The organism is Bacillus sp. NP157 (assembly GCA_018889975.1).
Taxonomy (GTDB): domain Bacteria; phylum Pseudomonadota; class Gammaproteobacteria; order Xanthomonadales; family Rhodanobacteraceae; genus Luteibacter.
Genome location: CP076546.1, coordinates 4,610,344 through 4,841,029 on the forward strand (window position 1 = coordinate 4,610,344; position 230,686 = coordinate 4,841,029).

Consider the following 230,686-nt stretch of genomic DNA (forward strand, 5'->3'; position numbering starts at 1 on the left):
TTGTCCGAACCGAGCGCCGATACGCTGCGTCGCGCGCATGCCGTGCAGCCGGTGGCGACGCTGCAGAACGAATACTCGCTGTGGACGCGCACGCCGGAAACCAACGGCATCCTCGCGACCTGCGAAGAGCTCGGCGTGGGCCTCGTCGCGTACAGCCCGCTGGGCAAGGGCTTCCTCACCGGTGCGATGGGCAAGGATACGAAGATCAGCGAAGGCGACTTCCGCAAGATCCTCCCGCGCTTCACGCCCGAAGCGATGCAGGCGAACCAGGCGCTGGTCGACCTGTTGAAAGACCTCGCCACGGCGAAGGGCGCGACACCGGCGCAGGTCGCGCTGGCGTGGTTGTTGTCACGCAAGCCGTGGATCGTGCCGATCCCGGGGACGACGAAGCTGCATCGGCTGGAAGAGAACATCGCCGCGGCCGACGTCGTGTTGACGGGGGCGGAGTTGGAGGGGATCGAGAAGGCGGCGGCGGATATTGCCGTTACCGGTGAGCGGTATCCGGAGCATTTGATGAAGATGATTGGGCGTTAAAAGAAACGGCAATCGCGCGCAGGCGCGCTCCTACAGGGGTGCGGCGATCCTGCGCGCGATGGGTTTCAACGCGCGTCACGCACCCACCGGCTCCAACGCCTCCATATCCACATACGCCGCACTCGCCTCATGCAAACTCCGCAACGGCACCATGTCGGCGATGTCCGAGATCTGGCTGTTGATGTCCTGGAACGTTTCGTCTTCCCAGCACAGATCGACCTGGCCGCAGTCGTCGAAGCCGGCGACGTAGACGATCTCGCCGTTGGCGGCTTCCATCAGCCATGGCTGGCGCTTCGCGATGAAGCCCAGTCCACGGACGTGCATATGCTGGAAATGCAGCAGTGACAGCAATGCCTCGCGCTGCCCCGCATGTGGCCGGAAGGCCACCATCAAAATTCGCGACATGCGCGGTCCCCTGTTTTCCCCGGGTCGAACGATAACGAGGAGGCCGCGCATGTCGCAACCGGCGCGCCTTCACAAACCTTTCGCATGGTCAGGCCAGCGGGTCGGCGGAGTGGTCGTCGTCCAGCCACAGGTGCGGCTTGTTCGCGGACCACTCGATGTTGCGCGCGATCTCGTCGGTGATTTCACCGCCGACCATGGTGTCGGCGAGGGCGAGTGTCGACAGCCCGAGGAATTCCGCTTGCGAGACGAAGCCTTCGATGCCTTCCACGCGCAGTTCGTGCAACACGGCCACGAGGTTGGTCAGGCGCATCAGCGATGCGCGTGTCGGTGGTGCTGGTATCAATCCCATGACGTCCTTCACGCCCCCCGGCGGTGATGGATGAGTACTGCGACGACATGCGCCGTCGGGATTGACCATCGCACCGGGATGTTGCGGTTGCAAGGTTTTCGCTGTGAGCAAAAAGGGCTTTAGATCCGCGGAAACGGCAGCTTGTGAAGGGCGCTGTTTTCGCTGGTGGAACGAGGCGCGCGCGGCCTAGTCGGCCGGGCTCAACCGGGTCTGCATATAGCGGACGAAGGCCACGGTGAGATCGCTGGCGACGCGACCGGTGGCGGTCAGGGCATGCAGGGGCAGGGGCTCGGGCTCCCAGGCTTCGAGCACGGGCGACATGCGCCCGGCCGCCATCGCGTCGTCGACCAGGTAGAGCGGCAGCTGGGCGTAGCCGAGCCCGCCTTCGACCGCGGCGACCAGCGCGGCGACGTCGGCAAAGGCGACGCGGACGTTGCGCCGGTGCGGGCTCATGCCGCGGAAGTGCCAGTAACCGGCGTTCTCGGCGCCGTGGCCCAGGCAGTCGCCGTCGTCCAGCTCGCCGGGGTGGTCGGGTATGCCGGTACGACGGATCAGTTCGGGGCTGGCGACGGTGACCCGGCGCAGCCGGCCCAGCGCGCGGGCCACCACGTCGGTGCTGTCGGGCAGGGAGTCGCGCAGGCTGAGGATCACGTCGGTCTGCTGGCGCAAGAGCCGTTCCATGTCGCCGCTGCCGATGCTGATGGCAAAGCGCGTACGCGGATGCAGGGCGGCGAAGTCGGAGATCAACGCGGTGGCCATGGGCGAGACCAGGCCGTGTGCCTCGATCCGGATCATCTGCTGGGATTCGTGCGCGGAGACCGCCGCCTGCTCGGCCGCGCGGGCGGCCTCGCACATCGCCGAGGCATGCTGGTAGACCCGCTGGCCGACGGCGGTGACCGCGAACTGGCGTGCGTTGCGATGGATCAGGCGGGCGCCCAGTCGTTCTTCCAGGGCCAGGATCCGCCGGCTGACCAGCGAGCGGGTGGTGCCCAGCCGGGTCGCCGCCGCCGAAAAGCCACCCGCCTCGACCGCCTGCACCAGCAGGTACAGGTCGCCCAGGTTATCGATCGTGTCCATCCCCGGTGCGTCGCGCTCGCTGGAAGTCGGCACATGCATAGGCGGCAAATCCTACCCGTATCGGTTGGCGTGGTGTCCCTGGCCCGCCGACACCCCGCGGCGGGTCCATTGTCCTATCCGTGATCGCTTTGAGAACCGGCGCGAGTTCGCGCTTGCGCCTTGATCCCTGTCACGATCGGGAAAAATTCCTAGAAGTTTTACTTAGACGCAAACGGCGCGGTTTTATGTAAACCATCATTAGTTGCCGGAAGCGCGTATCCCGCCCGCCCCAACGGATCGCAGGCCTTGCCGTTTTCGACCACACGCCGATCCGACCTGCCTGGCGGCCATTGTCACGCCTAGCATGACATAAGTTCCTGCCCCGCCCCCTTCCCCGTTGCACCCGCGATACATAGCATCGCGAAAAGTGCTGTGACTTTCATCACAGCTTCTTCACCGAACTGAACCGCCTGCGCTCTCCGGACGCGGGATGGACGCGTTCGGCTCGTGGAACGGCCCGTTTACGAAAGGCGCACCATGTCAGGGAACAAGTCGAAGAACCCCTTCCGCCCGCGCGCGCACCGCTACGCGCTGGAGCCCCGCCAGATGTACGACGGCGCGGCGCTCGTGGAAGCCGCCCGCCACGCCGACCCGGCCGAAGCGGCGCATGACGCCGGCAGGTTCCACAGTGCCGCCACCGAGCAACCCGGCCATGCCGTGCAGCCGCCCGCGCAGCCCGCGCCGGCGCCGGCCGCCGCCGTGGCTTCGGCAGACACGCACGCGGCATCCGCCGCCGAAGCCGCCCACGCGACCCCGGGCGCTTCCGCCCCGGCCCCGGCCGCACCGGCCAGCCACGAGGTCTACGTCGTCGACGAAAGCGTCGCCAACTGGCAGTCGCTGGTCGCCCAGCTACCAAAGGACAGCCAGGTCGTCGTCATCAACGACAAGTCCTCCGGCATGGACCAGCTCGCGAACGCCCTGCGCGGCGAGCACGACATCAGCGCCATCCACATCATCAGCCACGGTGCCAGCGACTCGATTTCGCTCGGCACCGACACCGTGACCGCGGCGAACATCGCCAGCTTCTCCAGCCAGCTGGGCGAAGTGGGCGCGACCCTGCGCACGGGCGGCGACATCCTGGTCTACGGCTGCGACGTCTCCAGCCACGACACCGCCCTGGTCACCCAGATGGCGACGCTGACCCACGCCGACGTGGCCTCGTCCACCGACGCGACCGGCGCGGCCGCGCTCGGCGGCGACTGGGTGCTGGAAAGCAGCACGGGCCACATCGAGGCACGCACGCTGGCGCTCGACTACGACGGCCTGCTGGTCGCGCCGACGGTCGACACCACCAGCAAGACCCTTACCGTGTCCGAACCGAGCACGCTCAATGCGACCGGCGCGGACCGCGGCACGCTCAGCGGCTGGACGATTACCGACGACGCGGTCGGCGGCGATGTCATCACGGTCAAGGCCGTGGTCGGCGACACCGGCAAGGGCACGCTCACCTCCGGCTCGGGTGGCACGGCCATCACCGGCGGCCTCAGCTTCACCGGCACCCGCGCCCAGTCGCAGGCCTGGCTCAACCAGCTGACCTTCGTGGCGGCCGACGTCGAGCTCGGCAACACCGCGGCGAAGACCACCATCACCGTGACGGTGACCGACGCCGAATCGCTCTCGGCGAGCAGCTCGGTCGACGTGACCATCACGCCGTCGAACGATCCGACGACGATTTCCGACGCGACCAAGACGGTGCAGGAAGTCAGCAACAGCGGCGGCCCGAGCACCACGGTGATCGGCGTCGATACGCTCAACGCGATCGATCCGGAAGTGTCGGCTGGCACGCAGACCGCCGGCCAGATCGTCTACAGCCTCACCGCGCTGCCGCAGTACGGCTATCTCGTGCTGGACGGCAACCGCCTCGGCGCGGGCTCGATCTTCACCCAGCAGGACGTGATCGACGGCAAGCTGTCCTACGTCCACACCGCCACCGGCGCGAACCAGGACGTGGGCGATGGCTTCAGCGCCCGCGTGAACGACGGTGCGACGCCGCTGGCCAGCTCGGCCAACGTGCACGTGACCCTCAATGTCGCCCCGGTGAACCAGCTGCCCACTGTCGGCGGCGAAGGCGATGTCTACGAAGGCCAGCCCGCCAACGCGCAGGGCACCGGCAACGTCGGCCAGTGGATCACCGCCGATGCCGGCGGCGATCCGGGCGACACGACGCTCCAGGTTACGATCACCGCGCTGCCGACCCACGGCACGCTGTATTTCAACGGCACGGCGGTGACCGCCACCGGGCTCACCTTCGACTACTCGCAGCGCAACCTGCTGACCTATAGCAACGACGGCGTCGACGGCGTCACCCAGGACAGCTACGGCGTCCGCGTCACCGACCAGGGCGGTGGCACCGGCACGCCGGGTTCGACCGACGGCACCATCGTGCTGCACGTCAACGCGGTGGACGACGATCCGGCGCTGATCGCCGCGAGCACGCGCGACGCGACCGTGACCCAGGCCGGCAACGGCACGGCCGGTGCGTATTCCGTGGTGCTGACCACGTCGATGATCGGCGCGACCGACGTCGACTCGCCCGAGGCGAACGTCAGCTTCGTCACCAGCCAGGCTGGCCTCACCCACGGCTACCTGCTGCTCAACGGCCAGGAGCTGAAGGACGGCGGCGTGTTCACCATGGCCGACGTCCGCGCCGGCCGCGTGCAGTACGTGCAGACCTCGGGCGCCGGTGCGAACCAGACCGACACCTTCAACTTCACCGTGGTCGACAACACCACGGCGCTGCGCTGGAACGCCGACGGCACCCCGTTTACCCGCATCGGTGGCGACTACACCAGCCAGCTGCAGTCCGCGCCGCTCAACAACTACAGCTTCAACATCCACCTGGTCGAAACCCAGAACGGGAACGGCGGCAACTTCCCGATCCACGACCCGGTCGGTTCGCACAATGGCTCGACCTACGCCGGCGTCGATCCCAGCGGCAACGCGCTGGGCACCGTCGACGAAGGCAGTGCGATCATCCTGCACGGCACGACCACCAACGGCCAGCCGACCAACTTCTCGGTCGACCCGGGCCTGAGCTACACCGCCAATGGCGTGGATCCGTCGCAGGTGGTCTACACCTTCCTCGGCTTCACCAACCACGAGGTCAACGACAGCGCCGGCACCATGCAGAAGCTGGTCGGCACCACCTGGGTGAACGTCGGTGTCTACGGCACCTTTACCCAGGCCGACCTCGATGCCGGCAACGTGCGCTTCCAGCACGACGGCGACAGCGAAAACTTCCACGTCACCGCGAACTTCTCGGTGACTGCGGGCCTTGTGACGATCCAGAACGGCGTGAGCACGACCGATACCTGGACGCCGTCGTTCGACATCTACGTCAACCCGACCAACGACGCGCCGGTGGTCACCGGTTCGTCGAATACGGTGATCGCCGAAGGCGATACCGCGTACCTTACCCGCGGCCAGCTCGGCATCAGCGATCCGGATGACGCGACCAGCCAGTCTTACCTGGAAGGCTCGCCGACCCTCGCCAAGGGTGGCAACAACTACGCGTACAACAACGACGCGACCGGTCCGAACGCGCTGAAGTTCATCGTCACCAGCCTGCCCGCCGGCGGCACGCTGCAATACTCCACCGACGGTGGCCATAGCTGGGCGAACGTCGCGGTCGGCCAGCTGATCGATGCGTCGATCATCACCGATGCGACCGGCACCACCGGATTGCGCTTTGTCAGCAATGGCTCGGAAGTGCGCAACACCAGCTTCACCGTCGAGGCGCAGGACCGCTGGGGCCAGCGCTCGGCCACGGCCGGCACGGTCGGCATCCAGATCACCAACGTCAACGACGCGCCGTCGATCGCGAAGGATCCGACCCTCGCCGATCCGACCGTCCCGTCGGACTCGCCGAACAACATCGGTGGCGCCCCGGCGAACGAACCGCTGACCGTCGCCGAAGGCGGCTACGCGCAGATCACCTCGTCGATGCTGCAGGCCTACGATCCGGACAGCAGCGCCACCCAGGTGCAGTACGCGATCACCACCGCGCCGACCCACGGCAACGTCGCGATTTCCACCGATGGCGGCGTGACCTTCCACATCCTCGGCAAGGGCTCGTCGTTCACCCAGGCCGACGTGAACGCGGGGCGGATCTACTACCTCAACGACGGCACCGAATCGACCGGTACCGTGTACTCGGATACCCCGGGCGACAAGTTCAACTTCACCGTTTCCGACGGCGATAAGGAACAGGCCGGCAACGCGTTCTGGATCTACACGACGCCGACCAACGATGCACCGACGGTCACCGCGCCGGCCGGCCCGGTCGACCTCGACAGCACCAATCCGCAGTACAACCAGGTGCCGGGCTTCAGCGTCGCCGATCCGGACCTGACCACGATCACCAACGGCGAGACCGATTTCATCCAGGTCACCGTGCGCCTGCTCAACGCGAACGGCACCGCCTTCAGCGCGGCCGACTACGCGAACGATGGCGTGTCGATCGGCTATGCGACGGGTGCTGGCGCACGCGTCGACAGCGACAAGAACGGCGCGAGCGATTACCTCGTGCTGAGCGGCACGCGCGCGCAGGTGAATGCCGCGCTCGCCGGCCTGACCGTCACCTTCGGTGGCGACATGGACGCGAAGTACCAGGTCCAGGTCATCGCGGACGATCGCCTGCGCGATCCGACCACCGGCGCGCTGACCGCGGGCGCCAACGGCGGCCCGGCCAACCAGTCGACCACGCCGGGTACCGGCACGGGCCCGTCGACGGTGCCGGTCGATGCGACCGAATACAACTGGTATAGCGCCGCCGTCCCGGCGCTGAGCGGCAACCTCGCCGCGGCATCGGTGGTGGTGCGCGCGTCCAGCGTCAATGAGATCGGCACGCTGACCGGTCCGTCCAACGTGACCACGTTCGAAGACCAGGCCACCTTCATCGGCGGCAGCTTCCAGGTCGCCGATCCGGAGTCGGCCGCGTTCGACACGCCGATCACGGTGACGTTGAACGTCGGCCAGGGCGTGCTCGGCATCGGTGGCAACGGGACGCAGGGCAGTGCGACCTCCAGCGCGGCCGGCAGCCGCGCGGTGACGATCAGCGGCGACAACAGCGGCACCCTGGTGCTCACCGGCCGGGCCAGCGACATCCAGGCCCTGTTGAACGACACGGCGCTGGGCCTGACCTACAAGAGCGCGAGCAACGCGAACCACGACCAGAATGGCGGCGCCGCGGGCGACGTGACGCTCACCGTCCACTTCGACGATACCGGTTCGAAGATCGGCAGCGACACCGGCTCGGGCAGCCAGTCGAACAACCCGGCCGACATCAGCGTTGCCATCGACATCACCCCGGTCAACGATGCACCGACCGTCGGCGTCAGCGACACGAGCACCGTCTACCTCAACGGCTCGACCGCGGTCGGTGGCTTCTCGGTCAGCGACGTCGACTACACCGACGGTGGTGGCATCACCACCGGCGAAACCGACTTCATGCAGGTGACGGTGCGGATCACCGACAGCAACGGCAATGCGCTGGCGCAGTCGGCTTACGCGAACATCACCCTCGGTTCGTCCACCAGTGGCAGCGCTGGCGCGACGGTCGACACCACCTTTAGCGGCACGGCCTCGGCCCTGGTGATCCGCGGCACCCGCGACCAGGTCAACGCGTACCTCGCCGGCCTGCAGGTCGGCATCAGCGGCACGCTGGCCAACGCCGACCAGTCGTACAAGGTGCAGGTGATCGCCGATGACCGCCTGCGCGACCGTACCACCGGTGCGCTGGACGGCTCCGGCGCCGCCAACGGCGGCCTGGACAACAACGCGGCAGGCGGCACGCAGAACGTGCCGACCACGGTCGTGAACCCGTATGCCGCGATCCCGGGCGGTCTCACCGCCAACGTCGCGTCGAACTCGCGCACGGTGTTCCCGTCCTCGATCAACGACCCGGTGGTGATCGGCATCACCGCGCCGAACTCGGGCAACGAGAGCGCCGCCGGCGTCTACACGCTCAGCCACATCACGCTCGCCGACCCGGATGCGGGCACCGCGCCGATCAGCGCGACGGTGACCCTGCCGACCGGCTTCAGCGTCCACGACGTCAACGGCAACACCGGGGCCAGCGGCACCTACAACGGCGCGGCCTACACCATCGGCAGCGACGGCCAGGGCCACAGCACGGTGACCTTCACCGGCACGGTCGCCCAGGTGCAGGCGGCGCTGAACGTGGTCGGCGTGAAGGTCCCGGCCGGCGTGGCTGGCGACAACAACGCCTTCTGGAACGGAACGTTCCAGGTCCAGCTCGCGGTCAACGACGGTGGCAACCACGGTTCGCGTCCGGATCGCCCGACGCTCGACCTCGACGGTACCAACAACGACACCAACGTCGCCGGCGCGAAGGGCGACCAGTACGGCTACGCCGATGGCGATGGCGGCACCTCGAACGCGCTGGTCACCACCCGCGTGTTCGACTTCACCGTCAACAGCGGTACCCAGGTCAGCGAAGCGGGCCTGGCCAACAACGACGCGAGCAAGGGCGTCGACGGCACCGAGAGCTTCGCGCTGTTCAACGATCTCTCCACCGTCACCCTCGGCAACCCGGCCGACGGCGCGGGCCACTCGGTCACCCTGACCCTGGCCCAGCTGCAGGACCTCGCCGCGCTGCCGGAAGCGCAGCGCACGATCCAGACCGCCAACGGCACGCTGGTCGTCACCGGTTACACGCCGGGTGCCGACAACGCGCACGGCACGCTCACGTACCACTACGTGTTGAACGGTGCGGTGAGCCAGCCGGGCGCCACCAGCAGCAACGACGTCATCGCGATCTCGACGAAGGACAGCGCTGGCTTCACCGACAACGGCACGATCACCGTCAACATCGTCGACGACACGCCGACCGCGCGTGCCGACACCGGCAGCGCGAACGAAGACAGCACCGCGGCCACGGGCAATGTCGTCACGGGCGATGCGAACGGTGGCGTCGCCGACCGGATCGGCTCGGATACCACCACGACCCCGGTGACCGGTGTCGCCGCGGGCAACACCGGCGGCACGGTGAGCGGCCGCGTGGGCACGGGCGTCACCGGCCAGTACGGCACGCTGATCCTCAATGCCGACGGTAGCTACAGCTACACCGTCGACAACAACAACGCCACGGTGAACGCGCTGAAGGACAACCAGTCCATCACCGACACCTACACCTACACGATCACTGACGCCGACGGCGACACCAGCACCACCACGCTGACCATCACCATCCATGGCCACACCGACGGCACGCCGTCGATCGTGCCGGTGGATGGCAACGGCGCGACGGCAGGGCAGGTGACCGTGCACGAGTCCGGCCTGGTCGACCACGATGGCAGCCAGTCCGCCAGCGGCACGATCACGCTGAGCGCGCTGGACGGCCTCAGCAGCGTCACCATCGGCGGCACCACGCTGACCACCGCCCAGCTCAATGCCTTGTCGAACAGCGCGACGGTGAGCATCACCACGCCGCAGGGCACCCTGGTGCTGAAGGGCTTCACCGCCACGACCTCGGTCGGCGGCGTGCCCACCGCGGGCACGCTCAGCTACACCTACACGCTGGATCGCACCGTCACCCAGGCCGGCACCGATAGCGTCGAGAACATCTCGCTGCAGGTGACCGACGCCGGCGGCGGCACGTCGGCCGGCACGCTCACGGTCGACATCGTCGACGACGCCCCGACCGCACACGCCGATACCGGCAGCGTGAACGAAGACGGCGCGGCCCTCACCGGCAACGTGGTCTCGGGTACGACGGGCGGCAGCGTCGCCGACCGGATCGGCGCCGACACCACCACGACACCGGTCTCCGGCGTCGCCGCGGGCAACACCGGCACGCCGGCGAGCGGTAGCGTCAACACCGCGGTCGCGGGCCAGTACGGCTCGATCGTGCTCAAGGCCGACGGTAGCTACACCTACACGGTGGACAACAACAACGCGACGGTGAACGCGCTGAAGATCGGTGATTCGCTCACCGAGGTCTACACGTACACGATCACCGACGCAGACGGCGACAGCAGCACCACCACGCTGACCATCACCATTCACGGCCACACCGACGGCACGCCGTCGATCGCGCCGGTGGATGGCAATGGCGCGGCGACCGGCCAGGCCACCGTGCATGAGTCCGGCCTCGTCGACCACGACGGCAGCCAGGCGACGACCGGTACGCTGACCGTCACGGCGCTCGATGGCCTCACCAGCGTCACCATCGGTGGCACCACGCTGACCACGGCCCAGCTCAACGCGCTGTCCAGCGGCTCGCCGGTGAGCATCACCACGCCGCAGGGCACCCTGCTGTTGACCGGCTTCACCGCGACCACGACGGTCGGCGGCGTGCCGACGGCCGGCACGATCAGTTACGGCTACACGCTGGATCGCACGGTGACCCAGGCCGGCACGGAAAGCGTCGACAACATCGGCCTTAGCGTGAAGGACGCCGGCGGCGGTACCTCGACCGGCACCCTCGTCGTCGACATCATCGACGATGCCCCGACCGCGCATGCCGACACCGGCAGCGTGAACGAAGACGGCGCGGCCCTCACCGGCAACGTGGTCGCGGGTGACACCGGTGGTGGCGTGGCCGACCGGATCGGCGCCGATACCACCACGACCCCGGTGACCGGCGTCGTCGCGGGCACGCCGGGCGGCAACGCCAGCGGCAACGTGGGCACGGCGCTGGCCGGCCAGTACGGCTCGCTGACCCTGAACGCCGACGGCAGCTACAGCTACGCCGTCGACAACGCGAATGCGACGGTCAACGCACTGAAGGACGGTCAGACCCTGACCGAGACCTACACCTACACGATCACCGACGCCGATGGCGATCGCAGCAGCACCACGCTCACGATCACCATCCACGGCCACAGCGACGGCACGCCGTCGATCGTGCCGGTGGACGGCAATGGCGCGACCGCCGGCCAGGCCACCGTGCACGAGTCGGGCCTGGTCGATGGCGACAACAGCCAGGTCACCAGCGGCACGCTCACGCTGACCGCGGCCGATGGCCTGGCCAGCGTCACCGTCGGTGGCACCACGCTGACCACGGCGCAGCTCAACGCGCTGTCCAGCGGCTCGCCGGTCACGATCCACACGCCGGACGGCACGCTGCAGCTCACCGGCTTCAGCGCGACCACGACGGTCGGCGGCGTGCCCACCGCGGGCACGCTCAGCTACACCTATACGCTCGACCACACCCTCACCCAGGCCGGCACCGACGCGACCGATACGATCGCGCTGGGCGTCACCGATGCGGGCGGTGGCACGGCGACCGGTAACCTCGTCGTCGACATCGTCAACGACACCCCGACCGCGCATGCGGATACGGGTGACGTCAACGAAGACGGCGCCGCGCTCACCGGCAACGTGGTCTCCGGCACCACCGGCGGCAGCGTCGCCGACCGCGTCGGCGCCGATACCACGGCCACCCCGGTCACCGGCGTGGCGGCAGGCAACAGCGGCGGCACCACCGTCAGCGGCCAGGTCGCCAGCGGCGTCGCGGGCCAGTACGGCACGCTCACGCTCAACGCCGACGGCAGCTACAGCTACGCCGTGGACAACGCCAATGCGACGGTCAATGCGCTGAAGACCGGGCAGACCCTGACCGACACCTACAGCTACACGATCACCGACGCCGATGGCGACCGCAGCACCACCACGCTGACCATCACCATCCATGGCCACACCGACGGCACGCCGTCGATCGTGCCGGTCGATGGCAACGGCGCCGTCGCGGGGCAGGCCACCGTGCACGAGTCGGGCCTGGTCGATGGCGACGGTAGCCAGGCCACCACCGGCACCCTCACGGTGACGGCGGCCGACGGCCTCACCAGCGTCACCATCGGTGGCACCACGCTCACCGTCGCGCAGCTCGATGCGCTGACCAGCGGCACCCCGGTGACGATCCACACGCCGGACGGCACGCTGGAGCTCACCGGCTTCGCCGCGACCACGACGGTCGGCGGCGTGCCCACCGCGGGCACGATCAGCTACGCCTATACGCTCGACCATGCGGTCACCCAGAACAGCGCCGACAGCACCGACAGCATCGCGCTCAGCGTCACCGACGCGGGCGGTGGCACGTCGACCGGCAACCTCGTCGTCGACATCGTCAACGACACCCCGACCGCGCATGCGGATACGGGTGACGTGAACGAAGACGGCGCGGCCCTGACCGGCAACGTGGTCGTGGGTGACGCAGGCGGCGGCACGGCCGATCGCATCGGCGCCGACGCCACGACCACGCCGGTGACCGGTGTCGTCGCCGGCACGCCGGGCGGCGCGGCCAGCGGCAACGTCGGCAGCGGCGTCACCGGCCAGTACGGCACGCTGACGCTCAACGCCGACGGCAGCTACAGCTACGCGCTCGACAACGCCAACCCGACGGTCAACGCGCTGAAGGACGGCGAGATGCTGACCGATACCTACACGTACACGATCACCGATGCGGATGGCGACGCGAGCACCACCACGCTGACCATCACCGTGCACGGCCACACCGACGGCGCGCCGTCGATCGTGCCGGTGGACGGCAACGGCGCGACGGCCGGCCAGGCCACCGTGCACGAGTCGGGCCTGGTCGACGGCGATGGCAGCCAGTCGGTCGATGGGTCGATCACGCTGACCGCGGCCGATGGCCTCACCAGCGTCACCATCGGTGGCACGACGCTGACCACGGCGCAGCTCGACGCGCTGTCCAGCGGTTCCCCGGTGACCATCCACACGCCGGACGGCACCCTGGTGCTGACCGGCTTCCAGGCCACGGCGACCAACGGCACGGTGCCGACGGCCGGCACGCTGGCGTACACCTATACGCTCGACCACGCGGTGACCCAGAACACCACCGACAGCACCGACACGATCGCGCTGAGCGTGACCGATGCCGGCGGTGGCACGTCGACCGGCAACCTCGTCGTCGACATCGTCAACGACACGCCGACGGCGCACGCGGATACGGGTGACGTGAACGAAGACGGCGCGGTGCTCACGGGCAACGTCGTCGCCGGCGATGCCGGTGGTGGCCACGCCGATCGCATCGGCGCCGATGCCACCGCCACGCCGGTGACCGGTGTCGTCGCGGGTACGCCGGGTGGCGCCGCCAGTGGCAACATCGGCAGCGGTGTCGCCGGCCAGTACGGCACGCTGGTGCTGAATGCCGACGGCAGCTACAGCTACGCGGTCGACAACGGCAACGCCACGGTCAACGCGCTGAAGGACGGCCAGACGCTGACCGACACCTACACCTACACGATCACCGACGCGGACGGCGACAGCAGCACCACCACGCTGACGATCACCATCCACGGCCACACCGACGGCGCGCCGTCGATCGATCCGCACGACGGCAACGGCAATGGCAACGGCACCAACGCGCTGGGCGATACCACCGTGTGGGAAGCGGGCCTGACCCCGGATGGCCCGGCGGGCGCAAGCAAGACGGCGACCGACACCATCGCGATTTCCGCGCCGGATGGCCTGGTCAGCATCACCGTCGGCGGGCGCACGCTCAGCGCGGCCGAACTGGCTTCGCTCAGCAGCGGCTCGCCGGTCTCGATCGTCACGCCGAACGGCAGTACGCTGGAACTCACCGGCTTCGTGCCGGACGGTTCCATCGGTGGTCGGCCGACCGGCGGCACGCTGTCGTACACCTACACGCTGGGTGGCACGCAGTCGCAGCCGGGCAGCGACCATGGTTCGGACAGCATCGCGCTTAGCGTCACCGACGCGGGCGGCGGCACGGCCAACGGCAGCCTCGTCGTCGACATCATGGACGATGCGCCGACCGCGCACGCCGACCATGCCGACGTCAACGAAGATGGTGCGGCCGTCACCGGCAACGTCGTCACCGGCACGGGCGCGGGCAGCGCCGCCGATCGCATCGGCGCCGACGCCACGGCCACGCCGGTCTCCGGCGTCGTCGCCGGCAACAGCACGGGTCCGGTCAGCGGGCACGTGGGCAGTGGCGTCGCCGGCCAGTACGGCACGCTGGTGCTCAACGCCGACGGCAGCTACAGCTACGCGGTGGATAACGCCAACACCGTGGTCAACGCGCTGAAGGACGGCGACACGCTCACCGAGACCTACACTTACACGATCACGGATGCCGACGGCGACAGCAGCACCACCACGCTGACCATCACCATCCACGGCCACACCGACGGCACGCCGTCGATCGTGCCGGTGGATGGCAACGGCGGTGCGACGGGGCAGGCGACCGTGCACGAGTCCGGCCTGGCCGACCACGACGGCAGCCAGCAGACCACGGGCAGCATCGCGATCACCGCGGAAGACGGCCTCGCCAGCGTCAGCGTCGGCGGCACCACGCTGACCACGACCCAGCTGGGCCAGCTCTCCGGCGGCACGCCGGTGACGATCCACACGCCGGACGGCACCCTGGTCCTGACCGGCTTCCAGCCGACCGCGACCAACGGCAGCCTGCCGACCGCGGGCACGCTCACCTACACCTACACGCTGGACCACCCGGTCACGCAGAACACGCCGGACAGCGTCGACAACATCGCCCTGGTGGTGACCGACGCGGGCGGCGGCCGTTCCACCGGCACGCTGCAGGTCGACATCGCCAACGATGTGCCGACCGCCCACGACGACAGCGCGACGATCCTGCAGGACGCCGGCCAGACCTCGGCCAGCGGCAACGTGTTCAGCGGTGGCGACGGTGCCGATCGCATCGGCGCCGACGGTCCCGCCGCGGGCGGTCCGGTCACCGGCGTCGTCTCGACCAACACCGGGCATGCCGGCAGCATCGGCAACGCCAGCGCGGGCGAGTACGGCACGCTGGTGCTCAACGCCGACGGCACGTATTCGTACAAGCTGGATACGTCCAACCCGAAGGTCGCGTCGCTCGACACCACGCGCACGCTTACCGAGGTGTTCACCTACACCATCACCGATGCCGACGGCGACACCAGCACGGCGACGCTCACGCTGACGATCCACGGCATCACGCCGCCGATCCAGGCCCGCGAAGGCGACCAGATCTTCCCGCTGTCGCACGAGTGGCCGGAGCGCGACATCCGCCAGGGCTGGACCCCGGGGCTGTTCGTGGTGCCGGGCGTGGAAGCCTCGCAGCGCGACACGCTGCGCTGGCAGGACGCCTATGTCACCGGTCGCTACAACCCGGCCGAAGGTCCGCTGCTCGCCCAGGATCCGTCCAACGTGCAGTACGTGCTGACCGATGGCGTGGCCTTCGCCCAGGCCGTGCAGGCCGAAGCCGATGCGCGCTCGCGGGTCAGCCTCAACGACTTCGCGCTCGACCACAGCCCGCTGTGGGATGACTTCTCGCCGTTCGCGGTGGATGCGATCCCGCACGGCACGCATCGCCACGAAGCCGACCACGAGCAGGGCAACCACCACCGGCCCGACGCCCCGAAGGGCGAGCACAAGGCCAATGGGCACAAGGCGGCACACGCCGCCGAGCGCCAGGCCGAGGTCCAGATCCATCTCCCGCAGGTGCCCGTGGCCATCCACGTGCCGCCACCGGCAAGCACGCCGGGCGGTGCCCCTTCGCTGACCGCGCAGATCGCGGCCATGGCGAAGCAGGGCGCCTCCACGCTTGCCGCCGTGCCCACCGAACAGCCACGCCACTAATCGCGCGCCACAAGGATTGATGACCGATGTCCCACCTTCGACCGATGAGCACTTCCATGCTGCGTTCCACGCCTCGCTTTGCGCCCCTCGCTGCCTCCGTCGCCCTCGCCGTATTCCTCGCCGGTTGCGGCGCGGTGAAGCCGAAGCCGCTGACCCACGACGAGATCGCCACGCGGGTGACTAACGATAAGCAGGCGATGTACAAGGACCAGGAGCCGGTCAACGGCGCCCTGACCCTGTCCGACGTCATGGCGCGTTCGCTGAAGTACAACCTCGACTACCGCCTGAAGCTGATGGAGACGGCGCTGTCGAAGGGCCTGCTCGACGTCTCCGAGCTGGACATGCTGCCCAAGCTCACCGCCGACGCCGGTTACCGCTGGCGCAGCAACGACTCGGGCGGCACCAGCATCGGCATCCAGGACCGGGTGATCTCGCTGCGTCCGTCGACTTCCGAAGAGCGCGTGCACTACCTCGCCGACGCCACCCTGTCGTGGGACGTGCTCGACTTCGGCCTGAGCTACTACCGCGCGAAGCAGCAGGCCGATGACGTCAACGCCACCGACGAGCGTCGCCGCAAGGTGCTGCAGAACATCGTGCAGGACGTGCGCGATGCCTACTGGCGTGCGCTCGGTGCGCAGCGCCTGCTGGCCGAAAGCCAGACTGTCGCCGACAACATCCAGTCCGCGCTGGAGAAGACCCGCCAGGCCGAACGCGCCGGCGTGCTGCCGCCGGTGGAAGGCCTCGAATACCAGCGCGCCCTGCTCGACGCGATGACCCTGGTCACCGAGAAGCGCCAGGAAATGGAGATCGCCAAGCGCGAACTCGCCGCGCTGATGAACCTCGCCCCGGGCGCCGACTTCACCCTGGCCGACACGCGCGAATCCGCGCTGTCGCAGGTGCCGTCCAACATGGACGAGCTGGAGCGGATGGCGCTGGAACAGCGTCCCGAACTGCGTGAGGAAGACTACAAGGCACGCGTCGACGCGATCGAGGCGAAGAAGCAGATCGCCGCGCTGTTCCCCAACCTCAACCTGTTCGGCGGCGTCGGCTACGACTCGAACAAGTACCTGTACAACGACAACTGGTCGCAGGGCGGCGTCAGCATGTCGATGAACCTGATCCGCCTCGCCGGCATCCCGGCGATCAAGCGGACCAACGAAGCGCGGATCAAGGTGGACGATGCCCGCCGCATGGCGCTGAGCATGGCCGTGGTCACCCAGGTGCGCGTCTCGGTCGAGCGTTACAAGCTGGCCGTGTACGACCACCAGCTCGCCGCCGAATCGGCCAGCGTCGACCAGCGCCTGGCCAGCGTCGCCCGCGCCGGTTCGAACAACCAGCTCACCAGCGACCTCGAGACGCTGCGCACGCAGGCCCGCTCGCTAGTCTCGCGGTTCCAGGAAGCGTCCTCGTACGCCGCCGCGCAGTCGGCCTACGGCCGCGTGCTGAACTCGGTCGGCATCGACCTGATGCCCGAGCAGGTCGCCGGTAGCGACGTCGCCACCCTGTCGCGCGCGATCCAGGCCAGCCTGGTCGATGGCGAGAAGCACGTGTTCACCCAGAACGCGGACGTCGCCGTGGTCGATCGCCCGATCCAGCTCAGCGTCACCGGCCTGCCGGCCCGCGTCGACAGCGACAGCGTGCGCAGCTCGGTCGCCAACGTGCTGACCGGCAACCGCCTCGTGCTCGGCGGCGGCAACGACAGCCTGCGCGTCGACCTGCATTACAGCGCCTCGCCGGGCAAGGCCACCTCGCGCGCCCAGTGGGACGTGAACGTGCAGGACAACGCCGGCAAGCACCTGCTGACCCAGAGCTACCTCAGCTACCAGCCCAACGAAGTGAGCACCCGCTCGGTCAGCGCGCTGGCCGAAGCCGCCGTGCTCTCGGTGCTGGAGAAGCTGCGCGAACTCAGCGCCGCACCGGCCACCGCTTCGGCCAACCAGCCGTAAGCGGTCGCCACGACCACCGCACCACACCTGCCTGACCCTGGAAAGACCCGGAAGACGATGAAGATGTTGAAGTACTTGCCCGCGATCCTCGCTTTGGGTTTCGCCGGCACGCAGGGCGCGCTCGCCCAGGCGGCGCCTGCCGCGGCTACGCAGGCGCCGGTGCGTTTCCTGGTCGTCGCCGACCAGGAAAGCCCGATGTCCGCGGCGATCCCGGGCCGCGTGGCGAAGGTGTACGTGCAGCTCGGCGACAGCGTGGCCAAGGGCAAGACGATGGTCGCGTTCGATTGCAGCGACCTCGCCGCACGTCGCGAAGCGGCCGATGCCGAGTACAAGGCCGCGCAGCTGCGTTACGAAGCCAAGGCTAAGCTGCAGGGCCTGCAGTCGGCCGCCGCGCTGGAAGTGGAACTGACCGCGGCCGACGTCAATCGCACGCGCGGGCAGATGCGGATCATCGAGGCGCAGATCGGCCAGTGCCGTTTCGTCGCGCCGTTCGACGGTCGCGTGGCCCGCGTGCACGTGAAGGAAGGGCAGGGCGTGGCCGCGGGTGCGCCGGTGATCGACTTCGTCGGCACCGGTACGCCGAAGGCGCGCCTCAACGTGCCCTCTAACTGGATCGGCTGGCTGAAGCCGGGCGCCCACCTCGACGCCACCGTGGACGAGACCGGCGCGCATTACCAGCTGACCGTGACCCGCCTCAGCGGCCGCGTCGACGCGGTGAGCCAGACCATCGAGATCGAAGCGGATTTCCAGGGCGACACCAGCCGCGTGCTTCCGGGCATGAGCGGTCGCGCCACCCCGGGCAAGCAGGGCTGAGCGAATGAGTGCCCAACCCGGCAACGCCGCTGCCGCCGCGTCGCGGTTCTACGCGCTGGCCGCGCGCACCGAGGCGGCGACCAACGCCGCCGAGCTCGGCTTCGTCGCCTGCAACGACACCCGCCTGCTGGTCGACTATCGCCAGGCCGCGCTGGTCGCCTTGTCGGCCGCGCGTCCGCCGCGACTGGCCGCGCATTCCGGCCTTGCCGACGCCGACCCGAATACGCCTTACGCGCTGTGGCTGTCCAGCGTCACGCGCAGGATCGCCACGCAGTGCACCGAGCTGCCCGCGGCCGCGCGCGTGTTGCCGCTGTCGCCGGAGATGCTCGGCGACGAACTCGCCGCGGGCTGGGCCGAGTGGTTCCCCGCGCACGTGTGGGTGCTGCCGCTGGCCGGCCCGGACGGCACGCCCGCGGCCCTGCTGTTCCTCGGCCGCGACGACCCATGGCCGACGACGCTGACCGCCGACGACGCCGAATACGCGTTGCTGCAGATCGCCGGCCTGTACGGCTATGCGTGGTGGTCGCTGGTGGCACGTCCCTCGCGCGTGCAGCGCGTGTGGCAGGCCGCGACGCGTGGGCACCGCCTGCGCTACATCCTCGTCGGCCTGCTCGTGCTGCTGCTCCTGCCCGTGCGCGAATACACCCTGGTGCCGGCCGAGATCATCTCGACGCACAGCCAGGTGATCGCCTCGCCACGCGAAGGCGTGATCCGGCGCATGGTGGTGCTGCCGAACGCCTCGGTGAAGTCGGGCCAGGTGCTGGCCGAGCTGGACGACACCACGCTGCGCAACAAGCTCGCCGTGGCCCAGGCCGAACTGGCCACCGCCAATGTCGAGATGCACCAGGCCGCGCAGCAGGCGATCGAAAACCAGAACGCCAAAGCCGACCTCGGCATGGCCGAAGGCAAGCTGCACGAGCGCGAGGTCGACGTCGCCTCGCTGCAGCGTGAAGTGCAGAAGCTGGAGATCCGCGCACCGGTGGACGGCGTGTTTGTTTACTCAGATCCGGATGACTGGGCCGGCCGTCCGGTGCAGACCGGCGAACGGATCGGCCTGCTCGCCGATCCGCGCACGCTGGGCGTACGCGCGTGGGCACCGGTCGGCGAGCCGACCAACCTCGAAGACGGCGCGCCGATGACCGTGTTCCTGAAGGTCGCGCCGCTCAGCCCGGTGGATGCCCGTCTCGACTACGCCGGCTACCAGCCGGTGGAAGCGCCGAATGGCGTCGCCAGCTACGTGCTGCGCGGCACGATCGCCGGCGACCATGCCGCCGCGCGCATCGGCCTGCAGGGCACCGCGCGTGTCTCCGGTCGCTGGAGCGTGCTCGGTTACCTGATGCTGCGCCGTCCGCTCGCCACCGTGCGGGCCTGGCTCGGCCTTTGAACGCGACGGCCACGGCCGAAGGCCACGCGACCGGCATGCCGATGCCGGCCGCGCCGCCGCCGTGGCCGGCGCTGCGCGACGAGCTGAAGATCCACCCGGCCGGGCGCAACCGCGACGGCTCGCCGGCGTGGCATATCGCCGACCCCGTGCGTAACCAGTTTTTCCGCATCGGCTGGCTGGAGTTCGAGATCCTGCAGCACTGGGGCCTCGCCGATCCGGAACGGATCGCCGAGGCGATCGGCACGAGCACGACGCTGGCGCCCGAGCCGGAAGACGTCGTCGAGTTCGCCCTGTTCCTCAAGCAACAGCAGTTGCTGCGCAACGCGCAGATGAAGCCACCCGGCTCGGTATTGCACTGGCTGTTGCAGAACTACCTGTTCATCCGCGTGCCGCTGGTCCGGCCCGAGCGTTTCCTGCGCAAGGCGTTGCCGTTCGTGCAGTGGATGTTCGGTGCGCGTTTCCTGGTGGCGACGCTGGTCGCCGCGCTGGTCGGCCTGGTCTTCGCCGCCCGCCAGTGGGACCTGGTCGAAGCCAACCTGCGCGGGGCGATGAGCTGGGATGGCGTGTTCGCCTTCGCTGGCGCGCTGGTCTTCTCCAAGTGCTGGCATGAGTTCGGCCACGCCTTCATGGCCACCCGCTACGGCGTGCGCGTCGGCCACATGGGGGTGGCGCTGCTGGTGATGTGGCCGATGGCGTACACCGACACCGGCGAGAGCTGGAAGCTGGAGCGTTCGCAGCGCCGCCTCGCGATCGCCTCCGCGGGCGTGATGGCGGAACTGGTACTCGCCGCGTGGTGCACGCTGCTGTGGTCGTTCGCGCCGGAGGGTAACTTCCGCAACGCGCTGTTCTTCCTCGGCACCACCGCGTGGGTGTTGACCATCGCGGTGAACGCGAGCCCGTTCATGCGCTTCGATGGTTACTTCATCCTCGCCGATGCGATCGACTACCCCGGCCTGCACGAGCGTGCCGGCCGCTGGGCCAAGCGTTGGGTGCGGCGCACCTTCCTCGGCATCGAAGACCCGCGTCCGGATGCCGTAACGCGCCCGTTCGCCGCCTTCCTTACCGGCTTCGCGTTCACCACGTGGCTATACCGCCTGACCCTGTTCGTCGGCATCGCGGTCGTGGTGTACCACGCGTTCTTCAAGGCCATGGGCCTTGTCCTGTTCCTCGTTGAAATCGTGACGTTCGTGGTGAGACCCATGCAGCATGAAGTACGGGTGTGGTGGCATCGCCGCGCCGAGATCCGCTGGAACGTCGCCCGTCGCTGGCTGGCCGGGCTGCTCGTGCTCGGCGTGGTCCTGCTGGTGCCGTGGTCGGGCACCGTCCGCGGCGACGGCGTGATCGAGGCCGGATTCGAACAACCGGTCTTCACCCCGTTCCCGGCCCAGCTCGATCGCGTGCTGGTCCACGAAGGGCAGGTAGTGAAGAAGGGCGATGCCCTGTTCGACCTCACCGCACCGGCGCCGCAGGACGATGGCGCGAAGGCCAATGCCTTGCGCGACGCCTACGAGGCCACCGCACGCGGCGCCGCCGGGCTGGAACGCGACGGTGTCGCCAAGCAGGTCATTGCCGACCGGATGGCCGACCAGTACAACGTGCAGCAGCTGGCCAGTGCCGCCGAATTGCATCGCCTGCGCCTGGTCGCCGCCGCCGACAGCGTCGTGCGCGATCTCGACCCCACCTTCCAGGCCGGCAGCTGGGTCTCGCCCGGCGCACGCATGGCCACGCTTGTGGGTGGCACGCACTGGCGGGTAGAAGCGCTGGTGCCCGAATCCGATCGCGCACGGCTCGCCGTGGGCAGCGAGGCTACGGTTTATCCGAAGGGTGCGTCGTCGCCACTGCACGGCAAGGTCGTGACCGTCGACGATGGCGCGCTGGAACACCTGCCTAACGTGGCCCTGGCGAAAGAGCACGGCGGCCCGATTCCGTTGAACCCCACGGCTCCCGCGAAGGAGCTGCGACCGGCCTCCGTGTGGTATCGCGTGCGCATCGAAGGGGAGGGCGAGGGCCCGGCGAATGGCGTCACGGCGGCGCAACTGGCCTCCGTGCACATCGTCGGCAAACGCGAGAGCCTCGGCCGGCGCTGGATCGACAGCGCGCTGTTGATCCTGCTGCAGCAGACCGGCCTCGGCAAAGACGGCTGAACGAATCCCAAAGCGCGAGCGCGAGGCACGCAAGTTGGCCAAACGTCTCAATCCCAAGCGTCAAACGGTTTGTTAGCGTGCGCCCTTCGTCCGAAGGAGCACACCATGGAAACGAACTGGCAGGGGCTCGCGTCGTCGGCTGGCGCGGAGGCATCGGCACACGAGCTGTTCAACGAAGCCGCCGAGTGGCTGAATTTTTCCCGCGGCACGGGCCAGCTACTGGCTGACCTGGTCCACGACGCCGAAGAAGTCGATTGCGAGCTGATGGCGGTCGCGCTGGAGACGCTGGCGGCACTGACCCAGCGTGGCGCGGACTGCCTGGCACGGGGCCACGGCCTGATCCAGTGGGAACGGGCGCAGGCGCTTGGGATCAACTAGACGAAAAACGTCGGCGGCCCCGGGGCACGCCGACGTTTGTCTGCGCTATCGCTGCTTTCCTGCCGGAACGACTTAGTCGCGGCGGGCGATCAGCAGGCCGACGAGGATGCCGACGCCGAAGCCGCTGAGCACGGCGGCGAGCGGACGGTGGGCGACCTGGTCGCGCACGGTGTCGACGGCATCGCCAGCAGCCTGCTGGACGCGACCGGCGGTCTCGCGGACGGCACCCTCGGCTTCGAGGTCGTGCTGGCCCGACAGGGCACCGGCGGCGCGCTGCACGCGACCACCGATGGTATTGGCTGCACCGCGGATCTGGTCTTCGTTCATGGGGTTCCTCCTCCGTCGAATTGACCTGGCCAAGGTGCCCTGCGGGAAGTGCAGGAACCGGCAATTCGGCGTCAAGTGAACGCCTTCACCCTCAATCCATGCCGCAACGCGTCATACTGGTTCACCTCTGGTTTTGAAGAAGGGGTGCTCCCGCCCATGGAAGCCAAGAAAGACCGTCCGTCCCAGCCCGGCGCCGCGGCCTGGCCGGAAGCCACGATCGAGCGCGGCCCGGTCCGCTTTACCGTGCTGACCCCCGGCTGGTCCGGCTGGAATGGAGCCACGACGGCGATTTCCGCGATATCCGCACCCAGGTGGTGGTGCACCGGGCGCTGGACGTGCCGCCCTTCCACATCGACGAAGACGACACCACCCTCGAAGTGGACACCGGCCTGCTGCGCCTGCGCTACACGAAAGACAGCGGTCCGTTCACGGCGGATAACCTCTCGATCCAGCTCCGCGGCCCCGGCGAGGAGGCCACCTGGCATCCCGGCGACGTGCAGAAGCACAACCTGGGCGGCACCTACCGCACCCTCGACCGCTACGATGGCGACACCTGGCAGGACGGCAGCAAGCTGCCGCTCGAGGAAGGCCTGATCGCGCGCGATGGCTGGCACCTGGTCGACGATTCGAAGGGTTTCGGCATCGGCGACGACGGCTGGGTGGCCGAGGCGCCGGAAGGCGATCGGCAGGACTGGTATTTCTTCGGCTACGGCCACGATTTCCGTGCCGCGCTGGCCGACTTCGCCGCGATCGCCGGCCCGCAGCCGATCCCGCCGCGTTTCGTCTTCGGCTACTGGTGGTCGCGCTACTGGAACTACTCCGACGAGGAACTGCGCACGCTGGGCGCGCGCTTCGAGAAGGAGCGCATCCCGCTGGACGTGCTGGTGCTGGACATGGACTGGCACACCACGCCGGGCCTGTCCCTGCGCCCCGGCCACGAGCACCACGACGTATTCGGCGAGCAATCCGGCTGGACCGGCTACACCTTCAACCGCAGCCTGTTCCCCGACCCCCGCGCGTTCATGCAATGGGCGCACGGCGAGAACCTGCGGATCACCCTGAACCTGCACCCGGCCTCCGGGGTGATGCCGCACGAAGAGAAGTACGAGGCGATGGCGAAAGCGCTGTCGTGGGATACCTCGACGAAGGCGCCGGTGCCGTTCGAAGGCGCCTCGCAGCCCTACATGCGCGCCCTGTTCGACACCATCCTGATCCCGCTGCAACGGGACGGCGTGGATTTCTGGTGGCTGGACTGGCAGCAGTGGAAGGAGTCGAAGGCGTACCCCGGGCTGTCCAACACGTGGTGGCTCAACCATGTGTTCTTCACCGAGATGCAGCGCGAAGACGATCGGCGTGGCTTGATCTACCACCGTTGGGGCGGGCTGGGTAACCACCGTTACCCGATCGGGTTCTCCGGCGACAGCGTGATCAGCTGGACCTCGCTGGCCTTCCAGCCGCACTTCACCGCGATGGCGTCGAACGTGTTGTACGGCTACTGGAGCCACGACATCGGCGGGCACACCTTCGACAAGAAGATCCCGCGGCCGGAGCGTCACCTGGAGCCGGAGTTGTATGCGCGCTGGATGCAGCTGGGCGTGTTCTCGCCGGTGCTGCGCACGCACTCGGCGAAGGAAGCCAGCCTGCACAAGGAACCCTGGCACTTCGGGCCGCCGTACGGCGACGCGGTGTTCGCGGCGATCCGCCTGCGTTACCAGCTCGCGCCGTACATCTACGTGGCCGCGCGCCATGCGTACGACACCGGCCAGTCGATCGTGCGGCCGATGTACTACCACTGGCCCGAGCACGAAGAGGCTTACACGCATCCCGCGCAGTACATGTTCGGCAACGACATCCTCGTGGCACCGGTGACCACGCCGGTGGGTGCGGACGGCACGGCCAGCTTCCCGGTCTGGCTGCCGCCGGGCATGTGGTATAGCCGCGACGGCGCCGAGGCGTTCGAGGGCGGCAGGATGCTCGAGCGCTCGTACACGCTGGAAGAAATCCCCATCTTCGTGCGTCCAGGCAGCGTGGTTCCGCTGTATCCGGAAGGCATGCGCAACCTCGCCACCGTGCCGGATACGCTGATCCTGCAGGTGTTCCCGGGCGAGGAAGGTTCCACCGCGTTGTACGACGACGACGGCGCCTCGCAGGGTTACCAGCGCGGCGAGTTCGCCCGCACCAGCGTGCGCAGCCGCCGCGGCGACCGCGCGCATCGCGTGCACATCGACGCGATGGAAGGCGACTACAAGGGCCGGCCGACGACGCGTAGCTATGTCGTGGAGCTGCTCGACGCAGGTATCCCCGACAGCGTCGAGGTGAACGGCGAAGCGCTGCCGTACAGCGCCGAGCCCGCGCCGCGTACGTGGCTGTTCGACACCGCGACGCTATCCATCCGGGTCGACCTCGGGCCGCGACCGGTCAGCCGCACCCAGGACATCGTGGCCCGCTTCGTCCCCGAACACGCCATGCCGCGCGGCCTGTTGCACCGCATGCGCCGTGCAGCGGATGCGGTCACCTACCTCAAGCAGGTGTGGGGCGACATCTCGGCCCTGCCCGACGACGTCGACCTCGCCGGACAGACGGCACGCGTGCTCGCCTACGCCGTCGAAAACGGCGACGACGCCGGCCGCGCCCAACGTTTCAGCGACGCCGTACGCGCCTTCGAATCCCGCTTCATCGGCCTTCCCGCCAGCGTCGACGCCACCCCCATCGACGACGCCTTCAAACGCACCTTCACCGACCTGCTAGGACGGTAGCGGTGTCCTGTAGGAGCGCGCCCGCGCGCGACATCTTTTCGCGAAAACCCCCACATGCTGTCAATCCAACACATGGATTGATGCCGGATGATGGGGCGTCACGAAAACCCATCGCGCGCAGGCGCGCTCCTACAGTGATTGCGTTGCTTCTTTTGTTCCTCCTAACCACCACCACCCAGGCCCAGACCCAACCCCCCGTCCGCGTCGGCTCCAAAGCCGACAACGAAGGCGCCTTCCTCGGCCAGGTGGTGTTGCAGGTGTTGCAGAACGCGCACATCCCCGTCGTCGATCGCACCCAGCTGGGCCCGACCTCGATCGTCCGCCGCGCCTTGCTCGGTGGCGACCTCGATGTCTATCCCGAATACACCGGCAACGCGGCGTTTTTCTTCCACCGCGAAACCGACCCCTCGTTCCGCGACGCAGCCAAGGCCTATGCACTGGCCGCCTCGCTCGACCGTGTGAACCACGTGACCTGGCTCACGCCCGCCCCGGCGGATAACCACTGGGCGATCTGCGTGCGCAAGGACATCGCGGCGGCCAACCGCCTGGCTTCGCTGCCCGATTTCGCACGCTGGGTGAATGCTCGAGGCGACGTGCTGCTGGCGGGTTCGGCGGAGTTCGTCGAAAGCGACGCGGCCTTGCCCGCGTTCCAGCGGGCCTACGGCTTCACCCTGAAGGGCGATCAGCTGCTGGTGCTGGCCGGGGGCGACACCTCGGCGACGATCAAGGCCGCGGCCGAAGGGATCACCGGCGTCAACGCCAGCATGGTCTACTCCACCGACGGTGCCATCGCGGTGACCGGCCTGGTGGTGCTGGACGATCCAAAGCACGTGGAGATGGTCTACCAGCCGGCACCGGTGGTGCGTGACGAGGTGTTGCAACGCTATCCGGCGATGCGCGGCGCATTGCAGGCCGCGTTCGCGCCGTTGACCGTAGAGCGCCTGCGTGCATTGAATGCGCGGACGCAGATCAACGGGGAAGAGGCGTCGAAGGTGGCGGCGGATTACCTGCGCGGGGAGGGCTTGGTCAAGTGAGCGTCTCGGCAAACGTGGCTTACGCGCAGGACACCGATCGACACGGCGCGGCTTGGCTGCCGGTCGCGGTGCTGTGCGCGCTGGGCCTGCTCGGTGCGCTCGCGTTCTCGTTCCTGCACATCGCACCGAATCGCCTCCTGAGCGGCTCGCCCGCGAGCGTGCACTGGTTACCGTTGGGACTGGCATGGCTGGCGATGGCGGCCGCGGGGTTCTATCGCGGCGGCGTTGCCTGCGCATTGCTGCTCACCATCGGCCTGCCGTTCCTCGCGGCGCACGACGCCACCGTCGCGCTCGCGCATGCCGCGGCGACCACGCGCGTGCAGCTCGGCGCAGGCTTCTGGACGATGTGGCTGGCCGCGGCCTTGCTGCTGCTCGACCAGCTGCGCGGGGTAAGCATGGCCGCGCGGATCGGCGCATGGTTGCTGGTCGCGGCGAGCTTCATCGCCGGCGCGCTGGCAGGCGTGTTCGACAGCCTCGCCCTGGTCCGCGAATGGCGCGCCCAGCGCGGCGCCTTCGCCGACGCGTTGCTGACCCACGTCAGCCTGTCGCTGGCGACCCTCGGCATCGCCCTGGTGGTCGGCGCACCGCTTGGCTATCTCGCATGGCGCCGGCGTCGTACCGGCGGCTCCATGCTCGGCGTATTGGCTTTCCTGCAGACCGTGCCGTCGCTGGCGCTGTTCGCCCTGCTGATCGGCCCATTCGCGTGGCTCGCACGGCAATGGCCCTGGCTGGGTTCGCTCGGCTTCGGCGGCACCGGTGCCGCGCCGGCCGTCTTCGCGCTCGTGCTGTACGCGTTGTTGCCGGTGGTCCGCTACACGATGACCGGCCTTGAAGCGGTGCCCGACGATACGCGTGAAGCGGCCCGTGGCCTCGGCATGACGCGCGGGCAGCTGCTGCTACGCGTGCAGTTGCCGCTGGGCTGGCCGGTGCTGCTCGCCGGGCTGCGCATCGTCGCCGTGCAGACCATCGGACTGACCGCGGTGGCCGCGCTGATCGGCGCCGGTGGCCTCGGTCGCTTCGTCTTCCTCGGCATCGGCCAGGGCGCCACCGACATGGTCCTGCTCGGCACGCTCGCGATCATCGTGCTGGCGCTCGCCGCCGACTTCATCTTCCAGGCCCTGGTGGCCGCCACCGGACGCCGCGCATGATCGAGTTCGACCACGTCCACAAGGGCTTCGGCGACCACGTGGTGATCGACGACCTTTCGCTACGCGTGGACGACGGCGAATTCTTCGTGCTGGTCGGCCCATCGGGCTCGGGCAAGTCGACCTTGCTACGCACGGTGAACCGCCTGGTCCACGTCGATCGCGGCCGCGTGCTGGTCAACGGCAAGGACGTCGCGACCCAGCCGATCGAAGCCCTGCGCCGCACGATCGGCTACGCGATCCAGTCGGTCGGCCTGTTCCCGCATCGCACGGTGGCCGAGAACATCGCCACGGTGCCGCGCCTGCTCGGCTGGTCGAAGGCAGACATCGACGCCCGCGTCGCCGAGCTGATCACCCTGCTCAAGCTCGACGAACCCGGCATGGCCGAGCGTTATCCAGACACGCTGTCCGGTGGCCAGGCCCAGCGCGTCGGCGTCGCGCGTGCGCTCGCGGCGCGCCCGTGCATCGTGTTGATGGACGAACCCTTCGGCGCGCTCGATCCGCTTACGCGCGAATCGCTGCAGGCCAGCGTCAAGGCGATCCAGCGCGACACCGGCACGGCGATGCTGTTCGTCACCCACGACATGGACGAAGCCTTCCGCCTCGGCGACCGCGTCGGCCTGATGCTCGACGGCAAGCTCGCCCAGGTCGGCACGCCACTGGAACTGATCCGCGCGCCCGCGAACGAGCGGGTCAACGAATTCGTCGGCGGCACGCGCGCCTACCTGCGCGAACTCGCCGTGCGCCGGGTCAGCGACGTGCTGAAACCCGATCGCCACGACGCCACGCACGACGGCGCGCACGATGCCACCCGCGAGCGCACGAAGCCGGCCACGCACCACGCGACGCACGAGGGCACGCCGCGCGCGGCACACGCCAGCGCGGCCGATACGGACGCCGTCGCCATCCCCGCCGACGCCACGCTGCAGGACGCCCTCGGTGCCATGCTCGCCCAGCGTCGCGACCGTCTCCCCGTCGAGGGTGGCGGCGTCATCCTGCTCGCCGACATCGTGGCCCGGCCGACGTGACCAGGCCACGCCGCACGGACACATTAACCGCAGCCACCGCGACGGCGGGCTCTCCCGTAGGAGCGCGCCCGCGCGCGATCGCAACGCCACCGCATGCCCCAGGTCGCGCAATCGCGTGGCTTGCCCCAACCATCCTTGTCGCGCTCCTGCTCACGCTCCCGCATGCCACCCCGCTTTTCCACGCGTGGTTCCCCGAGGTCACCCACCCGCTGTACTGGCGCACCTCGTTCGCCCAGCTCGCCCTCGCGCACGCGCTGCTGGTGGTCGTCGCCACCGCCATCGCCATCGTCGCCGGCCTCTCGCTCGGCATCCTCGCCACGCGCCCCGCCGGCCGCTCGCTGCTGCCGACCGTGCGTGCCGTCGCCGTGATCGGGCAGACCTTCCCACCCGTGGCCGTGCTCGCCATCGCGGTACCGCTACTCGGCTTCGGCGCCGCGCCGACCCTCCTCGCGCTGGCGCTGTACGGCGTCCTGCCCGTGCTCGGCCAGACCATCGCCGGCCTGCAACAGGTGCCCGCCAGCGCATTGCACGCGGCCGATGGCATGGGTTACGGGCGCTGGCGAAGGCTGTGGGAGGTCGAGCTACCGCTCGCCGCGGGGCCGATCATGGCCGGCGTGAGGCTCTCGGCGATCGTCAGCGTCGGCACGGCGACGATCGGCTCGGCCGTGGGCGCCGCGACGCTGGGTGCGCCGATCGTCGAAGGACTGGTAGGCAACAACACCGCGTACGTCGTCCAGGGCGCACTGCTGGTCGGCGCACTGGCGCTGACGGTAGATAGCGCCCTCGGCACCGTCGAACGCCGCGTTAAACGACACCGCCCCGAACACGGAACGCTGTAGGAGCGCGCCTGCGCGCGATGGGGTTCACGGCGACCCCCATCACGCGCAGGGTGGATTACCAGATCTTCACCCGCTGCTTCGGATCAAGGTAGAGCTTCTGCCCCGCCTTCGGCTGGAACGCGTCGTACCACGCGTCGAGGTTGCGTACCGTCTGCGCGCGGAAGTTGCCCGGGGCATGCACGTCGCCGACGACCTGCTGGCGCAGGGCGGCATCGCGGGTCTTCTCCCGCCAGCTCTGGGCGAAGGCGAGGAAGAAGCGCTGGTCGCCGCTGAGCCCGTCGATCACCGGAGCCGGCTTGCCACCCAGGCTTTCCTTGTAAGCCGCGTAGGCGATGGTCAGGCCGGAGACGTCGGCGATGTTCTCGCCGAGGGTCTGCTGGCCGTTGACGTGCAGGCCGGGCAGGGCTTCGTACTGGTTGAACTGCTCGACCAGGCGCTGGCCCGCATCCTTGAAGTGCTTCTGGTCGGCGTCGGTCCACCAGTTGGCCATGCGGCCCTGGGCATCGAACTCGGCACCGAGGTTGTCGAAGCTGTGGCTGATCTCGTGGCCGATCACCGCACCGATCGAACCGTAGTTCGACGCGGCGTCCGCCTTCGGGTCGAAGAACGGGGCTTCGAGGATCGCCGCCGGGAAGTTCAGCGCGTTCTGCAACGGCAGGTTCACCGCGTTGACCGTCTGCGGCGTCATCCACCACTCGTCGCGATCGACCGGCTTGCCCAGCTTGGCCTTCTGGTGCGCGTACTCGGCGAGCACGGCGCGCTGGTGGTTACCCACGGCATCGTCCGGCTTGATCTCCAGCTTCGAGTAATCGCGCCAGGTGTCCGGATAACCCACGCCGACCTTGATCGTCGCGATCTTCGCCTTGGCCTTCTCGCGCGTCGCCGGGGTCATCCATTCGAGGTTACCGACGCGTTCGTCGAACGCCTTCAGGATGTTCTTGACCATGTCCTGCACTTCCGCGCGCGACGTGGCCGGGAAGTACTTCTTCACGTAGATCTGGCCGACGGCGTCGCCGAGGTCGGCATTGACCCGACCCACGCCACGCTTCCAGCGATCACGCTGCTTCGGCGTGCCGGTCAGCGTCTTGCCGTAGAACTCGAACGACGGTCCGTCGAACTTCTCGCCGAGCAGGCCGTTGGCGTTCTCGTTGATCGCATGGAAGCGCAGCCAGGCCTTCCAGGTATCCAGCGGTTCGCTGCCGACGAGGGCGGCGAACTTCGTCACGGTGGCCGGCTGCCACACGATGAAGGTCGGCTGGTCGTTGAGGCCGGCGGCGGTGAAGTACGCGTTCCAGTCCAGGCCAGGTGCCTTGCTCGCGAACGCGGTACGCGGCCACGGGTTGTTCGCCTTGTGCACGTCTTCGCTGTCGACGATCGAGCCCTGCGCTTCGGCGAGTTTGGTTTCCAGCGCGACGATGGACTTCGCCTCGTCGGCGGCGTTCCTGTCGCCGGCCGCGGCGAGGATCGCCTGCACGTAGGCGGCATACTTCGTGCGCGCCTCGACCATGTCCTTGTCGGTCTTCAGGTAGTAGTCGCGGTTGGGCATGCCCAGGCCGCCCTGCAGCAGGTAGGGGACGTTTTTCGATGGGTCTTCGAGGCCCTGGGCGACGAACAGGCCGAGCAGGTGCTCGGTTTCGAGGTGGGTGGCGTTGATCGGGTCGACGTCGGCGCGCAGCTGGGCACCGAGGGCGGTGGACAGGGCCTGGCGGTCGTTGATCGCGGCGATCCTGTCGAGCGCGGGCTGCAGGGGCTTGAGGCCGGCCTTTTCGATGGCGGCCTGGTCCATGAAGGCTTTGTAGTAGTCGGCGATCAGGCGTTCGTTGCTACCTGCGGCGGCCTTGCCGTCGCCGGCGGCCTTGATGAGGTCGGCGTTGCGTTGTTCGGCTTTCTGGAAGACCTGCAGGAAGATGCCGGTGCTGGCGCGGTCGGCGGGGATCTGTGCGGTCTTGAGCCAGCCGCCGTTGGCGTACTGGTTGAAGTCGTCGCCGGGTTGGACGGCGTGGTCGATGCCTTTGAGGTCGATGCCGGAGGGTGCGCCGGCGGCGAGGGCGCTGGTGGCGAGGCCGCAGGCGATGGCCGCGGCGAGGATCCTGGTGACCATGGCGGGTTTCTCGTGGTGGTGGGCGCCCACGATAAGCCCGCAAGGGCTGCGCCGCGCCCATGACGTATGGCACGGGCGGGGGAAGCGGTTGCCGCTTCGCGGCCATGCCCGACGGCCTCCGGCCGAATTACCACGGCCTTCGGCCGAACCGCCGCCCCTGTACGCGCCTGCGCGCGATGGCTGGCCGCGCGGCGCTCGGGCGTGGTCGCAGGACAGCCCTCGGTGCCTACCCTCGCTGCTCAAACAGCGTTCTGGCGTGCGACAGGGAGGGGCTGCTCCGCAGCCCGTTTCCTCATTTGGCCTACGGCCGCGCACCGGGTGCCGGGCGGAGGTTCTTGATTCGGCATCCTGCCTCAACAAGAACGGCCGGCCATCGTGGCCGGCCCCCTTCGGGCTTTTCCCGCCCGGCCCCCTCGCCGCCACGAACTCGCCTCGAGGGTAGGCACCGAGGGCTGTCTTCATCGTTGCCGCGAGATTTGTGCGTCGGAGCGCGCCTGCGTGCGAACCGACTGCTTCGCTACGGGCGAATGAGGCCATGCCTTCGTGCAGGCCAGCGGTTCATCCGGCGACAGCGTTGTTCGTGGGTCATCGGCAGCGGGTTCGGTGTGGGTCGACGCCATTGAGCTACGACGCGGGAAAGCCGGGGCATGTCTTCGATGTGGTTTGAAGGCGCCTGGTCGGTTGGGTGAATCAGGTTGCTGCATCACCGCGCTGTTGGCTGTTCGCGCGCAGGCACGCTCCTACAAGAGCCTGCGCTGCGTCGGGGATGCCGGTGGCGCGGCTGTCCCACCCAGCTCACGGCAAGAATGAAGAGAGCCCTCGGTGCCTACCCTCGAGGCGAGTTCGTGGCGGCGAGGGGGCCGGGCGGAAGAAGCCCGCAGGGGGCCGGCCACGATGGCCGGCCGTTTCTGCCGAGACAGGAGTCGAGTCAGAAACCTCCGCCCGGCACCCGGTGCGCGGCCGTAGGCCAATGAGAAAACGGGCTGCGGAGCAGCCCCTCCTTCTCGCACGCCAGAACGCTGTCTGAGCAGCGAGGGTAGGCACCGAGGGCTGTCCTGCGTGCAGGTACGAGCGCCGCGCGGACCCAATCGCGCGCAGGCGCGCTCCTACAGGGGCGGCGGTGCGGCCGGAGGCCGTGAAGGCATGCGCCGCAACGCGGCGAACCGCTTCATCAGCAAGCGTTTGCAAATCGACAAGTGTGAAGGGCCCATGTGCGCTAATGACCGCCTGGCCCCGCAACGGAGCCAGGGGGCGGGCCGCGGGTCGCCCGGGCTCGCCCAGCACACTCACTTGGCAGCTGATGGAGAAACACAAATGAATGCACGTTTTGAACTGACCGGCCCGCAGATGGACATCGCCAGCTATCCGACCTGGGCACAGGACATGGTCACGTCCTGTGAGGATGCACGGCACGCGATCGTTCGCCACGACATGTGGAACCACATGACCGCGGCAACCTTGGACCCCGAAGCCACCCGCAACTTCATGGTGGGGGTCTGGCCAGTCATCGAACGCTTCCCGGGCTACATGGCCCATAGCCTGCTCAAGACCCGCTTCGGCCGCAGCCCCGGCGACGACCTCGCCCGGCGCTGGCTCGTCCGCAACATCCGCGTCGAACAGAACCACGCGGAGTACTGGCTGAACTGGGCCGAATCCGCAGGCGTGTCGCGCGCCGACGTCCTCTCGGCCGAGCCGCCCAAGGGCAGCCAGGCCCTGGCCGACTGGTGCGAGGAGGTCAGCCGCAACGACTCCCTCGCGGCCGGCATCGCGGCAACCAACTACGCGGTGGAAGGGGCGACCGGGGATTGGTCGCAGATCGTCTATGAAAGCAGCACCTACGCGGAGAGTTTGCCGATTACCGGCCGCAAAGCCGGGCTCCGCTGGCTTCAGCTTCACGCCGCTTATGACGATACCCATCCGTGGGAAGCGCTCGAGATCGTCTGCACCCTCCTCGGGACCAACCCCCCCGTGGACCAGGTGGAGCACATCAAGGAGTGCGTCCGTCGCAGCTACGTCAGCATGAGCATCACGCTTGACCGCTGCATGGACGTGGTCGGCTCGTATCGCACCTTGAGCGAGGTGGCCGCGTAAGTCGCAAATTGGGAGCAGGTAGCGCACTATCGGCCCCGGAACGGGAATCCAGTACACGATGCACCGCGTTGAGGCCAGTCACCTGCAACCGCTCACCAGGCGCCTCCGGCCCCTGGCGTACGCGCTTGCGGCTGGTGCGGTGTTCGTCCTGGCCCTGACCTGGGTGGCGCTACAGACCCAGGTGACTCTCGCCGGTTTCCTCAACGGCGAGAGTCTCTGGTCCAAGGCGCAGAAACAGTCGGTGATCGACATCGACGCCTATGCCGCCTCGGGCCGGCGCGAAGACCTTGAGAGTTTTCGCAGGAACTACGCCGTACTGATGGCCGACCGCTGGGCGCGCGACGCGATCGCCAGCGGCGACTACGACAAGACCGAAGTGCAGGACGCCTTCGCCCGGGGTGGGGTCATCCCGGAGGCGATCCCCGGCATGGTCTTCATCTTCGACCACTTCAGCCAGTTGCCCTACGTCCGCGAGGCCATCACCGAATGGCGTTCCGTGGATGCCAGCCTGGTCGCGCTGGAAGACGAGGCCGACCGCCTGGAACACGCCTACGACGCCGGTGCCGCCGACCCGGCCACCGTCCGTGCCGCGCGTGAGCGCATCGCCATGCTCAACCAGTACATCGAGCCGCGTGCCAAGGCGTTCTCGCTGGACATCGCCAACGGCGCCTCGTGGCTGGGCCGGGTGCTGTTCTTTACCGTGCTCGGGGTGGCCTTCCTGGTCGCCCTGCTGTGGATCCGCTTCGCCCGCCGCGTGCTGGCCGGCATCCGTGGTACCGAGGAGCGTTACAGCCTGCTGTTCGACAGCGCGGCGGACGCAATCTTCATGGTCGACGAGGCGACCGGCACCATCCTCGATGCGAACAATCGCGCCGCCGAGTGGACCGGCTGGCCGCGCTCGGACCTGCTCGGCCTGCCGCTGTCCAGCCTGTTCCTGGAAGGCTCGGCGCATTCCGGGGTGGGCGTGCTGCGCGCCGCCGAAGGGGCCACGCGCCCGGTGGAGACCCAGAGCAGCCTCGTGGTCTGGGGCCAGCAGCAGGTCTGCCAGGCGATCGTCCGCGACATTTCCGACCGCGTGGCGATGGAGCAGGAACGCAAGATCGCCGCGGAAGCGCTGGCCAGCATCGCGGAAGGCGTGATCATCGCCGACGCCGATCGCCGCGTGACCACGACCAATGCCGCGCACGCCAAGCTCACCGGCATGTCGCTGCACAAGCTGCGCAACCAGCAGTTCGACGCGACGCGTACGCTGCCGGACGGGCGTCCGCTGCCGCAGTCGCTGTGGGACGACATCGCCGCTGGCGATAACTGGCTGGGCGAAGTGGAAAGCCGGCGAGCCGATGGCAGCGTCTATCCGGAGCTGATGAGCATCAGCAGCATCCGTGACGCCGAGGGCCGTCCGCAGCACTACGTCGCCGTGGTCTCCGACATCACCGCGCGCAAGGCCGACCGCCAGCGCCTGCATCACCTGGCCACGCACGATCCGCTCACCGGGCTGGTCACGCGCGCGGAATTCGAGCGCCGCTGTGCCGAAGCGATCACCCGTGCGGCGCATGCGCGCGGTGCCGCGGTCGTGTTGTTCATCGACCTGGATGCGTTCAAGGTCGTCAACGACAGTTACAGCCATGCCACCGGCGATGCGTTGCTGATGCGCGTGGCCGAGCGGATCCGTGCGCTGATCTCGCCGCATGACGTCGCCGGCCGCATCGGTGGCGATGAATTCACCGTGTTGCTGTCCGACCTGCGTTCGCGCGAGGAAGCGCTGGTGGTGGCCGAGGCCCTGCTTGCGGCGATGGCGCGGCCGTTCGACCTCGGCGATTACGAACTGTTCGTCTCGGCCAGCATCGGCATCGCCGGTTACCCGCTGGATGGCAACGACCCGGTGACCCTGATCGCCAATGCCGACGCGGCGATGTACGTGGCCAAGACCGAAGAGCGCAATGCGCTACGGTTCTACACGCCGAAGATGCACGCGGACGCCCGTCGTCGCCTGAAGCTTGCGGCGGAACTGCGCCAGGCGCTGCAGCGTAACGAATTCCACCTCGTGTACCAGCCCAGCGTGGAAATGAAGAGCGGCCGGATCGTCGCGGTGGAAGCGCTGATTCGCTGGCGCCATCCGGAACGCGGCCTGATCCCGCCGGACGAGTTCATCCCGATCGCGGAGAGCCTCGGCCTGATCCGCCAGATCGACCAGTGGGTGATGCAGACGGCCTGCGAACAGCTGCGTTACTGGGACGAAGCACGCCTGCCGTCGTTGCGCATGGCGGTGAACGTGTCCGCCAGCACCTTCGGCCATCCGGAATTCCTTGCGAGCATCGGCCAGGCCCTGCTCGCCAGCGGTATCTCGTCCAAGCGGCTGCTGGTGGAGCTCACCGAAAGCGCGATCCTGCGCATGGGCGAGGACACCGAGCGCGCGATGCTGGCCCTGCATAACCTCGGCGTGGCCGTCGCCATCGACGACTTCGGCACCGGCTATTCCTCGCTGGCGTACCTGAAGCTGCCGGCCGTGGCTTACCTGAAGATCGATCGCTCGTTCGTCACCGGCCTGCCGGCCAACAGCAACGACGTGGCGATTACCGAAGCCATGGTCGCCATCGCCCGCAGCCTGGGGCTGCACACGGTGGCCGAAGGCATCGAAACCGAGCAGCAGCACGAGTTCCTGCTGCGCGCCGGCTGCCAGGAAGGGCAGGGCTACCTCTACTCACGGCCGATCGCGCCGGAAGAAATCGAGCGCCTGCTGGCCCCGCGGCCCAACGCCTCCAGCCCGACCAAGCATCTCAGCCTGGTTCCCCCGCGCCGCGCCTGAGCCGCCCCGCGGCATCCACCCATACAAGACACCACCCCCACCTACAGAACACCCTAAAGCCCCCCATATGTAGGGACACCGTTCCCGTGCAAGGATCCCCCGTGTCCACCCGCGACCCCATCGTGTTCCTGTTCGACGTCGATAACACCCTGATCGACAACGACCGTTTCAGCGCCGACCTCGCCGCGCAGCTGGAACAGCGCTTCGGCAAGGAAGGCCGCGAGCGCTACAACGCCATCGACAAGGACATCCGCGCCCAGGTCGGCTATGCCGACTACCTCGGCGTGCTGCAGCGCCTCCGCGGCCAGCAGAGCAGCCCCGACTTCATGCAGATGTCGTTCTTCCTGCTCGACTACCCCTTCGACGAGCGCCGCTTCCCTGGCGTGCTGGAAGCCATCGACCACCTGCGCACGCTCGGCCGGCCGGTGATCATGTCCGACGGCGACACCGTGTTCCAGCCGCGCAAGATCCGCCGCGCCGGGCTGTGGGATGCGTTCCGCGGCGACGTGCTGATCTACGTGCACAAGGAAGAGATGCTCGACGACATGCAGGCGAAGTACCCCGCCGACCATTACGTCATGGTCGACGACAAGCCGCGCATCCTCGTCGCGATGAAGAAGCTGCTGGGCGACCGTGTCACCACGGTGTTCGTCAGGCAGGGGCACTACGCCGCGGCGGCGGGCAAGGAGCTGGAAGAGACCCCGCCGGATATCACCGTGGCCGGGGTCGGCGAGCTGGCGGCGTTGGGGCGCGAGGTGTTCCTGAGCGCCGCTTGATGGGTGGCGTCAGGGCTCGAACGCGCCGCGGACCCACTCGACGACTTCGCAGCCGATGTCGCCCTCGAACGCGACGACGTCGAACCGGCAGCTGCGCCGGGCATCCCATGGGTTGGCCATCATCCAGATGTGGGCGGCGCTGGACAGGCGCTGGCGCTTGCGTGCGGTGATCGAGCCCACGGCGCCGCCGAACGCGCTGCTGCGTCGGTAGCGCACTTCGACGAAGACGATCGTGTCGCGATCGCGCATCACCAGGTCGATCTCGCCGTGGCGGCAGAGGAAATTGGCGCGGACGAAGCGCAGGCCGCGCGCTTCGAGATAGGCGCGCGCGGCGGTTTCGAAGCGATCTCCGATGGCGCGGCGCGCGGTGGCTTTATGGCTTGTACGGTACACGCGGACTCCGTTCCGCGCCGGGGCAGGGGTGGGTTTTAGCCGCCGCCGCCACTTTCGACGGTCGGCGCGGTCGCCGGCGCTTCGAGTTCAAGGCTACCGGCGACCGGGTGGGCGACGCCGTCAGTGAAACGCGCCCAGATGAGTACGCGTCGGACCCGACCGAACTCATCCGCGACCAACTGGCCGGTGGCGCCGGGCAGGTAGCTGCCGGCGTGGCCACGCATCCAGTCGATGTAGGGGACCAGGCCCCACGCGTCCATGCCGAAGGCGAACAGCCGCGCGGCGACGCCCTTGGTGGCCGGCAGCGACGCGGCGAGGTCGGCGCGGCGCGGCAGGCCCGGCTGGGCATCGAACAGCCACGGTGCGTCGCAGAACTCGACGCCTTCCAGGTCGCGATCCGCGGTGGCGTCGTCGCCGCCGGAATACACATGCGAGGTGGCGAACACCGGCAGGTTGTCCTTGGCCAGGCGCAGCTGTGGCAGCAACAGGCGGGCCTGCTGCGGCTTCATGCTGATGAACACGCCGTTGGTGGCCGGGTCCGCATCGGTCGGTTCGCTGAGCTGCGAGGAGAAGTCGATGCTGTTCGCATCGAGCGTCGCCTGGTTGGCGATGGTGCCGCCACGGGCCTGCCATTCGGCCTTGAAGGCGTTGCCGGCACGGCGGGCGAAGTCGTCGGTGGAGACGATCACGATCGCCGTCTTCATGCCCTTGTCGGCCATGTGGTCGGCGACCTGCGCACCCTCGGTTTCCGGCAGCAGGCCGAACTCGTTCGCACCCGCCGGCGGCAGGCTCTTGCCGTCGCTCGGGTAGTTCAGCGTCAGCATCGGCGCGGGCAGGGCGCCCTTGGCGAAGATCGCCGAGACGCCTTCGCGGTTGAGCGGGCCGACCACGAACTTCGCGCCTTCGGCTACGGCCTTGTCGTAGGCGGCCACGGCGTGCGCCGCATCGTTGCCTGCGTCGTAGACGACGACGTCCGGGCGCGGAGCGTTGGCGTGGGCCGAATCGATGTAATGGGTGAAGAAGCCATCGCGGATGGCGGCGCCGGCGCCGGCGAGCGGACCGCTCAGTGGCAACAGCAGGGCGACCTTGCCGGGCACCTTGTAGCCTTCGCGCACGCCCTGCGCACCGGTCACGGTACCCACGGCCTGGTCGAGCTGGGCTGGGCCGCGGTTCACCGTGCCGAGCTGTGCCTGTGCCTCGGTGACCCACGGACGCATCGGATCGCTGGCCTGCAGCGCATCGCCGCGCTGGCTCAGGCCCGCGCCACCCATGCCGGTCAGCAGGGTGAGGATCTCGCGGCGGTTCTGTTCGCGATCGATGCCGCGCAACTGGCTGTCGAGTTCGACGCGGGTCTGCGCCGCGCTCCACGGATCGCCCGCGGCGGCCTGCGCACGCGCGCGCAGTTCGGCCAGGCGCTGGTCGATCTGCGCCGATACCCGCTGCGCCGGCTTGCCGGTCAGCGACAGGGCCGTGGTCGCATCGTTGTTCTTCAGGGCGATCTCGGCGCGCAGGGCGTCGAAGCGCAGTGCGTCTTCGCCTTCGAGGTGTGAGCGGCGGATGTCGGCGATGGCCGGCGCGGCGCGGTCGAGCGCGCCTTCCTGGCGATACGCCTCACCGGCAAGCAACTTGTAGTAGTCGCGATGTTCCGGATCCTGCTGGGCGAGGCCGAGGTAGGCCTGCGCGGCCTGGTCGAACTGGCCGCGGGTGTACAGCGCCTGCGCGGCCTGGGTGGCTTCACCGCTAGGGCTGTTCGTCTCGGGTCGCGAGCCGCCCTGTGTCACGCAGCCGGCGAGGGCGGCGCTGGTGAGGATGCACAGGGCTGTGGCGCGGATCGATCGCATCGCAAGTTCCTTAGGCGCGGAAGGCGCCGCTCCGGCGCCGAAACGAGGGGATCATAGCTGATCGACTTGCGAGGCCCACGTGAGCCGGCTGTCCGGGCGCGCCGCGCGGGCGGACACCGTTATTGTCCGCGGACACCCGCGGGCCTCCGCCCACCCCGCGGGTAAGTTGCTGATCCCCCAGCCTGTAGCCCTCTCACCGTGGTTTGGCCCGTCTCTTGCTGCAAGGGGCAGGGAGCTTCAGGGAGGGAATGACGGGGATGTTGGGTTACTACTTCGAACTGGCCGTGCGCAGCCTGCGGCGCAATCCCGTGCTGACGGGCCTCATGGTGCTGGCGATCGCCGTCGGCATCGGTACGAGCATGACGACGCTGACGGTGATGCACCTGCTGTCGGGCGACCCTTTGCCTGGCCGTAGCGGCCATCTGTTCTATCCGCAGGTGGCCCCCGACCCGACCCGCACGGCGCAGACCCATCCCGCCGAGGTGATGGACTACCGCTCGGCGATGGACCTGTGGAGCGCGAAGCGCGCCGACCGCCAGGCGATCATCGTGCACAGCGAGCTGAAGGTGCGCGCGCCGGGCACGAACCTGCCGCCGCTGATGGAGCCGATGCTTTCGACGACGACGGATTTCTTCGCGATGTTCGACGTGCCGTTCGAATACGGCGGGGCGTGGACGGCCGAAGACGACGAGAAACATGCCCGGGTCGTGGTGATCTCCTCCAACCTCAACCACAAGCTTTTCCGCGGCGAGAACAGCGTCGGCCGCACGCTGCACCTGGCCAATACCGATGTGCGCATCGTCGGCGTGCTCAAGCCGTGGCGGCCGTCGCCGCTGTTCTATAGCGTGCACGGCGGCCGCTTCGCCATGGGCGACACCGCGGATTTCTATAGCGCGCCGGAAGACGTCATGACCCCGTTCCAGTCGGGGCTGGAGATCAACGACGGCCACTTCCAGCAGTTCACCTGCTGGCAGCTGCCCGATACGCCGGGCCACCTGCAGAACGCGCCGTGCCTGTGGGTATGGCTGTGGGTGCAGATCGACGATAGCGCGAAGGTGGACGACTACCGGCGTTTCGTCGCCGGCTACGCCGAGCAGCAGAAGGCCATGGGTCGCTTCACCCAGTCGCTCACCGACCTGCCTTCGCTGATGGAATGGATGCAGACCAATCGCGTGGTCCCGGGCGACGTGCGCCTGCAGACCTGGCTGGCGTTCGCCTTCCTCGCCATCTGCCTGTGCAATTCGATCGGCCTGATGCTGGCCAAGTTCCTGCGCCGCAGCGGCGACTACGGCGTGCGCCGTGCGCTGGGTGCGACGCGTGGCGCGGTGATCACGCAGTGCCTGGTCGAGGCGGGCGTGATCGGCCTCGCCGGTGGCCTGGTTGGCTGGCTGTTTACCCTGGCCGGGCTGTGGCTGGTCCGCCAGCAGGACGTGGCCTACGCCGACCTGGTCCACCTGGATCCGGCGATGTTCCTGGTGACCTTCGTGCTGGCCGTCGTGGTCAGCCTGGTAGCTGGCGCACTGCCTGCCGTGCGCGCGGGCGGTGTCGCCCCGGGCCTGCAACTGAAGACGCTGTGAGGACGACACCATGACCGTGCACCCGATCCTCGCCGCCCTGCGTCATCACCGGCTCGCCACCACGCTCATCGTCCTGCAGATCGCGCTCGCCTGCGCGGTGATGTGCAACGCCTGTTCGCTGATCGCCGCGCGCTGGCAAGCCATGCAGATCGTCAGCGGCGTCGACGAGTCGTCGCTCGGCGTCATCTATCTGTCCGGCTATGAGCCGGCGCAAGCCAACGACCTGGATGCGCGCATGCTCGAAGGCCTGCGCGCGATCCCGGGCGTCACGGCGGTGAACCAGGTCAACACCGTGCCGTTCGGCCCGCACGCGGGTACCGCTGGCATCACCCTCGATGCCGAAGGCAAGCAGCACGGCGGCGTGGTCGACTTCTACCTCGGCACCCGGGGCACGCTCGAATCCATGGGGGTGAAGCTGATCGAGGGACGCCTGCCCACGGCGGAGGAATACCGTCCGTCGAAAGACTTCGTGCCGGAGGAGGCCAGCGTGCTGGTGACCCGCTCGATGGCCAACCACATGTGGCCCGGAGCCGGCGCGCTGGGCCAGGAGTTCTGGATCGACCACTACCACTTCCGCGTGATCGGCGTGCTCGAGCACCTGTCGATCCCGGGGCCCGCGGCGCGTGGGCCGGAGGAGGCGGACTGGTCCGCGTTCATTCCCACGCTGTCCGGTCCGGCGATTTCGGGCAATTACATGTTGCGTGCCGCGCCGTCGGACATGCCGCGGGTGATGCACCAGGCCCGCGATGCGGTGGCGAAGATCGCGCCGGACGCGGTGTTGAATCGCGAGATCAGCCTGTCAGTGCCGGAGCTGCGCAACCAGCGCTTCGCCGGCGACAAGGCGATGATGGGCATCCTCGTCGGCATCATCGTGGCGCTGCTGCTGGTGACCGCGCTGGGCATCGTCGGCCTGGCCAGCTTCTGGGTCGCCCGCCGGCGCAAGCAGATCGGCATCCGCCGCGCGATCGGCGCCACGCGCCGCGACATCCTGCATTACTTCCAGCTGGAGAACTTCGCCATCGTCAGCATGGGTGTCGTCATCGGCGGCGTGCTCGCCTACGCGATCAGCATCCTGTTGATGATGTACCACGAGGTACCGCTGCTACCGCCGTGGTACTTCGTCGCCGGCGCCGCGGTGCTGTGGCTGCTGGGGCAACTGTCCGTGCTCGGCCCGGCCCTGCGCGCCGCCGCCGTCCCGCCCGTCGTCGCCACCCGCGGATAAACCGCCCGTCGTCGCCCGTGGATAAACCACCTGTAGGAGCGCGCCTGCGCGCGAATAGCCAACCGGCCCATTTCGCCGAAACCGGCCCGTTGGTTTTTCGCGCGCAGGCGCGCTCCTACTGTCCGTAGAGCGCCTTCCGCGGCGCTCCCGTGATCGCCGCCGCGAGCTTGGCCGCCTTCGCCGGCGGCAGCTCGTCCTTAAGAATGCCGAACACCCGTAGCCCTTCGGCCAGCTTCTCATCCTCGCCCGCCTCGCGGCCGGCGACCATCACCACGAACTCGCCCTTTTGCTGGTTCGCGTCGGCGGCGACGGTGCCGACCAGTTCGCCCAGCGGAGCGCCGAGCACGGTCTCGAACATCTTGGTCAGCTCGCGCGCGACGACGGCTTCGCGGTCGGCGCCGAAGACGTCACGCATGTCTTCCAGGCATTCGAGGATGCGGTGCGAGGATTCATAGAAGATCGCCGTGCGTGATTCACCGGCGAGCTCGGCCAGGCGCGCACGACGCGCACCGGCCTTGGCCGGCAGGAAACCCTCGAACACGAAACGGTCGCTGGGCAACCCGGCCACCGACAGCGCCGCGATGACCGCGCTCGGCCCCGGGATCGGACTGACCTTCAGCCCCGCCTGCCGCGCCGCGCGCACAAGCCGGAAACCCGGGTCGCTGATCAGCGGCGTACCCGCATCCGACACCAGCGCCACGTCATCGCCACCCCGCATCCGCTCGACCAGCCCATCCACGGCCGTACGCTCGTTGTGGTCATGCAACGCCACCAGCGGCGTATCGATCCCCAGGTGCTGCAGCAAGGGCCGCGTATGCCGGGTGTCCTCCGCCGCGATCACCGCCACCCGGCGCAGGGTCTCGATCGCCCGCGCACTGATGTCATCGCGATGGCCGATCGGCGTGGCGACGACGTGCAGGATGCCGGTGCGGGAGGTGGGCATGGGGGTGGGGCTCGGTGGGGTGGAGGTGGGGGAGTTTAGTGGGTGTGGGGCGGGGCCTGTGGCCCCTTGGGTTAGGCGGGGCCTTTGGCCCCTTGAGTGAGACGGGGCCGTTGGCCCCTTGAGGAGCGGGAGGGCGTTTCTTGCTCTTACTCGAGCGGCGCAGCCGCGACTCACTCAAGCGAGCGCAGCGAAGCGCCTCACTCAAGCCCGCGCAGCGGGCGCCTCACTCGAGCCCGCGAAAGCGGGCGTCTCACCCAGCCCGCGCGACGGGCGTCTCACGCTATACTCCGCGATGGAGTCGGCCGGGCAGTCGCGTCGCGCCGTGTGCGCGTCGAGGAAAGTCCGGGCTCCACAGGGCAGGGTGCCAGGTAACGCCTGGGCAGCGTGAGCTGACGGCCAGTGCAACAGAGAGCAGACCGCCGATGGCCCCGCAAGGGGATCAGGTAAGGGTGAAAGGGTGCGGTAAGAGCGCACCGCGTGCGGGGCTAACGTCGCACGGCACGGTAAACCCCACCCGGAGCAAGACCAAATAAGGGGATCATGATGCGGCCCGTATCGTCCCCGGGTAGGTTGCTAGAGCCTGGCGGTGACGCCAGGCCGAGAAGAATGACTGCTACGTCGCAAGACGCACAGAACCCGGCTTACAGGCCGACTCCAACTTCTTCCGATGCACGTTGCCGGGCCCTTCTGGGGCCCGGCTTCGTTTTGGGCGGGGAGAGTTGGGGGGGTGGGAAGTGGGGGCGCTATTCCGCCGACGTACGAGGGATCTGGATGCTCCCCTGTGCGAAGCGGCCAGCACGGACTGACGGCGAACCTCACGCGAACGCCGGCCGTGCCGCCCCCGCTTCCCATCTCCCATCTCCTGCTTTCGCCGATTGCACGTCTTTCGCACGTCCATCGCGCGCGGGCGCGCTCCTACAAAAAGCGAATGTGGGGCGAGGTGGAGGGGTGCACCTGAACGTGATGTTCGTCACGAAGCCTGATTTCACTCTCAGCTCACGCCTGAGTTCGTGAACGAAAAATCAAAAAATCCCTGCGATTCAACCACCTTCCGTCGATTGCTCAGAAATGGCTGGAATTAGTGATGAACAGGAGCTTTCTCCTTGATTCACAAGAAAAATTTCCTTGACAGTCTCAGACCCCGAGACTATCGTGGGCCCCAGTGTGAAATCGTGGGATTTGGTGGGACGGGCATCCAGACATGTTTCAAGGTGAGACAGCCATCACGGTCGACGACAAAGGTCGTCTGACGATTCCGACTTCGTATCGGGATCAGGTGGCTGTCGCCTGCGCAAATCGCCTGGTGCTCACCTACAACCCCTTCGAAACCGGTTGCCTGTGGCTCTTTCCGTACGCGGAGTGGGAGCGGGTCCGGGACGACGTCAACAAGCTTTCGTCCGTGAAGGCCGTGCACCGCAACCTGCAGATGAAGCTGGTAGGTGCCGCGGCCATCGTCGAACCGGATGGCGCAGCTCGCATCCTCCTCCCGGCCAGCCAGCGCGCTGCGGCGGGAATCGAGAAAAAGGCCGTGTTACTCGGCATGGGCAGCAAGTTCGAGCTTTGGAGCGAACAGGCCCACCTCGCGAAGATCCGGCAGACGATCGGCGAGGACGAGATCAGCGACGACATGGCGGAGCTGCGGCTGTAACGAATACCAATAACAAGTTGTAAGTGGAACGGGAGCGGGATGTGGCGATGGCGGGGCGCGATGTGCACATCCCGGTGATGCTCGAGGAAGTACTGGAGGGCCTCGCCGTGCGCGAGAACGGGCGGTATCTGGACGGCACATTCGGTCGCGGCGGTCACGCCCGGGCGATCCTTGCGCGTCTCTCCGCCGAGGGTCGCCTGTTCCTGATGGATCGCGACCCGACTGCAATCGCCGTTGCCGAAGCCGGCCTGGCGACCGATCCGCGCGTTGCCCTGCGCCACGACAACTTCGCCACCATGGGCGAATGGCCTGCGCTGGAAGGCGGCCTCGACGGCATCCTGCTCGACCTCGGCGTGTCCTCGCCGCAGCTCGACGACGCCAGCCGCGGTTTCAGCTTCATGGCCGATGCGCCGCTCGACATGCGCATGGATCCGACTCGCGGCATCAGCGCCGCCGACTTCCTCGCCAACGCGCCGGAAGCCGAGATCGCCGACGTGCTGTGGACCTTCGGTGAAGAGCGCTTCAGCCGCCGCATCGCGAAGAACATCGTCGAGCGCCGCGCCACCGCGCCGATCACCCGCACCGGCGAGCTTTCCGAACTGGTCGCGCGTTGCGTCGGTCGTCGCGAGCCGGGCAAGAATCCCGCCACGCGGACCTTCCAGGCGCTGCGCATCCGCGTGAACGCTGAGCTGGAATCCGTGCAGCAGGGCCTCGACGCCGCGCTGGAACTGCTCGACGTGGGTGGCCGCCTCGCCATCATCAGCTTCCACTCGCTGGAAGACCGCACGGTGAAGCAGTTCATCCGTTCGCACGAAGGCCGCGTGCAGGGCAGCCGTCGCGGCCCGCCGATCGAGCCGAAGCCGGCGCGCCTGAAGCCGGTGGGCAAGGCGATCTTCCCGTCCGACGCCGAAGTGTCCGCGAACCCGCGTTCGCGCTCCGCCGTGCTGCGCATCGCGGAGAAGCTGGCATGAAGACCTTCGGCGCGATCTGCCTCACGCTGTTGCTGCTCGCCGTCATCGGCAGCGCGATCGGCGTGGTGTGGACGCGCCACGAGAGCCGCGTGCTCTTTGTCGAGCTGTCGCGCCTGCAGTCGCAGAAGGACGACATCGGCGTCGAATACGGCCGCCTCGAGCTGGAGCAGGCCACCTATGCCGAGCCCAGCCGCATCGACGGCGACGCCCGTGAAAAGCTCGGCATGTTCACGCCGAAGCCGCAAGACATCCAGCTGGTGCGTCGATGAGGGCGCGCCAGGGCAAGCCGGTCGTTCCCAGCCGCCGCCGCGGCCAGGGCCCGAGCCCGCGCAAGCGCATGACCGTGATGGTGGCGGTGCTGTGCGTCGCGGCCTCGGGCCTGCTCGTGCGCGCGTTCGACCTGCAGGTGGTGCGCAAGCAGTTCTACCAGGACCAGGGCGACGCACGTTTCCTGCGTGAAATGCCGATCGCCGTGTCGCGTGGCACGATCTTCGACCGCAACGGCGAGCCGCTCGCGGTGTCGACGCCGGTCGCTTCGCTGTGGGCCAATCCGCCCGAGCTGCTCGAGAACGCCGACCGCATCCCGGACCTGGCCAGGGCGCTGCACGTCGACGCCGACGACCTGAAGCAGAAGATCGAGCAGCGCGCCGACAAGGAATTCATGTACATCACCCGCCAGATGCGTCCGGAAGACGCGCAGGCCGTGATGGACCTGAAGATCCCCGGCATCAACTCGCAGCGTGAATACCGCCGCTATTACCCGTCGGGTGCGGTGAACAGCCACATCCTGGGCTTCACCAACATCGACGACCACGGCCAGGAAGGCCTGGAGCTGTCGTACGACCAGTGGCTGGCCGGCAAGCCGGGCGCGAAGCGGGTGATCCGCGACCGCATGGGCCACGTGGTGGAAGACGTCGAGCTGGTGCGCGAGCCGCAGCCGGGTCGCGACATCACGCTGTCGATCGATCGCCGCATCCAGTACCTGGCATACAGCGCGCTGAAAGACACGCTGGACAAGAACAAGGCCGACTCGGGCTCGATCGTGGTGATGGACGTGCACACCGGCGAAGTCCTGGGCATGGCCAACCTGCCGTCGTTCAACCCGAACGCCGTGCGTGGCAGCAGCCCGGGCGACCGCCGCAATCGCGCGGTCACCGACGTGGTCGAGCCGGGCTCGACGATGAAGGCGTTCACCATGGCCGCGGCGCTGACCAGCGGCAAGTACACGCCGACGGCACCGTTGATCGAGACCTCGCCGGGTACGTGGATGATGGGCGGCCACCCGGTGCGCGACACGCATAACTGGGGCACGCTCACCCCGACCGGCGTCATCACCAAGTCGTCCAACGTCGGCGCGGCCAAGATCGCGATGACGCTCGACACCGACCTGATGTACGGCATGTACAAGTCGTTCGGCCTGGGCAACAGCACGGGCAGCGGCTTCCCCGGCGAAGCCTCGGGCTACCTGCCGGTGGGCCGCACGTGGAAGCCGATCGAAAAGTCGCGCCTCGCCTACGGCTACAACCTCAACGTCACCCCGCTGCAGCTGGCGACCGGTTACGCCGCCATCGCCAACGGCGGCGCGTATCGCGCACCGAGCTTCATCAAGGGCGCGGACAACCCGATCAACCAGGTCGTGACGCCGGAAGTGGCCCACGAGCTGGTGCGCATGCTGGAAACCGTGGTCGCCCCGGGCGGCACCGGCTTTGGCTTCGCCTCGGTGGCCAACTACAGCGTGGCCGGCAAGACCGGTACCTCGCACAAAAACTCCGTGGGTGGCTACGCCGCCAACAACTACATCTCGCTGTTCGTGGGCATGATCCCGGCGAGCAACCCGCGCCTGGTCACCGTGGTGGTGATCAACGATCCGAAGGGCGGCCACTACTACGGTGGTTCGGTCGCCGGCCCGGCTTTCGCCAACGTGATGACCGGCGCCGTGCGCCTGCTCGACATCCCGCCGGACAACGTCGGCCGCTGGTACGCCGGCGGCCCGAGCCAGGGCGGCATGATCGGCACCACCAACGCACCCCCTCCGGCCGCGGACGACAGTGCGGCGGAAGAGGTGGTGCCGTGACGACGATGGCCCTCTCCGCACTGCTCGACGGTTTCGCCGACGCCCAGGGTGCCGGCGAAATCGTCGTTTCGGGCCTTGCGCTCGATTCGCGCGAGATCGCCGAAGGCAATGCCTTCGTCGCACTGCGCGGCACGAAGGGCCACGGCATGGACTTCGCCGCGAAGGCGATCGAAAACGGCGCGGCGGTGATCCTCGCCGAAGCCCCGTTCGATGCCGTGGACGCCGGCGTGCCGGTGGTCAGCGTGAAGGGCCTGCGCGAACATACCGGTGCCATCGCCGCGCGCTTCCATGGCGAGCCGTCGCAGGCGCTGGAAGTGATCGGCGTGACCGGCACCAATGGCAAGACCTCTACCGTGCAGCTGATCGCGCAGGCGCTGGCCTTCCTCGGCCGCAAGCCGGCGAGCGTCGGTACGCTGGGCGCGGGCCTGCATGGCGCGATCGTCGAAGGCGAGCGCACCACGCCGGATGCGATCAGCATGCAGGCGCTGTTCGCCGGCTTCCGCGAAGCAGGCGCCTCGCACGTGGCGATGGAAGTCTCCTCCCACGCGCTGGAGCAGGGCCGGGTCAACGCGATCGCGTTCGACGTCGCCGTGTTCACCAACCTCACCCGCGACCACCTCGATTACCACGGCACGATGGAAGCCTACGGCGCGGCCAAGGCGAAGCTGTTCGCTTTCGACGGCCTGCGCGCGGCGGTCGTCAACGTCGACGACCCGTTCGGCCTGAAGCTGGCCAAGGGCCTGGCCGAAGGCGTGCAGAAGCTGCGCACGTCGATGGCCCACGACGCCACCGACAAGGACGCCGAAGTCCGTGCCGACATCATCGTTACCTCGGCGCGCGGCCTGTCGTTCAACCTCAACACCCCGTGGGGCATGCGCACCGTGCGCAGCGCGCTGCTCGGCCGTTTCAACGTCGCCAACCTGCTGGCCGTGGCCGCGGTGCTCGGCGCGCTGGGCGAGCCGTTCGAGCGGATCCATGCGGCGCTGGAAGCACTCGAGCCGGTCAACGGCCGGATGAGCCGCCTCGGCGGCGACGGCAGGAAGCCGCTGGTGGTGGTCGATTACTCGCATACGCCGGACGCGCTGAAGCAGGCGCTGCTGGCGCTGCGTTCGCATACCAAGGGCAAGCTGGTCTGCGTGTTCGGCGCCGGTGGCGACCGCGACGCGGGCAAGCGCCCGATCATGGCCGGCATCGCCGAACGCCTCGCCGACGTGGTGATCGTCACCGACGACAACCCGCGTAGCGAAGACGGCGACGCCATCGTCGAGCAGATCGTCGCCGGCTTTGTCCACGCCGACACCGTGACGGTGGAGCGCGACCGCGCGAAGGCGATCGCCCTGGCGCTGGCCGGGACCAAGGCCGACGATGTGGTGCTGATCGCCGGCAAGGGGCACGAAACCTATCAGGAAGGTCCGGAGGGCAAGCGTCCCTTCGACGACCTCGCCGTCGCCCGCGAGGCGATGGCCCACGGCAGCAAGGGAGTCCGCGCATGATGCGCCTGTCCGCCGTTGCCCTCTGGACTCGAGGCCGCCTGCAGGGCGCCGACGCCGAGGTCACCGGTTTTGCCATCGATACGCGCAAGCTGCAGCCGGGCGACCTGTTCGTCGCGCTGCCGGGCGAGCAGGTCGATGGCCATGATTACGTCGCCGCGGCCGCGGCGAAGGGTGCGGTCGGTGCGCTCGTCACCCATCCGGTGGCGGTCGACCTGCCGCAGGTCATCGTCGACGACACCCAGCTCGCGCTGGGCGACCTGGCCAGCGCCACCCGTGCGCAGCGCAAGGTCCGGGTGATCGGCATCACTGGCTCCAACGGCAAGACCACGGTGAAGACGCTGACCGCGTCGATCCTGTCGCGCCACGGCCGCACCCACGTCAATGCCGGCAATTTCAATAACGAGCTGGGCATGCCGCTCACCTTGCTGGCGATGCCGGAAGACACCGAATACGCCGTGCTGGAAATGGGCGCGGGCAAGCCGGGCGACATCGATTACCTGGCCGCCATCGCACGGCCCGATATCGGCCTCGTCAACTCCATCGCCGCCGCGCATCTTGAGCGCATGGGCACGATCGAAGGCGTCGCCGAAACCAAGGGCGCGCTGTACCAGTCGCTGCCAGCCGATGGCGTCGCCATCATCAACGCGGACGACGAGCGCTTCGCCGGCTTCTTCGCCGGCCTGGCCGGTTCGCGCCGCGTGCTTCGCTACGGCCTGGCCCATCGCGCCGACATCGGTGCCGACATCGTCGAGGAACGCATCGACGGTACGCACTTCGTGCTCTCCACGCCGCACGGCGATGGCGACGTGCGCCTGCCGCTGGCCGGACGACACAATGTCGCCAACGCGCTAGCCGCCGCGGCGATCGCCGTGGCGCTGGACGTCCCGGTCGAAACCATCGTCGACGGCCTGGAGCAGGTGCCTCACGTCGCCGGCCGACTCGACCTTGAGCCGATGGCCGGTGGCTGGATGCTGGTCGACGACAGCTACAACGCCAACCCGGGGTCGGCCGCCGCGGCGATCGACACGCTGGCGCTGGCCCGTGGCGAACGCTGGCTGATCCTCGGCGACATGGCCGAGCTGGGTGCCGACACGCTGAAGCTGCATGCCGGCATCGGCCGCTATGCGCACGAGCGCGGCATCGAACGCCTGCTCGCCACCGGCCTGAAGAGTGCCGCCGCCGTCGAAGCCTTCGGCGCGGGCGCACAGCATTTCGCCACGCAGGAAGACCTCATCGAGGCAGCGTGCGCGCAGATCCACGAGGGCGTTACCGTTCTGGTGAAAGGCTCGCGATCGTCCGGCATGGAGCGGGTGGTCGCGGCAATGAAGAAGTACGCTGAAGGAGCATCCCATGCTGCTTGAACTGGCGGAATGGATGGCTCGGCACTTCACGTCCTTGCATCTTTTCCAGTACATCACCTTCCGCGCGATCATGGCGGCGCTTACCGCGCTGGCCGTGTCGCTGCTGCTCGGCCCGGCGCTGATCCGCAAGCTGGCCGCGCTGAAGGCCGGCCAGGTGGTGCGCAGCGATGGCCCGCAGACCCATCTGTCCAAGGCCGGTACGCCGACCATGGGTGGCACGCTGATCCTGTTCGCGATCGGCATCGCCACGCTGCTCTGGGCCGACCTCAACAACCGTTACATCTGGACGGTGCTGCTGGTGACCCTGGCCTTCGGCGCGATTGGCTTCTACGACGATTACCGCAAGCTGGTGCTGAAGGACAGCCGTGGCCTCGCCAGCCGCTGGAAGTATTTCTGGCAGTCGGTGTTCGGCCTCGCCGCCGCGCTGTTCCTGTACCACACGCACCAGGTCCCGGCGGAAACCGCACTGTACGTGCCGCTGTTCAAGCAGGTCGCGCTACCGCTGGGCCTGCTGTTCGTGGTGATCGGTTACTTCATCATCGTCGGCTTCTCCAACGCGGTGAACCTGACCGACGGCCTCGACGGCCTGGCGATCATGCCCAGCGTGCTGGTCTCCGGCGCGCTTGGGATCTTCGCCTACCTCGCCGGTAACAAGCTGTTCTCCGAATACCTCGGCATCCCGGCGATTCCCGGCGCGGGCGAGCTGGCGGTGTTCTGCAGCGCGCTGGCCGGTGCCGGCCTCGGCTTCCTCTGGTTCAACACCTACCCGGCGCAGGTGTTCATGGGCGACGTCGGCGCGCTGGCGATCGGCGCCGCGCTGGGCACGGTCGCGCTGATCGTCCGCCAGGAAATCGTGCTGCTGGTGATGGGCGGCGTGTTCGTGATGGAAACGGCCTCGGTGATGTTGCAGGTGGGCAGCTTCAAGCTGCGCGGCAAGCGGATCTTCCGCATGGCGCCGATCCACCACCACTTCGAGCTGAAGGGCTGGCCCGAGCCGCGCGTCATCGTTCGCTTCTGGATCATCAGCGTCGTGCTGGTGCTTATTGGCCTCGCTACGTTGAAGGTGCGCTAAGGGCATGTTCGGCTTCGGTAACAAGCAGGCACAGCGCCGCCAGGGCCCGCGGGGGAGTTTCGACATCCCGCTGCTGCTGGCTGCGCTCGCGCTGGCGACCATCGGCGTGGTGATGGTGACCTCCAGCTCGATCGCGGTGGCCGATGGGTCGCACGTGGGCGCCTTCTATTACCTGAAAAAGCACATCGGCTTCCTCGTCGGTGGCTGCATCCTGGCCGGCGTGGCCATGCGCACCGAGCTGAAGCTGATCGAGAAGCACAGCACGCTGTTGTTGATGCTCGGCGTGATGGGCCTGTTGCTGGTGTTCGTGCCGGGCTTCGGCATGCGCATCAACGGCGCGCGCCGCTGGATCAACCTGTTCGTCACCAGCTTCCAGCCGGTGGAAGCAATGAAGGTGATCCTGGTCGCCTACCTGTCCAGCTACCTGGTGCGCCACCGCGAAGGCGTGGAGTACGAACTGTTCGGCGTGGTCAAGCCGATCGGCGTCGCCGGCTTCATCGTGTTGCTGCTGCTGGCCCAGCCCGACTTCGGTTCGGCCGCGCTGGTCGTCGCCACCACGGTGGGCATGGTCTGGCTGGCCGGCGCGCGCATGCGCAACCTGTTCCTGCTGGCGCTGCCGCTGGTGCCGCTGCTGATCTACGCAGCCACCGCCGAGGACTACCGCATCAAGCGCCTGACCTCGTTCCTCGATCCGTGGAAGGATCCGTTCAACGACGGCTTCCAGCTGACCCAGGCGCTGATCGCCGTGGGCCGTGGCGAGTGGGTGGGCGTGGGCCTGGGTTCCAGCGTGCAGAAGCTGTTCTACCTGCCCGAAGCGCATACCGACTTCATCCTCGCGGTGCTCGCCGAAGAGCTGGGCCTCGCGGGCATCACCACGGTCATCCTGCTTTACGTCGTGCTGGTCGGCCGTGGCCTGTACATCGGCCTGAAGGGCGTCGAGCTCGGCCATCGCTTCTCCGGCTACGTGGCCTACGGCATCTCGCTGATGCTCGGCTTCCAGGCCATGGTCTCGATCGGCGTGAACCTGGGCGTGCTGCCGACCAAGGGCCTGACCCTGCCGCTGATCAGCTCGGGCGGTTCGTCCGTGCTGATGACCTGCTGCATGGTCGGCGTGCTGCTGCGTGCCACCTTCGAGATCAACCGCGCCGAAGACGCGCGGCAGACGGCGGTGCGCATGCCGGCGAGCGCCATTCCCGATGCCGCCGCGCACGGAGGCCTCGCATGAGCGGTCCCGTGCTGATCATGGCCGGCGGTACCGGCGGCCACATTTTCCCCGGGCTGGCCGTGGCCGACGAACTGCGCGCGCAGGGCGTGCCGGTGGCGTGGCTCGGTGCGGCCGGTGGCATGGAAACCCGTGTGGTGCCGGCGCACGACATCGCGCTGCACACCGTGAAGGTGGGTGGCCTGCGCGGCAAGGGCCTGAAGACCCGCGTGCTCGCGCCGCTGATGCTGGCCCGCGCGCTGTTCGATTCGCTGTCGCTGCTGCGCCGGATCAAGCCGCGCTGCGTGCTGTCCATGGGCGGTTATGTTGCCGGGCCCGCTGGCGTCGCCGCACGCCTGGCCGGCATTCCGCTGGTGGTGCACGAACAGAATGCCGTGGCCGGCTACACCAACCGCAAGCTCGCCGGTTTCGCGAAGCGCGTGCTCACCGGCTTCCCCAACGTGCTGCCCGGCGCGGAATGGGTGGGTAACCCGGTACGCGCCGCCATCGCCGCGCTGCCGGCCCCGGCCGTGCGCTTCAACCAGCGCAACGGCGCGCCGCGCGTGCTGGTGCTCGGTGGCAGCCTCGGTGCGCGGACCCTGAACACCAGCGTGCCCAAGGCGCTTGCCTTGCTCGCCGCCCACGGCGTGCAGCCCGACGTCGTCCACCAGACCGGCGAGCGTGGCCTGCCCGAAGCCGTCGACGCCTACACCCAGGCTGGCGTGGCCACCAACGTCGTGCCTTTCATCGAAGACATGGCCGGCGCCTACGAGTGGGCCGACGTGGTGGTCTGCCGCGCTGGCGCGCTCACCGTGGCCGAACTCTGCGCCGCCGGCCTCGAAGCCCTGCTGGTGCCGTTCCCGCATGCGGTCGACGACCACCAGACCGCGAACGCCCGCGCGATGGTCGACGTCGGCGGTGCGCGCCTCGTCGCCGATGCCGCGCTGAACCAGGACGATTCCCCGCGCATGCTTGCCCAGATGCTCATCGACCTGCTCGCCAACCGCGAGCAGATCCTCAACGCGGCGAACGCCTCGCGCTCGCTGGCCAAACCCGACGCTGCATCAACGATTGCCCGTCACTGCATGGAGGTTTCCGCATGACGCCCGGTCGTTTGCGCGCCCACGACGATTTCATGACTTCGTTCCGCCGTGTCCACTTCATCGGCGTGGGCGGCGTCGGCATGAGCGGCATCGCCGAAGTGCTGGCTAACCTCGGCTACAGCGTGTCGGGTTCCGACCGCGCGCCGTCGACCACGACTGACCGCCTGGGCAAGCTCGGCGTCGACGTGCGCATCGGCCACGAGGCCGCGAACATCGACGGTGCCGACGTCATCGTGACCTCGAGCGCGATCCGCAAGGACAATCCGGAACTGGTCGCCGCGCATGCCGCGCGCATCCCGGTGGTGCCGCGCGCCGAAATGCTCGGCGAGCTGATGCGCTTCCGCCGTGGCATCGCCATCGCCGGCACGCACGGCAAGACCACCACCACCAGCCTCGTCGCCAGCGTGCTGGCCGAAGCCGACTACGACCCGACCTTCGTGATCGGTGGGCAGCTCAATGCCGCCGGTGCGAACGCCCGCCTGGGCACCGGCCAGTACCTTGTCGCCGAAGCCGACGAGTCGGACGGTTCGTTCCTGATGCTGTCGCCGGTGATGGCCGTCGTGACCAACATCGACGCCGACCATCTCGAGAATTACAACGGCGACTTCGCCCAGGTGAAGAAGGCCTTCGGTGACTTCCTGCATCGCCTGCCGTTCTACGGCATGGCCGTGCTGTGCATCGACGACGAAGAAACCGCGAAGCTGGCGCAGGACACCTCGCGCCGCCTGCTCACCTACGGCATCGACAACGCGTCCGCCGACGTCACGGCGACCAACGTGCGCCAGGCCGGCTTCCAGATGCAGTTCGACCTGCGCCTGCCGGGCCTTGCCGAGACCGTGCCGGTGACGCTGAACCTGCCGGGCCGGCACAACGTGCAGAACGCGCTGGCCGCGGCCGCCGTGGGCTGGCAGCTCGGCGTCGAGCCGGCCGCCATCGCGCACGCGCTGGCTGCGTTCGAAGGCGTCGGCCGTCGTTTCCACCGCCGTGGCGAAGTGGCCCTGGACGAGGGTACCGCGCTGCTGGTCGACGACTACGGCCATCATCCGCGCGAGCTGGCTGCCGTGTTCTCGGCCGCACGTGGCGGCTGGCCGGATCGTCGCCTCGTGGTGGCGTTCCAGCCGCATCGCTACAGCCGTACGCGCGACCTGCTCGACGACTTCGCCAACGTGCTCGCCGAAACCGACGTGCTGGTGCTGACCGAGGTGTACCCGGCCGGCGAAGCGCCGATCGCCGGCGCCGACGGCAAGGCCCTGGCCCGCGCGATCCGCGCGCGCGGCAAGACCGACCCGGTGCTGGTCGACCACCCGCGCGACCTGCGCCACACGCTGTCCGCGCTGGCGCGCGACGGCGACCTGATCCTGCTGCTGGGCGCCGGCGACATCGGCGCCGCGGCCATCGAACTGGCCACGGCTGGCCACCTGAGGACGACCAAGTAATGAGCACCACCCGTTTCCCGCGCCGTGTCACCGATGCCGCCGATTTCGGCCGCGTCGCCGTGGTCATGGGCGGCAACTCGGCCGAACGCGAAGTCTCGCTGAACTCGGGGCAGGGCGTGCTCGCCGCGCTGCGCTCCGCCGGCGTGGACGCCCATGCGATCGACGGTATCCCGGCGCTGCTCGACGCCGTGCGCGCCGGCCACTTCGCCCGCGTGTTCAACATCCTGCACGGTGCGGGTGGCGAGAACGGCGAACTGCAGGGCGCCCTGCAGTCGCTCGGCGTGCCGTACACCGGTTCGGGCGTGCTGGGTTCGGCGCTGTCGCTGGACAAGGTCCGCGCCAAGCAGGTCTGGATCGCACTGGGCCTGCCGACGCCGAAGTTCGTCGCGCTGCCGCGCGGTGCCGACGTGCACGCCGCCGCGCGCCAGGTCGGTTTCCCGCTGATCGTGAAGCCGGCCTGGGAAGGTTCCAGCGTGGGCGTGACCCGCGTGTTCAAGGAAGCGGACCTGGACGACGCGGTCGAGCTGGCCCGCCGTTACCCGGGCGACCTGCTGATGGAAACCCTGATCGAAGGCGATGCACGGGAAGGTGGCGAGTTCACCGTCGGCATCGTCGGCCGTGACGTGCTGCCGACGATCAAGATCGTGCCGGCCGGCGAGTATTACGACTACAACGCCAAGTACATCTCGGACGAAACGCAGTACCTCTGCCCGGGCCTGTCCGGCGCGGCGGAAGACGAGATGCGCGCGCTCGCGCTGCAGGCGTTCGATGCGCTGGACTGCTTCGGCTGGGGCCGCGTCGACGTGATGCGCGACCGCCATGGCAAGAACTGGCTGCTGGAAGTGAACACCGCGCCGGGCATGACTTCGCATTCGCTGGTGCCGAAGGCCGCCGCCGTCGCTGGCCTGGATTACCCGGGCCTGTGCTGGCGCGTGCTGGAAACCTCCATGGAACGGGAGGCGTCGAAGTAATGAAGGGAGCCGCCGCCACGCGGATCGTCGCATGGGCTATCGCCATCACCCTGGTGGCGTTGCCTGTCGTGGGCGTGATGCAGGGCTGGTTCGCCGTCGGCCGCTGGCCGGTGACGCAGCTGAAGGTGGAAGCGGAGTTCACCCACGTCAGCGCCGAGCAGATCCGCAGTGCCGCGATTCCCCTGTTGGGCAAGGGCTTCTTTGCCACCGACCTGGAAAACGTACGCAAGTCGATCGGCAACCTGCCGTGGGTGGAGTCGGTGGAAGTGCGCAAGCGCTGGCCCGACACGCTGCTGGTGCGTATCTACGAACGCCAGCCGTTCGCGCGCTGGAACGAAGATCGCCTGATCAGCCGCCAGGGCCAGGTGTTCGACGCACCCGGCGCCGACCAGATGGGCGACCTGCCGCGACTGTCGGGCCCGGATTCGCGGCTGGCCGAAGTGGTGAGCTTCTATGCGCAGGTGCGCAAGGCCTTCGAAGGCCGGGCAGGGATGTCGGTCGTCGGCGTATCGCTCACCCAGCGCGGCAGCTGGAGCGTGATCATGGATAGCGGCGCCGAGATCGTGATCGGCGACCGCGAGCAGGCCGATCGCCGGCTGGCCCGCTTCCTCGATGTCTACCCGCAACTCGTTGCAGGTCACCGTAGCGGTTTCGCTTACGCCGACCTGCGTTACACCAACGGATTCGCCATCCGGTGGCCGCCATCGGACAACACGGCCACCCCCAAGGTCGGAACCTGAGCTAGAACATGAGAAACAAGAACGACAAACAGCTCGTCGTCGGCCTCGACATCGGCACCTCCAAGGTGGTCGCCATCGTGGGCGAATACGAGCCGGGTGAAGCGATCGAGATCATCGGCATCGGCACGCACGTGTCGCGCGGCATGAAGCGCGGCTCGGTGGTCGACATCGAATCGACCGTGCACTCCATCCAGCGCGCGGTGGAAGAAGCCGAGCTGATGGCCGGCTGCGATATCCGCTCGGTGTACGCCTCGATCTCCGGTAGCCACCTGGAAACGCGCAACTCGCACGGCACCGCGGCCATCCGCGACCGCGAGGTGATGGCGGCCGACCTGGAGCAGGTGCTGGAAGCGGCGAGCGCCGTGGCGATCCCGGCCGACCGCAAGGTGCTCTACAAGGAATCGCAGGAATACCGCATCGACGGCCAGGACGGCATCCGCCATCCGGTCGGCATGAGCGGCGTGCGCCTGGAAGCCAGCGTGCACCTGGTCACCGGTGCCGCCAGCGCGGTGCAGAACATCTCCAAGTGCATCCAGCGCTGCGGCCTGTCGGTCGACGAACTGGTGCCCGCCGCGGTGGCCAGCGCGAAGGCCGTGCTGACCGAAGACGAACTCGAACTCGGCGTGTGCCTGGTCGACATCGGCGCCGGCACCACCGACATCGCGATCTATACGCAGGGTGCGATCCGTTACACCAAGTCGCTGCCGGTCGGCGGTGACCAGGTAACGAACGACATCGCGTATGGCGTGCACACACCAACTGCTCACGCGGAAGAGATCAAAATCAAATACGCGTGTGCGCTCGCCCAGCTTGCCCACGCGGAAGAGACCATCCAGGTGCCGAGCGTGGGCGATCGCCCGCCGCGTCGCCTGGCCCGCCAGGCGCTCGCGCAGTCGGTGCAGGCACGCTACGAGGAAATCTTCGAGATGGTGCAGGACGAACTGCGCCGCTCGGGTTACGAAAGCCTCGTCGCCGCCGGCATCGTGCTGACCGGTGGCGCGGCGCGCATGGAAGGCGCGCTCGAACTGGCCGAGGAGATCTTCCACAAGATGGTTCGCATCGGCGTGCCGCAACACGTGTCGGGCCTGGGCGACGTGGTCTCCAGCGAATTGCATTCCACCGGCGTCGGCCTGCTGCTGCACGGTTCGCGCGCCACCGGCGGCGTGCGCCATTCGAATTCGGCGGCAGGCAACGTCGGCAACATGGTCGAGAAGTTCCGTAGCTGGTTTACCAAGAACTTCTAAACGCTTCACCGGATCGTCGGTGCCCGATGGAAGGGGGGCGCCGGGGCAAGAGGATGGCCCGCAACCCATGGCCGACAGGAGTCGGGCACGGGACATAAACCAAAAAAACTAAAAGTTCTGCGGAGGACGGGAAATGTTTGAACTCATCGAAAAGCTGGCACCGAACGCGGTTATCAAGGTCATCGGCGTGGGTGGTGGTGGCGGTAACGCCGTGGCCCACATGGTCAACTCCAATATCGAAGGCGTCGAATTCGTCGTCGCCAACACCGACGCGCAGGCCATGAAGACCTGCGGCGGGCGGACGCACCTGCAGCTCGGCGGCAACGTCACCAAGGGCCTGGGCGCCGGCGCGAATCCGGAAGTGGGCCGCCAGGCCGCGCTGGAAGATCGCGAGCGCATCGAAGAAATGCTCGAAGGCGCCGACATGGTGTTCATCACCTGCGGCATGGGCGGTGGCACCGGTACCGGCGCTGCGCCGGTGGTGGCACAGCTGGCGAAGGAAAAGGGCATCCTCACCGTTGCCGTGGTGACCAAGCCGTTCCCGTTCGAAGGCCGTCGCCGCATGCAGGTCGCCCTGAAGGGTATCGAAGACCTGTCGCAGCACGTCGATTCGCTGATCACCGTGCCGAACGAAAAGCTGCTCTCGGTGCTCGGTCGCGAAGTGACCCTGCTCAACGCGTTCAAGGCCGCCAACGACGTGCTGCTCGGCGCCGTCCAGGGCATCGCCGACCTGATCACGGCCCCGGGCCTGATCAACGTCGACTTTGCCGACGTCCGCACCGTCATGAGCGAGATGGGCATGGCGATGATGGGTTCGGGTACCGCCCGCGGCGACGACCGCGCCCAGGCTGCCGCCGAGTCCGCCATCAACAACCCGCTGCTGGAAGACGTGAACCTTGCCGGCGCCTGCGGCATCCTGGTGAACGTCACGGCCGGTCCGAACCTGACCATGCGCGAGTTCGACGAGATCGGCCGCGTGATCCACGACTTCGCTTCGGAAGACGCGACCGTGGTGATCGGCACCTCGCTCGACCCGGACATGCAGGACGACGTGCGCGTCACCGTCGTGGCCACCGGCCTGAACCGCGGCGTCGCGGCGAAGCAGCCGGCACGCCAGCCGGTGCAGCAGCACGTTGAAATGCGCCAGCGTCCGCGTCCGGTCGTGCTGCGCACGGGCACGGGTAACGAAGTGGTCGATTACGCCCACAGCGAGCCGGTGCCCTCGGTCCGCTCGGAAGCCGCCCCGGCGCCGTCGAAGAACAGCGAGCCGGCGATCGATTATCTCGATATCCCGGCTTTCCTGCGTCGCCAGGCCGACTAACCGGCACCAACGTCTAACCAGGCACGTCATGGAAGACGTGGGGCCTGGCCCGGCATGATGCCGGGCCGCCCGGGTACCCCGCCGCCGTTCCCGTCCGGGCGGCGGGGCACTCCCGTGCCCCCCAAGGGAAATCGGTTCCGCCGTAGGAGCGCCCTGTGCGCGACGGATCGCGGCCCCGATGGGCTTTGCTGTGTCAACCCGGCGACTTCACGGGCGTTTAATGTTCGGTCTCAAATGAGAACCGATCTCACCAATTGCTGAAGGGTTGGTGAAAGCTCGGCCTAACTGTACTGGCCAGTTTGTTTATTCCGAGGTTAAGACTGTGTTAGCATCTCCGCTACACATGGCTGCTGCCACCAAGGTTTGACCCATATGATCAAGCAGCGCACGCTTAAAAATGTCATCCGCGCGACCGGCGTCGGCCTGCATACCGGCGACAAGGTCTACATGACGCTCCGTCCCGCCGCGCCGAACACGGGTATCGTGTTCCGCCGCACTGACCTCAACCCGCCGGTTGAGCTCAAGTCGCGCCCGGAGAACGTCGGTGACACGCGCCTGTCCACCACGCTTACCAATGGCGATGTCCGCGTCTCGACGGTTGAGCATCTGCTCTCGGCGATGGCGGGCCTCGGCATCGACAACGCTTATGTCGACCTCTCGGCGCCCGAAGTGCCGATCATGGACGGCAGCGCCGGTCCGTTCGTGTTCCTGATCCAGTCCGCTGGCATCGAGGAGCAGGAGGCGCCGAAGCGTTTCATCCGTATCAAGAAGCCGGTCGTGGTTCGCGACGGCGACAAGTGGGCGAAGCTCGAGCCGTTCGACGGCTTCAAGGTGGGCTTCTCGGTCGAGTTCGACCACCCGCTGTTCAACAAGCGCAATTCCCGGGCCGAGATGGATTTCTCGACCACGTCGTTCGTCAAGGAAGTCAGCCGCGCCCGCACCTTCGGTTTCATGCGTGACATCGAAGCCCTGCGCGAGCGCAACCTGACCCTGGGCGGTTCGATGGATAACGCCGTGGTCCTGGACGACTATCGCGTGCTGAATGAAGACGGCCTTCGTTATGACAACGAGTTCGTCAAGCACAAGATCCTCGACGCGATCGGCGATATCTACATGCTGGGCCACAGCCTGATCGGTGCGTACAGCGCGCACAAGTCGGGTCACGAGCTGAACAACAAGCTGCTCCGCCAGCTGATGGCTGACCAGGCTGCCTGGGAAGAAGTGAGCTTCAAGGATCCGGCCAAGGCGCCGATTTCCTACGCCCACCCCGCGCAAGCCGTCTAATCCCGGCCTGCCCGCCGAAGACGCCGCCCCCGGGCGGCGTTTTCGTTTATGCGGTTGCCGCTTGCGCGGCCATGCCCGACTAACCGCCGCCCCGTAGGAGCGCGCCTGCGCGCGATTGGGTCCGCGCGGGCGCTCGTACGTGGCCGCAGGACAGCCCTCGGTGCCTACCCTCGCTGCTCAGACAGGTCCTCCGCGCTCGATAAGGTTGGCCGCAGCCGCGGCCCATGTATTTGATTGCCCTGCGGGCGCTCGCTTGTGCGGAACTCGCCTCGAGGGTAGGCGCCGAGGGCTCTCCTCATCCTTGCCGCGACCGGGTCGGAGAGCCCAGGTGCCGGCACCCCGCCTGACGGCACAGCACTTGTAGGAGCGCGCCTGCGCGCGAACAGCCAACAGCGCGGCAACGCCGCTCAGCCAATTGCCATCAATTTGCATCGAACGAAGGTCCAGGCCTAATCGCCCCGCCGGCGATGATTTCGATCAACGCGAAGGGTGGTGGCAATGACCCACGAAGAACGCTGTCGCCGGGTGAACCGCTGGCCTGCATGAATGCATAGCCTCATTCGCTCGGAGCCGAGTTGAGGGTTCGCGCGCGGGCGCGCTCCTGCAAGAGCTGGCGCGGCGTCAGGGATGCCGACGGCGCGGCTGTCCATCCAGTTCGCGACACGGATGAAGACAGCCCTCGGTGCCTACCCTCGAGGCGAGTTCGTGGCGGCGAGGGGGGCGGGCGGGAAAAGCCCGAAGGGGGCCGGCCACGATGGCCGGCCGTTCTTGCCGAGGCAGGATGCCGAGTCAAGAACCTCCGCCCGGCAGCCGGTGCGCGGCCGTAGGCCAATAAGAAAACGGGCTGCGGAGCAGCCCCTCCCTGTCGCACGCCAGAACGCTGTCTGAGCAGCGAGGGTAGGCACCGAGGGCTGTCCTGCGGCCACGTATGAGCGCCGCGCGGACGGCATTCGCGCGCAGGCGCGCTCCTACAAGGGCGAAACGTGATCGGGGTCACGTTCGTGATTTTTATGTGGAGGCCGGGTGTTCGGGGCGTGTAGGCGTGCTATAAAGTTCGCCCGCCGGACGATCCGGTGGGTCTTACGGATCGACATGGGTCGAACGTAAGTAACGGATTACTCAGGCTTATCGGCCACGGAGGCCAAATCAAGGAAGAGATCCCGCAACGTGGGATCGGAAAGTGACGCCGCAGCCGCCCGCAGATGCCGGGCAGCCCCGGCGGAAAGCGGTTTGAGCGGGTCGGGGCCTGGTGCCTCGACCGGCAGGGGGGCCACTTTCACGGCAACCGAGAAGGCCTTCGCGCCAATGGCGCGGGAAGCTTCAAGGATCTGCGCCTGGTACAGGCGCACCCGCGAAGCCCAGGCCGACGAGGGCGCAAGGAAGACGAGCCTGCCGTCGCGCAGGTCCGCAAGGCGGACGTGGTCGCGCAACGGCGCAGGCAACGTCGCGCGCAGCTTGCGGTCCAGTGTGTCGAGCTCGCGAGCCCGTTCGGCGAGCCTGGCGACAGGCCCGACGTCGGCGATGGACTTGAGTCCACGCGTAGGGCGGCGGGTTGACTGGGACGGCGGTGGCATTAGACCGGCTGGAACTTATTCGATAAAGAACGTATGCAGATCATACTCGTGTCACGCGGCCGAAAAGGCCCAAAAACGCTCGACCTCGCTTGCCGGCGCCTGCGCTGCAAGGTCGCGGTCATGGCGATCGCTGGTGTCGTCGGCGTCGCCGGCGTCGGTGCGGCCCTGGCCCTGGCCATCGCCGGCCCCCGCCATCCGGTGGCGAGCGCCGCCCAGGCCGATCCGGCCGCCCGCCTTGCGAAGATCGAGGCTGACTCCCAGCGCGACATCGACGCCCTGGCCGTCAAGCTCGGCCAGCTCCAGGCCCAGTCGATCCGTCTCAACGCCCTCGGCGAGCGCCTGACCCAGGTCGGCAAGCTCGACGACGGTGAGTTCAACTTCAACGAGGATCCGGGCCAGGGTGGCCCCGAACTGACCACTACCAGCGACGCCACGGCGCTCGCCCCGGCCAGCCTCAACCAGGATATCGACGACCTGGCCGGGCAGTTCGATGCCCAGCAGGCCCAGCTCGAAGCCCTGCGCGACCTGCTACTCGACCGCAAGATCGAATCCAGCCTGCGTCCCACCGGGATGCCGGTGAACGGCTACATTTCGTCCTTCTTCGGTGGCCGGCCCGATCCGTTCAGCGGGCACAGCGCCCGCCATACGGGCATCGACATCGCCGCGCCGACCGGTACCCCGGTCACCGCGGTGGCCGAGGGCATGGTGACCTTCGCCGGCCAGCGCAACGGCTACGGCGACGTGATCGAGATCGACCACGGCAACGGCTACATGACCCGCTACGCCCACAACAGCAAGCTGGTCGCCAGCGTGGGCCAGCGCGTGCACGTCGGCGACACGATCGCCCGCGCAGGCTCCACCGGCCGCTCGACCGGGTCGCACGTGCATTTCGAGGTCTGGTACCACGATCACGTGGTCAATCCGCTGGCCTTCGTTCGCAGCCACCGTTGAGACGGACTTGAATGGCGGCCTTGCGCCGCCATTAAAAGGCAAGTTGAGGGGCGCCCGTAGTATGATCGTCCCTTCGTGCCCGGCGGGTTTTGCCCCGTACGGCATTCCCTTTTTGTTTCAGATCCGGATGATCGATGTTCAATCGTGCCCTGACGAGTATTTTCGGCAGCCGTAACGACCGCGTGCTGCGCGACCTTTCCAAGACGGTCAAGCGCATCAACGCCCTCGAGCCGGACTTCGAGAAGCTTTCCGACGACGCCTTGCGCGGCAAGACGGACGAATTCCGCCAGCGCCTCGCGGCCGGCGAAACCCTGGACAAGCTGCTGCCCGAAGCCTTCGCGGTCACCCGCGAGGCGGCCAAGCGCGTGCTTGGCATGCGCCATTACGACGTACAGATGATCGGCGGCATGGTCCTGCACATGGGCCGCATCGCCGAAATGCGCACGGGCGAGGGCAAGACCCTGGTCGGTACGCTGCCGGTGTACCTCAATGCGCTGGAAGGCAAGGGCCTGCACGTCGTCACCGTGAACGACTACCTGGCTCGCCGCGACTCGGCGCAGATGGGCAAGCTGTACAACTTCCTCGGCCTGTCGGTCGGCGTGGTGTACCCGGGCATGGACCACGCCGACAAGCGTGGCGCCTACGCCGCGGATATCACCTACGGCACCAACAACGAGTTCGGCTTCGACTACCTGCGCGACAACATGGCGCTCAGCAGGGACCAGCGCTACCAGCGCGGCCTGCACTACGCCATCGTCGACGAAGTCGATTCGATCCTGATCGACGAAGCGCGTACCCCGCTGATCATCTCGGGCCCGGCCGAAGATTCCCCGCAGCTCTACATCGCGGTGAACAAGGTCGTGCCGCTGCTGACGCGCCAGGAAGCCGAAGATGGCGCCGGCGATTACTTCGTCGACGAGAAGCAGAAGCAGGTGCACATGTCCGAAGAGGGCATGGAGCACGCCGAGCAGATCCTGCGCCAGGCCGGTGTCATCGAGCCGGACAGCGGCCTGTACGATTCGAAGAACCTCGCCGTCGTCCACCACCTCAACGCGGCGCTGCGCGGCAACGCGATCTACCAGCGCGACGTGGACTACATCGTGCGCGACGGCGAAGTCATCATCGTCGACGAGTTCACCGGCCGTACGCTGGCGGGTCGCCGCTGGTCCGATGGCCTGCACCAGGCGGTGGAAGCGAAGGAAGGCGTGCCCATCCAGCGCGAGAACCAGACGCTGGCGACGGTGACGTTCCAGAACCTGTTCCGCATGTACAAGAAGCTGGCCGGCATGACCGGTACGGCCGATACCGAAGCCTACGAATTCCAGTCGGTGTATGGCCTTGAAGTGGTCGTCATCCCGACCCACAAGCCGATGGTCCGCAAGGACAACCCGGACATGGTGTTCCTCGGCCCCGACGCCAAGTTCAAGGCCGTCATCGCCGACATCAAGGAATGCTTCGAGAAGGGCCAGCCGGTGCTGGTCGGTACCGCGTCGATCGACGTGTCCGAACTGGTTTCCGGCCTGCTCAAGAAAGAACGCATCCCGCACGAAGTGCTCAACGCCAAGCAGCACGAACGCGAAGCGCACATCGTGGCCCAGGCCGGTGCGCCGGCGGCCGTGACCATCGCCACCAACATGGCCGGTCGCGGTACCGACATCGTGCTCGGCGGTAGCCTCGAGGCGGCGCTTGCCGCGTTGCCGGCCGAAGCGACCGACGCCGATCGCGAGACGCTGCGCAGCGACTGGAAGAAGCGTCACGAGCAGGTGCTCGCTTCGGGTGGCCTGCACATCATCGGTACCGAACGCCACGAATCCCGCCGCATCGACAACCAGCTGCGTGGCCGTTCCGGCCGCCAGGGCGATCCGGGTTCGTCCCGTTTCTACCTGTCGCTGCAGGACAGCCTGATGCGCATCTTCGGCGGCGAACGTATCGGCCGCTGGATGCAGATGTTCGGCATGAAGGACGATGAGGCGCTGGAAGATCGCCTGATCACCCGCCAGATCGAGAAGGTGCAGCGCAAGGTCGAGCAGCACAACTTCGACATCCGCAAGAACCTCCTCGACTTCGACGACGTCGCCAACGACCAGCGCAAGGTGATCTACGCGCAGCGTGACGAATTGCTCGAAGCCGACGACATTTCGGACATGGTCCGCGACATCCGCCTCGACGTGATCGAGGGCCTGGTGCGTCGTTTCGTGCCGGCCGATTCGATCGACGACCAGTGGGATATCCCGGCGCTGGATCGTGAACTGGCCAGCGAACTGAACCTGCGCCTCGACGTTGCCCACTGGCTGGAAAGCCACAAGGAAGCGGATGCGGAGACGATCCTCGACCACGTGCGTGAGTCGGTCGATGCGATGTTCGCGGAGAAGGAAGTGCAGGTCGGTGCCGAGACCATGCGTTCGCTCGAGAAGCACGTGATGCTTTCGGTGGTCGATAACGCGTGGAAGGAGCACCTGGCGAGCATGGATTACCTGCGCCAGGGTATCTACCTGCGTGGTTATGCGCAGAAGCAGCCGAAGCAGGAGTTCAAGCGCGAGTCGTTTGAGCTGTTTGCCGAGATGCTTGACCGGATCAAGGCGGAAGTCGTACAGATGCTCGCCCGCGTGCGTATTCGCAGCGAGGATGAAGTGGCGGCGATGGAGGCTGAGCAGATCCGCGCGGCTGAGGCGCAGCGCCTGCAGTTCCAGCATGCGGATGCGCAGGCGATCGGTAGCGGCGGTGCCGCGACCGATGCGGCGCCGACGGTGCTTGCGGACGGCCCGAAGGTCGGTCGCAATGACCCGTGTCCCTGCGGCTCCGGCAAGAAGTACAAACACTGCCACGGCCAGCTGACCTGACCCACGAAAAACCCGCCCCCCGGCGGGTTTTTCTTTATGCGGTTGCCGCTGGCGCGGCCATGCCCCACCGCCTCCGGCCGCGCTACCACGGCCGTCGGCCGAACCGCTGCCCTGTAGGAGCGCGCCTGCGCGCGATGGCCGTCCGCGCGGCGCTCGTACCTGCACGCAGGACAGCCCTCGGTGCCTACCCTCGCTGCTCAGACAGCGTTCTGGCGTGCGACAGGGAGGGGCTGCTCCGCAGCCCGTATTCTTATTGGCCTACGGCCGCGCACCGGGTGCCGGGCGGAGGTTCTTGATTCGGCATCCTGCCTCAACAAGAACGGCCGGCCATCGTGGCCGGCCCCCTTCGGGCTTTTTCCGCCCGCCACCCTCGCCGCCACGAACTCGCCTCGAGGGTAGGCACCGAGGGCTGTCTTCATCCCTGAGGGGGCGGGTAGGGAGAAACAAGAGCTATGGGCGCGAAGCCTCGTGAGGCCTGTCGCGTCGCCTGTCAGTGGTGGTGTCGAACTTGAATGCGCAGCAATTGATAGCGCCTTCCACGATGGCGGCGATCTCATAAAAGGTCGTGGCATTCGGTCGCCGCTTTGGCAGCCAGTATTCGCCATGCGCCAGCCAATGCCGAAACTCGTAAGCCGTGCCTATCCTGTTGTATTCGACATGGCTGAGGTGACCCTCTTTGAGCCATGTCTTAACAAGGTCGTCCATAAGCGCGGCTTTGCGGCGCTTGCGGTGAAAGACTCGGATGAGCCTCCTGGATAAAGGATCCTTGAGCTTGCGCTTTGCACGATAGAGGTAGTCGACCCGAAAGGACGCTTCGAGACAGGCCATGAGCGATATGACGCCCTGCCTGCCGAGGCGGTTGATCGTGTCTCGCCGCGTGTTGCTCAGTTCGAGGTCGTTGGCCCCTTCGAATGTGTCGCGCGTGCAAAAGGCGACTTCGACGGCGCCTCTGACCAGGTCATGGTGATTCACAACCTCACGATATGTCGGAAAGCGCGGACTGACCGAAAAAATATCATCCATGCGCAACGGCGATGATTGCGTCGGTGAGGCTCGTCTCAGTCAGCTCTCGATAGTGGATGTTCGGCGGGTTGGGCGAAACCTTCCAGACGAAACTTTGTACCTTTCGCAGATCGGCGGCATACGCTGCGGTGGCATCGCGTTCTCGCAACGCTCCCCGTGCCGCTGCGAGCATGGGTTTGGTTGCGTCTGGAGCGACAAGGACAAAGGGCAGGGTATCCCGGCCGCCGACCAGGTCGACTCGCCCCAGCACCCCGAAAAGATAGGTGCCTACGGGAATGAATTCGGCGTCGGAATGCCCGAAGTCGAGCCTGAGTGTTGGAGCCTTGTAGTTCCCTAAGGGATCTTCATAGGCGTTGATCGAGCCTCGTTGGATTCGGAACTTGCCGCGTTCCACGTACTCGTCCAGCGAGGTTTCAACGGTCGCATACAGGTCTTCGACCCTGGCCAACCAGGCCTTCCTTCGAACGTCGATGTTGCCGTACGCCGTCCGGCGTTCACGCTGACGATCCAGAAAGGCTTCGAACTTCTCGTTATGCATGTGCAGTTCCATCGCGCGCACGGCTTCTCCTCGTAAGTCGCTGGACCAGCGACGTGCCAAATGCGCATGTTAAGCAACGTCGACAGGCCGAAGCAGCGTCCTCCATCGACAGGACGCGAAGGCGATCGACTATCTCGTTGTAGGCGAATGCTGTCAGTTGGCCGCCACCGTGCCGTGACCCAGGCTCTTCCGTCCCGGTTGCGACACGGATGAAGAGAGCCCTCGGTGCCTACCCTCGAGGCGAGTTCCGCACAAGCGAGCGGCCGTAGGCCGATTAAATACATGGGCCGCGGCTGCGGCCAACCTTGTCGAGCGCGGAGGACCTGTCTGAGCAGCGAGGGTAGGCACCGAGGGCTGTCCTGCGGGCAGGTTCGAGCGCCGCGCGGACGGCATTCGCGCGCAGGCGCGCTCCTACAGGAGCCATGCCAGCGCCGAGGTTCGGCCGAAGGCCGTAGCGGTTCGGCCGGAGGCCGTGGGGGCATGCGGCGCGAAGCGGCGAACCGCCTCGAACCGCTTCAGTCGCCGCCGCCCTTGGGCTTCTGGCGGTGCGGCTCGGCTTGCACGGTGATGTACTCCGGCTCCTCCGTGTCCAGGCGCATCGCCGTCAGCTGGCCGCCCCAGACACAACCCGTATCGATCGCATACACGCCAAGGCCCGCAAAGCGACCCAGCGCCGACCAATGGCCGCAGACGATCTTCGTCTCACGCTTACGCATGCCCGGCACTTCAAACCACGGATACATCCCCGGCTTCTGCGTACCCGGGCGGTCCTTGCCCTCGAAATCGATCCGCCCGTTCACATCGCAATAGCGCATGCGGGTCAGCGTATTGATCGTCGCGCGATGACGCTCCACGCCCTGCAGCCGATTCGTCCATGCCGCCGGGCGATTGCCGAACAGATTCTTCAGCAGCCGCTGGTGACGCACGCCGCCGAGCTCACGCTCCACTTCCAGCGCAGCGCGCTGCGCCTGGCGGAGCGTCCAGATCGGCGCCATGCCGGCGTGGATCATCGTCCAGCCCAGCGCTTCGTCGTGGTGCAGGAGCTTCTGCATGCGCAGCCACTCGAGCAGCACGGGTGCGTCGTCGGCGAACAGCACTTCGCGCAGCTCGGGATTCACCCGCTGCTGCGCGTCCTCGCGGCGCTGGCCGATGGCCAGCAGCGACAGGTCGTGGTTGCCCAGCGTGATGATGCTGCGCTCGCGCAGCGAGTGGATCAGTCGCAGCGTCGCCAGCGATTCACCGCCGCGATTGACCAGGTCGCCGCAGAACCACAGCTGGTCGGCAGCGGGATCGAAGCGGATTTTCTCCAGCATGCGCTGGAGCTCGGGGTAGCAACCCTGGACGTCGCCGATCGCGTAGACGGCCATCAGTCCAGGTGCTCCGTGCTGCCGCGGGGGGCATTTTCGCTATCCATGCGGTGTCCTAGTGCAGCGTGCGCGGGATGGAGAGGACGAAGGCGGGGATCGGCGCGTCGAAACGCGTGCCGTCGTCGGCCACCATGCAATAGCTGCCCGCCATCGTGCCGACGGCGGTTTCCAGCACCGCGCCCGAGGTGTATTCGTAGGTGTCGCCGGGACGCATCCAGGGCTGCTCGCCCACGACGCCGTCACCGCGCACTTCTTCCACCTTCCCGTTGGCGTCGGTGATCACCCAGTGCCGCGTGAGCAGCTGGGCGCCGGTGTCGCCCGCGTTGCGCAGCGTGATCGTGTACGCGAAGACGTAACGGTTATCGCCGGGGTGCGACTGGTCGGGGACGAAGCGGGATTCGACCTCCACGTCGATCGTGTAGGGGTTTTTCGAGTTCATGCAGCGATTGTGTGGGACGCGGGAGGGGTGGGCAAGTATTCCCGCAACATGTTCACGTGGCGTTCGCGAGCTTCACGAAATCCGACGGTGAAAGCGTCTCCGCGCGGGCTCGCGGGTCGATCCCCAGTTCGCGGATGGTGGCCTCGTCGACCAGGCCCTTCAGCGTGTTGGACAAAGTCTTACGCCGCATGGCGAACGCGGCCTTCACGACGGCGTGGATTTTCGCCGGATCGCCCTTGGGGAGCTGGTCCGGCGGCAATGGGACGAGTCTCACCACGGCCGAATCCACCTTCGGCGGCGGCCGGAAGGCGCCCGGGGGCACCGTGAACAGCGGCGTCACCTTGCAGGCCAGCTGCAGCATCACGCTCAGGCGGCCGTAAACCTTGCTGCCCGGCTCGGCGGCCATGCGGTCCACCACTTCCTTCTGCAGCATGAAGTGCATGTCCTGGATCGCGGCGGCGTGGTCGACGCAATGGAACAGGATCGGGCTGGAAATGTAGTAGGGCAGGTTCCCGGCGATGCGCAGGCGCTCGGCGCCGAGTTCGCGCGCCAGGGCGGTGAAATCGACCTTCAGCACGTCCGAGTGCACGATGCGCAGCTCGCCGATCGGCGCGGCGCGTGCCTGCAGCCCGGGGATCAGGTCGGTGTCCAGCTCGATCGCGGTCAGTTTCTTCGCGACGGCGAGCAGGGGCAGCGTCATCGCGCCCTCGCCGGGGCCGATCTCGACCACGGTGTCGCCGTCCCTCGGCGAAATGGACGAGACGATGCGCTCGATGTAGCGCTTCTCGTGGAGGAAGTGCTGGCCGAAGCTTTTCTTGGGGCGTGCGTTCATGCGGCGGCCCGGTGACGGGCAAGTTCCATGGCGAGGCGTGCGGCGGCGAACAGGCTGGCTGGGTCGGCGCGGCCTGTGCCGGCGAGGTCCAGTGCGGTGCCGTGGTCGACCGACGTGCGGATGAAGGGGAGGCCGAGGGTGATGTTGACCGTGCGGTCGAACGCCTCGCTCTTGAGCACCGGGAGTGCCTGGTCGTGGTACATCGCCAGCACCGCGTCGTAGCGCGGGCGCATGGCCGGCACGAAGGCGGTGTCGGCGGGCAAGGGGCCGGCCAGGTCCATCCCGCTGGCGCGCAGGCGCTCAAGCGTGGGGATGATCGTGTCCAGTTCTTCGTGGCCCATGTGGCCGCCTTCGCCCGCGTGCGGGTTGAGGCCGAGCACGGCGATGCGTGGCCGGGCGATCCCGAAGGCCTCGCGTAGCGCGCGGTCGACGATGCCCAGGGTGCGCTCGAGCAGCGGGCCGGTGATGGCGCCCGGCACGGCCGCGAGCGGCAGGTGGGTGGTGGCGAGGGTGACGCGCAGTTCCGGGCTGGCCAGCATCATCACGACATCGGTGCCGGCCCGTTCCGCGAAGAACTCGGTGTGGCCGCTGAACGGCACGCCGGCGTCGTTGATGCTGGATTTCTGTACCGGACCCGTGACCACGGCATCGAAACGCCCGGCGAGGCAGCCGTCGGCGGCGGCACCGAGCATCGCAAGCACGTGTCGGGCGTTGGCCGGGTCGGGGTTGCCGAACCGGACGGCGGCGCCGAGCGGCACGTGGTGCACGCGCAGGTGGCCGGCAGGGCGGTGGGCGATTCGCTGGCCGTCGTCGTCGACGAGGCTGAGGGTGACGCCGCAGGCGTGGGCTGCCTGGCGCAGCAGGTCGCGATCGGTGATGGCGACGAGGTCGGCGGCCAGGTCGCTGGCCGCCAGCCTTGCAAGCAGTTCGGGTCCGACCCCGGCAGGCTCACCGGCGGTGACGGCGAGCCGTGGCAGGGTCGTCGCGTTCATGCCCTTTATTTCGAGGCCGAAGCCTGCTTGTCGTCCGGGTCTTTCAGCTCGGGCACGCGGATGTCGACGAACGACGACGAGCGCAGTTCGCGCAGGTAGTTGTCGTAAGCCTCGTCGGCCTTGCGGTTACCGATGGCCTGGCGGGCCTGGTTACGCTGCGATTCGTCGGTGACGTCGCTCTGGCGGGTGCCAAGGCGCTGCATCACGATCCAGCCGGCGTCGGTCTGGAACGGCTTGGACACTTCGTTGTCCTTCAGCCCGTCGATCTGCGTGGCGACGGCCTGGCCCCAGGCATCCTTCTGGAACCAGCCCATGTCACCGCCCGCGTTCGCGGTGGTGTTGTCCTTCGAGTCGTCCTTCGCCAGCTTGGCGAAGTCTTCGTGCTTTTCGGTCACGCGGGCGTAGATGTCGCCGGCCTTCTTCTCCGCCTGTTCGGGCGTGACGATTTCCGACGGTTTGATCAGGATCTGGCGCGCGTGGTACTCGGTCACGACCTGGCGACCCGGCTGGCGGGTCTCGACCAGCTTCAGGATATGGAAGCCGGTGGGGCCGCGCATGGCCGGGGTGGTGTCGCCGGGCTTGAGCGAAGACACCGCGTCGGCGAACGCCGGCGGCACTTCGTCGAGGCGGCGCCAGCCCAGGTCACCGCCCTCGAGGGCGTCGGGGGCGTCGGAATAACGGATGGCGGCGGCGTTGAAGTCCATGCCGCCCTTGACGGCCTTGATCGCTTCCTCGGCCTTGGCCTGGGCTGCCGCGATGTCGTTCGCGCCGCCTTCGGCCGGGGTGCTGACCTGGATGTGCGCCAGGTGCACCTCACCGGCCTTGTAGGTCGGGCTGGCCAGCAGGTTGTTCACTTCGGCGTCGGTCACCGTGACCTGGTCGCGGACGACGCTCTCATGCAGCTTCTGGGTGATCAGCTGGTCGGACAGCTGCGAACGGAAGGCGGCGAAGCCCATGCCGTCCTGCTCGACCGCGCCACGCAGCTGGTCGGGCGTCATCTTGTTCTGCTGGGCCACGTTGGCGACGGCCTGGTCCACGTCCTGGTCGGTCACGTGGATGTTCTGGTCGCCGGCGCGCTGGACCTGCAGCTTCATGAGGATGAGGCGGTCGAGCACCTGGCGGGCCAGGACGTCTTGCGGCGGCAGCTGGCCGGGATTGGCGGCGTACTGCTTGACGACGGCGTTCATCGCCTCGTTCAGCTCGCTCTGCAGGATGACGTCGTCCTCCACCACCGCCACGATGCGGTCGATCGAGCCATTGCCCATGGCGGCGCCGGCCTGGGCCGGCTGGGCCTGCGGCATGAGCTGGGCGTGGGCGACGGGTACGGCCGCGAGGACGGCAGCGGCGAGCACGGAGTAAACGAGGATCTGCTTCATCGAATAGGGAGCCCGGGGCGCTCGCCCCACTTATTGATAGCCAAGGATAGCACGCCGCAGGTACTGGCCCGACTGGGGGTTCAGGGAGCCCAGCCCCTTGAATTCCAGCTCGAACATGATCGCGTTGTTGGTCCGCCGGGTGTAATCCTGGACGTAGTGGCGGCCCAGGATACGGAAGGCGACGCAGCAGCTGTCGTATTCGACGCCCGCGGTCGCTTCCAGCGTGCGGTGGGAGAACGCGAACGAGGTGAAGTTGATGCCGTCGGCGGTCACCGGCACGATGTCGCGGCGGGCAAACACCCAGCGCGCCAGGGCGCGCCAGCGTTCCGACACGGGGTAGACCACGGACGTGTCGAATTGTTCCATGACGTTGCGGCGGTAGCGGTACGAGAAGTTCAGCACGCCGTCGCCCTTGATCCGGCGCTGGATCTGCACCGTGGCCAGGTCGGTGTCATGGCCCTGCAGCCCGTACTGGCCGTTGTCGGGATTGGGGTAGATGCGGGCCTTGTCGTTCGGGTTCCACTGGTACGCGCTGTTAAGCCGCCACTTGTCGTTGAGCTGGATGGCAAACTGGGCCACGTAGTCCGACCCGTTGTAGTCGGTGGGCAGCACGCCCGGCATCTGCACTTTCTGGTCGGTCAGGTAGCGGATCTGGCCGATACCCGCCGAGACGCGTTCCACGCCGTTGTCGTCGAGCAGGCGGCTGGTAAGCGCCAGGGTGACGTTGTTGGCGTCCATCTGGCGGTCGGCGCCGGCGAAGCGATTGGTGGTGAACAGCTGCCAGAAATCGAACGACATCTCGTTGGTGTCGAAAGCAGGCAGGTTGTTCTGGTTGCGGTAGGGCACGTACAGGTAATACAGGCGCGGCTCGAGCGTCTGGGTGTAGTCGGTGCCGAACATGCGCGTGGCGCGGTCGAAGACCAGTCCGGTGTCGAGGCTTGCGATGGGCAGGGCACGCGTCGGCGTACGGTCGGGGTAGGCCGTCTTGTCGTTGCCGTTATCCAGCTGGTAGCCGGTGAAGCGGTATTCCAGACGCGGGCGCACGAACCAGGCCGGGCCGCCGAAATCGGCGGCAAGATAGGGAGCGAGGTCGAGGCGGTTGCCGTCGATCTGACCAGGCGCCTTGTCCAGCTTGCGGAAGGCCACGGCCTCGGTGTCCGCGCCGAAATCCAGCCAGGAGTTCACGGGTACGTCGAGGTTGAACGTGGCACGCGGCCAGCGACGGTACGGTGCCACGTAGTTGGGCAGGCCGGGATCGACGTTCTGGTAATCATCCGCGCCCAACGCGGCGCTCCAGTACTTGCCGCCCTTCGATACGTACACGCTCGAGGTCAGGATGCCTACTGCAGAGGTGTAGAGATCGTTGCCGAAGTCGCGAAAGTATTCATTGTCAGACGCACGGTTGATGTTGGCCGACAGCGTGAAGCCGTCGCCGAGCGCCGTGTTGTTCGTGATCTGGGCCAGGTAACGCTGCTTGGAGTTACCGCGGTCGCCAAACTGCGAGAAATCCGTATCCGTGCCCTTGTCGTTGCCCAGGTACTCCACGTAGAACGTGCCGTTCGACTTCGGCAGCAGGTAGCGGAATTCCGCGCCGAGCATCGGGCCGCGCTCGGTGTAGTAGCGCGGCGTCACCGTGGCGTCGTAGTTCGGCGCCAGGTTGAAATAGTACGGGATCGACAGGTACGTGCCCGAGTGGCTCGACGAGCCGAACGTCGGGTAGAGGAAGCCGCTCTTGCGCCGGTCGTCCAGCGGGAAGGTGAAATAGGGCAGGTACATGAAGGGCACGCCCTTGAAGCGCATGGTGGCGCTCCGGGCCACGCCGACGCCGGTGTCCTTGTTCAGGTCGACCGTCTTGGCGCGGAATTCCCACTGGTGCTTGCCCACGTCGCACGTGGAGTAGGTGGCCAGGCGCATGCGCCCGTGCATCGGGTCGGTCACCTTTGCGTGGTCGGCCACGCCGTTGCCGCGCGACTGCAGCAGCTGGTAGGTGACGTTGTCGGCGTCGCCCTGGTTCGGCGTGGTGGTGCCGGTCATGCGGTCGGCACGCAGCAGCATGCCGGCTTCCTGGTAGCGCACGTTGCCCTTGGCGTCGTACGCGGTGGAGTCCGCGTTGTAGGTCACGTCCTCGGCCTGGAGCACCTGGTCGGCACGCTGCAGGCGCACGCCGCCAGTCATGTGGTAGAGGTTCGGCTCGGGTGTTTCGACCTTCACGCCCTGGGTGGCGTTGATGTTCGACACCGTGTCGGTCACCGCGGTGTCGCGCAGCGTGGTGTCCTTGGTGATGGTCGGATCGTAGAAATCCAGCATCGCGTTGGGGCTGCACTGCAGGTAGCTGACCGGCCGCGGCGCGCAGACGAAGGAGCCCAGCTTGCAGGTCTCGACTTCGGTGGCCGCGGTCGGCGAAGGCGCGGGCGATGCCGTAGGCGTGGTGCCGGCCGACGGGGTCGACTGGGCCTGGGCTTGCCAGGCGGTGGCGGAAACGACGATGGCGATGGCGCTCGCCAGCAGGCGGCGTTTAGGCAGGATGCTGATGCGAGGCGTCACGGGCGGGGTCTTGTCCGTTGCAAAGGCCGCCAACTTAGCAGAATCACCGCCTGCATCGCACGATGGCACTCCACGCATAAGCTCGAACCCCTGGCGAGGGCAGGGCGGTGATCGCCGTGCCGGTCCGCCGAGCTTACACCGCCGGGTCAGCCGCGCGGGCGCCGTTCGTGCTGCCAGAGCACCTCGCCGTGGCCGCTGCGACGTGCAAGGACGCGGGCCAGGACGAACAGTAAGTCTGAAAGGCGGTTCAGGTAACGCTGTGCTTCCGGGCGCACTTCTTCGACGCGGGCCAGCGCGACCACGTCGCGTTCGGCACGCCGGCAGACGGTGCGGGCCACGTGGCAGGTGGCGGCGGGCATGCCACCGCCGGGCAGGATGAAATCCTTCAGGGCGGGCAGGTCGGCGTTGAAGCCGTCGAGCACCGCTTCAAGGCGGTCGATGTCCTTCGCCTGGACCATGGCCATGCCGGGGATGCACAGCTCGCCGCCGAGGTCGAACAGTTCGTGCTGGACCTGGACCAGCACCTCGCGGACGTCGTCGTCGGTGCCCTCGCAGGCGATGACCACGCCGAGCGCGCTGTTCAGCTCGTCCACGGTGCCGTAGGCGGTGACCCGCAGGGAATCCTTGCCGGTGCGGCTGCCATCGCCGAGGCCGGTGCTGCCGTCGTCGCCGGTGCGCGTATAGATTTTCGAGAGTCGGTTACCCATCGGCCGAGTTTAGCGTGCGGCGACCCGCCGCACCCGCGGCGCCTTCACCTTGCGGCGTTATCATCGGCGGATGAGCCCTGCATCCCCCATCCTCATCGTCGGCGGCGGCCTGGTCGGCGCCAGCCTCGCCATTGCCCTGGACGCCGCCGGCATCCCGGCCACGCTGGTCGAGGCCACCGCCCCGCGCGTCGCCGACCAGCCGAGCTACGACGAGCGCAACCTCGCGCTGGCCCGCGCCACGGTCAACGGCCTGGACGCGATCGGCGTGTGGGAGTTCGCCCGTGCCACGCCGATCACGCACATCCATACAAGCCGTGCCGGCGATTTCGGTAGCGTGCGGATGGATGCGGCGACGGAAGGCGTCGATGCGCTGGGCTGGACCCTGCCGGCGCGCGAGCTTGGCGAGGCCTTGCTGCGGCGGCTCGACACCTGTCGGTTGCTGACCCGGATGGCGCCTGCACGGGTGGAGCGGATCGAACCGGTGGAGGGCGGCTGGCTGGCGACGATCAGCGGCGCCGAGGGCAGCACCCAGGTGCGCAGCCCCCTGATCGTAGGGGCGGACGGCACGCAGTCGGGCATCCGTGCCCAGCTGGGCATCGCGACGCGCGAGTACGACTATGCGCAGGCGCTGTTCGTCAGCACGATGATGCCCGCGCGCGATCCGCAAGGACGTGCGTTCGAACGCTTCACCGACGAGGGCCCGGTGGCGGTCCTGCCGCTGGCCGAGCGGCGCATCGGCGTGGTGCTGACGGTGTCGGCCGACCGCGCCGACGAGGTGGCCGCGCTGGACGACAATGCCTTCGCAGCCTTTGCGCAGGAGCGCTTCGGCTGGCGGCTTGGCCGGCTGTCCCGCCCCGGCAAGCGGGTGCCTTACCCGATCCGCCGGGTCGCCGCGGAAGTCCTTACGAGCGACCGCGCCGTGCTGGTCGGCAATGCCGCGCAGACCGTGCATCCGATCGGCGCGCAGGGTTTCAACCTCGGCCTGCGCGATGCGCTGACGCTGGCCGAGCTGGTCGCCGCGGGCGGCGATCCGGGTGACGCGGCCCTGCTGGCCGAGTATGCGAAACGGCGTGCGCCGGATCGCGAGGGGACGATGGCGATGAGCCACGGCCTCGTTCGCCTGGCGTGCCTGGAGCAGCCCTTGCTCGGTCCGCTGCGTTCGCTGGCGATGCTCGCGCTGGATCGCGTGCCGCCGTTGCGCCATGCGCTGTCGCGCCGTGGGATGGGTTTCCGCGAGAACGCGCCGTTTGCCGTGCGGGAGAAAACGCCGTGAGCGAGGCCTGGAACGGCAACGAATCGACGCGTCGTCGCGGCGGCTTGCTCGACATCGCGGTGGTGGGTGGTGGCATGGTCGGTGCGGCCGCGGCGCTTGCGCTGGCGCGCTCCGGCTTCAGCGTGGCACTGGTGGATGCGCGTGAACCCGCGGCGTGGTCGGCGGCGAATGAAGTCGACCTGCGCGTGGTCGGGCTTGCCCCGTCGTCGCTACGCCTGCTCGACGAACTGGGTGTATGGCATCGCATCCGCGAAGCCCGCGCGTCGGCGTACGAGCGCATGGTGGTGTGGGACGCGGAGAATGGCGCCACGCTGCATTTCGACGCGGCCGACGAGGGCCGCGACGTGCTTGGCTATATCGTCGAGAACAATCTGGTCCAGGCGGTGCTGTGGCAGGCGCTGGAGGATGCCGGCGTGCGCCGCATCGTACCGGCCGAAGTGACCGGTTACAGCATGCGCGAGGACCGCGCGCAGCTCGAACTCGCCGATGGCCAGCTATTGTCGGCCCGGCTCGTGGTCGCCGCCGACGGCGCGGAATCGCCGCTGCGCAGCATGGTCGGCATCGGTACGCAGGGGCGCGATTACGCCCAGCGTGGCGTCGTCGCCCACGTGGCCACCTCGCGGCCGCACGAGCGGACCGCGTGGCAGCGTTTCCTGCCGGGCGGCCCGCTGGCGTTCCTGCCACTGGCGGATGGCCGCAGCTCCATCGTCTGGTCGTTGCCGGAAGATGAGGCACGCCGCGTGCTCGCCCTGGACGACGATGCCTTCCGCGATGCGCTTGGCGTCGCCAGCGATTACCGGCTTGGGCCGATCGAACGGGTCACGGCGCGCGCCGCCTTCCCGTTGCGCCTGAAGCTGGCCGATCGCTATGAAGTCGGCCGGCTGGTGCTGCTTGGCGATGCCGCGCATGCGGTGCATCCGCTGGCCGGGCAGGGCGTGAACCTCGGCCTGCGTGACGTGGCCGAGTTGCGCGACACGCTGGTCGAGGCCCGCGAGGCGGGCCGCGATTTCGCCGCGACGCATGTCCTGCGCCGCTACGCACGCCGCCGGCGCAGCGCTGACGAGCTGGACGCGCGTTCGTTCGATGCGCTGGCGCGGGTCTATGCGTGGCAGGCCGCGCCGCTGGTTGCCGCGCGTGGGGTGGGGGTTCGGGTGCTCGACCGCCTCGCGCCGTTGAAGCGTCGGTTGATGCGGCACGCGGCTGGGGGTTGAAGAGTGGAGCGTACCGAGTAAAGAGTAACGAGTAGCGGGGCAGGGGCACGGGCGTGTGGCGAATCGCTGGTGCGGGCGGGGGCGGGGATCGGGCTATGCTTCGGTAACCTTCCGTGGAGATATGCCGATGCGCCGCAGTCTGCTTGCTTTGTCGTTGCTGGCCCTGGGTTTCGTCGGGGGCGCCCACGCGGCGATGGTCGCCAAGCCGGTCCAGTGGACCGACAAGGGCGTGACGTACAAGAGTTTCCTGGTTTACGACGACGCCGTGAAGGCGAAGCGTCCGGGCCTGCTGATGGTGCCGAACTGGTTTGGCGTCAACGACATGGCGGTGGCGAAGGCGAAGGAGATCGCCGGCAAGGATTACGTGATCCTGCTGACCGATATGTACGGTGGCGAGACCCGGCCGAAGAGCACGGACGAGGCAGGTGCGGCGGTGAAGCCGCTCTATGGTGATCGCAAGATCATGCGCGAGCGCGTCACTCGCGCGTTCGACGAGCTGAAGGCGCAGGAGAAGAACGCGCCGATCGATCCGGCCCATCTCGCGGCGATTGGCTTCTGCTTCGGCGGTTCGGCCGTGCTCGACCTGGCCCGTACCGGTGCCGACGTCGCGGCCGTGGTGACCTTCCATGGCCTGCTGTCCGACGATTCGAAGCTGGGTTCGAAGCTGCACGCCAGCGTGCTTGCGCTCAATGGCGCGGACGATGCGAACGTGCCACCGGAACAGCGTGCCGGTTTCGAAACCGAGATGCGCGCGGCGAAGGTCGACTGGGCATCGGTCGATTATGGCAATGCGGTGCATTGCTTCACGGAGAAGGAAGCCACCGATGCCGCGGGCAACTGCCGCTACGACGGCAAGGTCGCCGCGCGGGCCTACACCGCGATGCGCGCGTGGCTGGCCGAAGCATTCAAGAAATAACGCAACATATTTGTAGGAGCGCGCCTGCGCGCGACCGGTATTCCACCATCAGCCCGATGGCATCAGCCCGTTGGAATTCCGGTTTTCAGGTCGACCGGTTGGAGTTCAGGTGGACCCGGTCGCGCGCAGGCGCGCTCCTACAAGTCCACCCCGTCCAGTCCGCTCAGAAGCGCCGTTCAACCGAATAATCAGCCAAAGCGGCCAACGCATCGCGATGCGCCGACGGCGGCAGGGCCGACAAGGCGTCTCGCGCGGCCACGGCATGGGTAACGGCCTTCGCATGCACGCGATCGAGCGCGCCGGAGTCGCGGATGGCGGCGACGATCCGATCGAGCGAGTCGAGGCCGCCGTGTTCGATGGCGTGGCGCAGGGATTTCAGCTGCTCCGGGTCGGCCGTCTGCATCGCGTAGATCAGCGGCAGGGTCGGCTTGCCTTCGGCGAGGTCGTCGCCGATGTTCTTGCCCAGCGTGTCCGCGTCCGAGACGTAATCGAGCAGGTCGTCGGCGATCTGGAAGGCGTAACCCAGCTCCATGCCGTAGCGGCGCAGGGCGGCGACCTGGTCGTCGGGCAGGGCACCCAGCACGCCGCCCAGTTCCGTGGCGGCGGCGAACAGCACCGCGGTCTTGCGTTCGATGACGGCGAGGTAAGCCGCCTCGTCGACGTCGGCGTTGCCGATGTTCAGCAGCTGCAGCACTTCGCCTTCGGCGATGGTGTTGGTGGTGTTGGCGAGGATGCGCATGATGCGCATGTCATCCAGTTCGACCATCAGCTGGAACGAGCGCGAGTAGAGGAAATCGCCGACCAGGACGCTGGCGGCGTTGCCCCACAACGCGTTCGCCGTCTTGCGGCCGCGGCGCATGTCGGATTCGTCCACCACGTCGTCGTGCAGCAGCGTCGAGGTGTGGATGAACTCGATGATGGCGGCGAGCTTGGCGTGTTCGGCGCCCTGGTAACCGGCCGCCCGGGCGGCGAGCACATGCAACATCGGGCGCAGGCGCTTGCCGCCGCCGGCGATGATGTGTTCCGCGATCTGGTTGATCAGTACGACGTCGGAGGACAGGCGATGCCGGATGAGGGCGTCGACCTCCCGCATGTCATCCGCCGCGAGGGTACGGACGGCGGTGAAGTCGATGGGGGTCTGGCTTTCGGCAATGGATGGCATGGGCCCGTCATGGATGCGGCAAATCAGCCCACATTATAGGGATGCCACCGTGTTTTGAATCGTCACGTTGCCGCGTCCGTATAATCCGCCGTGGCGCCGATGCCCGTCGCCGCAACCGGACCGAAGCCTAGGTGAGCCAGCTCAGCCCCCTGGAACGACGCAGCGCCCTGACCCTGGCCCTCGTGATCAGCCTGCGCCTGTTCGGACTGTTCCTCATCCTTCCCGTGTTTTCCGTGTACGCCCGGACCATGCCCGACGCGACGCCGTGGCTGATCGGCGTGGCCCTTGGCGTGTATGGCATTGGCCAGATGCTGTTGCAGGTACCGCTGGGCATGTTGTCCGACCGGATCGGGCGCAAGCCGGCGATCACCCTGGGCCTGGTGGTGTTCGCGCTGGGCGGGCTGGTCGCGGCGGGTTCGCATACGCTGGCGGGCATCGCCCTGGGCCGTGCCTTGCAGGGCATGGGCGCCGTGGCCGGTGCCGGAACCGCGCTGGCCGCGGACCTTACCTCGGACGAGAACCGTGGCAAGGTGATGGGCATCATCGGTGTATCGATCGGCCTGTCGTTCCTGCTGGCGCTGATCCTCGGTCCGCCGCTGGAGGCGTTTGGCGGCCTGGGCGGGCTGTTCGGCCTGACCTCGGTGCTGGCCCTGCTGGCGATGGCCCTGCTGTGGTGGCTGGTGCCGACGCCGGCCCGTGCGGCGCGGCCGGCCACCGGCAGCGTGCGCGACATCCTGGCCATGCTGGGCGACCGCAGCATGCTGGTCCTCAATGGCTCGGTGTTCTTCCTGCATGCACTGCTGACGGCCTGTTTCGTCGGCCTGCCGATCCTGCTGACCGACACCTTCGGCGTCCCGGTGGCGCGCCACTGGACGCTATACCTGCCGGTGATGGTGATCGCGGCGCTGGTGATGGGTGCGTTCATGCCGCGGATGCGCGACGCGGCGCGGAGCGCACGGGTGGTGGTCGGTTGCGTGGTGGCCCTGGGGCTGGCGCTGCTGGGCATGGCCTCGGCGACGTCCCACGAGTGGCTGCTGGGCCTGGCCGCGGCGGTGTTTTTTTCGGCGTTCAACCTGCTCGAGGCGGCCTTGCCGAGCCTGGTGTCGCGGCTGGCCCCGGCCCACCTGCGCGGTGCGGCGATGGGCGCGTATTCGACCAGCCAGTTCTTCGGCGCCTTCGTCGGCGGGGCGATCGGCGGCCTGGCCCTTGGCAGCCTTGGCCTGCACGGCGTATTCGGCTGCGCGGCGGCCCTGACCCTGCTCTGGCTGCCCCTGGTCCTGCGCCTCTCCCCACCCCGGCCCGTCCCCGCGTAACCCGGCGTCCGCCGGCCGGGCGGTAGGCCAAAACCGACACGCTCCGGTGGCAAAAAATGCTTGCCCGACGATTGCCGGAAGCCGCACCATCGCCCACACTATCCGGTCCGCTCTTCCGGTCGCCATCCGGCTGCCAGGTGCGAAGGGCGCATCACGTAAACGAGGGAATTCCATGGCACGCGGTATCAATAAAGTCATTATCGTCGGCAATCTGGGTGCAGATCCGGAAACGCGCTACACCGGCAGCGGTACGGCGATCACCAGCCTGCGTCTTGCGACGTCCGAGAACTGGACCGACAAGCAGAGTGGCGAGAAGCAGGAACGTACGGAATGGCACCGCGTGAAGCTGTTCGGCAAGCTTGCTGAAATCGCTGGCGAATACCTGAAGAAGGGTCGCCAGGTTTACATCGAAGGCTCGCTGCGTACCGACAAGTACACCGATAAGGACGGCGTCGAGCGCTACAGCACCGACATCATCGCCAACGAGATGCAGATGCTCGGCGGCCAGGGTGGCGGCGAAGGCGGCGGTGGCGGCTTCGCCGGTGGCCAGGGCGGTGCGCGTCCGCAGCGTTCGGGCGGCGGCCAGGGTGGCGGCAGCTACGGCGGCGGTGCGGCTGGTGGCGGTGCAGGCGGCGGTGGCGGCAACTGGGGTGGCGGCGCGGGTGGCGGTGGCCAGCAGCGTGGCGGCCAGGGCGGCGGTTACGGCGGTGGCGCTGGCGGTGGCAACCGCGGCGGCGACGACTACGGCCAGCAGCGCGGTGGCGGCAATGCCCCGGCGCGTTCGGCCCCGCCGGTCAACGAAGGCTTCGACGACGACGATATCCCGTTCTAAGTCGCGGATTCATCGAAGAAAGAGCCTCAGTCACATGGGGCTCTTTTTTTGCCTATACCTAAATTATCTAGTTAAGGTATAAAATATACCAAGGAAGGATAAGTGAGACATAACTTGGCGTCTGAATTCCGATTCCCGCGTCCCGAGCTTGCCCAGGAGATGGTTGTTTCCCTGTCGGGCAGGCAGAAATGGAACAGCGACGCGGATGGCTTGTTCCTGTCGGCGCCGCGCCGCACGGGTAAGTCCACCTACCTGCGCAATGACCTGAAGCCCGCACTCGAGGCCGACGGCGTCGAGGTGATCTACCTCGACCTCTGGGCCAATCTCCAACTGGACCCGACCGAACAGGTGTATGCGGCGGTGAGCAAGGCGCTCAAGGCCCATGGCTTGCGACACGCCGCAGGCTCATCCCTGACCGATGCCTTCCGGCTGTTGATCGCAGAGGGCCGGCGTGTCGCCCTGATCATCGATGAAGCGCAGCATCTGCTGGTCAGCGAGCGTGGCGATGACGTGACGCGTGAATTGAAGGCGGCGCGCGATACGTTGAATTCCCCCGGCGACGTCCACCTGATGCTCGTGATGTCGGGGTCCGATCGCGACAAGCTTGGCCGCCTGACCAACTCGAAGTCGGCCGCATTCTATGGATCGCGCGTTCGTGCCATGCCTCTGCTCGATCGCGACTACATCGACTGGATGTGCGGCCTGCTCGCGGCGAGCATTCCCAGCCTCGGGCAGATCAATGCCGAGGGTCTGCTGAAGACGTTCCAATCGCTTGGCAACCGGCCGCGGGACATGGACATGGCGATCAGCAATGCACTCAACCCGAGGCTGGCCGGCGGGCTCGCGTTCGAGGAGGCCGTGGCGGACCATGCGAACGAGATCGTGGCGGCCCAGCGCACACGATACAGGGATACGTATCTCGCCCTCACCGATATCCAGCGCGCGGTACTCGACCACCTGATGACGGTCGGCGATGCGTTCACACCGTTCGGTGCGGCCGCGCACCAGGCCTATGCGAGCCACCTGGGGCGCAAGCCGGGTACGCCCGCCATCCAGAAAGCGCTAAACGCCATGCGCGAGATGCGTCCACCGCTGGTGTGGAAGTCCAACTGGGGCGAGTACGCGCTGGAGGATCTCGGCATGATGGCGTGGCATGACAGCGAAGTCGCAGCGGGAGCATGGCCTCCGGTCGAAAGCGTCGACACGGATACGGCCGGCTGATCGGAGGTTCTTTACGATCCCCTCATTTCTTGCCCTTTCTTACCCCGTCGCGTCAGCCATACGGCGTAGTGAAGCGCCCCCCGGCTGGCGCCTAGACTCGTGGTTCGACATCGATCCGGCCGTTGAGCGCCGGATCCCACGACCAGGGACGGATCCGCACCGCACGCTAACGCCGATCTGGCAGGGTCGACGCCTGAGGGCTCTGCCATGACACACGGGGTTGCGCCATCGTTTCGTTGGCCGTTGCTAGCCGCGTTTGCGCTCGCCGCGGCATCCGCCTTCCTGCCGGCCACGGCGACTGGCGCGCCGCCGTCATCGCCGGGCGGCATGTCCGGCGCCGGCACCGGCATGTTCTTCGACATGACCGACGATTCGACGATCCGTCCGTTCCCCGGCCTGCACGTCTCCGACGACGAGCTGGCCGACCTGATGCGCCGGGTGAAGGCGACCCGCTGGCCGGACAAGGAAACGGTGGCCGACGACAGCCAGGGCGTGCAGCTGGACACGATGAAGAAAGTAGCCGAGTACTGGGGCACGAGTTACGACTGGCGCAGGTTCGAGAAGCGGCTCGATGCATTGCCGATGTTCGTCACCACCATCGACGGCGTGGAGATCCAGTTCATCCACGTCAAGTCGAAGAACAAGCATGCGTTGCCGTTGATCATCACCCACGGCTGGCCCGGCTCGATCGTCGAGCAGATGAAGATCATCGATCCGCTGGCCAACCCTACCGCGCACCACGGCAAGGCGTCGGACGCGTTCGACGTGGTGATCCCGTCGCTGCCGGGCTATGGCCTGTCGGGCAAGCCGACGGCGCTGGGCTGGGATCCGCAACACATCGCCCGCGCGTGGACGATATTGATGAAACGCCTCGGTTACAGGCATTTCGTCGCCCAGGGTGGCGATTGGGGCGATGCGGTGACCGAGCAGATGGGCGTGCAGGCGCCGCCGGAACTGCTCGGGATCCACAGCAACATGCCGGGCACGGTGCCAGAAGACATCGGCAAGCTATTGGCGGACGGCCAGCCCGCGCCAGCCAACCTCAGCGCGGACGAAAAGAAGGCGTACGAGCAGCTCGACGACTTCTACAAGCACGGGCTCGGCTATGCGCAGGAGATGACCAACCGCCCGCAGACGCTGTATGCGCTCGCCGACTCACCGATCGGCCTCGCCGCCTGGATGCTCGACCATGACATCCGCAGCTACCGGATGATCCGCCGCGTCTTCGACGGCGAATCCGAAGGCCTGTCGAAGGACGACGTGCTGGATAACGTCTGCTTCTACTGGTTCACCAACACGGCGGTGTCGTCGGCGCGCCTGTACTGGGAGAACAAGCTCGCGTTCTTCGCGCCGAAGCATATCCAGATCCCGGTGGCTGTCAGCGCCTTTCCCGACGAGATCTACCAGGCACCGGAAAGCTGGGCAAAGGCGGCGTTCCCGAAACTCATCCACTACAACCGGCTGCCCAGGGGCGGCCACTTCGCCGCGTGGGAGCAGCCGGAGGAATACGTCAGTGAGATCCGTGCGTCGTTCAGGTCGTTGCGGAAGTGAGCGCGGGATGGCCCGCAGCCAGCCCGGTGCGATCCATGTAGGCGAGCAGGGCGTCGACGTGTGCGGCATCCACGATCGCACCGATATAGCCGTCGGGACGGACGAGTACCCATTCGCCCGCCGCGAGCCCGTAGGCATCGTGGAAGTGTCCGTCGACATCGCGCAGTTCGGCATCCTCGCCGATGGCATGGATGCGCAGGCCGGCGCGTGGCTCCAGGAGCGACCTGTCGACCCGATTGCCAAGCAGGGTCCAGTGCGAACCGCGGAACAGGTCGAACAGGCGGACGCGCTGGCCCCCGGCGCCGAGCAGCGGCGCGTCGGGTGCGCGGTCGCCTGCAAGTAGCAGGGCGCCATCGCGCTTCGGTGCTTCCATCGACAGCGACACGTCGGGATAGCCAAGGTCGAGCTGGCCGACTTCGCGGGTGCGTCGCATGCTGCCTTGCTTCATCGCATCGAGCATGCGCGTGGCCAGGCCGAGCATGCCGGCGGCGATCGGTCGGCGTTCTTCTTCGTAGGTGTCGAGCAGGGCCTCGGGCGCGCCGTGCAACACCGCCGCGAGTTTCCAGCCGAGGTTGTACGCGTCCTGCGTGCTGGTGTTCAGGCCCTGGCCGCCGGTGGGCGGATGCACATGGGCGGCGTCGCCGACGAGGAAGACGTCGCCGACGCGATAGCGGTCGGCGAGGCGGGCGCTCATCGTGTAGGCGGAGGCCCAGCTCACCGCATGGATGGCGATGTCGTCACGGCCGGCGCGCTCGCGCACGAACGCCTGCAGGCCCGGCGCGGAGAGATCGACTTCGCCGTCGAGCGGGATCGGCGCCTGCACCTGGAAGAGCTCGGTGCCGGCGAGCGGGCAGATCGCCAGCTGGCGGGTCATGTCGCCTTCGCCGAAGCGGTGCCATGCGTCCCGGTCCACACCGGTGAGTTTCACGTCGGCGACGATCGCCCTCACGCCGAGGTCCTTGCCGGGAAAGCCGACGTCGAGGCGGCGGCGGATGGCGCTGCGGCCACCGTCGGCGGCAACGAGGTAGCGCGCATGTACGGTTTCGACGCCGAGCGGCCCTTCGACGCGGGCCGAGACACCGTCGTCCCGTTGCTGGAAGTCGAGCAGCGCGTGGCCGAAGTCGACCGCGCCGCCGAGCTCGGCCAGTCGCTCGCGCAACACGGCTTCGGTCAGGAACTGCGGCAGCATCAGCGGCGTGCCGTAGGGTTCGGCCGCGGTGCGGGCGGCGCTGTCGACCACCTGCGAGTCGGTAAAGCTGCCGTCGGCGGCGTGCAGGCGTAGCACCGGGTAGGCCGAGCCCGTGGCGACCATGCGGTCGATGACGCCGAGGTCGTCGTAGATCTCGAGTGTGCGCGGCTGGATGCCCTTGCCGCGCGAGCCACGGAAGGCGGTGGTTTCCTTTTCGACCAGGCGGAAGCGGATGTTGCGACGGGCGAGCTCGATGGCGAGGGTGAGGCCGGACGCACCGGCACCGCAGATCAGGACATCGACGGACGAGGACAGGCTCATGGCGGCTCCAGATAGGTGTACTATGCACACGATTCGGGAGCATCCTATGCCAACGCCAAAACATGTGCAAGATGCACATATTCGTGACCAGCTGCGCGGACTGCATGGCTCGCTGATCCGCATCGTCAGCGTCATGAACCGCCCGCAGGGCGATGAGACGCTGATCCGCGAGGCCGGGATCCGGCTCGACCGGGCGTTGTTCCCGCCGCTGGTGCTGATCGATCGCCTCGGCCCGATCGGCGTGGTCGAACTCGCCGAGCGGGTGGGGCGCGACTACACGACGGTAAGCCGGCAGGTGGCGAAACTGGAGACGCTGGGCCTGGTGACACGGCAGGCGCAGGCCGCCGACCGGCGGATCCGGGAGTCGGTGATTACGGCCGACGGCAAGGTGATGATCGATGCGCTGGACGCCGCGCGCGAACGGATCGCCCGGCAAGCCTTCGAGCAGTGGGAGGGCAAGGATTTCGACGACCTGGTCCGGCTTACCCGCAAGCTCGCCGAGGCGATGGAAACCCAGATCGGGGTCGGCTCAGGCTGATCCTGGCGACGTCTCGCGGACGAAATCGACGAAGGCGCGCAGCGGCGACGGCAGGTGTTCGCGGCCGGGGTAGTAGAGGAACGGTCCGCCGAACACCTGGGTCCAGTCGTCGAGCACCGTGACCAGCGCCCCGCTTTCGAGGTGCGGGCGTAGCCAGTCTTCGAACAGGTGGACGATGCCGAGGCCGGCCAGCGCGCCTTCCACGGCGAGGTCGAACGCCGAGGCCTGGCGGACCAGCAGCGGCCCTTGCGGATCGACGCGGACGATCTCGCCGTCGCGCTCGAATTCCCACACGGGGATGTAGCCACCGGCGAACTGGCCGCGCATGCAGGCGTGCCGAAGCAGGTCCCGCGGGTGGATGGGGATGCCGTGCTCGCGCAGGTAGGCCGGGGTCGCCGCGGTCACCAGCGACTGCGCGCGGGGTCCGATCGGCAGCGCGATCATGTCCTGCTCGAGGCGTTCGTCGTAGCGGATGCCGGCGTCGCAGCCGGCGGCAAGCAGGTCGACGAAGCTGTCCTCGACGACCACCTCGAGGCGGATATCCGGATAGCGCCGCAGGAACGGCATGACGATCGGCGCGAGCACCGTGCGAGCCACGTTGGCTGGCACGTTGATGCGCAGGGTGCCGGCCGGGCTGTCGCGGAAGTGGTTGACCACGTCGAGGGCGGCTTCGACCTCGTTGAAGGCCGGTGCCAGCCGCTCGGCGAGCCGGGCGCCGACCTCGGTCGCGGCCACCGAGCGGGTGGTCCGGTTGAGCAGGCGGACGCCCATGCTGGCTTCGAGCCGTCGCACGGCCTCGCTCAGGCTGGAGGCCGACTGGCTGTGGGTGCGGGCGGCTTCGCGGAAGCCGCCGGCGCGGACCACGGCGAGGAAGGCGGAGAGATCCTGGAAATCGGTCATTGTTCGGAATGCCGTACGGCCCGTGCCGGTTCGACCGGATTATCGCGCAATCCACGTAGCCCTATAGTTCAGCCCATCCCTACAGGAGCAAAGGCAATGACCGACATGACGAAAGCAGGTAACTGGACGCTGGGCGACCGCACGGTGCATCGCATGGGTTACGGCGCGATGCAGCTGGCCGGGGAGGGCGTGTTTGGCCCGCCGAAGGATCGCGCTGGCGCCATCGCGGTGTTGCGCGCGGCGATCGAGGCCGGGGTGAACCACATCGACACCAGCGACTTCTACGGCCCGCACGTGACCAACCAGATCATTCGCGAGGCGATCAGTCCCTATCCGGACGACCTCACCATCGTGACCAAGGTCGGTGCGGTGCGTGGCGAAGACGCTTCGTGGCGCCCGGCGCAGAAGCCGGCCGAACTGGTCCAGGCCGTGCACGACAACCTGCGCAACCTTGGCCTGGACGTGCTCGACGTGGTGAACCTGCGGATCATGGGCGACGTGCACGCGCCGAAGGAAGGTTCGATCGAGGCGCAGTTCACGGCACTGGCCGAGCTGCGCGAGAAAGGCCTGATCCGCCACCTTGGCGTCAGCAATGCGACGCTGAAGCAGGTGCAGGAAGCCCAGGGCATCGCGCCGGTGGTCTGCGTGCAGAACCAGTACAACCTGGTGCAGCGCGAGGACGACGCGCTGGTCGATACGCTGGATGCGATGGGCATCGCCTACGTGCCGTTCTTCCCGCTGGGCGGTTTCAGCCCGCTGCAGTCGGAGGAGCTGGCCGCGGTGGCGAAGCACCTCGACGAAACGCCGATGCAGGTGGCGCTGGCGTGGCTGCTGCATCGCTCGCCGAACATCCTGCTGATCCCCGGGACGTCGTCGCTCGCGCACCTGAAGCAGAACCTTGCCGCGGCGACGATCGAGCTGCCGCACGATGTGCTGGATGAGTTGGAGGCGATTGGGTCGAAGGGCTGAGCCAGGAGCCATCGCGCGCAGGCGCGCTCCTACAACCGCCCGTGTAGGAGCGCGCCTGCGCGCGATCCCCGTTGCGATCCCCTGTCACCCGCGCAAATGCGCCTCCAGCGCCCCGACCGTCTCGGCACAATCCGCCCGCCCAAACCCGATCCGGAATCGCCCTTCCGGTGTGTCCCCCAGCTGCGACACGTAATTGGACGCCGGCAACAACAACACCCCGCTACGCTCCACCAGGTCCGCGCAGAACGCATCGACGCCTTCTTTGCCGAGGTACCGCGGATACGCCACGCAGCCACCGTCCGGCCGCTGCCAGGCGAAGCGATCCGCATGCCGTGCGAAGAAGCCGTCCAGTGTCACCAGGTTCGCATCGACCAATGCCTGGTTGCGCGCCAGGATGCGCTCGCGGTTCTTCAGGGCGATGAGCGCGAGCTGTTCGGACGGCCCCGCATTGCAGATCGACAGATAGTGTTTGTAGCGTTCCATCCGCTGCAGCAGGTCGCGATCCGCGCAGGCGATCCAGCCCAGGCGCAGACCGGGAAGGCCGTAGGCCTTGGACATCACGCCGAGCGAGACGCCGCGTTCGTAGACGTCCGCCGCGTGGGGTAGGTGCACCGTGCCGGTGGGTCCGAGCCCGTGGTAGACCTCGTCGCTGAATAGCCACAGCCCGTGCGTGCGGCACAGCGCGACGAGCGCGTCGAAGCGATCGCGTTCGAGGATCTTGCCGGTCGGGTTGTGTGGGAAATTGATCGAGACCACGCGTGTGTTCGGGCGGATGGCCGCGGCGATGCGATCGATGTCGAGCGACCAGTGGTCGTCAGGGTCGAGCGGCACACCGGTGGCCTGGCCGATCGACAGCGGCAGGGTCTCCGCCGACTGGTAGTTCGGAGTCACCACGATGGCGTGGTCGCCCGCCTCCATCAGCACGCGCATGGCGACGTAGAGGCCTTCCTCCGCGCCGGCGAAGCAGAGGATGTCGTCGGCAGCGCGGTTGGCGTACGTGCCGGCGATGGCCTCGCGCAACGCGGGCGCGCCCCAGGTCTGCGTGTAGCCCAGGTGCAGCCGTCCGAAGTCTTCGCGGTCGGTGGGCGTGGCCATGGCTAGCAACTCGTCCAGCGTCATGCTCTGCGCGTCGGATGCCGTGAGGTGGTAGCGCGCGGCGAACTCCCAACGGGAGAAGTATGTTTCCAGGCGGAAGTCGGGAAGGGCGGTCATGGCGGGTCCGGATGGATGGCTGGACGGTGAACATGGACTATATGTCTATGCAGAACAAAAAGTCCATTTGCTGTCAGCAGACTGCGTGCCGGCACGATCAAACCGCCCGCTGCTCCGCTACAGTAATCGCATGAATTCCCGTTCTGCTCCCTGGCTTCCCGCGCTTGCCGTGCTCGGGTCGGTCACCTCGCTTTGCATCGGCACGTCGTTCGCGAAGAAGCTCTTCCCGCTGGTGGGCGCGGAAGGCACGTCGGCCCTGCGCGTGGGTTTTTCCGCGCTGGTGCTGGTGCTGTTCTGGCGTCCGTGGCGCTGGCCGCTGAGCCGCCGCGACGCGGGTTTCGTCATCCGCTACGGGCTCACGCTCGGGGTGATGAACCTGCTGTTCTACATGGCGCTGCGCACGATCCCGTTTGGCCTGGCGGTGGCCATCGAGTTCAGTGGCCCACTCGCGGTAGCGATGTGGTCGTCGCGGCGGCCGGTGGATTTCCTCTGGCTGGGCAGTGCGATCGCCGGCCTGGCCATGCTGTTACCGATCGGCCAGCACGCCACGCTGGATCCCACGGGCGTGCTGTTCGCGTTGGGTGCCGCGGTGTGCTGGGCCCTCTACATCCTGTTCGGCAAGCAGGCGGGCCACCTGCACGCGGGGCATTCCGTGTCGCTTGGACTGGTGGCGGCGAGCCTCGTGGTAGTGCCCTTCGGGGTGGCTCACGCGGGGGCGAGCCTGCTCGACCCGGCGATCCTCGCAGCGGGCGTCGGGATAGCCATCGTCTCGAGTGCCATCCCGATGTCGCTGGAAATGATGGCGTTGAAGCGTCTGCCCAGCCAGACCTTCGGCATCATGGTCAGCCTCGAGCCGGCGGTGGCGTCGCTGCTGGCCATGCTGCTGCTCGACGAGCACCTCACGGCACATCAATGGGTCGCCATTGGCTTCATCGTGCTGGCGTCCATTGGCAGCACGATCACCGCCCAGCGGGCCCGTCCCCAGGCGGTCGAGCTCGCGGGATAGCCGTGCTGGCCGCTTTCGCGTCGGTAATTGTCAACCGACACGTGTCATGTGATGTGACCTCCATCATGGGAATTCAGCCGGCGTTGCCCAGCGAGGCCGTCCGCAAGTCCTTTCTGGCGCGGAACGGTGCCGGGTGGCCTGTCAGCCAAATGTCTCGCATTTAGGCATATGCTCATGCGGCCTCTTGCGAAAATCCCCGCGAAGGCCCGCCCACCGGCGTATACAAGATGTCATAATGCCAATGTACGGATGACAAGTTTCAGGGCTAGCCGCGTGCGTGAAGGCGCGTTTATTCTGAAAATGGCAGGGAACGTGTCTGCGCTGCGCCGCCTGACAGACTCGCTTCACCATTGTCGTTAAGCCCTAGACGTGGTTATCTTCGGATAGGTACGTCCTGGGTGTTAGATGGATAAGCCTGCAAATGTGGTGGCTGCCGTGGAGGGTTCCGCCCGTTCGTGGTGGGTAATCGCCCCCGCATTTGCATCATAAAAAAACATTTTGAGGAGCCACACACCATGAAGTTTGCCCCGATCGCCGCTCTCGCCCTCATCGCCGTCGCCGCCCTCTCGGGCTGCAACAAGAGCGAAGACAACGCTGCCCCGGCCGACACCACCCCGGCTGCTGCTTCGACCGCCGCTGCCGCACCGGCCGCTGCTTCGACTGCTCCGGCTGCTGACGCTGCTGCCCCGGCCGCTGCTTCGACGGCTGCTCCGGCTGCCGCCGGCACCGCCGCTCCGGCTGCTGCCTCGACCGCCCAGTAATTTGGGTACCGGCCCCTCGGGGCCTGGTCGAAAAGGAACGCCGCCTTCGGGCGGCGTTTTTTTTGCTGGCGCAGTCATGGCGTGGCGTCGCGGATTGCTGCAGGCTAGGACGGTCACGTCCCACTGCCCCAGGAACCTCCCCATGCATCGTCGTTCGCTGCCGTTGGCCCTGCTTACCCTGTCCCTCGCCGTCGCCGCCGGCCTCGCCGTCGCGCAAACCGCGCCGATGACGCCGGACATCCCCGCGAAGTACGACGCGCCGCTCACGGCGAACGACTTCATCAAGCGCGTGGTCGAGATCCCGATGCGTGATGGCGTCACCCTGCACACGGTGATCGTGATCCCGAAGGGCGCGAAGCACGCGCCGATCCTGCTCACCCGCACCCCGTACAACGCCGATGGCCGCGCCGGCCGCTCCGACGCCCACACCATGCGCGACCTGCTCCCGCAGGGCGACGAGGTGTTCGTCGACGCTGGCTACATCCGCGTCTTCCAGGACGTGCGTGGCAAGTACGGCTCCAAGGGCGACTACGTGATGACCCGGCCGCTGGTCGGCCCGCTCAACGACACCAGGGTCGACCATTCCACCGACGCCTACGACACGATCGACTGGCTGGTGAAGAACCTGCCGGAATCCAACGGCAGGGTCGGCATGCTCGGCTCGTCGTACGAAGGCTTTACCGTGGTGATGGCGCTGGTCAATCCGCATCCCGCGCTGAAGGTCGCCGCGCCGGAAAGCCCGATGGTCGACGGCTGGATGGGCGACGACTGGTTCCACTACGGCGCCTTCCGCCAGACCAACTTCGACTATTTCACCGGGCAGACCACCAAGGCGGGGAAGGGCAGCGAGATCCCGCGCGCCGGTTTCGACGACTACGCCAACTTCCTCCGCGCGGGTTCCGCCGGCGACTACGCCCGCGCCGCCGGGCTGGACCAGCTGCCGTACTGGCGCAAGGTCAGCGAGCACCCCGCCTACGACAGCTTCTGGTCGAACCAGGCGCTGGACAAGGTGATGGCAAAGCAGCCGCTGAAGGTGCCGACCATGTGGCTGCAGGGCCTGTGGGACCAGGAAGACATGTGGGGCGCGATCCACAGCTACGAGGCGGTCGAGCCGAAGGACAAGGGCAACGACAAGAACTTCCTCGTCATGGGTCCGTGGCGGCATAGCCAGGTGAACTACGGTGCCGCGTCGCTCGGTGCCCTGAACTGGGATGGCGATACCGCCCTGCAGTTCCGCCGCGACGTGCTGTTGCCGTTCTTCAACCAGTACCTGGTCGACGGCGCGCCCAAGGCGAACACGCCGCCGGTGCTGATCTACAACACGGGCGAAAACCACTGGGATCGCTTCAAGTCGTGGCCGCAGGCAAAGGGCACGAAGCCGCTTTACCTGGAAGCCAACGGTGGCCTGTCGTTCACTGCGCCGGGCGCCGAAGCGGCGAAGTACGACGAGTACGTTTCCGATCCGGCCAAGCCGGTGCCCTATGTGCCGCGCCCGGTGAATTTCGGTGACCGCCAGTCGTGGACGACGTGGCTGGTCCACGACCAGCGCTTCGTCGACGGCCGCCCCGACGTGCTGACCTACGTGACCGAGCCGCTGACCTCCCCGCTGCGCGTCGCTGGCGCCCCGCAGGTCGACCTGTATGCCTCGACCAGCGGCACGGACAGCGACTGGGTGGTGAAGCTGATCGACGTCTACCCGGACACCAACGCGAGCAGCCCGGAGATGGGTGGCTATGAGCTGTCGGTGTCGATGGATATCTTCCGCGGCCGCTATCGGGAGAGCTTCAGCGAGCCGAAGGCGCTCACGCCGAATACGCCGCTGCAGTACAAGTTCGCGCTGCCGACGGTGAACCATACGTTCCTGCCGGGTCACCGGGTGATGGTCCAGGTGCAGTCGTCGTGGTTCCCGCTCTACGACCGCAACCCGCAGACGTTCGTGCCGAACATCTTCTTCGCGAAGCCGACGGACTACCAGAAGGCCACGCAGCAAATCTGGCACACCCCGGGCCACGCCAGCGCCATCGACCTGCCTGTGATGCCGTAACGCACGCGCCGGGGCCGACCTTCTCGCGGCGCTCGGGCGTTCTGGCAGGAAGAGCCCTCGGCGCCTACCCTCGCTGCTCAGACAGCGTTCTGGCGTGCGAAAAGGAAGGGCTGCTCCGCAGCCCGTTTCCCTATTGGCCTGCGGCCGCGCACCGGGTGCCGGGCGGCGGTTCTTGATTCGGCATCCTGCCTCAACAAGAACGGCCGGCCATCGTGGCCGGCCCCCTGCGGGCTTCTTCCGTCCGGCCCCCTCGCCGCCACGAACTCGCCTCGAGGGTAGGCGCCGAGGGCTCTTCCTCCACGTTCCCGCAAGCTGGGTTGGACGGCCTGACGCAGCGGCGGCTCGTGTAGGAGCGCGCCTGCGCGCGAATGGGATTGCCTCAACAGAGCAGGTACCAGCGCCCAGGATCATCATTCCAATGTGATTCGACGGCGTTCGCATGGTTGGTGAATCAGGTTCCAGCATCCCCGCCCCGTTGGTTTTCGCGCGCAGGCGCGCTCCTACAACAGCATGGCAGCGTCGGGCGAGGCCCCAGGCCTGCTCTCCGGCCCGTCGCGCGCGGCCGGCAAGAACAGCCCTCGGCGCCCACCCTCGAGGCGAGTTCCGCACAAGCGAGCGGCCGTAGGCCGATCAAGTACATGGGCCGCGGCTGCGGCCAACCTTGTCGAGCGCGGAGGACCTGTCTGAGCAGCGAGGGTGGGCGCCGAGGGCTGGTCCTGCGACCACGCCCGAGCGCCGCGGCCCGTCTGTGCCAGAACGCCCGAGCGCCGCGCGGAACTCGGACCCACATTCCGTCGACATGGCGAGGGGGATGCTCGGGCTCCCTGCGATCGAGGAACCGCCCATGGCCCGCCCGATCTGGACCGGCACGCTCACGTTCGGCCTGCTCAACGTACCCATTCGCCTGATGACCGGCGAACGCCGCACGGACATCCACTTCCGCATGCTCGACCAGCGCGACAACACGCCGGTGCGCTACGAGCGGGTCAACGCCGATACCGGCGAGGAAGTGCCCTGGAAAGACATCGTCAAGGCCTTCGAATACCAGAAGGGCAACTACGTCGTGCTTGAAGAAGACGACATCAAGAGTGCCGCCAGCGATGCCCACGAAACCGTCGAGATCGACAGTTTCGTCGACGCGGGCGTGATCAGCCCGGCGTACTTCGAGAAGCCCTACGTGCTGGCGCCGGCGAAGAAGGCCGAGAAGGGTTACGTGTTGCTGCGCGAGACGTTGAAGAAAACCGGCAAGATCGGCATCGCCCGGGTGGTGATCCGCACCCGCGAATACCTGGCGGCGGTGATGCCCGAGGGTGATGCGTTGCTGTTGAACATCCTGCGCTACCAGGCCGAGCTCATCGACCCCGAGGAATACGGGCTACCGGCGAAGGAGGCTTCGTCGTACCGGATCACGCCGAAGGAAATCGAGATGGCCTCCGACCTGGTCAAGTCGATGGCGGGCAAGTGGAAGCCAGAAGATTTCCGCGACGACTTCCGCGACAAGCTGCGCAAGGTGATCGAGAAGCGCCTGAAGAGCAAGGGCGTGACCACGACAGTGGATGATGACGACGACCACGTGCCCGAGCACGCGACCACCAACGTGGTCGACTTCATGGAGTTGCTGAAGAAGAGCATCGGGGCGAAGAAGCGCACGCCGGCGGTGAAGCAGCCTGCGGGGTCGACGGCGAAGGTGGCGACGAAGAAGACGGCGGCGAAGAAGGCGCCGGCGAAGAAGGCGCCTGCGAAGAAGGCTGCCGCCAAGAAGGCTGCGGCCGGCAAAACGGCGGCAAGAAAAAGGCGCTCAGCCTAGGCTGGGCGCCTCTCTTTTGTAGGAGCGCGCCTGCGCGCGACATGTTTTAGCGAAAAAGCCGCGGGCCTGGTGGCCCATCGCGAGAAGATGTCGCGCGCAGGCGCGCTCCTACAGGGGTGTCGCGGTCGAGCACGGGTGTCGCGATCAAACAGGGGGGGGGTGCGAGTCAGGCCTTTTGCATCCGGCGCAGCGAGGCCATCACTTCGTAGCAGGCGCCCATCGTGTGGTAGTCGGTCTTGCCAGCGGGGCTTTTCTCGTCGTCGTACTTCTTGTTGTCGCGGGTCAGGATGCGGTACCACGCGCCGTACTTATGGTCGACGAAGTGTTCCCAGCTGTACGCCCAGATCTTCTCGTACGCTTCGTCGTACTTCGCGTCGCCGGTGGTTTCGAACAGCAGCTGCGCGGCGGCGAGCGATTCGGCCTGCACCCAGAAGTACTTGTCGTCGTCGCAGACGTCTCCTTCCGGCGAGAAGCCGTAGGCGATGCCGCCGTGTTCCTTGTCCCAGGCCTTGTCCAGCGCCTCGTCGAACAGGTGGCGGGCGGTGGGGACCAGCCATGCCTTGTGGCGCGCGGTGCCCTTCGTATAGCGATCGAGCATCATCAGCAGCTTGGCCCACTCGGTCTGGTGGCCCGGCTGGAAGCCCCACGGGCGGAACAGGTGCTTGGGATTGTCCAGGTTGTATTCCCAGTCGATCGACCAGTCCTGGTGGTAGTGCTCCCAGACCAGCTTCTGCGGGGTGAGGGCGGCCTGGCGCTGGGTCATGTGCTCGGCGAGCAGCAGGGCGCGATCGAGGTAGCGATCTTCCTTCGTGGCTTCCCACGCGGCGATCATCGCCTCGCACATGTGCATGTTCGCGTTCTGGCCGCGGTAACCGGTGAAGTTCCAGTCCTTGTCCGCCTCGTCGCGGTACAGGCCTGGGCCGACTTCCCAGTAGCGCTTCTCGAGCAGGTCCCAGATCTCGCCCTGCCAGGCGCGCGCTTCGTCGAAGCCGACCTTCACGCCGCACGAGTAGGCCAGCAGCATGAAGGCCAGGCCGTAGCAGTGGTTCATCTGGTCGTCGCGCTTGCCGTCGGCGATGGTCCAGGCGTAACCGCCGGTTTCCGGGTTGAGGTGCACCTCGCGCAGGTACTTCAGCCCGTGCATGGTCAGTTCCTTGTCCTCGGGCTTGTTGAACTCGAGGTAGGCCATGGCGTGGTTGAAGACGAAGCGCGTGCTCGACACCAGGTGGCGATGGCTGCGGTCGTACACCGAGCCATCGTCCTTGTAGTACTGGAAGAAACCGCCAGCCTTGTCGACTTCGTTCGGTGCGTAGAACTTCAGCGTGGTGGCGACGTGGTCGCGGAGCACGTCCACGTTATGGAAATCGGGGAGGGGGACGTTCGTCATGCGTGCTTCTCCATGAAGGCCTTTACTTCGGCCTGGTCGGGAATGGCGGTGAACGAGCCTTTGCGCGTGGCGGTGAGGGCACCACAAGCGGCGGCAAAGCGAATCAGGCCGGTGAGGCGGGCTTCGTCGGCCACCAGGGCTTCGAGGTCGTCGCGGGTGACGCCCTCGGCAGCGAGGCGGGCCAGCAGGCCGCCAACGAAGGCGTCGCCCGCCGCGGTGGTGTCCACGGCGTCGACCTTGTAGCCGGCGATGACGCCGCTGGCCTTGCGGGTGAACCACCGCATCGGTTCGGGGCCGTCGGTGATCAGCAGCAGGCCGGCCTTGCCGGTCCAGAGCTTCGCCATCACCGCCGCGTCGGAACCCGCGCCTTCGTGGATCACCGCGAACTCTTCGGCGCTGAGCTTGATCACGTCCGCTTCGAGCAGGGTTTCCCACAGGCGCGGCAGCTGGTCTTCGCCCTTAGGCCACAGGGCAGGGCGCAGGTTCATGTCGAAGCTGACCAGGGCACCGGCGGCGCGGGCGCGACGCATGCCCTCGACCGTGGTCGATGCGATGGCGGCTTCGGTCAGCGAGTTGGAGCAGACATGGAAGATCGCCAGGTCGTCGAAGGTTTCCTTGCGGAAGTGCTCCGGACGGAACAGCAGGTCGGCCGCGGGCGGTCGATAGAAGCTGAAGCTGCGATCGCCCTTGTCGTCGTGCGCGACGAAGGCCAGCGCGGTGCGCGCCTCGTCGGTACGGGCGACGTCCTCGGTGCCGACGCCAAGGTCGGTGAGGCTCTTGAGCAGGAAGTCGCCGAACATGTCACGCGCCAGCATGCCGGCGAACCGGGCAGGGGCGCCGAGCAGGGCGGCGGCAACCGCGACGTTGGCGGGGGCACCGCCGGCGAACGGAACGAAGGCGGGAGGCTGACCGGCGCCGCCCTGGGGCTGTGCGTGGAAATCGATCAGCGCCTCGCCGAAGCAGAGGATGGAAGACATGCGACGGCCTGTCCTTGGTGCGGTGAAAAACACGACGGCCGGCGTGTGCCGGCCGTCGCCATGGATGGTCTTAGCGCGCCGCGACCGGCGTGCCACGAACCTTGGAACCGCTCAGACCGTAGAACACGATGTACGCGTAGCAGATCAGCGGGATGAAGAAGGCGTGCTGGATACCGATGTGATCGGCGATCGCACCCTGCAGGATCGGGATCAGCGCGCCACCGACGATGGCCATGATCAGCAGCGACGAGGCCTTGCCGGTCAGCGGACCCATGCGCTCGATGCCGAGCGAGAAGATCGTCGGGAACATGATCGAGTTGAACAGGCCGATGGCGACGATGCTGTACACCGCGACCACGCCGGTGGTCATCATCGTGGTGATGACGAGCAGGGCGTTGATGACGGCGAACACCGCCAGCAGCGCGCGCGGCGAGAACCGGGCCAGCAGGGCCGAGCCGATGAAGCGGCCGACCATCGCGCCACCCCAGTAGAAGGCCACGTGCGACGCGGCGACTTCACCGGACATGTTGCCGATCTCCGGCAGCTGCAGGTAGTTGATCATGAAGCTGCCGATCGACACTTCGCCGCCGACGTAGAAGAAGATGCCGAGCACGCCGAAGAACACGTGCGGGGTCTTCAGGGCGTCCATCAGCGTGTGATGGCCTTCGTCGGCCTTCTCGGTGGTCTCTTCGAGCTTCGGCAGGTTGAACAGGTACACGCCGATCGCGATCACCACCAGCACCAGGGCCAGGCCGATGTACGGCACCTGCACGGAACTGGCTTCGGTGGCGCGGTAGGTGACCTGCTCGGCGGCGCTGAGCTTGGCGATGTCGTCGCTGCTCTTCACCGCGTTGGACAGGATCACCATGCCGCCGAAGAACGGGGCGAGGAAGGTGCCGAACGAGTTCAGCGCCTGGGCCAGCGTGAGGCGGCTGGAGCTGGTCTTTTCAGGACCGAGCAGCGCGACGTACGGGTTGGCCGCCACCTGGAGCACGGTGATGCCGGTGGCCAGGATGAACAGGGCGGCGAGGAAGATCGGGTAGACGCGCATGCCCGCGGCGGGCCAGAACAGCGCCGCGCCGATGCCGGCGATGATCAGGCCGGCGACGATGCCTTTCTTGTAACCGAGGTTGGCGACCAGCTTGCCGGCCGGCAGGCCCATGATGAAATAGGCACCGAAGAAGGTGAACTGGATCAGCATCGCCTTGAAGTAGTTCAGCTCGAACACGGCCTTCAGGTGCGGGATCAGGATGTCGTTCAGGCAGGTCAGGAAACCCCACATGAAGAAGATCGTGGTCATCACGCCCAGGGCGAGCGGGAAATACGTGTAACGGGTGTCGCCGCCGCTCGTCGGGGACGATGCGTTGGGCAATGGCGCGGAACCGGTAGCCATGGGGTGCTCCAATGTGGTGTTCAGGGGGATGACGGTGGGCAGCTGCTTTCGCGGACAACCAGCCGCACGGGCGAGATCGTATAGGCCGCTTCCGTCTCGGGATTGCGAAGTCTTTCCAAAATGAGTTCGGCGCTGCGTCGGCCCAGGCCGCGCGGATCCACCGCGACGGTGGTCAGGGGCGGGACGCATACCTCCGCTTCGGCGACGTCATCGAAGCCGGTCAGGGCGAAGTCTTCGCCCGGGCGGCGGCCGCGCTTGGTCAGGCCCAGCATAAGGCCAAGGGCTACCGCGTCGTTGTAGCAAACCGCCGCCGTCGGGGCCGGGTCGCGGGCGAACAGCGCGCCGGTCTGGCGTGCGGCCTCCAGGCGGGTGGGGGCGCTTTCGATCACCCAGGCCGGGTCGACCTTCAGGCCGGCCTTCTCCATCGCGCTGGTGTAGCCGCGGCGGCGTTGTTCCACCGAGCTGGAGTCGCGATGGCCGCCGAAGAAGGCGATGCGCTGGTGGCCGAGGTCGATCAGGTGCTGCGTGGCCAGGCGTGCGCCGTGTTCGTTGTCCATCTCCAGCGTGTCCCAGCGGTGCGTGCCTTCGTCGTCGGGCAGCTCGCGGTTGAACACCAGCAGGGGCGTGTGCATGCCGACGGCGGTCAGCACGCGCTCGCCGTCGCTGCCTTCGGCAGGCGAGAGGATGATGCCGGCCGGCCCGTGCTCGATCATCGAATTGAGCACGGCCTGCTGGCGTTCGGGCGATTCGCCCGTGTTGCCCAGCAGGGTGACGTAGCCGGCGCTGGCCAGGGTTTCGTCGGCCCCGGCGGCGAATTCGGCGAAGAACGGGTTGCCCAGGTCATTGATGACCAGGCCGATGCTGGACGAGGTGCGTCGACGCAGGTTGGCTGCCGCCCGGTTATAGACGTAGCCTTGTCGCTTCAATTCCGCTTCGACCCGGGCACGGGTGACCGAGTTGACCAGGGGGCTACCGCGCAGCACCAGTGAAACGGTGGCGCGCGAGACATCGCAACCCTGGGCGATATCGGCCAGCGTGACCTTGCGGCGCTGCGGGGTGGTCCTCGCCATCATGGCTCCTTCAAACGATCTAAACCGCGCGATCATCGCGCGGTCGGCCTAGGGACGCATTACGCACTGCAACATGCGTGGGTGCGCTATCTTTGCTACGTTCAGCCTGTTTGTCACGATCCAAATCGATCGTGACCCATCCTGAGTCCTTTGTGGGGAGTTTCCGATGTCGAGTTCCACGCGCCTGCGCCGCGGCCTGCTGGCCGCCGCCCTGTCCCTCGCCCTGCCAGCCCTCGCCGTGGCGGCCACGCCCGCCGGCAAGGGTTCCAGCGCCTGGGCGGCGGTCGACCCGATGATCGGTACCGGCGGCGACGGGCACACCTTCCCGGGTGCCACGGTCCCCTTCGGCATGGTCCAGCTGTCCCCCGACACGGCCATGCCGGACTTCAAGCACGCTTATAAGTGGGCGGCCGGCTACCAGTACGGCGACTCCAGCATCCTTGGCTTCTCGCATACGCACTTCTCCGGCAGCGGCCACTCGGACCTGGGCGACTTCCTGGTCATGCCCATCGCCGGCGACGTGAAGCTGGATCCCGGCTCCCCCGACCAGCCCGGTAGCGGCTACCGCTCGCGGTTTTCCCATGCGAGCGAAAAGGCCGAGGCAGGTTACTACGCGGTTACCCTCAGCGACTACGACGTGCGCGCCGAGCTGACCGCCAACGCCCGCGTTGGCTTCCACCGCTACAGCTTCCCCAAGGGCAAGCCGGCCCACCTGCTGCTCGACCTGCGCCCCAGCATCTATGACTACGAGGGCAAGGTGCTGTGGTCGTCGCTGCGCGTGCGCCAGGACGGCACGGTCACCGGTGGCCGTAGCGTGCGTGGCTGGGCCCCGGGCCGCCAGCTGTTCTTCGCCATGCGCTTCAACCAGCCGATGACCTCGCGCGACCTGAAGAATCGCGAAGAGAACATCGTCTACAAGGGCTTCGGTGGCCCGGGCAACCGCGCCGACGACGTCGATGGCATCAGCGGCCGCGCGCTCGAGGGCGTGTTCGACTTCGGCAACCTCGACAAGCCGCTGGTGGTGAAGGTGGCGATCTCGACCGTGAGCGAAGACAACGCCATCGCCAACCTCGACAAGGACGGTGCCGGCTTCGACTTCGATGCACGCCGTGCCGATGCCCGCCAGGCCTGGGAGAAGAACCTGTCGGTGGTCGACCTGCAGGCCCCGGCCGAAACGCGCAAGACCTTCTACACGGCCCTGTACCACGCGATGCTCTCGCCGACGCTGTCCACCGACGTCAACGGCGAATACCGCGGCCCGGACAACCAGGTCCACCACACCGAAGGCTTCGACTTCTATTCCACGTGGTCGCTGTGGGACGTCTACCGCGCGCAGCAGCCGCTGATGACCCTGCTGGAGCCGGCTAAGAGCAACGATTTCGTCAGCTCGCTGATCGCCTCGCGCGAGGCCAGCCCATTCGGCATCCTGCCGGTGTGGGCCTATGGCGGCATGGAAACCTGGTGCATGATCGGCTACCACGCGGTGCCGGTCATCGCCGATGCCTATATGAAGGGCATCCGCGGCTATGACGCCGACAAGGCGCTCGCCGCCATGGTCGCCAGCGCCACTTACGGCCCCTACGGTGGCCTCGACGACTACATGAAGATCGGTTACGTGCCGATCGACCACCAGCCGGAAGCCGCCTCCAAGACCGTCGAATACGCTTTCGACGACTGGTCGCTCGCGCAGATGGCCAAGGCCATGGGCAAGGACGACGTCGCCGCCACCTTCATGAAGCGCGCGGGCAACTGGAAGAACAGCTTCGACACCAAGACCGGCTTCCTGCGTGCGCGCAAGGCCGACGGTAACTACCGCGAGCCGTTCGATCCGTCGTCGGCGGCGTATGGCAGCGACTACACCGAAGGCAATGCCTGGCAGTACTCGTGGTACGTGCCGCAGGACATCGCCGCGCTGATCCAGGACCTGGGCGGCAACGACGCCTTCGTCAAGAAGCTGGACTCGGTGTTCGACGCCAAGGTGGATCCGAAGTCGTTCGCGCACGTGGAAGACATCACCGGCCTGATCGGCTGGTATGCGCACGGCAACGAGCCGAGCCACCACGTCGCCTACCTGTACGACTACGCCGGCCAGCCCTGGAAGACCCAGGAGCGCCTGACCCAGATCATGAAGACCCAGTACACCCCGACGCCCACCGGCCTGGTCGGCAACGACGACCTCGGCCAGATGTCGGCCTGGTACATCTTCAGCGCGCTGGGCTTCTACCCGGTGGCCCCGGGCAGCAACCAGTACGTGATCGGTCGCCCGTTCGTGGAGAAGGCCACGCTCAACCTGCAGAACGGCAAGCACTTCACGGTGAGCACCGACCATCTCGATGCGAAGCACCCGTACGTCGGCAAGGTCACCCTCAACGGCAAGGACCTGGCCCGCACCTGGGTCACCCACGAAGAGCTGACCGCCGGTGGCGAGCTGCACTTCTCCATGCAGGCCGAAGCATCCAAGTGGGGCACTGCCCCTAACGCCGCCCCCTACTCCATGAGCAAGTAACTGCCCCCTGTAGGAGCGCGCCCGCGCGCGACCCCGCTCCCCCACGGTCGCGCCGTGGGGGAGCGGCACGTCTCAAAGCTGACGAACCCGTCACCCCAATTTCACGACGGATTCGGCATCTACATCGCCTTCAATCGGGCGGGTGCGACGCTTCCTCGGCCAGGTTCCGGCACATGCCGTCCGCATGGCCCACCGAGAGCGCCGCACCCGCCCGTTCGCATTGCACAGGGCGGGAAATGTCGAACCGAAACGCCTCCAGCGTTTACAATACGTGCCTGTATTGGGCAGGAGTCGTCGTGGGGATGACGAAGGCATGATCGAACGGATCGGATTGCGCTGGCGGCTCGCCGGCCTGCTGCTGGCCGTGCTAGTGATCGTCGCCCTGCCGTACTTCGCCACCCGCTCCAGCTCGGAGCAGGCGCTCAGCTCGCGCGACTGGGTCACCCACACGTCGGACATCAAGGCCAGCATCTACCGGCTGGACGCGATCCTGCGCGCCAGCGAGGCCGCGGCGTACACGCTGGCGGCGGGTGCCAAGGCGGACGACGAACTGGTCCAGCGGGCGCTCGCGCCGAAGGTCAAGGCGCCGCCGATCCTCGCCGCGCTGCGCGGCATGGTCCGCGACAACCCCGACCAGGTCGCCCGGCTGGGCGCCATGGAGTCGGTGGTGACCGGGCGGATGCAGCTCACCGAGGACGCCCTGGCGAAAGCCGGCGCCGGCGACCGGGCGGGTGCGTTCGCGGTGATGGAAGACGCGCGCCGGATGTTCCCGTTCCGCGACCGGGTGATCGAGATCCTCGCCGAGGAAACCAAACTGCTGGATTCGCGCAAGGAAGACGCGCGTGGCAGCGCCTCGGATAACCGCGTGGTGCTGGGCGTCGCCGCGCTGGCCCAGCTGGCCCTGCTCGGCATCGTGGTCGTGGTGTCGGAACGGCAGATCGCGATCCGGCTCGCCGCCGAATCGAAGGCCGCCGATGCGGTGAACCGGTCGCAGCTGATCGTGCAGGCCGTGCGCGAGCCCATCGCGATGCTCGACGCCGACTTGCGCACCTTGCTGGTCAACGCCGCGTTCGCCGAGCTCTACGGCTACGACGCCGACGACGAAAAAGCAAACATGCCGCTGAAGTCGATCGGCAACGGCGCCTGGGACGACATGGCCCTGCTGCAGCGCCTGAACGATGTGATCGCGCGTGACCGTGAACTGTGGGACTACGAGCTGACCCAGCGCACCGTGGACGGCATCGATCGCTTCGTCGTGATCAACGCCCGCCGTATCGAGCAGCCCGCGCCCGAGCGCCCGGCGCTGCTGATCACGGTCAGCGACATCACGGCTCGCGCCCTGGTCGAGCAGAAGGTCAGCGAACTGAATCGCCAGCTCGAAGGCAAGGTCGAACAGATCTCCGACGTGAACCGCGAACTGGAAGCTTTCAGCTACTCGGTCTCGCACGACCTGCGCGCGCCGCTGCGGCACATCTCCGGCTTCGCCGGCAAGCTCGAGGCGCAGCTCGGCGAGAATGCCGACGACCGCACGCGCCACTACATCGACGTGATCACCAGTTCGTCGCGGCGCATGGCGCAGCTGATCGACGACCTGCTGGTGTTCTCGCGCCTCGGCCGCGGCGCCCTGCGCCTGCAGCCGGTCGACATGCAGTCGCTGGTCGAGGAGGCGCGCGCCATGGCCGAGTCCGATGCCCGCGATCGCCGCATCGACTGGGTGATGGCGCCGCTGCCGATCATGGTCGGCGATGAAAACATGCTGCGCACCGTGTGGCAGAACCTGCTGGGCAATGCGGTGAAATACACCGGCAACCGCGAGGTCGGCCGCATCGAAGTCGGCATGGAACGGGCGCAGTCGGGCGATTACGAGTTCTTCGTGCGCGACAACGGTGCCGGCTTCGACATGCAGTACGCCAGCAAGCTGTTCGGCGTGTTCCAGCGGCTCCATCGCGCTTCCGAATTCCCCGGCAACGGCATCGGCCTTGCCAACGTGCGACGCATCATCGCCCGCCACGGCGGCCGTACCTGGGCCGAAGGCGAGACGGACCGCGGCGCCACTTTCCACTTTTCCCTGCCGGCGTCGGACATGGTCGACGCCAGAACCGGTGACACATGAACCAGCGTGACCTGCGAACGATCCTGTTAGTCGAAGATTCCATGGCCGATGCCGAGATGGCCGTCGATGCCCTGCGCGAAGCCAAGCTGGCCAATCCCGTGGTCCATCTCGAAGATGGCGTGGATTGCCTCGACTGGATGGAGCGCCGCGGCCGCTATGCCGATCGCGAGGAAGGCGATCCAGCCGTGATCCTCCTCGACATCAAGATGCCGCGCATGGATGGCCTGGAAGTGCTGACCCACCTGCGTGCGCAGGAACGCTGGAAGCGCGTGCCGGTGGTGATCCTTTCCTCGTCGCGCGAGGAAAGCGACCTGGCCCGTAGCTGGGACCTTGGCGTGAACGCTTACGTGCTCAAGCCGGTCGACGTGCAACAGTTCTTTACCGCGGTGCAGACGCTCGGCCATTTCTGGGCCGTGCTGAACCAGCGGCCGGAAGGCGATTGAGGGTAGGACGGGCCTGGGTATGAGCGGTGAGATGAAGAAAGTCAGGATCCTGCAGGTCGAGGACAGTGAGCTCGACGCGGAGCTGGTGCAGTCCGAGCTGATCGACGACAAGCTCGACTTCGACGTGTTGCTGGTCGACGACGAGAAGTCGTACGTGGCGGCGCTGGAAGAGTTCCGTCCGGACATCGTGTTGTCCGACCTGAGCATGCCGCACTTCAGTGGCGAGCGCGCGCTGGAAATCCTGCGCGGCCGCAACAGCCCGATCCCCTTCATCTTCATCTCGGCGACGCTCGGCGAAGAGGCGGCGATCGCCGCCCTGCGCAGCGGCGCCACCGATTACATCCTCAAGCAGAACACGGCGCGCCTGGCCTCGGCCGTGCGTCGCGCCCTGCGCGAAGCGGAAGATGCGAAGGCGCGTGCGCGCGCGGAACAGGAACTGATCCGCGCCCAGCGCTTCGAAAGCCTGGCGCTGCTCGCCGGTGGCCTCAGCCACGACCTGCGCAACCTGCTGCAGCCGTTGTTGCTGGCCGGCGATACGCTCGAAGATTATGCGGACGACCCGCGCCTGGCGCGCCTTGGCACGCTGGTGCGCGATTGCGGCCGGCGTGGGCTGGAAATGGTCTCGTCGATGCTTTCGTTCGCGCGCGGTGCGCGCCGTGCGGAACAGGTGAAGCTCGGTGCGCTGACCGATGCGCTAAAACTGCTGATGCAGGGCAGCGTGCCGCGCAATATCCGGATGGAGGTCGACGTCTTCGATCCGGACGTGACCTTCGAGGGTAACCACACCGAACTGCAGCAGGCACTGCTGAACCTGTCGCTCAATGCCATCCAGGCGATGCCGGACGGTGGCACCCTGCGCGTGGAGACCGACCAGGTCACGCTGACCGAAGATTTCTTCATCGACGGCGAAAGCGTGCTGCCGGGCAGCTACCTGCGCCTGTCGGTGCTGGATACCGGCGGCGGCATGCCCGACGAAGTGTTGCAGCGGCTGTTCGAGCCGTTTTTCACCACCAAGGAAAGCGGTACCGGCCTTGGCCTGCTGTCGTGCAAACGCATCGTTGCCAGCCATGGCGGCGTGATGCGCGTGCACAGCGAAGTGGGCGAGGGCACGCAGTTCCACCTATACCTGCCGCTCGTGGTCGAAGAGGAAGTGGTCATCGACCTGCCGCGGATCGAGCTGTCGCTGCAGGGCGAAGCCGAACGCGTGCTCGTGGTGGTCGAGGAGGCGATGCAGCTCTCGCTGCTGTCCGACACGCTGGATACGTACGGCTACCAGGCCGGCGCCAGCCAGAGCGGCACCGCCGCGCTGCAGTGGATCGAAGCGCACGGCGTGCCCGACCTGGTGGTGATGGACGCCGACATGAACCTGTTCACCGGCGTGCGCACCCTCGCCGCGCTGCTCGACCACGGCTACCGCGGCGCGGTGCTCCTCCTCGCCCGCCCGGAAACCCCGCCCAACCTCGACGAACTGCCCGAGCTGGAACACCTCTACATCATCGACAAGCCCATCCAGACCCGCGCCCTCCTGCGCAAGGTCCGCGAAGCCCTCGAAGCCAGCCAACCCACCCCCACCCGCTAGCCAACGCTCCACTGTAGGAGCGCGCCTGCGCGCGATCCCACAAACGCAGAAATCCTGATTTTTCAGATTCCTCCTATTTTCGTGCCCGCCGAGCGTGGCTAGCCTCGTCTGTCCTGTCGCACCAACGCGCAGGTTCAACTGGCAGGGCGGGAGGAAGGATGCTCAGGGATGCAATGGCGCTGTGGCGCTCAATGGACTGGAAGATGCGCACGGCGCTGTTCATCGGTGCCTGCATGCTGCACCTCATGGGATCGATCGCCATCCTCGGCGGACAGACGATGTGCACCTCTCCACCATGCATCGATGCGTGGGCATTCGACGCGGTCCGCGCGGCGTGGCTCGTGCCGGTGTTCCTGCTGCCGTGGGCGGAGTTCCCTGCACAGGAAGCCGAACTGGTTCGCGACTGGGAGCTGTTTGGATGGCTGGCGTTGAATGCCGCGACAGCGACGGGTGGCGTCGCGGGGACGGTGTGGGGTGCCGTGAAACTCAGGCGCCGTTGGCTCGCGCGGCGCGCGCGGCGTACCGTCGTCGGCCTGTTGGCTCAGCTACGGATCAAGGCGGGGCCGCCCGGCGACCCACCGCAGCGCTGAGCACGACCACGCTTGTGGTAAATACATGCCATCACGACCCTGCAACCATCGCTCGGAACAAGGGCCCATGACCGATCGTCCTGTTGTCACGTATGAAAGCCTGAAACTGTTCTTCGCCACCATCTTCAATGCAACGGCTCGGCCTTCGGTTGTCACTGAAGACAACCATCCGATCATCATCCTCGAGCGGGAGGAAGCCGTTCGCAGCAAGACGTCGCTGATGCCTGAACTCAAGCAGGCGACGTCGGATTTCCTGATCGATGTCGCTGCGTTGTCGCCTGAGCGGCGCGCGGCGTTGGACAGGGATCTGGCGGCGGCGGGAGCGCCATCCGTCAGCGTCGTTCGCGCGTGGTTGTCGCGTAAGACGGGCGCCGTGCTGAAGCGGGGGAGGATAGCAAGCGACGAGGAATTCCAACTCGTCAGGAACCTGCTTGATGAGCGAGGGCTGGGGGAAGATGAGGCTGCGGTGGTGCAGGCGTTGTTGGATGCGTATGAATTTGGGGGGTAGTGGGAGGAGGTTCGCGCGCAGGCGCGCTCCTACAGGGGCAGCGGCGTAGCGCATGCGCCCGGCATCAGTCGATGCCGAGCTTTTTCAGTTTGTAGCGGAGGGCGCGGAAGGTGATGCCGAGTTTCCTGGCGGTGGCGGTCTTGTTGTAACGGGACTCTTCCAGGGCCTTGATGATGGTGTCGCGCTCGATGTTGGTGATGTAGTCCTCGAGCGATTCGTCTCCCGCCGAGTTGAGCGGTGCGGGGGCGGCGGCTGCGGCGGGCACGGGCGGCGTGCCGTAAGCGGCGGCGACCGTGGCGGCTTCGCCCGGCAGCGCCGTGCGTTGCGGCAGCATCAGGTCTTCGGCTTCGATCGTGTCGCCTTCGCACATCGCCATCGCGCGTTCGAGGATGTTCTCCAGCTCGCGCACGTTGCCCGGGAACTGGTAGGCCTCCAGCGCAGCCAGCGCGTCGGGTTGCAGCTTGCCCGGCGATCCGCCGGATTCCACGGCCAGCTGGCGCAGGATGAAATCGGCCAGGCGCGGGACGTCGCCGCGGCGTTCGCGCAGGGGCGGCACGCGCAGCTCGATCACGTTGATGCGGTAGAAAAGATCCTGGCGGAACTGGCCCTGTTCGACCAGCGCGGCAAGGTTCTTGTGCGTGGCGGAGAGGATCCGCACGTCGACCGGCACCTCGTCGCGGCCGCCGATCGGGCGCACGGCCTTTTCCTGGATCGCGCGCAGCAGCTTCACCTGCATGTGCAGGGGCAGTTCGGCGACTTCGTCCAGGAACAGCGTGCCGCCGTGGGCGGCCTGGAACAGGCCTTCCTTGTCGGCGTGGGCACCGGTGAAGCTGCCCTTGCGATGGCCGAAGAATTCGCTTTCCATCAGCTCGGACGGGATCGCGCCGCAGTTCACCGGCACGAAGGCGCCGGAGGCACGCGGGCCCAGCTCGTGGATCAGCCGGGCGACCAGTTCCTTGCCCACGCCGGATTCGCCGCCGATGTAGACCGGCGCCTGGTTGCGGGCGAGCTTGGCGATCTTGCCGCGCACTTCGGTCATCACCGGCGATTCGCCGATAAGGCGATCCGCGCCCGGCGAGGCCTTGTTGCCGGATTCGGCCTTGCGCTCCTCGGAGAGGCGCAGCGCCGTCTTCACCAGCCGGCGCAGCAGGTGGATGTCCACCGGCTTGGAGACGAAGTCGAAGGCGCCGGCTTTCAGCGCGTTCACGGCCGCGTCCACGTTGCCGTAGGCGGTGATCATCGCCACGGGCATGTCCGGGAACGTGGCGGCGATCAGTTCAATGATCTCCTGGCCACTGCCGTCGGGCAGCCGCATGTCGGTGAAGCACAGGTCGTAGCGGCGGGAGGCCAGGGCATTCCGTGCCTCGCTGACGCTTCCCACGGCGTCGACGTCGAGTTCCATTCGACCGAGCGTGATGGTCAACAACTCACGGATGTCCCGCTCGTCGTCGATGACCAGGACAGTCTGCTTGCTCATCGGTTCCGAAAGTTTCGGTGAATGTTCCAAATGTAACCGCCCGGGGCCGCCGCGCAAAGGGCGTAGGTCACGCGCGGGCCGCCACGGGGGCCGTCGCCGAGCGGGCGGGCGGGGTCAGGCCGATCCGGAAACAGCTTCCGCCACCGGCCACGCGGACGTATTCCAGCGCCGCCTGGTTGGCCTCGGTCATCTGCCGGGCAAGGTAAAGACCCAGCCCCGTGCCGTATTCGTGGGTCGTGAAGAACGGCTCGAAGATCTGCGCGGCCACCTTGGGCGGGATGCCGGGGCCCCGGTCGATGACTTCGAGGATCGGCAGGCCGACTTCCGAGTGCCGGGCCACGACCATCACCCGGGCCGGCTCGTTCGGCATGCGGCCGTAGCGCAGCGCGTTCTGGACCAGGTTCCAGACCACCTGCTGCAGGTGCTGGGGATCGGCCACCGCCGCCACCGGCTCCGAGCCCGAGACCGCGCGCAGCACGTCCGCGCCCAGGTCGTTGCCCTGGCGGTACTCGCTGACGAAGTCATGGACCCAGCGGCTCAGGTCCAGGGTTTCCGGGCGAGAGCGCTCGCGGCGCGACAACTGGAGAATGTTCTCAATGATCTCGTTGAGCCGCGAACAGTGGTTATTGATGATCTCGACCATGCGCAGGTCGGTGTCCTGCAGGTCGGTGGATTCGGCGAGCAACTGGGCGGAATAGTGGATCGCCGCCAGCGGGTTGCGGATCTCATGGGCGATGGACGCCGAGAGCCGGCCCAGCGAGCTGAGGGTGAGCTCCTCGGCGCGGCGCGAGACCAGCGAGGTGTCGTCCAGGAAGATGAGCACATGGGAATCGTCGTTCGGGGCCAGGCGCGAGAAGCGCGGCACCACTTCCGGGGTGCCGTCGGCCAGCATCGTGGCGCTTTCGTCTAGCTTGCCCGAGGCGCGCCAGTGGTAGAGGCGGCGCGACAGCTCGGGGGCCAGCGAGCCCAGGTCGCGCTGTTCGGCCGACGGGTTGCCCATCAGCATCCATGCGGATTCGTTGAGCTGGTGGATCCGGTTGCCTTCGTCGACCAGCAGCACGCCGGTCTTCATCCGGCGGATGATCAGTTCGTTGACCTGGGACAGGTTGGCCAGGTCGATGCCGCGCTGCTCGGCCAGGGCTTCGGAGGCGCGGATGTTGCGGCCCAGCACGTAGCAGAGCGAGGCGCAGGCGAAGTAGGCGGCGCCGAACAGGCCGTATTCGACCATTTCCCGGTCCGACGACCCTGGTTCGGCGACATCGAAAAGCGAATGGCCGAGCATGCACAGGGTAGCCAGCGCGGCAAAGAACATGGACAGCCGCAGGGGAAGCAGCAGGGCGCCCGTGGCGATGTTCACGGCCAGCATCATGGCCACGCCCATGCGCACGTCGTGCATCAGGACCAGGGCCAGCACGGCGGCGGCGATGTCCAGTGTCAGGCCCACCGAGACGACCAGGACCGGCCGGTGCAGCAGGTGGCGGGTGCGCGTGACCATGACCAGGGCGGCGAACAGGTAGGCCAGGGCCATGGCCCTGGCCAGCACGGGATCGGGCAAGACCGGCCACGCCATGTGCTCCGGGCGGAAGGCGAGGGCGGTGTAGACCGCGGCCTGTCCTAGCCGGAAGTAATTGAAAAAGAACAGTTCGTGACGCGCGGTGGCCTGGTTGGCGGTGGCTCGGGCGGTCATCGTCGGCGCGGGCGTGGACACGTCTTGAGTTCTCCGCCTGGAGGCCCGGCGGGCCCTCGATGACAGCCAGTATAGGGCGCCCTCGCGAGGGGGCAACACGCGTCGGCGGCAGCGGCCCGCCGCAGCGCCCCTTTCCTTTGGGGACGCCATCCGTGAAAATACTTGGCCGTATTGTGCGGAATTTGCGCAGTTCGAGATTTCATCCCCCACACCCGTGCGGTTCCCCATGACCCGCACGCGTTCACACGCTTTTCTCCCGTTCGCTCGAGGTATCGAATGAATTTCCACGAGTACCAGGCCAAAGAACTGTTCGCGAAGTACGGCATCGCCGTGCCCCCGGGCAAGGTTGCCAACTCTCCCGACGCCGCCGTCGATGCCGCCAAGCACCTTGGTGGTTCGCAGTGGATGGTCAAGGCCCAGATCCATGCCGGTGGCCGCGGCAAGGCTGGCGGCGTCAAGTTCTGCCGTAGCCTCGATGCCGTGCGCGATGCCGCCAAGGGCATGCTCGGCACCAACATGGAAACCTACCAGTCGGCTGGCCGCGCGCTGCCGGTGAACCTGGTGCTGGTGACCGACGCGACCGACATCGCGAAGGAACTGTACCTGTCGATCCTCACCGACCGCGACACCAAGTCGATCTCGTTCATCGCCTCCAAGCACGGCGGCGTCGACATCGAGCAGGTCGCGCACGACACGCCGGAAGACATCCACACCCTCGTGGTCGATTTCGTCGAAGGCCTCCAGCCGTACCAGGCGCGTGAACTCGCGTTCAAGATGGACCTGGACGGCAAGCAGGTGAACCAGTTCGTCAAGATCATGCTTGGCCTGTACAAGCTGTTCAACGAAAAAGACCTGGCCCTGGTCGAGCTGAATCCGCTCGCCATCCTCGAAGACGGCAACCTCGCCGCCCTCGACGGCAAGGTCAACTCCGACGACAACGCCGAATTCCGCCACCCGGACCTGGCCGCCATGCGCGACCTGACCCAGGAAGACGCGGCCGAAGCGGCTGCCGTGCAGCACAACCTCAACTACGTGACGATGGACGGCACGATCGGTTGCATGGTCAACGGCGCAGGCCTGGCCATGGCCACCATGGACGTGATCAAGCTGGCAGGCGGCGAGCCGGCCAACTTCCTCGACGTGGGCGGCGGTGCGACCAAGGAGCGCGTCACCGAAGCGTTCAAGCTGATCCTCTCGTCCGACAAGGTGAAGGCCATCCTGGTCAACATCTTCGGCGGCATCGTGCGTTGCGACCTGATCGCCGAAGGCATCATCGCCGCGGTGAAGGAAGTGGGCCTGAAGATCCCCGTGATCGTCCGCCTGCAGGGCACCAACGTCGACCAGGGCCGCGAGCTCCTGGCCAACTCGGGCCTGGCGATCACGCCGGCAGACGATCTCAACGATGCGGCCCATAAGGCCGTGGCCGCAGCGGCCTGAGGAGCGAAGTAGCATGAGCGTCCTGATCAACAAGAACACCAAGGTCCTCGTCCAGGGCTTTACCGGCCAGCAGGGCACGTTCCACGCCCAGCAGGCTCTCGATTACGGTACCCAGGTCGTGGGTGGCGTGACCCCGGGCAAGGGTGGTTCCGAGCACATTGGCTTGCCGGTGTTCAACACCGTGCGCCAGGCTGTCGACCAGACCAAGGCCGATGCCTCGGTCATCTTCGTGCCGCCCCCGTTCGCCGCCGATTCGATCCTCGAAGCCATCGATAGCGGCATCAAGGTCATCGTCGCGATCACCGAAGGCATCCCCGTGCTCGACATGATGCGCGTGAAGAACGTGCTGAAGTCGCACCCGGACGTCGTCCTCGTCGGTCCGAACTGCCCGGGTGTCATCACCCCGGGTGAGTGCAAGATCGGCATCATGCCGGGCCATATCCACAAGCCGGGCAAGGTCGGCATCGTCTCGCGTTCGGGCACCCTGACGTACGAAGCGGTGTTCCAGACCACGAACGAAGGCCTCGGCCAGTCCACCTGCATCGGCATCGGTGGCGACCCGATCAACGGCCTGAGCTTCATCGACTGCCTGAAGCTGTTCCAGGACGATCCGCAGACCGAAGGCATCATCATGGTTGGCGAAATCGGCGGCAGCGCGGAAGAAGACGCGGCTGAGTTCATCAGCCAGTACGTCAGGAAGCCGGTCGTGTCGTTCATCGCTGGCGCCTCGGCTCCCCCGGGCAAGCGCATGGGCCACGCCGGCGCGATCATCTCGGGCGGCAAGGGCACGGCGGAAGCCAAGTTCGCAGCCCTCGAGAAGGCAGGCGTCACCACGGTGAAGTCGCCGGCCGACCTCGGCAAGACCCTCGCCGGCCTGATGAAGTAATACCCGCTTCACCATCGGCGAAACGAAAAAAACCCCGCTCCGGCGGGGTTTTTTTCGCCCATCACCACACCCCGTCCCCGCCTGCACGCGACCGACAATCCACGACCAGCCCCTGTAGGAGCGCGCCCGCGCGCGACCGGTCAATCCACAACCCGCCCCTGTAGGAGCGCGCCTGCGCGCGACCGGTCAATCCACGACCCGCCCCTGTAGGAGCGCGCCTGCGCGCGACCGGTCAATCCATGACCAGCAAAACGCAAGTCCCCGCCCCCCGAGCGTTATCACGGTTATCCACATGCTTATACAGCGCATGTCCACGCCCGCTGTGGATATCCCGGAAGGATCCATGGGGAACCTCGCACGTCGTCGTCGAGGTCACGCTGGGACCGAACACAAGGACGGGCAACCTGTGTGCTTGCGACCACGTATTGACGGTGACGCGCCTGGTCAGTGTCACGAAAATGCGGGGCGGCGAGTGAGCGACGCCCGGCGGTGCCCTACGCCGATATCCACAACCCGTGTGGATACCCGATGCATAACCCTGTGAATAACTCCCGACACGCGTTCGCCGACAGCCACTTGCGTTGTGCTGGTCAATCCATGCGCAGCGCGGTCTCGACGCACTTATCGATATCCACAGGCCGTGTGGGTATCGCCTGCATAACCGTGTGGATAAGTCGCATCGGGTGAGCGGTGACAACCACTTGCATCATGCTGGTTATTGGGTGACCACATCGCTGAAGGCTGTCGCGCGCAGGCGCGCTCCTACAGAACGACGACTGCCGGTGAGACGAACCTGTAGGAGCGCGCCTGCGCGCGACCCCCGATATCCACAGGCACCCGATGTGCCGTTGCCCCTGTAGGAGCGCGCCTGCGCGCGACCCCCGATATCCACAGGCAATGTGGGTATCGCCTGCATAACCGTGTGGATAAGTCGCATCGGGTGAGCGTCGACAACGACTTGCGTCATGCTGGTTATTCGGTGACCACATCGCGAAAGGCTTTCGCGCGCAGGCGCGCTCCTACAGAAAGACCACTGCCAGGTGAGACGAACCTGTAGGAACACGCCTGCGCGCGATGCCCGATATCCACAGCGTGTGTGGATACCTGCTGCATAAGCATGTGCATAACTCGCAACGGGCTTTCACCGACAACGACTTGCGTTGCACTGGTCAATGCTTGCCCAGCACCGCGTCGACGAGTCAGTCGATATCCACAGGGGATGTGGGTATCAACTGCATAACAGTGTGGATAAGTCTCGTCTCACACGTTGCGACAAGGACTTGCGTTGTGTTGGTTATTGACTGACCACGCCACGAATGTCGCACCTGGGATCGCACCTACGCAACACAGGCATCGGCCTACCTGTATCAGCGGTCTGCGCCGATCCTTTGAACGACGTGGCCAACCCATCCTGTCCGGAGATTCGTTCGCCGGGAGAAGGGCGGCGGTCGATCCCGCCGTGAAATCGGAGAACAGTCAATGCTTCGCTATGAAACCAAGGGGCCCGTCTCGGCACACATGGGCGACGAGTTGTCTCTGATGCTTGGAGGCGCGAAGCCGCTTGCAGTCTTTGCCCAGGAAGCCGGGATGTCTCGGTCCGCCGTAGTCCCCGCAGGGTTCGATGCCGCGGTCAAGCAACGGCGCCTCGTTGCGATGACTGTTGAGATGCTCAAGCCGGGATACGCGAGCCACTACTTTGCGCTTCCTGATGAAGCGTGGCGCCTACGGATCATGCGGTCATACGGCGAACTGGGCGCGATGTCCCCGGGTGGCGGTGATCTGGCGTTCAGCCGGTTGGAGCATCAACTGTTCCTCGGCTACATGTTGGGGTACGCCGAAGAAGACACGCACGCCTTCGTAGGTCGGAATGCTCTTCGCATGCACGGCGAGGGGATGCTGAGTGCGGAGGACATGGCGCCCTACATAGCACCGCTGGCATCGACCACCGGCCGCCGTATTGCAGTAGGGAACGTCGACTCGGTCGGGCAGATCGGCGGACGGATCGTGCTTCGTACGGGTCAGTCGATGGCGTTGTCCGTTAGTCCGGGGGAGCAGTGGCGTGCGAAGGCCGTGGCATCGGCCCTGGATGGGGTCGCGGTATGGAAAGGCGATGCAGCTTCGCGCGCTGATGTTGTTCGCTTGCTCGAATTTCTTATCCAGCCCGACGGCGATGAGGTCGAGATCCTGATAGCGTGGGCTGAGCAAACGGTGCCCTGAAGCAAGGCAGCGATCCGTCGTACGTGATCACTGAGCGGGCAGGTTCCAGCTATCGCGCAGGCGGGCGTACTCGGTTTTCGGCAGCAGCACGAACACGGGGTTCTTCTTTGGGTCGAGCCATGCGAGCAGGCGCTCCATCGTGGCGTCGGCCATCGCGGTGCAGCCTGCGGTGCCGGTGGTCGGCGTGCGCCACAGGTGGGCGAAGATGCAGCTGCCCTGGCCTTTCTTGCCGTCGGGGTTGTGTTCGATGACGAAGCCGATGCGATAGGCGTGGTCGCCGTTGAAGTGCAGGTCGCGGCGCATCGGTTCGGTGGCGCCCTCGACCGCTTTCGCACCGACCTTGTCGGCGTCGATGAGTTGGTTGTAGTACGGCGAACCGTCGACGTCGACGCAGTAGTCGGATGCGGTCAGGCCCGTGTATGGCAATGCCGTCGGGTTGTTCTCCGCGTAACCGAACGCCTTGCCGATGCGGAACACGCCCGCGGGGCTGCGCCCGTCACCTTCCTTCTTCTGCGGTCCGTTCGCCTGCGCGGGGCTCAGGCCCACGCCCCATGCGCTGCCCTGCTTGCCGATAGTCACCGGCGACGGGTCGCCGACGGCCTTCCAGGCTCCGCCTTCGCGAACGTAGGTGCGCAGGGTGCCGAGATTCGCATCCCAGCCATCGGTGGTGACCACGACCATCTGCCGCGAGACCGACCACGCGGCGGGCGCCTGGAACGCGCCTGCCGAAGCGGTGAGCGAAAGGGCGAGCAAGCCGGCGAGGCGGGGCAGGATGGCCATGGGACACTCCAGTCAAAAGAGATTCACGTCCGCGCCGTTTCGCCATTCGGGCGCGACACGATCCGGACGGCTCGTTACAGCGCTTCCACGCCACGCACGCTCCGGATACCCAGGCCCGGCGCGTCCGCGATCGAGATGACCGACTCGTCGAACGTCACCGCACCATCCACCGGATCGTAGGCGCACAGGGAAGGTCCGTCGAGGTCGACCCGCGTGATCACGTCGGCCCGCGCCACGGCGACGTGCACGGCGGCCGCCACGCTGATGCTCGACTCCAGCATGCAACCCATCATGCATTCGACCCCGTGTAGGCCGGCGATGTCGGCGATCTTCAGCGCACGGGAAATGCCACCGGCCTTCATCAGCTTGATGTTGACGATATCCGCCGCGCGCATCCGGATCAGCTCGATGACCTCCATCGGCCCGAACACGCTTTCGTCGGCCATCACCGGCGTCTGCGTGCGTTCGGTGACATAGCGCAGGCCCTCGAGGTCGTGTGCCTTCACCGGCTGTTCTACCAGCTCGAGCACCACGCCGGCCTGTTCGAGCGCGAGCAAGGCCCGCACCGATTCCTTCGCGGTCCAGCCCTGGTTCGCATCCAGTCGAAGCGCCGCGCGGTCGCCCACGGCCGCATGGATCGCGCGGACGCGGTCGATGTCGACGCGGATGTCCTTGCCGACCTTGATCTTCAGCGCGGTGAAGCCGCGTTCGACGGCCGACATCGCGTCGGCGACCATCTTGTCGATGTCGTCCACGCTGATGGTGATGTCGGTGCGGATCGACGGCTGGCCGCCACCGAGCAGCTGGTAGAGCGGCGCGCCATGGAGCTGGCCCCACAGGTCATGCACCGCGATCTCCACGGCGGCCTTCGCACTGGTGTTGCGCGCGATCGACGCCTGGATGATGCCGGTGATCCGGTTGAGGTCCGCAATGTCTTCGCCGATCAGCCGAGGCGCGATGTAGTGGCGGATGGCGTCGACGATGGAGCCGTGCGTATCGCCGGTGATCACGGCGGTAGCCGGCGCTTCACCATGACCGACGCGGCCGTCGTCGGTGTGCACCATCACGACGATGTCTTCGATGCTTTCCACGGTACGCAGGGCGGTCTTGAACGCGGTCCTCAAGGGGACGCGCAACAGGCCGAGGCGGATATCGGTGATCTTCATGGGAGCCTGTCCGGATCAGCGGATGCGCACGATGCTGGTCATGTGGTCGACGAAGGTATCGTTGTCCTTGTACAGCATGGGCAGCAACGGCGTGACCGACACCGCGTTGAGCTTGACCCGGCGCAGCGTGTCATCGGCCTGCCGGTAGCTCATGCCGCTGACATCGTGGATGACGTAAGGCTGGCCATCGAGCTTGCCGATCACCAGCATGACATGGCCCGGGATGTAGACCATGTCGCCGACCTCGAGCGACGTGGCCGCCTTAAGGCGTGCTTCGTGGCTGTCCTTGTCGGTAAATGCGGTGTGTTCGAGACCGGGGCTGGCGGCCTGGTCGCCGGTATTGCGTGGCATCTGCACGCCCATGCTGCGGTAGACGTCGGCGACGAAGCTGCTGCAGTCGCGCCCGTTGTACGCGTTGCCCCAGCCGTAGCGCTCGCCGAGGAACCTGAAGGCCTGGCGCACGATGTTGGCGCGGGTCAGTGGCAGGTAGCCCGCGGACGAATCCTGGTTGCGCTGGAGCAGGGCGGGGTGGAACGACAGCGCGCCGTTCGCGTCGCGCAGTGGCAGGCTCAGCGTCCACGACGTATACGCCGTCTGGCCGTTGACCGGCTGGTCGGCGGCCACGCTCGTATCGAGCGGCACGCGCGTGCCCATGTCGAGCTGCAACTCGGACAGCGCAGGCAGCTCCGGGGTGAACACCGTCGACGGCTTCGCCCCGGTGACCACCCGGTAAGGCGTGGCGTCGACGTGGGCGAAGATCGCGCCGGCGTCACCGAACGCGATGTCGCCGACGTGCATCCACGCCGCATAGCGCGGGCTGAGGACGAAGGCCCACTGGCCATCGCGACTCACCTGCACCACGGCGAGCGGATCGCCGGGGAACAGGGCGCTTTCCTGGAAGCGGTCGATGTCGGTATCGCCGATGCGGCTGAACACGCGCACGTCGGTCGGATAGCCGCGCAGGGCGCTGCGTCGCACGGCCATGCCATAACGCGGCGTCACGCTGGCGGGAATCGCCGCGAGGTTTGCGTTGGCCAGCACGTCGTCGATCGTGGCCGCGGCGACCGGCTTGCCGTCGACGTCGTAGAGCGTCTTCGTCGGCGCGTGGGTGAGGCCCGCGATCCAGGCTTTGACCTGGCTGGCGGGCAGGGTCGCGCCCAGGTGGCGGATGTCGTGCATCGACGGATCCAGCCGCATCACCTTGTCGTTCAGCCTGGCGATCGCGGCGGGCGACAGCACGACTGTGTCGGCGTCGGGTAGCCGCGATACCCAGAAGGACGGGTCGAGCTGGGCCTCGGTGACGCCGGGGATGCCGGATGGGGCTACCGTGGGCATGTCAGCGACCTGCGCGTGCGACACGCAGGTCGCGGTGGCGAGCAGGGCGGCAGCGAGGACGTGGCGGGGGAAAGGCATGTCAGAGGGCCAGGCGCGAAAGGACGGAAGCGACGACAAGGCCGAAGCCTGTTCCCACGATATACCCGAGCAGTGCGAGCAGGATGCCTACGGGTACCAGGGAGCGCGAATACGTCGCGGCGAGCACCGGTGTTGCGGCGACGCCACCGATATGCGCCAGCGAGGAAATCCCGCACAGGTAGAGGTCGAAGTGGAACAGGCGGGCGAACAGGCAGAGGAACACGGCGTGCAGGGCGATGATGGAGACGCCGCAGAGCAGGTAGATCGGCGCGGCGGCGATGCCGGCGAAGCTGCTTTGCGAGGCGAGCACCGCGACGACCGAGACCAGCATCGCGCTGGACACGGCTTGCGCGCCGGGTAGCCGCGCCAGTGGCGTATGCGCGGCGACGAGGCCGGCGATCGTGGCGAGCAGGATCGTCCACGTCGTCGCGGAGACCATGCTGCCGACGGGCAGCCGCTCGCCCAGCACGGCGGCGAGGGCCGCGACGCCCAGGGCGAGGCCGAGCCAGAGCAGCACGCTGTCGACCGTGGCCGGTGCGCGCGGCGCGGTTTCCGCGACGGCCATGTCGGCGCTGGAGGTCGCGCGGGTCCAGCGATTGAAGGCGGGAGCCAGCCGCGCGACGGCGAACAGCACGACCACCCACATCGAGTAGCACAGCGCATCGGTGAGCAAGGTGGTGGCCAGTGCGGTGTCGGACATGCCGATGGCCTGTTTCACGGCGATCATGTTCGCGGTGCCGCCGACCCAGCTGCCCGACAGCGACGCGAGTTGCATCCAGCCGTTGCCGGGCATCCACGGCCTGAACAGCAGGAAGGCGAGGATGAACGCCGCGAACAGGCTGACCGAGGTGCACGCGAACACGCCGAGCACGCGGGGTCCCAGGGCGAGGATCGCGCGCAGGTCGCAGTTGATCATCAGCAGGAACAGCAGCGCGGGGACCAGCCGCTTCACCAGGGTTTCCTGCGCCGCGTGGATCTCCGGCGACGCCGTCCAAAGGCCGCCGACGGACAGCGCCGTGACCATGAGGTAGGTGAGCACGATGGGCGGTAGTACCTCGAAGACCTTCCAGCCGAATCGCCGTTCGATGGCGGGCCAGAAACCGGCAGCTAGCAACATCACGGCCAGGTACGGCCAGACCGACTGGATCACGCGTCCCCTCCCAGGGTGGTGTCGCAGGGCATCATCGCATGTCGCCCTGCGCTGGATTCTCCGTCAGGATAGACGACAGGCCTGCCTGTGCGGCAGGCACCGGTGCGCGTGACGGAGAGGCCATGGCGAATGCAGCGAAGCGGGTGACGTCGACGATCCTTGCGGTGGGCCTGGCAGCGACGTTGGTTGTCGGCGCCGCGAAGGCGGCCGAGCCAACGCCGCCGCTCTCGCCCGCGCGCAGCATGGCCGAGGCGGGCATGGTCGACGTGCGCACGCTGGCGCCGGGCCTCGCCGAGGACATGAAGTACGCCGGCCCGGACAATTTCACCGGGGCGGTGGTCGAGGGCTATGGCGCGCCGCGGTGCTTCCTGCGCACGCAGGCGGCCGAAGCGCTGGCGCGCGTGGAAGCGGGGTTGCGCAAGCAGGGTTATGCCTTGCGGATATGGGATTGCTACCGGCCCGCGCGTGCCGTCGCTGCCTTCGTACGCTGGGCAGGGGATCTTTCGGACACGGCGACCAAGGCCGCGCACTACCCGAACCTTGGCAAGGACAAGCTGCTCGGTGAGTACATCGCGCCGGTCTCGGGCCACAGCCGCGGCGCCACGGTCGATCTCACCCTGATGCGCTGCACGGCCGCCACCTGCGAACCGCTCGACATGGGCACGGGCTTCGACTTCTTCGACCCCCTGGCGCACACCGCCGATCCGCGGATCACCCCGGCGCAGAAGGCCAACCGCGAACGCCTGCTCCGCGCCATGGCCGTCGAGGGCTTCAGCAACTACCCACAGGAGTGGTGGCACTACACCCTCCCGTCCGCCGTCCCCCCCACCCTCTACGACATCCCGATCCTGTAGGAGCGCGCCTGCGCGCGAAAAGCGTCGGCCCTTCGCGCGGTATCATGGGTGACCCCGCGTCCGTACGGATCCCCCATGTCCATCTTTCGCTTTGCCCTGGCCCAGCATGACTTTCCCGTTGGCGCGACCGCCGACAATGCGCGTCGGGTCCAGGCCCTGGCTGACGAGGCGCGTGACCGCCTCGGCGCCTCGCTCATCGCTTTCCCCGAGCTGACCCTCTCCGGCTATCCGCCGGAAGACCTGTTGCAGCGCCCGAGCTTCCTCGAAGCCTGTGGGCGCGAGCTGGCCGCGCTGGCGCCGGAGCTGAAAGGCATCGCCGCCATCGTCGGCTACCCCGACAGCCGGGGTGAGGTCTACAACGCGGCCTCGCTCATCCGCGAAGGCAAGGTGGAGTGGACGTATCACAAGCAGGCGCTGCCGAATTACACGGTGTTCGACGAGAAGCGCTATTTCCAGCCCGGCCAGCAGACCCACGTCTTCAGCATCGAAGGCGTCCAGGTCGGCATGCTGGTCTGCGAGGACATCTGGGAAGCCGAGCCCGCCGCCCGCGCGGCGCAGGCCGGTGCCGAGCTGATCCTGGTCATCAACGCGTCGCCGTACGACCAGCGCCAGGCGGCCACTCGCGAGGAACTGCTGCGCCGCCGGGCGACCGAGAACGGTGTCGCCATCGCTTACGTTAACCTCGTGGGCGGCCAGGACGACCTGCTGTTCGACGGCCATTCGCTGCTGGTGCAGCCGGATGGCACGATCGCCGCGCGCGCGCCGTTCTTCGAAGACCTGCTGCTCGGCGTCGAATACGACAGCGCCACGAAGCTGCTGGCGCCGATCGACTGGCCCGCCCCCGACACGCGCAGCGCCGAGGCGGTGATGTACGACGGCATCGTCCGCGGCATCCGCGATTACGTCGGCAAGAACCACTTCGGCGGGGTGCTGCTCGGCCTCTCCGGCGGCATCGATTCGGCGCTGACGCTGGTGATGGCGGTGGATGCGCTGGGCAAGGACAAGGTGACGGCGGTGATGATGCCGACCGAATACACCTCGGACCTGTCGCTGCGCGAGGCGAAGGCGCAGGCCGAGCACCTGGGCGTCGAATACCACGTGGTGCCGATCGAAGGCATCTACGGGTCGCTTACCGATGCGCTGGCGCCGGTCTTCGGCGACCGCAAGCCGGACATCACCGAGGAAAACCTGCAGTCGCGCACGCGTGGCGTGCTGTTGATGGCGATGTCGAACAAGTTTGGCCGCCTGCTGCTGTCCACGGGCAACAAGAGCGAAATGGCGGTCGGCTACGCCACGCTCTACGGCGACATGTGCGGTGCGTACGCGCCGCTGAAGGACGTGTACAAGACGGTGGTCTACGCGTTGTCGCGCTACCGCGCTGCGATCGATGGCGGTATCCCCATGGCGGTGATCGATCGCCCGCCTTCGGCCGAACTGCGCCACGACCAGACCGACCAGGATTCGTTGCCGCCGTACGATGAACTCGACGCGATCCTTGCGCACTTCATCGAAGGCGAAGCCTCGGCCGAAGACATCATCGCCGCCGGCCACGACGACGCCACGGTCCGCCGGGTCATCCGCCTGGTCTTCATCAACGAGTTCAAGCGCCGCCAGGCCGCCCCCGGTCCGCGCGTCACCACCAAGGCGTTCGGCCGCGAACGCCGCTACCCCATAACCTCCGGTTGGCGCTAACGCACAACCGCCCCGTAGGAGCGCGCCTGCGCGCGATTTGACGTGCGCGCGGCGCTCGTACCTGCCCGCAGGACAGCCCTCGGTGCCTACCCTCGCTGCTCAGACAGGTCCTCCGCGCTCGATAAGGTTGGCCGCAGCCGCGGCCCATGTATTTGATTAGCCTTCGGCCGCTCGCTTGTGCGGGAGATGCCGCGGCTGCGCCGCCATGCTTTCCATTCGCGCGCAGGCGCGCTCCTACGACCGCCGCTACGTAGGCTCCTTATACGGCGGCACCGGCAGGCCGGCAACGCGTGTCGTCCAGAGGCGCTGCGCCTGGCCTGGCATAGGCGCTATTGCCTAGCTGCACGGGCCTGGCATCCTGCTAAGTTCCCATTCGTTGACCAGCCACCGTGCCCAGCCGCACGGCATCGACGAAAGGGGAGCGCATGCCAGGCCCAGCTATCGAATCGCCGCCGGTCGGTGGCGACCCCACCATGCCTGCGCCAGCGCCGACGCGGCGGCTGGATTTCATCGACGCGCTGCGCGGCCTCGTCATCTGCCTGATGGTGCTCGACCACGTCCGCGACCTTACGCATCGCGACGCGTTGCTCTTCGATCCCACCGACCTGTCCCGGACCACGGCGGCGCTATTCTTTACCCGCTGGATCACGCACCTGTGTGCGCCCACGTTCGTGTTGCTTGCCGGTGTATCCATCTTCCTGCAGGCGCGCAAGGGCAAGGCGGGCTGGCCGCTATCACGATTCCTGCTTGCCCGTGGCCTTTGGCTGGTCGCGCTGGAAGTCACGTTGGTGAACTTCGGATTCGACCTGAGCTTCGGGGTGTTCCTGCAGGTGATCTACGCCATCGGCATCGGCATGGTGTTCATGGCTGCCATGGTGCATCTGCCGAGGGCATGGGTCCTCGCACTGGGGCTTCTGATCGTGTTCGGCCACGACGCGCTCGATGCGGTACGCATGGACGGGACGGATGTCTCCGCATCCCTCTGGCACCTGTTGGTACAGCCCGGGCCGCTTCCCTTCGGCATGGTCACCTACCCGGCCCTGCCGTGGTTCGGAATCATGTGCGTGGGCTACGGCATCGGCGGGATTTACCTGGCGGAGCCGGACCGCCGCACCCGGGTCCTCGCCATCATGGGCGTGGCGATGCTGGTCCTGTTCTTCATCCTTCGCGTGCCGAATATCTATGGCGACCCGGTGCCCTGGACAAAGCCTGCACACAGCGGGTGGACGACGCTGGCCGTGCTCAATGTCACCAAGTACCCGCCTTCGCTCGCCTACGTCTTGCTGACCCTGGGGATCACGACGCTTGGCGGCCTGGCGCTTGAGCGGGCACCCGCGTGGCTGCTACGCCCGCTGCTCGCCTTCGGCCGCACGCCGATGCTCACCTACCTCCTGCACCTGTACGTGGCCCGGCTCCTCGTCCTGGCGATCGGCGCGGCGTGGGGCATTCCCGCCAGCGATTTCCTCGACTCGCTCGGCGACCCCTCGCGGTTGATCCGCGATGGGTGGGGTCTTCCGTTGTGGGGCACTTACGCCGTGTGGATAAGCGTCCTGGTGATCCTGTATCCGATCGCCAGGGCCTACGCGCGGTTCAAGGCGACGCAACGCCGGTGGTGGACCAGTTATATCTGAAGCACGCGCCACGATCGGGCATGAAAAAAGCGCCAGCCCTCGCAGGCTGACGCTTCAAGGCCGTTAAGGCCGGCTCACAGCCCCGCAACGCGGGGCGGCTCACCCAAAGCTCAATGATGCCCCGAGAACGGGATGGCCTTGCGCCAGATCGACGGGTGGTGCGGCCAGTTCGGGTCCGTCAGGTACGGGTGGTCCGGGTAGTTCAGGGCCAGCACCTGGCGGCTCTGGTCGGCCAGCGGCTTGCGGTCCAGCGCGAGGTAGCTGCGGGTGAGGATCGCCAGGGCGTCGGCCGTTTCCGGCGACTGCTGGTAATGCTCGACCACGTACTGGGCGCGATCGGCGGAAGCGATGTACGACTTCGTGCGCAGGTAGTACTCGGCCACGTGGATCTCGAACTGGGCCAGCTCGTTGCGCAGGAAGATCATGCGCTGGCGGGCGTCCGTGGCGTAGGCGCTGTTCGGGTAACGACGGGCCAGCTGGCTGAAATCGTCGAAGGCAGTCAGGTTGAAGCCCTGGTCGCGACGGGTCGAGCCAGAATTGTCGCCACGCTGCAGATAACGCTCGATAATGCCGCCGGTACGGTCAAAATTGATCAGACCGCGCAGGTAATAGGCATAATCTGCATGCTTGTGGGTCGGAAACGTCTTGATGAAGCGGTTGATCGTCGAGTACGCCTCATCCGGCTTGTTATCTTTGTACTGAGCGTAAGCCAGGTCGATCTGCGACTGCTCATTGATGTCACCCGACGGGAAACGCGCGATGAGACGCTCGTAGGCCTTCTCGGCCGCCGCGTAGTCAGCGTGTTCCAGCGAGTCATGGGCGTTCGCATACAGCCGGTCGACCGGCATGGTATCGATCGTCTCCTTCTTGCTGCGGAACATCGAGCAGGCGCTCATCGACAGGGCGAGGACGAGCAGAATGGTGATCTTGGTTGCACGCATTGAGAGAGTTCGGATGCTTGAGCGAAATGGCATGATAGCCGAAACCGGCCCCCGGCCGGGCGGCGCGGCATGACGACGGTACGGCACGAGGCCACGATGCCGCTAACGGCCGCGGGACGGCGTTTCGACCAGTCTTTGGCCGAGATGTTCCCGGAATACTCCCGATCCCGCCTTACGGGATGGATCAAAGACGGCAAAGTGTTGCTGGACGGGGCCCCCGTGCCGCCGCGCCAGCTGGTCCGTGGCGGCGAGTCGGTGGTCCTTGAGGCCGAGCTGGCCGTCGAGGTCCATGCCCAGCCCGAGGACATCGCCCTGGACATCGTCTATGAGGACGATGACCTGATGGTGATCAACAAGCCGGTCGGCCTGGTGGTCCACCCGGGCGCCGGCAACCCCGCCGGCACGATGCTGAACGCGTTGCTGCACCACGCCCCGGCGCTGGCGGCCCTGCCGCGCGCGGGCATCGTCCATCGCCTGGACAAGGACACGGCGGGCCTGATGGTGGTGGCCAAGTCCATCGCCGCGCAGACCGGCCTGGTCACGATGCTGAGCAAGCACGACGTGCACCGCCAGTACGAAGCCGTGGTGCTCGGCACCATGGTGGCCGGCGGCACGGTGGACGAGGCGATCGGCCGCCACCAGCACGATCGCCTGAAGCAGGGCATCCGTGACGTGGAGCAGGGTGGCAAGGAAGCGGTCACCCACTACCGGGTCCGTGAGCGTTTTCGTGCGCACAGCGTCATCCAGTGCAACCTGGAGACCGGCCGCACCCACCAGATCCGCGTGCACATGGCGCATATCGGCCATCCGCTGGTCGGCGACCAGATGTACGGCAACGGCCTGCGCCTGCCGCGCGGGGCCAGCCAGGAACTGATCGACGCCCTGCGTGGCTTCCGCCGCCAGGCGCTGCACGCCGAGAAACTGGCCTTCGAGCACCCGGTCACCGGCCAGTACCTCGAGTTCGACTCGCCCCGCCCGGCCGACCAGGAGGCGCTGATCGAGGCCCTGCGCGCCGATACGGCGATCCATCCGATCGAGGACTGAGCATGTCCGAGGCCTGGATCCGCCCCGGCTGGCAGGTTTCCCCAGGGGTCGGCGCCGCGGTGTCGACCCGGCAGGGTCCCGGCGTGTCGGCCGGCCCCTACGGCCGGTTGAACCTCGGCCTGCGCTCCGGCGATGACCCAGCGGCGGTCGCGGCGAACCGGGCCTCGCTGGTCACGGCACTAGGCCTCCCGGCACAGCCCCTGTGGCTGCGCCAGGTCCATGGCACCGACGTGGCGGAAGGCCCGGTGGCGGGCGGCGACGAGCCCGTGGCCGATGCCGCGGTGGCGCGTGGCCCCGGCCAGGTGCTGGCCATCCTCACCGCGGACTGCCTGCCGGTTCTGTTTGCCTCCGCCGACGGCCAGGCCATCGGCGCGGCGCACGCGGGTTGGCGTGGGCTGGCGGCGGGGGTGCTGGAAAACACCGTCCAGGCCATGGCCGCCGACGGTGTCCAGGCATGGCTGGGCCCGGCGATCGGTGGTGGCTCCTATGAGGTGGGCGAAGAGGTCCGCGAGGCGTTCGTCGGCCACGATCCTTCGGCGGCGTCCGCCTTCGTGGCGACCCGCCCGGGTCACTGGCTGTGCGACCTGTATGCGCTGGCGCGCCTGCGGCTGGCCGCCGTGGGCGTCACCCATGTCACCGGCGGCGGCTTCGACACCCTGACCGACGACCGGCTGTATTCCTACCGCCGCGACGGCGCGCAAAGCGGCCGCTTCGCCACCCTCGTCTGGACCGTGTAGGAGCGCGCCTGCGCGCGATGGAGCGGAGAGAAGCGTATCGGGTACTGAGTTGAGAGTATCGAGTAGAAGCCTGGCTCGCGCTGTTCCCGCGGTACTCTCAACTCGGTATTCGTTACGCTCTTTGTGCCCTTCGCGCGCAGGCGCGCTCCTACAAAAGCCTGCGGGCGTCCAACAGGATCGGGGCGCCCGACAGCGTCAGGGCGCCGTCATCGGCGTCGGCACGTAGATCTCCGGCTTCACCTTCGGCGGTTCCGTGAGCGCGTGCAGGAAGTTGTTGCGCCAGTGGGTGATGTCGTTGCGTTCGAGCACGTCCATCATCGACTGCCAGCGCATCCGGCGTTCCTTCAGCGGCATTTCCAGGGCACGTTTCAGTGCCTCGGACACCTCGTCCAGGTCGGACGGGTTCACCAGCAGCGCGGCATCCAGCTCCTGGGCCGCGCCGGCGAAGCGGGAGAGCACCAGCACGCCGGGATCCTGTGGATCCTGGCAGGCGACGTATTCCTTGGCGACGAGATTCATGCCGTCGCGCAGCGGCGTCACCAGGCCGACCTTGGCTACGCGGAAGTAGCCGGCCAGCACCTTGTGCCCGAAGGACTTGTTCACGTAGCGGATCGGCACCCAGTCCGGCTCGGCGTACTGGCCGTTGATGTGCCCGGCGCTGCGCTCCAGCTCGCGGCGTAGCGAGCGGTATTCGGGTACGTCCGAACGCGAGGGCGGGGCGATCTGCAACAGCGAGACACGGCCGCGCAGGTCCTTGTGGTCGCGCAGCAGGCGGGCGAAGCCGTCGAAACGCTCCGGCAGGCCCTTGGAATAATCCAGCCGGTCCACGCCGATGATCAGCGAACGATCGTCGATCGAGGCACGCAGCTTGGCCACCGCACCGCTGTCTTCGGCGCGATGCGCCAGTTCCACGGCCTCGGCCGTGTCGATGCTGATCGGGAACACGCCCGCGCGGAAGATCCGGCCGTTGGCCGCGCGGATCCGCCCGCCCGTGCGCATGGCGGCGCCCAGTTCGTGCAGGAAATAGTCTTCCAGCGCGCGCAGGTCGCGTTGGGTGTGCAGGCCGACCAGGTCGTACGACGCCAGCGGTTCAAGCAGTTCGCGATGGCGTGGCAGGGTGATCAGCAGGCCGGCCGCCGGCAGCGGTGTATGCAGGAAGAAGCCGATCCGGTTTTCCACGCCCAGCTCGCGCAGCATCGCCGCCAGCGGGATCAGGTGGTAATCGTGGACCCAGACGATGTCGTCTTTCTTCAGCAGCTTTGCCACACGCTTGGCGAAGATGCGGTTCACCCGCAGGTAGCCATCGAGGTGGTCGCGGCGGTAGTCGACCAGGTCGCCGCGATAGTGGAACAGCGGCCAGAGCGCCCGGTTGGCGAAGCCACTGTAGTAGTCGTCGTGGTCCGCCTTGGACATGTCGATCGTGGCGTAGGCGATGTTGCCTTCCTCGACCTCGTGCAGCTCCTTGCCTGTTTCGGCGGCGATATTGCCGCTCCAGCCGAACCAGAGCCCGCCCATTTCCTGCAATGCCGCGTTCATCGCCGAAGCGAGTCCGCCGGTCTGCGTCTGTTTCGGCAGGGCGACGCGGTTTGATATGACGACCAGTCGGCTCATTGGCTGCTTACGGCTCCCTTCGTCAATGAAGTCATCACGCTATTCAGCCAAGCATGGACATCGGCCGGGCTAGACAATGTGAACGCGGCGTGTGACGGCGTTCTTGCACCAACGCGAACCGACATGCCCTGGCGTGCGTTCACCACGACGAAGGCATGCTCGTCGGTCAGGTCGTCGCCGAGATATACCGGGGTGCGTCCCTGGAACGGGGCTTCCTCGAGGAAAGCGGCGACCGCCACGCCCTTGTCCATGCCGCGCGGTTTGAACTCGCAGACGTGGCTACCGGGTTGCAGCTCGAAGCCGGGGAAGCGGGCGGCCACGGTGGGCGCGAGCCGGCCCATCTCGGCCTCCAGGGCGGGGTGTTCGCGCGAATGCAGCGCCACCGACCAGCTCTTGTCCTCGACCCGGAGGCCGGGCAGGGCGAGCGCCACCTCGTGCACGGCCGCGCGCAACCGGGCCAGTTCATCGCGGTCCACCGGCACCGTACTGAGCTGGCCGGCGGCATCGCGGCGCTCCAGCCCATGCTGGCCCGCGGCGGCCCAGCCGGGTCGCTGGAAAATGCGGTCCAGGCCGTCGATGGGCCGGCCACTGACCAGCGCGAGCGCACCGCCCAGGGCATCGTGCAGCGCATCGAGCGTGGCCATCAGGCCGTCCGGAACGACGACGCCCTCGGGGTCGTCGGCGAAGGCAAGCAGGGTGCCATCCGCGTCGAGGAACAGGGCGGCGCGTGGCGGCAGGGCGGCGGGTGGCGCGGGGAGGACAGGCAAGACGCGGCTCCAGAGCGGGAGTGATAAAGCGAGCATGCCCCGAAACGTGTGAAAGGAACCGGTTGAAGGCGCAAGATCCCACCCGCATCTGTGAGACCAGAGGCGGTCGCGGGGAGGGCCCGGGGCGCGCCAGGACCTTTGGGAGACACCATCATGCGAATGGACAAACTGACGTCGCGGTTCCAGCAGGCGCTGGCCGACGCCCAGTCGCTGGCCGTGGGCCGCGACAACAACATCCTCGAACCCGCCCACGTGATGCTGGCGCTGCTCGACCAGCAGGGCGGCTCGACCGGGCCGCTGCTCACCCAGGCCCAGGTCAACGTGCCGTCGCTGCGCCAGCGGGTCGCCGAAATGGTCGACCGCCTGCCGCGCGTGACCGGCCAGGAAGGCAACATCAGCGTGGGCAACGACCTGACCCGCGTGCTCAACCTCACCGACAAACTCGCCCAGCAACGCGGCGACCAGTTCATCGCCAGCGAGCTGTTCGTGCTCGCGGCGCTGGACGATCGCGGCGAACTCGGCGGCGCGCTGAAGGGCGCGGGTGCCACGAAGGAGCGGCTCGAGGCAGCGATCGACAAGCTGCGTGGCGGCGAGAAGGTGCAGTCGGAGAATGCCGAAGAGCAGCGCCAGGCGCTGGAGAAGTACACCATCGACCTCACCGAGCGCGCCGAGATCGGCAAGCTCGACCCGGTGATCGGCCGTGACGAAGAGATTCGCCGGACGATCCAGGTGCTGCAGCGGCGCACCAAGAACAACCCCGTGCTGATCGGCGAACCCGGCGTCGGCAAGACCGCCATCGTCGAGGGCCTCGCCCAGCGCATCATCAATGGCGAAGTGCCCGAAGGGCTGCGCGACAAGCGCGTGCTCTCGCTCGACATGGGCGCCCTGATCGCCGGCGCGAAGTTCCGCGGCGAATTCGAAGAGCGGCTGAAGGCCGTGCTCAGCGACCTGTCGAAGCAGGAAGGCCGGGTCATCCTGTTCATCGACGAGCTGCATACGATGGTCGGTGCGGGCAAGGCCGACGGTGCGATGGACGCCGGCAACATGCTCAAGCCCGCGCTCGCGCGTGGCGAGCTGCATTGCATCGGCGCGACCACGCTGGACGAATACCGCAAGTACGTCGAAAAAGACGCCGCGCTGGAGCGCCGCTTCCAGAAGGTCTACGTGGGCGAGCCGAGCGTGGAAGACACGATCGCCATCCTGCGCGGCCTGAAGGAACGCTACGCCGTGCACCACGGCGTCGAGATCACCGATCCGGCGATCGTCGCCGCGGCGACCCTGTCGTCGCGCTACATCCCCGACCGGCAGTTGCCCGACAAGGCCATCGACCTGATGGACGAGGCGGCCTCGCGCATCCGCATGGAAATCGATTCCAAGCCGGAGGAGCTCGACCGGCTCGAACGCCGCCTGATCCAGCTCAAGATCCAGCGCGAAATGCTGAAGAAGGAGCAGGACGACGAGTCGCGCCAGCGCCTGGCCACGCTCGAGGCGGACATCGAGAAGCTCGACCGCGAGTTCTCCGACCTCAACGAGGTGTGGAAGTCGGAGAAGGCCACGCTGCAGGGCGCGACCAAGGTCAAGGAACAGATCGAGGCCGCGCGCCTCGAACTGGAAACCGCGCAGCGCCGGCAGGATTTCGCGAAGATGAGCGAGATCCAGTACGGCCGCCTGCCCGCGCTGGAACTGCAGCTGGCCGATGCGCAGAAGGTCGAGCGGCAGGACTTCACCCTGCTGCAGGACCGCGTCACCGCCGAGGAAATCGCCGAGGTGGTCGCCCGCTGGACCGGCATCCCGGTGTCGAAGATGCTGGAAGGCGAGCGCGAGAAGCTGCTGCACATGGAAGACGCGCTGCACTCGCGCGTGGTCGGCCAGGACGAAGCTGTCCGCGCCGTGTCCGATGCGATCCGCCGTGCCCGCGCCGGCCTGTCCGATCCGAATCGTCCGTATGGCTCGTTCCTCTTCCTGGGCCCCACCGGCGTCGGCAAGACCGAACTGTGCAAGGCCCTCGCCGACTTCCTGTTCGACACGCAGGACGCGATGGTCCGCATCGACATGAGTGAGTTCATGGAGAAGCATTCCGTGAGCCGTCTCGTCGGCGCGCCCCCGGGTTACGTCGGTTACGAAGAAGGCGGCTACCTGACCGAAGCCGTGCGGCGTCGTCCCTACAGCGTGATCCTGCTCGATGAAGTCGAAAAGGCGCATCCCGATGTCTTCAACATCCTCCTGCAGGTGCTCGACGACGGTCGCCTGACCGACGGCCAGGGCCGCACGGTCGACTTCCGCAACACCGTCATCGTCATGACCTCGAACCTGGGCTCGAACCTGATCCAGGAACAGGCCGGCGACAGCGAAGCCGACTACATGCAGATGAAGGCCTCCGTGCTCGGCGTGGTCCAGGCACACTTCCGCCCGGAGTTCATCAACCGCCTCGACGACCTGGTGGTGTTCCGTCCGCTGGACAAACAGCAGATCCGCTCGATCGCACGCATCCAGCTCAGCTACCTGTCGAAGCGCCTGGCCGAACGCCAGCTGGGCTTCGAACTGAGCGACGCCGCCCTCGACCTGCTCGGCAGCGCCGGCTTCGACCCCGTGTACGGTGCACGGCCGCTCAAGCGCGCCATCCAGCAACAACTGGAAAACCCGCTGGCCCAGCGCATCCTGCGTGGGGAGTACTCGCCTGGGCAGACCGTCAGGGTCGACTCGGACGGCAACCACATTACGTTTGCTGCTGTGTAGGCGTGGTGCTGCTGGTTTTGTAACCGTGCTGCTGCCGGTTTTGTAATTGTGCTGCTGCCGTTGATCGGTCGCGCGCAGGCGCGCTCCTACAGGGGGCGCGCCTGCGTGACGGGTGACCGCTAGAACCGAAATCCCGCCTTGGCGTAAAAATACCGCCCGTTGAACCCGAACGGCGACAGCGCCGAATACTGCAAGCCGCTGAAGTAATCCTCGCCGCTGTCCGTCGGGCTCACTCGTGTCGGATACTGGTTGGTGACGTTGTCCACGCCCAGCGTGAAGTTCCACTGTTCCAGCGTGTACCCCACCGACGTGTTGAGCAACCAGCGGGCGGAGAAGCTCTGGTCGGTCGACGGATCGGGTGTCACGCGCGTCACCGAGCCATAGCGGGTCAGGTCGGCGTGGGCATTGAACCCATCCAGCGTCCAGTCGCCACCGAACACGAATTTCGTGCGCGGCGTCGCCTTGGTCAGCAGGCCCTGGCTGGAACGACCGAACAGTTCGAGCCCTTCGGACGAATTCGCCTGCAGGATCGCCGGCGTGGCGGCGACGTCGAGGATCTTCACCTTGTTGTAGTTGCCGCTGGCCATCAGGTTGAACTGGCCCGCGCTCGCGGTCGGGATCCGGTAATTCAGCACCAGGTCGGCACCGCGCGTGCGCGTCGTCGCCGCGTTGGCGAAGTACTGCACGGCGGTGACCTGCTGGCCGGGCACCACGCTGTTGAAGTACGCGGCAAGCACCGGGTCGGTCAGGCTGATCGTGTCGGAGTAGAGCACCTGGTGCCAGATGCGGATCTGGTAGATGTCCAGCGTCGCGCTCAGGTTGGCGATCGGTTCCCACACCGCGCCGAGGCCGTAGTTCGCGGACTTCTCCGGTCTGAGCGCCTTGGCACCGAGCGCGATCGCGGCGGGATCGGACGTGCGGTAGGTGCCGGTCTGTGCCAGCTGGCCGGTGCTCGGGTCGATGATGGTCACCACCGACTGGTAGTTCTGCTGTGCCAGCGAAGGCGCGCGGAAGCCATTGGACACGGTGCCGCGCAGCGCGAAGGTTGGGGTGAACTGGTATCGCGCCGACAGCTTGCCCGAACGCGTCGCGCCCGCATCGCTGTAGTGCTCGTAACGGCCGGCGACGCCCGCGGAGAACTTGTCGGTGACATCGGTTTCCAGGTCGACGTACGCGGCTTCGCTATGCCGGGTGAAGCTACCCGCCGCCGAAGGCGAGAGGCCGGGGAATACCTGTGCTCCGCCGGCATACGGTGTGTCGGTGCCCGGGATCAGCGTGTCCTGGTCGAAGTAATACGAGTCCGGGTCGCCGGCGTTGATCTGGTATTTCTCCTTGCGGTACTCCGCGCCGAACGCGACCGTCAGCGGATTCTGCAGCCAGCCCACGCTGAGGTCCTTGCTGATGTCGACATTGGCCAGCCCCTGCGAGTTCTTGAAGGTGCCGGCGTTGAAGTAGGTCGGCGAGGCACCCGTGGTGTAGTACAGGTTGGTGTTGACGCTGTTGCCGACGTCGAACACCAGCGAGTTGATCCCGTAGTTGCCGGACGCATCCCAACGCCATCCGCCATCGGTGACGCCCTTCACGCCGAGGATCGCGGTGCTGTCGTTGGTGTGGTTGATGATCTGCGGCAGGAAGCCATCGGGATAGATGGCCGGCACATTGCGCGCGTTGGTGGCGCCACGGTAATAACCGTTGGAGGTGACGTCGCGGCGGCTCAGCGCCAGCGTGCCGTACAGGTCGATGTTGTGCGCCAGCGAGTAGTCGAAGTTGGTCAGCACCTGGTAGGTCTTCACCGCCGGGTCGCCGTAGCGCTGGTGCGCGACGTTGCCGTCGGCGGCTTCCTCCGGCGTGAACAGGCTGACCGGTGAGGCACGGTTCGTGTTCATCGAGTTCTGGTAATTCCACGCCACGCGCAACCAGCCCTTCGCGTCGGCGCCCTTGCCGCCGAGGTCGATGCCCAGCGAGCCGTCGATGCCGTTGGTGGCACCGTCGCCCTTGTCCATGATCCCGCCGTTGACGCCGATGCTGTTCGAGCCCGCCTTGGCGCCGTGTTTCAGCACGATGTTGATCACGCCGGCGATGGCGTCGGAGCCGTACTGGGCGGCGGCACCGTCGCGCAGCACTTCGATGTGGTCGATCGCCGAGATCGGGATCGAGTTCAGGTCGGCCGGGGCGGCACCGCGTCCGACGGAGCTGTTGTAATTGACCAGTGCGGAGGTGTGGTAGCGCTTGCCGTCGACCAGCACCAGGGTGGCATCGGGCGACAGGCCGCGCAGGCTGGCTGGGCGGATCGCGTCGTTGCCGTCGTTGATCGCCGGGCGCGGGAAGTCGAGCGACGGCAGGAGGCGGCCGAGCGCCGTCGCCAGTTCGGTGCTGCCGGTGGAGGTCAGGTCCTTCGGGCTGAGCACGTCGATCGGTGCCAGCGAACTGGCTTCGGTGCGGGTGGTGGAGCGGGTGCCGGTCACGACCACCTGGTCGAGCTGTCGTGCCTGGGTCGCGTCCGGCGGCGGTGTCGCATCCTGCGCGTAACCAGGCGTTACGATCATCAGACCGAGGGCAGGCAGCCACAGGCTGGCGGGCTTGCGTCGGAGGGTCAGGCCTTTCGTCATCGATGGGTCCCCAGGGCGAGCAGTTGGCTCGCGAGGCGCGGCACGCCTCGCGACGCGGCCGACGGCCGCGCTGGGAATGACGCTAGGCAGGGGTGCTGCGGCGCGTCAATACGACAGAATCTTTTGCGCCTTGTTGGGGCTATATGTGTAACTTCGGCCCTATAAAATAGGGGTTGGCATGGAAATGGCTTTTTTACTCGTTTTGGTGCAATGCGGTGTGGGTGGGGTCGCGCGCAGGCGCGCTCCTACTAAAGCGGGGGCGCTGGGACGATAATCGGCGGATTACGTTAAAGCGAAACCAGCCATGCCCATTTACAAATTCCAGTGCCAGGCCTGCGGCCATCGTTTCGACCGCCTGCAGAAGATGGCCGACCCCGATCCGGCGAACTGCCCGTCCTGTGGCGAGCCGCGGGTCACCCGCCAGTTGAGCGCGCCGCAGTTCCGCCTGGCCGGCGGCGGCTGGTACGAGACCGACTTCAAGAAAGACGGCGACAAGAAGCGCAACCTTGCCGAGGGCTCCTCGGGCGCGCCGGCACCGGCTCCCGCCCCGGCGGCCACACCGGCCCCGGCGCCTGCGCCAGCCCCTGCGCCGAGCGCCAAATCCGGCGACTAGACGACCGACTCGTCGTGAACATTACGACGTCATCGTTTTCTTGCGATCCGTTCAATCAGCGTTTCGGATGATTCCGATAGTTTCTGCGGCACATCATCGAAAGGATTTACCGGGTCATGAAACGCCTGCTTGGATTGGTTGCGATGCTCGCGCTCGGCGCGGGCCTGTTCATGGCTCCCCACGCCGCCCATGCGCAGCGTGGCGGCGACACCGTCAATTGCTATAGCGACAACGGCAAGCGCTCGTACTGCCGGGTGCCGTGGCGCGACGCCCGCCTGGTTCGCCAGGACTCCAAGACCGCCTGCATCCGCGGCCGCACCTGGGACATGGACCGCGGTGGCCTGTGGGTGGACGACGGTTGCCGCGGCATCTTCCAGGAAGCCGGTGGCTGGGGCGGTGGTGGCCGTCCGGGCTGGGACGACGGCCGGCCGGGCTACGGTGGCGGCGGTCGCCCGGGTTACGGCGGTGGCGGGCAGATCGTCAGCTGCGACAGTAACGACGGCAAGCGCGTGTATTGCCGCTGGCCGATCGGCCGTGGCGCGCGCCTGGTCGAGCAGACCTCGAAGAGCGATTGCCGCGAGGGGTATAGCTACGGGTTCACCCGGGACGGGATCTGGGCGGACCGTGGGTGCCGGGGGAAGTTTGATATTGGTCGGTGAGACATTGGGCGCTGATATCGGGCCCTGATATCGGTCGCTGAAGGGTGGAGTGGCGCTTCGTCGCGTTGTTGGATTCGCGCGCGGGCGCGCTCCTACAGGGGGTGGTGGTGGGGGTCTGGGGCCCCGGGTCGTGGTACGATCCGGGGTCTTTTATTTTGCATTGCACCGCGGAGCCCCAAGCGCATGCGCACCCATTTTTGCGGCCTCATCGACGAGTCCCTGGTCGGCCAGGAAGTCACCCTGTGTGGCTGGGTCAACACCCTGCGCCTGCAGAGCCACGTGGCCTTTGTCGACCTGCGCGACCACGAGGGCATCGCCCAGCTGGTGATCGAGCGCGATAACGCCGGGGCCTTCGCCGTCGCGGGCGAGCTGGGTTACGAGTACGTGGTCAAGGTCACCGGCCAGGTCCGTAAGCGCCTGTCGGTCAACGACAAGCTGAAGACCGGCACGGTCGAAGTGCTGGCCGACAAGGTCGAGATCCTCAATGCCGCGCGCGACCTGCCGTTCGCGCTGCACGAGAACCCGAACGAGGACATGCGGATGACCTACCGCTACCTCGACCTGCGTCGCCCGGACATGCAGAAGATGATGCGCACGCGCACCGCGCTGGTCCGCGAGCTGCGCCGCTACCTGGACACCGCCGGATTCCAGGACATCGAAACCCCGATCCTGACCAAGGCCACGCCGGAAGGCGCGCGCGACTACCTGGTGCCCAGCCGCGTGCACCCGGGCCAGTTCTACGCGCTGCCGCAGTCGCCGCAGCTGTTCAAGCAGATCCTGATGATGGCCGGCTTCGATCGCTACTATCAGATCGCCCGCTGCTTCCGCGACGAAGACCTGCGCGCCGACCGCCAGCCGGAATTCACCCAGCTCGACCTGGAGTTCGCCTTCGTCGAAGAGCGCGACGTGCAGGACTTCGTCGAGAACCTGATCCGCCACGTGTTCCGTGAGGTCCGTGGCGTGGAGCTGGACGCCAGCTTCCCGCGCATGACCTACGAAGAGGCCATGCGCCGCTTCGGCTCGGACAAGCCCGACCTGCGCATCGCCCTGGAGCTGACCGACATCGCCGAGGCGGTGAAGCACGTCGACTTCAAGGTGTTCGCCGAGCCCGCCAACGACCCGGCCGGCCGCGTGGCCGCGTTGCGTGTCCCCGGTGCGGCGGATCTGTCGCGCAAGGACATCGATGTCCTCACCGAATACGCCGGGCGTTACGGCGCGAAGGGCCTGGCCTGGCTGAAGGTCGACGACCTGGCCAAGGGCCGCGAGGGCATTACCTCGCCGGTGGCCAAGTTCCTCGACGACGCCGCGCTCAACCAGGTGCTGTCGCTCACGGGCGCCGGCAACGGCGACATCGTGTTCTTCGGGGCCGGCCGCTGGAAGGTCGTGACCGACTTCATGGGCGCGCTGCGGATCAAGCTGGGCCGCGATCGTGGCCTGGTGGAAAACAGCTGGAAGCCGCTGTGGGTCACCGATTTCCCGATGTTCGAGTGGGACGAGGAGGAGAAGCGCTTCGTGGCGCTGCACCACCCGTTCACCGCGCCGAACATCGACGACATCGCCGACCTGCGCGCCAACGCCGCCGTGGCCCTGAGCCGTGGCTACGACATGGTGCTCAACGGTAACGAGATCGGTGGCGGTTCGATCCGTATCCACCGTCCGGAGATGCAGAGCGCCGTGTTCGAGCTGCTCGGCATCGGCACGGAAGAGGCGGAGGCCAAGTTTGGCTTCCTGCTCAAGGCCCTGCGCATGGGCGCGCCGCCCCACGGCGGCCTGGCCTTCGGCATCGACCGCATCGCCGCGCTGATGGCGGGCACGGAGTCCATCCGCGACGTCATCGCGTTCCCGAAGACCACCAGCGCGCAGGACCTGATGACCGACGCCCCGTCGATGGTCTCGGCCCCGCAGCTGAAGGAGCTGCACGTCCGCGTGGACGCGGCGGAGCCGTTGAAGGCCTGATCGGGACGTATCCGTCGATGACTGCCGCAGCACCTGACGTCGTCCTGCTCCACGGTTTGTGGATGCGGGGCTTCGCCATGGCCATGCTCCATCGGCGGCTGCGCGAGGAAGGCTTCAAGGTCCATCAGTTCGAATACATGAGCGTGGCCGCACCGCCGGAGCAGGCGATCGACCGCCTGCGTCGACGGATCCGCTCGCTGGCGCCCGGCCCCGTGCACGTGGTCGGGCACAGCCTGGGCGGGATCCTGGCCTTGCTGGCCTGCCGCGACATGGCGGATCCAGAGGGGCGGATCGTCTGCCTGGGTTCGCCGTTGAACGGCAGCGGCGCGGCCCGTGGCCTGACCCATCACTGGGGTGGCGATGTGTTGCTCGGCCGTTCGCGCGAGTTGCTGTCGCATGGCCTGGACCACTGGGATGGTCCGCGCGAGGTGGGGATGATCGCCGGTCGCCAGCAGGTGGGCCTGGGTTCGCTGATCGGTGACGTCGGCAGTGAGCACGACGGTTCGGTCGGCGTGGAGGAGACCCGCCTGCCGGGCCTCGCCGACCACTGCATCCTCGAAACCAGCCACTCCGGCATGCTCGTCTCCGCCGACGTAGCCCGCCAGGCCGCCCATTTCCTCCGCCAGGGCCGCTTCGAGCCCCTGTAGGAGCGCGCCCGCGCGCGATTGGGGTGTCCTCGATATCCAACCTCCCCGCAGCGCTCGAACGTGGTCGCAGGAAGAGCCCTCGGCGCCTACCCTCGCTGCTCAAACAGCGTTCTGGCGTGCGACAGGGAGGGGCTGCTCCGCAGCCCGTTTCCTTATCTGGCCTACGGCCGCGCACCGGGTGCCGGGCGGAGGTTCTTGATTCGGCATCCTGCCTCAACAAGAACGGCCGGCCATCGTGGCCGGCCCCCTTCGGGCTTTTTCCGCCCGGCCCCCTCGCCGCCACGAACTCGCCTCGAGGGTAGGCGCCGAGGGCTCTTCCTCACCACAGCGGCGAGGTTGTGTAGGAGCGCGCCTGCGCGCGATGGGGGCTGCCGAACGACGGCAAATGCCGTGGTCCAAACCCAAAACCCAAAACCCAAAACCCAACACCAAAAACCATCGAAACGATGCCATTTGAGCGAATTCGCACCAGTCGCCGACAATGTCCCGTCATCCCCGCCCTGTTGGCCAATCGCGCGCAGGCTGTAGTGGCCTAATTCCCATGGACCACGAGGTAGGAGCAAACTTTCTACCGAGGTGATCCATGGGATATCGAGTTGTAGACCCTTCTGTGCAGAAGGAAGCCGTACGCCTGGTGGTGGACCAGGGGCAGCCGGTGTTGGCTGTGTGCAAGATGTTTGGGCTGGGTCCCACTGCGCTTAGGCGCTGGGTGGCTGCCGAGCGCGAGCGTCGGAGCCATCCGCCTGGCAAGGCCGAGCAGGACAAGGAAATGGCCGCGCTTCGCAAACGCGTTGCCCAGTTGGAGGGCGAGGTCGAATTCCTAAAAAAATTCGATGCCCTTCTCCAAAATCCGCCGCCTGGCTGGTCACGCAAGCGGTAGATGCGGCGAGGGGCACGATCCCGGTAAGGCGGGCTTGCGCGGTGGCGGGCGTGTCCCGCAGCAGCTACTACGCCGGGCGGCGCGAGCGACGCGAGCGGACGATCGGGCCGGTGCTAGCCAAGGCTGCGCGGACGTTACACGAGCAGGGGCGATGCAGCCTGGGGTCGCGCCGGCTGTCGGCGAGCTTGCGTAATCAGGGCCATGACGTTGGTCGCTACAGGGCCCGGACCCTGATCAAACAGCTGGGCCTGAAGCGTCGGCGCCGCCCGTACGCCCACTATCGACGAGCGACCAAGCCAGCCATCGTGGCCGACAACGACCTCAATCGCGAGTTTGATCCTGCCGCGCCGGATGTGGCCTGGGCCGGTGACATCACGCAGGTTCGGGTGGGGCGGCGATGGCTGTATATCGCCATCGTGATGGACCTGTTTTCCCGGCGCATCGTGGGCTGGGCAACCGGCTCGATGGCCGATGCCTACCTGGCCGAGCAGGCTCTGGAGCTGGCACTGGCGCACCGGCAACCGCAGGGGCCACTGCTGTTCCACTCCGACCAGGGCTGCCAGTACAGCGCGCAACGATTCGTCGACTTCCTCGCCCGGCGATCCATCCGGCAGAGCATGAGTCGCCGCGGAAACTGCTGGGATAACGCTGTCGTCGAACGCTTCTTCCACACCCTGAAACACGAATGGATGCCGACCAGTGGCTACGCGACGTTCGACGAGGCCACGAAGGACTTCTCCAGCTTCCTGATCTATTACGACCAGCAGCGGCCGCACTCGCGGCTAAACGACGTGCCGCCAGCCACCTTCGAGTGGCTGGCGGCATAAAACGCCTACGGCGTGGTCCACGAGGACTTGACCACTACAGGCGCGCTCCTACAGGAGCCTACGTAGCGGCGTTGTAGATACTCTCTTCCCGGTCAACCCTGCCTAAGGTGCTCTGGGCTAAAAAGCTTGGTGACGTCGAAGTTTTCGTTGTCGCGCAGGCAAGCCCAGAGCCCGGTGAGGTATTTGCGCATGACTGCCGCGAGGGCCTGGCGCTTGGCCTTTCCGCGACGAAGCAGCTGTTCGTAGAAGGCTTTGACCAAGGGGTCGTAGCGCACGGCAACCAGCGCAGGCATGTACATGCCTGCGCGCAGGTAGGTGTTTCCGCCCTTGCTTAGCCGCGGCCGTCCGTGGACGCTCGTGCCCGATTGGGTGTGACAAACGTCCAGGCCCGCATGGCGGCTGACCTGCGGCGCTTTCATAGTGCTGGGAAGCATGGCCAGTTCAGCGAGTACCGCCATCGCCGAGACCTCGGCGATGCCCGGGGCTGCGGTCATGTGGCGAAGCTGGGCTTGGCGCACCGGATCGGTGTCGATCTGCTGGCGCATCGCACCGCGCAGGCGTTCGATGCGCCGATCGAGGGTGGCGACGGCCTCGGTTTCGTCCTCGAGCAGCAGCACATGCGTGCCCTTCTTGGCAGTCAGGGCGTGCAGGCGGTTCTTCGCGCGGACCCGCTCCCCCAACAGCCGGTTCACCTGCCGTCCCAGGTCCCGCAGGGCCAGGTCCGCCTGCTCCGGTGCGATCCAGCGTGCCGGCTTGAGCGCCTCGCCATACTCGGCAAGCAACCCCGCATCGATCGTGTCGGTCTTGGTGCCCTTGAGCTTGAGCTGGGCGAACCGCTTGGCACTGCGCGGGTTGATGACCGAGACCGGCAATCCAGCCCGATCCAGCGCGATGGCCAGGTCCAGGTGATAGATCCCGGTCGCTTCCATCACCACCCAGGAAGGCCGTAAATCCAGAAGCTTCCTGGCCAGCCGTGCATGTCCTGCCGGGGTTTGCTCGAACTTCCCCAGCGCAACACCCTTGCCGTTGTCATACGAGGCCACGGCGCAGTCGCGCGCGCTGACGTCCAATCCGATCGACATGACCATCCCTTACATCCTCCGCGAGTTAGCGTGAGAATGGATCCGGCTCCCCGACCCCGCATTTTTTGCCCCTGCAACCTTGTATGCGAAGTCCCTCGCGGGCTTCTGGATACTCTCCGCAGTTGGCAATGGGGCGGGGGCCACTCTACAGGCGAAGTCAGGAACATCCTGCTTCAAGGAGCGCGCGGCCTCCCCGGAATCCTTCGCACACCCCCCGGATGGGAGGCACCGCCAAGATACAAGGAGCGCGCCTGCGCGCGAATGGAAAGCACGGCGGCGAAGCCGCGGCATCTCCCGCACAAGCGAGCGGCCGAAGGCCAATAGGTACACGGGCCGCGGCTGCGGCCAACCTTATCGAACGCGGAGGACCTGTCTGAGCAGCGAGGGTGGGCGCCGAGGGCTGGTCCTGCCAGAACGCCCGAGCGCCGCGCAGACCCCTACGCAGTCTCCCCGCCAGCAGCAAAAGACACCTCGCGCCCCAGTTCCGCTAGAATCCCGCCCCTGTCCGTTCTGTATCGCCGGGAAACGCACATGGGTAGAGGCCCGTCCATCGAAGGTCGCAAGAATGCCGAAGACGCCAAGCGCGCCAAGGTATTCACCAAGCTGATCCGAGAAATCACCATCGCCACCCGCGGCGGCGTCCCCGACCCTGCCGGCAACCCGCGCCTGCGCGCGGCTGTCGACAAGGCCCTGGCCGCCAACATGACCAAGGACACCATCGAGCGCGCCATCAAGCGCGGCTCGGGTGCCGATGGCGGCGCCGACATGCACGAAGTCCGCTACGAGGGCTACGGCCCCGCGGGCACCGCGCTGATCGTCGACTGCGTCACCGACAACCAGACCCGCACCGTCGCCGACGTCCGCGCCGCGTTGACCAAGCTCGGCGGCAACATGGGCACCACCAATTCGGTGGCGTTCCAGTTCACCCGCGTGGGCCAGGTCGTGGTCCACACCGGCGGCGACGCCGACGTGGAAGCGAAGCTGGAAGAAGCGGCGATCGAAAACAACGCCGAAGACATTGTCATCGCCGATGGCGTGGGCACGGTGTTGCTCGCGGCCGACCCGATCGCCGTGGAAGCCATGCGCAAGGCGCTGGCGGCTGCCGGCTTCGACGTCGACGGCTCCGACGTGGTGATGCGCCCCAACGGCCCGCTGGTGACCCCGACGGGCGAGGCCCTGGAGCAGTTCCAGAAGCTGCTGGCCCGCCTGGACAGCCTCGACGACGTCGACGAGGTCTATCACAACGCGGTGCTGCCGCAGGAAGCGGACGACGAGTAAGGCCCTCCCGGCCTTGCTCGCCCCGCCAAGCGAACGCCTCCCTGTCATGACACGCATCCTCGGCATCGACCCGGGCAGCCAGCGCACGGGCGTCGGAATCATCGACGTCGCCGGGGACGGCGGGCTGACCCACGTGTGGCATGGCGCGCTGATGGTCGGGAAGGAAGACACCTTCCCCCTGCGCCTGAAACGCATCTTTGACGAACTCTGCGCCATCATCGGCACGCACGTTCCGGCGGAAGCCGCGATCGAGCGGGTTTTCATGTCGCGCAACGCCGACTCGGCCCTGAAACTGGGCCAGGCCCGCGGTGCCGCCGTGTGTGCCGTGGTCAGCCAGGGAATCGTCGTGCACGAATACGCAGCGACCGAGGTCAAGCAGGCGGTGGTCGGTACCGGCCGCGCCGACAAGACCCAGGTCCAGCACATGATCGGGATGATCCTCGGCCTGAAGGGTCCGCTGCAGGCGGACGCGGCCGACGCGCTGGCGATTGCGATTGCCCACGCACATACCCGTTCCAGTATTGAACGCGTGGGTATCCCGCGCACCGCATGGAGACGTCGCCGATGATCGGCCGCCTGCGTGGCACCCTCGTAAGCAAGCAACCGCCGTCGCTCCTGGTGGACGTCGGTGGCGTCGGCTATGAAGTCGACGCACCCATGTCGACCATCTACGACCTGCCGGCCACCGGCCAGGAAGTCACCCTGTTGACCCACCATGCGGTGAAGGAAGACGGCGTGGCCCTGTACGGCTTCCTGCGCGAGGCCGAGCGGGCGATGTTCCGGCACCTGATCAAGGTCAGCGGGATCGGCGCGAAGATCGCGCTGGCCGTGTTGTCCGGCGTCTCCACCGACGAGCTGTCGCGGCTGGTGCATGCCGGCGACGTCGTGGCCCTCACCAAGATCCCCGGCATCGGCAAGAAGACCGCCGAGCGCATGGTGGTGGAGTTGCGCGACCGCGTGGACGCCACGGGCGTACGCTTGCCGGCGAGCAGCGCAGGCGTGGCGGCACCGGTCGATCCGGTCGGCGAAGCCACCGTGGCGCTGCAGCAGCTTGGCTACAAGCCGCCCGAGGCGACGCGACTCGTCAGCAAGGTGGCCGCCGAGGGCGACACCGCCGAAGCCATTATCCGCAAGGCGCTCCGCGCCGCGCTGGGAAGCTAATCATGGGCATGAGCCACGCCGACGAATTGCGCAACGCGCACGGCAAGAAACTGGCGACGCTGGCGCTTGGCGCGATCGGCATCGTCTTCGGTGACATCGGCACCAGCCCGCTGTACACCATGAAGGAAACCCTGGGCACGCACGGCATGACGCCGCAGCCCGCGGCCGTGCTCGGCGTGCTGTCGCTGATCTTCTGGTCGCTGCTGATGGTGATCTCGCTCAAGTACGTCACCTTCGTGATGCGCGCGGACAACAAGGGCGAGGGCGGCATCATGGCGCTGATGGCCCTGGCCCAGCGCAGCGTCAGCGGCTCGCCGCGCAGCCGTTGGGTGCTCGCGGCGATCGGTATCTTCGGCGCATCGCTGTTCTACGGCGACGGCGTGATCACCCCGGCCATGTCGGTGCTCTCCGCGGTGGAAGGCCTGGAGGTGGCCGCGCCGACGCTGGACACCTACGTGCTGCCGATCTGCCTGGTGATCCTGTTCATCCTGTTCGCGATCCAGCGCCACGGCACCGACCTGGTCGGCAAGGCCTTCGCGCCGGTGATGTGCGTGTGGTTCCTCGTGCTGGCCGCGCTGGGCCTCAACCAGATCATGCAGCACCCGCAGGTGCTGCTGGCGTTGAACCCGATGTACGCGGTGAAGTTCTTCACCGAGCACGGCAAGCAGGCCTTCATCGCGCTCGGTGGCGTGGTGCTGGCGCTCACCGGCGGCGAAGCGCTGTACGCCGACATGGGCCACTTCGGCAAGAAGCCGATCCGCCTGGCCTGGTTCTTCTTCGTGCTGCCGGCGCTGCTGATCAATTATTTCGGCCAGGGTGCGCTGCTGCTGCACGACCAGACCGCGATCGAAAACCCGTTCTACAAGCTGGTCCCGGAAAACCTGCTCTATCCGATGATCGCGCTGTCCACGGCGGCAGCGGTGATCGCCTCGCAGGCGGTGATCTCGGGCGCGTTCTCGATGACCCGCGAAGCGATGTCGCTGGGCTATTCGCCGCGCATGGCCGTCGTGCACACCTCGCGCGAGATGTCCGGGCAGATCTTCGTGCCGTGGATCAACCGCCTGCTGTTCGTGCTGGTGATCCTGGCCGTGCTGGGCTTCCGCTCGTCGAACAACCTGGGCGCCGCCTACGGCATCGCCGTGACCGGCACCATGACCATGACCACGCTGCTGGCGCTGGTGGTGGCCAAGCGCCGCTGGAACTGGCACTGGTCGGCGGTGATCGCCGTCGGCGTCATCTTCCTCATCACCGACCTGTCGTTCTTCGGCGCCAACGCGCTGAAAATCGCCCACGGCGGCTGGTTCCCGCTGGTGCTCGGCGTGGTGATCTTCACCATGATGACCACCTGGCGGCGGGGCAGGGACCTGGTGGTGCGCGAGATCAAGCAGTCGGGCCTGGCGCTGGAGCCCTTCGTGGCCAACATCGCCGACCACCCGCCGCTGATCGTCCCGGGTACCGCGGTGTTCCTCACCGCGAACCAGAACTCGGTGCCGCACGCGATGCTGCACAACCTCAAGCACAACAAGGTGCTGCACGAGCGCAACGTGCTGCTCACCGTGGAGATGCTCGAGACCCCGGTCGCCGATTACGACGAACGGATGGAAGTGATCGAGTACGGCGGCGGCTTCTTCGGCCTGCAGCTGCGCTACGGCTTCGCCGAGGATCCGAACATCCCGTTGTCGCTGGAGCGGGCCAGTACCCACGGCCTCGACTTCGACATGATGGACACGACGTTCTTCCTGTCGCGCGAGACCATCGTCGCCGATGCCCGGCGCCCGGGCATGGCGCTGTGGCGCGACAAGCTGTTCGCGTTCCTGGCACGCAACGCGCTACCGGCGACGGCGTTCTTCCAGATCCCCGGCAACCGCCTGATCGAGCTCGGCGCGCAAGTCGAGATCTAGCCGGCACCCTGTAGGAGCGCGCCTGCGCGCGATGTCCGTGCGCCTGCGCGCGATGTCCTTGAACCGGCGCGCTATGTCATTGCGGCTGCGCCGGGATGGGGTGGTCGCGCGCAGGCGCGCTCCTACAGGGGCCGTGCCATAATCCGCCCCATGTCCGAGCACCGCATCATTTCCGCCGCCGCCGCCATGGACGACGACGCGCTGGAAGCCAGCATCCGTCCCAAGCGCCTTGCCGAATACCTCGGCCAGGAGACGGTGCGCGAGCAGATGGCCATCTATATCGAGGCCGCCCGGCGTCGCCAGGGTGCGCTCGACCACGTGCTGATCTTCGGGCCCCCGGGCCTGGGCAAGACCACGCTGTCGCATGTCATCGCCAATGAGCTGGGCGTCAATGTGCGCTCCACCTCGGGCCCCGTGCTGGAGCGCGCCGGCGACCTGGCCGCGCTGCTGACCAACCTCGAGGCCAACGACGTCCTCTTCGTGGACGAGATCCACCGCCTGTCACCCGTGGTCGAGGAAGTGCTCTACCCGGCGATGGAAGATTTCCAGATCGACATCATGATCGGCGAGGGCCCCGCGGCCCGCTCGATCAAGCTGGACCTGCCGCCGTTCACCCTGATTGGCGCGACCACGCGCGCCGGCCTGCTCACCGGCCCGCTGCGCGACCGCTTCGGCATCATCCAGCGGCTGGAGTTCTACAGCGTGGACGAGCTGACCGCGATCGTCCGCCGTGCGGCGAAGATCTTCGGCATCGAGTGCGACCTGGAAGGCGCGATCGAGATCGCCCGGCGTTCGCGCGGCACCCCGCGCATCGCCAACCGCCTGCTGCGCCGGGTCCGCGATTACGCGGAAGTGCGCGGCGACGGCAAGATCACCCACGCGCTGGCGCGTGCCGCGACCGACATGCTCAAGGTCGACGCCCAGGGTTTCGACGACCTGGATCGCCGCCTGCTCAGCATCATCATCGAGAACTTCGACGGTGGCCCGGTCGGCGTGGAATCGCTGGCCGCCGCCCTCAGCGAAGACCGCGGCACCCTGGAAGACGTGGTCGAGCCCTACCTGATCCAGCAGGGCTACCTGATCCGCACCGCGCGCGGCCGGATGGCCTCGGCCAAGGCCTGGCGCCACCTCGGGCTCAACCCGCCGCCGCGCCAGTCGGCCTCGCCGGACCTGTTCCAGGACACCCCATGAGCCTGTTTGCATGGCCCGTGCGGGTCTACTGGGAGGACACCGATGCGGGTGGGGTGGTCTACCACGCCAGCTACGTGCGTTTCATGGAGCGGGCCCGGACCGAGTGGCTGCGGGCCCAGGGGATCGACCAGCTGGCCCTGCGCGAATCCATCGGCCTGGGCTTCGTGGTCCGCGAAATGCACCTGGACTTCCTGCGCGCGGCCCGTCTGGATGATGAACTCCTGGTCAGCGTAACCGTCAAAGAACGTCGTTCAGCAAGTATGCTGTTCGGTCAGGAGATCGTGCGGGGGGATACCACGCTGTTGCGCGCCACGGTGCGCGTCGCGTGCGTCAACCTCGATACGATGCGCCCGGCCCAGATCCCCCCGGATCTGTTCCCCTCCGAATTCCCCTTTACCTAAGCCACAGATACCCGGCGGAGAGCCTTCAAGCAATGAACGGTGGACTCAACATTTTCAAGCTGGTCACCGAAGCCAGCCTGCCCGTGCAGCTGGTGATGCTGCTCCTGCTGGCCTTCTCGTTCATGTCGTGGGTGATCATCATCCGCAAGTACCGCCAGCTCAACGAAGCCCACAGCAACGCCGAGACCTTCGAGGACCGTTTCTGGTCGGGCGCCGACCTGGCCGCCCTGTTCCGCGAAGTGGGTAACCGCGAAGGCCAGCACGGCATCGAAAACGTGTTCGAGGCCGGCTTCCGCGAATTCGCCCGCCAGCGCCAGCGCCGGGTGACCGACGCCGACCGCATCATGGAAGGTTCCGAGCGCGCCATGCGTGTGGCCGGCACCCGCGAGATCGGCAAGCTCGAGCAGAACCTGGAATTCCTCGCCAACGTCGGTTCGATCAGCCCGTACATCGGCCTGTTCGGCACGGTGTGGGGCATCATGGGCGCCTTCCAGGGCCTGGGCGAAATGAAGGACGTCACCATCTCGGTGGTCGCGCCGCACATCTCCGAGGCGCTGATCGCCACCGCGATGGGCCTGTTCGCTGCCATCCCGGCCGTGTGGGCCTACAACCGCTTCGCCACCCGGGTGGAGCGCGTCGCGTCGCGCTACGAGGTGTTCCAGGAAGAGTTCTCCTCGGTGCTGCAGCGCCAGATCCACGCCGACGAAGCGGTCTGAGCCGGCGCCATGGCTACGCGTAACGTCTACCGCCGCCACAAGCGGAAGCTGAAGTCCGAGATCAACGTCGTGCCCTACATCGACGTGATGCTCGTGCTGCTGATCATCTTCATGGTCACCACCCCGATGATGAACCTCGGCGTGGATATCCAGCTGCCGCAGACCAACGCCAAGTCCTTGCAGGACAAGAAAGATCCGGTCGTCGTCTCGGTCGACGAGCAGGGCCAGATCTACCTGACCGCCAACGGCACCAAGCGCGAGCCGGTCAGCATCGACGAGTTCAAGACCAAGATCACCGCGTTCCACGACGCCAACCCGGAGCTGCAGGTCCTGCTCGCCGGCGACGACCGCGTGGGCTACGGCAAGGTGTACCAGATCCTCCCGATCCTCCAGGAAGCGGGCATCTCCAAGATTGGCCTCATGAGCCAGCCGCAGTCCGCGCAGAATGGAAAACCGTAACGGCACGCCTGTCGCGGTCTTCTGGGCCGCGGTCCTGCACCTTGGCATCGCGGCCTTCCTCTGGCTCGCGATCACCTCGTGCACGTTCTGGGAAGAGTGGGGCGACAAGCTCGGGATCCCCCGTGAGTGGAATCCGCTGAAGTGCGAGGCACCGATCCTGCTCCCGGGCCAGCCGATCGAGGCCGTGCTGATCGGGCCGACCGGCGCGCCGCCGCCCAAGCACACGCAGAAGCCGGTGCCCAATACCGTGCCGCCGCCGCCCGCCCAGCCGACGCCCACCCCGCCCCAGCCGGAGAAGCCCAAGGTCGAGACCTTGCCGCCTCCGCCGAAGACGCCTGCGCCCAAGGATCAGGAAAAGATCGTCGACGATGCCGTGCAGAAGGCCGAGGACGCCAAGAAGGTGCAGGAAGAGCAGCAGCGCCAGCGCCAGTCCGAACTCGATGCCCAGGAAGAGAAGCGCAAGGAAAAGCAGAAGCAGATCGACGACATCTTCAAGCAGCTGGACGCCGCCAAGTCGAATACGAAGCAGGCGGACACCAAGAAGAAGCAGGCTGAGCAGCAGCTCAAGGACCTGGCCAATGCCAAGGACGACGGTCGGGAAGACCTGCCGTTCGCGGAGAAGCCGCAGACGGGCCAGAACGGCAAGGACGACAGCAAGCAGGCCGCCTACATCGCGGCCATCCAGAACGCCGTGACCCAGAACTGGTTGCGTCCGGAAAACATCGGCACTGGCGCCTGCATCGTCCACGTCGTCCAGATCCCTGGCGGCCAGGTGCTCAGCGCGAAGGTCGACTCGAGCTGTCCGTTCGACGGCCCGGGCCGTGCGTCTCTGGAGAACGCCGTGTTGCGCGCCCAGCCGCTGCCGTACCAGGGCTTCGAGGACGTCTTCAAGCGAGACCTCACCTTCACGTTCAGGCCTTAATGATGGAACGTGCCCTCGCGACGTGGGATAGCCGCGAGGGCGTTTAGACTCAGGTCATTCAGGTTCACCCGCGCCCCCTTACCATCCGGGACGCTACTTCCCCTTTCAGGTCGCAATGAATCAGCCCATGCGCAAGACGATATTCCGATTCGCCGCCGCCCTCGTGGCGCTGGCCGCCCTCGTGGCCGGCCCTGCCGCCGCCCAGTCGCTCAACGTGGAAATCGCCAAGGGCGTAGCCACGGCGACGCCGATCGCCGTCGTGCCCTTTGCCCAGGCGGGCGGGGCGCCCCTGCCGACCGACGTCGCGGACGTCATCCGCGCCGATTTCAACCGCTCGGGCAAGTTCCGCTCGCTGGACAAGGCCGACATCGTCGAGACCCCGTCGCAGGGTTCGGACATCAAGTTCGCGACCTGGCGCCTGCTCAAGCAGGATTACCTGACCATCGGCCGCATGAGCGATGCCGGTGGCGGCATGGTCAAGGTCGACTACGAACTGTGGGACGTGAACCGCCAGCAGAGCCTGCTGGCCCAGTCGTTCACGGCCCCGGCCGGTGACCTGCGTGGCGTGGCCCACCAGATCGCCGACCAGATCTACGAAAAGATCACCGGCGTCCGTGGCGCGTTCTGGACCCGCATCGCCTATGTCACGGCGGTGGGGACCGGCAACAACTCCACTTATTCGCTGATCGTCGCCGATTCGGACGGCTTCAACCCGCAGGTCGTGGCCCGCTCGCGCGAGTCGCTGCTGTCGCCGGCGTGGTCGCCGGACGGCAACAAGCTGGCTTACGTGTCGTTCGAAAGCGGCAATTCGGCCGTGTATGTGCAGAACATCTCCACCGGCTCGCGTAGCCTCGTGGCTTCGCACCCCAAGGGCATCAACTCCGCCCCGGCCTGGTCGCCGGACGGCAGCAAGCTCGCAGTGAGCCTGTCCTACGTGGGTAACCCGGAGATCTTCATCATCGACGTTGCCAGCCGTACCGAAACGCGGGTGACCAACAACTTCGCGATCGATACCGAGCCGACCTTCACCCCGGACGGCCAGAGCCTGATCTTCACCTCGGATCGCTCGGGCAAGCCGCAGCTGTACCAGACCTCGATCTCGGGCGGCAACGCCCAGCGCCTCACCTTCCAGGGCGGCTTCAACGCCAGCGCCTCGGTCAGCTTCGACGGCAAGCAGATTGCGATGGTGCAGGGCAACGGGAACGTGTATCGTATCGCCATCTTGGACCGTAGTCTGGGCGGGCAGGTGCGCTTCGTTTCCCCCGGTAACGTGGACGATTCGCCCAGCTTCGCGCCCAACGCCAGCATGCTGCTCTATGCGGCATCGCAGGGTACGCGCGGCGTCCTTTATGCGGTTTCGGCGGACGGCCTTGTGCGCCAGCGTCTCGTCCTTTCGGATGGTGACGTGCGCGAGCCGTCGTGGGGACCTTATCGACAGCGTTGATGGCGCGCCCTGGGGCCGCGACATTGGCAACGTCCCGGGGAAAGGCGCGGCATGGTCCGCGCCTTTCCTGCGGACGACAGAATGAAGGAACAACCGGCGATCGCCCACAAGCGGCCGACGGAGCGAGGGCGTAGGGTGCGGGACAGCGCCCCGTCAACGTGGAAGCAAGTAGAAAAACAGCCGGACAACCGGCGGTGTCTGTCCCGAATACCGTAAATAGACTGTCGGAACTCAACTGTTGAAGGAACGTCCCATGAATAAGACCGTTACCGTCACCCTGGCTGCCCTGCTCTGCGTGGGTGCTGCTGCGTGTGCAAAGAAGAACACCAAGCCTGCCCCGGTGCAGGAAACCCAGCCGGTCGCTACCCAGACCGCGCCGACCAACGATGGCAAGTACCAGCCGTCTGACCTCGATACCGATGCCTGCCTCCGTCAGCGCGTCGTGTACTTCGACTTCGACAAGAACGACGTGAAGCCGGAATTCCAGCAGATCATCGCTTGCCACGCCAAGTACCTGCAGGACCGTCCGCAGTCGGCCATGACCCTCGAGGGTAACACCGACGAGCGCGGCACCCGCGAGTACAACCTGGGCCTCGGCGAGCGCCGTGGCAATGCCGTCTCCAGCGCCCTCCAGGCTGCTGGCGGTTCGGCTGGCCAGGTCAACGTGACCTCGTACGGCAAGGAAAAGCCGACGTGCAAAGAGCACAACGAAGACTGCTGGGCCAAGAACCGTCGCGTTGAGATCGTCTACACCGCGAAGTAATGAAAAAGTCTCTGGCTAACAGTTTCACGGCCAGGCTTGGCGTGGCGGGCGCACTTGCGTCCGCCACGCTTTTTGCGTGCCCGGCATTCGCCCAGGATCGCCTCAGCCTCGCCGACCGTGTCGCGCGGCTCGAGCAGCAGAACCAGTCCAATTCGGGCACGACGCAACTGGTGAACCAGGTCAACGACCTGCAGCAACAGGTCGCCCAGCTCCAGGGCCAGATCGAAGAGCTGCAACACCAGAACCAGCAACTCCAGGATTCCCAGAAGGCCCAGTACGCGGACATGGATTCGCGCATGGGTCGTCTCGAAAAGGGTGGGGCACCCGCCGGCCAGCCGGCGGCCGCCGCGCCCGTTGGCAACCCCGCCGCCGCACCGCCCGCGGCTGGTGCGCCGCAGCAGGCCGCCGCTCCCGCGGGTCCGGCCCCGGCCGCCACTGGCGCCGCCCCGGCCGCCACGACGCCGGCGGAACAGACCGCCTACGACACCGCGTTCAAGTCCCTGCGTGGCGGCGATTACGTCACCGCGTCGCGTGGCTTCCGCGACTTCCTCGTGAAGTACCCGGACAGCCCGCTCGCGCCCAACGCCTATTACTGGCTGGGCGAGTCGTACTACGTGACCATGAACTACCCGGTCGCGATCGAAGCGTTCCAGCGCCTGGTGAAGAATTACCCGCAGAGCGACAAGGTCTCCGACGGCCTGCTCAAGGTGGGTTATTGCCAGATCGAACTGAAGCAGCAGGACGCCGCCATCGCGACCCTCAAGCAGGTCTCGGCGAAGTATCCGGGCACCAAGGCCGCCGGCCTTGCACAGGAACGCCTGCGCCGCCTGCAGCGCCAGACGGCCAACTGATCCCATGAACGGCAGCACCGCAACCCCGGCGGACGTCTCGCCGGCAGCGCCCGTTAGGGAGCGCCTGCGGATTACCGAGATCTTCCACTCCGTGCAGGGCGAGGCCGACGCGATCGGCTGGCCCACCGTGTTCGTGCGCCTCACCGGCTGCCCGCTGCGCTGCGTGTGGTGCGATACCGAATACTCCTTCCATGGCGGCCAGTGGCACGACATCGACGCCATCGTCGCCGAGGTCGCCAGCTACGGCGCGCGCCATGTCTGCGTGACCGGTGGCGAGCCGCTGGCGCAGAAGCGCTGCCAGATCCTGCTGCGCAAGCTCTGCGACGCCGGCCACGAGGTCTCCCTGGAAACCTCGGGGGCGCTGGACGTCTCCGAGGTGGATCCGCGCGTACGCAAGGTCATGGACCTGAAGGCGCCCGGTTCGGGCGAAAGCGCGCGCAACCTGTGGTCTAACCTCGACCACCTGCTGCCGCACGACCAGGTCAAGTTCGTCATCGCCAGCCGCGCCGACTTCGAATGGTCGCGCGACACCGTGCGCGAGCATGCCCTCGACCGTAAGGCGATGGTGCTGTTCTCGCCCGTGTGGGGCAACGTCGAGCCGCGCGAGCTGGCCGAATGGATCATTGAAGAACGCCTGCCGGTGCGCTTCCAGCTGCAGCTGCACAAGCTGCTGTGGAACGACGCCGCCGGCCACTGATACGAAGGTTATGCCCATGAATGCAACGAACCCCACCCGCAAGGCCGTCGTCCTCGTCTCCGGCGGCATGGATTCCGCGGTGACGATCGCCATGGCCCGCGAGCAAGGCTTCGACGTGTACGCATTGAGCGTCGCCTACGGCCAGCGCCACAACTCCGAGCTCGAAGCGTCCGAGCGCGTGTCGAAGATGCTCGGCGCCGTGGAGCACAAGGTCGTCCACGTCGACCTGCGCAGCATCGGCGGTTCGGCACTCACGGCCGATATCGACGTCCCCGAAGAGGGTGGCGAAGGCATCCCGGTCACCTACGTGCCGGCGCGCAACACCATCATGCTTTCGATCGCCCTGGGCTGGGCCGAAGTGCTCGGCTCCGCCGACATCTTCTGCGGCGTGAACGCCGTCGACTACTCCGGTTACCCGGATTGCCGTCCCGCCTTCATCGAAGCATTCGAGACGCTCGCAAACGTCGCGACGAAGGCCGGCGTGGAAGGGGCGGGCATCCGCATCCACGCGCCGCTGATGGCGATGGGCAAGGGCGACATCGTCCGCGAAGGCATGCGTCTCGACGTCGACTTCGCCGCGACCGTCAGCTGCTACCAGGCCGACGCCCAGGGCCGTGCCTGCGGCCACTGCGATGCCTGCCGGCTGCGCGCGGAAGGCTTCGCCATGGCTGGCGTCGCCGACCCCACGCATTACGCCTGAGAAGCCGCCCCCGGATTCCGCCGGGCGGTGGTAGCAAAGAGCCTTACGGGCCACAGCAGGACCGTCGCCAGAATGGACCTGCGGACCATCAGCAGGAGGATCTCAGCGTAAGCGCGCTGTTCGATCGACGTCAGTTCGTGCACCGTGGCTCGCGGCAAATGCCTTACGGAATTCGCCAGAGCCTCGCGCAGGTTCTTTTCGTTTCGGATCCGGGCGTTTGTTCGCGAGAGGCGAGTGAAGCAATAGCGCGCCGCGGTGACATCGTTCGCGTGTCGGATGAGACAACCGAGTAAACGGCGGCGCACGATGTACGCGCGACCACTGACCTGAAGGGTAGCGCTCGCTCGCATTGCCGACAGCTCGCGCTGGAGCAAGAGCAGGTTGATCCGGGCCTGGACCACGGCGGATCGCGGAAGCTCCACGAACAACGTGTACGCGACCATAGCTAGCGAAGCGATGTAGATCAGTGCAATGACGAGGACGGTCACAGGTTTCTCCTCTCGTTGGTGTCTCTGGTGCTGGAAACGCCGCGCTCGGCTCTTGCAGTAACCGCGTATGCCGCTCGTGTCGCTGGCGAGCCACCCAGGCGATCGGCCTGATTCCTGACGGCGCGCCGATACCTCACGTTGATGCCTCCCGACACGAGAAGGGCCAGCAAAAGGGCTGAAAGAAGCCACCAGGGCGGTCCGAGCGTCGCGAAGACCTCCTTCAGCAGGGAACTAGACACTTTTGCGTCGACATAGGCGGTCAGGTGGGTGGTCTTGCCCGCCAGGTAGTACGCCAAAGCCCACAGGGACGCGACACACGTTGCGCCACGAATCAATGACCTCAGGACCGCGCCAAGCCACGCATGCTTCAACGCTTTTTCCAATGCCTCGACCCGGCCGCGGAGCACGCCGTTTTCGACTACCAACTGATCGCGCGTTAGCCCTTCGACGGGCGCGATCCGGCGCCCTCTGCCTGCGTTCACTGATCGATCCCTTGTTTGACGCAGTTCATGGCGCACCCCGGCCGCGTTAGGTAGCAAGTGGTGGCTACGGTAACGGCTGGTGTTCGTGCGGAAAGCAGGCATAACGCTCGGCGTAGGCGGCGAAATGCCGACGCGGCGTGTAGGGGAAACGGAAGGGAGTGTGGCGCGATGGTGGGTCGTGACGGACTCGAACCGTCGACCTACGGATTAAAAGTCCGCTGCTCTACCGACTGAGCTAACGACCCATGCGCAAGGAGCCGCGTAGTTTAGTGGGCTGGCGGGGGCGGCACAACCCGAGCGGGGTTCAGGTGCCCAGGACGATCGCCTCGACGTCGCGCCCGGCCTCGCGCCAGGCCCCGATGCCGCCGGTCAGCGGGCGGACATTCGCATAGCCCAGCTTGGTCAGGCGCTCGGCGACCTTGGCGGCCGAGACCTCGTTGGGGCACGAGCAGTAGATCACCACGGCCGTGTTGTGCGGCAGGGTGGCCAGGTCGGCCTCCGCGGTGGTCATGTCGAACAGCCGCGAACCGGGGATGACGAACGGGTCGTCCCGGCGGTTGGACAGGCTGCGCACGTCCACGATGAGCGCGCCCGGGTCATTGGCCAGCAGCACGGCCAGCTCGTCGACCGAGATCCGGCTCTTGCGCAGCCGCGAGATCAGCAGGCTGCGCCGGGTGTAGCGGAACAGCACCCACAGCACCAGGCCGATGGCTGCCAGGGCGGCAAGGCCCACGCCGAACTGGCGCAGCACGCCCAGCACGGCGTCGATCTGCCGGTAGAACAGCATGCCCACCGACAGGCCCACCGAGATCCACAGCGCGGCGCCAGCGAGGTCATAGACCGTGAACCGGCTGAAGCGCGTATCGCCCGCGCCGGCGATCGGGATCGCCACCAGCGACAGGCCGGGGATGAAGCGCGACACCAGCAGCAACTTCACGCCGCGCTTCTCGAAGAACCCACTGGCCCGGCGCACGCAGGTGTCCGGCGACAGCGAGATCCGGCACAGGCCATCCAGCACCCGGTAGCCGAACCGGCGGCCGGTGAGGAACCACGCCGTATCGCCAGCGAAGGCCCCGGCCAGGGCGCCGACGAAGGTGGCCATGATCAGTAACGGGTCGCGTGCGGTGACCAGGGTCGCGCCGACCACGATCAGCGTCGGCATGGCCGGCACGGGCAGCCCGATGGCCCCCGCGAAGACGCCAAGGAATGCCACCACGGGCGCGGTATCCGACCAGTTGACGCTCGCCACGACCGCAATCCTCGACGCTTCGGTGGCGAAAGGTTACGCCGGTCCCGGCGTCAGGCACAGGGGTAACGCGCGGCGTGTGTCACAAGGCGGTGTGATGGCTCACCGTCTCGCGTGCGCGCGCTGGCAATCCGGCCGCCGCGCCATCGAGCTGGACCCAGAACAGGGTGCCGCGCCCCGGGCTGGAACGCACGCCGATGGTGCCGCCGACCACGTCGGCGATGCGCCGGGCCACGGCCAGGCCGAGGCCCAGGCCAGGATGGCCGGGCAGGCGGGTGAACTCGTCGAACACGCGTTCCTGCTGCGCCGGCTCGATGCCCATGCCGTTGTCACGCACTTCCAGCCGGATGTCGCGGCCGCGCCGGCGCACGGCCACCAGCACCCGCCCATGCGGCGTGCCGATCACCGCATTGGAGACCAGCCGGTGCAGCAGCTCGGCAAGCAGGTTGGCGTCGCCGCGCAGTGGAATCCTGCCACCACGCCAGTGGATATTGACGTTGAGCCGCTCGGCGTCGTTGGCGATGGCGTCGCGCGCACGCATGAACAGGTCGGCCGCGATCAGCTCGCCACTCGCCGCCTCGATGGCGCCAGCGTCGAAGCGAGCCATGTCGAGCAGGCCTTCGAGCAATTCGTGCAGCCGGGTGATGTTGGTGCGCATCTGCCCCTGCACCGCACGCTGGCGCAGGTCGTCGCCCGGCTGCATGCCACCGACGAACAGCGACAGCGCCTGCAAGGGCTGGCGGAAATGATCGCCCAGCTGCTCGATGAAACGGGTCTGCCGCGCCATCTCCTGCATGCGCTGGCGGAACGCTTCGGTGCGATCGGCCTGGTGCACGGCACGCAGTTCGGCCAGCTCGCCAAGCAGGCGACCGACCGCCGCTTCCATCGATGCCGCATCGCCCGCCGTGCGATCGTTGCGCTGGCGCAACTCCGCGTCGATGCGTGCCTTCAGCTCATCGGCGGGTGCGAACACATCGCGCTCGAGCAGCCGTCGACTGGCGAGGTACACCGCGACGACGCCACCACCGAGCAGCAACATCATCAGCGTGGCCGCAAGACGCCGCTCGCGCAGCGCGGACGTATCCGAAATGGTTTCCAGTTCACCGAGCGCCGTCGGTACACGCACATGCATCTGCCGACGCGCATCCAGTGGGCGCCCGCTGTCGATCACCAGGGCAGGGCCTTCGAGCCGGTGCAGGATGACCTGTGCGGTTGGCGAGCTGCGCGACAGCGCACGTGCCAGCGTGTCGCGCGTCGCATCGTCCGCCGGGTTGCTACCGACCAGGCCCGCCAGCCGCACCGCCTGGATCCGCGCGATGTTGCGCGCCTCCAGCGAAATACTGCGCAAGTGCATCACGCCCAGCGTCGCCGCCAGCGCGAGCGCCACCATCGCCAGCGGCAACAGGCCCTTCCGGACCTGCCGCTCGCTCGACGGCGAACGGCCGGGCGGGGTGGATGACGCGTTCATGCAGCGGCCTTCGACGACGGGGTTTCATGACGAATCTATGAAACGCCCGTTCGCGGCGCGATAGCCAAGGGGAGCTAAGCCCTATGGCATAGGCCTTTTGGCCGATGGGGCCTATTTCCCGCGGAGTCGGCCAACCAGTGTGTCGTGGTCGGCCTGGATCTTCGAGAAGCGCGCTTCGCGGGCACTCTCGCTTACCCATTGCGCGGTGGTGGCGCGGCGCTTTTCCAGCGAATACTCGATGTCGGCGAACGGCACCAGGCAGGCATTGGTGGCCGCGGCAAAGCCGCTGATGTCGTGGATCATCTTCAGGTTGGCTTCCTGTCGGCCGCCGTCCTTGCCCTTGCCGTAGCTGGTGATGAAGGCGGCCACCTTCTCCCGCAGCGAAGGCGGCAGGTCGTTGCGGATCACGATCACGGCGTGTGGGATCAGCGAGGACTTCCACAGGATGCGCAGCCGCGCGTACTGCTCGGGGAAGTGCTGCTGAAAGCGTTCGAGGTCGGCGGTGTTGTTGGTCGCCACGTCCACCTCGCCGTTGGCCACGGCCAGGGCGTTGTTCTGGTGGTTGTCGACGTGCACCTTGGCGAAGAAGGTGTCCGAATCCACCCCGCGGGCGGCGAATAACTGGGTCTCCGGTACAAGGTAGCCCGAGACCGACAGTGCCTCGCCACGGGCGAATCGCCACTGGCCGGGGCGGGCGAACAGCTGGTCGAGGGTGCCGATGTGCGAGTCCGTGGCGACCAGCAACACGGCGTAATAGCCCTTCGAGCCGTCGCCGCGGGTGAGCTGGCCGATCACCTGCATGTTCTGGCCGACCACCGCGTCGAGGGCGAGCCGGCCGGAAAGGAAGGCGATGTCGACGCGCTGCTCGCTGATCGCCTGGGCGATGCCTTCATAGGTGGTGACGGAGACGGCGCGCACCGGGCGACCGATGGCGCTGTGCAGGTCGTCCAGCATCGGACGCCAGGCTTCGAGCGACTCGGCGGGGCCGCCGATCGGCAGGATGCCGAAGGTCAGCGGGGCGTTCGGATCGATGTCGGTGCCGGGACCCGCGCCTGACCCACGGGCCAGCGCGGCGGTGGGGCACGCGCAGAGCAACACCAGCAGCCATGCCACCAGCCAACTACCCGCACCCGTCCTGGTCGTGCCTGCCCTGCCTGCGCGCATGCGACCGCCTCGTGGTTAACCGCTCCCCCCAGGCGCTCCGTGCCCATCCGGGTACCAGCCTACGCCGGCGCCCGGGTAAAACCGTGTCGTGCGTCAGTCGCCGAGGTGTTGTGCCGCCACCAGGGCCTCGAGCCGGTTCCGCACATGCAGCGCGCGGAAAATGGCGGCGAGGTGGATCTTGACCGTGCCCTCGCTGATGCCCAGCTCGCGGGCGATCAGCTTGTTCGGGCGACCCTTGGCCAGCAGCTTCAGGACATCGATCTGGCGGTCGGTCAGCACCGTCGCCAGTCGTTCCTTGGTGGTGAGGCCGTCGCCGCCGAGGGTGGCGAATGCCGGGGCCATCGGCGCCGTGGAGGCGGCCTTCATGGCTTCGGGGGGCACGTAGATGCCGCCGCCCACGACCAGCCGCACCGCATTGAGGATGACGTCGGGTGGCGAGGATTTGGGGATATAACCCTGGACGCCGAGGTCCAGCACGTGGCGGATGGCGCTGGGGTCTTCGGTGCCCGAGAGCACCACCACGGGGCGCGCACGCGAGGTGCCGTCGTCGCTGGGGTCACGCAGCGCCGCCACGGCATCCTTGATGTGCTCGACGCCATCGGCACCGGGCATCGCCATGTCGATGAGGGCCACGTCGGGAAGGGGTGTATTCGCCAGCAGGGCGCGAAGCGCCGCCACTGTTTCAGCCTCGACGAATTCGACGTCGTCACCCAGTTCGCGAAGCTTAAGCTTCACGCCCTCGATGATGAGTCGATGATCGTCCGCGATCAAAACTCGCATGCCACTCCTCCGCTCGCACTGCCACGAGCATCCCCGTTCAAAAGACCATAGCCCCACCTGCTCGCCGCGGCAAGCAGGCCATTAGGCTCAGACGGCTGCATGATGGACAGACCATGCGGAAACCATTACATCGTGGAGCCGTTCGGGGGAGACTGGCTTGTACAGGACCTGCGTCGTGCTGGTATCCACGCTGGCGAGGAAGTCGCTGCGGGTTTCGCCGGTGATCAGTACGCGCGCGAACGGAGGGGGGTCGCCCGGCCGGCGGCGGTAATAGCGATCGAGCAGGGACAACACGTCCAGCCCGGTGCCTTCGCGCAGGCGCAGGTCGGAAATCACCAGGTCCGGCGGCTGCATCCACAGGTGCACGGCCTCCATCGCCTGCTGCGCGTCCTCGGCGGTCATCACCTCGCAGCCCCAGCTGCCGAGCAGGTAGCTGATGCCGGCGAGGATGCTGGGCTCGTCGTCGATCACCAGCACGCGCATGCCGGCCACGTCGCGGGGCATGCCCGGCTCGGCCATCGGGGTCGGCGGCGCCTCGGGCACGGGGTTCGGCCGCACTTCGGGCAGGGTGATAGAAAACACGCTGCCCTTGCCGGGGCGCGAGACCACGGTGGCCCGGGTGCCCAGCAACACGGCCAGGCGTTGCACGGTGGACAGGCCCAGGCCGAGGCCGCGGCGGGTGCCTTCCGGTCGGCCGGCTTCCGGCCCGCTTTCCACCCGGTAAAACTCGTCGAAGATATGCGGCACGTGCTCGCGGGCGATGCCCAGCCCGGTGTCCCACACGTCGATGCGCACGGTGCCGTCGTCGCGCTTGCGCGCCGCCACCAGCACGCCACCGCAACGCGTGTAACGCAGCGCGTTGCTCACCAGGTTGTTGAGGATGCGCGCCAGCATCGTGCGGTCGCCGTGCACCCACAGGTCGGTTGTGCGCACCACCAGGCGCAGGTCGTGCTGTTCGGCGACCATGCGGAAGTTGACGCTGACTTCTTCGAACACCTCGTCCATCGAGATGTCGCGTGGCACCGGCTTCATCGCGCCCGTATCCAGCCGCGAAAGGTCGAGCAGTTCGCTGAAAAGATGATCGAGCGATTCGACGCATTCCTGGATGTGCGCGATGCGGTTGAGCCGCACCGGATCGAACTCATCCACGGCAAGGCCCGATGAAAACAGGGTCAGCGCATACAGCGGCTGGCGCAGGTCGTGCGAGGCGGCGGCGAGGAAGCGTGCCTTCGCCACGCTGGCCGCTTCCAGCGCGGCGTTCTTGCGAGCGAGTTCGTCGGTCGCGGTGGCGATCTCGCGCTCCATGCCGATCTGCGCGTGCAGGAGCTTCGAGGCCGCGCCGTTGAAGCCACGCTGCAGGTCGCCGATTTCCGTGTCGTCGGTGACCGGCACGACCACCGTGCGGTCACCCAGGCCAAGCTGGCGCACGGCGATGGCGAGGTTGCGCAACGGCGCACTCATCCAGCGCGCGGCCGACCAGCCGATCATGATGGCGATGAGCAGGCTCAGCGTCAGCCAGACCAGCGCGTTGTGCACGCTGGCGCGCTGTGCGGCCACGGCGTCTTCCACGCTGACATCCACCGTGACCGAGCCCAGCACGCGGCGGCTGGTCGGGTCGAGCACGTCGCGCGAGACCGTGAGGCTGTCATCGTCCTCGACCGAGCCGTTGACCCGGTCGGCGAGGATCTCGCCATCGCGGTCGGAGATCCGCACGCGGGCCACCTGCGGCAATTGCACGATGGACTGGGCGATGCGCCCCAGCTCCCGGCGTTGCTCGCCGCGCAGGGCATCGCCAGAGACGGTGGCGGCCTGCTGCGCGATCGCATCGGCGGTGGAGCGGCCCATCTCGTGCAGGGTGTCCATCTGGTGCCGGGTAAGCAGGGTGACCAGCAGCACGGCGGCGATGGCGGTCGGGGCCAGGGCCACGCAGGTCAGGCGCTGCACGAGCGACGTGCGGCGCCACACCCTTTCCAGCCATGAAGCCGACAAATCGCGCATGCGTGTCCCCCCGCCGCCCCCGGAGGCGTGCGCGGCTAGCCTAGCGCAGTTCGATGGCGTCCGGCGTCAGCCGCGGCGGCGCTCGCGCCAGGCCTGGACCAGCGGCGGCACGGCGGCGACCACGACGAACAGGGCCAGTGGAACGAGCAGCCGTCCGTTGACCAGGCTGGCGGCGGTCAGCGGTCCGCGGCCGAGGGTGTCGGCCAGCCCGGCGCCGATCGCGCTTTCGATGGCGAGGGAGAGCGTGCCGCCGACCCAAGTGGCGGCGAGGAACAGCCACCACGGGCAGCGCAGCCAGGCCAGCGCGACGGTCATCGCACCGAGCGGCACCACCGGGACGAAACGCAGGGCGAAGGTGTGCCGCACGGGATGGCGCAGGTAGCGTTCGCGCAGGCGGGTGGCGAAGGCGGGCGGTGCGCGGGTGCCCGCGGCGAAGGCGTGGCGGCTGGCCGCGAACAGCGCGGCGGACCCTGCCACCAGGGCGACCGAGCCCAGCGCGGTGCCCTCGGCGATGCCGAAGAGCAGGCCACCGGCCAGGACCAGCACGATGGTGCCGGGGACGCCGGTGGCGATGGCCACGGCGAGGGCGACGGTGAAGCCGATGCGCGACCCCAGCGGGTAGCTGCCGACCAGGGCCCGCAGCGACCCGCTTCCGTGGACGACGTGCGACGCGTCCACTTCACGCAGCACGCCACTGCCGATCACGCCGGCACCGAGCAGCACCAGCAGGACAAGCGGCAGCGCGGCGCGCCAGGCGCGCCCGCGGCCGGGCGTAGCCTCAGTAGGCGGCGCCGATTTCGCCATAGTGGCGCAGTACGGTGCGCGCGTCGTCGCGCAGGATGTCACGGCGCACGGCGATGCCGCGGCGCTCGAGTTCACCCACCCAGTCCGCCGGCAGCGGGCCTTCGTCGAACGGGGTGAGTTCCTCGACGTCGCTGGCGCGTGCGCCGATCAGCAAGGTGTCGATGCCTGCCCACACGGTGGCGCCGTAGCACTGGCAGCACGGCTGCGAGCTGGTCGCGAGGGTGAACGCGCTGCCGTCTTCGTTGAGGCGGAAACGCTGCAGGCGCTGCTGCGCGAGCATGTACGCCATCATCTCGGCGTGCGCCACCGAGCAGCTCTGCGGCACGACGCGGTTCACGCCGACGGCGACGATGCGGTCGTTGCCGTCGAACACCACGGCGCCGAACGGGCCACCCGTCTCGGCATCCACGTTCTGCGCGGACAACGCGATGGCGAGGCCGACCTTGGCTTCGTCACCGGCATACGCCACCGATGCGTCCACGGCGTCGTGGACCCAGGCCGGCAGGGTGAGGTGGACCTGTGCGTACAACATCAGGACTGCTTCGCCCACGAATCGCGCAGCGTCACCACGCGGTTGAACACCGGGGCAGCGTGCGTGTGGTCGTGCATGTCGGCGACGAAGAAGCCAAGGCGTTCGAACTGCACGCGGTCTTCGCGCTCCGCGCCGGCGGCGGCCGGCTCGACGAAACCGTGCACCACGCGACGCGAGTCGGGGTTCAGGTGATCCTTGTAGGTCTTGCCGTCGGTGTCGTCGTCCGGATCGGCCGCGTCGAACAGGCGGTCGTAGAGGCGGACCACCGCCGGCACGGCGTCGCGCGCGCTGACCCAGTGGATCGTGCCCTTCACCTTGCGGTCGGAGCCGGGCATGCCGGTGCGCGATTCGAGGTCGAGGGTGCAACGCAGTTCGACCACGTCGCCGGCGTCGTTCTTGACCAGTTCGTCGCAGCGCACGATGCCGACGCCACGCAGGCGCACTTCACCGTCGGGCGTGAGGCGATGGAAGCCCTTCGGCGGCACCTCGGCGAAATCCTCGCGCTCGATCCACAGCTCGGGCGAGAACGGCACGCTGCGCGAACCGAAGCTTTCGTCCTTGGGGTGGTTCGGGAAGGTGAGCGTCTCGGCGTGCGCGGCCGGCAGGTTGGTGATGGTGAGCTTGAGCGGATCGATCACGGCGAGGCGACGCGGCGCCTTCGCGTCGAGGTCTTCGCGCACGCAGCCTTCCAGCACGCTCATGTCGATGGTGCTGTTCTGCTTGCTCACGCCGATGCGTTCCCAGAACAGGCGGATGCCTGCCGGGGTGAAACCGCGGCGACGCACGCCGGCGACGGTCGGCATGCGCGGATCGTCCCAGCCATCGACCAGGTTTTCCGAGACCAGCGTGATCAGCTTGCGCTTGCTCATCACCGTGTAGTTGAGGTTGCCGCGCGAAAACTCGATCTGGCGCGGCTTGCTCGGCACGGTGGGCAGGCCGGCGGCGACCAGCGAACTCCACAGGGCCGGATCGTTGGCGAGGTCGACGCTATCCACGCACCAGTCGTACAGCGGGCGGTGGTCTTCGAATTCCAGCGTGCACAGCGAATGGGTGATGCCTTCCACCGCGTCCGACAGCGAATGCGCGAAGTCGTACATCGGGTAGATCGGCCACGCATCGCCGGTGTTCTGGTGGTGCACCTTGCGTACGCGGTACAACGCGGGATCGCGCAGGTTGATGTTGCCCGAGGCCATGTCGAGCTTCGCGCGCAGCGTCTTGCTGCCGTCGGCGAACTCGCCGGCGCGCATGCGCTGGAACAGGTCGAGGTTTTCTTCCACCGAGCGGTCGCGGTAGGGCGAGTTGCGGCCCGGCTCGGTGAGGGTGCCGCGGTATTCGCGCACTTCCTCGGCCGAGAGGTCGTCGACGTACGCCAGGCCCAGGCGGATCAGCTTCAGCGCCGACTGGTAGAACACCTCGAAGTAGTCCGAGGCGTGGCGCAGTTCGGCCCACTCGAAGCCGAGCCACTTCACGTCGCGCTGGATCGACTCGACGTACTCGATGTCTTCCTTCGACGGGTTGGTGTCATCGAAGCGCAGGTTGCAGGTGCCCGCGAACTCCCCGGCAAGGCCGAAGTTCAGGCAGATGGACTTGGCATGCCCCAGGTGCAGGTAGCCGTTCGGCTCCGGCGGGAAGCGGGTGTGGATCACCGTGTGCTTGCCGGAGGCCAGGTCGTCGCGGACGATCTGGCGGATGAAGTGCTGCTGCAGGACGGGCGTTTCGGTAGACATCGTCGAGTGGCTCTGGGGTAGGGGCGCGGCAAACGTCCGAGTTTACCGTTCCTGCGCCCGCGATGCTTGCCGCCGGGCGGTGGGGCGGGGTAGGTTCCCCGCATGCAGCCCCTACTCAAGCTTATCCGGGACGTTCCCGACTTCCCGCGCCCCGGCATCATGTTCAAGGACATCACGCCCTTGCTCGCCGACGCGTCGGCGTTCGCCCAGTGCATCGACGCGCTTTGCGCGCCCTGGCGTGGCCAGGGCATCCGCGCCGTCTGCGGGATCGAATCGCGCGGTTTCATCTTCGGCGCGGCCATGGCCCAGGCACTGGGGGCCGGCTTCGTACCGATCCGCAAGGCCGGCAAGCTGCCGCCGCCGGTGGTCGGCATGGATTACGGGCTGGAATACGGCCTGGATCGCCTGGAGATCGGCACCGAGGCCCTGTCGCCGGGTGAGCGCGTGATCATCGTCGACGACGTGCTCGCCACCGGCGGCACGCTGGATGCCGGCCGCCGCCTGGTCGAGCGGTTGGGCGCCGAGGTGATGGGTGCCAGCGTGGTGATCGAACTGGGTGGCCTGGCCGGCCGCGCGCGCTGGAGCGGCGACGCCCCGTTGCATGCCCTGGTCGCTTACTGAGCCCGTCGCTTACTGAGCCGCCCGGGCGGGCTTTTCTTCGCTGATGCTCTCGACCAGCACGATCTCGCAGCCACCGGCGCCGGTGTCTTCGCGGGTCAGCGAGGTGTCCCAGTGCCAGCCGTCGTCGCGCTTGATGTCGACGAGGAAGCCTTCGAAGTGGACCACTTCGCCCTGGCGCACGTCGCGCAGCTGGCGGGCGGCGGTGTCGTTGGCCGGGATCATGTGCATGTTGGCGCTGGAATCCTCGATCTCGTGGCGCGGGATCGGGAAGTTGTCGGTGTACCAGAAGTAGAAGCGGTTCGACTGGGAGATGCGGATCTTGTCCAGCACGGCCGAGTCGGACATCCGGCCCCAGCCCATCGCCAGGTCGGTCGGTGCGATCGGCGCCAGGTCGTCCAGCTGGTAGTCCTCGCGCGACAGCACGCGTCCGCTCATGGCGAACTTCGCCCGCGGCTCCAGCCGAAAGTGGCCACGCGACAGTTCGGTGCCACGGGGGATGTCTTCCTGGTCCGGTTCATCGCCCGCGACGATGCCGGGCGCGTCATGCACCGGCCTGTGCCGCCACCAGTTGTAGCCACCCCAGCTCGACAGGACGAGCAGCAGGGCGACGAGCCAAACGCGCATGGACAAAAACCGTCAGGGGGTCGGGAGGGCAACGTTCGACGCCCCACCCGGTTGACCGGTGGCGCATCCATGGGTGTTGAACAGCTCGGCCGGGATACCCCTGACCAGCTCGGCCAGGGCCTCGAAGAACGGCGTCATCGCCGAACTCTTGCGCCACAGCATAGCGATCCGGCGGCTCGGCGCGGGGTCTTCGAATTCGATCAGGTGCACGTTGGCCGACTGGGCGACCGGCGGCTGCACGGCGAGGCTGGGCAGCAGGGTGATGCCGACGTTGGCCGAAACCATCTGGCGCAGGGTTTCCAGGCTGGTCGCGCGGAAGCCGGTCTTCTCGCCGGCGCCGGCCATGTGGCAGACCTCCAGCGCCTGGTCGCGCAGGCAGTGGCCGTCTTCCAGCAGCAGCAGGTTCTGCTCGGAAAGGTCGTCCATGCGCAGGCGATGATGGCTGGCCAGCGGGTGGCCGCTGGGGACGGCCAGCACGAACGGTTCTTCGAACAGGAATTCGGTGTGCAGCGAATCGTCGTGGACGGGCAGGGCGAGGATGCCGGCATCCAGGGTGCCTTCGCGCAGCATGTGCAGCACCTGCTCGGTCTTCTCCTCGCGCAGCAACAGCTCCAGCCGCGGGAAGCGCTCGCGTAGCAGGGGAATGACGTGGGGGAGCAGGTAGGGCCCCAGGGTGGGGAAGATGCCGAGGCGGATCGTCCCGGACTCCGGGTCGCGGGTGCGCTGGGCGATCGATTTGATCTCCTCCACCTGCGACAGCACCCCACGGGCGCGGCGGGCGATCTCGCGGCCGGTCTCGGTCAGCAGCACCTTGCGCGGGGTGCGTTCGACCAGCGCGACGCCCAGCTCGTCCTCCAGCTTCTTGATCTGCGTGGACAGGGTGGGTTGGCTGACGAAGCTCGCCTCCGCGGCCCGGCCGAAGTGGCGGTGCTCGGCAAGGGCGACGAGGTAGGATAGGTCTCGAAGGTTCATGGGACGGTCTCGCGGCACGTTGCGATAGCCGCAGACTATCACACCTATGTCTACAATCGATTTGAGATATCGAACCCGGTTCGATAACCTAGCTTTATTGATCGCTTCCCCAGGCGATCCCTCGTGTTTACACCAACCCTCACTCTGGAGAGTCGATCCATGCTGACCATTGGCGATAAGTTCCCCGAATTCAACCTCCTGGCCGTCGACGGCGGCCCGCTGGCCAACAAGATCGAAGACGCTTTCACCACGATCTCCGACAAGTCGTACGAGGGCAAGTGGAAGCTCGTGTTCTTCTACCCGAAGGACTTCACCTTCGTCTGCCCGACCGAGATCAAGGGTTTCAGCGACCTCAACGAGCAGTTCGCCGACCGTGATTGCCAGATCCTGGCCGCGTCGACCGACAGCGAGTTCGTCCACCGCGCATGGCGCATGGACCACGCCGACCTGAAGGACCTCAAGTTCCCGATGCTCGCGGACATCAAGAAGGAGCTGACCTCGGCTCTCGGCATCCTGACCAACGACGGCGTCGCCCAGCGCGCCACCTTCCTGGTCGATCCGAACGGCGAGATCCAGTTCGCCTACGTCACCGCCGGTTCGGTTGGCCGTAACCCGGACGAAGTGCTGCGCGTCCTCGACGCCCTGCAGACCGACGAGCTGTGCGCCTGCAACTGGAAGGCCGGCGAAGAGACCCTCAAGGTCGCCTAAGCCCCGCAAGTCAAAGTCCCGCGCCGCATAGCTCCACCCCGCGCGGCGCGGGCACCCTATCCCAGTACACCCCCCCCGATGCGCCCCCAGCGCATCCCGCGTGAACCGGTGCCCCCGCTCCGAGCCATTCCGCGCCCCATTCCTTTCCCCCGATTACGACCTGGAGCACACCGATGAGCATTGCCGATCTCCGCAGCCAGCTTCCCGAATATGCCAAGGACCTGAAGCTCAACCTCGATTCCGTGCTGAGCGAAGCCGGCGCACCGGGCCTGAACAAGGCGCAGATCGCCATGGTCGCGCTGGGCTCGGCATTCGCCGCGCGCTTCAAGCCGCTGACCGAAGCGGTCGCCGTGTTCGCCGCCGAGCACGCCACGCCCGAGCAGATCACCGCCGCCAAGGGTTCGGCCGCGATCATGGGCATGAACAACATCTATTACCGCTTCCAGCACCTGGTCTCGCACCCCGAGTACGAAACCATGCCGGCCAAGCTGCGCATGAACGTCATCGGCGCCTACAAGGGCGATGCGAAGAATGACTTCGAGCTGGTCTCGCTCGCCGTCTCGGCCGTCAACGGCTGCGGCATGTGCATCGACTCGCACGACAAGGTGCTGCGCGACGGCGGCGTCACCGTCCAGGGCATCCAGAGCGCCGTGCGCATCGCTTCGGTGATCCACGCCGTGGCCGTGGTCCTCGAGCAGGCCGAAGCCGCCGGCTGATGCTTCGTGGCGGGTTTTGGGCGATGCTCACCCTACCTATCGCGGAGGGTGTGCCATGAGCTATGTCGATGGTTTCGTCATGCCGGTGCCGGAAGACCGCCTGGCCGATTACAAGAAGATGGCCAGGGTTGGCGCGAAGGTCTGGATGGACCACGGGGCGCTGGCCTACACCGAATGCGTGGCCGACGACGTCAAACCCGGCAAGGTCACCTCTTTCCCGCAGGCCGTGAAACTGAAGCCGGGCGAGGTCGTGGTGTTCTCCTGGATCGTCTACAAGAGCCGCCGCGACCGCGATCGGATCATGAAGAAAGTGATGGAAGATCCGCGACTTGCGAAGTACATGGACCCCAAGTCCATGCCCTTCGACGGCAAGCGGATGTTCTGGGGCGGGTTCAAGCCGATCGTCGAGGCCTGACGCGCTGCGGCATCCAGGGGGTGCCTTCCGGCACTGTGTCGAAGGTCACCCCTCTCCGCAGGATGGGCGGGATTATCCACAGGGAGTCCCACCTGCCATGCGTCGTTTCGTCCGTCCCCTCATTCTCACTGCGCTCGCCGCCTGCTGTGGCGCCGCGCTCGCCGCCGGCACGGACGCCGCGCCTCCCCTTGGCCACCTGCCGGACTGGGCCCAGCCCGAGAGCTACAAGCTCGCCTTCAAGGTCGACCCCAAGCAGGAAGACTATTCCGGCTCCACGGTCATCAAGATCAAGCTCACCCAGCCGTCCGACTTCGTCTGGATCCACGGCAAGGAGCTGAAGGTTTCCAAGGTCGTCGTCACCGACGCCGCCGGCAAGAAGCACAACGGTAAGTACACCGTCGCCGCCGAGAAGGAAGGCGTCGCCCGCCTCGACCTCGGTGCGAAGCTGGAAGGCGAAGTCACCGTCGCCATCGATTTCAGCGCGCCGCTGAACAAGCAGCTGCAGGGCCTGTACAAGGTCTCGCACGAAGGCATCCCGTACGCCATGACGCAGATGGAGCCGGTCTCGGCTCGCTACGCGTTCCCCGGCTTCGACGAACCGCGCTTCAAGACCACCTATGACATCAGCCTGACCATCCCGGCCGACGACCAGGGCGTGGCCAACACCGCGCAGGTGAAGGAAGAGAAGGCCGGCGCCGGCTGGAAGACCCTCACGTTCTCGACCACCAAGCCGCTGCCGACCTACCTGGTCGCGTTCGCCGTTGGCCCGTGGGACGTGGTGAAGGGCCCGGACATCGCGCCGACCGAATACCGCACCACCGCCACCCCGCTGCGCGGCATCGCCGCCAAGGGCGAAGGCCACCGCATGCAGCACGTGCTGGGCGAGACCAACTCGATCATCCACACGCTCGAGGAGTACTACGGTTTCGGCTATCCGTTCGACAAGCTCGACCTGCTCGCCGCGCCGGACTTCAGCGCGGGCGCGATGGAGAATGCCGGCCTGGTCACCTTCCGCGACTGGCTGCTGCTGATCGATGCGGATTCGGCCGCGAACTACGTGCGTGGTTCGTTCAACGTCAACGCGCATGAGCTGGCCCACCAGTGGACCGGCGACACCGTGACGATGGCCTGGTGGAACGACCTGTGGCTCAACGAAGCGTTCGCCACGTGGATGCAGCAGAAGGTCACGCAGAAGGTTCACCCGGAATACCGCGCCGACCTCGACCGCGTCCGCGGTGCGCAGGGTGCGATGAACAACGACAGCCTGGTCAGCGCTCGCAAGATCCGCCAGGAAATCACCGGTAACGGCGATATCGAAACCGCGTTCGACGGCATCACCTACCAGAAGGGTGCGGCCGTGCTGGGCATGTTCGAAGGCTATGTCTCCGAGCCGGTGTTCCAGAAGGGCATGCGTGCCTACATCCAGAAGCACAAGTTCGCCAACGCGACCGCCGACGACCTCGTCGATTCGATCGCCGAAGCGGCGGGCCAGGGTGAGCAGTTCAAGAAGGCGTTCAACAGCTTCCTCGACCAGTCGGGCGTGCCGTACGTCACCACCGAAGTGAAGACCGAAGGCGGCAAGACCGTGCTGCACGTGAAGCAGAGCCGCTACCTGCCGCTGGGCAGCACCGGTGATGCGAGCCGCGTGTGGGGCGTGCCGATGTGCGTGCGTTACGCCGTGGCCGGTGGCGACAAGGTCAAGTGCGAAATCTTCGACCAGGCCGAAGGCAGCATCGTGCTCGACGGCGCGGCGAAGAACGCGTGGGTGATGCCGAATGCGAACGGCCGCGGTTACTACCGCTTCGCCGAGAGCAAGGCTGACCTCGCCAACCTCGCCAAGGTGGTCGGTAAGCTGACCGACGCCGAGCAGCTCGCCTACGCCGATGCCGTCCGCGCTGGCTTCCAGCACGGCGACCTCGATGCCGGCGACGTGCTCGCCGCGCTGAAGCCGGTCACCGCGTCGAGCACCCGCGAAGTGTTCACCGCGCCGATGCCGACCTTCACCTGGATCATGGACCACGAAGCCACCACGGACGCCCAGCGCGCCGTGCTCCGCAAGTGGGCCATCGATGCCTACAAGCCGAAGCTGGCTTCGCTGGGCTTCCGCAAGAAGGCCGGTGAGAAGGACAACGACACGCTTACCCGTAACGTGCTGGTCGGCTTCCTCGCCGACAAGGACATCGCGGACAAGGACGTGCGTGCCGAGATGCTGAAGCAGGGCGATGCCGCGCTGAAGCTGAAGGATGGCCGCCTCGACCTCGACGCCGCCGATCCGGACCTGCTCGCCAACGCGCTCAGCGTGTCCGTGCAGGAGCACGGTGCCCCGGCGGTGGATGCACTGATCGCCGAGATCCCGAAGACCTCCGACCCGGCCAAGCGCAATGCGATGCTCGCGGCACTGGGCGATTCCAACGACGTGGCGGTTGCCAACAAGGCGCGTGACTTCGCCCTGGGCAAGGACGTCAAGGTCGGCGAGATGGCGATGGTGCTGATGGGCGGCCGCGACAGCGAGAAGTCGCGTGACGACGTGTGGCAGTGGTTCACCACCAACTACGACAAGATCGTCGCCCGCACCGGCAGCTTCGCCGGCGGCAAGCTCCCGGCGCTCGGTGCACAGGGTGGCTGCTCGAAGGCCGAGGCCGACCGCCTCAACGCCTTCTTCAAGCCGCGCATGGGCCAGGTCAGCGGTGCCGAACGCGGCCTCGCGCAGACCAGCGAGTCGATCCTCCTGTGCTCCGCCCTGAAGGACAAGCAGGACCCCAAGTCCATCCGCTAACCCGCAACCCCATGTAGGAGCGCGCCTGCGCGCGAAAGCCAGCAACAACTAGAATAGGCCGGGCGAGAAATCGCCCGGCCTTTTTTAAGAACGCCCCGAGGAGAATCGCAGGATGGCTTTTCGATTGACGGACAACGGACTAGGTGCCATAGACGAGGCTCGCGGCATCCTCGTGGACATGGCCTTTCGCTTCACCGACATCGGCAACAGGGTTCCCTACGATTACGCCGAGGGTGATCTCAAATTCGGTTTCGACACCGAAGCAGAAGTCGGCATCCCGCTCACTGGGCCTATGGCAACCGGTGAGGTTGAGCCGCGTCCCACGACCCTCGTTACGCATATCCTCGAGAGCTCAATCAAAGATGGTCTCGTCGCAGCGCTGGGTGTAGGCGCATTGGATCTCGTCGATTTCGATCGGATCAAGATGGATATTCGTGAAGCCGTTTTCGTCGTCGAGGCGGACCGTGGCGACTACTTGCGCCTGGTTCCGGAGTTCAGGGTCGACATTGTTCCATGATCGGCAGCGAACAGAGCAGCGGCAGCCCACCCACGTCTAGTCAAGGATCAGCGATGGCATTTCGTCTCATGGAAAACGCGGTTGGTGCGATCGATGAATCGCGCGGTATCACAGTGAAGATGGCGTTTCGATTTGCGGATATCGACAACAGCGTGCCATTCGATTACATCGAAGGCGAATTGACATTCGGCTTCGATACGGAAGCAGAGGACGGTATTCCAGTAGGTGGAGCACTTATCGATGGCGAGTCGCAGCCGCGTCCCAACACTCTTGTTACACATGTCTTAGAGAGTTCTGTTCGAGAAGGCCTGATTCGCTCGTTAGGGCCTGACGCTTTGCACAAGGTGGATTACGAACGCATCAAAGAGGATATCCTCGAAGCAGTTTTTGTTACTGCGTCTGATAATGGTCGGTATCTGCGCTTGGTGCCGCACTATAAAGTGGACTTCATTCCTTAGTGAGCCACGTCTTCTGCAGCGTCAGTGAAATTCTTCTCAAGCCGCGTTTGCTCGCGCTTGGGGCACGGTCTGGTATGTATTTTTTCAGGAAGAAAGACGATGGCAGCGTTTCGATTGACGGATCATGGGTTGGGCGCCGTAGACGATGATCGCGGCATCGTCGTGAGCATGGCCTTTCGCTTTGCCGATACCGACAACATGGTTCCCTACGACTACACCGAGGGCGATCTCAGGTTCGGATTCGACACTTACGCAGAGAGAGGTATCCCGCGAAGCGGCCCCATGGCTACCGGAGAAATTGAGTCACGCCCTAAAACCCTCGTTACGCATATCCTAGAGAGTTCGATCAAAGATGGTCTCTTTGCGGCCCTGGGTAAGGACGCGTTGGATAAGGTCGATTTCGATCGCCTGAAGGCGGATATCTGCGAAGCCGTCTTTGTTGCCCAGGCAGATGGTGGCGACTATCTGCGGCTCGTCCCGGAATTCAGAGTCGACATCGTCCCCTGACCACCGCTACAAGCGATAGCTGCCGGCCCCTTGTAGGAGCGCCCCCGCGCGCGACCGAGATGGCGATCCCACCCAATCGCAACGCCACCCCCAACAAGACCAGAAGCCCGGGCCCCAACCGCCCGGGCTTCTTTTTCATCACTGCACCTGGAACCCCACCCGCACGGTCGCACCCGGCCCGCGCGGGAAGATCATGAATTCAAAGTTGCCACCTTCACGCCCCGACGCGTCCCAGGTGCGCCGGTAACCCACGATGGTGTCGCCACGCTTGCAGGCACCCACGCCGCGGCCGGTGTTGCAGAGCCGCTCGGTGGCGATCTCCTTCAGCGGACTTCCGAGCAGGCGCGCCTGCGGTGCGTTGCCCATGCCGATTTCGTCGGTCTTGATGTAGAGCCAGCGACCGCCGTGGTCTCTTTGCGTGGTTTGTCGTCCGGTCACGATTTCACGTCCAACCTTCTCCGATTCAACGGAGTAGACGTACGCGCTAACAGACGGGGCAGCCGTTGCATTGATCGTCGTGCCCATGAGGGCGCAACAAGCGACATGATGTATTTTCATTCAATTCTCCTGCTCGGCCCTGTTGGCCGACGACTATCCTGGCGATTGGGAGTGGGGTCGGGGATGGCAGGCGCCCTCGTCAGAACGTAGGAGAATGGCGCGTCTGGCGTCGCCCGCGTCAAGCTAGGCGCGGCGTGTAGGCACAAAGCATCAATACGTGTAGGCGGTGTCTCTTCGTGTGTCCCGTGCGGCACGCATGGTGGTGGGTCGTGCTGTCATCGGAGTACTCATCCCGGGAGTACGCCATGCAGATCACGTCGTTGAGCAACGGATCCAATCCAGTGTCGGTGGTATCGGCCGTGCCTGCCGTCATCGCAAAGAAGATCCAATCGCCAGACACGCCCGACATCCCTAGAAACATCGATTTCTCCCACGTCACGCCAAGGCAGTTGAACGAGTACGTCGATCAGCTGATATTCGCCGATCGCATCAGCGCCGAGGATGCGAGCGGGCTCATGAATATGCTTTATTCAAATGAACGCTGGGGAGCGCCCGATACGCCGATCGACGTTCGCGCGCGGATGGAAGGCCACCGCGACTTCCTTCTCGACCTGCACGACGCACGAGCCGGCTTCTACAGCGGCCTTCTTAATCAACTCGATGCATTTGAAGCCACCGGACTTGGCGTGTCAGTGGAGGCGTAGCCATGCGGTCGAATCCCTATGCAGCGCGTCATGTCCAGTTGGGTGGCATGTCCTTCCGGCTCGTTTGGCTTACGGAGCACGTTCATGCAGATCTCGTCCTTTAACGATTCACCCGCCCGCGTATCTGTCGCGTCGGCGGTGCCTACGGTCATCGCGAAAACGATGCTCGCTTCTGAGAAAGCCGCCGAAGTACCCAAATCCGTCGATTTCTCTCGTGTCACACCGCGACGGCTGGGGGAGTACATCAACGAGATGATCTTTGCTGGCCGGATTACACGCGAGGAAGTAAGTGCGCTCGAATTGATGATGACGCCGGACGAAGAGCTTGGCGCCCCGGACGTTCCCATCAACGTCCGCGCGCGCATGGAGGGCCACCGCGACTTCCTCCTCGACCTGCACGACGCCCGTGCATCGTTCTACACGGGCATGCTCGACCGCCTCGACGCACTGGAGGCCACCGGCCTGGGTATTTCGATGGAGGCCTAGGCATCTACCGAGCGCCAGCGCTTGGGTTACGCTTACCCCATGCACACCCGCACCAGCACCGCTCGTGACGTCGCCGAACTCGCCGGGGTATCCATCTCGGCCGTGTCGCGAACGTTCACGCCGGGCGCCAGCGTGTCGTCGAAGACGAAGGAGCGGGTGCTGGCGGCGGCCGAGTCGCTGGGCTACCGGCCGAACCAGCTCGCGCGCAGCCTGATGACCGGCAAGACGGCGCTGATCGGCCTGGTCTCCAACCACTTCGCGAACCCCACCTTCATGGAGGTGTTCGACCTGTTCACCCGCGAGCTGCAGGCTCGTGGCCTGCGCCCCTTGCTGGCGAACCTCGGCGAAGACGAGGACGGCAGCCAGGCGCTGGACATGATGCGCCAGTACAGCGTCGATGCCGTGCTGATCGCCACCTCGGCGCCGCCGGCGGGCTTCGCCGCGTCGTGCCGGGCGGCGGGCATGCCGGTGATCCACGTCTTCGGCCGCGCCGGGCGGGGTGCCCCAGTGCCGGTGGCGACCGTCGACAACGTCGCCGGCGGCCGCCTGGTCGGCGAAGCGATGCGCGGGCGTGGCCTGCGCCGCCTCGCCTACATCGGTGGCTCGCCACACGATGTGTCGTCGACCGATCGCGCCGATGGGTTCGCCGACGCGGCCGGCAAGGCGCTCAAGCACACCCGCTTCGCCGGCAACTACACCCACGATCACGGACGCGACGCCATGCTGGCGCTGCTCGACGACGACGCGCGCGTCGACGGCGTGTTCTGCGGCGACGACGTGCTCGCCATGGGCGCCATCGATGCCTGCCGCGAACGCGGCGTCGACGTGCCCGGCCAGGTCAGCATCGTCGGCTTCGACGACATGCCGCTCGCCGCTTGGTCGTCCTATTCGCTGACCACCGTACGCCAGCCGATCCGGGAGATGGTGCTGCATGCGATCGAGAAGATCGCGGCATGGGTGGAGAACGCCGATGCGGTGCCGCGGAGTAAGTTGTTTGGGTGTGAACTGGTGGTGCGGCGTAGTTTGCGCTGAGCGGGACTTGGTTTTCCGTCTGCGCGCGGATGGGGCCTTGTCGTGACACCTTTCGCGCGCAGGCGCGCTCCTACATGAGGGGGATCCAGCGGCGTTCGGCGGCGGATACCAGCGCGGCCTCGATCACCCGATCCACCTCGTAGCCATCGCGGAATGTCGGCCAGACCGTTTCGCCCGTCTCGATCGCCTGCAGGAAGTCGCGCAGCTCGATGACGATCTGGTCGTTGTAGCCGGTGCCGTGGCCAAAGCCCTGGTTGAAGGCGAGGTAATCCGGATGTGGCGGCCCCATCAGCAGCTTCTGGAATCCACGCCGTGCCGGTTCGCGCGCGGCGTCGTAAAGCCACAGCGCGTTCTGGTCTTCCTGGTCGAAGTACAAGGCGCCACGCGTGCCGGTGATCCGATAGGTGTAGCCCATCTTCCGGCCGGCGGCGACGCGGCTGAAGCTGAGGCTGCCGCTGGCACCGTTGGCGAAGCGCAACAACATCTGGCCCTGGTCGTCGTTCTCGACCGCTTCCGGGCCGTCCGCTCCCGGGCGCGAGGCGTGCACGATCTGGGTGTCGGCGATGAGGCTCGCGATCGGCCCGACCAGGCGCAGGCATGCGTTGACGATATGCGGTGCGACATCGGCGAGCGCGCCGGCAGCGGTGCCGGTGCTGATCCGCGTACGCCACGAGGCGGGCAGGGCGGGATCGTGCAGGTAATCCTCCACGTGTTCCGCCGTCACCTGGATAACCTCGCCGATCTCGCCCGACGCAATCACCTGCCGGGCCAGCTGGCTCGCCGGCGTGCGGATGTAGTTGTAGCCGACCATGCTGGCCAGGCCTGCCTGCTCGATCGCCTCGGTCATGCGCAGCGATTCACTCGCGTCACAGCCGAGTGGTTTCTCGCAGAGGATCGGCTTCCCCGCCGCGATGCAGGCCAGCACCATCTCCAGGTGGGTACGCGGCGGCGTGGCGATGATCACCGCCTCCACGGCGGGATCGGCGACCAGCGCCCGCCAGTCGCCCGTCGAACGCCGCCAGCCCCACCGGCTCGCATGGGCCGCCGCGCCATCCGCCGTCGAGGTCGCGATCATCTCGCACACCGGGCGCAGCCCGGTCTCGAAAATCGCCCCGACCGACTGCAACGCGATCGTATGGGCCTTGCCCATATACCCCGCCCCGATCAATCCCACCCCAATCTCTCTCATCCGGCACCCCGCAAGAATAAAACGCCCCCCTGTAGGAGCGCGCCCGCGCGCGACCCCACAGAACGTAGCCCATCCTGACCATGTTGCACCGCAATTTGCAAGCGCTTGCAAAACGGCCTAGCGTAGTCCCCGACAAGACCCCTTTGCCGCCCCCGCGCGGCCGGAGACCCGCCATGAATGCCGTTCGCCAGCCAGCCGTCGTCCCCCCGGTTTTCACCGAAGCCAACCTCGATACCGATGCCATCGTCCGCGAGCTGCTGGAAGGCATGGGTGCGGTGACCCTGCGTGGCCTGTTCACGCCCGAGGAGATCGCCGAAGCGCGCGACATCGTCATGCGCGAATCCAACCAGGACGACCGCGGGTCCAAGGTCACCCATTTCCAGGGCGATGCGGAGAAGGCCGGGCGGATCAACCTGCAGCGGCGTGTTTGGAACCTGCTCGCCAAGGGCGAGGTGTTCTCGCGGATGGCGGCGCACCCGGCGATCATGCAGGTAATGCGCGCCTTCCTCGGCAGCGAGTTCATCATGGGCTCGATCGCCGCGAACCGTATCCTGCCCGGTGGCCCGGGGCAGGAGCCGCACATCGACTATCCGTACTGGGATTACCACTCGCCGCAGACCCACCCGACGCGAATCAATGCGTCATTCCCGTTGAACGGGCAGGTGACGATCATGCTCGATCCGTTCACCGAGGAAACCGGCGCCACCGCCTACGTGCCCGGCACGCAGCGCGAGCTGCGCTACCCCGACGAAGGCGACGGCTTCTTCAGCCGCTGCGAGCGCATGCTCGGCGAACCGGGCGACACCGTCGTGTTCTTCGGCGCGGTGTGGCACTGCGCGATGCCCAACCGCAGCAGCATCGATCGCACGGCGATCATCACCCAGTACCTGCCCAAGTTCGTCAAGCCGATGGAAGACCTGCCGGCGGCGTTGCCGGAGGCCTTCGTGAAGCAGGCCGGCCCGGATATCCGGCAGTTGCTCGGGTTGAACTATCCGTATCCGGAGGTGCTGGATGCGGCGCGTGGGGGGAATGCGGAGGGGAGGAAGCGGTATTGAGGGGTTGCAGCCCTGATGGGTTGTGGCGGATTCGGTCGCGCGCGGGCGCGCTCCTACAGGGGGTGGGGGGTGCTGGTGGTTTTGATGAAGGTGTCGATGTCCTGGAGGACGGGGGCCTTGGCTTTCGAGGGGCCTAGCGCGAACAGGATGCTCATGTGGGTGATGCCGGGGTAGAGCTTGAGCGTGACCGGTTCGCCTTTGGTTTCGTAGTGTTTGGCGAGCGACTGTGCATTCGAAGGCTTCACCGTCGAATCGTCGTCGCCCTGCAGCAGCAACGCAGGCGGCTCGTCGCCGTCGACGAAGTTCACGGGCTGCGAGCGGGCCTGGGCCTCCGGGGTCTTGCCGAACATGTCGATGAAGTCGTCGCGTTTCAGCGGCAGGAAGTCGTACGGCCCGGCCAGGCCGATGAAGCCCGACAGCTGGCGGGGTTGCATGCCGACCTTGCCCAGCCATTGCTTATCAGTGGCGAGCAGCGAGGCGATATGCGCACCCGCCGAATGACCCATCACGTAGAGCCGCGAAGGATCGCCACCGTACTTCGCGACGTTCTCCCGGGCCCACGCCGTGGCGTGCGCGGCATCGTCCATGAAGCCATCGAGCCGTGCCTTCGGCCACGTGCGGTAATCGGGGATCACCACGACGATCCCACGCGACGCGAGCGATTCGCCGACCCAGCGATACCACTGCCGCTTGCCGCTTTTCCAGCTGCCGCCGTAGAAGAACACCACCACCGGCGCGTTCTTCGCGTCCGGCGGTGAGTAGACGTCGAGCGACAGCGCGCCATCGAAGGGGATGTCGTGGTGCGCGACGGTGTCGCCCGCGGGCTGGCGGGCATTTACCACGCCGAAGAGGGCGGACTGGCAGCCGGCGAGGAGCAGGGCGGCGAGGGAAGCGAGGATGAGTCGGGTCATACCCAACGTTTACGTACCGGGCGTGAAGACGGATGCAAAGATCGACTCGCGACCCCCTGGGTTTGTTGACACCGCCGGTTTGCAGCACCTATGTTCTTGCGATGCGTGCGTGCCGGGCACGGGAGTGGGAGAAAGCATGGAGAGTGACGTGTGCAGCCCGCGACGCGTGCCCTCGTGGCGTTATCCGCCAGTCGCCATGCTCGTCCTGTCGTGCCTCGCCTCGGCCTGCGCCTCCTCGCCCGCGCATGTCGACGTCGTGCCAGGGAAGGTGGCGAAGCAGTGGGGATTCCCAGGCTGCGAGATATCCGTTCCGTTGAGCCCAGCCCAGGTCGTCGACGACGTGAAGACGCTCGGCGGTTCCGCACCGGAGACCTATCCCGAATGGAACCGACTGCTTTCGGTGCGACGGGACGGAGACCAGTTGCGCCTCGTCGATTGCACGCGTGAGCGTCGGAACCGCGACGTGGGCGACCCCTACTACTACGCGCTGTTTCGCGACGACAAAGTCATCGCTGAACTCCACTTTGCGTTCTTCGATTAGCGGCAGGCATGCGGCCCGGCCCTGTCAGACGCCGCTCAGTGGCCCGGGTGCCCGTGGATGAAGTCGATGGTGTCCGCCAGCGTGCTGGCCCGGTGCTTCATGGGGCCGAAGGAGAGGAGAAGGCCTTCGTGGCCGACGCCGGGGTAGAGCTTCAGCTCGGCCGCCTCGCCCGCATCGTTGTACCGCGCTTGCATGGACAACGCCTCCGAGGGATACACCTCGGTGTCTTTCTCGCCCTGTAGCAGCAACGCAGGCGGCTCATCGCCGTCGACGAAGTTCACGGGCTGCGACGCGGCCTGCGCCGCCGGTGACGTGCCGAACATGCCCAGGTAGTCGGCGTCGTCGTCGATCGGCAGGAAGTCGTACGTGCCTGCCACGCCGATCCATCCGGCGAGGTCGCGCGGCTGCATGCCCACGGTGGCCAGCCATTGTTTGTCGGTGGCCAGCATCGCCGCGATATGGCCTCCCGACGAGTGCCCCATCAGGAAGAGGTCGCCCGGCGCGCCGCCGAACTCGCCGATATGCTCGTGCACCCAGCCCACCGCCTGCACGGCGTCCGCGAGGAAGCCCGCCATCGGCACGATCGGCCAGAGCCGAATGTCCGGGACCACGGCCACGACCCCGTTACGCGCCAGCGCCTCGCCCATCCAGCGGTCCCACTGCCGTTTCCCGTGCTGCCAGTCGCCGCCGTAGAAGTAGACGACGACGGGCGCGTTCGTGGCACCGGGCGGGGCGTACACATCCAGCGCCAGGTGGTGTACCGGGTCATAGACGATGCCGGGATGTGCCACGACGCCCGCGCCCGTTTGCGTCGCGTTGATGGTCGCGAAGAACGTCGCCCGGCAGCCGGCGAGGCCAAGCAAGGCGAGGGCGATAAGGACAAGGCGCATCGCCCCATTGTAGGAGCGCGCCTCGCGCGCGACCACGCGCAAGATCCCGCGTCCTCACCGAATGACCCACCCCTAAACGCCACCGGGTTCTCCACCCGCGCCCAACCGGCCTCCCACCACCCACCCCACCGCCCGCTAGAATCCCCCGCATGACCGACGTCCGTACGATCCTGCGCCAGGCCAGCCACGCCCTCGGCGACCGCCTCGAGGCCGAGCTGCTGCTGGGCCATGCCCTGGGTGTGAACCGGGCCTGGTTCTTCGCCCACGCGGACGATGCGCTGCCCGCGGCCGACGAGGCCGTGTTCGACGCGCTGGTCCAGCGCCGCGTCGCCGGCGAGCCGGTGGCCTACATCACCGGGTATCGCGACTTCTGGTCGCTGGCGCTCGAAGTCACGCCGGCCACGCTGATCCCGCGTCCGGAAACCGAACTCCTCGTCGAACTCGCCCTGGTCCACCTGCCCGAAGGCGGCCGGCTGCTCGACCTCGGTACCGGCAGCGGCGCCATCGCGCTGGCAGTGGCGAAGGAACGACCCGACGCCGTGGTGCACGCCGTCGACGCGAGTGCCGCCGCGCTGGATGTCGCCCAGCGCAACGCACGACGCCTCGGGCTGCGCGTGGCCTTCCATCACGGCGACTGGTTCGCGCCGCTGGGCGACGAACGCTACGACGTCATCGTCAGCAACCCACCGTATATCGAAGAGGCGGACGAACACCTGGCGAAGGGCGACCTGCGCTTCGAGCCGCGCTCCGCACTGGCCTCGGGCGCCGATGGCCTCGACGACATCCGGCGCATCATCGATGGCTCGCCGGCACATTTGCACGACACGGGTTGGCTGATGTTCGAACACGGCTGGAACCAGGGCGACGCGTCACGCGCGCTATTCGACGTTCGCAGATGGTCGGATGTCACGACCACGCGCGACCTCGAGCATCGCGACCGGGTCACCGGGGCCCGCTGGTCATCCCGCGCCTGACAATGCGCCTGCCGTCGCAAGCGATGCAGCGGCCGCGGCACAGCGCTGCTCCCGATCACCCCGCAACAGCGTAAACGGCATCCCGCGACGGCCAAGCTCGTCGAGGTACCACGCATGCTGCCGGTCGCGGAACGCTTCGTCCTGGCGCGTGCCGTCCTGCACGAACGGGAATTCCGGGGCGCACAGGAAGACGTGGTCGTAGCGCCGCGCGGCAAGCGCCTCCAGCAGCGGATCCGCACGACCGAACAGCGCATGGTTGTAGAACAGCGTCGTCAAAGGACTGGTGTCGCAGACCAGCCAGCCGAGCGCGCCGCGTGCCGCCTCGTCCTCGCGCGCGCATTGCACCTCGCCGATGTGCAGCATGTCGTCGTAACGCAAGGCGCCGTCGCGCGCCACCCACAACTCGCGGCCGTACTCGTCGACATGCGTGGTATCGAGGCGCGTGGCGAGGTCGACGCACAGCGTGCTCTTGCCGGTCGATTCGCCACCGAGGATGCACGCGCGGCGCACATAGTCTGCGTGTACCTCGGGAGCCAGCCAGCGTCGGGCGGCGGCCGGGTCCTGGCGGATCCGTGTCGCCGAGACGGGGATCGTGGCGCGCTCGCGATCGACGCTCACGTGTTCGACGACGCCCGCGTAGCCCGGCACATGGGTCGTGAACCAGTCCGTGAGCGACGCGGCGAAGCCGCGGCCGTAGTCCTCGCTGGTGAACACCACCTCGAAGGTGGTGCCCAGCACATCGGTGCACAGCCAGCAGGCGAACGCACGTTGCACGTCGTCCGGTTCGTCGTTGTGGGGGATGCGTCGCGTGTGCCCGGCAGCCGCGAGGCGTGCGTCGTCGAGGACCACGATGCGCGCCGCGCGTGGGAAACGCAGGCGCAACCAGCGCTCCCGGGTCGCCGCATCGCAGCGCTCGAACGACGGCTGGCTGTACGCCAGCACGGTCAGCTCGTCGCATGCGGCGAGCGCCTGGTTCACGAGGTACTCGTGGCCCAGGTGCAGCGGCGAGAACTTGCCGACGACGAGGCCACGCCGCAGGCTCACGCCGCCGCCCCGGCGTCGGCCTCGGCATTCGGCGTGCGTGCCAGTCGCCACCAGTAGCGCCAGGCGATGATCGCGTTCACCCAGTACACCGCGTAGAGGCCCGCGGTGAGGTACAGGCCGCGGCTGAGGTAGAGCGGCACCGCCACGCTGTTGACCAGCAGCCAGAATGGCCATGTCGCCACGTCGCGACGCATCAGCAGCACCTGGGCGAGCACGCTGAACGCAAGCACGGTGGAGTCCGCGAACGGCTGGTAAGCCTGCGTATAGCGGTGCAGGAGCATGCCGTAGCCGATCGTCGCGACGATGGCGGCGAGCGTGGCCAGGCCGATCACGCGCCAGCTGCTGGCGTCGCTGACCGGTTTCTCGCTGGACCCACGCACCCAACGGATCCAGCCGAGGATGCTGGTGACGACGAAGAAAACCTGCAGCAGCACGTCGGCGTAGAGGTGCGCGTCGTAGAACACCACGGTGAACACGGCGCAGCCGACCAGCCCGGTCCACCACGTGTGCACGCTGTTGCGGCCGGCGAAGAGGATGGAGGCGGTGGCGAGCAGGTTGGCGATGAGTTCGAGCGGGGTCACGTCAGTCCAGCGGCGAGGTCGGTGGTGTATTGCAGGGGCTTGGCATCGGGCGCGTCGCGCTGCACGCGTATGGCCACGGGGCCGAGCAGGCGGTGCAGTGGCGCGAGCGCCGCATCGTCGCCGCCGTGGAAGCTTAGCGGCAAGGTCAGCGTGAACGCGCCATCGGCATGCTGGTGCACGCTGAAATGCGACAGCGGAAGATGCCCCAGCGCGTGGGTCACGTCCACGTTGTTCACCCAGCCACCGTCGGCGCAGCGAAAGCGCACCGGACGGCGACCGCCGAAGTCGAGCAGCACGGGCTCGCCGGCGTGCTCGCCCGCGGCGGCGAAGTCACCGGTGCGATAGCGCAGCAGGGGCAGGTAATCGTTGAAGCCGCCGGAGACGACGATCTCGCCGCGCTCGCCTTGCGCCGCACGCGTGCCGTCGTCGCGCAGGATCTCGATATACAGGCGGGGTTGCAGCGGGACGTGGCCACCGGCCGCGTCGTCGTAAACGGCCACGGGGCCGACTTCGTTCATCGAATAGATGTCGAGCACCGGGCAGCCGAAGCGCGCGGCCAGGGCATCGCGCAGGCCCGGCGACAGCATCATCGACACCGACAGCAGCGCGCGTGGCCGGACCCGTGTTGGCACGCGCAGCAGTTCGGCGAAGGACAGCGGATCGCCGGCAAGGAACTCGGGGTCCATCGCGTCGAGCCACGCCTCGCGGTCGGCGGGCGACTGCCAGTCGCCGGGATGCAGGTTGATCTTCGCCAGCCCGGATTCGCCGGTCTGTGGGGTCACCGAGGTGTAGGTGAAGCAGCGCGACTGGTGGCCGAGCAGGATCACGCCCACGCGGTCGGCGCCGCCCACGGGCTCGATCCCGACCCGGCGCAGTGCGCGGCGGTGGTGGGTGAGGTAGCGGCCCGCCACGCGCGGATGCGAGGGCACCAACATCGGGTGGCCGGTGGTGCCGGTGGTCTGGAACTGGACCAGCCGGTCCAGCGGCAGGCTGTCCGGCACGAAGCTGGCGACGTCCGCCGCGAGCATCGCGCGCGACAGCGGCTGGATGTCGCTGAAGCGCCGTGGCGGCGCACCGAGCGCGCGGTAGTGCGGCACCTCGCGGAAGGCATGCGCGACCACCCCGGCGAGCCACGCGGGCTCCGTGCCGTTGATCGACGGCACCGGCGAGCCCGCCATGGCCTGTTCGTAGCCGGCGAGGTCCGCGAGATCGTCGTCGCGCAGCCGGTTACCGCTGGCCTGGGTGAACCGCGGTGCCGCCGGATGCTCGCGCATCCGCCGGAGCATCGCGCGGCCGGCGTCGCTCAGGGTCGGATAGCGGTCGGTATCGGTGGCTTCGGTCATTCACGCGTCCACTTGTCGGCCGATTCGGCGGCTGCCTTCTTCGCCAGCGCTTCGCGGATCGCCCGTGCCCGTTCCTCGGCGCTGCGTGCCGCTTCCAGCAGGCGTGCGCGTTCCACGCCGCTGATCGACGACAGCCGGTCGGTCGCTTCCGCGCGCGCTTCGCCCGCCGGGCGATAGCCAAGCCGGGCAAGCGCCGTGCGGGCCAGTTCTTCGCGGCGCTCGGCATCGTGCACGAAACGGTCCGCGCTGCCACCGGCGACCAGCTCGGCGGCGGCCTGGTCGAGCACCTGCAGCAGGCCCTCGCGCGCGGGCTTCGCGTCGACGAACCAGTCGTCGGCGAGCAGCCAGGTGGTGACCTGGACCAGCATCAGGCGGTTGCGATCGGCGCGTGCATCGCCGGAGACATAGCGACGCAAGGCCGACGCGTCGACGCGATGCCCGTGCAGGCGCAGCAGGTCGTGCACCAGCGCAGCGACGCGCACGGTGCCCGCCGCCGCGACGCGCGGTTCGTCGAGGAATTCCACCGGCGTTTCCGCGAGACGGCGGGTCAGTGTTTCAAGGACGGGGCCTTCGCGTTCCATCAGGCGGCTTCCCTGTTGCGGTAATGCTGGTCGCTGAAGGCGCGGGCGAACGCGACCAGGTCTTCCATCGTCGCGCAGGGGTGGATGGCCCAGCCCTGTTCGTCGCGTGCGCGGCGCAGGTCGCCGAACCACTGGCCCGAGGTCCAGTTCGCGGGGATATTCAGCGCCATGGTGCCGCCGGCGCGACCGACGGCGAGTGCATGCGCGCTGATGTCCCAACCGCTGAGCCCCTGCTCGTCACGGGCGAACATCGTGTCGATGCCGGCATCGGAAATCATCAGGATATGCACCGGGCGATCGTGCGGGCGCCGCGCAGCGAAGGTCTCGCGCAGCCGGTGGATGGGAAAGGCGGTGGCGCCACCGTAGTAGCCGGTGAGCACGCGCAGGATCGCGTCTTCGTCGCGAACGAAACCCTCGGTGTGCATGTACTGCTGCTTGCCGCTCCACAGCGTCGCCTGCACGCGCGAGCCCGTGCGCAGGGCGGACAGCGCGATGATCGCGCCGGCCAGGGCGAGGTACGAGGTGTGCTGTTGCGGGTTGGGCATCGAGCCGGAACTGTCCACGTAGATGTCGAGGTCGACCGGGATGACGTCCTGCTCGCGCCCCGGCGACACGCCCATGGTCCGGCGCACGGTGGTCACGCCGGGAATGATCCGCGGCGACACCAGCACGCTCTGGAACCAGTCGATGTCTTCGACGGCGTCGCCCACTTCCCAGGTTTCCAGGCCTTCGGGCAAGGGCTCGGGGGATTCGGGCGCGCGTCGCGTCGGGAACGGCACGAGGTCGGGCAGGGCGCGTTCGCGGTAGTAGCGCACGGCGATGTCGTGTTCGCTGCGGGTGACGCCCGCGGCCTTGAGGATCTCGCCGTATTCGAATGGCTCGCGTGCCTGGCCGGTGGATCGCTCGTTCGATGTCGCGGGCTCGACGGGTGCCGTCCGCTCGCCGGAGAGACCCGGATCCTCGCTGGGATGGATGCCGCCGTCGAGTTCGTCGCTCTCCACGTCGACCAGTCCGCTCGGCTCGCAGTGTTCGGCGGCCATCCGCGTGTCGTGCAGGTAACCCAGCGCATCCGATCCGTGGGTGTCTTCGACCAGGTATTCCAGCAACAGGGTGGCGAAGCGCCCGGCGGCATGCAGCCACTCGCCGCTGTAGACGCGGATCAGCCGCGCGCCAAGCCACGCGTCGCCGCGGATGCGCACGTCGTCGACGGCGCCGCCGAGGCTGCCGCGCGGCAGGCTCCACAGTTCTTCGTAGATGCCCATGTACAGCATCCACAGGCGGTTGTCCGGCGACGCGGGCGTGGCCCTGGCCAGGCGCCGGTAGACCTCGTCCATGCGCAGCCCGGCGCGGCGCTGCAGGCGGTCGTTGATGAACAGGTCGGTGTAGAGGTTGGCCACCATCGGCGCATGCCGTTCCAGCGTGGGCAACGCGCGACGCATGCGCGCGAGCAGGCGGAACTGGTCGGAGGCCGTCGCGGGGGCCAGCACGTGGTGGCCGATTTCGTGGGCGAGCACTTCCACGGCGAGGTCATCCAGGCCGAACCGCGCCACCGTTTCCATGTCGATCACCACGCTCTGGTCGAACAGGCGGATCATCGCGAAGCTGCCGCTCAGCCCTTCCTGCGCCGCTTCCACGCGCGTATCGCACAGGCGCGGATCGCGCAGGCGGGTGAAGCGGCTCCAGCAGGCCAGTGCGGCCGGCCACGCGGTGCGCCAGGCGGCCAGGCGCTCGCCCGGCGTGGGTAGCGGCGGGGGTGTTGTCGTGGCCTCGCTCATCGCGGCAGGGGCTGCACGCAGATGACGTGGCTGAACGGCGAACTGATCGCCAGCGCGTCGGCATGCGCGACGACGGCCAGTTCGTCCGCGGGCAAGCCGTGTTCGCCGAGCCGGGCACGCCATGCGGCGTCCGGCCGGCCCGGCGCGCGCGCCGCGTGGAACTCATCGGCTGTCGCCGGCAGCAGGGCCGCGCCGTAGGCGTCGGCGACCAGCGCGAAGAAACGCTCGCCGCTGCGCACGACGAAGCGCGCCGCATCCGCTCGCACCTCGGGAGGTTCGGGGAACACGCCGCCGAAGCCGGTGAACGCACCCACGTCGCGCAAGGCCTCCACGCGTCCCGACGGCTGCCACCAGGGATCGGCGGCGTGTCCGTCGAGCAGCGGCTGCAGCGCTTCGCCCTCCGCGCCGAGCGCGGCGCTGGCGAGCGCGGCGGGCAGCTGCGCGGCAAGGCGCAACGCACCGTCGCGGTAGGTCGGCATGCCGGCACGCCACGCGAGCACCTGGCCGACGGCACGCCACTGCGTGACGGTCTCGCAACGCGGCGACAGCGTGGCGAAGCTTTCCAGCCAGATGGCCTGGCGGGCACCGGGCGCCTGCGCGATGCGTAGCGTGGCGTGGCTCAGCGCGCCCAGCACGCTGTCCGGCTGCACCGCGATCAGCGCGCTGGCAGGCACGGCCAGGCGCTCCCACGCCGCGCTGACGGCGACCAGCGACGCGCTTGCGCGGCCTGCCAGTTGCAGGCACAGGTGATATCCCGCCAGCGTCACCGCGGCCTGGCGTTCCGACGGCACGGCGGCGACCACCGCATCGAGCGGGCCGGCCAGCAGGGCGGCGAAGGCCTCGGTATCGAAGGCGGGGTATTGGTGGCGCGCCGTGGCGACGCGTGCATTGAAGTCGTTGCGACCCGCCGCCAGCACGCGTGCGAGGGCCGGTCCGACGCGCTTCATTGCGCGCGCAGCCACTGCAGGTAGTTGGTGTAGCGCTGGTGCAGGTATTTCAGCTTCACCAGGTCGTCGTAGATGTGGCCATACAGCTTGCGGCCCTTCGTGCGTTCTTCGACGAGGTGTTCGATCGCGGCGAGGCGGCGGCGCACGTCACGCTCGGCCACGCCGTCGAGGCCCCTGGCGAACTCCTCGGAGGCCTTGCCGACCGGGTCGTCGCGATCCAGGTCGAACTGGTCGTAATCCGCGTTGGACAGGTCGAGCAGGTGGCGCAGCCAGCTATAGGTGTCGGTGCGGTATACCGCGTTTTCCGGCAGGCCGAAGAACGGCGAGTCCAGGTCCGGGTGCAGCTTGCCGTGCAGGACGAAGGGCACCACCTGGCGCAGGTCGTCCAGCGCAACGGATTCGTTGCCGCGGAAGAACGCCATGGCCTTGGCGTACACCAGCAGGGTCAGCAGGGTGCGTACCGAAAGGCCGTTGCGGGTCTGGCAGCCGATGTCTTTCAGGCGATCGCGACCGGTGTCGGTGGCGGTGAGCCGGTTCCAGTCACCGCCGGCCAGGCGCGCCGCGTCCTTGGTCATGTACTCCAGCTGCTGGCCGGCCACTTCCATGAATTCGAACTGGCTGGCGAAGAACTCCAGCCGGCGACGCACGTCCGCGGGGACCTCGATCGCGCGGATCCGCCGCGACATCGCGTCGATCTCTTCCGCGCTGAACACGATCTCCGGCGGGACCATGTCTTCGGGACGCACGTCGCCTTCGATCCGCAGCAGCAGGTCGTCGAGGAAGCGCGGGTTGAACGCCAGCGCCTGCACGGTGACGTCGATGCGATCGCGCAAGGCCTCGATCACCTGGTAGGTGCCGCCACCGAGGTCGTCGTTGGCGGTGAGGTACCACGCCGATTCCGGACACTCGTAGACGTGGTTTAGTACTTCGGCGTAGTTGTCGCCCATCAGGGTGAGCAGGGCGCTTTGCGTGCGGGTGGGGATGCGGTTGTATTCGTCGACGATCTTCACCCGCATGCCCAGCCAGCGACGCCAGGCGATGCGGATGTCGTCCATGTCCTGCGCGGTGGCGAGGTCGGCGGGCAGCGGGTTGCCGAGCAGGTCGGCGACGGTCATCTGCGGATGGCCGTGCTGCATCGCGCGCTTCACCTCACGCAACGGGTAGCCGGCGAGCACGCCCATCAGCGTGGCGCTGGCGGTCTTGCCGCGGCCGGGTCCGCCGACCAGCAGGCATTTGCGCCGCGTGGCGAAGGTCAGCAGGGGCAACAGGACGAAGCTGGAATAGCTCTGCGCGGAGGGCAGCACCAGCGTGCGACGGGTGTCGCCGATGCTGAAGCTCGGCGCCGGGCCTTCGTTGAATTCGATGTCGTAATGCGGGCTGATGATCGCGTTGTTGACGATCCAGAAGTACGCCTGGCGCAGCTTCTCGTCGAGGGTCAGCGCCTCGCCCGGTGCATCGGCGCCGGTGTCGAGCGGGCCGGCATACAGGTTCTCGACATCGAACTCGCGCGCGGCGGGCGCGTTCTTCGGGTGGGTCGGCGCTTGCGACACGCGCTGGAAGAATCGAAAACCCGGCATGGCGTTCCTTCGTGTCGGGACGCACGCACCGGGCCCGGTGCGTGCGCGTTGGATCGTTCGGGTTAACCCGCGCTGGCCACCGCCGACGCCACGAACTGCGGGAAACGCCCGCGGATCGCGCTGCGGATCTGCGGCAGGTCGAGGCCGGCCATGGTCAGCACTTCTTCGCGGCTGCCGTGTTCGAGATATTCGTCGGGCAGGCCGAGGTGGTAGATCGGCAGGGTGACGCCCTTCGCCGCGAGGAACTCGGCGACGCCTGCGCCGGCGCCACCGGCGACGGCGTTGTCCTCGATGGTGACGAAGGCCTGGTGGGTGCGCGCGAGCTCGAGGATGAGCTCTTCATCCAGCGGCTTGACGAAGCGCATGTTGGCCAGCGTGGCGTCGACTTCCGCGGCGATGATCGCCGCCGGGGCGAGCATGGTGCCGAAGGAGAGGATCGCCAGCCCATGGTGGCCGCGACGACGGATCTCGCCCTTGCCGATCGGCAGCGTCTCCAGGCCTTCGCTGATCTTCGCGCCCGGGCCAGTGCCGCGCGGATAGCGGATCGCGGCCGGGCCGTTATAGGCATAGCCGGTGCTCAGCATCATCCGGCACTCGTTCTCGTCGGCGGGCGCCATGATCACCATGTTCGGCAGCACGCGCAGGAACGACATGTCGAAGCTGCCGCAGTGGGTCGCGCCGTCCGGGCCGACCACGCCGGCGCGGTCGATCGCGTAGGTCACGTCGAGGTTCTGCAGGGCGACGTCGTGGATGGCCTGGTCGTAGGCACGCTGCAGGAAGGTGGAGTAGATCGCCACCACCGGCTTCGCGCCCTCCACGGCCATGCCGGCGGCGAGCGTGACCGCATGCTGCTCGGCGATCGCCACGTCGAAATAGCGCTGCGGGTATTCCTTCGAGAAACGCACCAGGCCGGAGCCTTCGCGCATCGCCGGGGTGATGCCGAGCAGGCGCTCGTCGGCAGCGGCCTGGTCACAGAGCCAGTCGCTGAAGATGTCGGTATAGGTCGGCTTGGCCGGCACGCCCTTCTTCACCAGGCCCGCGATGGGGTCGAACGGACCCACGGCGTGGTATTCGATCTGTGCCTTTTCGGCAGGTTCGTAGCCCTTGCCCTTGGTCGTCATCACGTGGAGCAGCTGCGGGCCGGGCAGGTCCTTGACCATTTCCAGCGCCTGGACCAGCTGGCCCATGTTGTGGCCGTCGATCGGCCCGGTGTAATGGAAACCGAGTTCCTCGAACAGCGTGGACGGCACGAACATGCCCTTGGCGTGTTCTTCCCAGCGCTTGAAGAAGCGGCCGAAGAAGGACTCGCGCGGCATGGCCTTCTTGGCCCGCTCGCGCCACGCATTGAGGGTGCGGCTGGACATCGCGCGCGCCGCCATCTTGGTCATGGCGCCGACGTTCTCGCTGATCGACATGCCGTTGTCGTTGAGGATCACCAGCATGTTCGGCTCGACGTCGCCGCCGTGGTTCATGGCTTCGAAGGCCATGCCGGCGGTGAACGCGCCATCGCCGATCACGGCGACCACCTTGCGGTTGTCCCCACGGCGCTGCAGGGCGATGGCCATGCCCAGCGCGGCCGAGATCGAGGTCGACGAATGGCCGACGCCGAAGGTGTCGTACTCGCTTTCGTCGCGGCGCGGGAACGGCGCCAAGCCGTCCTTCTTCTTGATCGTGGTGATCCGGTCACGGCGGCCGGTGAGGATCTTGTGCGGGTAGCACTGGTGGCCGACGTCCCAGACCAGGCGGTCCTTCGGGGTCTCGAACACGTGGTGCAGGGCCACGGTGAGCTCCAGCACGCCCAGGCCCGAGCTGAAATGCCCGCCCGACGAGGCCACGGCCTCGATCAGGTAGCGGCGCAGCTCGTCGGCGATCGCCGGCAGTTCGTCCGCCGAGAAACGGCGGAGATCCTCCGGCGAGTCGATCTGCGCCAGATAGGGATAGTTCGAGAGGTCGTTCATCCGCCTATTGTTCGCCCAAGCAGGGGGCGGGGCAAGGACCAGCGTGTGAAAAAACGAAGGCGAGCCTTACCCCGGGCGGCGATCCCGGGGCAGGTGGCTGACCAGGAACTCCATCTGGTCGGCCAGGATGTTGCGGTTGGACAGGATCAGGTGCTCCACCCAGCTCGGCCGGTAGGGCACGGCCAAAAGCGGCATATTCGCCTGGTGTGGGGTCCGGTTGCTCTTGCGCAGGTTGCAGGCAAGGCAGGCGCTGACCACGTTTTCCCACTCGTCCGCGCCCTTCTTGGAGATGGGCACGACGTGGTCGCGGGTGAGCTCGTGGCGGGTGTACTGATGGCCGCAATACAGGCAGATATGCCGGTCGCGGGCGAACAGGGCGGTGTTGGTGAGGGCGGGCGCCGGATCGATGGCATGTTCGCGGCAATGGCCGGTGCTGGCCACGATCGGGTGCAGTTCCAGGCTGCTGCGCAGGCCTGAGGCGCGGCTGATGCCGCCGCGGACGGTCACGCAGGGATCGCCCAGGGTCCAGGCCACGACCCCGCGTACATAGAGGCAAACCGCGTCCTGCCAGCTGATCCAGTCGAGGATGCGGCCGGAGGCATCGAGCGAGAGCACCCGCGTGGCGTGCAGCGCAGCCACTTTCGGCAGGTCCTCCTGGAGCACTTCCATCGTCATCTAGTCTCGTCCTTCACGTGCGCGAAAGAGCGTTCCAGCAAGCCGAACTCCGTGCGGGCCATGGGGTGGCCCCGCCCTTTACGAGGGCGTTCGCCCGAGCATAGCCCATAATTACGACAGAAAAGCATCGCCGCGGTATGGATCTTGCGGGGCTTTTCCTGTTCCGCGCCGCTGATATAGTGGGCGTTCGATTCGAGACCGACGGGTTTGGAAGGGGGGCCGGGGTGGCTTCCCAGGCCTGGCGGGTCCAAGAGGGAATGACAGTGGCAGAAGTGCTTTTCTACGAGCGCCCGGTGGCGCTGAACCGGACGACTCACCGTGACCTTCGCCTGAAGGCGGTGAACAACATCCATTTCGCCGCCAAGGCACACTCCGTGCCGCTGACCGGCGTCGAGTTCGCCCCGGCCGCGCGTGACTTCCCCATCCTGTTCGCTGGCAACAGCATCGAGGACGCGGGTCCGATGGCCCTCCTCGGCCTGCGCCAGGGTGAAAACCTGTTCGTCGGCGAGAACGGTTTCTGGGAACAGGGCATGTACATCCCGGCCTTCGTCCGCCGCTACCCGTTCGTGCTGGCCGAGAAGCCGGTCGGCGCCGAGGGCGACGATTTCACCGTGTTCCTCGACGAGGCCTACGAAGGCTTCAACGAGACCGAAGGCGAGCGCCTCTTCAACGAAGACGGCACCGACGCCCCGGCCCTGACCAACGCCGTGAACTTCCTGGGCGAGTTCCAGGACCACGTGGCCCGCACCCAGTGGTTCATGGGCAAGCTGCGCGAGCACGACCTGCTCGAGCCGCGCACCATCACCCTGCAGAAGGAAGGCCGCGGGATCAACCTCAACGGCCTGTTCGTGATCAACGAAGAGAAGCTGCGCAAGCTCGACGAAAAGGTCGCTGGCGAGTTCCTCCGCGAAGGCGCGTTCGGCTGGATCTACGCCCACCTGGTGTCGCTGGCCAACATTGATCGCATGGCGGCCCGCCTGGACACGCGTGAGACGAAGGACGACGGCGCCAAGCTCAACGCCTGATCGCGGCGTCACGCTGGATAACGAAAAAGGCCGCCTTCGGGCGGCCTTTTTCGTGCCACCCGGTCCGCTTCAGCGGACCGGTCGGGCCATCCGCACCAGGTCCGTATCGAACCCGTGCTTCATGTACAGGTCGCGTGCGCGCTCGTTCCCGGGGAACACCGCCAGCGTGACGAACTGGCAGCGATGCTCCTTGGCCCAGACGTAGGCGTGGTCGAGCATGGCCTTGCCGACGCCGGAGCCCTCGTAGCGCTCGTCGACCGCGATATCCGAGATATGGCAGTTGTCGCGCTGGGTGAAGAAATCCTTGGTCTTCTGCAGGTGGATGAAACCCACCGCGTCGCCATCGTCGTTCTCGGCGATGAAGATGTAGCTGTTGGACGGTTGCTCGTCGAGGTGCCTGACCAGGTCCGTCTCGATGCCCTTGAGGCAGTCGCTCTTCGTCCGGCCGTTCGGCAGCGGGAAGTGGATGAACCGGTGGACAAGGCCGAGGATAAAGTCATCGTCGTCGCTCTCGGCGAGACGAATCAGGAACGCTGGGTCGCTCATCGTGTCGGGAACCGTCGTTGGCGTTGGGTGTCCGGGCTGGTCCCGTTCTACACCCGGCAGCCCAACGCGTAAAGCACGCATGCCCCTATGTAGGAGCGCGCCTGCGCGCGATAGGGGTGCGATAGAGGCGCGATAGGCCGAAATGGCCCGACCATCCATGGCGATAGCCTGGCCATCCATGGCCATTGCCCTTGCCATCCATGGCCATTGCCCTTGCCATCCATGGCGACCAGGCCCATTTCCCCGATCTGGATGCCATGGTCCGGTCGCGCGCAGGCGCGCTCCTACAGCAGCTCGGGCAGGGTCTCGACGCCGGCGTCGATCGCCGCCTTGTGCAGGTGGATGCGCGGCAGGATGCGGGCGAAGTAGAAGTTGGCCGTGTCGCGCTTGGCCTGCTTGCCCTCGGCGTTGAGCAGGGTCGTGCCCTCGGCGGCCAGCACGCTGCGGGCCAGGCAATAGGCCAGGGTGATGTAGCCGGAGTAATACAAATAATCGACCGCGGCCGCGCCGAGTTCTTCGGGGTTGGCCTGGGCCTTGCCGGCGATCTCGATGGTCAGGTCGCCCCAGGCCTTCGCTGCTACGGCCAGCGGGCCGACATAGGCCTTCACCGTCTCGTTCGCCGCGTTGGCGTGGCAGAACGCCGAGATCTCGCCGAGGAAATGCTTCAGGCCCGCACCCTGCAGCTGGACGATCTTGCGGCCGAGCAGGTCCAGCGCCTGGATCTGCGTGGTGCCTTCGTACAGGGTGATGATGCGGGCATCGCGGACGAACTGCTCCATGCCATGTTCGGCGATGAAACCGTGGCCGCCGAAGATCTGCAGCGCTTCCTTGGTGCATTCCTGGGCCGCTTCGGTCAGCAGGCCCTTGGCGATCGGGATCAGGAACGAAAGCAGTTCACCCGCCTGCTTGCGCGCCTGCGGATCGGCATCGCGCGATTCGATGTCGCTCTGCAGCGCCGCGTAGGCGGCCAGCACGCGACCGCCCTCGACGAAGGCGCGCTGGGTGAGCAGCATCCTGCGCACGTCGGGATGGACGGTGAGCGGATCGGCCGGCTTTTCCGGCAACTTCGGGCCGGACAGCGCACGCATCTGCAGGCGCTCGCGGGCGTAGTTCAGGCTGTTCTGCAGGGCACGCTCGGATACCGCCAGGCCCTGGATGCCGACGGCGAGGCGCGCCGCATTCATCATGGTGAACATTGCCACCAGGCCCTTGTGCGCGGGGCCGATCAGCCAGCCCTGCGCCTCGTCGAAATTCATCACGCAGGTGGCCGAGCCCTTGATGCCCATCTTGTGCTCGATGGCGCCGGCCGCGGCGGCATTGCGCTCGCCCAGCGAGCCGTCCGCATTCACCTTGAACTTCGGCACCACCAGCATCGAGATGCCGCGGCTACCGGCCGGCGCGTCCGGCAGGCGGGCGAGCACGAGGTGGATGATGTTCTCGGCGAAATCGTGCTCGCCGGCGCTGATGAAGATCTTCGTGCCGGTGACCCGGTAGCTGCCGTCGTCGTTCGGTTCGGCACGAGTCTTCAGCAGGCCCAGGTCGGAGCCGGCCTGCGGTTCGGTCAGGCACATGGTGCCGGTCCAGCGGCCTTCCACCAGCGGCTTGAGGAAGGTGTCCTGCTGCCACTCGTCGCCATGGTGCTCCAGCGCGTCGGTCGCGCCGTGCGAGAGCAGGGGATAGATGCCCCAGGCCAGGTTGGCCGAGTCGATCATTTCCTTCACCAGCGCGCCGAGCACGGCGGGGAGCGCCTGGCCACCGAATTTTTCGTGCGCGGTAAGGCCGGCCCAGCCGCCGTCGGCGTACTGGCGATAGGCTTCCTTGAAGCCCTTCGGCGTGGTGACCGAGGCGGTCGCCTTGTCGTAGTGGCAGCCCTCGGCATCGCCGGAGGCATTCAGCGGGGCGAGCACCTGCTCGTTGAAACGCGCGGCTTCGTCGAGCACGGCGTCCAGCAATTCGCGGTTATGCGCTTCGCCGCCTTCGAGGCGGGCCAGCACGGCTTCGGCGCCGAGCACGTCGTAGAGCGCGAAACGCATGTCATTGAGCGGGGCTTTGTAGATCGTCATCGGGAATCCTGGCGAAAACGGCTGGGTAAGGAGGGGTCAGGGCGAGCGGTAGGTGTCCGGGATGCCGGGCACCGGCGACAGCCAGCTCTTGCCGTGCACGGGGTACGTGTCGGGCTTGGTTTCTTTCTCGGGCGTGGCCGTCACGCGGCCTTCGATGCTGTAGGCCAGGGCGCCGGTGCTGCCCTTGGCGGCCAGTTCGGCGAGCGCCTTCGACATCTCCGGCGTGGGCAGGAGATCGACCTGGGTGACGTCGGCGGCGAAGGAGGGGATGTCCTGGTCGATCTTCGCATCGAGCAGCACGCCGCCCAGCTGGCCGACCTGGAAGGTACCCTGGAAGCGATCAAACGACATGCCCGTGTAGCTGTTGTTACGCACGCGCAGGGTCACATGCCAGGTGCCGCCCGGCTTCGCGCTGACTTCGGACAGCGAGACCGATGGCGGGAACACGCTTTTCTTCACGGGTCCGCAGCCGGCGATGAGCACGAGGCCGGCGAGCGTGGCCACGCGAAGGATGGAAAGGCGTCGCATCAAGGTGATTCCCCAGGCATGGAGGCTTCGAACACCCGTTCGATGGTAGCGCCGGGGCCCTGTATGCGCGAGACGGCGTTTGAAACGCGGTTCCCAAGCGCAGCCCAAGCAGGCATCATCCCTTTTTGCCTTCCATGACGGTTATCCACCCCATGACACGACGCATCGTCGCGCGCCGCTCCCCCATCCACGGCAACGGCGTCTTCGCCACCGCGCCCATCAAGGCCGGCGAAGATGTCATCGAATACAAGGGCGACCGGATCACCCACGCCCAGGCCGACAAGAAGTACGGCGACGGCGGCGAAACCGGCCACACCTTCCTGTTCACGCTGAACGACAAGTGGATCGTCGACGGCAACAGCCACGGCAACGTCGCGCGCTGGATCAACTACGGCTGCGATCCGAACTGCCAGGCCGTGATCCTCGAGGACGAACCGGGCAAGGATTCGAAGAAAGATAAGGTGATGATCGAGGCCTTGCGCGACATCGCCCCGGGTGAAGAGCTGGTCTACGACTATGGCATCACCCTGGATATGCCGCACACCGCGCGCCTGAAGAAGATCTGGGCCTGCCGCTGCGGCTCGCCCAAGTGCACCGGCACCATGCTGAAGCCCAAGCGCAAGGCCGCCTGACCTTCACCTTTGCACACGGGACGGCGACACCTGCGCGACGTCCCGCTGATCCGCCGCCTTCGATCCTGTCCGGACCTTATCCGCGACAGGAGCCCACCATGGCCCGCAAGCAACTCGAAGGCCGCCGCATCGCCGTCCTCGCCACTGACGGTTTCGAACAGTCCGAACTGATGGAACCCAAGCGCCTGCTCGAAGAGGCAGGGGCGACGGTGGATGTCATCGCGCCGGGCGACGCGAAGCAGATCAAGGGCTGGGACAACAAGGACTGGGGCCAGTCCGTCGACGTCGACGTGGCCCTGGACCAGGCCGACGCGGGTCGCTACGACGCCATCGTGCTTCCCGGTGGCGTGATCAACCCCGACAAGCTGCGCATGGACGACAAGGCGGTCGGCCTGGTCAAGACCATCGCCGACGCCGGCAAGCCCGTCGCCGCGATCTGCCACGGTCCGTGGACCCTGATCAACGCGGGCCTGGTCAAGGGCAAAAAGGTCACCTCGTGGCCGTCGCTCAAGGCTGACCTGGGGAATGCGGGTGCGCAGTGGGAGGATAGCCAGGTGGTGAAGGACGGGAACCTGATTACGAGCCGCAAGCCTGACGATATTCCGGCGTTTACGGAGGCGTTGATTGGGGCGCTGGCTGGCTGAGTGGGGCGTGGAGGAGGGTTGGAAGAGGAAGAAACGAAGCGATGTGGCGGGTGGTTTGGGCGCATCGCTTCGTGGGCTTTCGCGCGCAGGCGCGCTCCTACATTGGGGGTTGGGGTTGGGCTAGGGGGTTAGTCTTCTTCGGCTTTGGGCTTCCACATCTCGACCAGCTTGCGTTGCACGCCGGGCGGCACGGTGTCGTAGTGGCTGAAGTCCATTGCGTAGCGGCCCTGGCCGCCGGTGACCGCCTTCAGCTGCGTCGGGAAATCCGCCAGCTCGGCCAGGGGCACGCGGGCCTTGATCAGGGTCTCGCCGCCGCGCAGTGAATCCGTGCCCATGATCTGCGCACGTCGCGAGGCCAGCCCACCGGTCACGTCGCCTACCGAGTGGTCCGGGATCGATACCTCGAGGTCGACCACCGGTTCCAGCACCAGCGGCCGCGCTCGCGATACCGCGTCGAGGAACGCCTTGCGGCCCGCGCTGATGAACGCCACCTCCTTCGAGTCCACCGGATGGTGCTTGCCGTCGTAGACCACGACGCGCACGTCCTGCATCGGGTAGCCGGCGACGGCACCGCCGTCCATCGCCTGGCGGATGCCCTTCTCGATCGCCGGCATGAACTGGTTCGGGATCACGCCGCCCTTGGTTTCATCCGCGAAGACGAATCCCGCGCCACGATCCAGCGGTTCCACGCGCAGGAACACTTCGCCGAACTGACCCGCGCCACCGGTCTGTTTCTTGTGCCGATGGTGTCCTTCGGACGAGCCACCGATGGTTTCGCGATATGCGATGCGCGGTGCCTGGGTCACCACCTCGACGTCGTAGCGTGACTTCATCCGTTCCAGCATCAGCTTCAGGTGCAGGTCGGAGAGACCGCGGATGACGGTCTGGTTCACCTCGGCATGGTGTTCGACGATGAAGCAGGGGTCTTCCTCGGCAAGCCGTGCGAGCGCCTGCGACAGCTTCTGCTCCTGGCCCTTGTGCGCCGGTTCCACGGCCAGGCCGAACATCGGCGACGGAAACGGACACGGCTGCAGGTGGATGCGCGATTCATCGGCGGCGTCGTGCAACACGGCGTCGAAATGGATCTCGTCGACCTTGGCCACCGCGACGATGTCGCCCGGCAAGGCCTCGTCGATCTCCACGTGGTCCTTGCCCTTCAGCCGGAACAGGTGCGCGACCTTGAACGGCTTGCGCCCGTCGTCGACCAGCAACTGCGAATCCTTGCGCACGGTGCCCTGCCATACCCGGAACACGCCCAGCTTGCCGACGAACGGGTCATTGACGATCTTGAAGACGTCGGCCACCACGTGTTTCGCCGCATCGGCGGCGATCGCGAAGCGCGTGCCGCTGTCGTCGTGGAACGGCGGTGGATTGACTTCGTTGGGGCAGGGCAGGATGCGTTCGATCAGCTCGAGCAGTTCGTTGACGCCGACGCCGTCGCGCGCACTGGTGAACACGATCGGCACCAGGTGTCCGTCGCGCAGGCAGTGCTCCAGGGCGTCATGCAGTTCGGCCGTGGTCAGCGATGCCTCGCCCTTGTCGAGGTAGTGCTCCATCACGCTGTCGTCGATCTCCACCACCTGGTCGATCAGCTGCTGGTGCGCTTCGCCGGGCGAGGAGAAATCGCTGTCGCCGCCGTTCTGGAAATACGCATCGCGCACGGCTTGGCCCTGCGCGGCCGGCAGGTTCACCGGCAGGCACTCCGGGCCGAACTCCGCGCGCAACTCGTCCACGAGGGCGGCGAGGTCGACGCCTTCGGCATCGATCCGATTGACGATGAGCAGGCGTGCCAGCCCGCGCTCCTTCGCGTGGGCCATCATGCTGCGCGTGCCGTGTTCGATGCCGTTGGCCGCGTTCACCACGATGGCCACGGTGTCGGTGGCGGCGAGGGCCGCCAGGGCGGGCCCGCGGAAATCCGCGTAGCCGGGGGTGTCGACGAGGTGGATGCGGTAGCCGTTGCGCTCGATCGAGGCGATGGCGGCATCGATGGAATGGCCCCGGGATCGCTCCAGGGGATCGGTGTCCGAGACGGTACTGCCCTTTTCGACGCTGCCCATGCTGTTGAGCACGCCGCCGGCGTGGAGCATGGCTTCGAACAACGTGGTCTTGCCGGCCCCGGCGTGGCCGGCGAGTGACAGGCTGCGGATGCGTTCCGTGGATGGCGACACGATGCGACCCTCCCTAAGGATGGTGGTCCCCCGTCCTGCAAGCCTTCTCCGATTGGGGGACGGAATCAAGGGGCAGGGGAATCTTCTTTCGCCGACGCGGTCTGTAGGCCTCAGGCTTAGGGCGTGGTCAGCAGGCCGACGTTAAGCTGTAGTGCTTCACCTACCGGCCTTGAAGGGGACCGTCGCTCGCGTGCAATACCCAGGCAAGGCGCCACCGCCGCATGTCGAACCGCACCGGCTCCTGCCGGCGGCGACGCAGCGCCATGGGCTGCATCCGATCGACCCGGCCACCATCGTGGCCCTGCGCGCCATCGGCCGCCGGCCGCCGCCGCGCAACCGCGTACTGGTCACGCTGGCGATCGCCGTCACGCTGGTCCTGCATATCCTGCTGGTGCTGCTGGTCCAGTACGAGATGCAGACGCGGCCCATGTCCGGCTTCGCCAGGCCGGACGACAAGGCCGACGTGCTCGAAGTGCGCTTCATCGAGCCGGCCCCGCCACCGCCTCCCAGGGCGAACGTGCCCCCGCCGCCCCCGGTCAGCGAGCCGCCGCCGAAGGTGCGTTCCCCTGAGGCGACCCGGCCGGAGCCGCCCAGGCCGCCGAAGCCGAAAGAGCCCGCGAAGACCGACACGCCTGCCGAAAACGCGGCGCCGGCGACTCCGGCGCCCGCGCCGAGCCTGTACGGCAAGGACGGCAGCATCAACATGGGCACGCCGAGCGGGCAGGCGCCGCCGACCCAGGCCAGCTTCGTCTCGCGCAAGCCGACCGACGACGCCGGCGTGATGTCGCACAAGACCACGGTGACCTATAAGGAAACCCGCTTCGAAGGCGACTGGGTGCCGCCGAACGAGACCATCGTGCAGTCGGGCGTGCGCAAGGTGATCGAAAACACCTCGCTGAAGAAGGAAGTGAACATCGGTGGCCAGCGGATCAACTGCGCCACGGTGCTGTTCGTGCTTCCGGTCGGGTGTTCCGGTGCGGATCCGTCGAAGCCGCCGCCGAAGTCGGCCGACGGCCGCCTCAACATGGCGCCGTCCAAACCGCTGGCGGATGGCCCCGACGTGGTGCCGTCGCCGCCCGAAGCGGTTTGCATCGCCGCGTTCCGTGCCGACAAGCCGATGCCGCAGGGTTGCCCCAGCGACGTGCCCTTGAAGGCGATCGAGCTGGAAAAAGCCGAGCAGCAGCGACGTACCGGTAAATAACACAGCGGCGATTGTGCGCCGCGCGTGCAGCATGGACACTAGCGCCCGATGCCATCCCACCTGCCACCCGACGGCGATCCGCCGATCGCCGAACCCTCGCTGCCCGTCTCGCCACGCGAGGCGGCCATGCGCGCGCTCGTCTATCGCCGCCAGCTGCGGCAGGTGCCGCGCGACAGCATGCGCCGCGTGGCCGCCTGGGTCGGCACGATCATCATCCACTTGCTGTTCGTGTTCGGGGTGATCCTCGGCCCGGCGTACGACGTGCTGCCGTCGCCGCCCGACGAAGACAACCCCGACGCCTTGCAGGTGCGCCTGATCGACAAGCCGCCCGCGCCAGTGCCTCCGGTGCGCGGCACGCCGTCGAAGGCGCCCGTGGCGAAGGCCAGGCACGCCACGAGCAAGTCCGTGGCCAGCCGGGCCTCGCGCGGGTCGCACGCCGCGGCCGTGGCCTCGGCGAACAAGGCGCTTCCCGCGATCGCGGTGCCGGCGGCGCCGATGCCGCAGGTCAAGCCGGACGTGAAGATCACCGCGCCGCCGCCGAGCAAGCAGGCGGTGGCCGACAAGCCGCTGGTCCAGCCGACGGCACCGCCCCGCCAGCCGGAACTGGAAAAGGTCCCGTTGCCGACCCCGGCACCGCCCGACCTCGCCGTCGAGGTGCCGAAGCCGCAGGTCACGCCACCGCGTTTCCAGCCGGAGCCGGTGCGCAAGGCCCAGGTCGAAGGCACCACGCCGATGCCGCCACCGGCGTCGCTGTCGTTGCCGCCGATCCCCGCCTCGCAACCCGCTGTAACTCCCGTTCCGCCGCAGATCACCGCGGACAAGACCACGCCGGTGCCGACCACCTCGATGACCCTGGCCAGCGTGCCACGGCCCGAGGTGCAGGAATCCTCCGCGCCGCCGACACCGCAGGACACGCCGCTTCCGGCGATCGCCCAGGAACCGTCTGCGCCGCCGGCCCCGCAGGTCACGCCCGACATCCCGCGACCGGTGCCGCCGAAGGTCGCCGTGCAGCCGGTGCAGGCGCCGGCCGTCGCCGCCGAGTCGGACCTCGACGCCGTGCCGTTGCCCGACGCGACGGCAAAACCCAGCGTGTCCGCACCGGTGGCCGACGTCGCGCGTCCCGCCGTGCAGGCGCCGACGGTTTCCCCGGCCGACCTGCAACGCCCGGTCGCGGGCGAAGACACCTCTCCCGCGCCGCCGGGCCAGGCGCCCGGCGACATCGCCGCGGGTGAATCGACCGCGCAGGCACAGAACGAACAGGGCAAGGCCGCCAGCGACCACAGCGCATCGCCCAGCCCGGGCGCGCCGGGCGCGCCGTCCGCCGCGGGCGACACCAGCGCCGCCAGCGCAGGAACGAACACGCCCGGTGCCAGCGCCGACAGCGGCAAGCCCGGCGCGGCGAAGGGCGCCGACGAAGGCGAGCGGGTGACCGGGGCGAACGGCACCTCGCAGCGCAGCGATGGCGTCGCGGGCGGCCACGGCGACAAGGCCGGGCAGGTCGGTGCCTACGTCGAACTGAAACCGCGTGGCAACATCACGCCGCAAAATGGCGCGCACGTGCACATCGACTACAAGGCCACGCGTTTCGATGGCGCGTGGACACCGAAGGGCGAAAGCTCGGTGGACACCGCGATCCGCCACGGCGTCGAAGCGACGACGGTGAAGTTCACCATCCCGTTGCCGCGCGGCGTGCGGATCAACTGCGTCGCCGGTCCCGGCGGCGCGGGCGGCACCATGAAGCAGGCGATCTCGCTGTTCACCCTGGGCTGCGGTGGCGATCCGCCGCCGAAGCCGTCCGAGCCGGACAAGCTGGTGAAAAACCAGACGATGGCCTCGAAGCCGCTCGCCGATAACCTGCCGCCGGCGAATGCCTCCACCGTCGCCGCCGTGGGCCAGCCGATCGACAACACCGCGTTCTGCGCCACCGCTCGCGTGGCGGGCGGCCCGCCGCCGCCGGGCTGCGAGGCGACGATCAAGATCAACGTGCAGGCTGCCCCGCAGGCCAGCGGCTCGTGGGTGCCGGCGAGCGATCAGTTCAAGGCGAGCGATCAGTTCAAGTAGCGAGCGGCCGGATCTCGGTGCCGGCCGCCATGTCGTGCAGGCCACGCCGGCGCGCGTCGAACAACGCCGGCAGCAGGATTACCGCCCACCCGGCCAGCGGCGCCCACAGCGCCACCCGCAACGAGCTCACGGTGTAGAGCAGCAACAGCAGCAAGGGCAGGGCGGCGACGAGCAGGCGAACCAGGCCACGGGCAAAGCCGACCGGCCCTCCGTCGGCCGAGACGACGCGGATGCGCCAGGGCCGCATGCCCAGCGTCTGTCCGCCACGCATCCACGAGAACAGGTAATAGGCGCCGATCACCAGTGCCTGCATGGGCTGGTACCACCATGCGACGACATGCCCCTGCGCATCGGTGATATGTCCGCCCGTGGCCATCTGCGCGAGCAGGCCCACCACCATCACGATGGCCACCACGGCCAGCACGTCGTAAACGATTGCCGCGAAGCGGCGCCAGGCAGGTGCGGTCGGGGGCATCGTGCTCATGCGCTTGGTCAGGTCGCTCATTATGCCTTTCCAAAGGCAGGACAACGCGTTGGCTTCGGCGCGCCGGTAAATGCGTGGCGATTTGCCGTGACGGTCGCGGGCGCCCGGCCTACGCTTTGCCTGCGCCGGCGATACGCCGGCAAGGGAGGACAGCCATGGCGCTGGAACTGGATGTGAAAGCCCTGCGGGGCGAATTGCAGAAGACCTGGCAGGGTGTCAGCGCGGACAAGGTGCTGTCGCCGGTGGAGTTCCAGAAGCTTCGCGACGAGGCCGACAAGACGTTCGATGCGTCCCCTGCGATTGCCGCCCACCGGGCGTCGATCCGGCTCGGCGGGTCACTCGACATCGTGCAGCAATCCGCCGATGCGATCGCGGAAGCGATGCAGCAGGTCGCGCTCGCCGCACGTCGGCTCAAGTTGCCCGACGCCGAACGCGCCGCGTTGAAGGACGGCACGGAATACCAGATCGCCTACATCGTTGCGGCGTACAAGAGCAGCATCGAGCGCCTTTGAGTGCGGCATGGGACTCGTGCGACCATCGTGCGCATGTCCCCAGGCCCATCGAACCCTCCCGATCCCGATCCGGCCGACGCGCGCCTGATCGACCGCTTCATCGAGCGCGTGTGGTCGGAAGACGGCCTGGCCGATCGCACGCTTGAAGCGTACCGGAGCGACCTCACGCAGCTGTCGCGCTGGCTCGGAACGCGCGGCCGCGGGCTGGCCAGCGCGACGCGCGAGGATCTCTCCGCGTACCACGGCAGCCAGCCGGTGTCGGTGCGCAGCATGGCGCGGCGCCAGTCCGCGTTCCGCCGTTTTTATGCGCACCTCGCCCGCGACGAGGGCGCGCGCGAGGATCCGACCCTGCTGATGCAGCGTCCGAAGATGCCGCGCGGCCTGCCCAAGGCGCTCGCCGAGCGCGAGATCGAAGCGCTGATCGTCTCACCGGATAGCGGTACGACGCTCGGCCTGCGTGATCGCGCCATGCTCGAATTGATGTACTCGTCGGGCTTGCGCGTATCGGAACTGGTCGACCTGCCGCTGGCCGGCCTCAATCCGCGCCAGGGCGTGCTGCGGGTGACCGGCAAGGGCGGCAAGGACCGACTGGTGCCGGTGGGCGAGGAAGCGCTGGCGCACGTGGAGCGCTACCTGCGCGAGGCCCGGCCTGAGCTGGCAAAGGGCCATGGCCAGCCGCTGGCGCTGTTCCTCTCGCGCCGCGGCGAGGCGATGACCCGCCAGCAGTTCTGGACGCTGGTGAAGCGCTATGCGCTGCAGGTCGGGATCCCGGCGAAGCGGGTCTCGCCGCACGTGCTGCGGCATTCCTTCGCTACGCATTTGCTCAACCACGGCGCCGACCTGCGCGCGCTGCAGATGCTGCTCGGCCATAGCGCCCTCAGCACCACCCAGATCTATACCCTCGTGGCGAAAGAGGGCCTGAAACGCCTTCACGCGCAGCATCACCCGCGCGGCTGAGCGTCCGTGCCACAATCGGGGGAACCGATCGTGCCCCGCGCGTTCCAACGGCGGCGCACGAATTCCCCCGGTATTGATGGAGCCCTATCGATGATGTTGAAGAAATTCCTCCCGGCGATCCTGGCAGGTGCCTTTGCCATGTCGGCTGCCGCCGCCGACGACACCCAGGCCGTGCGCGCCGCCGTCCAGGGCCTTGGCCCGGATATCACGGTCGACAGCGTGACGCCCGCGCCGATGCCCGGTTTCTACCAGGTGGTGGCTTCCGGTCGCATGGTCTACGTCAGCGCCGATGGCCGTTACATGCTCAACGGCAACCTCATCGACCTGAAAAGCCGCACGGATCTTTCGGCCGCCAGCTGGGCGACCACGCGCAAGGCCGAACTGGCCAAGGTGCCCGCCTCGCAGCGCCTGGTCTACTCGCCGCCGAACCCGAAGCACACGGTGACCGTGTTCACCGACGTGGATTGCGGTTTCTGCCGCCAGCTGCACGCGCACATCGACGAATTCAACAAGCAGGGCATCGCGGTGGAATACGTGTTCTGGCCGCGCGAAGGCATCAAGACCACCGCCGGCAACGACACCCCGTCGTACACCAAGGCCGTGTCGGTCTGGTGCTCGTCCGACCGCAAGAACGCCTTCAACGAGGCGATGAAGGGCGGTTCGGTCAAGGCCGCCAGCTGCGCCAACCCGGTGAAGAACGAATTCGAGCTGGGCGAACGGCTCGGCGTGAACGGCACCCCCACGGTGGTGACCGAGAGCGGCGACGTGGTCGGCGGGTATCTGACCCCCGCGCAGCTGCTCAAGGCCGTGAATGCGCCGGCTGGGACGGGTGCCGCGGCGGCGGCTGGCGGCGGTTAAGGACGCCGCAGCGGCGCCGATCCACCCATCGCGCGCAGGCGCGCTCCTACAGGGCGGCTGTTGTAGGAGCGCGCCTGCGCGCGAATGCGGGCTTGCGGGTCGCCCCGATGCTGTCCCGCAACATCATGTAGAATAGGCGTTTTCCTCCAGCGCCTAATCCCCCGCATGATCGCACTCGACGGGCAGAGCGCCCTCTCGCCGTTTCGCCTCGAACGACTGAACGCCCACCTGGATGCCCTGCATCACGGGACCCGGGTGCAGGCCGCCTGGTTCACGTACTTCGTGGACGCCGCCGCCGCGCCCGAGGGCGACGCCCGTGCGCGCCTCCTGGCCGTGCTGGAAGCCCGGGCGACGACGCCCGAGCCCGCCACGTTCTGGGTCGTGCCGCGCCTCGGCACCATCTCGCCCTGGTCGAGCAAGGCCACCGACATCCTCCACGGCGCCGGCTTCGACGTGCACCGGGTGGAGCGTGGCGTGGCCTGGCAGGTCACCGGCATGCCGGCCGCCACCGACCCGGCGTATGCCGCGGTCATGGCCGCCTTCTGCGACCCGATGGTGCAGTCGCCGCTGGATAACCTCGCCGACGCCGCTGGCCTGTTCCTCGCCGGTACGCCGGGCGACATCGGCCGCGTCGAGCTGGGCAGCGATGCCCGCGGCGCGCTGTCGACCGCCAACGGCGAGCTCGGCCTGGCCCTCGCCGACGACGAGATCGAATACCTCGCCGATCGCTACAGCGAGATGGGCCGCGCGCCCACCGACGCCGAGCTGATGATGTTCGCCCAGGCAAACTCCGAGCATTGCCGCCACAAGGTCTTCAACGCCACGTGGACGCTCGACGGCAAGGAGCAGGAAAACTCCCTGTTCGGGATGATCAAGAACACCCACAAGCTGTCGCCGCAGTTCACGCTGTCCGCCTACAAGGACAACGCCGCGGTGATCGAGGGCTACGAGGGCAGCCGCCTGTTCGTAGACCCGGCCGACGGCGTGTTCCGCACGGTGACGGAAGCCGCGCCCTACGCGATCAAGGTGGAAACGCATAACCATCCCACGGCCATCGCGCCGTGGCCGGGTGCGGCCACCGGTTCGGGCGGCGAAATCCGCGACGAAGGCGCGACCGGCCGCGGCGGCAAGCCGAAGGCCGGCCTCACCGGTTTCTCGGTATCGCACCTGCGCATCCCGGGCACGCCGCGCCCGTGGGAACAGCCGCGCCCGCTGCCGCCGCGCATGGCGTCGGCATTCGAGATCATGCGCGACGGCCCGCTCGGCGCCGCCGCGTTCAACAACGAATTCGGCCGCCCCGCGCTGGGTGGCTACTTCCGCACGTTCGAACAGGAATCGGGCGAGAAGGGCATTCGTCGCGGCTACGACAAGCCGATCATGCTGGCCGGTGGCCTTGCCGCCATCCGCGAACAGCACGTGCAGAAGCGCGACGTGCGCCCTGGCGACAAGGTCGTGGTGCTCGGTGGCCCGGCCATGCTCATCGGCCTGGGCGGCGGTGCCGCCTCGTCGGTCGCATCGGGCACGTCCAGCGCCGAACTCGATTTCGCCTCGGTGCAGCGCGACAACCCGGAAATGGAGCGCCGTTGCCAGCAGGTGATCGACGCCTGCTGGGCGCGTGGCGACAAGAACCCCATCGTCAGCATCCATGACGTGGGCGCGGGTGGCCTGTCCAACGCGATCCCCGAGATCCTCAACGACGCGGGCGTCGGTGGCGTGATCGACCTGTCGAAGGTGCCCTGCGACGACCCGACGCTCTCGCCGATGCAGGTGTGGAGCAACGAATCGCAGGAGCGCTACATCCTGGCCATCGGCCCGGAAGACATCGCCGAATTCGAAGCGTACTGCGCGCGCGAGCGTTGCCCGTTCGCCGTCGTGGGTGAAGCCACCGCCGCCGCGCACCTGCTCGTGCGCGATCCGCGCCGCGACCTTACCGTGATCGACCTCGGCATGGACGTGCTGTTTGGCAAGCCGCCGCGCATGCATCGCGATGCGGTGCGGGTGAAGCCGCGCGTCGACCTGGTCGCCGACCTCACCGGCATCGGCATGGACGAAGCGCTGATGCGCGTCCTGCGCCTGCCGGTGGTGGGTTCGAAGAACTTCCTGATCACGATCGGCGACCGCACCGTCGGTGGCCTGAACGCGCGCGACCAGATGGTCGGCCCGTGGCAGGTGCCGGTGGCCGACGTCGCCGTGACCATGACCGACTTCGACGGCTACACCGGCGAAGCGATGGCCATGGCCGAGCGCGCCCCGGTGGCCCTGCTCAACAGCGCGGACGCCGCGCGCATGGCCGTGGGTGAAGCAATCACCAACATGGCTGCCGCGCCGCTCAAGCTGGAAGAAATGCGCCTGTCCGCGAACTGGATGGCCGCCGTGAACCATCCGGGCGAAGACGCCGCGCTGTTCGACGCCGTGCGCGCCGTCGGCATGGAACTGTGCCCGCAGCTGGACATCGCCATCCCGGTCGGCAAGGACTCCCTGTCCATGCAGACGGTGTGGACTGACGAAACCGGCAAGAAGCAGAAGACGGTGTCGCCGGTGTCGTTGGTCATCACCGGCTTTGCCCGCGTGGACGACGTTCGCCGCGTGCTCACGCCGCAGCTGAAGCTCGATCGCGGCGACACCGACCTGTGGCTGATCGACCTCGGCGCCGGCCGCGACCGCCTCGGCGGTTCCGCGCTCACCCAGGTGTTCAACCGCGCCGGTGGCGTGCCGCCGGACCTCGACGATGCGAAGCGCCTGCGCTCGATGTTCGAACTGGTCCAGGAAGCCAATCGCGCCGGCCTGCTGATGGCGTACCACGACCGTTCCGACGGTGGTGCCATCGTCACCCTGCTCGAGATGGCGTTCGCCGGCCGTTGTGGCCTTGAACTGCGTCTCGACGGCTGGGCCGAAGCGACCCTGCGCGCCCTGTTCAACGAAGAGCTCGGCGCCGTGGTCCAGGTGGCCGCCGCGAACCGCGAAGGCTTCGAGCAGCTGCTGGTCAAGCACAACCTGGCCGGCATGACCCACAACGTGGGCCGGCCGAAGGAAAAGCTCGGCATCAAGTTGCACCTGAATGGCGAAACCGCGTTCAAGTGGAACTGGACCGAACTGTTCCGCGCCTGGAACGAAACCAGCAACGCCATGCAGCGCCTGCGTGACAACCCGCACAGCGCGGACCAGGAAAGCGAGTGGCGCCTCGACGACGCCGATCCGGGCCTGTCGCCGAAGCTCACCTTCGACCCGGCCGACGACATCGCCGCCCCGTACATCGCGACCGGCGTGCGTCCGCGCGTGGCGATCCTGCGCGAGCAGGGCGTCAACGGCCAGGTCGAAATGGCAGCGGCGTTCACCCGCGCCGGCTTCGAAGCGGTCGACGTGCACATGACCGACCTGGCCAGCGGCCGTTACCATCTGAAGGACTTCCGTGGCCTCGCGGCCTGCGGTGGCTTCTCCTACGGTGACGTGCTTGGCGCCGGCCGCGGCTGGGCCACCTCGATCCTCTACAACGACGCGCTGCGCGAGCAGTTCGCCCGCTTCTTCGAAGACGGTTCGAAGTTCGCCCTGGGCGTGTGCAACGGCTGCCAGATGATGTCGCAGCTGAAGGACATCATCCCCGACGCGAAGCACTGGCCGCAGTTCCTGCGCAACCAGTCGGAGCAGTACGAAGCACGCCTGGCCACGGTCGAGATCCTCGACGCGGGCAGCCTGTTCTTCCGCGGCATGGCCGGCTCGCGCCTGCCGGTGGCGGTGGCGCACGGCGAAGGCCGGGTCAGCTTCCCGAACGTCTGCAGCCCGTCGAAGAGCCATGGCGCCGCACGCTTCGTCGACAACCGCGGCAAGCCGACCGAACACTATCCGCTGAACCCGAACGGTTCGCCGGGTGGCCTCACGGCCTTCACCGCCGCCGACGGTCGCGTGCTGATCATGATGCCCCACCCCGAGCGCGTGTTCCGCACCGCCCAGCTCAGCTGGCACCCGGAACAGTGGGGTGAGGACTCGCCCTGGATGCGCATGTTCCGCAACGCGCGCGCCTGGGTCGGTTGACCCCGGCCCGGCACGGATTGGCTAACGTGATCCCAGGCGACCTGACCAGCGTCATCATCGTCCTGGCCGACAGCGGCCCGTTCACCCGCGAGTGCGTCGACCACGCGCTCGCGAGTGATCGCCCGGTCGAGGTGATCCTGGTCGACAACGGTTCGGAAGACGGCGTGCCCGAGGCGCTGGATCGCGCCTACGCCGCCGACGATCGCGTGCGGGTCATCTACAACCGGGCCAACCTCGGCTTCGGCCCCGCGGTGAATCGCGGGGCGGTGCATGCGAACGGCAAGCGCCTGCTGGTGCTGAATCCGGATTGCCTGGTCGAGCCCGATACGCTGTCGCGGATGACGGCCTACCTGGGCGTGCATACTGGCATCGTCGGCGCCGTGGTCGAAGACGCGCAGGGCAACGTGGACCCGGCCTCGCGCCGGCGTGATCCGTTGTTCGCCCGCGCCATCGCCACCAAGCTCGGGCGCGGCGGCGACGCCGGCATCGACATCGATGGTCCGATGCCCGCCACCGCGGTGCCGGTCGAAGTCGTCTCCGGAGCGATCCTGCTGATGCCGCGCAGCGTCTTCGAAACCCTCGGCGGATTCGACGAGAGCTTCTTCCTGCATTGCGAAGACATCGACCTGTGCCGCCGCGCACGTGACCTCGGTTACGAAGTGCTGCTGGCGGGCGACGTCCACGTCATGCACGGCAAGGGCGGTTCCAGCCGGCACCGCCCGGTGTTCGTCAGCAAGCACAAGCACCGCAGCATGTACCTGTGGTTCCGCCGCCACGACCCCGCCGCGAAGAACGTCTTCATGCGCGGTTTCGTCTGGTTGGGTATCTGGACGCACTTCCTGCTGAAGCTTCCTGGCCAGGTCCTGCGGAAACGCCGATGAGCGACGCGGCGAAGGGCAGTGGCCTCGCGACGCTGGGCCTGCTGGCGGTGACCGCCATCTGGGGTTCCACCTTCGTGATGATCAAGGATGTGGTCGGCCGCATGTTGCCGATCGATTTCCTTGCCGTGCGCTTCGCCATCGCCGCCGTGGCGATGGTGCTGCTGTTCGCCCTGCCGCTGCGCCGGCTGGGCCGCGCGCAGACCCTGCGTGGCCTCGCACTGGGCGTGCTCTACGGCGTGGCGCAATGGTTGCAGACCGAAGGCATCGCCTTGACCTCGCCCAGCGTCAGCGGGTTCGTCACCGGGATGTACGTGGTAATCACGCCGATCCTCGCGCTATTGATCTTTCGCCAGCGGATGCCGGCGACCACGTGGCTGGCCGTGCTGCTGGCGATGGTCGGCCTGGGCGTGCTGGCGCTGAACGGGTTTGCCGTGGACCTGGGCGTGTTGCTTACCCTGGCGTCGGCGGCGCTGTACGCGCTGCATATCGTCGGGCTTGGCCACTGGTCGAAGCCGGGCGATGCCTTTGGCATGTCGGCGATCCAGATGGTGGGCATCGCCCTGGTCTGCGTGCTGGCGACGCTGCCGCACCACGGCCCTTCGCTGCCGCCGGATGGCAAGGCGTGGATGGCGATCGTCTACATGGCGCTGGTTGCCGGCGCACTGGCGATGCTGGTGCAGACATGGGCGCAGGCACACATGCCAGCGACCCGCGCGGCGATCGTGATGACGACCGAACCGGTGTTTGCAGCGGGTTTCGCCGTGGCGCTCGGCGTCGACGCGCTGACCACGCGGATGCTGCTCGGCGGCACCCTGGTGCTCGCCGCGATGTACATGGTCGAGCTCGCCCCGCGCTTCCGCCGGAAGAAGCCCGCCGAAGCCCTGCACCACGAAGCCGGCTGACTCGCCCGTCCCCGGGCGGCCCCGAATGTAGGAGCGCGCCTGCGCGCGATTGGGTCAGGGACAGACCTCCATCGCGCGCAGGCGCGCCCATGCATTTCATTTCCGCGGGTACCGGTTGTTGCCATGGGTACCTGTTGTTGCCATAGGTACCTATTTTCAGATACCTGTTTCAGATACCTGTTTTCAGATACCTATTTCCAGATACCTGCTTTCGCGCGCAGGCGCGCTCCTACTTTTTGTCGGTCGTGAACTTGTAGGTCATCGTGTTGCGATAGGTGTGCCCGGGATCCAGCCGCGCCGAGCCGAAGTCCGGCTGGTTGGGCGTATCCGGGTAGATCTGCGGCTCGAGCGCGAATGCATCGCCCTCGCGATAGATCCCGCCGGCCTTGCCCGAGGTCGTGCCGTCGAGGAAGTTGCCCGAGTAGAACTGCAGGCCCGGCTGGGCCGACCACAGCGACAGCACGCGGCCGCTCTTCGGGTCGGTGACGCGGGCGACTTCGCGCGGCTGCGCGGCTTCCTTCTTCGAGATCACCCAGTTGTGGTCGAAGCCGCGGCCGAAGACGATCTGCTGTTCCTTCGCGTCACGGACGTCCTTGCCGATCGGCTTCGCCTTGCGGAAGTCGAACACGGTGCCGGCGACGTTGCGCACTTCGCCGGTGGGGATCGCGGTGGCGTCGGTCGGCAGGTAGGCATCGCCGGCGATCATCAGCTTCTGGTCCATCACGCTGCCGAAGCCTTCGCCGGCCAGGTTCCAGTAGGTGTGGTTGGTGATGTTGACGATCGTCGGCTTGTCGGTGGTCGCGGTGTACTCGATCGTCAGTTCGTTCTTGTCGTTGATCGAATACTTCGCCGTCGCGGTGAGCGTGCCCGGGTAACCCTGGTCACCGTCAGGGCTGACGTAGGTCATCGTGACGCTCGGGGTGGCGCCGGACTCGACCTTGTCGACCGTCCACACCACCTTGTCGAAGCCGAGCTTGCCACCGTGCAGGGAGTTCGGGCCGTCGTTGACCGGCACGGTGTATTCCTTGCCGTCCAGCGTGAACTTGCCCTTGGCGATGCGGTTTGCATAGCGGCCGACGGTGTCGCCGAAATACTGCGGCTTCTCGAAGGTGCCCTTCAGGTCGGGATAGCCCAGCACGATGTCGCCGGGTTTGCCGCTGCGATCAGGGACGTCCAGCGCGTAGAGCGCCGCGCCGAGCGAGATCACCTTCGCCGTCATGCCCTTGCCGTTGGTCAAGGTGATGACCGTGACATCCTTGCCATCCGGCGTGCTGCCGAAGGACGCCTTGGTCGCGTCGCCGGCCGAAGCCGCCGTCGCGCTACCGAGCAAAACTACCGCGCTGGCCACGGCCATGAGCTTACCCATCTTGCACTCCTTTTGAGGTGACCCCGTGACAACAGCACAATTGTCCGACAAATGACAAGCTGCGCTGCGTCAAGGTCGCGCGCGCGCACGTCGCTAGGATAGGGCGGCTGGCACACGCGGAAGGGACGCGATGGCACCGAAGGCGACACAGACACGCAACCTGCACGCGCGGGTGGTCGAAGAGATTGGCGGCTCCATCGTCAGCGGCGTCCTGCGCCCGGGCGATGCATTGCCGGGCGAGTCCGCGCTCGCCGCCCAGCTCGAGGTCAGCCGAACGGTGCTGCGCGAGGCGTTGAAGGTGCTCGCGGCGAAGGGATTGATCGAGACCCGGCAGAAGACCGGCATGCGCGTGCGCGACGCGCGCTTCTGGAGCCACCTCGATCCCGACGTGCTGGCCTGGCGCTGTGCGTCGATGCCGACGGAGGACTTCGTCGGCAAGCTGGTGGAGATGCGCGCCATCATCGAGCCGGCCGCGTGCATGGCGGCGGCGCGTCGGCGTGACCCGTCGCAACTGGCGGCGATCGGAGATGCGCTGGATGCGATGGAAGACGCCGCGGACCTGGACGGCTGGGCCGAGGCCGACCTGCGCTTCCACGAGGCGGTGCTGGCGGCGACCAACAACGAATTGCTGAGCTCGCTGTTCTCGGTCATCGAAACTGCGCTGGCGACGTACTTCGTGATGTCAGCGCGCACGGCGAAGAACTTCAAGTACTCGCTACCGCACCATCGCGCCGTCTACGAAGCCATCCGCCGCCGCCGACCGAATGAAGCCTCGGCCGCGATGCTGACGATGATCGAGGACTCGCGGACGAACCTGCGCAAGGGTCGGCGCAGCTAGGCCGCCGCGGTACGGCGAGGCCCCATCGTCCCCAAGGAAAAGGCCGGCGATGTGCCGGCCTTTCTGTGTCAACAGCAGCGTCCGCCCGTGCCTCGGTACCTGGCTTCCTGCCGTTCGCGGAAGAACTCCTTGTAGCTGGGGACGGGCCGCTCGGGGTGATGCTCGCGCAGGTGCTTCACATACACATCGTAGTCGGGCACGCCGCAGCAGAGGCGGGCGGTTTGCACCGCCCACTTCCAGACCGAGCGCGGAGACGCGGGAACCAGGGTTTCCATCTCGACCTCCTTACGGCGTAACGCTCGACAGCGCGACATACGGTTCTTCATGCGCGGTCGGGTGGTTGGCCTTCCACGCGCGGACCATGGCCCGCAGCGAGAAGTACAGCATGGTGAGCACCAGCAGCATGAACAGGCCGGTGAGGGCCATGTCGACGCGGGCATTGGTGATGATCCGCTGCATGTCGTCGGCCGTCTTCGCCGGCGGCAGCAGCTTGTTGGCGGCGAGGGCGTCGGCGTACTTGTTCGCCGCGGCGGTGAAGCTGATCTTTTCATCGAACAGCTTCTGCCAGCCCGCGGTGAGCGTGCACAGCACCAGCCACACCGCCGGTACCGCCGGCACGAGCACGAAGCGTTCGCGCTTCAGCTTGACCGTCACCACGGTGGCGAGCATCAGTGCGATCGCCGCGAGCATCTGGTTGGCGATGCCGAACAGCGGCCACAGGGTATTGATGCCGCCGAGTGGATCCACCGCGCCCTGGTAGAGGAAATAGCCCCACAGGCCCACGCAGATCACCGTCGCGACCACGTTGCCGAGCCAGGAGTCGGTGTGCTTGAGCGGCGCGTAGGCCATGCCCGCCAGTTCCTGGATCATGAAGCGGCCGACGCGCGTGCCGGCGTCCACCGTGGTCAGGATGAACAGCGCTTCGAACAGGATGGCGTAGTGGTACCACAGGGCCATCATGCCTTCGCCCGGCATGATCCCGTGCAGCAACTGGGCCATGCCGACGGCGAGCGTCGGCGCGCCACCGGCGCGGCCGAGGATGGTGGATTCACCGATGTTCTTCGCGGTGTCGGTCAGCTCGGCGGGGGTGACGACGAAGCCCCACGCGCTGATCGCCTGTGCGGCGTCCTGTACGGTCGTGCCGACCAGGGCGCCCGGCGAGTTCATGGCGAAGTAAACGCCCGGGTGCAGCGAGGCAGCGGCGATCAGCGCCATGATCGCGACGAAGGCCTCCATCAGCATGCCGCCGTAGCCGACCATCCGCGCTTCGCCTTCATTGGCCAGCAGCTTCGGCGTGGTGCCCGAGGCGATGATCGAATGCCAGCCCGAGACGGCGCCGCAGGCGATGGTGATGAACAGGAACGGGAACAGGTTGCCCTGGAAGACCGGGCCGGTACCGTCGATGAACTTCGTGACCGCGGGCATCTGCAGGGTCGGCGCGGCGAGGAAGATCGCCAGGGCGAGCAGGGCGATGGTGCCGATCTTCAGGAAGGTCGACAGGTAGTCGCGCGGTGCGAGCAGCAGCCACACCGGCAGCACCGAAGCGAAGAAGCCATAGCCGATCAGCCACCAGGCCAGGGCCTTGGCATCGAAGTCGAACAGGGCGGCCAGGGCCGGCGTGTCGTTGACCGTCTTGCCGAACCAGATCGAGGCCAGCAACAGCGCCACGCCGATGATCGACACCTCGAGGATGCGTCCGGGGCGGAAGTAGCGCAGGTACAGGCCCATCAGGATGGCGATGGGGATGGTCGCGGCCACGGTGAACGTGCCCCACGGGCTGTGCGTCAGCGCCTTGACCACCACGAGGGCGAGCACGGCGAGCACGATCATCATCAGCACCAGCACGCCGACCATGGCGATGACGCCGGGCACTTCGCCCAGTTCCTCGCGCAGCATGTGGCCGAGCGAGCGGCCGTCGCGGCGCAGCGACAGGCCGAGGATCATGAAGTCCTGCACGGCGCCGGCGAAGACCACGCCGACCAGGATCCAGAGCATGCCGGGCAGGTAGCCCATCTGGGCGGCGAGCACGGGACCGACCAGCGGACCGGCACCGGCGATGGCGGCGAAATGGTGACCGAACACCACCCATTTGTCGGTGGGGACGTAGTCCAGGCCGTCATTGCGCAGCACCGATGGCGTCGCGCGGCTGGGATCCAGCTGCAGCACGCGGGTGGCGATCATCCGGCTGTAAAAGCGGTAGCCGATCAGGAAGACCGCAATGGATGCGGTGACCAGCCAGATGGCGTTGATCGGCTCGCCGCGGCGCAGGGCCACGACGCCAAGGCACCAGGCGCCGACGATGGCGATGGCGGCCCACAGGATCTTGCCTGCCGGGCTGGGTTTAGGAATGGCGCTATTCATGGTGTTTCGGGCTCCCCTCACAGATGCCACAAGGGTCGCCCCCGAACCCTTGGGGGTCAATGATTCCGGGGCGTTCGGGGCATTAGCCATTGGTCGAATGTCCGCGCGTGGGCTTGCGTGCTGCAACGCCACACAGGGGGCTTGAGCGACGGCCCGGCTAGCGCCATGCTGGGTACCACCCCCTCCCCGTGGCGTGCCGATGATTCGCGACATCCTGAAAATGGGCGACGAGCGCCTCCTACGCATTGCCCCCGTAGTGCCCGACGCGATGATCGGCTCGGCGGAACTCGACGAGCTCATCACCGACATGTTCGACACCATGCATCACGCCGGTGGCGTCGGCCTTGCCGCGCCGCAGATCGGCGTCGACCTGCAACTGGTGATCTTCGGATTCGACAGCAGCGAACGTTACCCGGATGCACCGGCGGTGCCGCAGACCATCCTGCTCAACCCCGTGATCACCCCGCTGTCGCAGGACATGGAAGAGGGCTGGGAAGGTTGCCTGTCGGTGCCGGGCCTGCGTGGCGCGGTGAATCGCTATTCGCTGATCCGCTACCAGGGCGTGGACCCGAGGGGCGAACCGATCGACCGGACGGCCGAAGGCTTCCATGCGCGGGTGGTGCAGCATGAGTGCGACCACCTGATTGGGCGTCTATATCCTTCGCGGATCACCGACTTCGCGAAGTTCGGGTTTACCGAGGTGTTGTTCCCTGGGCTGGATATCGGGGACGATTGAGGGGGCGTTGCGTGCGGCAATCGCGCGCAGGCGCGCTCCTACAGGGGGCGGCACGCACCTGCGGGAATGCTCTTAATTCGTGGTCACTCGGCCTCGGCCAACGCCTCAACCAACACCAGCAACGCCTTCCTGCGCTCTTTCGGCAAACGGCTGACCAGCCCGACGAGGCGTAACTGCTCGCGCGAATCCGCGCGATAGAGGGCGGGGCTTTCTTTCACCCCGGTGGCACCGCTCGGCGAGCCGCGGCCCGTGGCGAGCCACTCGAAATTGACGCCGAAACGAACCGCCATGTCGATCTGGCGTTCGAGTTCGGGGAGGCCCAGGTCACTGAGCCATTTGCGTGCCGTTTCTCGGCTGACGTCGAACAGGTCGGCCAGCTGGGTAATGCGGCCGCGGCCTTTCTTCACGCCAGCCATGTCCAGCGCGACATGCAGGCGTTGAGAAAAACCTCGGTTGGTGAGTGGCATAACAACTCCGGCAGAACGCTCTTACGGCGCAAAAGACCCGGTATTGTTGATAGCCCGGAGACAGAGCGTAAGCCCTAGACAGTTGCCAAGTCGTGCAATTTACGACTGCTTTTGACTGTCAGTGCTCAAGACGGAACGAGTTGACCGATTTTCTCATTTCGTCAGCCGTCCGATGTGCTGCCTCGGCAAAGTCCGATCCACTGCTTGCGTAGAGGATCGCGCGCGAGGAAGAAATCATCAGGCCCTTACCGTCGTCCGTCTGGCCGTGTTTCATCACTTCGGCAACGTCGCCACCCTGCGCGCCGATACCGGGGACCAACAGAGGCATATTACCCACAATGGCGCGGACGCGACCTAGTTCTTCCGGCCAGGTGGCGCCGGTGACGAGCGCGCAGTTGCCGTTGCCGTTCCAGGCCCTGGCGATGGTTTCGGCCACCCGCAGGTAGAGCGGCTGGCCGCCGCAGTCCAGCGCCTGGAAGTCCGCGCCACCGGGGTTCGAGGTGCGGCAGAGCAGGATGACGCCCTTCTCGGCACGCTCGAGGAACGGCGCAACCGAATCGTGGCCGAGGTACGGGTTCAGCGTGACGGCGTCCGCGCCGTAGCGGTCGAAGGCCTCGACGCTGTAGTGCCGCGCGGTCGAGCCGATGTCGCCACGCTTGGCATCCAGGATGACCGGGATCCCTGGATGCTTGTCATGTATATGTTTGATCAGCCGTTCGAGTGCACCTTCCGCACGCTGTGCGGCGAAATGCGCAATCTGCGGTTTGAACGAGCAGACCAGGCACGCGGTGGCGTCCACGATGTCGCGGCAGAAGGTAAAGATGCCTTCTTCGCCCTCGAGGCCCGCCGGCAGGCGACCCGGTTCCGGGTCGAGGCCCACGCAGATGAGCGAGTCGTTGCGACGCCAGGCGTCCTGCAGCGAGGTCATGAAGGTCATGGGCGTCGATCCGATCGAATTTGGGTATGTGGGTCGGCACCCCGTCGGGGTGCCGACCGGGTCTTGTCAGACCAGCTTCTTGTACTTGACGCGCTTCGGGCCGGCGTCGTCGCCGAGGCGGCGCTTCTTGTCGGCTTCGTACTCGTTGTAGTTGCCGGGGAAGAACTCGACGTGCGAGTCGCCTTCGAACGCGATGATGTGCGTGGCGATGCGATCGAGGAACCAGCGATCATGCGAGATGACCACGGCGCTGCCGGGGAATTCGAGCAGGGCGTCTTCGAGCGCGCGCAGGGTTTCGACGTCAAGATCGTTCGACGGTTCGTCGAGCAGCAGCACGTTGCCCCCCTGCAGCAGGGTCTTGGCCATGTGCAGGCGGCCACGCTCACCACCGGACAGCGAGCCAACGATCTTCTGCTGGTCGGTGCCCTTGAAGTTGAAGCGGCCGATGTAGGCGCGCGACTGGATCTCGAAGTTGCCGATGGTGAGGATGTCCGAACCGCCCGACACTTCCTGCCAGACGTTGTTCGAGCCATCCAGCGCGTCACGCGACTGGTCGACGTAGGCGAGCTTCACCGTGTGGCCCAGCTTCACTTCGCCCGTATCCGGGGTTTCCTTGCCCATGATCATCTTCATGAGCGTGGACTTACCGGCACCGTTCGGGCCGATGATGCCCACGATGGCACCCGGCGGCACCTTGAAGGAAAGGTCTTCGATCAGCATGCGGTCGCCGAACGACTTGGTGACGTTCTTGAACTCGATGACTTCCTGGCCCAGGCGCTCGCCCGGCGGAATGAAGATCTCGTTGGTTTCGTTGCGGCGCTGGTACTCGACCGAGTTCAGCTCTTCGAAGCGGTTGATACGCGCCTTGCCCTTGGACTGACGGCCCTTGGCGGCGGTGCGGATCCACTCCAGTTCCTTCTGGATGGCCTTCTGGCGCGACTTTTCCTGGTTGGCTTCCTGCTTCAGGCGCTCGTCCTTCTGCTCCAGCCACTCGGTGTAGTTGCCCTTCCAGGGGATGCCACGGCCGCGATCGAGCTCGAGGATCCACTCGGCCGCGTTGTCGAGGAAGTAGCGATCATGGGTGACCGCGACGACGGTGCCCGGATAGTCGTGCAGGAACGTTTCCAGCCAGTCGACCGATTCGGCGTCCAGATGGTTGGTCGGTTCGTCGAGCAGCAGCATGTCCGGCTTGGAGAGCAGCAGGCGGCATAGCGCCACGCGGCGCTTCTCACCGCCCGACAGCGGGCCGATCAGTGCATCCCAGGGCGGCAGGCGTAGCGCGTCGGCCGCGACTTCGAGCTGGCGCTCGAGGGCGTGCGCATCGTTGGCGGCGAGGATGCCTTCGAGGGCTTCCTGTTCCTTGGCGAGCTTGTCGAAGTCGGCGCCTTCTTCCGCATAGGCGGCATAGACTTCTTCGAGGCGCTTTTGCGCGTCGAGCACTTCGGACACGCCTTCTTCGACGGCTTCGCGCACGGTCTTGTTCGGATCGAGGTCCGGCTCCTGCGCGAGGTAGCCGATCTTGGTGCCGGGGTTGGCGCGGGCCTCGCCCTGGAAGTCCTTGTCGACGCCCGCCATGATCTTCAGCACCGTGGACTTGCCCGCGCCGTTCACGCCCAGCAGGCCGATCTTGGCGCCGGGGAAGAACGAGAGCGAGATGTCCTTGATGATGTGACGCTTCGGGGGAATGATCTTGCTCACCCCGTTCATGGTGTAGATGTATTGCATGGACGCTCCGTCGACAGGCCTGACCCCGGCGCGCGCTAGGCGCCGCTGGGCAAACCCCGATTATAGCGGGTCGGGATGACCGGGCGCGTAAGCCGGTCGGGCTCGCCGCCGGTCTGGCGGCCGGACGCCCGTCATGGGTCCCAGTTCGGGCGGTTGGCCTGGATCCGGGAGGCATTGGTATCGCTGTAGCCCCAACACGTGGGCAGCGCCCGGGCCTCGGGCCACATGAGCGACGCGCATTGGGTGAGGTAGCCATCCTGGCGCCGGGCGGCCGCGTCGTGGTCGGCGCCCAGCAGATGGCCCAGCTCGTGGGCGGGCACGGAGGGTCCCTGGGTGATCGAGGCGAAAGCGTAGGGGCCGCCGTGCAGCATGGCCGCCCCGGCCGCGCCGGGAAAGACCCAGCGCCGCTTGACCAGCAGCAGGTTGTAGCGACCCGGTGTCCGCAGTCCCGGCGTCTCTCCCGGCGGCGGCGACGCTTCCAGCGCGTTCCGCCATGCGAACAAGGCCCCGATCTTGCCGTACGCGATGTCGGTAATCCCGGGGATGTCGCGGCGGAGATGGACCTCCACGCGGCGTTCGGGCAGCAGCCGCTGCATCTCCTTCAGCCAGGGGGCGAAGTGCCGTTTGCGCAGGCGTTCGTCCGAGGCGCCGATCTCGTCGTGGACGTAGACGAAGACGTCAATGCCGCCAGGGCGGGTTTCGCCGCGGGCAAGCGAAGGGCCGCCCAGTGCGGCGGCGAGGAGGAGGGCGACTCCTCCCAGGCTCTGGCGCAGCGATGTGAAGCCGGTTTGCTGGATCATGGACGCGTCCTGGCGGCGGGGAGTTTCGACGAGCGCGCTGGCAAAGTTAGGTTCCACGGACGGCCGATGGAGTCAGCGCATAGCCCGTTGCCTTGTCGGCGTATTCGCCGAATCGGGCCGGCGAGGCCCTGGATCGTTCGAGGTGTTGACGGTCGGGCCAGGGGTGCGTCCCGCTGGCCCGTCCCGGCGTCAACGGGCCCTTTGCAGGTAATCGCGGATCTTGCGGTCGTTGGCCTTGGTGTAGACGTAGCAGCCCAGCTTGGCGAACTCCATCCGGCCCATGTTGGTGGTGCAGAAGGCGCGTTGTTCGGAGGCCTCGTGGGTCGCGCCGAGCAGGTGGCCGACCTCGTGGGCGAAGACGAAGCGGTGGCCGTGGTTGCTGGCGATGGCCGTGTCCAGCGTGGGCGCGGCGGTTCCGTACGTCCCGCTGGGCCAGTTCGCCAGCGGTGCGCCCACGAACAGCACGAACTTGTTCATCGCATCGGCCCGGCCTCCCTCGGCCCTGGCGTAGGCCCCGCCCGCGTTGCGGAACTCGCGCAGGCGATCGTCCTCCTTGCCCCGCTGGTAGTCGATGTCGGTGAGCCCAGGGACGTGCGCGCGCAGCGACACCGTGATCGGCACGCCGGGCGCCACGGTGGTTTCCATGTCCTTGATCCACCAGTCGACGTACCAGTTCATGAACTTCGCGGCGTCCGTCTCGCCCGCGCTGTCGTGGACGAAGATCCACACGTGCAGGGGGCGCGCCGATGTGTCCCTGGGGCCGCCGTGCCGGTCCACGGGCTGGAGCGGGCCATCGACCGGCACGGCCGGATAGATGCCGGGCTCCCACGGGACCTGCAAGGCGAGGGTAGGAAAGCTCGTGGCGCACGTGGCCATGCCGAGGGCGAACAACAGTGTCGGTGTTTTCATGGAAATCCTTTCCGGTGGTGAGGTGGACGATCCGCGTCCACGAGGCAGCGTAGCGATATCGGCGCAACCGGTCCCTAGGCGGATGTCGACAGTGCACGTAGGCCTGCACCCACAGGAACAGCGACAAATGTCCGCCCTGCACGACACGTCGCGTAGGCGATGGGCGCGCGCCGTCGTTGGGCGCCCCTTCCCCGAGCCGATCGCCCTAGGTTTGCCGGCGCCAGTCGGGGGCCGCCCGGCATTTCCCAAGGATCCGATCGATGCGCTCCATCCGTTCATTGAAACAGCGCCGCGCCCGTGCGGCACTGACCGCCTTGCTGATGCTCAGCTTTCTTTGCGGTCGGGCGGGGGCCGAGCCTGGCCCGCCACCCGACGATCCACTGCCTTGGGTGGTCGCAGGTTTCGACCGGGCCGTGGCCGAAGGTTTCCCCGCCCGGCTCGACCTGCCGGAGCTGCTCTCCCTCGGTAGCGCTGGCGTGCCACCGTCGGGGCGGGTGCGTCGCGCCACGCCGCGGCTGGTCGTCACCGGGCGGCTGGATGTCGTGGTCGAGATGCCCGGCATGCCGAAGGGCCATCTCTACAGCGGGCGCCTTGACGATGAGGCCGTGGTGATCACCCGCATCGGCGCCTATCTCGATATCACCACCGCGCGGTCGGACGGCGTCGATGTTCTTGGATTCACCCTTGGCAGCCGCCGGCTGTTGCGCGATACCGTGCGCGGCCCCGGCGGCCTCGCGCCGGACCCCGAATGGCGCGAGGCCGCGGTGCCAGCCCCACGCCGGATCGCACGAAGCATCGAGGATCCCCTGGCGTATTCGCCGACCTTTCATGTGTTCATCCACGACGACGTGCGCGCCGCCCCGCGCCGCGTCCACGCCGTCTTCGCCGCCTGGTGGCTGGCCGACCTGGCGAAGACGGTCCTGCCCGTCGAGAAGATCAGGGTGGTCTACCGCCAGGCCGTCCCGGGCGTGACCGACATGCCTTACGGCTATCCGGAAGCCCTGGAAAACTGGCAGAACACCGCGGCGGCCTATGCCGCGCTCCACGGGCTGCCGCACGGCAAGACCTACAAGCACAAGTTCCTGCTGCTCAGCCGCGACCGGCCAATGAAGGGTGCCAATGGCGTCGCCTACGAGGGTGGCGCCGAGGCGATGGCCTCGACCGCGGGACGGGTGAATATCGTGGCCCACGAATTCGGGCACACCCTGGGCGCCATGCACGGCGACGCGGCGCGTCAGGGGCCCTTGCTGGGACGATGCATCACCAGCATGTGGCCAGACCGGGGCGACGGCCATGCCGACTGCTACGCCTACTCGGGGGAGAACGGCCGGCACATCCGTTCCTACCTCCGCCACGGCCCGAATCCGGCGCAGCTGGCTGCCCGCGGCGTCGTGCTGGCCGACTGAACACCGTCGCGTCGTGCTTGAGATTGGGCGGTAGTGGCCGCAAATCGCCGCTACCGCTACACTTTCGGTCTTGTTTCCCCACCTGTCCCACGAGGTTGAGATGTTCCCGAAGGATGCAACGATCGCCGGCTATGACGACGAACTCGCCAAGGCCATCGCCGACGAGTCCCGTCGCCAGGAAGATCACGTCGAGCTGATCGCCTCGGAGAACTACGCCAGCCCGCGCGTCATGGAAGCCCAGGGTTCGAGCCTGACCAACAAGTACGCCGAGGGTTACCCGGGCAAGCGTTACTACGGTGGCTGCGAGTACGTCGACATCGCCGAGAAGCTCGCGATCGACCGCCTGAAGAAGCTGTTCGGTGCCGACTACGCCAACGTGCAGCCGCACTCCGGTTCGCAGGCCAACCAGGCCGTCTACTTCGCGCTGCTGCAGCCGGGCGACACCATCCTGGGCATGAGCCTCGCCCACGGCGGCCACCTGACCCACGGCGCCAAGGTCAACCTGTCGGGCAAGATCTTCAACGCCGTGCAGTACGGCATCGACCCGGATACCGGCCTGGTCAACTACGACGAAGTGGAAAAGCTCGCCGTCGAGCACAAGCCGAAGATGATCGTCGCCGGCTTCTCCGCGTATTCGCAGGTGCTGGACTGGGCGCGTTTCCGCGCCATCGCCGACAAGGTCGGTGCCTACCTGTTCGTCGACATGGCGCACATCGCTGGCCTGGTCGCGGCCGGCGTGTACCCGAGCCCGATGGACCACGCGCACGTCGTGACCTCGACCACGCACAAGACCCTGCGCGGTCCGCGCGGCGGCATCATCGTGGCCAAGGGCCTCGGCGAAGAGATCGAAAAGAAGCTGCAGTCCGTGGTGTTCCCGGGCATCCAGGGCGGCCCGCTGATGCACGTCATCGCGGCCAAGGCCGTGGCGTTCAAGGAAGCCCTCGAGCCGGCCTTCACCGAGTACCAGAAGCAGGTCGTCGCCAATGCCAAGGCGATGGCGAAGACGCTGATCGGGCGCGGTTACAAGGTCGTCTCCGGCGGCACCGAAAACCACCTGATGCTGGTCGACCTGATCGGTCGCGATGCCACGGGCAAGGATGCGGAAGCTGCGCTGGGCAAGGCCCACATCACGGTCAATAAGAATGCCGTGCCGAACGATCCGCGTTCCCCGTTCGTCACCTCGGGCCTGCGCGTCGGTACGCCGGCGATCACGACCCGCGGGTACAAGGAAGCGGACACCATCGAGCTCGCGAACTGGATCTGCGACGTGCTCGACGCACCGAACGATGACGCTGTCATCGCCGCCGTGCGCGAGAAGGTCACGGCCCAGTGCAAGAAGTTCCCCGTCTACGGCTAATCCATGCATTGTCCGTTCTGCCAGCACGAAGACACCCGCGTCATCGATTCCCGGCTCACCGAAGACGGCGGTACGGTGCGTCGCCGGCGTGAGTGCCCACAGTGCAGCGAACGCTTCAATACATTCGAAACGGCTGAACTGAAGCTCCCGGCGATCGTCAAATCCGGCGATCGTCGCGAGCCGTTCGACGAACACAAGCTGCGCGTCAGCTTCGAGCGTGCGTTGCAGAAGCGTCCCGTCCCGAGCGATGCGGTGGATGCCGCGATGCGTGCGGTCACCAACGACCTGCGTCGCTGTGGCGAGCGCGAAGTGCCGTCCCGCCAGGTTGGCGAACTGGTGATGCGCGAGCTCAAGGCGCTCGACCAGGTGGCCTACGTCCGCTTCGCGTCGGTCTACCGGCGCTTCGAGGATGTCCACGCGTTCCGCGAGGAGATCGAAAAGCTCGAACGCGACCTGCCGTCGCTGGAAGGGCTGCAACTGCCCCTGCTCGAGGCGGCACGGCGCGGGCGCAAGGGCTGATGTCGCGGCCGTTCTTCCAGGCCATGGACCATGTCCACATGGCCCATGCGCTGCGCCTCGCCGCGCGCGGCATGCATACCACCCAGCCGAATCCCCGCGTGGGCTGCGTCATCGCCCGTGGCGAGACGGTGCTGGGTACCGGTTTCCACCCGAAGGCCGGCGAGCCGCACGCCGAGGTGTTCGCCCTGCGCGAAGCCGGCGAGGCCGCACGCGGCGCGACCGCCTACGTCACGCTTGAGCCTTGCGCGCATCACGGCCGCACGCCGCCCTGCGCGGATGCGCTGATCGCCGCTGGCGTGGGCCGCGTGGTCATCGCGCACGAAGACCCCTTCACCGAGGTCGACGGCAAGGGCATCGAGAAGCTGCGTGCCGCGGGCATCGGCGTGCAGATCGGCCTCATGCGCGATGCGGCGCACGATATCAATGTCGGCTTCTTCAGCCGGATCCAGCGCGGCCGTCCCTGGGTGCGCGTCAAGCTGGCGATGAGCCTGGACGGGCGCACGGCGCTCGCCGACGGTTCGTCCAAGTGGATCACCGGTGAAGCGGCGCGCGCCGACGTGCAGCGCTGGCGCGCGCGTGCCTCGGCCATTCTTTCCGCCAGCGGCACCGTCCTCGCCGACGATCCGCGCCTGACCGTGCGCCTGCCGGAGGGCGAAGCGTTCGTGCCGCCCCTGCGGGCGATCCTCGACAGCGACCTGCGTACGCCGGCCGGCTTCCACGTGCTCGATGCGACGGCACCGACGGTGTTGCTGCATGCGACCGATGCAAGCGTGCCCGCGCACCTGGAAGGCGTGGCCCGCGCCGCCATCCGGCGCGAGGCAGGGAAGGGCCTGGACCTGCGCGCGGCATTGCACTGGCTTGCCGGGCGCGAGGTCAACGAAGTGCATGTCGAGGCCGGCCCGGTGCTGTGCGGCGCGCTGCTCGCCGAAGGCCTGGCCGATGAGTTGCTCATCTACGTCGCACCGGTGCTCCTTGGCCATGCGGCGCGTCCGATGCTGCACCTGCCGCCGCTGGACGACATGGCGTCGCGCTGGAAACTGGAGACCGTCGACCGCCGCCAGGTCGGTGACGATACCCGCCTGCTGATGCGTCCCGTCCACGCATGAACGCCGTGCGCTGGGGCATCGTCGGCTGCGGCGCGGTGACCGAGCTGAAGAGTGGCCCGGCGTTCTCGAAAGTCGCCGATTCGTCGCTGGTCGCGGTGATGCGGCGGGACGCCGACAAGGCCCGCGATTACGCCGACCGCCACGGTATTGCCCGCTGGTACGACGACGCGGATGCCCTGGTCGGCGACCCGGGCGTCGATGCGGTCTACGTCGCGACGCCGCCGTCCAGCCACCGTGAATTCGCGTTGAAGGTCATCGCCGCGGGCAAGCCGCTTTACCTCGAAAAGCCCATGGCGATGGACCATCGCGAATGCCTCGACATCGTCGAGGCGGGCAGGGCGGCCGGCGTACCCGTGTTCGTCGCGTATTACCGGCGCGCGCTGCCGCGTTTCACCACGATCGCCCGGCTGCTCGCCGAAGGCGCGATCGGCACGCCGCGACTGGTCAACGTGTTGCTGCACCATCCCTTCGAAGCGCGCTACCAGGACCGGGCGAACCTGCCCTGGACGGTGCAACCCGCGATCTCCGGCGGCGGCATCTTCGTCGACATCGGCTGCCACACGCTGGACATCCTCGACTTCCTGCTCGGCCCGATCGCCGACGTGCGCGGCCTGGTACGTAACCAGCTCGGCGCCTATCCCGCCGAAGACACGGTCGCCATGGCCTTCGCGTTCGATAGCGGCGTGGCCGGCACGGGCCTGTGGAACTTCGCCGCCGACCGGCGCGAGGACCGCGTCGAGATCGTCGGCGACCGCGGGCGGCTGGTCTTCGCCACCTTTGGCGACGGGCCGATCCGGGTCGAGACCGACGGGGTGGTGCGCGAGCTGCGCGTCGACAACCCCGTGCACATCCAGCAGCCGCTGATCGCGACGGTGGTCGATGCGCTGCTGGGGCGCGGAAGCTGCCCCTCGACCGGCGAGACCGCGGCACGCACAAGCTGGGTCATGGACCAGGTCCTCCACCAGCCCGTGTAGGAGCGCGCCTGCGCGCGATTGGTGCCAGTGCCTTTTCTTTTGGCGTGGGGGCCCCATGTTATGCTCCGCACCAATTACAGCGTCTTCAGGGCGGGGTGAAACTCCCCACCGGCGGTAGGTTCCTGCAAGGGAACGAGCCCGCGAGCGCTCCCGGCCCATGCCGGGAGGTCAGCAGATCCGGTCAGACTCCGGAGCCGACGGTCAGAGTCCGGATGAAAGAAGACGGTGATCGTGCGCCCCCCGTGGGGCGTGCGACGCCATGCGCCTTGGGGCGTTTTTCGCCAAACCTAAGCGGGAAACGTTTCATGAAAACCCAGCGTTCCGTCGCGGCCTCAATCTCGGGAGGCTGCTGACATGTTCACCGGCATCATCCAGGCCGTCGGCCGCATCGCGCGGCTGGAACCGCGCGGCGGCGACGTTCGCCTCGTGGTCGACACCACCACCCTCGACATGGCCGACGTCGCCCTGGGCGACAGCATCGCCGTGTCCGGCGTCTGCCTCACCGTCATCGCCTTCGACGCGGCCAGCTTCGCCGCCGACGTCTCCAACGAGACCCTCGCGATGACCTCGCTCGGCAAGCACAAGGCCGGCGACGCGGTGAACCTCGAGAAAGCCCTGCGCCTGGCCGACCGGCTCGGTGGCCACCTCGTCTCCGGCCACGTGGACGGCACGGGCAAGGTGGTCTCCGTCGTCCCCGATGGCCGTTCGCTGCGCTGGACCTTCGAGGTACCGCGCGAACTGGCCCGCTACATCGCGCACAAGGGCTCGGTCTGCATCGACGGCACCAGCCTTACCGTGAACGAAGTGGACGGCAATCGCTTCGGCGTGAACCTTATCCCGCATACGGTGGAACACACGACGTTCGCGGCGCGTCGCCCTGGCGACGCCGTGAATATCGAAGTCGACGTCGTGGCGCGTTACGTGGAGCGGCTGCTTTCCAGCGGTGGCCCGCCTCGCCTCGACGAGGCTTTCCTGAAGCAGCACGGCTTCGCCTGACCGGACGCGCACCCATGGCATTCAATACCATCCCCGAGATCCTCGAGGACCTGCGCAATGGCCGCATGGTCATCATGGTCGACGACGAAGACCGCGAGAACGAAGGCGACATCGTCATGGCCGCCGAGAAGGTGCGCCCGGAAGACGTGAACTTCATGGTTCGGGAGGCACGCGGCCTGCTCTGCCTGACCCTCACCGAGCAGCGCACGCGGCAGCTCGGCCTGAAGCCGATGGTCAGCGACAACAACTCGCCGTACCACACCAACTTCACCGTCTCGATCGAGGCGGCCGAAGGAGTGACCACCGGCATCTCCGCGCATGACCGCGCGCATACCGTGCAGGTCGCCGTGGCGAAGGATGCGAAGCCTTCCGACATCACCATGCCCGGCCATGTGTTTCCGCTGACCGCACAGCCGGGCGGCGTGCTCACCCGCGCGGGCCACACCGAGGCCGGTTGCGACCTCGCGGCCATGGCCGGCCTGGACCCGTCGGCCGTGATCATCGAGGTGCTCCACGACGATGGCTCGATGGCCCGGCGCCCCGAGCTGGAGCTGTTCGCGGCGAAGCACGGCATGAAGATCGGCACGATCGCCGACCTCATCCGCTATCGCCTGGAAACGGAGAAAACCGTCGAGCGGGTGTTCGAGGAAGACGTCGACACCGAGTTCGGCCCGTTCCGGCTGGTGGCTTATCGCGATGCGATCCGCAGCGGCCTGCATTTCGCGTTGTCGCGCGGCAACGTCAATGACGGCGAGCCGGTGCTGACCCGCGTGCACGTGCGCAACACCCTCTCCGACGTGCTCCACCTCAAGCGCGACGAGCTGGGCCAGACCGTGACCGAGGCGTTGCGCCGCATCGCCGGCGAGGACCGCGGGGTCATGCTGGTGCTCTCCGGCGAAGACACCCCGGAAGCCCTGCTTTCCCGCCTGCGCCGTGAAGCGCAGCCGATGCCGGCGCCGAAGGACGACCAGGAGTGGCGCCAGCTCGGGCTGGGCGCGCAGATCCTCGCCGACCTCGGGGTGAAGCGGCTCCGGGTCATCGGCACCCCGCGCAAGTTCGTCGGCATCGCCGGCTTCGGGCTTGAAGTCGTGGAGCAGGACAGCTAACACTGCCGACATGCCTGATTCCTACGATATTCGCCTGATCGCCCCCGGCGGCTACCCGCACAACCCTGGCCTGATGCGCACCGGCATCGAACGGATCGAAGCCGCGGGCCACCGCGTGCACGGCCAGGACGTGCTCGACCGCCAGTACCTGCGCTTCGCCGGGACCGACGCCGACCGCGCCGCCGACCTGAACGCCCTGGCCGATCCCGCCGTGCCCCTGCCGGACGTCGCGCTGGCCATCCGCGGCGGCTACGGCGCCCATGCCGTGCTGCCGCTGCTGGACTACGACGGGCTGCGCGCCCGCCTGGGCGACGCGCCGCTGGCCCTGGTCGGGCACAGCGACTTCACCGCCCTGCAGTGCGCCCTGCTGGCGCGCAGCGGGGTGGCCACGCTCGGCGGCCCCCTGCTCGCCGACT

192 protein-coding genes, 1 tRNA gene, 1 other RNA gene and 1 riboswitch (2 of these 195 running past the window's edge) are annotated in these 230,686 nt (G+C 67.2%); of the genes, 118 read left to right on the top strand and 76 right to left on the bottom strand.

From position 1 onward, the window contains the following. Positions 1 to 534, top strand: partial view of an aldo/keto reductase gene (locus KPL74_20925; protein QWT20195.1) — the 3' portion only. The gene continues 462 nt to the left of window position 1, outside the view; only the last 534 of its 996 coding nucleotides appear in the window; its start codon lies beyond the left edge, outside the window; the stop codon is at positions 532 to 534. Positions 535 to 609: 75 nt separating this feature from the next. Here the strand turns inward: KPL74_20925 and KPL74_20930 are convergent, their stop codons facing one another. From KPL74_20930 to KPL74_20940, 3 genes are all read right to left on the bottom strand, one after another. Further along, positions 610 to 990: a hypothetical protein gene (locus KPL74_20930; GenBank protein ID QWT20196.1), complete on the bottom strand. Its 381-nt coding sequence runs from the start codon at positions 988 to 990 to the stop codon at positions 610 to 612. A 37-nt stretch (positions 991 to 1,027) separates the two neighbouring features. Beyond that, the gene (locus KPL74_20935) at positions 1,028 to 1,249 is read right to left on the bottom strand and encodes a hypothetical protein (protein ID QWT20197.1); all 222 of its coding nucleotides are present in this window, start codon (positions 1,247 to 1,249) and stop codon (positions 1,028 to 1,030) included. Positions 1,250 to 1,474: 225 nt separating this feature from the next. Next, positions 1,475 to 2,404: a LysR family transcriptional regulator gene (locus tag KPL74_20940; GenBank protein ID QWT20198.1), complete on the bottom strand. Its 930-nt coding sequence runs from the start codon at positions 2,402 to 2,404 to the stop codon at positions 1,475 to 1,477. A 477-nt stretch (positions 2,405 to 2,881) separates the two neighbouring features. Between KPL74_20940 and KPL74_20945 the strand changes: the two genes are divergently transcribed. The 6 genes from KPL74_20945 (at position 2,882) to KPL74_20970 (ending at position 22,656) form a co-directional block, all read left to right on the top strand. After that, positions 2,882 to 15,991, top strand: a complete 13,110-nt coding sequence (locus KPL74_20945; protein QWT20199.1) for a VCBS domain-containing protein — start codon at positions 2,882 to 2,884, stop codon at positions 15,989 to 15,991. Positions 15,992 to 16,017: 26 nt separating this feature from the next. Beyond that, complete coding sequence (locus tag KPL74_20950; protein ID QWT20200.1) at positions 16,018 to 17,937, top strand: TolC family protein; 1,920 nt, start codon at positions 16,018 to 16,020, stop codon at positions 17,935 to 17,937. A gap of 57 nt (positions 17,938 to 17,994) precedes the next feature. Then, complete coding sequence (locus tag KPL74_20955; protein QWT20201.1) at positions 17,995 to 18,750, top strand: efflux RND transporter periplasmic adaptor subunit; 756 nt, start codon at positions 17,995 to 17,997, stop codon at positions 18,748 to 18,750. A gap of 4 nt (positions 18,751 to 18,754) precedes the next feature. Continuing rightward, positions 18,755 to 20,134 carry an HlyD family efflux transporter periplasmic adaptor subunit gene (locus KPL74_20960; GenBank protein QWT20202.1) on the top strand — a complete coding sequence of 460 codons (1,380 nt, stop codon included), beginning with the start codon at positions 18,755 to 18,757 and terminating at the stop codon, positions 20,132 to 20,134. A 35-nt stretch (positions 20,135 to 20,169) separates the two neighbouring features. Next, positions 20,170 to 22,278 carry an HlyD family efflux transporter periplasmic adaptor subunit gene (locus KPL74_20965; protein ID QWT22645.1) on the top strand — a complete coding sequence of 703 codons (2,109 nt, stop codon included), beginning with the start codon at positions 20,170 to 20,172 and terminating at the stop codon, positions 22,276 to 22,278. A gap of 105 nt (positions 22,279 to 22,383) precedes the next feature. Next, positions 22,384 to 22,656: a DUF908 domain-containing protein gene (locus KPL74_20970; GenBank protein QWT20203.1), complete on the top strand. Its 273-nt coding sequence runs from the start codon at positions 22,384 to 22,386 to the stop codon at positions 22,654 to 22,656. Between the two features lie 72 nt (positions 22,657 to 22,728). Here the strand turns inward: KPL74_20970 and KPL74_20975 are convergent, their stop codons facing one another. Further along, positions 22,729 to 22,983 (bottom strand): CsbD family protein, encoded by a 255-nt coding sequence (locus tag KPL74_20975; GenBank protein QWT20204.1) that lies wholly within the window; start codon positions 22,981 to 22,983, stop codon positions 22,729 to 22,731. Between the two features lie 335 nt (positions 22,984 to 23,318). On the opposite strand from KPL74_20975, the gene KPL74_20980 reads away from it, so the two are divergent. The 5 genes from KPL74_20980 (at position 23,319) to KPL74_21000 (ending at position 29,785) form a co-directional block, all read left to right on the top strand. Then, positions 23,319 to 25,739, top strand: a complete 2,421-nt coding sequence (locus tag KPL74_20980) for a DUF5110 domain-containing protein (GenBank protein ID QWT20205.1) — start codon at positions 23,319 to 23,321, stop codon at positions 25,737 to 25,739. Positions 25,740 to 25,891: 152 nt separating this feature from the next. Next, positions 25,892 to 26,773, top strand: a complete 882-nt coding sequence (locus tag KPL74_20985) for a hypothetical protein (protein ID QWT20206.1) — start codon at positions 25,892 to 25,894, stop codon at positions 26,771 to 26,773. Beyond that, positions 26,770 to 27,921, top strand: coding sequence for an ABC transporter permease (locus KPL74_20990; GenBank protein QWT20207.1), 1,152 nt, complete (start codon positions 26,770 to 26,772; stop codon positions 27,919 to 27,921). Before KPL74_20985 ends, KPL74_20990 begins: the two co-directional genes overlap by 4 nt. Next, entirely contained in the window at positions 27,918 to 28,946 is a 1,029-nt protein-coding gene (locus KPL74_20995) for an ABC transporter ATP-binding protein (GenBank protein QWT20208.1), read from the top strand. The genes KPL74_20990 and KPL74_20995 overlap by 4 nt, the downstream gene beginning before the upstream one ends. Next, positions 28,943 to 29,785 (top strand): ABC transporter permease, encoded by an 843-nt coding sequence (locus tag KPL74_21000; GenBank protein QWT20209.1) that lies wholly within the window; start codon positions 28,943 to 28,945, stop codon positions 29,783 to 29,785. Before KPL74_20995 ends, KPL74_21000 begins: the two co-directional genes overlap by 4 nt. Before the next feature lie 55 nt (positions 29,786 to 29,840). Here KPL74_21000 and KPL74_21005 read toward each other — a convergent pair whose 3' ends face one another. Continuing rightward, entirely contained in the window at positions 29,841 to 31,886 is a 2,046-nt protein-coding gene (locus KPL74_21005) for a M13 family metallopeptidase (GenBank protein ID QWT20210.1), read from the bottom strand. Positions 31,887 to 33,200: 1,314 nt separating this feature from the next. Between KPL74_21005 and KPL74_21010 the strand changes: the two genes are divergently transcribed. The 3 genes from KPL74_21010 (at position 33,201) to KPL74_21020 (ending at position 37,559) form a co-directional block, all read left to right on the top strand. Further along, entirely contained in the window at positions 33,201 to 33,977 is a 777-nt protein-coding gene (locus KPL74_21010) for an iron-containing redox enzyme family protein (GenBank protein ID QWT20211.1), read from the top strand. Between the two features lie 58 nt (positions 33,978 to 34,035). Continuing rightward, a complete protein-coding gene (locus KPL74_21015; protein ID QWT20212.1) occupies positions 34,036 to 36,783 on the top strand; it encodes an EAL domain-containing protein in 2,748 nt (915 codons plus the stop codon). A 101-nt stretch (positions 36,784 to 36,884) separates the two neighbouring features. After that, positions 36,885 to 37,559, top strand: coding sequence for an HAD family hydrolase (locus KPL74_21020; protein QWT20213.1), 675 nt, complete (start codon positions 36,885 to 36,887; stop codon positions 37,557 to 37,559). Positions 37,560 to 37,568: 9 nt separating this feature from the next. Here KPL74_21020 and KPL74_21025 read toward each other — a convergent pair whose 3' ends face one another. Both KPL74_21025 and KPL74_21030 read right to left on the bottom strand, forming a co-directional pair. After that, positions 37,569 to 37,952: a YraN family protein gene (locus KPL74_21025; protein QWT20214.1), complete on the bottom strand. Its 384-nt coding sequence runs from the start codon at positions 37,950 to 37,952 to the stop codon at positions 37,569 to 37,571. A 35-nt stretch (positions 37,953 to 37,987) separates the two neighbouring features. Then, the gene (locus KPL74_21030; GenBank protein ID QWT20215.1) at positions 37,988 to 39,793 is read right to left on the bottom strand and encodes a penicillin-binding protein activator; all 1,806 of its coding nucleotides are present in this window, start codon (positions 39,791 to 39,793) and stop codon (positions 37,988 to 37,990) included. 248 nt (positions 39,794 to 40,041) lie between these two features. Between KPL74_21030 and KPL74_21035 the strand changes: the two genes are divergently transcribed. Beyond that, a complete protein-coding gene (locus tag KPL74_21035; protein ID QWT20216.1) occupies positions 40,042 to 41,370 on the top strand; it encodes an ABC transporter permease in 1,329 nt (442 codons plus the stop codon). Between the two features lie 10 nt (positions 41,371 to 41,380). Then, positions 41,381 to 42,592 carry an FtsX-like permease family protein gene (locus KPL74_21040; protein QWT20217.1) on the top strand — a complete coding sequence of 404 codons (1,212 nt, stop codon included), beginning with the start codon at positions 41,381 to 41,383 and terminating at the stop codon, positions 42,590 to 42,592. A gap of 115 nt (positions 42,593 to 42,707) precedes the next feature. Here the strand turns inward: KPL74_21040 and rsmI are convergent, their stop codons facing one another. Further along, positions 42,708 to 43,535 (bottom strand): 16S rRNA (cytidine(1402)-2'-O)-methyltransferase, encoded by an 828-nt coding sequence (gene rsmI / locus KPL74_21045; protein QWT20218.1) that lies wholly within the window; start codon positions 43,533 to 43,535, stop codon positions 42,708 to 42,710. A gap of 294 nt (positions 43,536 to 43,829) precedes the next feature. Between rsmI and rnpB the strand changes: the two genes are divergently transcribed. From rnpB to lpxC, 16 genes are all read left to right on the top strand, one after another. Continuing rightward, positions 43,830 to 44,195: RNase P RNA component class A (gene rnpB, locus KPL74_21050), an RNA gene on the top strand. Between the two features lie 541 nt (positions 44,196 to 44,736). Beyond that, on the top strand, positions 44,737 to 45,183 hold the full coding sequence (gene mraZ / locus KPL74_21055; GenBank protein QWT20219.1) for a division/cell wall cluster transcriptional repressor MraZ: 447 nt from the start codon (positions 44,737 to 44,739) through the stop codon (positions 45,181 to 45,183). 47 nt (positions 45,184 to 45,230) lie between these two features. Continuing rightward, positions 45,231 to 46,154 (top strand): 16S rRNA (cytosine(1402)-N(4))-methyltransferase RsmH, encoded by a 924-nt coding sequence (gene rsmH / locus KPL74_21060; protein QWT20220.1) that lies wholly within the window; start codon positions 45,231 to 45,233, stop codon positions 46,152 to 46,154. After that, the gene (gene ftsL / locus KPL74_21065) at positions 46,151 to 46,423 is read left to right on the top strand and encodes a cell division protein FtsL (GenBank protein ID QWT20221.1); all 273 of its coding nucleotides are present in this window, start codon (positions 46,151 to 46,153) and stop codon (positions 46,421 to 46,423) included. Before rsmH ends, ftsL begins: the two co-directional genes overlap by 4 nt. Further along, the gene (locus tag KPL74_21070; GenBank protein QWT20222.1) at positions 46,420 to 48,228 is read left to right on the top strand and encodes a penicillin-binding protein 2; all 1,809 of its coding nucleotides are present in this window, start codon (positions 46,420 to 46,422) and stop codon (positions 48,226 to 48,228) included. Before ftsL ends, KPL74_21070 begins: the two co-directional genes overlap by 4 nt. Next, positions 48,225 to 49,721 (top strand): UDP-N-acetylmuramoyl-L-alanyl-D-glutamate--2,6-diaminopimelate ligase, encoded by a 1,497-nt coding sequence (locus KPL74_21075; protein ID QWT20223.1) that lies wholly within the window; start codon positions 48,225 to 48,227, stop codon positions 49,719 to 49,721. The genes KPL74_21070 and KPL74_21075 overlap by 4 nt, the downstream gene beginning before the upstream one ends. After that, positions 49,718 to 51,082: a UDP-N-acetylmuramoyl-tripeptide--D-alanyl-D-alanine ligase gene (locus tag KPL74_21080; GenBank protein QWT20224.1), complete on the top strand. Its 1,365-nt coding sequence runs from the start codon at positions 49,718 to 49,720 to the stop codon at positions 51,080 to 51,082. Before KPL74_21075 ends, KPL74_21080 begins: the two co-directional genes overlap by 4 nt. Before the next feature lie 70 nt (positions 51,083 to 51,152). Further along, complete coding sequence (gene mraY, locus KPL74_21085; GenBank protein QWT22646.1) at positions 51,153 to 52,154, top strand: phospho-N-acetylmuramoyl-pentapeptide-transferase; 1,002 nt, start codon at positions 51,153 to 51,155, stop codon at positions 52,152 to 52,154. Between the two features lie 4 nt (positions 52,155 to 52,158). After that, complete coding sequence (ftsW, locus tag KPL74_21090) at positions 52,159 to 53,379, top strand: putative lipid II flippase FtsW (GenBank protein QWT20225.1); 1,221 nt, start codon at positions 52,159 to 52,161, stop codon at positions 53,377 to 53,379. Beyond that, positions 53,376 to 54,458 (top strand): undecaprenyldiphospho-muramoylpentapeptide beta-N-acetylglucosaminyltransferase, encoded by a 1,083-nt coding sequence (gene murG / locus KPL74_21095; protein ID QWT20226.1) that lies wholly within the window; start codon positions 53,376 to 53,378, stop codon positions 54,456 to 54,458. The genes ftsW and murG overlap by 4 nt, the downstream gene beginning before the upstream one ends. Further along, positions 54,455 to 55,894, top strand: a complete 1,440-nt coding sequence (locus tag KPL74_21100) for a UDP-N-acetylmuramate--L-alanine ligase (GenBank protein ID QWT20227.1) — start codon at positions 54,455 to 54,457, stop codon at positions 55,892 to 55,894. Before murG ends, KPL74_21100 begins: the two co-directional genes overlap by 4 nt. Then, complete coding sequence (locus KPL74_21105) at positions 55,894 to 56,865, top strand: D-alanine--D-alanine ligase (protein QWT20228.1); 972 nt, start codon at positions 55,894 to 55,896, stop codon at positions 56,863 to 56,865. Before KPL74_21100 ends, KPL74_21105 begins: the two co-directional genes overlap by 1 nt. Beyond that, positions 56,865 to 57,605, top strand: a complete 741-nt coding sequence (locus KPL74_21110; protein ID QWT20229.1) for a cell division protein FtsQ/DivIB — start codon at positions 56,865 to 56,867, stop codon at positions 57,603 to 57,605. The genes KPL74_21105 and KPL74_21110 overlap by 1 nt, the downstream gene beginning before the upstream one ends. Before the next feature lie 8 nt (positions 57,606 to 57,613). Next, positions 57,614 to 58,849, top strand: a complete 1,236-nt coding sequence (gene ftsA / locus KPL74_21115) for a cell division protein FtsA (protein ID QWT20230.1) — start codon at positions 57,614 to 57,616, stop codon at positions 58,847 to 58,849. A gap of 133 nt (positions 58,850 to 58,982) precedes the next feature. Then, complete coding sequence (gene ftsZ, locus KPL74_21120) at positions 58,983 to 60,170, top strand: cell division protein FtsZ (GenBank protein QWT20231.1); 1,188 nt, start codon at positions 58,983 to 58,985, stop codon at positions 60,168 to 60,170. A gap of 372 nt (positions 60,171 to 60,542) precedes the next feature. After that, positions 60,543 to 61,454 carry a UDP-3-O-acyl-N-acetylglucosamine deacetylase gene (gene lpxC / locus KPL74_21125; protein ID QWT20232.1) on the top strand — a complete coding sequence of 304 codons (912 nt, stop codon included), beginning with the start codon at positions 60,543 to 60,545 and terminating at the stop codon, positions 61,452 to 61,454. Positions 61,455 to 62,569: 1,115 nt separating this feature from the next. Here lpxC and KPL74_21130 read toward each other — a convergent pair. Continuing rightward, entirely contained in the window at positions 62,570 to 63,028 is a 459-nt protein-coding gene (locus KPL74_21130) for a DUF721 domain-containing protein (GenBank protein ID QWT20233.1), read from the bottom strand. 120 nt (positions 63,029 to 63,148) lie between these two features. On the opposite strand from KPL74_21130, the gene KPL74_21135 reads away from it, so the two are divergent. Then, the gene (locus KPL74_21135) at positions 63,149 to 63,979 is read left to right on the top strand and encodes a M23 family metallopeptidase (GenBank protein QWT20234.1); all 831 of its coding nucleotides are present in this window, start codon (positions 63,149 to 63,151) and stop codon (positions 63,977 to 63,979) included. A 134-nt stretch (positions 63,980 to 64,113) separates the two neighbouring features. Next, entirely contained in the window at positions 64,114 to 66,819 is a 2,706-nt protein-coding gene (secA, locus tag KPL74_21140; GenBank protein QWT20235.1) for a preprotein translocase subunit SecA, read from the top strand. Positions 66,820 to 67,269: 450 nt separating this feature from the next. Here secA and KPL74_21145 read toward each other — a convergent pair whose 3' ends face one another. The 9 genes from KPL74_21145 to KPL74_21185 form a co-directional block, all read right to left on the bottom strand. Then, entirely contained in the window at positions 67,270 to 67,842 is a 573-nt protein-coding gene (locus KPL74_21145) for a hypothetical protein (protein ID QWT20236.1), read from the bottom strand. After that, complete coding sequence (locus KPL74_21150) at positions 67,835 to 68,380, bottom strand: hypothetical protein (protein ID QWT20237.1); 546 nt, start codon at positions 68,378 to 68,380, stop codon at positions 67,835 to 67,837. Before KPL74_21150 ends, KPL74_21145 begins: the two co-directional genes overlap by 8 nt. Before the next feature lie 515 nt (positions 68,381 to 68,895). Then, a complete protein-coding gene (locus tag KPL74_21155) occupies positions 68,896 to 69,747 on the bottom strand; it encodes a symmetrical bis(5'-nucleosyl)-tetraphosphatase (protein ID QWT20238.1) in 852 nt (283 codons plus the stop codon). 55 nt (positions 69,748 to 69,802) lie between these two features. Beyond that, positions 69,803 to 70,186 carry a Co2+/Mg2+ efflux protein ApaG gene (gene apaG, locus KPL74_21160; GenBank protein ID QWT20239.1) on the bottom strand — a complete coding sequence of 128 codons (384 nt, stop codon included), beginning with the start codon at positions 70,184 to 70,186 and terminating at the stop codon, positions 69,803 to 69,805. Between the two features lie 52 nt (positions 70,187 to 70,238). Beyond that, on the bottom strand, positions 70,239 to 71,018 hold the full coding sequence (rsmA, locus tag KPL74_21165; GenBank protein ID QWT20240.1) for a 16S rRNA (adenine(1518)-N(6)/adenine(1519)-N(6))-dimethyltransferase RsmA: 780 nt from the start codon (positions 71,016 to 71,018) through the stop codon (positions 70,239 to 70,241). After that, positions 71,015 to 72,010, bottom strand: a complete 996-nt coding sequence (pdxA, locus tag KPL74_21170) for a 4-hydroxythreonine-4-phosphate dehydrogenase PdxA (GenBank protein QWT20241.1) — start codon at positions 72,008 to 72,010, stop codon at positions 71,015 to 71,017. Before pdxA ends, rsmA begins: the two co-directional genes overlap by 4 nt. A 5-nt stretch (positions 72,011 to 72,015) precedes the next feature. Next, on the bottom strand, positions 72,016 to 73,386 hold the full coding sequence (locus KPL74_21175) for a peptidylprolyl isomerase (GenBank protein ID QWT20242.1): 1,371 nt from the start codon (positions 73,384 to 73,386) through the stop codon (positions 72,016 to 72,018). Positions 73,387 to 73,416: 30 nt separating this feature from the next. Continuing rightward, complete coding sequence (gene lptD, locus KPL74_21180) at positions 73,417 to 75,930, bottom strand: LPS assembly protein LptD (GenBank protein ID QWT20243.1); 2,514 nt, start codon at positions 75,928 to 75,930, stop codon at positions 73,417 to 73,419. A gap of 146 nt (positions 75,931 to 76,076) precedes the next feature. Continuing rightward, positions 76,077 to 76,637 (bottom strand): cob(I)yrinic acid a,c-diamide adenosyltransferase, encoded by a 561-nt coding sequence (locus tag KPL74_21185; GenBank protein ID QWT20244.1) that lies wholly within the window; start codon positions 76,635 to 76,637, stop codon positions 76,077 to 76,079. A gap of 70 nt (positions 76,638 to 76,707) precedes the next feature. Between KPL74_21185 and ubiH the strand changes: the two genes are divergently transcribed. The 3 genes from ubiH to KPL74_21200 all read left to right on the top strand — a co-directional run bounded on the left by ubiH (position 76,708) and on the right by KPL74_21200 (position 80,037). Beyond that, positions 76,708 to 77,910 carry a 2-octaprenyl-6-methoxyphenyl hydroxylase gene (gene ubiH / locus KPL74_21190; GenBank protein ID QWT20245.1) on the top strand — a complete coding sequence of 401 codons (1,203 nt, stop codon included), beginning with the start codon at positions 76,708 to 76,710 and terminating at the stop codon, positions 77,908 to 77,910. Next, a complete protein-coding gene (locus KPL74_21195) occupies positions 77,907 to 79,121 on the top strand; it encodes a UbiH/UbiF/VisC/COQ6 family ubiquinone biosynthesis hydroxylase (GenBank protein ID QWT20246.1) in 1,215 nt (404 codons plus the stop codon). The genes ubiH and KPL74_21195 overlap by 4 nt, the downstream gene beginning before the upstream one ends. A 127-nt stretch (positions 79,122 to 79,248) precedes the next feature. Further along, entirely contained in the window at positions 79,249 to 80,037 is a 789-nt protein-coding gene (locus KPL74_21200) for a dienelactone hydrolase family protein (GenBank protein ID QWT20247.1), read from the top strand. 163 nt (positions 80,038 to 80,200) lie between these two features. Here KPL74_21200 and KPL74_21205 read toward each other — a convergent pair whose 3' ends face one another. Next, positions 80,201 to 81,199, bottom strand: coding sequence for a polyprenyl synthetase family protein (locus KPL74_21205; protein QWT20248.1), 999 nt, complete (start codon positions 81,197 to 81,199; stop codon positions 80,201 to 80,203). Between the two features lie 131 nt (positions 81,200 to 81,330). On the opposite strand from KPL74_21205, the gene KPL74_21210 reads away from it, so the two are divergent. The 4 genes from KPL74_21210 to KPL74_21225 all read left to right on the top strand — a co-directional run bounded on the left by KPL74_21210 (position 81,331) and on the right by KPL74_21225 (position 86,116). Beyond that, the gene (locus KPL74_21210; protein ID QWT20249.1) at positions 81,331 to 82,512 is read left to right on the top strand and encodes an MFS transporter; all 1,182 of its coding nucleotides are present in this window, start codon (positions 81,331 to 81,333) and stop codon (positions 82,510 to 82,512) included. Between the two features lie 172 nt (positions 82,513 to 82,684). Beyond that, positions 82,685 to 83,344: a single-stranded DNA-binding protein gene (gene ssb, locus KPL74_21215; GenBank protein ID QWT20250.1), complete on the top strand. Its 660-nt coding sequence runs from the start codon at positions 82,685 to 82,687 to the stop codon at positions 83,342 to 83,344. Positions 83,345 to 83,446: 102 nt separating this feature from the next. Then, entirely contained in the window at positions 83,447 to 84,565 is a 1,119-nt protein-coding gene (locus KPL74_21220; protein QWT20251.1) for an ATP-binding protein, read from the top strand. A 327-nt stretch (positions 84,566 to 84,892) separates the two neighbouring features. Beyond that, entirely contained in the window at positions 84,893 to 86,116 is a 1,224-nt protein-coding gene (locus KPL74_21225; protein ID QWT22647.1) for an epoxide hydrolase, read from the top strand. Here KPL74_21225 and KPL74_21230 read toward each other — a convergent pair. Next, complete coding sequence (locus KPL74_21230; protein QWT20252.1) at positions 86,097 to 87,626, bottom strand: FAD-dependent oxidoreductase; 1,530 nt, start codon at positions 87,624 to 87,626, stop codon at positions 86,097 to 86,099. The genes KPL74_21225 and KPL74_21230 overlap by 20 nt on opposite strands. Before the next feature lie 46 nt (positions 87,627 to 87,672). Between KPL74_21230 and KPL74_21235 the strand changes: the two genes are divergently transcribed. Then, entirely contained in the window at positions 87,673 to 88,164 is a 492-nt protein-coding gene (locus KPL74_21235; protein ID QWT20253.1) for a MarR family winged helix-turn-helix transcriptional regulator, read from the top strand. Here KPL74_21235 and KPL74_21240 read toward each other — a convergent pair. Continuing rightward, positions 88,156 to 89,064, bottom strand: coding sequence for a LysR family transcriptional regulator (locus KPL74_21240; protein QWT20254.1), 909 nt, complete (start codon positions 89,062 to 89,064; stop codon positions 88,156 to 88,158). The two genes, KPL74_21235 and KPL74_21240, sit on opposite strands and share 9 nt — an antisense overlap. A gap of 105 nt (positions 89,065 to 89,169) precedes the next feature. Here KPL74_21240 and KPL74_21245 point away from each other — a divergent pair, with 105 nt between their 5' ends. Continuing rightward, on the top strand, positions 89,170 to 90,033 hold the full coding sequence (locus KPL74_21245) for an aldo/keto reductase family oxidoreductase (protein ID QWT22648.1): 864 nt from the start codon (positions 89,170 to 89,172) through the stop codon (positions 90,031 to 90,033). 84 nt (positions 90,034 to 90,117) lie between these two features. Here the strand turns inward: KPL74_21245 and KPL74_21250 are convergent, their stop codons facing one another. Continuing rightward, on the bottom strand, positions 90,118 to 91,245 hold the full coding sequence (locus tag KPL74_21250; protein QWT20255.1) for an aminotransferase class I/II-fold pyridoxal phosphate-dependent enzyme: 1,128 nt from the start codon (positions 91,243 to 91,245) through the stop codon (positions 90,118 to 90,120). Positions 91,246 to 91,375: 130 nt separating this feature from the next. Here KPL74_21250 and KPL74_21255 point away from each other — a divergent pair, with 130 nt between their 5' ends. The 4 genes from KPL74_21255 to KPL74_21270 all read left to right on the top strand — a co-directional run bounded on the left by KPL74_21255 (position 91,376) and on the right by KPL74_21270 (position 96,863). Continuing rightward, entirely contained in the window at positions 91,376 to 92,251 is an 876-nt protein-coding gene (locus KPL74_21255) for an EamA family transporter (GenBank protein QWT20256.1), read from the top strand. A 515-nt stretch (positions 92,252 to 92,766) separates the two neighbouring features. Continuing rightward, positions 92,767 to 93,012, top strand: coding sequence for a hypothetical protein (locus tag KPL74_21260; protein QWT20257.1), 246 nt, complete (start codon positions 92,767 to 92,769; stop codon positions 93,010 to 93,012). A gap of 142 nt (positions 93,013 to 93,154) precedes the next feature. Further along, a complete protein-coding gene (locus KPL74_21265; protein QWT20258.1) occupies positions 93,155 to 95,056 on the top strand; it encodes a CocE/NonD family hydrolase in 1,902 nt (633 codons plus the stop codon). A gap of 844 nt (positions 95,057 to 95,900) precedes the next feature. Next, on the top strand, positions 95,901 to 96,863 hold the full coding sequence (locus KPL74_21270) for a Ku protein (protein ID QWT20259.1): 963 nt from the start codon (positions 95,901 to 95,903) through the stop codon (positions 96,861 to 96,863). A 166-nt stretch (positions 96,864 to 97,029) separates the two neighbouring features. Here KPL74_21270 and KPL74_21275 read toward each other — a convergent pair whose 3' ends face one another. The 4 genes from KPL74_21275 to KPL74_21290 form a co-directional block, all read right to left on the bottom strand. Beyond that, positions 97,030 to 98,250, bottom strand: a complete 1,221-nt coding sequence (locus KPL74_21275; GenBank protein ID QWT20260.1) for an AGE family epimerase/isomerase — start codon at positions 98,248 to 98,250, stop codon at positions 97,030 to 97,032. Further along, the gene (locus KPL74_21280; protein QWT20261.1) at positions 98,247 to 99,227 is read right to left on the bottom strand and encodes a carbohydrate kinase; all 981 of its coding nucleotides are present in this window, start codon (positions 99,225 to 99,227) and stop codon (positions 98,247 to 98,249) included. Before KPL74_21280 ends, KPL74_21275 begins: the two co-directional genes overlap by 4 nt. A gap of 70 nt (positions 99,228 to 99,297) precedes the next feature. Beyond that, positions 99,298 to 100,620 (bottom strand): L-fucose:H+ symporter permease, encoded by a 1,323-nt coding sequence (gene fucP, locus KPL74_21285; GenBank protein ID QWT20262.1) that lies wholly within the window; start codon positions 100,618 to 100,620, stop codon positions 99,298 to 99,300. Positions 100,621 to 100,640: 20 nt separating this feature from the next. Continuing rightward, positions 100,641 to 101,690, bottom strand: a complete 1,050-nt coding sequence (locus KPL74_21290) for a LacI family DNA-binding transcriptional regulator (GenBank protein QWT20263.1) — start codon at positions 101,688 to 101,690, stop codon at positions 100,641 to 100,643. A 166-nt stretch (positions 101,691 to 101,856) separates the two neighbouring features. Here KPL74_21290 and KPL74_21295 point away from each other — a divergent pair, with 166 nt between their 5' ends. The 6 genes from KPL74_21295 (at position 101,857) to KPL74_21320 (ending at position 109,429) form a co-directional block, all read left to right on the top strand. Beyond that, positions 101,857 to 104,196, top strand: a complete 2,340-nt coding sequence (locus KPL74_21295) for a GH92 family glycosyl hydrolase (GenBank protein QWT20264.1) — start codon at positions 101,857 to 101,859, stop codon at positions 104,194 to 104,196. 313 nt (positions 104,197 to 104,509) lie between these two features. Further along, positions 104,510 to 106,309, top strand: a complete 1,800-nt coding sequence (locus KPL74_21300; protein ID QWT20265.1) for a PAS domain S-box protein — start codon at positions 104,510 to 104,512, stop codon at positions 106,307 to 106,309. Next, positions 106,306 to 106,752, top strand: a complete 447-nt coding sequence (locus KPL74_21305; GenBank protein QWT20266.1) for a response regulator — start codon at positions 106,306 to 106,308, stop codon at positions 106,750 to 106,752. The genes KPL74_21300 and KPL74_21305 overlap by 4 nt, the downstream gene beginning before the upstream one ends. Positions 106,753 to 106,783: 31 nt before the next feature. Then, a complete protein-coding gene (locus KPL74_21310; GenBank protein ID QWT20267.1) occupies positions 106,784 to 108,331 on the top strand; it encodes a response regulator in 1,548 nt (515 codons plus the stop codon). A gap of 173 nt (positions 108,332 to 108,504) precedes the next feature. After that, entirely contained in the window at positions 108,505 to 108,921 is a 417-nt protein-coding gene (locus KPL74_21315) for a hypothetical protein (protein QWT20268.1), read from the top strand. 67 nt (positions 108,922 to 108,988) lie between these two features. Then, positions 108,989 to 109,429 (top strand): hypothetical protein, encoded by a 441-nt coding sequence (locus KPL74_21320; protein QWT20269.1) that lies wholly within the window; start codon positions 108,989 to 108,991, stop codon positions 109,427 to 109,429. Positions 109,430 to 109,493: 64 nt separating this feature from the next. Here KPL74_21320 and KPL74_21325 read toward each other — a convergent pair whose 3' ends face one another. Both KPL74_21325 and KPL74_21330 read right to left on the bottom strand, forming a co-directional pair. Then, positions 109,494 to 110,906 carry a sigma-54 dependent transcriptional regulator gene (locus KPL74_21325; GenBank protein ID QWT20270.1) on the bottom strand — a complete coding sequence of 471 codons (1,413 nt, stop codon included), beginning with the start codon at positions 110,904 to 110,906 and terminating at the stop codon, positions 109,494 to 109,496. A 67-nt stretch (positions 110,907 to 110,973) separates the two neighbouring features. Next, positions 110,974 to 112,593 (bottom strand): hypothetical protein, encoded by a 1,620-nt coding sequence (locus tag KPL74_21330; GenBank protein ID QWT20271.1) that lies wholly within the window; start codon positions 112,591 to 112,593, stop codon positions 110,974 to 110,976. Positions 112,594 to 112,869: 276 nt separating this feature from the next. Between KPL74_21330 and sucC the strand changes: the two genes are divergently transcribed. The 3 genes from sucC to KPL74_21345 all read left to right on the top strand — a co-directional run bounded on the left by sucC (position 112,870) and on the right by KPL74_21345 (position 117,133). Next, positions 112,870 to 114,030: an ADP-forming succinate--CoA ligase subunit beta gene (sucC, locus tag KPL74_21335; GenBank protein QWT20272.1), complete on the top strand. Its 1,161-nt coding sequence runs from the start codon at positions 112,870 to 112,872 to the stop codon at positions 114,028 to 114,030. A 13-nt stretch (positions 114,031 to 114,043) separates the two neighbouring features. After that, a complete protein-coding gene (gene sucD, locus KPL74_21340; GenBank protein ID QWT20273.1) occupies positions 114,044 to 114,916 on the top strand; it encodes a succinate--CoA ligase subunit alpha in 873 nt (290 codons plus the stop codon). A 1,479-nt stretch (positions 114,917 to 116,395) separates the two neighbouring features. Next, on the top strand, positions 116,396 to 117,133 hold the full coding sequence (locus KPL74_21345) for a hypothetical protein (GenBank protein QWT20274.1): 738 nt from the start codon (positions 116,396 to 116,398) through the stop codon (positions 117,131 to 117,133). 27 nt (positions 117,134 to 117,160) lie between these two features. Here the strand turns inward: KPL74_21345 and KPL74_21350 are convergent, their stop codons facing one another. The 4 genes from KPL74_21350 to KPL74_21365 all read right to left on the bottom strand — a co-directional run bounded on the left by KPL74_21350 (position 117,161) and on the right by KPL74_21365 (position 121,642). Continuing rightward, positions 117,161 to 117,913, bottom strand: coding sequence for a L,D-transpeptidase family protein (locus KPL74_21350; GenBank protein ID QWT20275.1), 753 nt, complete (start codon positions 117,911 to 117,913; stop codon positions 117,161 to 117,163). Positions 117,914 to 117,987: 74 nt separating this feature from the next. Further along, on the bottom strand, positions 117,988 to 119,079 hold the full coding sequence (locus tag KPL74_21355; protein ID QWT20276.1) for a dipeptide epimerase: 1,092 nt from the start codon (positions 119,077 to 119,079) through the stop codon (positions 117,988 to 117,990). 15 nt (positions 119,080 to 119,094) lie between these two features. Beyond that, positions 119,095 to 120,492, bottom strand: coding sequence for an SH3 domain-containing protein (locus KPL74_21360; GenBank protein QWT20277.1), 1,398 nt, complete (start codon positions 120,490 to 120,492; stop codon positions 119,095 to 119,097). A 1-nt stretch (position 120,493) separates the two neighbouring features. Continuing rightward, positions 120,494 to 121,642 (bottom strand): DUF819 family protein, encoded by a 1,149-nt coding sequence (locus KPL74_21365; protein ID QWT20278.1) that lies wholly within the window; start codon positions 121,640 to 121,642, stop codon positions 120,494 to 120,496. Positions 121,643 to 121,764: 122 nt separating this feature from the next. On the opposite strand from KPL74_21365, the gene KPL74_21370 reads away from it, so the two are divergent. The 3 genes from KPL74_21370 (at position 121,765) to KPL74_21380 (ending at position 125,819) form a co-directional block, all read left to right on the top strand. After that, positions 121,765 to 122,496 (top strand): M15 family metallopeptidase, encoded by a 732-nt coding sequence (locus tag KPL74_21370; GenBank protein ID QWT20279.1) that lies wholly within the window; start codon positions 121,765 to 121,767, stop codon positions 122,494 to 122,496. A gap of 75 nt (positions 122,497 to 122,571) precedes the next feature. Then, complete coding sequence (locus tag KPL74_21375; GenBank protein ID QWT20280.1) at positions 122,572 to 124,188, top strand: NAD+ synthase; 1,617 nt, start codon at positions 122,572 to 122,574, stop codon at positions 124,186 to 124,188. A gap of 425 nt (positions 124,189 to 124,613) precedes the next feature. Continuing rightward, positions 124,614 to 125,819, top strand: a complete 1,206-nt coding sequence (locus KPL74_21380; GenBank protein ID QWT20281.1) for a DUF1624 domain-containing protein — start codon at positions 124,614 to 124,616, stop codon at positions 125,817 to 125,819. Between the two features lie 110 nt (positions 125,820 to 125,929). Here the strand turns inward: KPL74_21380 and KPL74_21385 are convergent, their stop codons facing one another. Continuing rightward, complete coding sequence (locus KPL74_21385) at positions 125,930 to 126,760, bottom strand: outer membrane protein assembly factor BamD (protein ID QWT20282.1); 831 nt, start codon at positions 126,758 to 126,760, stop codon at positions 125,930 to 125,932. 69 nt (positions 126,761 to 126,829) lie between these two features. Here KPL74_21385 and rluD point away from each other — a divergent pair, with 69 nt between their 5' ends. Next, a complete protein-coding gene (gene rluD / locus KPL74_21390; GenBank protein ID QWT20283.1) occupies positions 126,830 to 127,804 on the top strand; it encodes a 23S rRNA pseudouridine(1911/1915/1917) synthase RluD in 975 nt (324 codons plus the stop codon). A 2-nt stretch (positions 127,805 to 127,806) separates the two neighbouring features. After that, positions 127,807 to 128,541, top strand: coding sequence for a peptidoglycan editing factor PgeF (gene pgeF, locus KPL74_21395; protein QWT20284.1), 735 nt, complete (start codon positions 127,807 to 127,809; stop codon positions 128,539 to 128,541). Between the two features lie 195 nt (positions 128,542 to 128,736). Here the strand turns inward: pgeF and otsA are convergent, their stop codons facing one another. Together otsA and otsB are read right to left on the bottom strand one after the other, a co-directional pair. Continuing rightward, positions 128,737 to 130,152 (bottom strand): alpha,alpha-trehalose-phosphate synthase (UDP-forming), encoded by a 1,416-nt coding sequence (gene otsA, locus KPL74_21400; GenBank protein ID QWT20285.1) that lies wholly within the window; start codon positions 130,150 to 130,152, stop codon positions 128,737 to 128,739. Then, a complete protein-coding gene (gene otsB / locus KPL74_21405) occupies positions 130,149 to 130,919 on the bottom strand; it encodes a trehalose-phosphatase (protein QWT20286.1) in 771 nt (256 codons plus the stop codon). The genes otsA and otsB overlap by 4 nt, the downstream gene beginning before the upstream one ends. 153 nt (positions 130,920 to 131,072) lie before the next feature. Between otsB and clpB the strand changes: the two genes are divergently transcribed. Continuing rightward, positions 131,073 to 133,655 carry an ATP-dependent chaperone ClpB gene (clpB, locus tag KPL74_21410; GenBank protein QWT20287.1) on the top strand — a complete coding sequence of 861 codons (2,583 nt, stop codon included), beginning with the start codon at positions 131,073 to 131,075 and terminating at the stop codon, positions 133,653 to 133,655. 119 nt (positions 133,656 to 133,774) lie between these two features. Here the strand turns inward: clpB and KPL74_21415 are convergent, their stop codons facing one another. Beyond that, a complete protein-coding gene (locus KPL74_21415) occupies positions 133,775 to 136,264 on the bottom strand; it encodes a TonB-dependent receptor (protein QWT20288.1) in 2,490 nt (829 codons plus the stop codon). Positions 136,265 to 136,568: 304 nt separating this feature from the next. Between KPL74_21415 and KPL74_21420 the strand changes: the two genes are divergently transcribed. The 6 genes from KPL74_21420 to KPL74_21445 all read left to right on the top strand — a co-directional run bounded on the left by KPL74_21420 (position 136,569) and on the right by KPL74_21445 (position 141,846). Continuing rightward, entirely contained in the window at positions 136,569 to 136,877 is a 309-nt protein-coding gene (locus tag KPL74_21420) for a zinc ribbon domain-containing protein (protein QWT20289.1), read from the top strand. Positions 136,878 to 136,993: 116 nt separating this feature from the next. Continuing rightward, a complete protein-coding gene (locus KPL74_21425; GenBank protein ID QWT20290.1) occupies positions 136,994 to 137,536 on the top strand; it encodes a DUF3011 domain-containing protein in 543 nt (180 codons plus the stop codon). 183 nt (positions 137,537 to 137,719) lie between these two features. Then, the gene (aspS, locus tag KPL74_21430; protein ID QWT20291.1) at positions 137,720 to 139,492 is read left to right on the top strand and encodes an aspartate--tRNA ligase; all 1,773 of its coding nucleotides are present in this window, start codon (positions 137,720 to 137,722) and stop codon (positions 139,490 to 139,492) included. Positions 139,493 to 139,509: 17 nt separating this feature from the next. After that, entirely contained in the window at positions 139,510 to 140,139 is a 630-nt protein-coding gene (locus KPL74_21435) for an alpha/beta fold hydrolase (GenBank protein ID QWT20292.1), read from the top strand. 610 nt (positions 140,140 to 140,749) lie between these two features. Then, positions 140,750 to 141,019, top strand: coding sequence for a transposase (locus KPL74_21440; GenBank protein QWT20293.1), 270 nt, complete (start codon positions 140,750 to 140,752; stop codon positions 141,017 to 141,019). A 50-nt stretch (positions 141,020 to 141,069) separates the two neighbouring features. Next, the gene (locus KPL74_21445) at positions 141,070 to 141,846 is read left to right on the top strand and encodes an IS3 family transposase (GenBank protein QWT20294.1); all 777 of its coding nucleotides are present in this window, start codon (positions 141,070 to 141,072) and stop codon (positions 141,844 to 141,846) included. 92 nt (positions 141,847 to 141,938) lie between these two features. Here the strand turns inward: KPL74_21445 and KPL74_21450 are convergent, their stop codons facing one another. Further along, positions 141,939 to 142,928 carry an IS110 family transposase gene (locus KPL74_21450; protein QWT20295.1) on the bottom strand — a complete coding sequence of 330 codons (990 nt, stop codon included), beginning with the start codon at positions 142,926 to 142,928 and terminating at the stop codon, positions 141,939 to 141,941. A gap of 531 nt (positions 142,929 to 143,459) precedes the next feature. Here KPL74_21450 and KPL74_21455 point away from each other — a divergent pair. The 14 genes from KPL74_21455 to queC all read left to right on the top strand — a co-directional run bounded on the left by KPL74_21455 (position 143,460) and on the right by queC (position 155,412). Next, entirely contained in the window at positions 143,460 to 144,206 is a 747-nt protein-coding gene (locus tag KPL74_21455; protein ID QWT20296.1) for a YebC/PmpR family DNA-binding transcriptional regulator, read from the top strand. A 46-nt stretch (positions 144,207 to 144,252) separates the two neighbouring features. Continuing rightward, a complete protein-coding gene (gene ruvC, locus KPL74_21460) occupies positions 144,253 to 144,774 on the top strand; it encodes a crossover junction endodeoxyribonuclease RuvC (GenBank protein QWT20297.1) in 522 nt (173 codons plus the stop codon). Beyond that, entirely contained in the window at positions 144,771 to 145,367 is a 597-nt protein-coding gene (ruvA, locus tag KPL74_21465; protein QWT20298.1) for a Holliday junction branch migration protein RuvA, read from the top strand. The genes ruvC and ruvA overlap by 4 nt, the downstream gene beginning before the upstream one ends. 8 nt (positions 145,368 to 145,375) lie before the next feature. Continuing rightward, positions 145,376 to 147,268, top strand: coding sequence for a potassium transporter Kup (locus KPL74_21470; protein QWT20299.1), 1,893 nt, complete (start codon positions 145,376 to 145,378; stop codon positions 147,266 to 147,268). 150 nt (positions 147,269 to 147,418) lie between these two features. Then, positions 147,419 to 148,459: a Holliday junction branch migration DNA helicase RuvB gene (ruvB, locus tag KPL74_21475; GenBank protein QWT20300.1), complete on the top strand. Its 1,041-nt coding sequence runs from the start codon at positions 147,419 to 147,421 to the stop codon at positions 148,457 to 148,459. Next, positions 148,456 to 148,860 carry a tol-pal system-associated acyl-CoA thioesterase gene (ybgC, locus tag KPL74_21480; GenBank protein ID QWT20301.1) on the top strand — a complete coding sequence of 135 codons (405 nt, stop codon included), beginning with the start codon at positions 148,456 to 148,458 and terminating at the stop codon, positions 148,858 to 148,860. The genes ruvB and ybgC overlap by 4 nt, the downstream gene beginning before the upstream one ends. Positions 148,861 to 148,892: 32 nt before the next feature. Continuing rightward, positions 148,893 to 149,576 carry a protein TolQ gene (tolQ, locus tag KPL74_21485; protein ID QWT20302.1) on the top strand — a complete coding sequence of 228 codons (684 nt, stop codon included), beginning with the start codon at positions 148,893 to 148,895 and terminating at the stop codon, positions 149,574 to 149,576. Between the two features lie 9 nt (positions 149,577 to 149,585). Beyond that, positions 149,586 to 150,035, top strand: coding sequence for a protein TolR (gene tolR, locus KPL74_21490; protein QWT20303.1), 450 nt, complete (start codon positions 149,586 to 149,588; stop codon positions 150,033 to 150,035). Next, positions 150,022 to 150,957, top strand: coding sequence for a cell envelope integrity protein TolA (locus KPL74_21495; GenBank protein ID QWT20304.1), 936 nt, complete (start codon positions 150,022 to 150,024; stop codon positions 150,955 to 150,957). The genes tolR and KPL74_21495 overlap by 14 nt, the downstream gene beginning before the upstream one ends. Before the next feature lie 127 nt (positions 150,958 to 151,084). Beyond that, positions 151,085 to 152,401 carry a Tol-Pal system beta propeller repeat protein TolB gene (gene tolB / locus KPL74_21500; protein QWT20305.1) on the top strand — a complete coding sequence of 439 codons (1,317 nt, stop codon included), beginning with the start codon at positions 151,085 to 151,087 and terminating at the stop codon, positions 152,399 to 152,401. A gap of 253 nt (positions 152,402 to 152,654) precedes the next feature. Next, entirely contained in the window at positions 152,655 to 153,164 is a 510-nt protein-coding gene (gene pal, locus KPL74_21505; GenBank protein ID QWT20306.1) for a peptidoglycan-associated lipoprotein Pal, read from the top strand. Beyond that, the gene (ybgF, locus tag KPL74_21510; GenBank protein QWT20307.1) at positions 153,164 to 154,015 is read left to right on the top strand and encodes a tol-pal system protein YbgF; all 852 of its coding nucleotides are present in this window, start codon (positions 153,164 to 153,166) and stop codon (positions 154,013 to 154,015) included. Before pal ends, ybgF begins: the two co-directional genes overlap by 1 nt. Positions 154,016 to 154,019: 4 nt before the next feature. After that, a complete protein-coding gene (queE, locus tag KPL74_21515; protein ID QWT20308.1) occupies positions 154,020 to 154,712 on the top strand; it encodes a 7-carboxy-7-deazaguanine synthase QueE in 693 nt (230 codons plus the stop codon). A 16-nt stretch (positions 154,713 to 154,728) separates the two neighbouring features. Continuing rightward, positions 154,729 to 155,412 carry a 7-cyano-7-deazaguanine synthase QueC gene (gene queC, locus KPL74_21520; protein ID QWT20309.1) on the top strand — a complete coding sequence of 228 codons (684 nt, stop codon included), beginning with the start codon at positions 154,729 to 154,731 and terminating at the stop codon, positions 155,410 to 155,412. Here queC and KPL74_21525 read toward each other — a convergent pair. The 11 genes from KPL74_21525 to KPL74_21575 all read right to left on the bottom strand — a co-directional run bounded on the left by KPL74_21525 (position 155,403) and on the right by KPL74_21575 (position 166,101). Beyond that, positions 155,403 to 155,900, bottom strand: a complete 498-nt coding sequence (locus KPL74_21525) for a hypothetical protein (protein ID QWT20310.1) — start codon at positions 155,898 to 155,900, stop codon at positions 155,403 to 155,405. The two genes, queC and KPL74_21525, sit on opposite strands and share 10 nt — an antisense overlap. Continuing rightward, a complete protein-coding gene (locus KPL74_21530) occupies positions 155,897 to 156,382 on the bottom strand; it encodes a hypothetical protein (GenBank protein ID QWT20311.1) in 486 nt (161 codons plus the stop codon). The genes KPL74_21525 and KPL74_21530 overlap by 4 nt, the downstream gene beginning before the upstream one ends. A gap of 169 nt (positions 156,383 to 156,551) precedes the next feature. After that, positions 156,552 to 156,627, bottom strand: a tRNA-Lys gene (locus tag KPL74_21535). 59 nt (positions 156,628 to 156,686) lie between these two features. Beyond that, positions 156,687 to 157,631 (bottom strand): VTT domain-containing protein, encoded by a 945-nt coding sequence (locus tag KPL74_21540; GenBank protein QWT20312.1) that lies wholly within the window; start codon positions 157,629 to 157,631, stop codon positions 156,687 to 156,689. A gap of 79 nt (positions 157,632 to 157,710) precedes the next feature. Next, positions 157,711 to 159,096: a HAMP domain-containing histidine kinase gene (locus tag KPL74_21545; protein ID QWT20313.1), complete on the bottom strand. Its 1,386-nt coding sequence runs from the start codon at positions 159,094 to 159,096 to the stop codon at positions 157,711 to 157,713. A 111-nt stretch (positions 159,097 to 159,207) separates the two neighbouring features. Further along, a complete protein-coding gene (gene phnD / locus KPL74_21550; GenBank protein QWT20314.1) occupies positions 159,208 to 160,260 on the bottom strand; it encodes a phosphate/phosphite/phosphonate ABC transporter substrate-binding protein in 1,053 nt (350 codons plus the stop codon). 93 nt (positions 160,261 to 160,353) lie between these two features. Continuing rightward, the gene (locus KPL74_21555) at positions 160,354 to 161,040 is read right to left on the bottom strand and encodes a response regulator transcription factor (protein ID QWT20315.1); all 687 of its coding nucleotides are present in this window, start codon (positions 161,038 to 161,040) and stop codon (positions 160,354 to 160,356) included. 87 nt (positions 161,041 to 161,127) lie between these two features. Next, entirely contained in the window at positions 161,128 to 163,038 is a 1,911-nt protein-coding gene (locus KPL74_21560; protein ID QWT20316.1) for a response regulator, read from the bottom strand. Positions 163,039 to 163,104: 66 nt separating this feature from the next. Further along, a complete protein-coding gene (locus KPL74_21565) occupies positions 163,105 to 163,842 on the bottom strand; it encodes a VTT domain-containing protein (protein ID QWT20317.1) in 738 nt (245 codons plus the stop codon). Continuing rightward, positions 163,817 to 164,374, bottom strand: coding sequence for a nucleoside deaminase (locus KPL74_21570; protein QWT20318.1), 558 nt, complete (start codon positions 164,372 to 164,374; stop codon positions 163,817 to 163,819). Before KPL74_21570 ends, KPL74_21565 begins: the two co-directional genes overlap by 26 nt. After that, entirely contained in the window at positions 164,374 to 166,101 is a 1,728-nt protein-coding gene (locus KPL74_21575; GenBank protein QWT20319.1) for a glutamine--tRNA ligase/YqeY domain fusion protein, read from the bottom strand. The genes KPL74_21570 and KPL74_21575 overlap by 1 nt, the downstream gene beginning before the upstream one ends. Positions 166,102 to 166,203: 102 nt before the next feature. On the opposite strand from KPL74_21575, the gene KPL74_21580 reads away from it, so the two are divergent. Beyond that, positions 166,204 to 166,722, top strand: coding sequence for an adenine phosphoribosyltransferase (locus tag KPL74_21580; GenBank protein ID QWT20320.1), 519 nt, complete (start codon positions 166,204 to 166,206; stop codon positions 166,720 to 166,722). Between the two features lie 9 nt (positions 166,723 to 166,731). On the opposite strand, the gene KPL74_21585 is transcribed toward KPL74_21580, so the two are convergent. Both KPL74_21585 and oxyR read right to left on the bottom strand, forming a co-directional pair. Then, positions 166,732 to 167,346, bottom strand: a complete 615-nt coding sequence (locus KPL74_21585; GenBank protein QWT20321.1) for a hypothetical protein — start codon at positions 167,344 to 167,346, stop codon at positions 166,732 to 166,734. A gap of 12 nt (positions 167,347 to 167,358) precedes the next feature. After that, on the bottom strand, positions 167,359 to 168,318 hold the full coding sequence (oxyR, locus tag KPL74_21590) for a DNA-binding transcriptional regulator OxyR (protein QWT20322.1): 960 nt from the start codon (positions 168,316 to 168,318) through the stop codon (positions 167,359 to 167,361). A 159-nt stretch (positions 168,319 to 168,477) separates the two neighbouring features. Here oxyR and KPL74_21595 point away from each other — a divergent pair, with 159 nt between their 5' ends. The 7 genes from KPL74_21595 (at position 168,478) to KPL74_21625 (ending at position 174,415) form a co-directional block, all read left to right on the top strand. Then, complete coding sequence (locus tag KPL74_21595) at positions 168,478 to 169,026, top strand: peroxiredoxin (protein ID QWT20323.1); 549 nt, start codon at positions 168,478 to 168,480, stop codon at positions 169,024 to 169,026. A gap of 173 nt (positions 169,027 to 169,199) precedes the next feature. Next, positions 169,200 to 169,742: a carboxymuconolactone decarboxylase family protein gene (locus KPL74_21600; GenBank protein ID QWT20324.1), complete on the top strand. Its 543-nt coding sequence runs from the start codon at positions 169,200 to 169,202 to the stop codon at positions 169,740 to 169,742. A gap of 55 nt (positions 169,743 to 169,797) precedes the next feature. After that, on the top strand, positions 169,798 to 170,157 hold the full coding sequence (locus KPL74_21605) for a DUF1428 domain-containing protein (protein QWT20325.1): 360 nt from the start codon (positions 169,798 to 169,800) through the stop codon (positions 170,155 to 170,157). A gap of 97 nt (positions 170,158 to 170,254) precedes the next feature. After that, on the top strand, positions 170,255 to 172,933 hold the full coding sequence (locus tag KPL74_21610) for a M1 family metallopeptidase (protein QWT20326.1): 2,679 nt from the start codon (positions 170,255 to 170,257) through the stop codon (positions 172,931 to 172,933). A 112-nt stretch (positions 172,934 to 173,045) separates the two neighbouring features. Next, positions 173,046 to 173,450, top strand: a complete 405-nt coding sequence (locus tag KPL74_21615) for a hypothetical protein (GenBank protein QWT20327.1) — start codon at positions 173,046 to 173,048, stop codon at positions 173,448 to 173,450. A 53-nt stretch (positions 173,451 to 173,503) separates the two neighbouring features. Next, the gene (locus tag KPL74_21620) at positions 173,504 to 173,908 is read left to right on the top strand and encodes a hypothetical protein (protein QWT20328.1); all 405 of its coding nucleotides are present in this window, start codon (positions 173,504 to 173,506) and stop codon (positions 173,906 to 173,908) included. A gap of 99 nt (positions 173,909 to 174,007) precedes the next feature. After that, the gene (locus tag KPL74_21625) at positions 174,008 to 174,415 is read left to right on the top strand and encodes a hypothetical protein (GenBank protein QWT20329.1); all 408 of its coding nucleotides are present in this window, start codon (positions 174,008 to 174,010) and stop codon (positions 174,413 to 174,415) included. Between the two features lie 138 nt (positions 174,416 to 174,553). Here the strand turns inward: KPL74_21625 and KPL74_21630 are convergent, their stop codons facing one another. After that, positions 174,554 to 174,940 (bottom strand): YolA family protein, encoded by a 387-nt coding sequence (locus KPL74_21630; GenBank protein ID QWT20330.1) that lies wholly within the window; start codon positions 174,938 to 174,940, stop codon positions 174,554 to 174,556. Positions 174,941 to 175,218: 278 nt separating this feature from the next. Here KPL74_21630 and KPL74_21635 point away from each other — a divergent pair, with 278 nt between their 5' ends. From KPL74_21635 to KPL74_21645, 3 genes are all read left to right on the top strand, one after another. After that, on the top strand, positions 175,219 to 175,617 hold the full coding sequence (locus KPL74_21635) for a hypothetical protein (protein ID QWT20331.1): 399 nt from the start codon (positions 175,219 to 175,221) through the stop codon (positions 175,615 to 175,617). Positions 175,618 to 175,701: 84 nt separating this feature from the next. Beyond that, on the top strand, positions 175,702 to 176,103 hold the full coding sequence (locus KPL74_21640) for a hypothetical protein (protein QWT20332.1): 402 nt from the start codon (positions 175,702 to 175,704) through the stop codon (positions 176,101 to 176,103). Between the two features lie 39 nt (positions 176,104 to 176,142). Continuing rightward, positions 176,143 to 177,135 (top strand): LacI family transcriptional regulator, encoded by a 993-nt coding sequence (locus KPL74_21645; protein QWT20333.1) that lies wholly within the window; start codon positions 176,143 to 176,145, stop codon positions 177,133 to 177,135. A gap of 70 nt (positions 177,136 to 177,205) precedes the next feature. Here KPL74_21645 and KPL74_21650 read toward each other — a convergent pair whose 3' ends face one another. Further along, positions 177,206 to 178,285, bottom strand: a complete 1,080-nt coding sequence (locus KPL74_21650) for a Gfo/Idh/MocA family oxidoreductase (protein QWT20334.1) — start codon at positions 178,283 to 178,285, stop codon at positions 177,206 to 177,208. Positions 178,286 to 178,497: 212 nt separating this feature from the next. Between KPL74_21650 and KPL74_21655 the strand changes: the two genes are divergently transcribed. Further along, the gene (locus tag KPL74_21655; GenBank protein QWT20335.1) at positions 178,498 to 179,379 is read left to right on the top strand and encodes a phytanoyl-CoA dioxygenase family protein; all 882 of its coding nucleotides are present in this window, start codon (positions 178,498 to 178,500) and stop codon (positions 179,377 to 179,379) included. Between the two features lie 53 nt (positions 179,380 to 179,432). On the opposite strand, the gene KPL74_21660 is transcribed toward KPL74_21655, so the two are convergent. After that, positions 179,433 to 180,290 carry an alpha/beta hydrolase gene (locus tag KPL74_21660; protein ID QWT20336.1) on the bottom strand — a complete coding sequence of 286 codons (858 nt, stop codon included), beginning with the start codon at positions 180,288 to 180,290 and terminating at the stop codon, positions 179,433 to 179,435. Between the two features lie 148 nt (positions 180,291 to 180,438). On the opposite strand from KPL74_21660, the gene KPL74_21665 reads away from it, so the two are divergent. After that, positions 180,439 to 180,831, top strand: a complete 393-nt coding sequence (locus KPL74_21665) for a hypothetical protein (GenBank protein QWT20337.1) — start codon at positions 180,439 to 180,441, stop codon at positions 180,829 to 180,831. A gap of 35 nt (positions 180,832 to 180,866) precedes the next feature. Here the strand turns inward: KPL74_21665 and KPL74_21670 are convergent, their stop codons facing one another. Next, entirely contained in the window at positions 180,867 to 181,721 is an 855-nt protein-coding gene (locus KPL74_21670; protein QWT20338.1) for an alpha/beta hydrolase, read from the bottom strand. A 149-nt stretch (positions 181,722 to 181,870) separates the two neighbouring features. Between KPL74_21670 and prmC the strand changes: the two genes are divergently transcribed. Further along, complete coding sequence (gene prmC / locus KPL74_21675) at positions 181,871 to 182,695, top strand: peptide chain release factor N(5)-glutamine methyltransferase (protein QWT20339.1); 825 nt, start codon at positions 181,871 to 181,873, stop codon at positions 182,693 to 182,695. Here the strand turns inward: prmC and KPL74_21680 are convergent. The 9 genes from KPL74_21680 to KPL74_21720 form a co-directional block, all read right to left on the bottom strand. Next, on the bottom strand, positions 182,681 to 183,739 hold the full coding sequence (locus KPL74_21680; GenBank protein ID QWT22649.1) for an AAA family ATPase: 1,059 nt from the start codon (positions 183,737 to 183,739) through the stop codon (positions 182,681 to 182,683). The two genes, prmC and KPL74_21680, sit on opposite strands and share 15 nt — an antisense overlap. Continuing rightward, positions 183,736 to 184,320, bottom strand: coding sequence for a nicotinamide riboside transporter PnuC (pnuC, locus tag KPL74_21685; protein QWT20340.1), 585 nt, complete (start codon positions 184,318 to 184,320; stop codon positions 183,736 to 183,738). The genes KPL74_21680 and pnuC overlap by 4 nt, the downstream gene beginning before the upstream one ends. Beyond that, complete coding sequence (locus KPL74_21690; GenBank protein ID QWT20341.1) at positions 184,317 to 185,663, bottom strand: hypothetical protein; 1,347 nt, start codon at positions 185,661 to 185,663, stop codon at positions 184,317 to 184,319. The genes pnuC and KPL74_21690 overlap by 4 nt, the downstream gene beginning before the upstream one ends. Continuing rightward, positions 185,660 to 186,244: a hypothetical protein gene (locus tag KPL74_21695; protein QWT20342.1), complete on the bottom strand. Its 585-nt coding sequence runs from the start codon at positions 186,242 to 186,244 to the stop codon at positions 185,660 to 185,662. Before KPL74_21695 ends, KPL74_21690 begins: the two co-directional genes overlap by 4 nt. After that, positions 186,244 to 188,019: a VWA domain-containing protein gene (locus KPL74_21700; protein QWT20343.1), complete on the bottom strand. Its 1,776-nt coding sequence runs from the start codon at positions 188,017 to 188,019 to the stop codon at positions 186,244 to 186,246. The genes KPL74_21695 and KPL74_21700 overlap by 1 nt, the downstream gene beginning before the upstream one ends. Further along, entirely contained in the window at positions 188,016 to 188,966 is a 951-nt protein-coding gene (locus KPL74_21705; protein ID QWT20344.1) for a hypothetical protein, read from the bottom strand. The genes KPL74_21700 and KPL74_21705 overlap by 4 nt, the downstream gene beginning before the upstream one ends. Beyond that, positions 188,963 to 190,543, bottom strand: a complete 1,581-nt coding sequence (locus tag KPL74_21710) for an AAA family ATPase (protein ID QWT20345.1) — start codon at positions 190,541 to 190,543, stop codon at positions 188,963 to 188,965. Before KPL74_21710 ends, KPL74_21705 begins: the two co-directional genes overlap by 4 nt. Positions 190,544 to 190,605: 62 nt before the next feature. After that, positions 190,606 to 192,501: a 1-deoxy-D-xylulose-5-phosphate synthase gene (gene dxs / locus KPL74_21715; GenBank protein QWT20346.1), complete on the bottom strand. Its 1,896-nt coding sequence runs from the start codon at positions 192,499 to 192,501 to the stop codon at positions 190,606 to 190,608. A gap of 66 nt (positions 192,502 to 192,567) precedes the next feature. After that, entirely contained in the window at positions 192,568 to 193,176 is a 609-nt protein-coding gene (locus KPL74_21720; protein ID QWT20347.1) for an HNH endonuclease, read from the bottom strand. A gap of 263 nt (positions 193,177 to 193,439) precedes the next feature. On the opposite strand from KPL74_21720, the gene KPL74_21725 reads away from it, so the two are divergent. Beyond that, positions 193,440 to 194,201: a SapC family protein gene (locus tag KPL74_21725; GenBank protein ID QWT20348.1), complete on the top strand. Its 762-nt coding sequence runs from the start codon at positions 193,440 to 193,442 to the stop codon at positions 194,199 to 194,201. 69 nt (positions 194,202 to 194,270) lie between these two features. Here KPL74_21725 and KPL74_21730 read toward each other — a convergent pair whose 3' ends face one another. The 3 genes from KPL74_21730 to KPL74_21740 form a co-directional block, all read right to left on the bottom strand. Then, positions 194,271 to 194,747, bottom strand: coding sequence for a GNAT family N-acetyltransferase (locus KPL74_21730; protein QWT20349.1), 477 nt, complete (start codon positions 194,745 to 194,747; stop codon positions 194,271 to 194,273). 284 nt (positions 194,748 to 195,031) lie between these two features. After that, complete coding sequence (locus tag KPL74_21735; protein QWT20350.1) at positions 195,032 to 196,810, bottom strand: acyl-CoA dehydrogenase C-terminal domain-containing protein; 1,779 nt, start codon at positions 196,808 to 196,810, stop codon at positions 195,032 to 195,034. A gap of 36 nt (positions 196,811 to 196,846) precedes the next feature. Beyond that, positions 196,847 to 197,338, bottom strand: coding sequence for a hypothetical protein (locus KPL74_21740; protein ID QWT20351.1), 492 nt, complete (start codon positions 197,336 to 197,338; stop codon positions 196,847 to 196,849). A 152-nt stretch (positions 197,339 to 197,490) separates the two neighbouring features. On the opposite strand from KPL74_21740, the gene KPL74_21745 reads away from it, so the two are divergent. Together KPL74_21745 and KPL74_21750 are read left to right on the top strand one after the other, a co-directional pair. Further along, complete coding sequence (locus tag KPL74_21745) at positions 197,491 to 197,970, top strand: SET domain-containing protein-lysine N-methyltransferase (GenBank protein ID QWT20352.1); 480 nt, start codon at positions 197,491 to 197,493, stop codon at positions 197,968 to 197,970. Positions 197,971 to 198,068: 98 nt separating this feature from the next. Next, positions 198,069 to 198,614 carry a type 1 glutamine amidotransferase gene (locus KPL74_21750; protein ID QWT20353.1) on the top strand — a complete coding sequence of 182 codons (546 nt, stop codon included), beginning with the start codon at positions 198,069 to 198,071 and terminating at the stop codon, positions 198,612 to 198,614. 128 nt (positions 198,615 to 198,742) lie between these two features. Here the strand turns inward: KPL74_21750 and KPL74_21755 are convergent, their stop codons facing one another. Beyond that, the gene (locus tag KPL74_21755) at positions 198,743 to 200,782 is read right to left on the bottom strand and encodes an elongation factor G (GenBank protein ID QWT20354.1); all 2,040 of its coding nucleotides are present in this window, start codon (positions 200,780 to 200,782) and stop codon (positions 198,743 to 198,745) included. 190 nt (positions 200,783 to 200,972) lie between these two features. Between KPL74_21755 and KPL74_21760 the strand changes: the two genes are divergently transcribed. Together KPL74_21760 and KPL74_21765 are read left to right on the top strand one after the other, a co-directional pair. Next, positions 200,973 to 201,983 (top strand): hypothetical protein, encoded by a 1,011-nt coding sequence (locus KPL74_21760; GenBank protein ID QWT20355.1) that lies wholly within the window; start codon positions 200,973 to 200,975, stop codon positions 201,981 to 201,983. Between the two features lie 48 nt (positions 201,984 to 202,031). After that, a complete protein-coding gene (locus tag KPL74_21765) occupies positions 202,032 to 204,044 on the top strand; it encodes a hypothetical protein (GenBank protein ID QWT20356.1) in 2,013 nt (670 codons plus the stop codon). Here the strand turns inward: KPL74_21765 and KPL74_21770 are convergent. Then, positions 204,037 to 204,549: an RDD family protein gene (locus KPL74_21770; GenBank protein QWT20357.1), complete on the bottom strand. Its 513-nt coding sequence runs from the start codon at positions 204,547 to 204,549 to the stop codon at positions 204,037 to 204,039. The genes KPL74_21765 and KPL74_21770 overlap by 8 nt on opposite strands. A 134-nt stretch (positions 204,550 to 204,683) precedes the next feature. On the opposite strand from KPL74_21770, the gene KPL74_21775 reads away from it, so the two are divergent. The 6 genes from KPL74_21775 to KPL74_21800 all read left to right on the top strand — a co-directional run bounded on the left by KPL74_21775 (position 204,684) and on the right by KPL74_21800 (position 212,667). Then, positions 204,684 to 205,040 (top strand): hypothetical protein, encoded by a 357-nt coding sequence (locus KPL74_21775; GenBank protein ID QWT20358.1) that lies wholly within the window; start codon positions 204,684 to 204,686, stop codon positions 205,038 to 205,040. 33 nt (positions 205,041 to 205,073) lie between these two features. Beyond that, a complete protein-coding gene (gene xerD / locus KPL74_21780) occupies positions 205,074 to 205,997 on the top strand; it encodes a site-specific tyrosine recombinase XerD (protein QWT20359.1) in 924 nt (307 codons plus the stop codon). Between the two features lie 90 nt (positions 205,998 to 206,087). Next, entirely contained in the window at positions 206,088 to 206,855 is a 768-nt protein-coding gene (locus tag KPL74_21785; GenBank protein ID QWT20360.1) for a DsbC family protein, read from the top strand. A gap of 165 nt (positions 206,856 to 207,020) precedes the next feature. Continuing rightward, a complete protein-coding gene (purL, locus tag KPL74_21790; GenBank protein QWT20361.1) occupies positions 207,021 to 210,884 on the top strand; it encodes a phosphoribosylformylglycinamidine synthase in 3,864 nt (1,287 codons plus the stop codon). A 26-nt stretch (positions 210,885 to 210,910) separates the two neighbouring features. Beyond that, complete coding sequence (locus tag KPL74_21795) at positions 210,911 to 211,765, top strand: glycosyltransferase family 2 protein (GenBank protein QWT20362.1); 855 nt, start codon at positions 210,911 to 210,913, stop codon at positions 211,763 to 211,765. Further along, a complete protein-coding gene (locus tag KPL74_21800) occupies positions 211,762 to 212,667 on the top strand; it encodes a DMT family transporter (protein QWT20363.1) in 906 nt (301 codons plus the stop codon). Before KPL74_21795 ends, KPL74_21800 begins: the two co-directional genes overlap by 4 nt. A 229-nt stretch (positions 212,668 to 212,896) precedes the next feature. Here KPL74_21800 and KPL74_21805 read toward each other — a convergent pair whose 3' ends face one another. After that, positions 212,897 to 214,033 carry a galactose mutarotase gene (locus KPL74_21805; GenBank protein QWT20364.1) on the bottom strand — a complete coding sequence of 379 codons (1,137 nt, stop codon included), beginning with the start codon at positions 214,031 to 214,033 and terminating at the stop codon, positions 212,897 to 212,899. Positions 214,034 to 214,163: 130 nt separating this feature from the next. On the opposite strand from KPL74_21805, the gene KPL74_21810 reads away from it, so the two are divergent. After that, complete coding sequence (locus KPL74_21810; protein ID QWT20365.1) at positions 214,164 to 214,871, top strand: FadR family transcriptional regulator; 708 nt, start codon at positions 214,164 to 214,166, stop codon at positions 214,869 to 214,871. 68 nt (positions 214,872 to 214,939) lie between these two features. On the opposite strand, the gene KPL74_21815 is transcribed toward KPL74_21810, so the two are convergent. Together KPL74_21815 and KPL74_21820 are read right to left on the bottom strand one after the other, a co-directional pair. Further along, positions 214,940 to 215,146, bottom strand: coding sequence for a YbdD/YjiX family protein (locus KPL74_21815; protein QWT20366.1), 207 nt, complete (start codon positions 215,144 to 215,146; stop codon positions 214,940 to 214,942). Positions 215,147 to 215,156: 10 nt separating this feature from the next. Then, on the bottom strand, positions 215,157 to 217,232 hold the full coding sequence (locus tag KPL74_21820) for a carbon starvation protein A (protein QWT20367.1): 2,076 nt from the start codon (positions 217,230 to 217,232) through the stop codon (positions 215,157 to 215,159). A 199-nt stretch (positions 217,233 to 217,431) separates the two neighbouring features. Here KPL74_21820 and def point away from each other — a divergent pair, with 199 nt between their 5' ends. Continuing rightward, positions 217,432 to 217,968 carry a peptide deformylase gene (def, locus tag KPL74_21825; GenBank protein QWT20368.1) on the top strand — a complete coding sequence of 179 codons (537 nt, stop codon included), beginning with the start codon at positions 217,432 to 217,434 and terminating at the stop codon, positions 217,966 to 217,968. An 83-nt stretch (positions 217,969 to 218,051) separates the two neighbouring features. Here def and KPL74_21830 read toward each other — a convergent pair whose 3' ends face one another. The 5 genes from KPL74_21830 to KPL74_21850 form a co-directional block, all read right to left on the bottom strand. Further along, positions 218,052 to 218,435, bottom strand: coding sequence for a helix-turn-helix domain-containing protein (locus KPL74_21830; GenBank protein ID QWT20369.1), 384 nt, complete (start codon positions 218,433 to 218,435; stop codon positions 218,052 to 218,054). A 118-nt stretch (positions 218,436 to 218,553) separates the two neighbouring features. Further along, the gene (gene pyrF, locus KPL74_21835; GenBank protein ID QWT20370.1) at positions 218,554 to 219,372 is read right to left on the bottom strand and encodes an orotidine-5'-phosphate decarboxylase; all 819 of its coding nucleotides are present in this window, start codon (positions 219,370 to 219,372) and stop codon (positions 218,554 to 218,556) included. A gap of 66 nt (positions 219,373 to 219,438) precedes the next feature. Next, positions 219,439 to 221,097, bottom strand: coding sequence for an energy-dependent translational throttle protein EttA (gene ettA, locus KPL74_21840; GenBank protein ID QWT20371.1), 1,659 nt, complete (start codon positions 221,095 to 221,097; stop codon positions 219,439 to 219,441). Between the two features lie 131 nt (positions 221,098 to 221,228). After that, positions 221,229 to 221,897: a hypothetical protein gene (locus KPL74_21845; GenBank protein QWT20372.1), complete on the bottom strand. Its 669-nt coding sequence runs from the start codon at positions 221,895 to 221,897 to the stop codon at positions 221,229 to 221,231. Positions 221,898 to 222,086: 189 nt separating this feature from the next. Continuing rightward, positions 222,087 to 222,806: a hypothetical protein gene (locus KPL74_21850; protein ID QWT20373.1), complete on the bottom strand. Its 720-nt coding sequence runs from the start codon at positions 222,804 to 222,806 to the stop codon at positions 222,087 to 222,089. Between the two features lie 260 nt (positions 222,807 to 223,066). Between KPL74_21850 and KPL74_21855 the strand changes: the two genes are divergently transcribed. The 8 genes from KPL74_21855 to ldcA all read left to right on the top strand — a co-directional run. After that, positions 223,067 to 224,212: a hypothetical protein gene (locus tag KPL74_21855; protein QWT20374.1), complete on the top strand. Its 1,146-nt coding sequence runs from the start codon at positions 223,067 to 223,069 to the stop codon at positions 224,210 to 224,212. A 100-nt stretch (positions 224,213 to 224,312) separates the two neighbouring features. After that, a complete protein-coding gene (locus KPL74_21860) occupies positions 224,313 to 225,569 on the top strand; it encodes a serine hydroxymethyltransferase (protein QWT20375.1) in 1,257 nt (418 codons plus the stop codon). A 3-nt stretch (positions 225,570 to 225,572) separates the two neighbouring features. Beyond that, positions 225,573 to 226,088: a transcriptional regulator NrdR gene (gene nrdR, locus KPL74_21865; protein QWT20376.1), complete on the top strand. Its 516-nt coding sequence runs from the start codon at positions 225,573 to 225,575 to the stop codon at positions 226,086 to 226,088. Further along, complete coding sequence (gene ribD, locus KPL74_21870) at positions 226,088 to 227,194, top strand: bifunctional diaminohydroxyphosphoribosylaminopyrimidine deaminase/5-amino-6-(5-phosphoribosylamino)uracil reductase RibD (protein ID QWT20377.1); 1,107 nt, start codon at positions 226,088 to 226,090, stop codon at positions 227,192 to 227,194. The genes nrdR and ribD overlap by 1 nt, the downstream gene beginning before the upstream one ends. Continuing rightward, entirely contained in the window at positions 227,191 to 228,168 is a 978-nt protein-coding gene (locus KPL74_21875; protein QWT20378.1) for a Gfo/Idh/MocA family oxidoreductase, read from the top strand. The genes ribD and KPL74_21875 overlap by 4 nt, the downstream gene beginning before the upstream one ends. 77 nt (positions 228,169 to 228,245) lie before the next feature. Beyond that, positions 228,246 to 228,396: riboswitch (FMN riboswitch) on the top strand. Positions 228,397 to 228,522: 126 nt separating this feature from the next. Next, positions 228,523 to 229,164: a riboflavin synthase gene (locus KPL74_21880; protein ID QWT20379.1), complete on the top strand. Its 642-nt coding sequence runs from the start codon at positions 228,523 to 228,525 to the stop codon at positions 229,162 to 229,164. A 14-nt stretch (positions 229,165 to 229,178) separates the two neighbouring features. Then, a complete protein-coding gene (gene ribB / locus KPL74_21885) occupies positions 229,179 to 230,270 on the top strand; it encodes a 3,4-dihydroxy-2-butanone-4-phosphate synthase (protein ID QWT20380.1) in 1,092 nt (363 codons plus the stop codon). 10 nt (positions 230,271 to 230,280) lie between these two features. Continuing rightward, positions 230,281 to 230,686, top strand: partial view of a muramoyltetrapeptide carboxypeptidase gene (ldcA, locus tag KPL74_21890; protein ID QWT20381.1) — the 5' portion only. It continues 524 nt past the right edge of the window; 406 of the gene's 930 nt are visible here — the first part of the coding sequence; it begins with the start codon at positions 230,281 to 230,283; its stop codon lies off the right edge, out of view.

Bases quoted from the DNA above. Each gene is read 5' to 3' on its own strand.
- KPL74_20930 (QWT20196.1), bottom strand. From the start codon at position 990: ATGCGCGGCCTCCTCGTTATCGTTCGACCCGGGGAAAACAGGGGACCG.
- KPL74_20935 (QWT20197.1), bottom strand. From the start codon at position 1,249: ATGCGCCTGACCAACCTCGTGGCCGTGTTGCACGAACTGCGCGTGGAA.
- KPL74_20940 (QWT20198.1), bottom strand. From the start codon at position 2,404: ATGCATGTGCCGACTTCCAGCGAGCGCGACGCACCGGGGATGGACACG.
- KPL74_20945 (QWT20199.1), top strand. From the start codon at position 2,882: ATGTCAGGGAACAAGTCGAAGAACCCCTTCCGCCCGCGCGCGCACCGC.
- KPL74_20950 (QWT20200.1), top strand. From the start codon at position 16,018: ATGTCCCACCTTCGACCGATGAGCACTTCCATGCTGCGTTCCACGCCT.
- KPL74_20955 (QWT20201.1), top strand. From the start codon at position 17,995: ATGAAGATGTTGAAGTACTTGCCCGCGATCCTCGCTTTGGGTTTCGCC.
- KPL74_20960 (QWT20202.1), top strand. From the start codon at position 18,755: ATGAGTGCCCAACCCGGCAACGCCGCTGCCGCCGCGTCGCGGTTCTAC.
- KPL74_20965 (QWT22645.1), top strand. From the start codon at position 20,170: ATGCCGATGCCGGCCGCGCCGCCGCCGTGGCCGGCGCTGCGCGACGAG.
- KPL74_20970 (QWT20203.1), top strand. From the start codon at position 22,384: ATGGAAACGAACTGGCAGGGGCTCGCGTCGTCGGCTGGCGCGGAGGCA.
- KPL74_20975 (QWT20204.1), bottom strand. From the start codon at position 22,983: ATGAACGAAGACCAGATCCGCGGTGCAGCCAATACCATCGGTGGTCGC.
- KPL74_20995 (QWT20208.1), top strand. From the start codon at position 27,918: ATGATCGAGTTCGACCACGTCCACAAGGGCTTCGGCGACCACGTGGTG.
- KPL74_21005 (QWT20210.1), bottom strand. From the start codon at position 31,886: ATGGTCACCAGGATCCTCGCCGCGGCCATCGCCTGCGGCCTCGCCACC.
- KPL74_21010 (QWT20211.1), top strand. From the start codon at position 33,201: ATGAATGCACGTTTTGAACTGACCGGCCCGCAGATGGACATCGCCAGC.
- KPL74_21015 (QWT20212.1), top strand. From the start codon at position 34,036: ATGCACCGCGTTGAGGCCAGTCACCTGCAACCGCTCACCAGGCGCCTC.
- KPL74_21030 (QWT20215.1), bottom strand. From the start codon at position 39,793: ATGCGATCGATCCGCGCCACAGCCCTGTGCATCCTCACCAGCGCCGCC.
- KPL74_21035 (QWT20216.1), top strand. From the start codon at position 40,042: ATGACGGGGATGTTGGGTTACTACTTCGAACTGGCCGTGCGCAGCCTG.
- KPL74_21040 (QWT20217.1), top strand. From the start codon at position 41,381: ATGACCGTGCACCCGATCCTCGCCGCCCTGCGTCATCACCGGCTCGCC.
- rsmI (QWT20218.1), bottom strand. From the start codon at position 43,535: ATGCCCACCTCCCGCACCGGCATCCTGCACGTCGTCGCCACGCCGATC.
- mraZ (QWT20219.1), top strand. From the start codon at position 44,737: ATGTTTCAAGGTGAGACAGCCATCACGGTCGACGACAAAGGTCGTCTG.
- rsmH (QWT20220.1), top strand. From the start codon at position 45,231: ATGGCGGGGCGCGATGTGCACATCCCGGTGATGCTCGAGGAAGTACTG.
- ftsL (QWT20221.1), top strand. From the start codon at position 46,151: ATGAAGACCTTCGGCGCGATCTGCCTCACGCTGTTGCTGCTCGCCGTC.
- KPL74_21070 (QWT20222.1), top strand. From the start codon at position 46,420: ATGAGGGCGCGCCAGGGCAAGCCGGTCGTTCCCAGCCGCCGCCGCGGC.
- KPL74_21080 (QWT20224.1), top strand. From the start codon at position 49,718: ATGATGCGCCTGTCCGCCGTTGCCCTCTGGACTCGAGGCCGCCTGCAG.
- mraY (QWT22646.1), top strand. From the start codon at position 51,153: ATGGCGGCGCTTACCGCGCTGGCCGTGTCGCTGCTGCTCGGCCCGGCG.
- ftsW (QWT20225.1), top strand. From the start codon at position 52,159: ATGTTCGGCTTCGGTAACAAGCAGGCACAGCGCCGCCAGGGCCCGCGG.
- murG (QWT20226.1), top strand. From the start codon at position 53,376: ATGAGCGGTCCCGTGCTGATCATGGCCGGCGGTACCGGCGGCCACATT.
- KPL74_21100 (QWT20227.1), top strand. From the start codon at position 54,455: ATGACGCCCGGTCGTTTGCGCGCCCACGACGATTTCATGACTTCGTTC.
- KPL74_21105 (QWT20228.1), top strand. From the start codon at position 55,894: ATGAGCACCACCCGTTTCCCGCGCCGTGTCACCGATGCCGCCGATTTC.
- KPL74_21110 (QWT20229.1), top strand. From the start codon at position 56,865: ATGAAGGGAGCCGCCGCCACGCGGATCGTCGCATGGGCTATCGCCATC.
- ftsA (QWT20230.1), top strand. From the start codon at position 57,614: ATGAGAAACAAGAACGACAAACAGCTCGTCGTCGGCCTCGACATCGGC.
- ftsZ (QWT20231.1), top strand. From the start codon at position 58,983: ATGTTTGAACTCATCGAAAAGCTGGCACCGAACGCGGTTATCAAGGTC.
- lpxC (QWT20232.1), top strand. From the start codon at position 60,543: ATGATCAAGCAGCGCACGCTTAAAAATGTCATCCGCGCGACCGGCGTC.
- KPL74_21130 (QWT20233.1), bottom strand. From the start codon at position 63,028: ATGCCACCGCCGTCCCAGTCAACCCGCCGCCCTACGCGTGGACTCAAG.
- KPL74_21135 (QWT20234.1), top strand. From the start codon at position 63,149: ATGGCGATCGCTGGTGTCGTCGGCGTCGCCGGCGTCGGTGCGGCCCTG.
- secA (QWT20235.1), top strand. From the start codon at position 64,114: ATGTTCAATCGTGCCCTGACGAGTATTTTCGGCAGCCGTAACGACCGC.
- KPL74_21145 (QWT20236.1), bottom strand. From the start codon at position 67,842: ATGGATGATATTTTTTCGGTCAGTCCGCGCTTTCCGACATATCGTGAG.
- KPL74_21150 (QWT20237.1), bottom strand. From the start codon at position 68,380: ATGCATAACGAGAAGTTCGAAGCCTTTCTGGATCGTCAGCGTGAACGC.
- KPL74_21155 (QWT20238.1), bottom strand. From the start codon at position 69,747: ATGGCCGTCTACGCGATCGGCGACGTCCAGGGTTGCTACCCCGAGCTC.
- apaG (QWT20239.1), bottom strand. From the start codon at position 70,186: ATGAACTCGAAAAACCCCTACACGATCGACGTGGAGGTCGAATCCCGC.
- rsmA (QWT20240.1), bottom strand. From the start codon at position 71,018: ATGAACGCACGCCCCAAGAAAAGCTTCGGCCAGCACTTCCTCCACGAG.
- pdxA (QWT20241.1), bottom strand. From the start codon at position 72,010: ATGAACGCGACGACCCTGCCACGGCTCGCCGTCACCGCCGGTGAGCCT.
- KPL74_21175 (QWT20242.1), bottom strand. From the start codon at position 73,386: ATGAAGCAGATCCTCGTTTACTCCGTGCTCGCCGCTGCCGTCCTCGCG.
- KPL74_21185 (QWT20244.1), bottom strand. From the start codon at position 76,637: ATGGGTAACCGACTCTCGAAAATCTATACGCGCACCGGCGACGACGGC.
- ubiH (QWT20245.1), top strand. From the start codon at position 76,708: ATGAGCCCTGCATCCCCCATCCTCATCGTCGGCGGCGGCCTGGTCGGC.
- KPL74_21200 (QWT20247.1), top strand. From the start codon at position 79,249: ATGCGCCGCAGTCTGCTTGCTTTGTCGTTGCTGGCCCTGGGTTTCGTC.
- KPL74_21205 (QWT20248.1), bottom strand. From the start codon at position 81,199: ATGCCATCCATTGCCGAAAGCCAGACCCCCATCGACTTCACCGCCGTC.
- ssb (QWT20250.1), top strand. From the start codon at position 82,685: ATGGCACGCGGTATCAATAAAGTCATTATCGTCGGCAATCTGGGTGCA.
- KPL74_21225 (QWT22647.1), top strand. From the start codon at position 84,893: ATGTCCGGCGCCGGCACCGGCATGTTCTTCGACATGACCGACGATTCG.
- KPL74_21230 (QWT20252.1), bottom strand. From the start codon at position 87,626: ATGAGCCTGTCCTCGTCCGTCGATGTCCTGATCTGCGGTGCCGGTGCG.
- KPL74_21235 (QWT20253.1), top strand. From the start codon at position 87,673: ATGCCAACGCCAAAACATGTGCAAGATGCACATATTCGTGACCAGCTG.
- KPL74_21240 (QWT20254.1), bottom strand. From the start codon at position 89,064: ATGACCGATTTCCAGGATCTCTCCGCCTTCCTCGCCGTGGTCCGCGCC.
- KPL74_21245 (QWT22648.1), top strand. From the start codon at position 89,170: ATGACGAAAGCAGGTAACTGGACGCTGGGCGACCGCACGGTGCATCGC.
- KPL74_21250 (QWT20255.1), bottom strand. From the start codon at position 91,245: ATGACCGCCCTTCCCGACTTCCGCCTGGAAACATACTTCTCCCGTTGG.
- KPL74_21255 (QWT20256.1), top strand. From the start codon at position 91,376: ATGAATTCCCGTTCTGCTCCCTGGCTTCCCGCGCTTGCCGTGCTCGGG.
- KPL74_21260 (QWT20257.1), top strand. From the start codon at position 92,767: ATGAAGTTTGCCCCGATCGCCGCTCTCGCCCTCATCGCCGTCGCCGCC.
- KPL74_21265 (QWT20258.1), top strand. From the start codon at position 93,155: ATGCATCGTCGTTCGCTGCCGTTGGCCCTGCTTACCCTGTCCCTCGCC.
- KPL74_21270 (QWT20259.1), top strand. From the start codon at position 95,901: ATGGCCCGCCCGATCTGGACCGGCACGCTCACGTTCGGCCTGCTCAAC.
- KPL74_21275 (QWT20260.1), bottom strand. From the start codon at position 98,250: ATGACGAACGTCCCCCTCCCCGATTTCCATAACGTGGACGTGCTCCGC.
- KPL74_21280 (QWT20261.1), bottom strand. From the start codon at position 99,227: ATGTCTTCCATCCTCTGCTTCGGCGAGGCGCTGATCGATTTCCACGCA.
- fucP (QWT20262.1), bottom strand. From the start codon at position 100,620: ATGGCTACCGGTTCCGCGCCATTGCCCAACGCATCGTCCCCGACGAGC.
- KPL74_21290 (QWT20263.1), bottom strand. From the start codon at position 101,690: ATGGCGAGGACCACCCCGCAGCGCCGCAAGGTCACGCTGGCCGATATC.
- KPL74_21295 (QWT20264.1), top strand. From the start codon at position 101,857: ATGTCGAGTTCCACGCGCCTGCGCCGCGGCCTGCTGGCCGCCGCCCTG.
- KPL74_21300 (QWT20265.1), top strand. From the start codon at position 104,510: ATGATCGAACGGATCGGATTGCGCTGGCGGCTCGCCGGCCTGCTGCTG.
- KPL74_21305 (QWT20266.1), top strand. From the start codon at position 106,306: ATGAACCAGCGTGACCTGCGAACGATCCTGTTAGTCGAAGATTCCATG.
- KPL74_21310 (QWT20267.1), top strand. From the start codon at position 106,784: ATGAAGAAAGTCAGGATCCTGCAGGTCGAGGACAGTGAGCTCGACGCG.
- KPL74_21315 (QWT20268.1), top strand. From the start codon at position 108,505: ATGGCGCTGTGGCGCTCAATGGACTGGAAGATGCGCACGGCGCTGTTC.
- KPL74_21320 (QWT20269.1), top strand. From the start codon at position 108,989: ATGACCGATCGTCCTGTTGTCACGTATGAAAGCCTGAAACTGTTCTTC.
- KPL74_21325 (QWT20270.1), bottom strand. From the start codon at position 110,906: ATGAGCAAGCAGACTGTCCTGGTCATCGACGACGAGCGGGACATCCGT.
- KPL74_21330 (QWT20271.1), bottom strand. From the start codon at position 112,593: ATGACCGCCCGAGCCACCGCCAACCAGGCCACCGCGCGTCACGAACTG.
- sucC (QWT20272.1), top strand. From the start codon at position 112,870: ATGAATTTCCACGAGTACCAGGCCAAAGAACTGTTCGCGAAGTACGGC.
- sucD (QWT20273.1), top strand. From the start codon at position 114,044: ATGAGCGTCCTGATCAACAAGAACACCAAGGTCCTCGTCCAGGGCTTT.
- KPL74_21345 (QWT20274.1), top strand. From the start codon at position 116,396: ATGCTTCGCTATGAAACCAAGGGGCCCGTCTCGGCACACATGGGCGAC.
- KPL74_21350 (QWT20275.1), bottom strand. From the start codon at position 117,913: ATGGCCATCCTGCCCCGCCTCGCCGGCTTGCTCGCCCTTTCGCTCACC.
- KPL74_21355 (QWT20276.1), bottom strand. From the start codon at position 119,079: ATGAAGATCACCGATATCCGCCTCGGCCTGTTGCGCGTCCCCTTGAGG.
- KPL74_21360 (QWT20277.1), bottom strand. From the start codon at position 120,492: ATGCCTTTCCCCCGCCACGTCCTCGCTGCCGCCCTGCTCGCCACCGCG.
- KPL74_21370 (QWT20279.1), top strand. From the start codon at position 121,765: ATGGCGAATGCAGCGAAGCGGGTGACGTCGACGATCCTTGCGGTGGGC.
- KPL74_21375 (QWT20280.1), top strand. From the start codon at position 122,572: ATGTCCATCTTTCGCTTTGCCCTGGCCCAGCATGACTTTCCCGTTGGC.
- KPL74_21380 (QWT20281.1), top strand. From the start codon at position 124,614: ATGCCAGGCCCAGCTATCGAATCGCCGCCGGTCGGTGGCGACCCCACC.
- KPL74_21385 (QWT20282.1), bottom strand. From the start codon at position 126,760: ATGCGTGCAACCAAGATCACCATTCTGCTCGTCCTCGCCCTGTCGATG.
- rluD (QWT20283.1), top strand. From the start codon at position 126,830: ATGACGACGGTACGGCACGAGGCCACGATGCCGCTAACGGCCGCGGGA.
- pgeF (QWT20284.1), top strand. From the start codon at position 127,807: ATGTCCGAGGCCTGGATCCGCCCCGGCTGGCAGGTTTCCCCAGGGGTC.
- otsA (QWT20285.1), bottom strand. From the start codon at position 130,152: ATGAGCCGACTGGTCGTCATATCAAACCGCGTCGCCCTGCCGAAACAG.
- clpB (QWT20287.1), top strand. From the start codon at position 131,073: ATGCGAATGGACAAACTGACGTCGCGGTTCCAGCAGGCGCTGGCCGAC.
- KPL74_21415 (QWT20288.1), bottom strand. From the start codon at position 136,264: ATGACGAAAGGCCTGACCCTCCGACGCAAGCCCGCCAGCCTGTGGCTG.
- KPL74_21420 (QWT20289.1), top strand. From the start codon at position 136,569: ATGCCCATTTACAAATTCCAGTGCCAGGCCTGCGGCCATCGTTTCGAC.
- KPL74_21425 (QWT20290.1), top strand. From the start codon at position 136,994: ATGAAACGCCTGCTTGGATTGGTTGCGATGCTCGCGCTCGGCGCGGGC.
- aspS (QWT20291.1), top strand. From the start codon at position 137,720: ATGCGCACCCATTTTTGCGGCCTCATCGACGAGTCCCTGGTCGGCCAG.
- KPL74_21435 (QWT20292.1), top strand. From the start codon at position 139,510: ATGACTGCCGCAGCACCTGACGTCGTCCTGCTCCACGGTTTGTGGATG.
- KPL74_21450 (QWT20295.1), bottom strand. From the start codon at position 142,928: ATGTCGATCGGATTGGACGTCAGCGCGCGCGACTGCGCCGTGGCCTCG.
- KPL74_21455 (QWT20296.1), top strand. From the start codon at position 143,460: ATGGGTAGAGGCCCGTCCATCGAAGGTCGCAAGAATGCCGAAGACGCC.
- ruvC (QWT20297.1), top strand. From the start codon at position 144,253: ATGACACGCATCCTCGGCATCGACCCGGGCAGCCAGCGCACGGGCGTC.
- ruvA (QWT20298.1), top strand. From the start codon at position 144,771: ATGATCGGCCGCCTGCGTGGCACCCTCGTAAGCAAGCAACCGCCGTCG.
- KPL74_21470 (QWT20299.1), top strand. From the start codon at position 145,376: ATGAGCCACGCCGACGAATTGCGCAACGCGCACGGCAAGAAACTGGCG.
- ruvB (QWT20300.1), top strand. From the start codon at position 147,419: ATGTCCGAGCACCGCATCATTTCCGCCGCCGCCGCCATGGACGACGAC.
- ybgC (QWT20301.1), top strand. From the start codon at position 148,456: ATGAGCCTGTTTGCATGGCCCGTGCGGGTCTACTGGGAGGACACCGAT.
- tolQ (QWT20302.1), top strand. From the start codon at position 148,893: ATGAACGGTGGACTCAACATTTTCAAGCTGGTCACCGAAGCCAGCCTG.
- tolR (QWT20303.1), top strand. From the start codon at position 149,586: ATGGCTACGCGTAACGTCTACCGCCGCCACAAGCGGAAGCTGAAGTCC.
- KPL74_21495 (QWT20304.1), top strand. From the start codon at position 150,022: ATGGAAAACCGTAACGGCACGCCTGTCGCGGTCTTCTGGGCCGCGGTC.
- tolB (QWT20305.1), top strand. From the start codon at position 151,085: ATGCGCAAGACGATATTCCGATTCGCCGCCGCCCTCGTGGCGCTGGCC.
- pal (QWT20306.1), top strand. From the start codon at position 152,655: ATGAATAAGACCGTTACCGTCACCCTGGCTGCCCTGCTCTGCGTGGGT.
- ybgF (QWT20307.1), top strand. From the start codon at position 153,164: ATGAAAAAGTCTCTGGCTAACAGTTTCACGGCCAGGCTTGGCGTGGCG.
- queE (QWT20308.1), top strand. From the start codon at position 154,020: ATGAACGGCAGCACCGCAACCCCGGCGGACGTCTCGCCGGCAGCGCCC.
- queC (QWT20309.1), top strand. From the start codon at position 154,729: ATGAATGCAACGAACCCCACCCGCAAGGCCGTCGTCCTCGTCTCCGGC.
- KPL74_21545 (QWT20313.1), bottom strand. From the start codon at position 159,096: ATGAACGCGTCATCCACCCCGCCCGGCCGTTCGCCGTCGAGCGAGCGG.
- phnD (QWT20314.1), bottom strand. From the start codon at position 160,260: ATGCGCGCAGGCAGGGCAGGCACGACCAGGACGGGTGCGGGTAGTTGG.
- KPL74_21555 (QWT20315.1), bottom strand. From the start codon at position 161,040: ATGCGAGTTTTGATCGCGGACGATCATCGACTCATCATCGAGGGCGTG.
- KPL74_21560 (QWT20316.1), bottom strand. From the start codon at position 163,038: ATGCGCGATTTGTCGGCTTCATGGCTGGAAAGGGTGTGGCGCCGCACG.
- KPL74_21565 (QWT20317.1), bottom strand. From the start codon at position 163,842: ATGGCGAAATCGGCGCCGCCTACTGAGGCTACGCCCGGCCGCGGGCGC.
- KPL74_21570 (QWT20318.1), bottom strand. From the start codon at position 164,374: ATGTTGTACGCACAGGTCCACCTCACCCTGCCGGCCTGGGTCCACGAC.
- KPL74_21575 (QWT20319.1), bottom strand. From the start codon at position 166,101: ATGTCTACCGAAACGCCCGTCCTGCAGCAGCACTTCATCCGCCAGATC.
- KPL74_21580 (QWT20320.1), top strand. From the start codon at position 166,204: ATGCAGCCCCTACTCAAGCTTATCCGGGACGTTCCCGACTTCCCGCGC.
- KPL74_21585 (QWT20321.1), bottom strand. From the start codon at position 167,346: ATGCGCGTTTGGCTCGTCGCCCTGCTGCTCGTCCTGTCGAGCTGGGGT.
- oxyR (QWT20322.1), bottom strand. From the start codon at position 168,318: ATGAACCTTCGAGACCTATCCTACCTCGTCGCCCTTGCCGAGCACCGC.
- KPL74_21595 (QWT20323.1), top strand. From the start codon at position 168,478: ATGCTGACCATTGGCGATAAGTTCCCCGAATTCAACCTCCTGGCCGTC.
- KPL74_21600 (QWT20324.1), top strand. From the start codon at position 169,200: ATGAGCATTGCCGATCTCCGCAGCCAGCTTCCCGAATATGCCAAGGAC.
- KPL74_21605 (QWT20325.1), top strand. From the start codon at position 169,798: ATGAGCTATGTCGATGGTTTCGTCATGCCGGTGCCGGAAGACCGCCTG.
- KPL74_21610 (QWT20326.1), top strand. From the start codon at position 170,255: ATGCGTCGTTTCGTCCGTCCCCTCATTCTCACTGCGCTCGCCGCCTGC.
- KPL74_21615 (QWT20327.1), top strand. From the start codon at position 173,046: ATGGCTTTTCGATTGACGGACAACGGACTAGGTGCCATAGACGAGGCT.
- KPL74_21620 (QWT20328.1), top strand. From the start codon at position 173,504: ATGGCATTTCGTCTCATGGAAAACGCGGTTGGTGCGATCGATGAATCG.
- KPL74_21625 (QWT20329.1), top strand. From the start codon at position 174,008: ATGGCAGCGTTTCGATTGACGGATCATGGGTTGGGCGCCGTAGACGAT.
- KPL74_21630 (QWT20330.1), bottom strand. From the start codon at position 174,940: ATGGGCACGACGATCAATGCAACGGCTGCCCCGTCTGTTAGCGCGTAC.
- KPL74_21635 (QWT20331.1), top strand. From the start codon at position 175,219: ATGCAGATCACGTCGTTGAGCAACGGATCCAATCCAGTGTCGGTGGTA.
- KPL74_21640 (QWT20332.1), top strand. From the start codon at position 175,702: ATGCAGATCTCGTCCTTTAACGATTCACCCGCCCGCGTATCTGTCGCG.
- KPL74_21645 (QWT20333.1), top strand. From the start codon at position 176,143: ATGCACACCCGCACCAGCACCGCTCGTGACGTCGCCGAACTCGCCGGG.
- KPL74_21650 (QWT20334.1), bottom strand. From the start codon at position 178,285: ATGGGCAAGGCCCATACGATCGCGTTGCAGTCGGTCGGGGCGATTTTC.
- KPL74_21655 (QWT20335.1), top strand. From the start codon at position 178,498: ATGAATGCCGTTCGCCAGCCAGCCGTCGTCCCCCCGGTTTTCACCGAA.
- KPL74_21660 (QWT20336.1), bottom strand. From the start codon at position 180,290: ATGACCCGACTCATCCTCGCTTCCCTCGCCGCCCTGCTCCTCGCCGGC.
- KPL74_21670 (QWT20338.1), bottom strand. From the start codon at position 181,721: ATGCGCCTTGTCCTTATCGCCCTCGCCTTGCTTGGCCTCGCCGGCTGC.
- prmC (QWT20339.1), top strand. From the start codon at position 181,871: ATGACCGACGTCCGTACGATCCTGCGCCAGGCCAGCCACGCCCTCGGC.
- KPL74_21690 (QWT20341.1), bottom strand. From the start codon at position 185,663: ATGACCGAAGCCACCGATACCGACCGCTATCCGACCCTGAGCGACGCC.
- KPL74_21695 (QWT20342.1), bottom strand. From the start codon at position 186,244: ATGGAACGCGAAGGCCCCGTCCTTGAAACACTGACCCGCCGTCTCGCG.
- KPL74_21700 (QWT20343.1), bottom strand. From the start codon at position 188,019: ATGAGCGAGGCCACGACAACACCCCCGCCGCTACCCACGCCGGGCGAG.
- KPL74_21705 (QWT20344.1), bottom strand. From the start codon at position 188,966: ATGAAGCGCGTCGGACCGGCCCTCGCACGCGTGCTGGCGGCGGGTCGC.
- KPL74_21710 (QWT20345.1), bottom strand. From the start codon at position 190,543: ATGCCGGGTTTTCGATTCTTCCAGCGCGTGTCGCAAGCGCCGACCCAC.
- dxs (QWT20346.1), bottom strand. From the start codon at position 192,501: ATGAACGACCTCTCGAACTATCCCTATCTGGCGCAGATCGACTCGCCG.
- KPL74_21720 (QWT20347.1), bottom strand. From the start codon at position 193,176: ATGACGATGGAAGTGCTCCAGGAGGACCTGCCGAAAGTGGCTGCGCTG.
- KPL74_21730 (QWT20349.1), bottom strand. From the start codon at position 194,747: ATGAGCGACCCAGCGTTCCTGATTCGTCTCGCCGAGAGCGACGACGAT.
- KPL74_21735 (QWT20350.1), bottom strand. From the start codon at position 196,810: ATGACGATCTACAAAGCCCCGCTCAATGACATGCGTTTCGCGCTCTAC.
- KPL74_21740 (QWT20351.1), bottom strand. From the start codon at position 197,338: ATGCGACGCCTTTCCATCCTTCGCGTGGCCACGCTCGCCGGCCTCGTG.
- KPL74_21745 (QWT20352.1), top strand. From the start codon at position 197,491: ATGACACGACGCATCGTCGCGCGCCGCTCCCCCATCCACGGCAACGGC.
- KPL74_21750 (QWT20353.1), top strand. From the start codon at position 198,069: ATGGCCCGCAAGCAACTCGAAGGCCGCCGCATCGCCGTCCTCGCCACT.
- KPL74_21765 (QWT20356.1), top strand. From the start codon at position 202,032: ATGCCATCCCACCTGCCACCCGACGGCGATCCGCCGATCGCCGAACCC.
- KPL74_21770 (QWT20357.1), bottom strand. From the start codon at position 204,549: ATGAGCGACCTGACCAAGCGCATGAGCACGATGCCCCCGACCGCACCT.
- KPL74_21775 (QWT20358.1), top strand. From the start codon at position 204,684: ATGGCGCTGGAACTGGATGTGAAAGCCCTGCGGGGCGAATTGCAGAAG.
- xerD (QWT20359.1), top strand. From the start codon at position 205,074: ATGTCCCCAGGCCCATCGAACCCTCCCGATCCCGATCCGGCCGACGCG.
- KPL74_21785 (QWT20360.1), top strand. From the start codon at position 206,088: ATGATGTTGAAGAAATTCCTCCCGGCGATCCTGGCAGGTGCCTTTGCC.
- purL (QWT20361.1), top strand. From the start codon at position 207,021: ATGATCGCACTCGACGGGCAGAGCGCCCTCTCGCCGTTTCGCCTCGAA.
- KPL74_21800 (QWT20363.1), top strand. From the start codon at position 211,762: ATGAGCGACGCGGCGAAGGGCAGTGGCCTCGCGACGCTGGGCCTGCTG.
- KPL74_21805 (QWT20364.1), bottom strand. From the start codon at position 214,033: ATGGGTAAGCTCATGGCCGTGGCCAGCGCGGTAGTTTTGCTCGGTAGC.
- KPL74_21810 (QWT20365.1), top strand. From the start codon at position 214,164: ATGGCACCGAAGGCGACACAGACACGCAACCTGCACGCGCGGGTGGTC.
- KPL74_21815 (QWT20366.1), bottom strand. From the start codon at position 215,146: ATGGAAACCCTGGTTCCCGCGTCTCCGCGCTCGGTCTGGAAGTGGGCG.
- KPL74_21820 (QWT20367.1), bottom strand. From the start codon at position 217,232: ATGAATAGCGCCATTCCTAAACCCAGCCCGGCAGGCAAGATCCTGTGG.
- def (QWT20368.1), top strand. From the start codon at position 217,432: ATGATTCGCGACATCCTGAAAATGGGCGACGAGCGCCTCCTACGCATT.
- KPL74_21830 (QWT20369.1), bottom strand. From the start codon at position 218,435: ATGCCACTCACCAACCGAGGTTTTTCTCAACGCCTGCATGTCGCGCTG.
- pyrF (QWT20370.1), bottom strand. From the start codon at position 219,372: ATGACCTTCATGACCTCGCTGCAGGACGCCTGGCGTCGCAACGACTCG.
- ettA (QWT20371.1), bottom strand. From the start codon at position 221,097: ATGCAATACATCTACACCATGAACGGGGTGAGCAAGATCATTCCCCCG.
- KPL74_21845 (QWT20372.1), bottom strand. From the start codon at position 221,897: ATGATCCAGCAAACCGGCTTCACATCGCTGCGCCAGAGCCTGGGAGGA.
- KPL74_21850 (QWT20373.1), bottom strand. From the start codon at position 222,806: ATGAAAACACCGACACTGTTGTTCGCCCTCGGCATGGCCACGTGCGCC.
- KPL74_21855 (QWT20374.1), top strand. From the start codon at position 223,067: ATGCGCTCCATCCGTTCATTGAAACAGCGCCGCGCCCGTGCGGCACTG.
- KPL74_21860 (QWT20375.1), top strand. From the start codon at position 224,313: ATGTTCCCGAAGGATGCAACGATCGCCGGCTATGACGACGAACTCGCC.
- nrdR (QWT20376.1), top strand. From the start codon at position 225,573: ATGCATTGTCCGTTCTGCCAGCACGAAGACACCCGCGTCATCGATTCC.
- ribD (QWT20377.1), top strand. From the start codon at position 226,088: ATGTCGCGGCCGTTCTTCCAGGCCATGGACCATGTCCACATGGCCCAT.
- KPL74_21875 (QWT20378.1), top strand. From the start codon at position 227,191: ATGAACGCCGTGCGCTGGGGCATCGTCGGCTGCGGCGCGGTGACCGAG.
- KPL74_21880 (QWT20379.1), top strand. From the start codon at position 228,523: ATGTTCACCGGCATCATCCAGGCCGTCGGCCGCATCGCGCGGCTGGAA.
- ribB (QWT20380.1), top strand. From the start codon at position 229,179: ATGGCATTCAATACCATCCCCGAGATCCTCGAGGACCTGCGCAATGGC.